Origin of the sequence: Thalassotalea sp. G2M2-11 (assembly GCF_017168195.1) — a bacterium.
Classification (GTDB): domain Bacteria; phylum Pseudomonadota; class Gammaproteobacteria; order Enterobacterales; family Alteromonadaceae; genus Thalassotalea_E.
This window is the reverse complement of sequence record NZ_JADNYL010000002.1, coordinates 230,685-461,370: the sequence shown is the minus strand read 5'-3', so window position 1 is coordinate 461,370 and position 230,686 is coordinate 230,685. Positions and strand designations below refer to the sequence as shown.

Genomic DNA, 230,686 nt, shown 5'->3' with positions numbered 1-230,686 from the left:
TAACAGTCAGCAAATTGTGGCAGGTTTTAATCAATCAAGTGATATTTCACTAGAGATTGTTTATCAACCAACGGTTAAGTCACCAAAAGAAATTCACGCGATATGCCAAGCGGCAAACAGCGATGCCAATTGTATTGGCGTGATCATGTGGATGCATACTTTTTCACCAGCAAAAATGTGGATTGCTGGTTTAAATGAGTTACGTAAACCGTTTATGCATTTGCATACCCAATTTAATGCGGCACTACCTTGGGCTGACATTAACATGAATTATATGAATACTCATCAAAGTGCGCATGGTGACCGTGAATTCGGTTATATTGGCACGCGTATGCGTAAAGAGCGCAAAGTTGTTGTTGGTCATTGGCAAACTAAAGATGTACAAACTCAGATTGATGACTGGTGCCGAGCTGCCGCTGGTTGGAATGAAAGTCAGAACTTAAAAGTAGCACGTTTTGGCGACAACATGCGCCAAGTCGCCGTGACAGAAGGTGATAAAGTTGCTGCACAAATTCAATTTGGTTATGAAGTTCATGCTTATGGCTTAGGGGAATTATCTGACGTTGTAAATTCGATTTCTGATGCGGAAATAAAATCACAGCTTGATTTATATGGCAATGATTACACCATCGCACCAGATGTTTTTAATGACGACTACAAATTAAAGATGTTACAGAACGAAGCTCGTCTTGAATTAGGTATGGAAAAGTTCTTAGTTGATGGTGGTTTTGGTGCATTTACTAACTGTTTTGAAAATCTTGCCGGTTTAACTGGCTTACCTGGTTTAGCTACTCAACGATTGATGAGCAAAGGCTATGGTTATGGTGGTGAAGGTGATTGGAAAACATCAGCTATGGTGCGTATCATGAAAGTGATGGCAACTGGTCGCCAAGGCGGAACATCGTTTATGGAAGATTACACCTATAACTTTGGTGCTACTGATCAAGCATTGGGGGCACATATGTTAGAAGTATGTCCATCAATTGCTGCGGATAAACCTGTATTAGATGTACATTTACATACCATAGGTATGCGTTGTGATGTTGCTCGATTATTATTTACAGGCAAAGCAGGACCTGCAATTAACGTCTCGCCAATTGATTTGGGTAATCGTTTTCGCATTATCGTTAATGAAGTTGATGCAGTAACACCGCCTGCAGATACGCCTAATTTGCCGGTTGCTTCAGCACTATGGGAACCACGTCCAAACTTGTCAGTTGCTGCCGGCGCATGGATCCATGCTGGCGGGGCACACCATACCGCATATAGCCAAGCAGTAACTACGGATAATATTGCCGATTTTGCTGAAATGGCTGGTGTTGAATTGACGGTCATTGATGAAGAAACGCGAATTCGTCAATTTAAAAATGAGCTTCGTCAAAATGCTGCCTTTTATGCATTTAATCAAGGCTTATAAAATAACCTGTCTCTCTAAGATTTACTTATAATGTTATGCCGCTTTATGCGGCATTTTTTTCAACTTAATTTAGTGGTGAGCAAGCTATTGAATTTCGTTAATCTTTGGCTCGTGGTATGGTGCATGAGGTTATTTAGAGGTGTATATGTACGAAGAATTTGACGCTATTATTTTTGATATGGATGGCACATTAATTGACAGCGGTCAGTTACATCAACATGCATGGACATTAACATTAGAAAAATATGGTATTCCCATTGAACCAGCGTTAATGCGCTCATTGGCAGGAGTGCCTACCATTGAAACGTTAGCAATATTAATTGAACGCTTTTCAGTGCAGCCATCTGTATCGTTAGCAAAAATGAATGATTATAAAGAAAGTGTAGTATCAGCCACGTTTAAAGATTATGTTAAACCAACCGTTCTTGCTGAATTTGCATTATCGAATAAAAATAAACGTCCGATGGCGGTAGGGACAGGGGCTTACACGCAAGAGGCCAAAAATATCTTATCATCGTGTGGAATGATGGAGTTATTAGATCATGTCGTCGGGGCTGATCAAGTCGACAACCCAAAACCCGCTCCCGATACCTTTTTACGTTGCGCTCAGCTTATGGGGGTTGCCCCTGAAAAATGTATCGTATTTGAAGATGCACAAACGGGTATACAAGCAGCTAAAGATGCTGGAATGTTTGTTGTTGATGTTTTTCAAGAATTTCAAATAACCAATGACTATTTTCTTTAATTGAATTGTTGCGTTTTATTTGGTTAACGCATGTCATGATTTATTGTCGGCAAAACATGAACAAAGCTTCTTAAAAAAGTGTCTTGATTTAGTTGTGCGGAAAAACATTAGGAGTCTTTTGACTTTTAGACATGAAATGTTAATAAAAAATCGTATCCATAGATGGTACTTTTTTAATCATTAGATCTTACTTTATACGTTCGTATAAAAAGACTATCTCTTCAGATAAAAAAAGGCGGCTTACGCCGCCTAAATATCCATGTCTAATAGATATTAAAAACGATAACCTACCGTTAAGTGAACCGTACGCGGATCATTAAAGTAAGCGATTAAGGTATTATCTCCACCAAGGCCTGGTGTGTATGTGCCATCATCGTTTTTGACCGTAAAGCTGTAACCACCGACCATGGCCTCTTCATCTGTTAGGTTTTTCAAGTGTAAGCCACCATACCAGTTACCTTCTTGGCTTTCCCAAGTCACGCTAGCATTGACGGTACCGTAACCTTCCTGAAGCAGTGAATCACTGTCTTCAAAAAGTAAGTAATCATCACGATAGTAATAACCACCATTTAAGACAAAGTAGCCAAGTTCGGTGTCTAAGGTATAGTTTGCCGCCAAGCTTAAGGTATAATCCGGTGTATTTGATAAGCCAACTAAAGGCGTTGCAATAGTAGGATCATCTTCAATTTCACCATCCAAATAACCAAATGACATATCTAAACGTAAGTTGTCAGTAGCGGCATAAGTGATTTCAGTTTCAATACCTTTAACGGTAGAGCCTTTGATATTACCTAGATTTTGGTTAAGTACCGTCGCGTCATTTGGATCAGGTGTAACGGTAATATATTGGCGATCTTTATGATCTAATGAGAATAACGTGATATTGGTTCGTAACACATCATTCCAATCTTTTTTGATACCAAGTTCTATTGAATCAACGATTTCTGGATTGGCCGCACCCTCATTACTCGATGCTCTTGGGTTAAAAGTACCTGACTTAAAGCCTTGAGAGTAGCTTGCGAACACCATGGTGTCGTCATCTACCTGATATTCAAGGCCGACTCTTGGAGTAAAACGTGACCAATCTTTAGATTTAGGCGCATCCAAGATACCGTCCCCATCAGTATCAGTACCAAGTACTTGAGGGAATGAAACATCGCCTCGGTCATAACCTGGGATCCAACCTGACTCTGGATAGACGTTAGTAAATGCTAAGCCATTGTTTACAATAGCATCTTTTTCTTCTTTGGTGTATCTCGCACCTACGGTTAATGAAAGTTGTTCTGTTAAATCAATACTGCTTTGAATATACGCAGCGACACTTTCACTATTATTACAGCCGGTAACTTCACGTGTTAGGCCTGGAACACCAAATGCAGCACGTCCTAAAAATCCTAAGATGGCATCGAAGTGTCCACATGATTCACCATCGTATGCGTAAATACCGCTGACAATACTATAGCCATCACCGATATAGTTGGCTTGAATCTCATGGCTGGTATTTTCATCATCATAAAAAGCTGGCACATCAAAAATATCTAATGAGGTGTTGTCAAAATCAATGTTTGTGTCTGAATAGCTTTCACGTGAAGAAGTTATATATTTTAGTGATAATGCGTCGGTTGCCTGCCAATCAATCATAAAACTTAAACCCTCAAGCTCAACTAAGTTAGATGTTGGCATGCTGGTATAAGAATCATAAACGCTATCAGGCACTGGGGCATCGGTTAATAAACTGGGTAATAAACGATAACCGCCTTTTGCGTTAGAAGTATCTTTTGTTTTATCCCAAGCTAAACGCATAAATAGGTCTTCGCTTGCTCGGTATTCTAATGTAAGACGTGAAGCTGATAAGTCTTTGTTGTAATTTTCTTTATCTTGATTATCTAATGCAGAGGTGAGGAATTCACCAAAACCATCGCGATTTAATTGGGCATGGCCAAAGCCTAAGTATAACTTATCGCTGGCTAAAGGAATTTGTCCTGTTAGTTTCAAATCTTTTTGATTATAGCTACCTAAGGTGCCCTGAATATTGAATTCAGTTTCTCCTGACATAGGTTTTGTAATATATTTTACCGCACCGCCAATGGTATTTTTACCATAGAGTGTCCCTTGTGGACCACGGAGAACTTCGATACGTTCGACATCAAGTAGGTCAATAACAGCGCCTTGAGGGCGAGCAAGGTAAACGTCGTCAATATAAATGCCCACACCTGGTTCATAACCCCATAATGGATCTTGTTGACCCACACCGCGAATAAAAGCAGTCAAGGTCGAGTTGGTGCCTCGGCTAGTTTGTAGCGTGGTATTAGGTGAAAAGCGCTGAACTTCCGTCATGACAGAAATACCATTTTCGGCAAGCTCAGATTCACCAATAGAAGTAACGGCGACAGGGACCGTTTGTAAATTTTCCATTGATTTACGCGCAGTCACTTCAATATGTTCAAGACCAGCCTCTTTTTTCTTTGCATCTTCCGCTGCAAAGGCTGCAACACTTGTAGTTAGAGCAGTTGTTACCGCTAAGGCACAAATACTTCTATTGAATAATTGTTTCATTTTGATGTTCTCCCCATTAAAACGCTAATGTTTCTTTTCGTTGTTTTGTGTTTATTTTTGTCTTACAACAGAAACCTTGACCTTATCTACTTTAGACAGCCACTTTGAAAATTAACATAGTACTTAAGAACTATGTCATGTCAGAACAGTATCTTTTACTCTTGTGTGGTCTTACACAATCCATGCCTGCAGTATAGGTGTGACACCTTGCACCTGATTTTAACATTAGTCTTGGTTGACTAATTATCGTGGTAAGGACTTTTATATGCTTAGCTTTTTTGGCTTAGTGGGCGGTTTAGCGCTGCTTATTATTTTAACTATTCGTGGTATGAACTTATTCATTGCTGCGCCATTATGTGCCTTACTTGTGGCATTATCTAGCGGTTTGCCGGTCTTTATTGGCGAAACCAACTTTATATCTACCTATATGTCGGGGTTTTCTGGCTTTATTTCCGCTTGGTTTTTCATGTTTTTGCTGGGATCTTTATTTGGCAAATTTATGGAAGATACCGGTGCGGCTGATTCTGTGGCCCGTTGGATCGTCGATAAACTAGGCATGAAACATGCGGTTGTTGCCGTGGTACTAGCATGTGCTATTTTAACTTATGGCGGTGTTAGTGTCTTTGTGGTTGCCTTTTCTGTCTATCCGATGGCATTAAGTTTATTTAAAGATGCTAACCTACCGCGTCGTTTTATTCCTGCTGCGTTGGCTTTTGGCTCAGTGACTTTCACTATGACTTCTGCTGGTTCGCCAGAAATTCAAAACTGGATCCCAGTAAAACATTTAGGTACAACGCCTTATGCAGCTTGGGAAGTAAGCCTGGTTGTTGCGATTGCCATGGCAGCATTTGGATATATATGGCTTAAGCACATGATTGGTAAGGCCGTTGCTAATGGTGAATGCTTTGAACATCGTGAAGACGATCCTGTGATCCCTGAACGTGATTATCCGCATCCTATTACAGGGATACTGCCATTGATTGTTGTGCTTATTTTATCCTTTACGTTGCATGAACAGCTTCAGCAATTAGCACTGATTGTTGCCTTAGGTGGTGGTGTGTTAGCAATAATGCTAATTAATTATAAACATTTTCATCATTTAGATAAGGCGGTCACTGATGGTACTACTGGGGCATTAGTGGCTATTGGTAATACAGCGGCAGTGGTAGGCTTTGGCACCATAGCTAAGTCGACAGAAGCTTTTCAACAAGCGGTGGTGGTGATGTCTTCACTACCGGGGAATGAATTAATTGGTGCGGCGGTTGCTGTTAGTGTCATTGCTGGGCTTACTGGCTCTGCATCAGGCGGTCAAGCCATTGCACTACCGTTATTAGGGCCACAGTATATTGATCAAGGGGTGAACCCAGAAGAGTTGCATCGTATCGTGTCAATCTCTTCCGGCGCGTTAGATTCTTTACCGCACAATGGTTATGTGGTGACAACCATCCGCGCAATCTGTAAAGAAACCCACCAAAGAGCTTATTGGGCAATGGGGGCATTAACTGTGGTGATCCCATTATTTGGTGTTATTTTAGCGATAGCCTTGTTTAGCTGGTTTTAATTGGTAAGTATTGATGCACAAAGCAAATATTACCCCAAGTGTGATGGATAGACCGCTCAATGTTATTTCCTTGTCACTACATGCGGCTAGGGTATATTCTCGACAAGAAGTTATCTCTCGTCGCATCTCGGGTGACATTCATCGGTCTAATTATAAAACGGTGTATCAACGCGTTAGTCAGGCAAAATTGTCACATGGTGGACACCTGACGTCATTATTCAAGTCGATGAATTGCCAAAAAATGGTACGGGAAAAGTGATGAAAGCTGCGTTAAGACAACAGTATCATAATTTATTATTGGAGAACTCTCATGCTTAGATTGTTAAGTGTTATTACATTATTGTTAGTGTCATGCACACTTTACGCATCTCCTATGTTAGTGGAGAAAAAGTCGTTTACCACGGAAAATTTCACCACTTTTAATGGCAAAACCATCAAAAATGTCACTGTTGGCTGGGAAAGCTATGGCAAGCTCAATGAGGATAAATCGAATGCGATTTTAATTACCCATTATTTCACCGGTAATTCGCACGCGGCAGGCAAGTACCATGAGAGTGATGCCAAAGCTGGCTATTGGGATGCGATTATTGGTCCAGGTAAAGCGATTGATACTAATAAATATTTTGTTATTTCGTCTGACACTTTGGTCAATGCGTCAGTGCATGATACTAACGTTATTACCACAGGGCCTGCATCGATCAACCCTGAAACAGGTAAGCCATATGGGTTAAGTTTCCCCGTGGTGACTATTCGTGATTTTGTGAATGTGCAAAAAGCACTAATCGATTCATTAGGAATTAAAAAATTACATGCAGTGGTTGGGCCGTCTATGGGATCTTTGCAAGCCATTGATTGGGCTGCAGCTTATCCTGATATGGTGCCACGAATGATTTCTGTCATCGGTATGGCTCAGTCTGATGCTTGGACTGCTGCGGCTCTAGAACAATGGGCTGTGCCTATTCGATTGGATGCAAATTGGCAGCAAGGTAATTATTATGGAAATGAGCGGCCGCTTGATGGTTTAACGGCATCCTTGATGCTAATTACGCAACAAGCAATGCACCCACAATTTATTAATCAGGTAAATAAAGCGCACTCACCACTTGAATCATCACCTTTAAATGATATTAATGCGTCATTTGCTGTGGTTGACTGGTTAGCTAATGCTGCCCGAACTCGTGCGAAGCAATTAGACGCAAATCATGTGTTGTATTTAGTACGGGCTTGTCAGTTGTTTCTTGCTGGACATGACGGAGATTTAGCATCAGGATTAAGCCGTATTAAGGCCAAAACACTGTTTTTACCTGCTGCCGGTGATTTATTATTGATGCCTTATATGGCAAAAAAGGCCCATACCGAGTTACTCAAATTAGGTAAATCAAGTGATTATGCTGAACTGAAGGGAACGATGGGGCATTTAGATGGTGTTTACGCTATCCAGCAAAAAGCTGAGATGATCACTGAGTTTTTAGCAAACTAGAGGTTAATAATGAAAAAGTTATGCACATTAATTATCGCTTCGCTGGTGTTTTCTTGCCATGCCAGTCGTTTGCCTAAATTAACGCTGGATACAAGTGCTGTTACGGTATCTGGTGTCTCCAGCGGTGCATATATGGCGAGTCAGCTTCATATTGCTCACTCCGACTGGGTGAAAGGGGCTGGCTTAATTGCTGGTGGGCCTTATTATTGTGCACAAAATAGCTTAATGACGGCATTAGCGCAATGTGTAAACAAGCGAGAAAGTGCTGATGATTTACAGCAAATTAACCAGCAACTGAGCCAATGGCAACAGCAGGGTAAAGTAGCAAAGCTGAGTCATTTATCTTCGAGCAAAGTGTGGCTATTACATGGCTCTGAAGATGAAAAAATTCATGCCGCGGTGACTAATGATCTCGTTAAGCAGTACCAACAGTGGTTGCCATCAACTCAGCTACATTATGTGGATGATAAGCCCTTTGCTCATCACTTTCCGACATTAAATATTGGCAGTGATTGCCGTCAATCTGAAAGTCCTTTTCTAGGTCTGTGTCAATATGATGCAGCTGGCAAGATGCTCAGCTTCATGCTTGCTGACATCAATGCACCCACAGGTAAAGCCACAGGTAATGTTTATCAAGTATCTCAACAGGTGGTTGCTGATACGGCGGCGGCCGGCTTAGCGAAAAATGGTTATGTTTATGTACCAAAGGACTGCGCATCAGGTAAGCAATGTCAATTACATATTAGTTTTCATGGCTGTAATCAAAATGCGGAAGCGGTCGGTCGCAGCTATGTCGATGGTGTTGGACTTAATCGCTGGGCGGATAGTAATCATTTAGTGGTACTGTATCCGCAAACGACATCATCGAATATCAACCCTTTTAACCCTCAAGGCTGCTGGGATTGGTGGGGTTATACCAATCAAGACTATGCAACCAACGCGGGCTTGCAAACGAAGGCTGTAGTTAGTTTAGTTGAGTCACTGACCAAGTAGCAAAACTATATTGTGAGTTTTTATATGAAATTATCTGCTTGGTTTAGTTGGATATCAATGGTAGTTGATTAAAGTAATGCGTTAAAAAATCGAGCAATAAGCGTAATTTTTTCGATTCAGCGTTATCTGGAGGAAAAACGCCGTACAGCTCAATATCACTGAATGTATACTCATCAAGTACAGAAATTAAACTCCCTTTTCGAATTTTGGGTGTTGCATCATATAAAGTGATCCGTGCTAATCCGTGGCCACCTTCAACAAATGCCGTTCTTGCTGCAGCATTATTGGTAGTAATAGTCCCGTTCATTTTGATGTTGTAAACTCGATTACCTTTCGTGAGCTTTAACGTATTGGAAGTGAGTTTATAGTTAACCCATTGGTGATCGGCTAATTCACTAGGGTGAGTTGGAATGGCATATTTTTCAAAGTATGCCGGCGCCCCGCAAAGACAGGTTGCTAAAGTTGAAAGTTTACTGGCTTGTAAGCCTGAATCATGTAATGGGGCTCCTCGATTGGTGCTGGGGTACCACAAGATTGGTCTACTCACATGATAGGTCATGAACTTACCGGAGCCTATGGGATTGATCATGCTCGCACATTGTCGATTGTGTTACCCGCTGTGATGAAGCAGCGAAAATTGATAAAGCGATTGCCTTAACTGAAGCGTTTTTTCAACAAATGCATGTACCTATTAGACTCGCTGAAGTGGGGATTGGTGAAGCTGATATTGATAGCATTATCAATAAATTAGTAACCCATGGTATGACTAATATTGGTGAACATGGTGATATTACGCCCGAAGTGAGTCGAACAATTTTAGTGCAGGCGCTTTAATTAAAAGGTTGAGTTAATAAAAAAGCTCAAGTAAAAACTTGAGCTTTTTCAGTATTTATAAATGGTGGGAAGAAAGTATTACCATTTCTTTTTCGGTTGAAACAGCATATCCAAGTCATCTTCTTCAGCTTTGGCTTTCTTTTCAGCATCTTTCGCATTAGAGCTTTTTAATGCCAAGGTGATTTCTTCTAGCTGCGCTTCTATTTCTTCACGCTTTTGATGACTGTAGTCAGTTTGTAGTGGATGCTCTGTTAAGGTTTGTAATGCTTTTTCAAAGTACTGTCTGGCAGAGCCAAGCATTTCCTTATTGTATGCTTGCATACCTCTTTTAAAGAGACTTTCAACACTGATACGTAATTGTAATACATCAAGTTTTTGATCTTCATGCATATAGGTCGGTGCATCAAGTACGCCTTTCGTTTGCTCAGCCTTTAACATTAATCGTAATTTTTTAATGGTTTGTAAGATAACCACAAGCTGTTGTTCATTATCTGGTAGGACAAAGACTTCATCTGCTCCAGCGTTGTTTGATAATTCTTCAGAGGCCGATAAGCGAGATTCCATTTCTTGAATACGATTTTTAATCCCTTTCACTTCAGGCATGATTTTACTCATGGCTTTACAAGCATTGAGGCTGCGTCGATTCATAATTTCAACAATCTTAGGGTTTGAAGGTAGATGTGTTAAATTTAAGATCAGCTCTTCAGTTTCATCAATTACTGCTTTTTGTTTTGCGGCTTTAGCACGTCTTTCTTTTTCTTGTTTTTCTTTGTGTTGTTGTATGGCATTTACAACCACAACGATAACGACTAGTGCTATTACTAAGCCAATAATTATACCCATATTTATTCTCTTACTCGCAAAAGGAAAGAACGATGTTCTCGTGTCAGTCTACAAAAAATCAGTGGCTTAGCATAGGGGTAAGTGTATCTTTTCATCGAATTGTATCTTTTAATGAAATTTAGTTAAATTTTTATAGTCTTGATTGAAAAATGTGCACGTTTATGGTTTTATGTAGTAATATTTCTACATTTGGCGGTTAAAAACACTGATGTTGAAATTTTTTTACAAAAACCGATAAATTTCTATGGAATAAATTCTTATTTAAGTATATATTTTTTGCATAAGCCACACTGACTACACATTATGAAACTGCAACAACTACGTTATATTGTCGAAGTTCAAAACAATAACTTGAATGTTTCTGCGACTGCAGAAAGCCTTTTTACCTCGCAACCTGGTATCAGTAAACAAGTCCGTATGCTGGAAGATGAATTAGGAATTCAGATTTTTGGCCGCAGTGGTAAACACCTTACTCATGTAACTCCTGCGGGTAGCGAAGTGATTAATATTGCTACTGAAATTTTATCTAAGGTTGAAGCGATAAAAGCGGTTGCTCGTGAGCATACGCAACCGGATGAAGGTAAATTACGCATTGCAACTACGCATACACAAGCGCGTTATGCTTTACCTGATGTGATTCAGGGCTTTATGAAGAAGTACTCAAAAGTTTCGTTACACATGTATCAAGGTACGCCAGCACAAATTAGTGATGCAGCGACCAAAGGTGATGCCGATTTTGCTATTGCAACCGAGTCTTTTCATTTATATAACGACTTGATCATGTTGCCTTGTTATCACTGGAACCGTAGCATTATTGTTCGTAAGGATCATCCTTTAGCCAATAAAACCAATCTTACCATTGAAGATATTGCTAAATATTCGTTGGTTACTTATGTGTTCGGTTTTACTGGTCGTTCTGAGCTCGATAAAGCGTTTAATAAAGCAGGGGTTGAACCTAAAATTGCTTTTACCGCTACCGATGCGGATGTGATAAAGACTTATGTGCGCATGGGAGTCGGTATTGGTGTTATTGCTACCATGGCAATGGATCAAAAACTTGATAGTGATCTAGTGACGATTGATGCCAGCCATTTGTTTAAAGCCAGTACCACTAAAATCGGCTTTAGAAGAGGGACTTTTTTACGTGGTTATATGTTTGATTTTATCGAACGTTTCGCACCTCATTTAAATCGCGATTTAGTAACAAAAGCTGTGTTGTTGAAAAATAATGCCGAAGTAGAAGAAATGTTTTCGGATATTCAATTACCCGTTAAATAATTAGTATCTAGTATTGCAAATAAAAAGCTGTTGTTTGACCAACAGCTTTTTTTGTCTCTGGCGTTAATAAAATTATCTGTTAGCACACAGTTTGTTGACTGGTGTCGCTAACACTCGATAATATTTACTGCTAAACCACCGCGTGACGTTTCTTTATATTTGGTTTTCATATCATTACCCGTTTCCCACATGGTTTTTATTACTTTATCAAGTGACACCTTACTTGTTCCTGTGCCACGTAAGGCTAGGCGAGAAGCATTGATTGCTTTAACAGCACCCATGGCGTTACGTTCAATACAAGGTACTTGCACTAAGCCCCCGACGGGATCGCAGGTTAATCCTAAATTATGTTCCATGCCGATCTCTGCAGCATTTTCTACTTGCTTGGGCGAACCCCCCATCAGTTCTGTTAATGCACCGGCGGCCATTGAACAGGCGACTCCGACTTCTGCTTGGCATCCGCCTTCTGCGCCAGAAATTGTTGCGTTAGTTTTATAGAGGATGCCAATCGCTGCTGCGGTGAGTAAGTAACGAATACAGTCTTCATCTTCAACCGGTTTTATGAATTTATTGTAATAACAAAGTACGGCTGGAATAATGCCTGCAGCACCATTAGTTGGCGCGGTTACAACACGGCTGCCTGCGGCATTTTCTTCGTTAACCGCTAACGCAAATAAGTTCACCCAATCCATGGCATTGAGTGGATCATTATTGTTCTCTACCGATAACGAGCGATAAAGTGCTGGGGCACGACGATTGACTTTAAGTCCACCAGGTAAGATGCCTTCAGTGCGCATTCCACGTTCTACACTTTCATGCATGGCTTGCCAAATGGCTACTAAGCCTTTTTTAATCTCTGCTTCATTATTTAAGCACTTTTCATTTTCCATCATGATGGTACTGATGCTCAAGCCCTTTTCAGTGGCTAAGCCGATTAGCTCATCCGCACTAGAAAATTTATGTGGGCGTTCAATATTTTCATGTAACGATAAGGCTTTGTTTTTCTCTTTTTCAAAGTCACAATCTTGTACGATAAAGCCGCCACCAATGGAGTAATATGTTTCTTCAAAAATAACTTGCTTATTTTCATAGGCATACAAAGTCATTGCATTCGCATGAGCAGGCAAAGTCTTTCTACGATGATAAACGATGGCGTCTTTCTTGGGAAAGCTGACTGTTGTCTCTGGTGTCAGTGCTATTTCTTCACTTGAGGTGACTTGCTTAAGAATTTTATCGATAGACTCTACAGCAATTTGTTCTGGGGTTTCACCAGATAAGCCTAATATCACAGCTTTACCTGTGCCATGGCCAATACCTGTTTGACCTAAAGAGCCAAATAATTCAGTTTTAACACAGTCGACTCGACCGATCAGTTGTTGTTCAATTAAATGATCAACAAATAGCTTTGCCGCCTTCATTGGCCCTACGGTATGAGAACTTGAAGGGCCAATACCGATAGAAAACATATCAAATACACTAATCATGAATAAAACCTGAATTAATTATTGCCTTTATGGCAAATAGTGAAATTATCTTCGGTAATGATAACTGAAAGTTATCACACTAATAAACAGTTTTATTGCATATTATAGATGTAAAAAAGCAATTAGCATGATTATTGAGTGATGAGCTGGGTGAGATCTTTAATGATAGCGGCTGTTGCTCCCCATATATTGTATTCTTGGTAGGGCATAAAATGTACTTGATGATTACCGGTTTTCTGCCTGATATTGACGTGAAATTGATTGCTAGCGTCTAAAAAATGTAAGAGGGGAACATGAAATATTTCAGCAACTTCGTTGTGATCGACTTGGTAGTTTACTCGGTGTTTTAATATGGCAATAATTGGGGTAATGCTAAAGCCAGTAATGGTTTGATAAGGATGTAATTGTCCCAACACGGTTAAGGCATCTGGGGGTAATCCAATTTCTTCATAGGCCTCTCGTAATGCTGTGTCAGTAAAGCTTTTGTCCTGCTGTTCAACTTTACCACCAGGGAAGCAGATTTGGCCACTGTGATGTTTGAGATGTTGCGCTCTTTTGGTCAGTAATAGGTGTAATTGTTGTTCTTGCTCGAACAAAGTGATCAGTACAGCCGATTGCTTTAATTGCTCAGGTTTTGATAATAACCTTAACTGTTGCTCGTTAGCAGCTAATGGGCTTAATTGAAATTTTTGTAAAAACTCATTTTTGGTCATTACTCATTGACTCATTTAGCTGGGCTAATATGGGTAAAATTTTATTCACTTTATCTAAACTTTCTTGATATTCTGCATCGACTTGTGAGTCAGCCACAATACCACCGCCAGCCCAACAATGTATCACGCTATTTTCACAAACCAAAGTACGAATGGTGATACTGGTGTCCATATTACCGCATGCGGAAAGATAACCGATACTTCCACAATAGATACTTCGACGATGAGGTTCGAGTTCGTCAATAATTTCCATCGCCCGAATTTTGGGGGCACCAGTTATTGAGCCGCCAGGAAATGCGCCTCGTAATAAATCACCAGCACTATATTGTGGCGCAAGTTCTCCTTCAACGGTGCTCACTAAATGATGTACCGCCGGAAAACTTTCAATATCAAATAATTTTGGCACCTTCACTGAACCAGGTAAGCACACTTTACTAATGTCATTGCGAAGTAGGTCAACGATCATTAAGTTTTCAGCTTGATCTTTTGCGGAATGCCGTAAAATGTCGGCATTTTTGTTATCTTGTGTGCTATTTGTGGCGCGTGGCATGGTGCCTTTAATTGGCTTACTTTGTACTTGATTACCGGTTAACAGTAAAAAGCGCTCTGGTGAAATACTTAAAATAGCGTGTTCGGCCAAGCGAATAAAAGCCGAAAATGGCGCTTTATTTTGCTCTCTTAGTGCTAAGTAAGCTTGAAATTCGTCTCCTTGATAATGACTGCTAAAACGTTGAGTTAAATTAATTTGATAGCAATCACCACTTAATAAATACGCTTGTATTTGCTCAAATTTTTCTTGATACGCTTGTCTGGTTACATTTGCTTGCCATGGGCTGGTCAAGCTAAAAGGGGAAGCAGCTTTTTTTGGTTGTTGTAGTCGCGTTATTAAAGATTGTTCAATACTCGCTCGTTGATTATCTGGGCAAATCAGGAAATAACCTTGTTGCTCATTATCAAATATAATTGCTTGATGATAAATACCCATTGCCATTTCGGGCAGTGAAATATCGCGTTTTGCTTGATTGGGGAGTTGTTCAAATCGGCGCCCTAAGTCATAGGCGCAATAACCGACCGCACCCGTTGAAAACGGCAGGTGGTGTGGTTCAATCGTCATTTGTGCAAAGCTTGCTGCTTGTACTTGCTGTAATAATGTTAAAGGATCTTCGGTACTTGTTTCAGTTTTGACCAGCTGATCACCTTGTAAATAATCAATGCGAGTGCTTTGGTGTTGCGTTTCTAAGGTTACCTGAGGTTGCCATACGATAATGTCATAACGACTGTCGATATGGTCACTATGGGCTGAATCTAACCACATGGCCCACGGTTGATCGGCAAACACGGAGAAAAGTTCACTTGGCGATATCTTATGACTAAAGTTCAAGGGTTTAGCTTGAATAGTTACGTTACAATGGTGGAGCAAATCTGTTACCTAGTCGTTGTATTGGTTTCGCATTATAGTGGCGAGCCGTTGTTAAGCAGGGTATCATATCGGCAAAAATATAACTTTCAACATTTTCACGTGTCGGCGTTGAAAAGGGCAACTAAAAAGTGAAGGGCAATCATGGCTATCATTAAACAACAAGATTTAATTGACAGTATTGCAGATGCGTTGCAATACATCTCCTATTATCATCCATTAGATTTTATTCAAGCATTAGAAAAGGCATATCACAAAGAAGAAAGCCAAGCGGCAAAAGATGCGATTGCCCAGATATTGATAAACTCTCGCATGTCAGCTCAAGGTAAACGTCCTATTTGCCAAGACACCGGTATTGTCACTTGCTTTGTTAAAGTAGGCATGGATGTTAAATGGGACAAAACGGATATGACGGTTCAGCAGATGGTTGATGAAGGTACTCGCCGCGCATATTTAAACCCAGATAACCCGCTACGAGCTTCTATTGTTGAAGATCCTACCGGAGCACGTAAAAATACCAAAGATAATACCCCCGCTGTTGTCCACCTTGATATGGTTGCTGGCAGTGAAGTGGAAGTGATGATTGCCGCTAAAGGTGGCGGAAGTGAAAATAAAACTAAAATGGTGATGTTAAATCCAAGTGATTCAATTGCTGATTGGGTAGTGAAAACATTACCTACCATGGGCGCGGGTTGGTGTCCTCCGGGGATGTTAGGCATAGGCGTAGGCGGTACAGCAGAAAAAGCCGCGGTGCTAGCCAAAGAAAGCTTGATGGATCCTGTTGATATTCAAGAGCTTTTGGATCGCGGGCCACAAAATGCTGAAGAAGAATTACGCCTAGAAATTTATGATCGTGTTAATAAGCTTGGTATTGGAGCGCAGGGACTTGGCGGATTAACCACGGTCGTGGATGTGAAGATAAATTCGGTACCAACACATGCTGCTTCTAAACCTGTGGTGATGATCCCAAATTGTGCAGCAACTCGTCATGTGCATTTTCATCTTGATGGCTCAGGCCCTGCAGATTTAACACCGCCAAAATTAGAAGAGTGGCCAGAAATTACCTGGGAAGTGGGCGAAAATGTGCGTCGCGTGAATGTTGACGGCTTAACAAAAGCCGATATTGCCGAATGGAAAACAGGGGAAACCGTGTTACTTTCGGGTAAGATTTTAACTGGTCGTGATGCTGCCCATAAAAAAATCCAAGAGCTATTAGCCTCGGGTGAAGGGTTGCCTGAAGGGGTCGATTTTACTAATAAGTTTATCTATTACGTTGGCCCGGTAGATGCTATTGGTGATGAAGCGGTTGGACCAGCAGGCCCAACGACTGCAACACGTATGGATAAATTTACTGAAATGATGCTGGCAGATACTGGCTTATTAGGCACTATTGGTAAAGCTGAGCGAGGTCCTGCAACGGTAGAAAGTATTAAAAATCATCAATCAGTATATTTAATGGCTGTAGGTGGTGCTGCTTACCTAGTATCAAAAGCAATTAAAAAAGCGCGTGTGGTTGCTTTTGAAGAACTGGGAATGGAAGCTATTTATGAATTTGAAGTTGAAGATATGCCAGTGACAGTTGCGGTTGATAGCACGGGGGAGTCAGCACATGTGACAGGACCTGCAATTTGGCAAGCAAAAATTGAAGAATTAAATGATAAGTTAGCCAAATAAACGGAACTTGTTTTAATTTTAACAGCAAAAACGTCTCATATGAGGCGTTTTTTTATGCCGCAAAATTAACGAATTCATCTGACATTTAGTGATTCACGTCTACAATTAAACCAAGGATGGTTAATAAATTGATGATGCAAGGATAAACAGCGGTGGAACAAGACTTAAGGCAAGTAACGATTATTTATTACAGCGATATTTCTTTAGAATTACTTCATGAAGTAAAATTTTGCCGTCAAAATGCCAATGGACGAGTCATTATTCCTGAAGAATTTAAGCGTGATAAATCTATTATTGCCGTTTGTGATGGAAAAGTGAACATTCTGAATAAGTTCGGTGATCGTATTCAAAATGATGAAACTGGCGACCATCAAGCCTGATCTCGCTATGCTTTCGCTTCAATAAGCGCGCCTTTTCTAATGACTATGCGTTTAACTGTGTGGTTGAAGGTGAAATAAATTTAACCTTATCAAAAAAGTATGCTCTAATAACTGGTCATAAATACAGTGTTTTTTGGAGTGTCGGGTGAACGCCTTTCTTGATCAATCTCTTGCTGCCATGGGCCTAACACAGTCAAACATGCTGCTGTTGGTTGCTGTTGCTATATTTATTGTGTTGTTGTTGGTGTTGATAAAAGTGAATCGAATGCTGTCAGCGATGAGTAATGACCATGTTCAGTTTGAACAGATATCACATAAATTGCAGCTCATGCAAGATATGTCGGATAAGTCTTATCAACAATTACAACAAACAATTTTGCATCATCATCAACAATCACTGCAAACTTTTCATGAATTGAAACAAATAGTTGATCAACAATTTTCGGATCTGAAAATAAAATTGTTGCATCAACAGAATGCGTCATCTGAAAAGCAACTCTCGGTGTTACATGAGTTTCACACTCAGTTTAATCACAATCAATTAAAAGCGGTTGATCAGTTAATTGAACATTTAAATAAAGCCAGTGTGATGACTCGTGAAGAGCAACAAAAGTCATTACGGCAATCGAGTGAGCAGCTTGCTGATAAAATGAAAGAGCTAACCATATCAACAGACAATCGGTTGAAAGAGATCAGCGAGCAAGTAGAAAAGCGTCTTGCCGATGGTTTTGATAAAACCACCAAAACGTTTCATGACATCTTAAAAAGATTAGCGCTGATTGATGATGCACAGAAGAAGATCACTGAGTTGTCGACCAATGTGGTGAGTTTACAAGAAGTCTTATCTGATAAACGATCACGTGGTGCATTTGGAGAGGTACAATTGAATTCGTTAATTCGAAATGTGCTACCAGAAGCACATTTTTCACTACAACATACCTTATCCAATGGCAAAATTGCCGATTGTGTTTTATTTTTGCCAAAACCCACAGGCACGATAGTCATTGACGCTAAATTTCCGTTAGAAAGTTATCGTAAAATGACGGATATTCAGCAGAGTGAATTAGAACGTAAGGCTGCTGAACGCCAGTTTAAATTAGACATCAAAAAGCACATCAAGGACATCAGTGAAAAGTATTTAATTGAGAATGAAACGGCAGACGGGGCGGTTATGTTTTTGCCGGCGGAAGCCATTTTTGCTGAGATCCATGGACATTATCCAGACTTAGTGGAATTTGCGAATAAACAACGCGTTTGGCTAACATCACCAACAACGTTAATGGCAATATTAACCACGGCGCGCGCTGTGCTAAAAGATGAAGCAACGCGAGAACAAATTCATATTATTCAAGCGCATCTATCTCATCTTGCGGCTGACTTTTCACGTTTTCGCACGCGTTTTGCTAATCTTGCCAAGCACATAGATCAGGCCGCGGGCGATGTTAAACAAATTCATACCTCTGCGGATAAAATCGTTAATCGTTTTGAAAAAATTGAACAGGTTGAACTACAAAAAAGTGAAGAAGAGAATAGGGCGTTAATTTAAAGCAGATTAGTTAAAATTGTTTATACGCTATACAGAGTATGGTAAAAATTATGCTAGATAAATCAATGATAGAGGTTAGTTTTGCTACAAAAGCTTGAAGGATTAAAAACCACTTTATGGACAGGGCTTGCTGTTTCTCTTGGTTTTACCTTAATTACCGTGTTAGAAACGCATTGGCAAGCGTATGCATTGTTGATTGAACAAGTTTTGTATGGGTTGCTGGTAATCGGCATTTTATTTTCTGCACAATTTAGCCGTAGCCGGATCACCTTGTTATTGATGGCATTGTGTTGCTTTTATCTGGTTGAGCAAGAATTAGTTAGTGGAAAAAGCTGGCTAGATGCTAATCAGGAATGGGTATTTGTTAGTGCTATTTTTGGTTTTATTTATTTAACACTGATCAAAGATCGCGGTTTATTGTCTATTCATGGAGTGCTGCGGGTTGTTGGCTTAGCTATTTGTTTTATTTTAGCAAAAGCATGGTTGTTAGCTGTTGATTGGTTTAGTCAATATAATCAGAGTGAGCAAATACTTGCGGTTAATTTTGAGTCATTAGGTTTATTATTGCCACTTTACGGCATTGCTTTATTCATTATGTATAAAGCATTACGCCACGCAAACTTGTTTGTTTCTTCATTGTTAACCACGTTAGTACTGGTGTATTTATATTTTCAGCAGCAGTTAAGCTTACCTCTGACTGTTTTACTCGCGGTGGTAACTTTTCAGTATATTGTTGTTGTGGTGGTGGATTCTTATTACCTTGCCTACCGAGATGAATTAACTCGCTTACCATCAAGACGGGCATTAAACCAATATGCGTTGTCGCTTGGCAGAAAGTATAGTGTTGCCATGATAGATATTGATCATTTCAAAAAGTTCAATGACACCTATGGGCATGATATAGGTGATCAAGTGCTAAAACTTGTGGCTGCTAAGCTTGCTACAATCAGTAATGGCGGTCGTATATTTCGTTACGGGGGCGAAGAGTTTACAGCGATTTTTCCGCGCAAGGTTGCTGAAGAAGTTACCGATGAGCTTGAACGATTGCGTCAGTCTATCGCCGATTATGAAATAGTGATCCGTCATCCTTTGAGAAAAACTAAAAAAGCACGGCAAAAACAGCACGAGACAGGTCACAAAACAGTGCGAGTGACAGTATCTATGGGCGTTGCCAGTAAAGCGCAAAAACAAAGCTTTGAGCAAACAGTCAAACAAGCGGATATAGCTTTATACCGCGCCAAGAAAAAAGGTCGTAATAACGTTAGCAGTTAATCGGATTGCTAACCGAAATTGCAGGTGTTTTTTGCCTGCAATTTCTCTAATTGATTAATTAAGAATAGCGACGTTGACAAAGACCACGGTTAACAAAATAGGGCAAACAAATCTGATGTAGTTGCCCCAGTGCTTTAACCATGGACGATCGACTTGCAATGCTTTATCGCGCAATTTATTGCCTCTGTGCCATAACCAGCCAACAACAATAAAGTAAAATAAACAGCTTAATGGCTGCAGTATAGTGGTTAACACCCGAATAAACGCGCCAAATAAGACATCGAAAAACGCAATCAGTAGCATTGAAAAGAATAATACCGTGCCTGAAACAAGCCAAGTAGCCTTATGGCGTGAAATGTTCTTATCTTCTACTAGATAAGCGACGGGGACTTCTGTTGACGAGATGGTCGAGGTTAAGGCAGCGATCGATAGTAACATAAAGAAACCAATGGCCACGATTAACCCTATTGTCCCCATAGAAGCAAATAATTCCGGCAGAATATGAAAGATCAGCTGGCCTTCGCCAATCAGCTGGTTTCCTTGGAATACTTGTTGCCCTGCGTGTTGAGCAACAAAAAGTGCTGGAATAATCAATAAGCCAGCAAGAAAAGCGATTCCTGTGTCTAATGCTGTGATTGAAATAACTAGCTTCCCTAAATCTTTGTCTTTTTGCATGTAAGAACCGTAAATCATCATGCCACCGACACCAATCGATAACGAGAAAAACGCTTGTCCCATGGCTGATACGATTAATTTAGGGTTAGTAAGTTGACTAAAATCAGGCACTAAATACACTTTTAATCCTTCCATTGCCCCCGGCTGCTGAAGAATATAAACAATAAGTCCAAACAGCATGATCAACAACACAGGCATTAAGCGAGTGGACCATTTCTCTATACCAGCATTTACCCCTTGATGAATAATTGCAGCACCTAATAAAATAAAAATAGGGGTGAATACCAAGTTACGCTCAGTACTTGATGTACCCAACCAGCTTGATAGTTCATTAAACCCCATTAGCTGAGTGATCGCTGATAGGGCGTGCGATAACATCCAACCAGCGACTATGGTATAGAAACTTAACATCATAATAGCGCCGCATAAGCCAATAATGCCGGCATTACGACCTAAACGTTCAGAGATATTCTTGCAGGCATCACCCAATGCTGATACTGGGTTTTTTTGTGACTGATTGCCGATATAAACTTCGGCGTACAGTGCTGGTAATGCCAATAATAAGGTAACGACAAGATACACAAATAAAAATGCGCCACCGCCATTATTAGCGGCGTTAGTGGGAAAGCCCCAAATATTACCTAAACCAATAGCAGAGCCAGCTGCTGCTAAGACAAATCCAATACGGGAGTGAAAAGAGTCTCTAACTTGCGTCATACAATTATCAATTATTATTTTTTATTTGTGCCGAGCTTACCGAGTTAGCGAGTGATAGTGAAGTGATTTTATTGTTTTATCACATTTGGCTTTTTAAAGTGCTTTTAAGAATGTAAAATTATTGAGACACAAGCTTAGCACTTGAAGTGAAGGGATTTATGCCCATCTCTTGTGGTAAGTCAATTCTTTTAAATTATCAATAAAGGTACATTATGCTTCAGTTTCAAATCATTCCCGTGACACCATTTCAACAAAATTGTACGTTATTTTGGTGTGATGAAACTAAGCAAGCTGCGGTAGTTGATCCTGGTGGTGATGCACAACTAATCATTGATGCTATTAAGCAGCAAGGGCTGACCCTAGTTAAAGTACTGTTAACTCATGCCCATATCGATCATGCCGGGGCGACCAAGGCAATAGCAGAACATTTTAACGTACCTATTGAGGGGCCGCACAAAGAAGATAAATTTTGGATTGACCTTATTCCTGAGCAAATTACTCGCTTTGGCTTTGCCGATGCTGAATTGTTCGAACCAACACGTTGGTTAACACAAGGCGATACAGTTAGTTTTGGTAATGTCGAATTAGAAGTTTATTTTTGCCCAGGCCATACACCAGGGCATGTAGTGTTTTTTCATAGAGCATCTAAGTTAGCACAAGTGGGGGATGTTTTATTTAAAGGCTCTATTGGGCGAACAGATTTTCCTCGTGGAGATCATCCTACCTTGATTAAATCTATTCGAGAAAACCTGTTTCCACTTGGTGATGATGTTAAATTTATTCCTGGACATGGTCCTATGGGCACCTTTGGTGAAGAGCGTCGAACGAACCCTTTTGTGGGGGACATGGCGGTCTAACTCGGTTTTATCTGAGTAACTAATATAGATAATTTTTATAACGATAATAACTCAATTAGTCAGTTATTATATTTTGTTTATTGCTCTATAAGAGTAGAATGTGCGGGTTTTTAATCATTCATACTTATTTACTTCTTTAAAGAGCAACTATCTTGAAAAAATTCGTCGTCGCTTTACTTCTGTTTGTGATCTCTTCACCTACTTTTGCTTCAACGGTAGGTGAACTCGATTTAACAAGTTCTTTTGTGGGTATTCTTTCACTGATTCTTTTTTCTTTTGCCTATTTACTGGTGATTGGAGAGGAATTCATCCATCTGAGAAAATCAAAACCGGTGTTGGTCGCCGCTGGAATCATCTGGTTTATGATTGGTTGGGTTTACACTCAACATGGCATCCCTAAAGAGGCAGAAGAAGCGTTTAACCATAACTTACTCGAATATGCGCAACTATTATTGTTTTTGTTAGTGGCGATGACTTATATCAATGCGATGGAAGAGCGAGGCGTTTTTGAGCGTTTGCGTATTTGGATGATTGCCAAAGGTTTAAGTTTAAGAAGTTTATTTTGGCTCACTGGTATATTAGCCTTTATCATTTCATCATTTGCTAATAATCTGACCACTGCGATGCTAATGTGTGCCATCGTACTTAAAGTGGCTCCTAATAATCTCAAGTTTATTAATATTGCTTGTATCAATATTGTGGTGGCATCAAATGCTGGCGGGGTGTTTAGCCCGTTTGGTGATATTACCACATTAATGATTTGGCAAGCTGGCTTAGTGCAATTTGAACAGTTCTTTGTGTTATTACTGCCCTCTTTTGTCAACTTCTTAATTCCGGCAACCATTATGAGCTTGTTCATCTCAAATCAAGCATCAGCGCCAATTACGGATGAAGATTTTGTGTTAAAGCGTGGTGCCAAGCGAATTATCTTTTTGTTTGTGTTAACTATAGCAACGGCTGTCATCTGTCATAGTTTAGTAAACATGCCTCCGGTGTTAGGTATGATGCTTGGACTTGGTTATTTGAAATTTCTCGGCTTTTATTTACGTAAGAGTTTACCTCGATCTCTTAATAAAAAGCGCACCCAAGCTGAAATTTTAAAAGATGATAAAGCATTGAAAAGCCTTGGTAATATTGTCCCCTTTGATATTTTTGATAAAATCGCCAGAGCAGAATGGGATACTTTATTATTCTTTTATGGTGTGGTCATGTGTGTTGGTGGTTTAGGCTTTATGGGGTATTTAGGCTTAGTCTCTGAATTGCTCTATAGTCATTGGAGCCCAACGTATGCCAATATTTTAGTGGGGGTTTTATCGGCGATAGTTGATAACATTCCAGTGGTATTTGCTGTACTGAGTATGAATCCTATGATGGATCTTCAACAATGGTTATTAGTCACAATGACCGCAGGTGTTGGTGGGAGTTTACTTTCTGTAGGCTCTGCTGCGGGTGTAGCGTTGATGGGACAGACGAAAGGAAAGTACTCATTTCTAGGCCATTTGAAATGGAGTTGGGCCATTGTTTTAGGCTATGCTGGCAGTATTTATCTGCATTTTCTGCTAAATGGATAGCGTTATTAAAAATTTTTGCTGAAAAACTTGAAACTTTTCTGTTTATGCCTCATCTATAAAGTATAGCCAGTTTGTTTTGGGTCTTGCTATGATCAGGTTGTTAATAGCGATTACATTGTTGATAAGCTTTAGCTCTTTAGGGGAGCAAAGTGTCGGCTATGTGGAAAATGACAGCCTGAACATCACCGAACAACTGGTTGCTGATGAGGCTCAAGATACGGATTGGGACTCTCCAGATCCTATCATTCACGAAAGAGCTTTAACTGCAGCCCATTGCCAACCTGAAATGGTTACATACAGTGAGCAGCTATTTTTTGCCAGTAAGTACTATCTGTACCTCCATCCGCGTTCTCCTCCTGTTACTCTTGCTTTTAGTTAATCATTATTGGTTCAGCTTGCACTATGCTGCTTAACATTCGATTCTGATTGAATGTATCTCTGATAACTGATGACTAAAGGCTTTATTGATTATTAAACAGTTTTACTGTCAGTAAAATTTAACGCAATGAATAGAGTTTCGAGGTAGTTATGAAAAATTTACAATTATTTGATTTAGACCTAGTTGATAACGTTGTCTCTCCAGAGTTATTTGAACACACTGAGCTGGATTCACCCGCAACTAAAGTGTTCACCGATTTTAAAATGCATCAACCTTTAGTGATTGAAGGAGATACTTTAGCGAGCGATGCGCTATTGTTGATGAAAAAAAGCCATGTAAAAATGAAGATAGTTGTTTCAAGCAACAATGATTTTTTAGGTATTATTAGTACGAATGAATTGTCTGAGCAATCATTGATTGCAGAAACAGCAAAAGGCAAAAACCGGAATGAGATTCTGGTGAGCGATATGATGTTGCCTAAGCTTGCCTTACATGCTTTTGATTTTAGTGAAATAGAAAATTCCACAGTAAATGATGTGATTTTGACATTAAAAAATTATGGACTGCGCCATTGTTTGGTCGTTGATAGAAAGCATCATCATATCAGAGGAGTTATCTCTACCAGTGACATAGCAAGGAAATTACATTTGCCAATTGATCTAAGTATTAAAACATCATTTAGCGAAATCTTTGAAGTTATTCATGGCGCAGCTGTACTTTAAATGGCAGCGTAGGGAGGATTAAGGCATGTTGATTATTAATGTTGAATAACATTGATAGCAACAGATCAACAGCCTTAGTATTAAAATGCTATTGGCTATCAAGCACTAATGCTTGATAGCTCAGCACTTACTTATGTTGATTTGATTGACTAAGTAACGCTTTTATTTCTTTTAACTCTTGCTGCAGTTCTGTCAGTGTCGGTTCTTTCTTTGCTCTGGCGGCTTGATGCTCTTCTTCCATGACATTAACCACAATACCAATAACCATGTTCAGGAAAGCGAACGCCGTAAAGAATATGAACGATAAATAGAAAATCCAACTAAAGGGGTAAACTTCCATGGTTTCATATTGAATATCTGTCCAATCTTCAAAGGTCATAATACGGAACAGCGTCAGCATGGAAATGGCAATGTCACCCCATAAGGTTGGATTGATATCATGAAAGATAAAGCTGCCAATGGCGGCATAAATATAAAAAATGATAAACATTAATAAGATAACGTAGCCAAGCTGTGGTAAGGCTTTAAGTAATGAATTAATCAATACTCTAAGCTCAGGAACAACAGAGACCATCCTTAACACACGAAACACACGCACCAGTCGGGCAAGTAGCGCCATTTCACTGTTATCGATAGGGATCAAACTGACGAATACCACTAACGTGTCAAAAATATTCCACCCTTTTTTCAAAAAGGATTTTTTATCGGGATCAGCGATAAAGCGTATGGTGAGTTCAAATAGGAAAAATAATGTGATAAAAGCATCTAATACAGAGGTGATAGAATACGCTTGATCGGATAATTGAAACGTTTTCGCGCCAATTTCTAGTGCTGAAATAATAATGACGGCGACAACAGATAGTTCAAATATTTTATTTTCTTTAAGTGCAAAGAGTTTCGCTTTAAGGGTTTGATACATTACTTCTTTACTTGATTGAGCTAGTAAAATGACTGCTGATTATACCGAGTTAGTTTCGAACTTGTCGATATCTATTCTGAGTATTTTATTCGGTGATAGGATTTATACAGTAAAAGTGTTATAACGGGTGTGGCTATCTTAATTAAATGACACCAGAGGTATTGATGACAGGAGTTTGTCGTCTATTTGCTATCTTTCTAACATTACTATTGTTATTGGGCTTCACACAACGTTGTATAGCAAGTGGACAATCAGTTGAGGAACAACTTGCCGCAATCCAGCAGTTAGAAAATCCAGCGCAAGCCGTTCAAGCCTATGAGGCATTATTGAGTGATCAGAGCCTTTCTCCATCAGCGCAAATTTCAGTGCTTACTTCCCATGCGATGTTTTATTTTCAACAAAGTGAGTTTGAGCAAGCGATAACGACCATCTCGCCAGCAGTTCTTTTAGCGAATGAACATCCAGATAAAACAATATTAGCTAAAACGCTAAAATTTAAAGGGATTTTTCATTATTACCAAGGCTCTTATCCTCAAGCACTGCCGCTTTACCAACAATCATTGGTCATTTACCAAGCACTAAACAAACCATTAGAACAAGGGCATTTATATAATAATCTTGGTTTGCTATACAGTGCTATGGGAAAGAGCTTTAGAGCAATTGAAGTTTATCAACAAGCGGTTGAAACATATAAAAAATATGGCTCTGAAGTTGATATCGTTGATATTCGTTATAACATTGCCACGCTTTATATACGGTTACGACGTTATGATCTTGCCATTGAGTTATTTCAAGAAGTGATAATAAAACGTTTAGAATTTGGTGATGAAAAAGGAGTGGCCAATGCTCGCTCTGATCTTGGGATCAGTTATAAACAAAGTGGCAATTATGCTGATGCGCTAAAGAATTTACAGTTAGCATTACGATACTTTCAAGAGCAACAAGATACCTTTAAGCTCGCTTCAACTTACCATAATTTAGCTGAGGTCTATAACGAGTTGAATCAAGCCGAACAAGCAAAAGTTTATGCTCAGTTAGCGATAAATTTAAGTGAGCGCCAATCTTTTAATGTAGTGCTTGCCGGTGGCTTACAAAGTTTAGCTCGTGCGCTTTTTCTCCAAGGTGAAATTGAACAGCCTTTGCAATTATTACAACGTTCCACTGAGGTTGCGACACAATCTGATTACCCGCAGCAGCTTCGTGCTAATTTATCTCTATTGTCTTTAGTCCACGCAGCTAATGGTGAACGTCGAAAGGCAATGGAAAACTATCAAGATTTTATTGCATTAAATTTTAAGTTATCGAACGATCAGTTAAATGAATACCTGGCTAAGTTTGAATCTGATGAATTGAAGAAGCAGGTGGCACAACTACAACAGAACAAAAAAGTGAAACAGTTAGAACTAGAGCGTGCTAATCAACAACAAAAGATAGTGTTTGGGGTTATCTTTATTGCCTTAATGCTCATATTAATGTTGGCGTTTTATCTTTATCGCAGAGAAAAAGATAGACAATTAAAAACTGAGTTGGCGATTCAAGTGAAGCAAAGGACACAAGAGCTTGAGCGGATCACTGAACAATTGAAGCAAGCAAATAATGTGAAAAGCCAGTTTTTAGCGAATATGAGTCATGAAATTCGTACGCCGCTAACGGCAATAATAGGGCAAGCTGAAGCTATTATTTATGGTGATATCCAGAAGGGACAAACCGAACAAGAAGTTGAAGTGATCCATAGCAATAGCCAGCATTTACTCGAATTAATCAATAATATTTTAGATTTAAGTAAAATTGAGGCAAACAAGTTAGAGCTTGATTTACAAAATCAAGATTTAAATCAGGTGTTAGTTGAGCTTGCCAATATGTTTGCTGAGCAAGCGAAACATAAAGGGCTTGTTTTTACCATCACGCATTCATTACCTACGCCATTTCTCATTGATATGGACGTATTGCGAGTGAAGCAAATACTGATCAATTTATGCTCTAACGCGATTAAATTTACCAGTAAAGGTAGTGTTACGGTGAATGTACGTATTGAAAATCATGCCATAGTTTTTAGTGTCAAAGATACCGGAATTGGCTTGAGTTATACTCAAATTCAACAAGTTTTTGACAGCTTTACTCAAGGGGATAGCAGTATTAGTCGCCGATTTGGCGGTACAGGGCTTGGCTTATGTCTTTCTGAGCAACTAGCAAAATTAATGCATGGGCGGATTGAAATAGAAAGCCAGCTAGGGCAGGGCAGTACCTTTACCTTTGTTCTGCCTTTTACGCAAACTGAAGAATTACCTCAAATTGAACAAGTGCATACTATTGATACTGAAACGGTATCACTCGACGAGCCTTGTTTTTCGGGTACCGTGTTGTTAGCTGAAGATCATGATGATAACCGAAGATTATTTGCTCGCTTTTTGAAGAAGTTAGGTTTGACTGTGGTGGGTGCCAGTAATGGTTATGAAGCGGTGGAAGAGTACGAATCAACTCAACCGGATCTTATTTTATTAGATATTCAGATGCCTGAAATGGATGGTATTGAAGCATTTAATATCTTACAGCAAAAAGGCTGCACCGTGCCTATCATAGCATTGACCGCTAATGCCATGTCGCATGAAGTTGCACATTATATTGCGCTTGGTTTTACTGAGCACTTACAAAAACCAATTGAGCGTAGCAAGTTTATCAGTACGCTTGCGAAATACTTTGATAGCAATGTTGGTGAAGAAACAGCTGAGCAAGCTTTAGATAACATTGATATGACAGATCTTGTTCAGCAATTTAAGTCAACCTTGACATTAGAGCAGCAGGATATTGTTTTACATTTAAAAGCGAATGATCATCAGTTGCTTAAAAATCTTGTCCATCGGATTGCTGGTGCCGCCCAAATGTTCGGTTTTAGTATGCTGTCTGAAAAAGCGCTGGTGCTTGAAAAAGTGATCAAGACAGAAAACTTTGCTGAGATCAATGATGCAACACAAGGGTTATTAAATGAAATTGATCAAGTCTTGTGGTAACAGACAAAGCCTAAGCGACGATTGATAGTTCTATCGTAATTTTGTAATCAATCCATGCGTTTGATTTAACGAGTGTTTAGGGCAAAGTTGTTGGGTGTATCTGTTCATGCTAACTAGTTGCACTACCATTTGATTTTACCGATAAGTATGTCTTTAAACATGACCCAATCTCCCATCAAACTGTAAATAGGGTAAGTGAAGGTTGCTGGTTTATTTTTTTCAAAGAAAAAATGGCCAAACCAAGCAAAGCCGTAGCCGAGCACTGGCAGTAACCATAATAATGATAAATGCGCACTGACGACACTATAGATACATAGGCTGAGCACTAACACCGAACCAATAAAGTGCAAACGACGACACACGGCATTTTGGTGCTGGCTTAAATAAAATGGGTAGAACTGGGCAAAGTTTTGATATGTTTTAGCCATCGACATGCCTTGATTATAATTTTGTTGTTAACATTTTAATGCCTAAAGCTATCATAGCTAACCCCATGATACGATCAAGCCAATGCCCCATTTGCTGAAATTTTTTATTAACTGTTGGGCGAGATAATAATAAAACGACTGTTGCAAACCAGGCAAACTGTATGAACATCATCCACAGGCCATAAATGAATAAATGATTAAGGGGCGTATCGGGTGATATTACCAAAGTGAACAATGCGACAAAATAAACTGGGGCTTTCGGGTTCAGCGCATTACATAAAAACCCTAGACCTATGGTTTTCGCTGGGGAGGGGGATATTGATTGAGTAACGCTAATCGCTTGTTCTTTACGTGCTGTTGAACGGATCCCCTGATAGCCTAAATATAATAAATAGCTAGCGCCGACGAGTTTGATCAATGTTAACAGTGAAGCCGAATTAGCAATTACAGCTGCCAGCCCTAATGCGGAATAAGCAATATGTACAGAGAGCCCGAGTGCTATACCTAAGCTGCACAGCAAACCTGCTTTTTTCCCTTGTGATAAGGTTTGTTGTGATACTAATACAAAGTCTGGGCCTGGTGAGGCTGCTGCCAGTAAGTGTATTGAGCTGATCATCACTAAGCCAGTGGTAATATCCATAGTAACTTCCTTCATAACATCACTTTTAACCCTACCACCGTCGACAATAGGGTGCAATTGATGCTTGCTAAAAGTGTACGCTTTTGGATAATGGCGCCAATATAACCAATGAGCCCACTTTATGCGATTAGATAAATTTATTTGTAAAAGCACTGAATTAACAAGAACAGAAGCCAAAAAGTTGTTAAAAACTGGGGTAGTACAAGTTAATGGTGAAGTAGTAAAAGATGGTGCTAAACAAGTACATGAGAATAATGAGATCACCGCTGATGGTCATTGCTTAACTGCACGAGAATCTCGTTATATCATGCTACACAAACCCGTCGATACTATTTGTTCTAACGTGGATGAAATATATCCGTCAGTCCTACACTTTATTGAGGTTGATAAAGCGTTTGATCTACATATTGCTGGACGACTTGATGCTGATACTACCGGTTTGGTGTTGATCACCGATGACGGTCGCTGGTCACATAATATTATTTCTCCGAAGAAAGAGTGCAACAAAGTCTATCGAGTGTGGCTACGCGATAATATAGCAACTCAAGCCGTTGAACAATTTACACAAGGGGTACAATTACAAGGAGAAAAGTCATTAACCAAGCCAGCAAAGCTAGAGATAATTGATAACACCCAAGTGTTGTTAACCATTACTGAAGGTAAATATCATCAGGTTAAACGTATGTTCGCAGCAATTGGTAATAAGGTTGTTGGCTTACACCGAGAACAAATAGGACAGGTAGCTTTAGGTGAGCTGCCATTAGGACAGTGGCGGTATTTAACACCAGAAGAAGTCGCCAGCTTTTCCTAACTGTTCGAAGCATTCGTATTTCTTGATGATAAAAATTTGTACATTGCATTAAAGTTTAACGAGGAAGTGCCGATAGATTATGTAACTGAAACTTACATGAGATGTTATCAAAAGGTTAATTATGGATGTGTTAACTGAATTATTACCGCCTTCATATAAAGTAAAATCTGAGAATACGGCGAAAGATAAAAAGCAGCGAGGTAAACAACAGCGGAGCAATGCGAAAGCTTATCGCAATGACGCATTGCCTGATGAAGGTTTACCCGAAGTAGCTATTAGGCAAGCAGAAAACTGGCAGCAAGTAGAGCGTCGTTCAGGAAAAGATCGCCGTGAACACATGGAATCCCGTGGCCGCTGGTTTGAATCACGTGACAAAAAAGACCGTCGACAACTATCTCATGCCATTGAAATAAAAATTTAGTTTAGTATTACTTTTTATGTGATTGGTTAAATTTTGCTAACTGTTCTTCAGTTGCAGGTGTTTGGTATTTCTCTTTCCATTCATTGTAAGGCATGCCGTAGATTTGTTCCCGTGCCTGGTCGATATCAACATCGACACCAAGCTTTTGGGCTTCGGCTACTGTCCATTTGGAAAAACAGTTTCGGCAAAAACCGGCTAAGTTCATTAGCTCAATATTTTGCACATCTTTACGACTATCTAAATGTCTTAACAGGCGACGAAATACCGCGGCTTGGATCTCAATTTCTTTTTCCATAATTTCCTCAAAATATAGGTTAATTGCTCAGTGCTGTCTGCTCTTCAGCTAATTCTGGCTCAGGCTCTGGTCGTTGATGACGGCGTATTTGTACAATCATGCCCATGTATGGATGATCAAAATAGTGCACTTGATTACTGATCACTCGACGCTGCTGGGCAAAGCGGATTGCTTGTGGTTTTACTTGTGCTTGAGGGCGAAGTGCATTACTTGCCTGCTCCGCTAAGGTCATATTCATGATATTGAAATCAGCGGCAATGTTTAGATAAACCCCCTTTAAATAGACGTTTAAAAAGCCTTCTAAATACCAAGGTTGAATTGGCTCCTTGGGAGGTTCCATCAATGCAGATTGCTCAGCGACTACTTGGCTGAGCGATAATGTCGCTTCGTTGCCTAAGTTTGAAATTACAGTTGCTGCGTCATCAATTTGTGCTATCTCGTTAAAAATACTGGCAAGTTTTTGCTGTTTCTTTTGCATTAACTGCTGCTTAGCAGTTAATGCATCCGCCACAACAATTTGATTATTATTGTTATAGCCAACTTGGTTTAGTGCTGTGGCTAAATGAGATTCTTGTTCTGCCGCTAATAGGCGCTGCTCTTGGTACTTAGCTAACTCTCTTATAAAGTGTAATTGTAAGTTTTCACCCGCGAAAATTTTCGTTGGAGTTGCATCGGCTAAGTCATACACCGGTTGTCGCCATGCTAAATGCAATAACGGGCGAAAGTTTTTACTGAGTTTTAAGCTTTTCACGGTGTCACTCAGTTCGAGAGATTGTTTGTTGACTAAATATGGTACATCACTGTGTAAGTTCTCAACATCACTGATCACTTTAGGCACAGCGTCTGTTTGTAGGTGATTGTATTGATATAAGTTAGTATCAGGATTTAGTTGCTCAAATTCCGCTTGGGTGATGTGGCACAGCGTTTGGAAATTATGCCCGCCTTTTTGATATAGGGGGGCAAAAGAAAATGGTTTTTCATTAAATGCTGTTGCCGCGGCTTTTACTAATGCCTGTTGATGAGCTGTAATGGTCTGAGTGTCTTCTTGAACGCTATCAACGGTAGTAACAGTGTTATCGCTCGATTGCTTGGCATTGCTTGCGACGACTTCTTGTACGGGTCTAACCCGATCGAAAAAATCATCATTTTGGCTTGGTCTATCTGTTTGAGTACTTTCTGTACCTTTGTTAGCGGATGCAATGGCGTTTGTTTGCTCTTGAGTGTCTAACGTTGAAGGCAATTGAATTGCTGCAATATCTGTTAATGATAATATCGGGTGCAGTGGCGGTATTTGATATTGCTCAACTAAACTTGGCGGATAGCTTGGCGTGTCACAGTGAGGTAATAATTGCTTTAGCGAAGCAATATCAGGCGATAAATACGGGTTAAGTAAATCAAGTGACTTTGTATATTCTGGCAAAGGCGAGTAGTTTGGAAATACCTCAGCTTGCGTACTTTTATCATGTAGCTGGCTTAATAAAATAACTTCAATTTCAAACCATTCGCCGCTCCACTTGCTTGCTGCTAGCGTACTGCTTGTTAGCAATAATGTTGAGAGAAAAATGCTTGCCTGCTTTATGTTCATTGAATTCCTAAACTGTTATTGATGGCAATCTGTGCAAAGAAAAATATCATCATACCTTTAATCTAATGCGCTGTTAATTAAGTTTTTTACTCAAGTCATTGATAATTGATGTTACCAGTGTAAAGCGTGCTTTGGTATCTTCGCTGACGCGTGTAAATTTTAGCTTATTGGCACCTTCCATTTTGAAGACACTAGGTTGTTGCTGGATCAGGCTGATAATAAACATAGGGTCAACTTTTGTGTCGTCACTAAACTCGATTGAGCCACCTGCTGTGCTGGCTTCTATCCGTGCAATACCAATTTTTTGTGCTTTGAGGCGCAGTTTGGCTATTTGGATCAAGTTTTTAGTGGCTTGTGGTAATAAACCGAAACGATCAATTAGCTCAACTTGTACATCATCTAACTCTTGTTTGTTAGTGCAACTTGCAATGCGCTTGTATAAACTGAGTCGAAGGCTGACATCAAAAATATAGTCATCTGGTAATAAAGCAGGTACTCGTAAATCAATTTCGGTTTGGCTCGATAATACTTGATCAAGTGAAGGTTGCTTACCTTCTTTAAGAGCTTTTACCGCTTGATCTAGCATTTCCATATATAAACTAAAGCCGACTTGGTTCATAGAACCACTTTGCTCTTCACCGAGTAATTCGCCGGCACCTCTAATTTCTAAATCATGTGTGGCTAAGGTAAATCCAGCGCCTAGATCTTCCAATGAAGCGATGGCTTCGAGCCGTTTTTTGGCATCTTTAGTCATGCGCTTTTCATGTGGTGTTAATAAATAAGCATAAGCTTGATGATGTGATCGGCCAACACGTCCACGTAATTGATGCAATTGAGCAAGACCTAAATGATCGGCTCTGTCCATAATGATGGTGTTCGCACTCGGTACGTCTATCCCTGTTTCAATAATGGTGGTACACACCAATACATTGTACCTTTGGTGATAAAAGTCGCTCATGATCCGCTCAAGATCGCGTTCGCGCATTTGACCATGAGCGGTGGTTATTTTCGCTTCAGGTAATAACTCTTGAATTTCTGCGGCAGTTTTTTCAATGGTATCTACATTGTTATGCAGAAAGTAAACCTGACCACCGCGTAAAATTTCACGCAATATTGATTCGCGGATCAAAGCATTATCACGCTGTCGGACAAAGGTTTTTACCGCTAATCGTTTTGCAGGTGGTGTAGCGATGATCGATAAATCACGCATGCCACCCATTGCCATATTTAAGGTACGCGGAATAGGAGTGGCGGTTAGCGTTAAAATATCTACATTGGCGCGTAACTGTTTGATTTTATCTTTTTGTTTAACGCCAAAGCGGTGTTCTTCATCGACAATAAGCAAGCCTAACGAGTGATATTTAATGGTATTTTGCAGTAACTTATGCGTGCCAATTAAAATATCAATCTGCCCTGATTCTACTTGCTTGATCACTTCATTTTGCTGCTTAGGCGTTTTAAATCGAGATAACACCTCGATGTTAACGGGCCAATTGGCGAACCTGTCTTTAAAGTTCTCGTAGTGTTGTTGGGCTAATAATGTTGTCGGTACCAACATGGCCACTTGCTTACCATCGTTGACCGCGACAAAAGCGGCGCGCATTGCTACTTCAGTTTTACCAAAACCCACATCACCACAGACCAGTCTGTCCATGGTTTTATCGGATAACATGTCGCTGATCACTGCATGGATAGCTTGCTCTTGATCATGGGTTTCTTCAAAGCCAAAACTATCAGCAAAAGCACGGTAGTCATCTTTGTTACGGGAAAACTGGTAACCTTTGTTGCTGGCTCGTTTGGCATAAATATCGAGCAGCTCAGCGGCGACGTCTTTGACTTTCTCTGCGGCTTTTTTCTTTGCTTTACTCCAAGTGTCATTACCTAATTTATGCAATGGAGCATGTTCGGCATCTGCACCTGAGTAACGGCTGATCAGGTGTAAAGAGGCGACAGGCACGTATAATTTTGCATCATTGGCATAGCTTAAGGTTAAAAATTCGGTCACTATGCCTGCCGTTTCAATGGTTTGTAAGCCTAAGTAGCGACCTATGCCGTGCTCAATATGAACCACAGGTTGCCCGATAGATAGCTCGGCAAGGTTTTTGAAAATTGCATCGGCTTGTACATCTTGCTGTTTTTTTCGACGACGAGCTTGACGTACTCTATCGCCCAGTAGCTCTGCCTCAGTAATTAATGCAATGCAATTTTTAAGGGATTGTCCTTTGTGTTGAAAAATAAAGCCTTGGCTTAGGGCATTGACGGTAATGCCAATTTTTTCTCCTGAGTCGATAAACTGTGTGATAGAGCCAAACTCTGGAGGCGTGATTTGATTGCGTTTCAATAACTCCAAGACACTCTCTCGGCGACCTTGGCTTTCCGCGACGAAGAGAATTTTCTCTGGTGTTTCACTATCGCTAATAAACTGATTGAGCAAATCAAAAGGCTGTTTGAGTTGATGACTGATTGTGACATCAGGCATGGATTTTACATCATAGTAAATTTTTCCTCGGCCTGATTGCTGCTCTTCTAAAGCAATATTATCACTTGTTTCATCAACTGTTTGGTTTGCTTTGATGGTGATACGTTCAAATGGCTTTAACGCTAAAAATAATTCTTCGCTTGTTAAGAAGAGCTTTGCTGGAGCTAGTAATGGGCGTGTAGGGTCGTATCGACGATCTTCATATCGATATTCAACATCAAGCCAGTATTGCTCGATGGCTTTTTCAATATCCCCTGAAACCATGATCAGCGCGTTATTTGCCAAATAATGGCATAGGTGACTGGTCTGCTCGAAAAATAGCGGTAAATAATATTCGATACCAGCAGGCATAATACCATTACTTACTTGATGATAAATCGACTCTTTATCTATCGTTCCAGTAAATAATTCTCGATACTGTCGTCGAAATAGGTTGATACCTTCCTTATCGATTGGAAATTCATGAGCCGGTAATAATTCTACCGCGGGAATTTTATCACTAGAACGTTGATTTTCAGGGTCAAAAATACGTATTTCGTCAATCTCATCATCAAAAAAATCAAGCCTGAAAGGAGTTTGGCTGCCCATGGGGAATAAATCCAGTATCGCCCCTCGAGCTGAAAATTCACCATGTTCCATGACTTGATCGACACAGCGGTAACCACTTGCTTCTAATGCTTGGCGTAACTGATGTAAATCTTTTCGATCGCCTTTGTTAATTAATAAACTATTAGCCTCAATGTAATCTTTAGGGGGAAGTCGTTGTAACAGTGTAGTGACTGGTACAATAACAACCCCGTGTGTCATCCGAGATAGCTGGTATAAAGTGGCGAGGCGCTGAGAAATAATATCTTGATGCGGTGAAAAACTGTCATAGGGTAAGGTTTCCCAATCAGGAAAAAGACAGATAGATAACTCACTCCCGGTATCTAAACTGAGTAATTCTTGTTCTATTCTCAACGCTGATGGTGTGTCGTGAGTGATCAATAAAATTGGTTTATCAGCTTGTGTTGCTGCCTGATAAATAGCCAATGTGGCACTTGCGCCAGGTAGGTTATACCAAGACTTTTTGTCTGCGTGTTTGCCGCTACTTTTGGTTAATATAGGAGAGAGAATAGGGTGTAGTTTACTCATGAAATCTTATTTTTTATTTTGATACTGGAGTTAATCAGTTGAATTTACTTCTTGTGGCTAATCATAGCATTTTGTTGATATAAAATGCTCATTAAACAGTATTTTTGCCATTTAAAATTCTCTTTAAAATGAAATATGCAGCATCGGTTGCCAGATCAAGGTATAATCGCCAGCGATATTGGTAAAAATTTGTTGTGAACCTTGGAGTGTTGAGTGACTAATAATGATGTGTTGCGCCGTATACGGTATACCTTTAATTTACGAGATGAAAAGGTTGCCAGTATTTTGGCTTTGGCTAATTGTCAAGTGAGTCAGCAACAAGTACAACGTTGGTTATTAAAAGATGATGATGCCAATATGTTACCTTTGACAGACATTGAACTGGCAAGCTTTCTTAATGGTTTTATTATTGAAAAGCGCGGAAAGAAAGAGGGTAAAGTACCTGAGCCAGAAGCTCAATTGAGTAAAAACCTTATCTTATTAAAGTTGAAAATTGCCCTTAAACTGCAAAATGAAGATATTATCGGTTTGCTGGCTGGTACGGGGTTTACTATTGGAAAAGCTGAGCTAACGGCATTTTTTAGAAAACCAGATCATAAAAACTATCGTCATTGTAAGTCACAGTTTTTACGTAATTTTTTGCAAGCATTACAAGACAAGTATCGGCAAGTTAAGTTAGCTAAGCCCAATCATTTAGCACATCAGCCAAAACAACAGACATCTTTTCACGCTAACGCAAAGCCTAAGCCTAAGCCTAAACAGCATTATGTGAACCCGAATGCCAGCGTTAAGAAAAAAACTGACAGTCGAAAAGTGTTAAAACTCAAACCCGAAGATATTTATAAAGATAGTTAATAGTCTGATATGTTTCTTTATTAAAACCATACATTAATTGTGGTTAATTGTCGGCTGTTTGATCTGAATCAATACTGGAATGTTTGTGATAGATAGAATAGCCTTACCACAAATAACTTAGTAGAGATTATGTCTGAAAAACCAATCGTGTATTCGTGTTCGGGGTGTTCGAATGTAGCCCGAATAGCTCATGATATTTCATTGAATTTAGACAGTGATGGTATTGCTGATATGTCGTGCGTTTCTGGTGTGATTGGTAATGTTGAACCTATTAAAGCAATTGCCACATCAGCAAGGACAATTATTGCCATTGACGGTTGTCAATTGTGTTGTACTAAGACCTGTTTAGATGCAAGTGATGTGAAAACATCTCACCATTTTGTTATTACGGATCTTGGGATTGAGAAACGAGATAAATGGCAAGATTCACTCACTGAAAATAGCAAAGCGTTAATTCATGTTTATGGAGAGCTGGCCAAGCAAGGTATTGGCTTTTCTTCTTAATAGACTTGATATATTTATCGCCTCTGTTTGTTTTAAAAAAATTTCGTTAATATAAATATTTACGCTTGGTGAACTGTTTATAATGACGAAATTTTTTCATTTGTTAGCAAAAGTTTTTTGGCCTATTCGATATCTAGTGTTAACACTGGTGATTGGTTGCGGTGTGGCTTTAGCTTATTTTGTCTTATTTGCTAACATTACTCAGCAAGAACAATACATGCTGCCGAGTTTATTTGGCTTATTGTGGTCAACTTTATTGTGGTTGTTGGTCGCAAGCTTTTATCAACCACTTCCTTCATCACCACCTTCAGGGTTTATCGCAACAATAATATGGCGTATTAAACGTTTTATATCTGTTATTTATGGTATGTTGTTTATTGGGTTAATTCTAGGTTCAATCTATTTCACCTTTAGGATCAGCCTTATATAATGTTATTAGTTTCAGTACGTTGTTTTAAACACATATGAAAGCCTCAGGTATTGTGATCAAAGTATTCCCCGATGATACCAAGGGGAGTAAGCACCAAAAATTTACCGTCAAGTTAAAAAATAATAAAACTGTACTTGTTATCCATAATATTGATATTGCTCCTAAAATTTACGGCTTAAAGGTCGGGGATAGAGTTGAATTTTTAGGCCAGTATCAATGGAATAGCCAGGGGGGGATGGTACATTGGACTCATCATGATCCTCATGCTCAACACCCCATTGGTTGGATAAAACATAACGGCAAATTTTATAGTTAAGTGTTATTATGAGAAAAATAACTAAGGTATTCATAAGCGAGAACATATGAGGTTTCTATCCCGTCGATTAGTCATGCCAAATGACTTAAATTATGCGCATTCTTTATTTGGTGGCCGAGCTTTACAGTGGATTGATGAAGAAGCGGCAACCTATGTTATCTGTCAATTAGAAACCAATTGCTTGGTGACTAAACATATTGGTGAAATTAGCTTTGAAGCGCCAGCAATGCAGGGTGACATTGTTGAATTTGGCTTAGAGACCAAAGAAGTTGGTCGTACATCGATTACCGTGTCGTGTTTAGTGCGTAATAAGGTGACGAAAAAAACCATCTGTTTTGCTGATGATATTGTGTTTGTTAAAGTTGATCCTGAAACACGTCAAGCCGTACCCCATGGTAAAACTAAAGAGAGTTTAATTGAGCAAACCCGTGATGAAGTGAAAACGCTGAATTTATCCTAATAATCGGCTTGAATTTTTCAGTTAATTTTCTGTGGATGTGCGTTGTGGCTTATGTGCAGGCTATCGGATACAGCAAAATGGTAAGATCATCATTGGGGATATACGCAGGTAAGATAGTATAACCTCGTAATCGGTGCTGCTACTCGAGTAGTCGCTCAATTCACATTAATGATTGAAAAATGATGACTTGCGATATTAAATCCTTCACGTAAATAAAACCTATGCGCAGCAAAGCGTTGCACGCCAGAGTCTAAGTGGATTTGCTCGCAGTGATTGTCTTTGGCGTAATTTTTGAACCAGTCAATCAGCAATTTACCAATACCTTGTGAGCGGCTGTTTTCATCAGTGATTAAATCTTCGATATAAATATGTTTGCCCCATGCCAGTTTCTCACCAACACTGAAACCTGCGACAGCAAGCACCTCATTGGATGATTTGACATATACCACTTGATAGCCGTGTTTTTGCTGTTTTTCGATTTGTGTTAACAGTGAGGCGTTATCGTAGTTTGCCCGTAGTTGTAAAAACAGGTCAAGCACTGCTTGGCGGTCGGTATTGTGATTAAACAACTTAACTTCCATTTTTCTTCCTTATCTAAGGGGAATGAGTGCTCCTTTATCAAAGTGACTCAATCAGCTCATATACTGTGATTACTTATTTAATTATGTACATGCCTTCGCTTTCTGGTCGAGTTAACGTAAAACCAAACTTTTCATATAAGACAGGAACATCGGCCATTAAGGTGATATAGGCGCCCGTAGGAGCTGCACTGTCTAGATATGCCATGATGTGTTCCATGATCAATCGACCAAAGCCATTTCCTTGATGTGTTGGCGCTACCGCTACATCAACAATGTCAAAATTGAGCGCACCATCACCAACAACACGTCCCATGGCAATGGTCTGGTTATCTAAGACAATATGGACGCCATAAAGGCTGTTGGGTAAGGCGAGCTTTGCTGCATCATAAGGGCGAGGAGTTAGCCCAGATACTTCCCGTAGGTGAATAAAATCATCAACAGCAGCTACTTTTTCTATGATTTTGTACACAATTTTCTCTTTGCTCGACTAAGGGATATTACTTAACTAGTTGAACTATCTTACTTGATAAGGCTAAATAAATGAATGGCTTATACATTAACTCCGCAAAAAGGTTTAACTAAACATTTTGCGGAGTATCTGCTGATTGTATGGTTTGTTTTGCTTAAGTATTTCGGATGGTTGTGGTTATAACTCTTTCGCAATATCAATCAATACGCTTTCTAATTTAGCGGCCTGTATTTCGATTTCTTTGATGATTGATAAATCAACCGCGTCAAATTGTTGCTCTATTTTTGCCATTTCTTGCTCTTGTTGTTTGATTAACGCTTCATCAATTAATGCTAGTTTTGATAACTCGGCAGAAATCACCGCTAAATCTTGCATATTAATCGTGTCTTTATCAAATTTCACGCTCACTTGTTCAAGTTTGCTGACTTCATCGGTGATCGTCTGTGCTTTTTGTTCAAGTTCGGCAGCAAATTGTTCGAGTTTGCCTTCTTGAATTTGAAACTGCTGCTGAAGATGATCTAACTTGGCTTCAACTGCGCTGATCCTTTGCTTTTGTGCCTGATTGAGTTCGTGAAAGTAGATGACTTTACCATTGACATAGTACCTTTTTTCTTGCTCATCATCGGAGCGGAAAATTGTGATTCCATCGGTTTTAAGGTACTGTCTGGTAACATCGGCTTGTACATTAGGTGAACCAATGGCAAGTAGGATAATAAAGCTAAGTGAACTTAGCGTAGATAAAATTAGTTTATTCAGTAATAGCTGCGGCATTGCTGACTCCATTGTAATTAATTTAACTGACTTATGTATAGAGTCGAGCAATGAAGCTAAAAAGTTTGAATGGTGACGTTTTTTTATTTATCTAGTCGGTAATACTTGGTTATTCCGCGGGGATAAAAATCAATAAGCAATAGTTGTTACTTGATGGTAACAACTATTTCAGTTCTGTATTTAATATGCTGCAAGTAGCAAATAACAGGGCTTAAGGGGCTACACAGTTAGTGCCATTACCTTGGGTATTTGCACCTGAAATACGGTTTTGCCTATCGATAATAAATGTGATTGAACAGAAATTGCCTGCAAGCTGTTGAGAGCCGTTGTTATCGTACTCAACAATCTTATTGCCATCGCCTAGTTTGAGGAAAGAATGAGGCGTGCCATATTCTGCGATCAAATTACCTAGTGATTCACCTTGCCAGTGTGACACACTTCCATTTGACGCACAGCCAGCAACGAATATCATGAAAAAAATACTTAATACAACATTTTTCATTTTACAACTCTTGATATTAGTTACTTAGTGAGTTGATTATATATTGAACAGTTTCAAGTTGTAAAACAATGTTTCTGTTGTTGCCTGTTTGAAACATCTGTTTTGTTCATATTAGTGAACACTCATAAACTAACAGCTTGATAGTAGACAGGTTAATTGGCGAGGTATTGTTGGTAATTTTTTATACCAAAATAGCGGATGGTCTTCTTTATTTTGAGCTTTTTAGCGATTAGCAGTTCACCACAGTATATTTTGACGACTTGTTTGTCACCATTACTGTCTGCTTCATATTGATGAGCGGGATTGAGTCTGAGGTTATCAAACTCAGTTTTCATGATTAACTTCACAGATAATTGCCTGATACAGTGCTTGAGCTATAGTTTATTGATATCTTTTTTAACTTGATAACCTTCGTCAGTGACGATTGTCTCAAGTACTTGTACGCGCTGTTCCAAGTTTTTTACCTGCTTTTTTAATTCGATGTTTTCTTCTGCCGCTTTACTATTTTGATTGCTGGTTCGTTCTTTAAATTCAAGTTGTTTTTTATACATATCGTACAAAACACCAAAGCCAACTGAAATTAATACAATGAGAACAACCATGGCGGTAACAGACATTGATAACTCCTATTTCATTAAATTTTCGAGCTCTTTTTGAGCCAAATATTTTTCCATCGATGAACGTAACAGTTTATATAATAATATTGAACCGTCTATCTCTTCTTTTCGATTGGTTAAACTTTCAATATTCAATCCCAAAGGTAGATCATAAGGCAGCACTGCATCTAAGATTTGGCGTAAACTGTTCACACAAATTCGGATGGATTCATAAAGCGGCTTTTGTGCATTTAATATTCTTAAGCTAGTCGCTTCTGGCACGCTTACCCCAAGCCATTCTATAAACTCAAGTGTTTTGCCACTACCGCAAGGGGAAAACGTTAAGATGAATCGTTGTGGTTTTAGTTGCTGTTTTTTACATTCAATCGCATAACGGGTCAGCATGTCTATCGTCGCTTGTGGATTATAGATAGCCTGCGAAATAAAAAAATTGCACCCTTGCTGATGTTTTTCAATGAGTCGTTGATGCTCATTACCTTTGACCGCGTGGCGCTCGGCAATGGTGACGCCACCGATAAAAAAGTCATGCTTATTCTGTACTAAGGTTTGATAAGCATCTGATAGCGGTAATGAAATAGTGTTATTTTTTGATGGGCTGCCAACAAGGACAATATCTCTGACGCCGTATTGTTGCCATGCGTCATTCGCCCATTGCTCAAACGCGTCAGCATTTGACTGTACTACGCTTTTATAAGTGATCACAGGACGCGATGATTTTTGATTTAGTAACGCTGAATAATGACGAGGATCATGGGTTGATTTAAACGGAAAAGGGCGCGGCTTGTTAGTACGAGAGTCTTCATCTTGAATGTCGTAGACAATCAAACCATCAAAATCAATATCGCTGACACGCTCTAATAACTTGCTAGCGATAGTTTCTACTTGCTCAAATGGGGTATCACTTTTGGGTGGGGTAGTACCAATAAAATATACCCCACGATTGATATCATTATATCTTGCTCTTAACTCTGATCCGTTTTCCACGTTACTTTATTCTTACATTACTCACTATGGCAATATCATAACTGGTTTATCTAAAAAAATCTTCGCTAAGGCTATGACAAATTGTGATTAATTATCTCTTTTTGCTTGAAAATATATCGTAACCTAACATTTACTTTATTTACTATTGAAACGGTTATCGTGCAACAGTGAAAGTCTCAGGCTTAGAGTCGGTGAAGTGAGTATGATTAATGGAGTTTATCAATCGCGGTTAAAATCGCTGTTTTTTCTTTGAGTAGCTTGATTTCGTTAAATAAAGCCTCAGCTTGTGGGTACTGTAATTTCAAATACCGCAGCCATTGTTTGAGTCGGCTGGAAAAGTAAAAGCTTTTATCTCCCGCTAATTCTAAATAAGCATATCGCTTTAGCTGTTGACATAATTGATGCCAAGACATTTTCGCCTCAATACCTTTTACTACATTGGCTAAATTGGGGGTAGCGAGTGCGCCTCTGCCAAGCATAATATTGTTGGTTTTTGCTTGTTGCATACATTGTTGTGCATCGTCAAAGCTCCAAATTTCACCATTGGCAAATAATTCAATGGGGTATTTGTCACTTATTTCGCCTATATGATGCCAATAAGCCGGTGGGTTATAGCCATCACGTTTGGTGCGAGCATGAATGGTAAGCTGATTTGCATTAGCACTGGTAATGGCACTGACAATTTCATCAAGCAAGCTGGTATCATCAAACCCTAACCGGATTTTTACCGATAGGATCTGTTCAGCTGAGATAGATTCTTTGACGTTATTAACAATGCGGTAAATGGTTTCTGGTGATTTTAATAATACCGCTCCACCTTTGCTTTTATTGACGGTTTTTGCCGGGCAGCCAAAGTTAATATCAATACCGTGTGAACCTAATTCGATAGCTCGAACCGCATTCTCAGCCATCCACTCAGGTTCTTGCCCTAACAGCTGTACTCGAACAGGGGTTTGGTTTTGACAAAAACCTTGGTTAAGTAATTCAGGGCAAATTTTATAAAATACTTTTTTAGGCACCAAAGTGTTAACGACTCTGACGAACTCAGTAATACACAGATCATAGCGATTTAATGAAGTGAGCATCTCACGCATAAGGACATCGGCTACACCTTCCATTGGGGCAAGAGTGACTTTTTTTACTTGGTTTTTCATTGGATTATAAGTCATCTATGATTAGACATTTGAAAAAAATTAACCTAAAGTTTTACTTTGAATAAAAAAAATTAACTTGTCCGAAATTTATTGTGAATTATCAGGTCTTGTTAAAATAGTAGTACTAGATTGACCTTGTATCGTCATATTGAATTAACATTGTGATTAGATATGGTGTCTAAGTTTAATTTTTAAAGGAAAATAAAATGAATATAATTAAAAAATCAAGTTTAGCATTGTTATTAGCTACTTTTGCTTTAACGTCGTTAATGAGCACAGCAGCAAAAGCGGAATCTAATCCTTTTGAAACGCAGGGTATTGTTACTATTGCTGGCGATGAGCATGAAAATAAATGTGGCGAAGGTAAAGGTAAGAACAAAGGCAAATGTGGCGAAGGCAAAAAAGCCATGAAAAAAGGCAAATGTGGCGAAGGCAAGTGCGGTGAAGGTAAAGGTAAGCACAAAGGCAAATGTGGCGAAGGCAAGTGCGGTGAAGGAAAAGGCAAGCACAAAGGCAAATGTGGCGAAGGTAAGTGCGGTGAAGGAAAAGGCAAGCATAAAGGCAAATGTGGTGAAGATAAAAAAGCCATGAAAAAAGGCAAATGCGGCGAAGGCAAGTGCGGTGAAGGTAAAGGTAAGCACAAAGGTAAGTGCGGCGAAGATAAAAAAGGCAAAAGTAAAAAGTGTGGTGGCTAATTAGCCAGTTCACTCAATAAATGCTCGCAATAAAAGCCACTAATTGTTAGTGGCTTTTTTTCATTCATTAATCGTAAATTGCAACGTTAGGGGATAGTAAACCATAACTATAATCATCTAGCCGTTGCTGATTTAGCACAGAATGTGCTTTAAAGTGTCCTTCTCGTTGCATGCCTAATTTTTCCATCACCTGCCAGCTTGCTTGATTTATGGCACAACAATGGGCTTCAATTTTCATCACGTTGACTTGGTGAAACAGAAAGTTGATGATAGCCCGCGCTGCTTCTACCATATACCCCTTTCCTTGATGCTCAGCTGTTAATAAGTAGCCTATTTCTGCACGTTCGCTTTCAATATCTATCAGCCGAAAGCCGATAGTGCCCGCAAAATTTTGTGATGACTTTACGATAATCTTTAACGTTAACCACTGTGTTTGATCGCCGTCCCAAGGTTTTATGCGCGCAGCAAATTTTTGCTTAATTGCTTCTTTTGTTAAAATTGGGCCTATGTATTTCATCAATGATTCATCGCTTTGTAGCTGATAAAAAAATGGCAAGTCATCTTCATTCATTGATTGCAAGCTTAGTCGCTCTGTTTCAATAGTAATAGGGTGTTTTATCAAGTTTAGTTCCATATATATCCTTGAAAATAGCAGGTATCACTCGCATATAATACATTGTAATTTAATAAAGGATGAAATGTAGATGAAAAATACAGTCGTTATAACGGGAGCTAATAGAGGAATAGGGCTTAAACTAGCTCAACAGTTTGCTGAGCAAGGGGATCGTGTGATAGCGCTTTGCCGCCAATCGTCTGAACAATTAGCGCAGCTAAACGTAGAAATTGTTACTGGGGTTGATGTGTCGACCAAGCAGGGGCTTGAGCATATGGTCGAGCAATTAAAGCAAACAAGTATTGATGTACTGGTGTGCAATGCAGGTATCTTAAGGGATGAGCAATTAGGACAATTGAATATTGATACCATTCGGGAGCAGTTTGAAGTCAATGCATTAGCGCCGTTAAGAGTCGCTGAGCAATTATTACCTCAGTTATCTTCCGGTAGTAAAATTGCCATGATCACTTCAAGAATGGGGTCTATTGCAGATAATGGTTCAGGTGGCCGTTATGGTTACCGTATGTCAAAAGCTGCATTAAATGCTGCGGCAATGTCATTATCAAAAGATCTTGCACCACAAGAAATTGCTGTGGGAATTTATCATCCAGGCTATGTGCAAACAGATATGGTGAACAACAATGGCGATATATCGGCACTAGAGGCAGCGAGTAGAATTGTTGGTTTGATCAATGAGTTATCAATGAGTGAGAGTGGAGTGTTTAAACATTCTAATGGACAAGTATTACCTTGGTAGCAAAAACAGGTCTTGAAGCTATTAAGCCAAATTATGTCAAAATTTGGCGAGCGGTACAGAAAATACCACTTGGCAAAGTGGTGAGTTATGGTCAAATTGCTGATCTTGCTGGTTTACCCGGGCGTGCTCGTTTAATTAGTAAGGCATTAAGGCAGGCGCCTAAAACCGGTTGGCAAGGACAACAAATCCCATGGTATCGAGTGGTAAATAGTCAAGGTAAAATATCATTCCCTGTGGGCAGTGATGGTTTTAACCGCCAAAAGCAGTTATTGCAGGATGAACAAGTGGTGGTAATAGGCAATAAGATCAGACTGTCAGAATATCAATGGCAACCTGATCTTATCGAGTTATTGTTTCATCTAGATAGTTAACCTAAGGCTATAACGATGACGTTCGGCCTCCATCTACGGGTAAGTTGATACCCGTAATATAGCCAGCTGATGGCGAAGCTAAAAATGCAGCCGCAGCGGCAAATTCTTCAGGTTGAGCAAAGCGCCTCATTGGAATGGTCGCTTTTTCGTTTGCCGTTGCTTGTTCAATCGAAATATTTTGCTTTTTGGCTTTACCGGCGATAATGGCATCTAAGCGCGCTGTTGCTGTTGCGCCTGGTAAGACATTATTCACCGTTATACCAAACTCACCCAGTTCATTTGCTAAAGTTTTTGCCCAGCTTGCTACAGCACCACGAATAGTATTGGATACGCCTAAATTTGGTAAAGGTTGTTTAACCGATGTCGAAATAACATTAATGATACGACCATAGCCTTGTTGTTTCATAAAAGGGAGCAAGGCTTGCACTAAATGGTGGTTAGACACTAAGTGCAGATTAAAGGCATTGATAAAATCTTCTGCTGCAGAAATATGGGCAGGCCCAGGTGCTGGTCCGCCAGTGTTGTTGATCAGAATTTCAAATCCATTACCCTTCGCTATTGCTTCTGTGATCACTTGTTTCACCTGCTCTGGCTGGCTAAAGTCGGCTACGAGTACTTGATGCTGTTGCCCTTTACTTGTATCTAATTCGGCCAATACTTCATTCAGAGAGCTAAGGTTACGTGAAAATAAGGTAACATTTGCGCCAAGCGCGGCTAATTCTAGTGCACACGCTTTACCAATACCTTGGCTACTACCGCAAACAAGTGCGTTTTTATTCGTTAAATCTATATTCATATTGTTATCGTTGTAGATTGAATTTAGTTAAGTAAATTTAATCATATTCAGGCGATAAACGTTAGTAAAAGAATGTGTTTTAATTAAATTAATTTTGACGGGTGTCAGATTTGGCTGTTAAGCTTACTTTATTTGTAACAAGGTATAAGTGATGGAAGGTGTTTCAGTCAGTGGCAAGGGCCCTGTGGTTGTATTTTTGCATAGCTCATTAAGCAGTGCAAAACAGTGGCAACGCTTAGCACAGAGTTTAAGCGACTGCTTCTGTTGTATTAATATTGATTTATTGGGCTATGGTCGAGCACCACAAGTGACCGATGAACAAAATTATTCTTTTGCCACTGAAGTGGCTCGCATCAAACAAATTCTGGCGATGCATGAGGTAACTCAGCCATATCACCTTGTTGGTCACTCATGCGGGGGAGCGATTGCGTTAAAAATGGCGGTAGAGTCACCCGAGAATATTGCCAGTTTAACGCTTTACGAACCTGTAGCGTTTCATTTGCTAGAACAGCTAGATGATCATGTGGTGAAAATATTTGCAGATGAACTGGAGCAACTGAATTTAAGCAGTGCAGCTAAGCGTTTTATTGATTATTGGAATGGTGATGGTTTTTTTGACGCATTACCAGAGGCAACACAGCAGCAAATGGCAATAGGGATGAAGAAAGTCAACTTGGATTTTCATGGAATTTTTGGTGAAACTTATCTGTTGAGCGATCTATTTGCTATTGCCTGTCCAGCTTTAATATTGGTGGGCAAAGGCACGAGTGCTCAAAGTAAACAATTAAGTGAGAACATCGGGCAACATATTGCATCATCAGAGCTGGTGTTCGTTGATGCAGGGCATATGGGACCTATTAGTCACCCACAGTTAGTAGAACCTTTGATCAGTGATTTTTTATTGAAAAATATTTGATATAAAAAAGCCCAGTTAATACTAACTGGGCAAAATGTCAGGGAGAGAAATAGTAAATGCTTGGTTATTCTTTGTTGCTATTGAGTAGGCTTTTACCATTTATAGCAATTTTTCTTGGTTTTAAAGCTTCTGGTATTTCTCTTTCTAAGTCTATGTGTAATAAACCATTTTCCATAAAGGCGCCTATCACTTTAACGTGATCACCTAATTGAAATTTTCGTTCAAAATTTCGCTCGGCGATGCCTTGATGAAGAAATTTTCTGCTCGACTTGTCATCATTGGTAGGTTTAGTACCTGTGACAATTAAGTTATTTTGTTTCGATTCAATTTCAAGCTCGTTTTCTGCAAAACCAGCAACTGCCATAGTGATGCGATATTGATCATCGGCGAGCAGTTCAATGTTGTACGGTGGATAAGATGACTGTTTGTCAGCACGAGAGGCTTTGTCGAGTAATCCAGCTAAGTGATCGAAACCAATAAATGAACGGTATAGTGGGCTAAAATCTGTATTAGTACGCATAATTCATATCCTATCTTGTTAGCAATATGCTGTTAAAGTTGCTTACCTAAGCTTTATTGTCCAACTTATGTTGCGACGTAAACTCATTGCGAAGTAAGTAACCAGTTAAGTGCCTTTTATTAAACAGGCAGTTCATGTGTGTAGTCCCATCAGGCGACTACAGTTTAATAGATAAGGACGTAAATTTTCTTTTCAAGCATTTGAAAGAAAAAATTTTAAAAAAATATGTAACCTATTGCTTTTTATTAAAAAAATAAAATTGATTGAGGGCGTTAATCTGGGGGGAAGATGAGTAAACCCTTAAAACGATGAATGTGTATTGTTATTGAAAGTGTATTTACTATGGGTTTTAAAGCTGAGATAACAGAGCGCTATATTTTATATATTTAGCGCTCTGCACAGAAACACGCCCTAGTCGTTATTGAACGGAGTCTTTGCTCTTAGCTGGGGGTTGGTTTTCAGCCGTTAATGCGCTTAGCGAAGCTAATGCCTGTTGATAATCTGGATGATTGGCAATATTTTCAACTAATTCTTTATAGGTTATTTTTCCTTGTTCATCAATAATAAAAATTGCTCGAGTTAACAGCCCCATATCTTTGATTAACAGACCATATTTTGTGCCAAAATCTCGCCAGACAGCATCAGATAATACTTTAATTTTGTCGACGTTTTCGGTTTTGCAAAAGCGCTTTTGTGCAAATGGGAGATCATTGCTTATTGTTAGCATAACCACATCATCTGGCTGTTTGGCAAGCTCTTCATTAAATCGTTTGGTCTGTAGAGAGCACACCCCAGTATCTAAACTTGGTACTACCGAGATCAGTAACTTCTTACCAGTGAAATCTTGTAATGAAACCGGTGCGAAGCTTTCGTTTACCACTTTAAAATCCGGTGCTTGTTCTCCAATCGCTACTTGATTACCTAATAACACCACGTATTTGTCTCCAGCTTTAACCAGATCATTATGCTCGGGCAAATCAGTATTTAATAACGTGTTGGCTGATAGCGAGAAATTGCTGAAAATAATAAGCGTGGGAATCAATAATAATTTTTTAAATTTCATAATAGTAATTAAGTTTCAAAATTTGATTGAAAGCTTAACGCTGACAAAAAAAAATAGCCAACAAATAGTGTTTTTTTTAATTCTTATCTATTGTTAAGGCATGGATGGCTTTATTATATAAAGTTGTAATTGGTTAATATTAACATAGAGGTAAGCAAGGTATTTATGTCAACAGCCTTATTAATTTGTGATGATTCAAATATGGCGCGTAAGCAAGTAGCAAGATCGCTACCTGAGGGCTGGGAAGTTGACATTAGTTTCGCAACTAATGGTCGCGAAGCCATTGAGGCTATAAAAGCGGGCAAAGGAGATGTATTGTTACTTGATTTAAATATGCCTGAAATGGATGGTTATCAAGTGCTTGACGTTATTATTAAGGAAGATTTACCCACTATGGTGGTGGTTATTTCTGGTGATATTCAACCCGAAGCTCACCAGAGAGTGACCAGCATGGGGGCTCTTGATTTCATCAAAAAGCCGGTCAATCAGGGTAAATTAACGGAAATATTGAAAGCTTATGGCATTTTTGCTCCTGAAGATGAAGTTGTTTTACCTGTTATTAATACTGCAATAGAAGAAAAAGTCGAGTTATCGCCCGTTACCAAGCCTATTACCCCTGCCGAAGAAGTAAAGCCTAAAAGCGACAGTAGCATTATTTCATTACCCGCCGATTTACGTGATTGTTATCAAGAAATTGCTAATGTGGCTATGGGTCAAGCAGGTGATTTATTAGCAAGGTTACTCAATGTATTTGTGGTATTGCCTATTCCTAATGTTAATGTGATTGAAGTCAGTGAATTAAGCATGGCATTGTCTGATGTTGAAGCGCATGAGAGTACTTCTGGTATTTGTCAGGGCTTTATTGGTGCGGGGATCTCAGGGGAAGCATTATTAATCTTAAATGATTCAAGCTTTAATGATGTTGCTCAATTAATGAATTATCAGTGTGAAATGGATGATAAGGCAGAGCTTGAGTTGTTAATGGATATGGCCAATGTATTAATTGGTGCTTGTCTTAAAGGTATTTCAGAACAATTGGATATGCCGTTTAGTCAAGGTCATCCTGTTGTGTTAGGTCAGCATCGCAAAATATCAGAATTAATCGCCACAAACTCACAAAAATGGCAACGTACGTTAGCAATTGAAATCAGCTATGGTATTGAAAATTATCCGATAAAATGTGATTTATTACTGCTATTTACCGAAGAGTCGATGAAAACACTTAACAATAAAATTGCCTATTTGCTGGAGTAAATATGTCGTTAGAAACGGAGCAAATAAACGAGTTACATTGGTTAATGGAAATGCTGCATACCATTGATGTTGGCTTGGTTGTACTTGATCGCCAGTACCATATTCAGATTTGGAATGGCTTTATGGAAAATCATAGTGGCTTACTACCAAGAGAAGTTAAAGGTAAACTGATTTTTGATTTGTTTGATGAAATCCCGAAAGAGTGGTTTATTCGAAAATCTGAGTCTGTATTTATGTTGAAAAACAAGGCGTTTACCATTTGGGAGCAACGTCCGTACTTATTTAAATTTCTCAATTATCGACCGATTACTGGTACCGCTGATTATATGTATCAAAACACAACCTTTATTCCGTTGATGTCATCCACTGGAGAAGTAACACATTTGTGTTTGATTGTTTATGATGTGACGGATAATGCGGTACATAAAAAAGAATTAGAGCAGGCGAATAAGGAATTATCAGTGTTAAGCCAAACGGATGGTTTAACCATGGTTTTTAATCGTTCTCACTGGGAGCATTGTTTAGCTGCCGAGTATAAGCGCTGGACCCGTAGTCAACATGTGAGTAGTTTAGTGATGATTGATATTGATCATTTTAAAAAGATCAATGACAGTTATGGTCATGTGGTTGGTGATGAAGTCATACGTCATCTGGCTAACATTATTAAACAGCATGTGAGAGAAACAGACATTTCAGGTCGATATGGCGGTGAAGAGTTTGCAATTTTGCTTGCTGACACCGATGCAGAGAATTCAAAATTTTTTGCTGAACGATTACGTAAAACAGTAGAAGATAGCGTGGTTAAGTATAATGATATCGATGTTAAATACACCATTAGTTTAGGTTTAGCGGAAATTGATGCCACAATGAAAAATCATGAAGCATGGATTGAGTGTGCTGATAATGCCTTATATCAGTCGAAAAATAATGGGCGAAACCAAGTCGCGCATTATTCTAAAACTGAAGAGTAAAATAAAAAGCCCAGACTAGGTCTGGGCAATCATTCATGAAACTTTGGGATATATACTGCAGGAGATATATAAAAATGCTCATCACTGAGCTGTATAAATAATAATCTATTTTGTTGCCCCCGTCATTAATAAAAAATCATTTTTCGCTCAAAAGTGAATGATCATAAGATAAGTACTTGTTCCTGAATTGAAATTTTTTTGTTGTTTTTATGAACATAGTGTCTGTTAGTATTTGTACTAACCGTGTGAGTAATCAATATATTCAATTCTACTTTAAGTTGTTGTTATTTTTGGTTTTTACTCTGTTTTTATCGGTCAAGAGATAGACTTAAACATCAGCATTAACTTCGATTGAAAACTATGCGTAATCGTCTTATATCTTTTAATGATAAGTTCACCAATAAGGCTTTTATTAAGCTAGTTGCGTTATTTCAAACGCTTGTTTAAACTGTTTAAATTGAAATCGTGGCTTACCTTGGTTGTATTAGCATGAGCACTAAAAATAAAATACTTGATGCGGCAGAACATTTATTTGCGGATAAAGGCTTTAATGGCACGTCATTAAGAGAAATAACTAGCTTAGCAGATGTTAATCTTGCTGCGGTTAATTATCACTTTGGTTCAAAAAAAGAACTGATCAAAGCGGTCATGTCTCGCTATATGAATGAATTGTCACCGCGATTAGAAGCTTCTTTAACGGTTATTTGCCAACAAGAGACTCCACCTAGTTTGGTTGAAGTGTTCTCTGCTTTTGTTGAGCCTTTGCTCTCATTGAATGTATTTAAGGAAAATGGCACCAGTAATTTTTTACAACTGCTTGGCCGTGGTTACACGGATAGTCAAGGCTTTTTGCGCTGGTTTCTTACCACGCAATACCCAGGGGTGATTGAAAAGTTTGTCGTTGCGGTACAACGGGCGTACCCTGAATTGTCAGCAGAAGATATTTTTTGGCGTTTACACCTGACTATGGGAACAGTGGTCTTTACTATGTCATCAAGTGACGCCTTAATGGACATTGCACAAAGCGACTTTGGTCAGCAAATTGACATTTCTGATGTGATCAATAAAGTGATCCCATTTGTTGCAGCAGGCGTTGGAGCTCCGTTAGTACATTAAATATGTTAATGACTCTTTGAATGTCTATTAATCATTAAGTATGCTTGTTGTCTTGTTAGAAGGTCGCACAACTTGAGTATGATGAACCTGCTAGACACATTGCTTATCGAACAAGTTCAAAATACCTGAACATTTGTTGAAGGTGACTTATCAAAATTGCATTACGAATAGATGACATGTGGTTAAACACTATCGTTGGCAGGATATGATAAGCTGAAAGCATGTAAGGTGTTAAAGCGCATTTACGTGAAGCCGAATAGGTTAACTTATTATCTACGTAACAACGAATGACACGTATATCTTAGCGTGAAGCCTAGGCTAGAAATGCAACTGAGTGCTCAATGACGCTAACTCTCTTCTCGGAAAAATGATAATTAACAAATAATAATAATGATATGAATAAAAAATCTTTACTGCTTCTTATTGGGCCTGCCGCAGCGTTACTTAGCTATTTCTTACTTATTTATTTAGGCTTGCCAGAAAAGCCTGCGATTGCAGCAGCCATTACTTTGTTAACGGTTATCTGGTGGGTGAGTGAGGCTATTCCTATTCCAGCTACCTCGCTTGTCCCTTTTGCTTTGTTACCTTTATTTGGCATTGTTGATCATAAAACCGTTGCTTCTTCACTGGGTAGTCATGTGATTTTATTGCTGATGGGGGCATTTATGTTGTCAAAAGCGATTGAAAAAAGTGGTACGCACCAGCGTCTTGCGATGTATATGGTAAAAATTATCGGGGTTTCGAGTGCTCGACGCTTAGTGCTAGGTTTTATGTTAGCAGCAGGTATTCTTAGCATGTGGATATCGAATACGGCGACCACGTTAATTATGTTACCCATTGCTTTAGCGGTATTAGTGCATGTTAATAATCCTAGATTGACCACCGCGCTGATACTCGGTATTGCTTATGCTTCATCTGTTGGCGGAATAGGTACTCCTATTGGTACACCACCTAATGTAATTTTTATGGGGATTTATGAAGAGCAAACGGGTCAGGAGTTTGGTTTTTTAGCTTGGATGAAAATTGGTGTGCCTGTCGTGTTAATTGCGCTACCTTTAATGGCGATGTGGTTAACCCGCAATATTACATTGAAAGAAAAGATAGTGTTACCTGAACTTGGTCAATGGCGGGTTGAAGAAAGTCGAACCTTATGGGTCTTTGGTATTACTGCATTGCTTTGGATCACACGAAAAGAGCCGTTTGGTGGGTGGAGTCAATTATTTGATATTCCATTGGCGGGTGATAGTACAGTGGCGCTGTTTGCGGTAGTGATGATGTTTTTAGTGCCAAATGGTAAAGGTTCACGGTTACTTGATTGGGAAAGTGCAAAGGAAATTCCTTGGGGGATGTTATTGTTGTTTGCTGGTGGTATTGCTATTGCGAAAGGTTTTGTCGCGTCCGGTTTAAGTGATATTTTAGGCCAGTGGTTGACATCACTTGGCAGTTTACCCGCCATTTTAATGATTATCACCATTTGCTTATTTGTCACTTATCTAACTGAAATCACCAGTAATACAGCAACAGCAACCTTATTGATGCCGATATTAGCTGTTGCGGCCCTTGCTTCGGGTTATGATCCAACTGTCTTTATGATCCCCGCTGCTATGTGTGCCAGTTGTGCGTTTATGTTACCTGTTGCTACGGCGCCGAATGCTATTGCCTTTGGTACGGGAAAAATTTCGATCCAACAAATGGTTAAAGAAGGGGCAATTCTCAGTTTTTCCGTATCATTGATTATTGCCTTGGTTTCATATTGGCTGTTAATCAGGTAAAAAAAAGCCTTAGTAGAAACTAAGGCTAACATTAACAACGATGTCATCTAGAGGTACTTTATTGATGTCTGCATTGGTTAGAGAAAAATAAAGTCAGGATAGGATAAGCTATAGATATGACGTTTTTATGACAATAAACATGATAGAAACTCCCAAACACGACAATAAGCTACAGCACTTTTATATTGCTGAAGAGCAGTCTATTTATTTATTAAGTCATAAAGACGCCACAAAGCTTAAGCAATGGGTTGAATTATGTAAGCAGCAATTATCATTGCTTGGCTATAATAATATCAGCCTAATTGGCAAAGGGGCTTTTGGTTTTGTCTTTGCTGGTGATGATGAAGTCGGTGTTGCGCAGGTGTTTAAATTCTCGAGAATTAACCTACCACAACATGTACAGGACCGTTTAGCAGAAGAAGCCGAACTACAGTCACAACTCCATCATCCAAAAATCCCTCAAATTGTTGAATATTATAAAATTAAACGACAATCAATCGTCCATATGGCGCGTGCTCCTGGCATTGATTTAGAGCAATATTCACATCAACATGGTCCTTTGCCTCCTGAATTAGTGATGCATATTGCTTTGCAATTAGCCGAAATTTTATTGTATTTGCGTAATGTTAAATTACATAAAAAAGGTAAGCCCTATGTGCATGGTGATATTAAACCATCGAATGTGGTTTATGATGAAAATACCGGGCAAATTTATTTAGTTGATTGGGGCTCAGCTGTCACTGCTCAGCTTGATATCCATGGACAAACAACCGCCAATAACATTATGGATTTAATGAGTAGTGATTTACAAAATTCTAATGCCAGATTAGGTGATGTCTACTTTATTGGTCCTGAGCAAATCAATGGCGAAATGTCATCTCCTCGCTTTGATGAACAAGGCTTTGCTGCAACCATTTATGCCTTAGCATCAGGACAATCTTGCCGCTATGGTCATCATGTTATTCCGCCAAGCGCTTTGGGGCTACCCAAAATGTTTGCCAAGATCATAGAAGCCATGCTTAGTGGTGATAAAACAACGCGAGATAAGGCGGGTGATTACTTCTTTGCTCACCTACCATTATTAAAAAATATTGTGTTAGCAGAACAGCCAACAAACCCAGTGATCACCCCGTTAATTCCAGTGTGGTGTAAACCGAGTGAACAAGAAATTGACACTGTGGTTTATGGTTCGCGAAAATCATTTTTAAGAGAACAAAGTGATGAGGATTCGTTAACGGGGATCGATGATGCCCAGCTAGAAAAATATTATAAAAATTATTTAATGGGCATGGGGGATAATGAAAAAGCATTCATTGCCGCGGTGAGCCGTTTAGCTAACTTTCCTGTGGTGGGCGGTTTGGCGATTCGTTGGGAAAAAGAAGGGGTTTATATCGATTCCAATTTAACCTTGTTTGATGCTTCATTGAAAACCTCTTTTCAAAGTGCTGTGAACAACATGATCCATCTTGCGCAAGGAATTTTCCGAATCGGGGTATTTAAAAGTTGTTTGTTTAACGCTCGTAACACTTTGCATGTGGAGCGAGAAGATGAAAGCCTGCCGTTTGTTGCGGCAAAAGATCAGAAAATCCCTTTTGATGTCAGTGATGTGCCGGTTGTTGATGATGTCACACGGCTACATTCATATTTTGAAGATGGTAAAGATCCTGATGAATATTTATATTTACCCGATGAAATAATGGCGGTATTGGCGCGGTTAAATTTAATTCATCATACTGGCTGTATTATTTTTGAAGTGTTACCTACGCATTTAAAAATTCACAGTTATTTGATGTTACTTAATCATGATAAAGAACAAGAGTTTCGCGAATGTTTAGCGCAACTCTTAGCGCTTTTGCCAACGGTAACAGGGCAAGGTATTTCCGGTTTTATGAAGTTGCCTTATAAAGATACCCGCTTTTTTGAACATATTAATTGTTTACCCGAAAAATATTATCCTGTGAACCCAAAACGTATCATAAAAGACGAGTTTGCATAACATGATCACAATATGAGGAACGCTCTATGACGAATAAAATAGGTGACATGGCGTGGTTAGATTTAACGGTAGCGAATGCCGAAGAAGTGAAAAATTTTTATCAAGATGTGATCGGTTGGCAAAGTGAAGCCGTTTCTATGGGGGATTATCAAGACTTTACTATGTTGACCGAAGACAAACAGGCGGTTTCGGGTATTTGTCATGCTAAAGGTTCAAATGCTGACCTTCCTCCGATGTGGTTACCGTATTTTTTAGTTGCTGATATTGAGCAAAGTGTTGCTCAAGTAAAGGCGTTGGGGGGCAAATTACTGACACCAATAAATACGATGGGCAATGATAAGTACGTGGTAATTAACGATCCCGCTGGCGCAGCTTGTGCCTTGTATCAAAAAGGGTAAATGATAATGACCACCATACCTTTGTATCAAATAGATGCCTTTGCTCAGCAACGGTTTCAGGGAAATCCTGCGGCGGTTTGTCCTTTAACTTCTTGGTTAAGTGATGAAATACTGCAAGCCATTGCACAAGAAAATAATTTATCCGAAACCGCTTTTTTTGTGAAAGATAATACCCATTATCAACTGCGCTGGATGACGCCAGCAGCAGAAGTTGATTTATGTGGTCACGCTACACTGGCGGCGGCAGATGTTATTTTTAACTATTATGAGCCGCAAGCAGATGCGCTGTTATTTTCTACACGCAGCGGTGAGCTTAGGGTAACTAAAGCAGATAATGGCTTAATGATGGATTTTCCAGCGACCTTACCAAAGCCTATTGCTGCACCTGAGCAATTAGTGACAGGTATTGAAGAGCAAGTGGATGAAGTGCTAGCTGGTTTTGATTACATTGTTGTATTAGCAAATGAGCAACAAGTACTCGACTTTACCCCTGATTTTACTGCCTGGCAGCAATTAGATTTACGCGGTGTGCTGGTGACAGCAAAAAGTGATCATTACGATTTTGTCTCCCGTTGTTTTTTCCCTAAATTAGAGGTAAATGAAGATCCTGTCACTGGCTCAGCTCATTGCCAGCTAGCGCCTTATTGGGCTGAAAAGCTCAACAAGCAGCAATTGGTTGCTAAACAAGTTTCTCAGCGTGGTGGCGAGCTGATTTGTCAGATAAATGGTGATCGGGTAACGCTTATTGGGAGTTGTGTTGAATACCTCAAAGGTGAAATCGTTATTTGATCCTGCTGTGGCTTATTAATATGGATAAGAGTTTCATGAGAAAAATGTGTTGGAAATTGAGTCGTCATGATTGAAATATACGCAGGCAAGAATGCCTTAAAAACTATCCAAGAAAACGGCTTTAAACAGGAGCTGTTTAGCTCTTTTCTTGGTGCTAGTGGTGGACCGAAGTGGTTTATTCTTTACCAGTTAGATAGGTTTTTATTTGGTGAATTTTTTCATCATCGTACACAAGCGTTAAACCTTGTTGGCTCCAGTGCGGGGGCTTTTCGCGCCGCGTGTTTTGCACAACATGATCCGGTGGCAGCGATTGAGCGATTAGCTCGACATTATTCACACACGGTTTACTCTGCGCATGCTACGCCTGATGAGATCACCAGCAAAGCAAAAACGTTACTAACTGAGGTGTTTGGTCAGCAGGGCATTGAGCAAATTGTTGCTAACCCTGTGTTTAAAGCACATTTTATTGTCGCAAGAGCAAAAGGGTTAACGGCAAGTGACAATAAGTTATTACAAGGTGTGGGATTATTAAGCAGCTATATACTCAATCGCCTCGATAGAAAATACTTAAACTGGCAATATGAGCGCATTGTGTATCAGGCAAGTAGCAGCCAGTTAACTTTTTCTGATCCCTATCAATTTGCCACCAAACGTATTCCATTAACCCAGCAAAACCTCAGCCAAGCGTTATTAGCATCAGGCTCGATCCCGTTAGTCATGCAAGGCGTGAGAAATATTGCTCAATCACCCAAGGGCATGTATCGAGACGGCGGCATCATTGATTATCATTTTGATCTTGAGATTGAGAACCCTGGTCTGGTTTTATATCCGCATTTTAATGCGACACCTAAGGCGGGATGGTTTGATAAAAACCTTACTCGTACGGTATCAAGTAAAAGCTATGATAACGTTGTGTTGATTTGTCCCTCGCAGAAAATGTTTGATGCGTTACCTTATCGCAAAATTCCTGATCGTAAAGATTTTACCGAGATGTCAGCAGAGCAGCGTATTCCATACTGGCAATCGGTATTAACTGAAACGAGTCGTATGGCAGAAGATTTTGCTGACTTTGTCGACAAGCAAGACCTTGATCGTATTCAAAGCTTTAGCTGATAGTTTGTGTAACTAGAGCGTGTTGATCTTTGAGGTACAAATTTTGTTCAATTTGTGCGTGCTTTGATCACGACGCTCGGTTCGTAGCATAGTTGCTCTATGTAAAAAACGAGCAACAATGAGCAAAGTACGCTCAATTGAACCCCTTGGGCAACGCCTGTTTAACATTTATACTGTGTTATCGCCTTACTTGAGGAGAATAACTACACTACGAAGGCGCTGCCTTGTCTAAATGCCAAACAGTCAGTTGCAAAAATGAACAGCAAAGTTCAACACGCTCTAGGGTGTTTATTGGTGAAGATCATGCTTATTATTCACGCTCGTCGGGATAAATAAGCTTTGATAGAGCCCAGTGGCAAAATCGTCCGTCATGCCCGCAACATAATCAGCAATGACACGATGACTATTTAATTGCTTAGCGACTGAATCTTGATAATTTCGTAAGGCATTTTTAGGTAATAAACGCTCGGGATCTGAGGCGAGTGCTTCAAATAACTCCATCACTATTTGTTGACCTCGATATTCATGATGCTGAATTTCGGTGCGCTTGATCACAAAATCAAACACGAAGTCTTTGAATATTTTCAATACCTGCTGAGCAATTATGGGGTGTTTAGCATTGTATCTTAATAACGGCTCTTCAAACTGAAGTTGCTGCGTTTCATTTAAATCTTCTAGCACAATCGCAGTGATCAAATAATTGACTAAACCGCCAATGGCTTCTTTTTGTTGATAGGTTTTATGGCCAAATAGTTTATCTGATAAATCATCACTTAATTGTTGTAGCCATTGATCATCTAATTGCTTGAGTTTATCGATAACATGGTGTTCAAAATCATCTTGCTGTACGACCCCTGTGACAATAGCATCTTCTAAGTCGTGAATGCCGTAAGCAATATCATCAGCCAGTTCCATAATGGAACAATCTAAAGATTTGTACAGTGTTTTACTGTGACGATTATCTTGGGTAACAAGCTGTTGAAATAACGCTTTATCCGCACTAGATAATGGTGATAATACCCAGTTTAAGGTGTCTATATCGTCTTGAAATAACCCTTTCGGGGGATGCCAATCAGCGGCTTTTAATTGTCTGAAATTCTCAGGAACCTTGACGCTAGCTTGGCATGATAACTGATTGAGGGTTTGTGGGTATTTGATCAAGCCTAGTAAGGTTCTTCTTGCTAAGTTCATTCCATGATGTTCACTAAACGGTTCTAAGTAAGAAACAATGCGAAATGTCTGACCATTGCCTTCGAAGCCGCCGTGTTCGCGCATCATAAAGTTTAACGCGACTTCACCACCATGCCCGAAAGGCGGATGACCAATATCATGCGCTAAACATAGCGACTCGATTAAGGTGTCATCGGCGGGAAATAATTGTGCAGCGAGTTCTGGGGATTTATTACGTAATTGTGCGCTAATACCAGAGCCGATTTGTGCCGCTTCTAATGAGTGGGTAAGACGGGTACGATAAAAATCGCTTTGGCCACTCCCCATCACTTGGGTTTTTGATTGTAGGCGTCTAAATGCTGCTGAATGTAATATTCTGGCGCGGTCTCGTTGAAAAGGACTACGATGATCATCTTTTCGTTGTACAACATTCGCTCGTTGTCGCTCTAACCACACATTACTCATACACTACCTAATGATTGTTAAGGTTTTTACCATTAATCGATACCTTACCCAATATTATTGTGGCTGTACAAGCTTTTAGTTAAAACAGTGGTTAGAGCTACTTGTTGGTGGTTATTTAGTATTAGCGATAAAAATAGCTCTTTTTGGCGCGGGATAGCCTTCAATTGTCTTGCTGGTATCATTTGGATCGAGAAAGTCTTGAAGCGATTCAGTATCGATCCACTCTGTTTTTCGTTGCTCTTCAAATGAAGTGATGTCGGTATCGACTACGCGAATATTGATAAAGCCACAACGCTCAAGCCAAGCACACATAGCTTGGCAACTTGGTAAAAACCAGACATTTCGCATCTTAGCGTAGCGTTCGCCAGGCACTAGAACGGTGTTAACATCACCATCAACCACTAAGGTTTCCAATACCAATTCACCACCTTTAACAAGTTGGGATTTTAACTGATAAATAAAATCAATTGGCGAGCGACGATGATAAAGTACGCCCATCGCAAAGACAGTGTCAAACGCAGCTAGCTCAGGTAAATCTTCTACTCCCAAAGGCAATAAGTTCACCGCAGGATCTTTGATAAAATGCTGTATGGCGTTAAATTGCGTGAAAAACAGTTGTGTCGGATCGATGCCAACGACAAACTTAGCGCCAGCGCCACGCATGCGCCATAAGTGGTAGCCACTGCCGCAGCCAATATCAAGTACATATTTATTACTCAGGTCGCTAATATGGGGGAGCAAACGATCCCATTTAAAATCTGAGCGCCATTCGGTGTCAATATGTAAGCCATGGACATGATAGGGCCCTTTACGCCATGGCTTGAATTTTTTCAGTAAATTTTCAATGCGTTTAAATTCGCCCGAATTAATATCTTCTTGCTGACCAACTATCACGCCATTTTCTAGATCAATATGGCTGGGAGTTGTTTTTGGTAATGCATCTAACGTTTTTTGCCATTGGGCAAATTCACCATGTAGCTCTTGTTGCTGCCAAAGTGTTAATTGTGCAGGTAAAGTGTTTAACCATGGGGCTAAACGATTTTGAGCAATTTGTTGATAAAATTGATTGAAATTCATTATTTGATCGCAACTAAAGAAAAAAAGTTAAAACATTGGAACCAGGGACTAATGTGGGTAAAACCTGCCGTTTCTAGTCGGCTAATATGAGTGGGTAAATCATCAGTGCGCATAACGTTTTCTAATGCGGTGCGCTTTTGAGCAATTTCAAGATCGCTGTAACCATTGGCACGTTTAAAATTGTGATGTAAGTCGATCAATAAGTCATCACAGACATCATCGGTGCTGGAGATTTTTTCTGATAGCACCAAAATACCGCCAGTATTTAAGCCTTGAGCGACATTATTGATCATGGTTTGGCGAAGATCGGGTTCAATAAACTGTAAAGTAAAGTTGAGCACAGCCATTGAAGCATTGTTCATCTCAACATTGAGAATATTGTCTTCTATTATTTCAACAGGCGTGTCACCTTTAAAGGCATTGACGTGTCGTTGACAACGCTCAACCATGGCTGTTGAATTATCTACACCAATAATTTTACATTGCTTTGCAGTGATGGCTTGACGCATGGCCAGCGTTGCAGCACCTAATGAACAACCTAAATCATAAACATTAGAGCCTTCGCTAACATAATGCTGACTTAATTGGCCAATAGTGTCGATGATGGTGGCATAACCAGGCACCGAGCGAGAGATCATATCGGGAAATACTTCAGCGACCTGAGCGTCAAAAGCAAAGTCTTTAATTTTGCTTTGTTTGTTAGAAAAAATAACATCAGTGTTTGAGCGAGGCATAGATAAATTCAATTAACTTAAGTTTAAGTGTTGGTATTTTAACTGAAAAGCGGTAGGTTATGAAATGTAATGTGTTAACTTGGGCTTTTTCTTATGTTGCACTTACTTTGTGAATTTTATATGTGATAGAAAAAGTATAATTGACACGGTTATCAAATAATAATGAATGGATTTAATGTGTTTGAACTTCTTTTTGGCATGATAGAAACAATTATTAATCGTCAACACAGGATGATGATGGCAATATGAAGGCCTTATTACAGCGAGCAATAGTTTATCCTGTGCTGATAATGATTGTATTATTCACTAGCAATCAAATAGCAGCCCAGCCGGTTACAGCAGATAAAAAAGTTTACACAATTGCCGTGAATCAAACTTCTTATCCTTATCATTTTGCTAATGAGAAGGGAGAAGTTGAAGGCATCATGGTTGATTTATGGCGACTATGGGCAAAGAAACAACAAGTAAAAATTGAGTTTGTCGTGCTAAATTGGCAACAAACTCTGGATCAAGTCAAAGATAAACGTATTGATATACATGCGGGTTTAGCTAAAACGGAAGAGCGAAGCCAATATTTTAATTTTAGTGAGCCTTTTTTTCATTTTAATAGCTATTTTCGTGTCCATCGTGACTTGCCTAAATTTACTAAAATACAAGAGTTATTGCCCTATACTATCGGCGTGGTTGCGGGCTCGAGTCATGTTGAGCAGTTAGCTCAGTTAACCCCCCAGCTTAAATTACGACTGTACAAAAGCCGCTTTGAGTTGTTTGATGCAGCCCTTGCTGGTGAAATAGTCGCGTTTAGTAATTTAGATAAATTGTCGAAGCGTTATCCTCGTTATAAAGATTTACAAACCAAATTTCCCGTGTACAAAAAAGTATTATTTCATCGGGATAACTATGTCAGTGCGGTTGCTAAAGACAACTTTGCCCTGATTGACTTTATTGATCAGGGCTTTGCTAAAATATCAAACGAAGAAAAAATTGCGATAGAAAAAAAATGGCTCGGTGTTTCGAAGAAAAATGACAGCATTTCTTTAGTGTTCACGCCAGAGTTGCCGCCTTTTATGGATATTTCTTCCTCTGGCAAACCACAAGGACTATTTATTGATATTTGGCGTCTTTGGGCTGAAACCATGGGGTTGAATATTGAATTTATTCCTCAATCGACCAATGACGCGCTTGAAGTGATCAGTCAAGGGGGAGCAGATATACACATTGCTTTTACCAAAGAGGGGAATGCCAATAATAAGTTAATGGTTGCTAATCAAGTGTACTCTGTTGCTTCCAATGTTTATGTTAACAAAAACCTCCCTAATATTACTCACCTGTCCCAATTAAAAGGCAAAAAGCTTGGGGTGTTTGAATCAGCTGCTTATAGGGAGCAGCTTGAGCAAGAGTACCCTGAAATATCGTTAGTTTTTTTTCGTGATTATGCCACCTTAATGGAAGCCGCTGACTATGGCAAAATAGATGCTATGGTGGGTATTGTTGAAAACATGGAAGCTCAGCTGGCCTTAGCTAAATTACGTAAGCAATTTTATAGTTTTACCCGAAGCCCTTTTACTATTGATATATACTCATTCACGCAAAAAGGTAATACCCGATTAGCTGAAATTATACAGGAAGGTTTTAATTCATTACCTGTCGATGAACTGATTAAACTTGAAAAGCGGTGGTTAAGCGATCCAAGCAAAGGGTATTATCAGGTCAATGCCACAGAAGTAGATTTAACTGAGCATGAAAATGTATTTTTGCAGCAACACCCAGAGATCAAAATAGGTCTGGTACGTAACTGGAAGCCGATGGAGTTTATTGACGACAATGGCCAACCTAGTGGTGTGAACATAGATATTAATCAACTGATTGAGCAGCGAACGGGGATAAAGTTTTCGTATGTTGCTTTTGATAATTGGACTGAATTATTTACCGCATTAACGGTGAATGATGTTGATGTGATTGCCAGTGCAACAGAAACCGAAGAGCGGAAAAAATCACTAAATTTTTCAGATGTTTACTGGAATACTCCCTGGGTTATTATTCATCAACGTCATGAGCGAAAACTGTCAAATATCACCGACTATTATGGTAAAGAGCTTGCAATTGTTCGCGGCTATTATTTGATCAATGATATCCGTAAAACACACCCTCAAATTAATTTACGTTTAGTTGATAACTATGAAGAAGGATTATTAGCGGTCAAAAATGGTGTTGTAGATGGCTTTATCGAAAATATGGCGACCGCCTCTGAATTAATTAATCGTGAAAGTATCGTAAAACTCAATATTTCTGTGATTGAAGAGTTTGAATTTGACCCTAATAGCTATGCAATTCGTCAAGACTGGCCGTTACTTAAATCGATTATTGATAAAGCGCTGTTATCGATAAGTGAAAGTGAGAAACAAGCAATCTATGAAAAATGGTTCACTATTCATTTAGAAACAGGGTTAGATAAAAGTACCGTGTTAAAATTGTCGGGCCAAGTCGCCGTTATTATCTTAGTGATATTAATTATTATTATAGTGTGGAACCGTCGCTTATATCGTGAAATTAACATGAGAAAGTCGCTTGAAGAAAAAATGAAGCATATGGCGACTCATGATGAGTTAACTGGGCTGGCCAATCGAACCTTAATGAAAGATAGGATCAATACCGCGATTCATTTTCATCAACGTCAGTCTTTATTGATGGCGGTATTATTTATTGATTTAGATGGATTTAAAACGATTAATGATAGCTATGGGCATGATGTTGGTGACGAACTATTAGTGGAAGTGTCTAAGCGGTTAAATGGTTGTGTGAGAAAATCTGATACCATAGTGCGCTTTGGCGGTGATGAATTTGTTTTGTTATTAACCGGCTTACATCATAAAGAAGAAGCGAGCTTTATCGCTGATAAAGTGCTGAAGTTAATCCAACAGCCGTTCACTTTACCTGAGGTGGTTGTGAACATTGGCTGTAGTATCGGTATTGCCATGTACCCCGATGATGGTATGACAGATACAGAACTGTTAAAGGTGGCTGACACGCTAATGTATAAAGTTAAAGACGCGGGCAAAAATCATTACGTGTTCAATTAAATTGAGACCTATGTTTCGCTAATGTTTACAGGTGACATTCCTTGGTATTGCTTTATAATGGCGGCAATTTTTTATTCGACTTATTAGGGCATTTTGATCTTTCAAGTTAGTTTTTGCAGCAGTTTGTTGGAAATTTATACAAGGCAGTGCTTTTGATGTGTGGTTGTTCCACATGATAAAGCACTAACATAGTAGAAATGACAACAAACGCTGCCTGAAAGGTTCGGCTAAAAGCGTTTTACTCTTTGTTGTGAGGAGATTTGCATAGATGGCTAAGCGTCATTCCTCACGCCGCGTTTAAAACGCTTTTATCTCGAACAAAAATTAAACAGCAAAGTTCAACACGCCCTAACTGCGGGTTTTTTAGCAGTTTAACATCAGAAATATCAAGGCAAAATTAGTATGCGAACGCTCTATTGTGGTGAGGTAAATGAATCTCACATTGGTCAAGAAGTTACCCTTTGTGGTTGGGTTAATCGTCGTCGTGATTTAGGCGCAGTGATCTTTTTAGATTTACGTGATCGTGAAGGGCTAGTGCAAGTTGTTTATGATCCTGATTTGCCAGAAGTATTAGACGTTGCCAATACTTTACGTAATGAATTTTGTGTACAAGTCAAAGGCAAAGTGCGTGCTCGTCCTGAAGGGCAAGTAAATAAAGATATGGCAACAGGTGCGATTGAAGTATTAGGTTTAGAGCTTAATATTTTGAACAAATCAGCGCCGTTACCTCTGGATTCAAACCAAACAAACTCAGAAGAGCAGCGGTTAAAATACCGTTATTTAGATTTACGTCGCAGTGAAATGACGGAACGTTTACGTTTTCGTGCAAAAGTGACATCCGCAGTACGTGAATCGTTAGAAAATCAAGGCTTCTTAGACATAGAAACGCCTATTCTAACGGCTGCTACACCTGAAGGGGCACGTGATTATTTAGTGCCTAGTCGTACTCATAAAGGGCAGTTTTTTGCATTGCCTCAGTCACCACAATTGTTTAAGCAATTGCTGATGATGTCAGGTATGGAGCGTTATTATCAAATCGTCAAATGTTTCCGTGACGAAGATTTACGTGCCGATCGTCAACCTGAATTTACTCAAATTGATATTGAAACATCGTTTATGAGTGCCGATCAGGTGATGGAAGTCACAGAAACGATGATCCGTGAGTTATTCCAAAAATTACTCAATGTTGATTTAGGTGAATTCCCTCGCATGCCTTATAGCGAAGCTATGACTCGCTTTGGCTCAGATAAGCCAGACTTACGTATCCCTTTAGAGATAGTTGATGTTGCTGATATTTTAAAAGACGTGGAGTTTAAAGTTTTCTCAGGCCCAGCTAATGATGAAAAAGGTCGTGTGGCTGTGATCAACGTACCGCAAGGGGCCAGTAAGTTCTCACGTAAGAACATTGATGACTTAACAAAATTTGTTGGAATTTATGGCGCCAAAGGTATGCCGTGGTTGAAAGTTAACGATCGTGAAGCTGGTTTGGAAGGCTTACAATCTCCGATCTTAAAATTCTTAACCGAAGAAGCGGTCAATGCTTTATTAGATCGCGCGAATGCACAAACGGGTGATATTATCTTCTTCGGTGCTGATACTTATAATGTGGTTACTGAAGCATTAGGGGCATTACGTTTAAAACTTGGTGAAGATTTAGACATGGTCAGCGACGAGTGGAAGCCACTTTGGGTCGTAGATTTTCCAATGTTTGAAGAAATTGATGGCCAGATGCATGCATTGCACCATCCGTTTACGGCGCCAACTAAGGTAACTGCTGAGCAACTTGAAGCCAACCCTGCTGGTGCATTGTCTAATGCATATGACATGGTCTTAAATGGTTGTGAACTTGGTGGTGGCTCGGTACGTATTCATGATCAAGCTATGCAATCAGCTGTGTTTAGAATTTTGGGCATCAGTGATGAAGAAGCGCAAGAGAAGTTTGGCTTCTTACTTGAAGCACTACAATATGGTGCGCCACCACATGCAGGTTTAGCATTTGGTTTAGATCGCTTGGTGATGTTAATGACTGGTGCAACGTCGATTCGTGATGTTATGGCGTTTCCAAAAACTACTACGGCGGCATGTCCACTAACCAATGCGCCTGGACAAGCAAACCCAGCGCAATTAGCTGAATTAGGTATTGCAACAATTGCTCAGGATAAAACAGACGCTGAATAAAAAGTAGTCTGATAGAATTAAAGCAGCTTAGGTGAGAACATAAGCTGCTTTTTTTGTGGCAATTCGTTAGTCTAAGTATGACACATGCATTTTTGAGAAAATCTATTGGCAATTATATTAGGTATTGATCCTGGCTCACGCCTGACAGGTTACGGTGTGATTAATCAGCAAGGGCGACAATTTACATATTTAGGTAGTGGTTGTATTAAAGCGGTGGCAGCTGGTGATGACTTTGCTTCACGTTTGCAAACGATCTTTGCTGGTGTCTCTGAATTAATCGTACAATTTCAACCGCAAATGTTTGCGATTGAGCAAGTGTTTATGGGAGTCAACCCTGGTGGTGCATTAAAGCTTGGTCAAGCGCGCGGAGCTGCCATTGTTGCTGCTACCAGTGTTGGTTTAACGGTGGCAGAGTATTCTGCCCGTCAGATCAAACAGTCGGTAGTTGGCACAGGAGCGGCTGATAAAGAGCAAGTTCAGCATATGGTGAAAAACATTCTTAAACTACCAGCAACACCACAAGCAGATGCCGCCGATGCACTGGCGGTTGCGTTATGTCATGCGCATAGTCATGACTCTTTGCTTAAAATGTCAGGACAAGCCACCAAGACAGTTCGCAGGCGGTTAAGGTAAATAATTTCTACTTTACTGTATAAATGTATAGTGTTATTGTTGCGCCATAGTAATAATAACAGTGGAATATGTTTTGATTGGTCGACTACGCGGAACATTAGTAGAGAAACTTCCCCCTGAAATATTAATTGAATGTGGTGGTATTGGCTATGAAGTGACCATGCCAATGACCAGCATTTATGCCTTACCCGAAATAGAGCAACAAGCGACAATCTACACCCATTTTGTGGTACGAGAAGATGCGCAGTTACTGTATGGCTTTGCCAATAAAGTTGAGCGCAAATTGTTTCGTTTACTTATCAAAGTAAATGGCGTTGGCCCAAAGTTAGCGTTAGCGATATTATCAGGAATGTCTGCCGATCAATTTGTCAGTTGTGTGATCCACGATGATCTCTCCACCATAGTAAAAATCCCTGGGGTAGGCAAAAAAACAGCGGAACGCTTATTAATCGAAATGCGTGACAGGTTAAAAGACTGGCATAGTGATGTAGACATGCCAATGACTGATGCTTTGCCAATCACATCACACAATGGACAGACAAGGGTGTCAAATGCCAAAGGTGATGCGGTGAATGCGCTTGTTTCACTTGGTTACACTCAAGGTCAGGCGGATAAAGCCGTCAAGGCGGTGTATTCATCGGGCATGACCAGCGAAGATTTGATCCGTGACGCACTAAAAGCAATGTTATAACAATATATGTGGAATGAACTAAGCCAATGATAGAAGCAGATCGTCTTATTCAGCCTGTTGCAACACCCGAAGATGAAGGTGTAGATCGCGCAATCAGACCTAAAATGCTGGTAGATTATACCGGTCAAGATCATGTAAAGACGCAGATGGAAATCTTTATACAGGCGGCAAAACAACGCGGTGAGCCACTTGATCATTTATTAATTTTTGGCCCTCCAGGCTTAGGTAAAACCACTTTGGCGAATATTGTTGCCAATGAAATGGGGGTTAATATACGTACCACGTCAGGCCCAGTGTTAGAGAAAGCTGGCGATTTGGCGGCATTACTGACTAATCTTGAAGAAAATGATGTCTTGTTTATTGATGAGATCCATCGTTTGAGCCCAATGGTTGAAGAAGTGTTATATCCAGCGATGGAAGATTATCAGCTTGATATCATGATAGGTGAAGGGCCAGCGGCTCGCTCGATTAAACTAGATTTACCAGCATTTACCCTGATAGGCGCTACCACTCGGGCAGGGGCATTAACTTCGCCTTTAAGAGATCGTTTTGGTATCGTGCAACGACTTGAGTTTTATAACACTAAAGATCTGACGGATATTGTTCGCCGTTCGGCGCACTTTTTAAACTTGCCGATTAACGAAGCGGGTGCCTTTGAAGTGGCAAAACGCTCTAGAGGGACACCTAGAATAGCTAATCGATTACTTCGCCGTGTTAGAGATTATGCTGATGTCAAAACCCAAGGGAATGTTTGTCAACAAACAGCTGCCAGCGCACTTGATATGCTGGAAGTAGACAATGAAGGTTTCGACATCATGGATAGAAAGTTACTGCAAGCCATCATCGAAAAGTTTATTGGTGGCCCTGTTGGCTTGGATAATTTAGCGGCGGCGATTGGCGAAGAGCGAGAAACTATTGAAGATGTGTTAGAGCCATTTTTAATTCAGCAAGGCTTTTTACAGCGGACACCGAGAGGGCGCATCGCTACTGAGCGAGCCTATCAACATTTTGGCTTAACCAAATCTTAGTTTGAGCAAAACTAATTTTCAGGTAAAAAAAAGCCCGCTCTAGGGAGCGGGCCAACTTAAATATCAAGTTGCTAGAAGGAATTTGTATTCCAGGGTATATGTCAGAGAGAAGAGATAAATCATCTATTCACTACATGTATCTGGCTTCAATTAAACGTCAGGGGAAATCAGTTTTAATTTGCGCTAGCTCAGAAAACAAGTGTATTTTAAGTGATTACTCTAATTGTTGACAAACTAAATAAATTCATGCTTTTCCATTAGAAAAACTAATGCGAAGTGCCAAATTAGAAAAAAATAACTTCCCTAGAGAATTTTACGAATCTGACTGAGAAAAAAATTCTTGTAAAAATCTTTGTTATTAGGCCTTTTAACACTTGTTTGCACCCCAGTTAATCTATTACTATAACCAGCAAAAATAATGATGTTAAAGCCATAAATAAATTCATGTCGTTACCTGAACAACAATATCAATTACGTGTTTACTATGAAGATACTGACGCAGGAGGTAATGTTTACCATGCCAATTATCTGAATTATTGTGAGCGCGCTCGTACAGAATGGTTGAGAGAACTAGGCATTAATCAGTCATTTTTTTTAGAACAAAATTGTGGTTTTGTGGTCAGAACGCTTGCTATGGACAATGTGGCTGCGGCAAAACTCGATGATTTACTCACTGTGACTTCAACAATAAGTGAATTAAAGCGCGCAAGTGTAAGGTTTTTGCAACAAATAACCAATCAACACGGTCAGGTGTTATGTCAAATAAAGGTACTTGTTGCTTACATTGATTTACAACGCGCCAAGCCATGTGCTATCCCCAATCAAATTTTAGGAGCATTAAAAGGTGTCAGCTGAACTTTCGTTTTTTGATTTATTTTTACAAGCTAGCTTATTGGTAAAAGCTGTGATGTTAACCTTATTGGGGTTTTCTATCGCTTGTTGGACCATGATTTTTCAACGTAAAAAAGCGTTGAAGGATGCTCAAAATCAATTGCAAAATTTTGAAGATAAGTTTTGGAGCGGTGCCGATTTAAGCAAACTATATACAGAGATATCGGCTCGTGCTCATATCTATGGTATTGAAAGCCTTTTTGTCGCAGGTTTTAAAGAATTTGCTCGGATCAGAAAAAGTAATCTTAACTCTCCACAAGCCATCGTCGATGGCACCCATCGGGCAATGCGAGTAGCGCTGTCACGTGAAGTTGATGATTTAGAGACTCACTTACCATTTATGGCGACCGTTGGTTCGATTAGCCCATATATTGGTTTATTTGGTACGGTTTGGGGCATTATGAATTCATTTATTGCGTTAGGGGCTCAAGAACAGGCGACGTTAGCACAAGTAGCTCCTGGTATTGCCGAAGCGCTAATAGCAACAGCAATGGGCTTGTTTGCCGCTATCCCTGCGGTAATGGCATATAACCGTTTTACTCACCAAGTGGAAAAACTAGAAAATAGCTATGGCAACTTTATGGAAGAGTTTTCCAGTATTTTACATCGTCAATCAGCTGGTGGTCAGCAAGGGTAGGTAGCGATATGTACAATCGTGTAAGACGAAGAAAAGTTGCTGAAATTAATGTGGTTCCTTATATCGATGTGATGCTGGTACTTTTGATCATTTTTATGGTCACTGCGCCATTGATCACTCAAGGGGTCAAAGTTGACTTACCCAAAGCAGATGCAGAACCGCTAAGTAAAGACAGTAAAGTGCCGCTTGTTGCGTCAGTTGATGCCGAAGGTAATTATTATCTCGCTGTTGGTACCAGTAAAAATGAAGCCATGTCTGCGGAGCAAGTAGCAACCCTAGTGGCAGCTCATCTTAAATTAGAGCCTGACACGCCAGTTGTTGTTAATGGTGATGGTGCGGTGTCCTATGACGCCGTTATTCAATTGATGGTGTTGCTTCAGCGTGATGCAGGGGTGCCTTCTGTTGGCTTAATGACAGACTCTCCGGAGAAGTAATTATTGTGAAGTCAATGCTTACTAAACCGCTGATTTTGAGTATCACCTTGCATGTCACGCTGTTGGCGGTGTTGTTGCTAGGGGACTTCTCTGCAAAGCCACCTAAACCAACACCTTCAGCGACACCAGTCAAACCTATTCAAGCGGTCGCCGTTGATAGACGAGAGATTGATGCGCAAGTTAATAAATTAAAAAAACAAAAAGCCGATGAAGCGAAACGACTGAAAGCGTTAGAAGAAAAGGCGGCAGCGGCTAAACGTCGCAGAGCGCAAGAAGAAAAACGTTTAAAAGCACTTGAGCAGCAACGTAAGAAAAAAGAACGCGAAAGAAAAGCGGCTGAAACTGCAGCAAAAAAAGCTAAAGCGAAAGCGGCTGCGGCTGAAAAACTTAGAAAACAGAAAGAAAAAAAGGCAGCAGAGAAAGCTGCTGCACAAGCAAGAGCCAAACGCAAGAAGGAACAGGAAGCAGCAAAAAAGGCTGAACAATTACGTAAAAAGCGTGCTGAAGAAAAAAGACGTAAAGCACAGGAAGCCAAAGAGCGTGCAGAGCAACAACGGTTATTAGAAAAGCAGATGGCTGAAGAGATGGCATCTCGCCAACGTGCTCGTAACCAACAAATTACCAGTGAGATTGGTAAATACACCGCGTTGATCACGCGTGTGATACAAAATAACTTGTTAACCGATAAAGCAACGATGGAAGGCAAATCGTGTAAATTAACGATTAAGTTAGCACCGTCGGGGTTTGTCATCAGTGTACAAACTGGCACAGGTGATCGAGTCGTGTGTGATGCGGCCAGAAATGCAGTTAACAAGTCAGGCAAGTTACCTGTCTCAAAAGATCCAGAAGTATTTGAAAAAATGCGCACAATAAGTTTAACTGTTGTGCCAGAGTTTTAGTGACCCATAATAATTAAGTGAATTTTTCTTCATATGACAAAAATAAAATCGATTTTACTAGCGTGTTTGTTTATTTTTACTGGTCAAGCACATGCGACTTTAGAAATTGTGATCACCGAAGGTATTGATGGAGCGAGGCCGATCGCCATTTTACCATTCAAGTGGCATGGCAATGGTGCACTACCTGAAAGTATTGCAAAAGTTGTCAGTGACGACCTATTGCGCAGCGGTAAGTTTAGTCCAATTAATGAATTAAGGTTTCCTCAGCTTCCTTCAAAAGACAGCGAAATCGATTATGCGGCATGGGCTGCTGAAGGTGTCGAGAATGTCGTAGTCGGTCAAATTCGTGAAACCGCTATTGGTCGTTATCAAGTGAGTTACCAGTTAGTGGATGTGATCCGTGGCCAAATTACTGGTGGTGAAACCCAGATGTTAAGTAGTGGCAAACTGGTACAAACATCGGATCATATTTTAGACGAAAGTACTGTGGAGATCACAGCCAGCCAGTTTAGACGTTATGCACATCGTATTAGTGACGAAATTTATGAAAAGCTCACTGGTACTCGAGGCGCATTTTTAACAAAAATCGCTTATGTTATTGTGCGAGATCAAGGGAGTTACCCGTATCAACTTGTGATTGCAGACTATGACGGTTATAACGAGCATGTGTTATTAAGTTCGAAAGAGCCGTTGATGTCGCCAGATTGGGATCCAAAAGGAAACAAATTGGCGTATGTGACTTTTGAGAACCGCCAGGCTCAGATTTTTGTTATTGATATTTACACAGGCAAACGAACATTAATTAGTTCCTTTAAAGGGATTAATAGTGCACCGCGTTGGTCACCAGATGGTAAACATTTGGCCATGGTGTTATCAAAAGATGGTAACCCAGAAATATACACGATGAATGTTGCCACGAAGAAATTGCGTCGGGTGACCCGACATCGTGCTATAGATACTGAGCCAAATTGGTCACCAGATGGTAAATCATTGATATTTAGTTCAGAACGGGGTGGACTAGCACAGTTATATCGCGTAAATTTAGTCAATGGTCGGATAAGACGCTTGACGTTTGACGGTGAGATGAATTTAGGTGGCTCGCTAACACCTGACGGTCGTCAATTAGTTATGGTTAATAGAACGCGTGGAAAGTATCACTTGGCTAAGCAAGACTTAAGCTCAGGTATCTTTCAAGTGTTGACTAAAACGCGTTTAGATGAATCGCCAAGTATTGCACCTAATGGCGGAATGATAATTTATAGTACTTTACACAATCGCCGTCAGGTATTGAGTTTAGTCTCGGTAGATGGACGATTTAAAGCACGATTACCTGCGCTAAACGGGCAAGTAAAATCGCCTGCTTGGTCGCCATTTTTATAATAATGAATAAAAGTTAATATTATTGAAACAATAAGGAAAATCAAAATGCGCTTGAATAAAACTGTTAAAGCTCTTGCTGTTGCATTACCTATGATGGCATTAGCTGCATGTAGTTCAAATTCTGAAACTGATGAGCAAAGCCAAGTAGATACCAATACACAAACGCAGCAAATGACAGAGCAAGAAAATGTTCAAGTAACTGCTGCACAACGTGCTGCGGAAATCGAAGAGCAAAAACGTCAAGAAATGGAACGTTTACGCTCAGAGCATATCGTTTATTTTGATTTTGATAAATCAACAGTAAGCGGTGAGTTCTCTGCAATTTTAAATGCGCACGCTAAATTTTTAAACGAAAATGCTAATGTGAGCGTGTTAATTGAAGGTCATGCCGATGAGCGTGGTACACCAGAATATAACATTGCATTAGGTGAGCGTCGTGCCAAGGCAGTTGTGACATATTTAGAAAACATGGGTGTTGCGCCTTCTCAGTTATCTGTTGTGAGCTACGGTGAAGAAAAGCCTATGGTTAAAGACCGTACTGAAAGTGCTTTCGCGAAAAACCGTCGCGCTGTTTTGGTTTACTAATCAGGTAATTGAATGAAACTGAATCAAGTTTTATTAGGCGTTTCGCTTGCTGCTATTGTACCGAGTACAATAGCAGCAGAGCCAGCACCAGTTATTGATATTTCTCAAAGTGGTGGTACTAAGTCAGTGTCATTACAGCAACGTGTTGCCACATTAGAGCGACAAGTTGAGGCACGAAACCGCGCCCAAGTGAAAGTACAGCGTCAACTCGATGAATTGCAGCTTGAAGTAAGCGAGTTGCGTGGTGTGACAGAATTGCATACTCATCAATTGAGTCAAATTCTTGAGCGTCAGCGTGAACTGTATCAAGAACTTGATCGTCGAGTATCACAAGCGTTAAAGCCTGCTAATAATGTTCCTAGTTCAATTGAAGCTCCTGCTCAGTCTGGGCAAAGTAGTAGTTATAGTAGTAACTTAACTGAAAATGAAGCGTACGACAGAGCGGTTAATCTGGTGCTAAAAGAAAAGCGCTATGATCAAGCGATCCCTGCGTTTCGTACATTTAATCAAAACTACCCTAATTCTAGCTATTCAGCCAATGCTCATTATTGGTTAGGTCAGCTATTATTTAATAAAGGTGATTTTGCTAAGGCTAAAATTGAGTTTGAATTAGTTGTATCGCAGTATAAGTCATCGACTAAACGTAGTGATGCAATACTAAAACTTGGTATGGTTGAACAGAAGTTAAATAATAACGCGAAAGCAAAAACTTTATATCAACAACTTGTTGCTGAGTACCCAGATTCTAGTGCAGCTAAATTAGCAGCACCAAGATTGAACAGTTTGTTGTAGATAACTTAATCACAATGTTGGCTTTTTAAGCAAATAGTGTGATATCCAAAAAAAACTTAATTTTGTTGTTGCAACGGGCAAAATTATCAGTATCATATGCGGCGCGTTGACCGAGACGGTCTTCGCACTAAATGTCGGTCGTTAGCTCAGTTGGTAGAGCAGTTGGCTTTTAACCAATTTGTCGAAGGTTCAAATCCTTCACGACCGACCACTTCTTTCCTTGAGGTGAGTTGTGGAGTTTCACTCATTTAGCAAATAAATTTAATCGGTCGTTAGCTCAGTTGGTAGAGCAGTTGGCTTTTAACCAATTTGTCGAAGGTTCAAATCCTTCACGACCGACCACCTTATTTCCCCGTTCGGGATTGCGGTGTACATGCAAAAGTAATTGCACAGATTAAATTTATACATTCTTTCTAATCGGTCGTTAGCTCAGTTGGTAGAGCAGTTGGCTTTTAACCAATTTGTCGAAGGTTCAAATCCTTCACGACCGACCACTTTCTTAAACTCTCTTATAAATAGATTAAATACAAAGCCAAGGCTTTTAACGCTCTTTACCCAGGTATGGTCGAAGGATTCAATTTTTCACGACTGACCACTTTCTTAAACTCTCTTATAAATAGATTAAATACAAAGCCAAGGCTTTTAACGCTCTTTACCCAGATATGGTCAAAGGTTCAATTTTTCACGACCGACCACTTTCTTAAACTCTCTTATGAATAGATTAAATACAAAGCCAAGGCTTTTAACGCTCTTTACCCAGGTATGGTCGAAGGATTCAATTTTTCACGACCGACCACTTTCCTTACTTATCCGTTATTTTTCCTTATTTTGTCATTTTTCGATTTGAACTAAGCCGAAGTCTTACACATTGTTGGAATGATTTTACACGTGCCTTTTTGCCTCGTAGGTGGAATGGATTATAGGATAAACGCACTAATCCTTCATGATGGCTCTCTTTTCTTTAATTCTTTTTCATTGTCACTTTGATGATCAAAACGTGAGTATTGCTTGATTTATCCCTGTATATTTTATTGCAGTATATCGACAATATTTGCTAACAATGAACTGAAAGTACACATTTGCTTAGCTATGGCGTATAATTCACGCCGATTTTTAAATGGTGATTCGAGATAGAAAATGGCGCAAAGTAATTTAGCGGTAGAATTTGATTTTACATTTCCAGCCAAACCCGCACCTATCAGTGCAGAAGATAAAGTAGCGTATAAACAACGCATAAAAACATTATTGAAAGAAAAAAATGCGGTATTAATTGCCCATTACTATACGGATCCCGAAATTCAAGCACTGGCTGAAGAAACAGGTGGCTGTGTTGCTGACTCATTAGAAATGGCTCGCTTTGGCAATCAGCATGATGCTCAAACATTGATTATTGCTGGTGTTAAATTTATGGGGGAAACCGCGAAGGTACTCACCCCAGAAAAAAGAGTGGTGATGCCAACTTTAGAAGCGACTTGCTCACTTGATTTGGGTTGCCCAATAAAAGAGTTTAGTGAGTTCTGTGATCAGCACCCAGATCGCACCGTGGTGGTTTATGCCAATACATCTACTGCAGTTAAAGCACGTGCTGATTGGATTGTTACTTCATCGTGTGCACTAGACATTGTTGAACACCTTGAAGAGCAAGGTGAAAAGATTATTTGGGGCCCAGATCGTCATTTAGGTAATTATATTCAAAAGCAAACAGGTGCTGACATGATCATGTGGCAGGGCGCGTGTATTGTGCATGATGAATTTAAAACCAAAGCACTTAAAGACATGAAAACCTTGCACCCAGATGCGGCAGTGCTGGTTCATCCTGAATCTCCAGCAGATATTATTGAACTAGCGGATGCGGTAGGTTCAACCAGTCAATTGATCAAAGCTGCTCAAGAGCTTCCTCAGCAAAAATTCATTGTGGCGACAGATCGCGGTATTTTTTATAAAATGCAGCAGCTATGCCCTGAAAAAGAGTTTTTTGAAGCGCCAACGGCAGGTGAAGGTGCGACATGCCGAAGCTGTGCTCACTGCCCGTGGATGGCAATGAACGGCCTACAGGCGATCGAAGCGGCGTTAATTGACCCAACAGGTAAAGAAGTGTTTGTTGATATGACATTACGTGATGGGGCGCTTAAATCAACTAATCGCATGTTGGATTTTTCTGCCAGCCTGAAAAAATAACCTGTGTGGCAAGTTGCCGGTATAATTACCGGCAATAGTCACCATTTAGGGTTGTTCGTTATTATCTCTTTCGGCTTTATAAAATAGGTTTGGAGTTGAATATTTTATAAAGCCATTGGTTATTCGTTAATTCCATGTCATTAACTCATAATGGCTATAGCACTCACTATTAACCTAGTAAAATAGTGCGGACAATTTTCCCTACATCATAAAATACTTACTAAAAACATGGGAATTATGTGTTAAGATGTGCGCCCAAAAATAGTTAACCTTATTTGTCTATTAAAGAGAGAACTGTATGAGCTCAACGCTTCCTCCTTGCCCTAAGTGTCAATCTGAATATGTTTACCAAGACCAAAGTCTACTTATTTGCCCTGAATGCGCTCATGAGTGGGATCCTAGTCAACCAGAAGTTGATGAAGATGCTTTAGTGATTAAAGATTCTAATGGTACTCGGATAAATGAAGGCGACAAAGTAACGTTGATCAAAGATCTAAAAGTAAAAGGCTCATCGTTAGTATTGAAAATTGGCACTAAAGCGACAATCAAACGCTTAGTAGACGGTGATCACGATATTGACTGCAAAGTAGATGGTGCAGGCGATATGATGCTTAAATCGCAATTTGTTAAAAAAGCATAATTTATTTAATTGAATAACACCTTGCGAGCATGTTTTGTAAGGTGTTTTGATTCATATTGTATTTTTACTGAGCAATTGTTTGAAATTAACGACTTTATTATTGATTAACACCGCTAAATTACCTAACATAGCGCCGCTTTATCAATTATCGTTCAAAACGTTAAATGAAAGTTCAAATAGGTGACGTGTCCGAGTGGGGCGTTACCGCCCGGAAAAAGCATTGCTTTTTCAGGTAATGGCAGACATTCAAGGATGAATGGCTTGGGTGCCGATCATCATGGATGTGTTTATGCCAAGCATTAGAAAGTAAAACTTAGGTGACGTGTCCGAGTGGCTGCCAAGGTTGAAATATCACGCCAAGGCGTGCTCAGCTAAATCACCGTTAGTGAGAAGAACACTAAAGAATAAAATCTTCTAAAAATCTTAAATAGGTGACGTGTCCGAGTGGCTGAAGGAGCACGCCTGGAAAGTGTGTAAAGGGCAACCTTTCGAGAGTTCGAATCTCTCCGTCACCGCCATTCTTTATCTAGCCCTTTAAATCTATAGGGTTCTTTAATATCAAGGCGTGTAGCCAATCTAGCAATAAGTTGACTGGTACAAAAAGGTGGTACAAAATGCCCTCTATGACTAGTCCTTTCACCCCCCAAAAAACAGGCGTTTATTATTTTCGTCGAGTTGTTCCTTCTGACATTCGAGAAGCGTTAGGTCGTGGACGTGAAATTAAGCGTTCACTCAAAACTAAAGACCGTCAGGAAGCTAACCGTCTTATCGTCTCTCATATTGCCGAAACTGACGATCTCTTTAGCCTTACTCGTTTACAGTTAAACAGTAATGAAGACATTAAGCTGACCGCTAAAGACGCGGCGGTTATCGCTTCTCGTTGGTATGAGAGACTTAAGGTCGACATAAACGAGCAGAGAGACACAATAAACCACCAAACGGTGGTTTATTTTATCGCTTTTAATCAAAAGAAAAACTGTAAAGATTAAATATGCTGTTACATTGTTTGACTCTAAAAGCAGGTTGAATGAGCTTTTTTATCAGTCTAACAACAATGTGGTTTACATTTTATTTTTTTACACTTTATTAAAGAGCTCTCCTCTTTGCCTATGATTGGATTAATTAGTTATTAGGTCTGTCTAGAGTATTAAAACTGTAATTACTGAGGTTGATATGTATTTAAATAGAAGGACTTTTTTAAAAACTTCTATTGGAAGTGGAGGTTGCTTATTATTAAACCTGTCTTTGCCATTATCAGCCCATGAAAGTGCAAGTAATTTTCAAGCAAATATTTATTTGCGCTTTAACGCTGATGGAACAATTGTTTATCGGGATACAAAACCTGAAATGGGCCAAGGAGTTTCAACTGGGCTTGCGATGGTTGTTTGCGATGAACTTGGCGCTGACTGGAACAAGTTTCGTATAGAACGCCCTCCTATTACTGCTGATATAGAGATTAACCATTCTCTTGGCTCTTCCGCCGGAAGTAATGGTATGTTGGCAGCGTATTTACCGCTACGTCAGGCGGCTGCCAATCTTAGGCAGCTTTTTGTTGAATGTGCCAGTGAATATTGGCAATGCTTACCTAAAGACTGTGTTGTTTCAAATAGCAAAGTTTATCGTCGTACAACGAATGAGTCATTGCCATTTGCCAAGTTGTTTATATCAGTGGTTGAAAAAAATGTGCCTGAGAATGCAGTATTGAAAAATGACTCAGAATTAGAACTTGTTGGGCATTCTTTATCAATTAAAGAGAACAAAGATATTGTCACCGGAAAACAACAGTTCTCAATTGATATTGAGTTAGACAATATGGTTCACGCCAGTATAGAACGAAGTCCAACCACCGATAGTGAATTATTATCGATAGATGATAAAGAGTGCAGGCAATTAGCAGGGGTGATATCGACCATTAAAATGCCTGCCTTCCCGTTTAAGACTAACGTGGAAAATAAATGGCAAGAGAAGTATCGAGGTACTAAAAGTGGTGTGGCTGTGATCGCGCAATCAACATGGCATGCTTTAGCAGGAAGAAAGCGTTTAACGCTTACATGGACAAAGAGTCAATATGAAAAGCATGACGACGATATTATCAAGAGTGAACTGAAGGCGGGAGCTGGAGACAGTATTCGAGATATTGCTTCTTCTGGGGACGTGCAAAAAAAAATAAAAAATGCAAAGCGAGATAGAATTTTTACCTGTCAGTATTACAACCCATATCAAGAAAATGCGCATATTGAACCTCTTAATGCGGTTGCAGACTATGATGGTCATAAATTAACTTTGTGGGCTGGTACTCAATCACCAACTTTAGCTTTAGATTATGTTGCTGAATGCACAGGAGTTTCTAAAAGCAACATTGTTATTCATTCGATGCGCTCCGGTGGAGGCTTTGGCAGGCGTTATTTTTATGATTTTGTTGTTGAAGCAGCATACTTAGCGGTGAAATTACAAAGGCCGGTAAAAGTGACCTGGTCACGAGAAGATTGTGTTAAACATGGCCGGTATCATCTAGCGCGTATTGATAAGCATACTTTAGTTCTTGATGATGCCGATAACCCTGTTGCATGGGATTCACTCACTCTAAGTGGTTCTAACTATGGTTGGCTCGCACGAAACATCATGTTGGACTATTACGCTGGACATACACCTCATCGTTCATCACGCCATGCTGAGGGCGATAGTTTAGTGTTATTGCCAGGCTCTTGGCGAAGTGTTGATGCGCACCCGTTAGGACTTGCTCGAGAGTGCTTCATTGATGAAGTTGCAGCAAAGTTAAAAAAGGATCCAATCGAGTTACGTAAACAATGGTTATCGCAACATGCTATTTTTCATCAAGAAAAAGGTCTTGACGAAAAATCTTTTCAACACCGAATTGAACGTCAAAAAAAATTGTTGGCTATGTTAAAGCTGGCAGAAGAAAAAGTTGATTGGCATAAGGAGCTAGGGAGCACAAAAGGGAAAGGTATTTCACTTAGCTATTTTTATGGAACGTATGTGTGTCAGGTCGCTTATGTAAGCCGTAAAGAAGAAAAAGTACAAGTTGAAAAAATTGTCTGTCTGTTTGACTGCGGTAAAGTTGTTAATCCTCAACTTGTTAAATCTCAAATAGAAGGAAGTATTATTTGGGCGTTGTCTGCGTTGCAAAATCCATCGATCCATGTTCGAAATGGCAGAGTTGTTCAATCCAATTTTCATGATTATCCTGTAATACGCTCAAATAAGGTGCCTCTTATTGAAATTCATCTCGTCGAAAGCGAGCGTTCTCCGAATCGAGTCGGAGAATCTGCCGTGCCAGATACAGCTCCTGCTGTGCTCAATGCGATATTTAACCTCACCGGTACGCGTTGTAAACAATTACCCTCTTCATTGTTAATTTAATTTTATTAAAAACTTTACTGAAGGAACACGTAAGCTGATATGTATAAGTTTAATGGGGTAACAATTTATCCGGTTTTAAACCTTATCCGAACAGTAAGTTTCTAAACAAACCAAACAAAGCATAATAGGGATGATAGTGAACACATTTAAATACTGGTTTATTTTTATTTTTTCAATGATTGTCGCTTTTTCAGGTAATAGTAGTGAATTAGCTGGAAAACTCACAAAAATTACAGAAGCTTATATTGAACATCAGATGTTTCGAGGTAATGTGCTAGTTGCGATTGATGATGAAATTATAGCGAATGTAAGTTCAGACAACATTGAGTTTTCTTCAAGGTTTGAAATTGGCTCTATTGCTAAACAGTTTACAGCAGCCTTAATATATTTACTTGAGGAAAAACAACTAGTTGACTTTGGTTTTCCGATAAGTACCTATGTCAAAGGATTTTCAGAACATGAAATCGGCACTATTACGATTAACGAAATTTTAGAACACAGAAGCGGTTTACCACGAGACTTTATCTCTTTAAATGAAAGAGGTACCAACCGAAACATGACGAGCAAAGAGCGTTTGAGGCGTTTAAAGGATTTGTCAATATCACCTGAAAAATCAAAACAATATTCAAATGCTGGTTTTGCGGTGATATCGCTTATTATTGAGTCTGTCACCAATAAACCTTTTGAGCAGGTGCTAGTTAATAACATTATTAAACCCCTTAATTTATTGAACACAGGCATAATCACTGAAAAGGTTAAGTCATCTTTAGTGCAGGGGATTAATCGTCTTGGCGATGATGAGATTGTTTTTCCTTCTCAGCTACAAAACTATGCAATTGGACACGGAGCTATGTATTCATCTGTTATGGATTTATATCAATGGCAACTTGCATTGATTAGTGGGAAAGTTGTTTCTGTAAAAAGCTTTAATTCAATGCTTGCGAATAATCATGGATTATTTCGGTATTTGTATAACTGGCCATCAAACACTGGAGCTAAAGGGCAAGCATTTACACATAGTGGTTCAAATGAATCCTTTGTAGCAAATGTGTCTACATATTTAGACCATAAGTTGATTGTTGTAACTTTGGCCAATGAAAAGCCAACATACGTAAATTCATTATATAATCAATTAGCGAATGCTGTTCTGGGATTTGATGAAGCTTTACCTTATGAAAATTTATTAGATAAGATAGCCACAAAGGTGCTCTCTGGTGATCTTGATGGGGCGATTAAAGTATTTTCACAAGCAAAACTAGCACAACGATGGGATTTACCCAGTGCGCTTCAGCTAAATCGATACGGCTATCTATATTTAGAAAATAAGCATTTTGATAGTGCAGAGAAGCTATTTGACTTTTTGACACAGGTATACCCCGATTACAAAAATGGATGGGATAGCTACGCTGAAGCGTTAGACGCAAATGACAATAAAGATAAAGCTAAGAAAATAAGGCAAAAATATTTACACTAAGTTTAAATATTTCAAGGCATTTTATCGTCTTGTAGCGGTTTTATTATCTAAAGTTTTTAGCTAGTTAATGATGTGCATCGAACACTTCACTGATGTGACTGCTTCTTTGTCTCAATAATAACTCGACAAAAAATTGCGTTAATCTACCCGCGCTTATGCTCACTCCCTAGAGCATAATTTTTTGACTATAGAAGTTACTCTGAGGCTTCTATTTTTCTATTTCAGCAGGAATGATTATTTCAATTTTTAAGCCTTGAGGTTGATTAATGCTCATCTTCAATTGATAATTTTTAGCATAAAATAGTTCAAGTCTTTGTTTAATATTTGAAAGGCCGATACCTTTACTTGATTGTAGAGGTTCTAGGGACGTTAATGGGCCATTATCACTAACAATTAATAGTACGTTATTGTCTATTTTCTCAGCTTTTATGAGTAAGACAGTCTGCGTATTTGACTTGTTCAACACATGTTTTATCACATTTTCAATTAATGGCTGAATTAAAAAATTTGGTAGCATAACTTGTAAAGTATCTGGCTGTATCTGCCAAACTATTTTTAAACGTTTGCCAAACCTTATACTTTCAATATCTAAATATTTCTCCATGACATTTAAGTCTTCTTCTAAAGGTACGCGAACGGTTGGTGAATTATCGAGAGAAAACCTTAAAAAAGTCGCTAGTTTAGCTAGCATATCACTTGTTTTTTCTCCATCACCTCTGATAGCTAAATTAGAGGCGGCGTTTAATGAATTAAATAAAAAGTGAGGGTTTAATTGGTACCTGAGAAGTTCTAATTTAGCACGTTCATTATCAGCTTTTATTTCTAATATTCGTTTGTTTTGTTCTAATAATTTGATATGAAACTTAATGCCACTATAAAAAGCGGTCCAAACTAAAAGCACTAGTAACGAGTTTGAATAAAAGAAAAAAATAGCATAAAAGGGAATTTCATTTTCGATCCATTGAGTAAACATCTCAGGATATATAAAGTACCAAATATAGAGTTTTTTTCCTGCCGTCCACACTAATGAAAGTAGGTTGCAAGATACAAATGCAACGATTAAAAAAATTACAAAATTCTTATGTTCAAATTTTTTATATATTGCTCTGAGAACGGTGGAAATTAGAAAGCCAGTAAAGCTAAAGATGCTAAAGCTTATCAATGTATTTACAGGGGGAGTATAATCATCAAAGTTAAAGACTATATTGTCCAACGAAAATGTCGCAGAATAGATGATCCAACCACAAACTTGGAATATCCAATAAAGTTGCCTTTTAGTATATTTTTCATAGATATTTTTAACTTCACCAAAATGCATTAATGTATCCCCAGCACTTTGAATAATTTGTGTTTATAGTTGTTGCTCATTTTTACATCATCACCGTTCTTCATTATTAAGCTTGAATAGCGGCCTAGCTCACTTTCAACTTTGCCAACGTAGTCGATATTGATAATTGCGGAACGGTGAACACGAAAAAATTTTGTGTTTGGGAGTTTGTTTTCAATGCTAGTTAATGTTTCTCTGTGTAATAACATTCGATCTGAAAAATAGAGTTCTAAATAATTAGAGGCACCTTTGATCCAAATAATATCGTTAATATCGATTATTTTTACTTCCCCAATTGATTTAATCGCTAGTTTGTTGATTGGTGTTTCTTGCTGTTTTACTGTAGACACAAGGTTTTCAAATCTATGCATTAAGTGTTTTAATTTATCATTTTCATAAGGTTTGAGCAGATAACCAAACGCATCTATATCAAATGCATCAATTGCATATTCGCCATATGCCGTTGAAAAGATCCATTGCGTCGCAATAAGGCCTGATAAGGATTTTGCTAAATCCATTCCGCTCCCTGAAATTATATTAATATCCATAAAGCAAATATCGGGTTCATGCTCTAACAAAGCTTGCTTTGCTTCATTATATTCTCCACATTGTTTTACAATGTTCCAGCCGGGTCGCTTTTCTATTTCTCTGGTTAATCGCTCTAGCGCCATTTCTTCATCATCAACAACAATACAGCTAATCATGAGGTATCCTAGTTAAATTTTTATTTTGAATAGTAAAATTATAAAAGAATAAAATCATTTAAGTTGGTATGAATTGCACATTATCTATGGTGAATGCAACGTTATAGGTTTTATTAGTTGGGTGAAAAATGGTGAAACTACCTGTAATGCCTTATTTTTAAATCCTTGCAAAAAAAGAATGACAATGTAAGTGAAACTAGGTTTAGAGCTATATATTAAGTTTCACTATTTTTATCACACCAATATGCTCTTTTATCCCTTTCTACACCTCTTAGTAGTCACAGTTGTTACCTTTGGTAGTAGCAGCTATCGGTTGCTTTTATAAAAATAGAAAAATAGTCAAGGGAGTTTTAAATGAAATACAATTTATCTAAGTCGTTTAATCGATCAATAACAGCTTTAGCTGTAGCTATGTCACTTGGCGTAGCAGTTCCAGTAATGGCAAATGAAGGGAGTATCAAAGGTACTTCGCAAACCCAAGTCGGTAATATTTTATCAAATGTCACCGTTACCATTAAAAATTTAACAACAGGTCTTACTCGTACAGTTTCCACTGATAGTCAAGGTAATTATCGTTTCCCTCTATTACCTGCAGGTACCTATAGTTTAGAAGCTAAAAAAGATGGATTTTTAGTCTTAAAACAAGAAATGTTACGTGTAGGGGCGGCTGGTGCAACTACAGTAAACCTGACAATGGAGAGTGGTGATATTGAAAGGATCACAGTCACTGGTGCGGCAGTTACAGCGATTGATGTTGCATCAAGTGAATCTCAACTTATCGTTGATCTTGAATATCTTAATAAAGTTCCTGTTGCTCGTGATGTGACTTCGGTAGCTTTATTAGCTCCTGGAACTATTTCTGGCGATGATGACTTTGGTAATTTAGCATCTTTTGGTGGCTCATCAGTAGGAGAAAACGTTTATTATATCAATGGGATTAATACAACCAATTTTCGCAATGGATTAGGTGGTTCTGAATTGCCATTTGAAATGTATAAATCTTTTGAAGTGAAGACTGGCGGCTATTCAGCCGAATTTGGCCGTTCTACTGGAGGCGTGGTAAACGCGGTAACCAAGTCAGGTAGCAATGAATTTAAATTTGGTGCCAGTGCCTTCTATGAACCCGCTAGCTTAAGGGAAAATCAACCAGACGTGTTTCGAACTGACCCTGACGACATTGAAGCGGTAGGCTCAGAATACTATGTTGTTAATAAGAAAGATAACATTGGCTCAACAAACATTAATTTTTGGGCAAGTGGTGCAATCATTAAAGATAAGCTGTTCTTTTTTGGCTTGATTAATCAAGAAAATAGAGATTCTGATTATGCTGAAAGCGGTGCAATATATGATCGCGAAGCGAACGACACACTGTATGCGTTAAAGCTAGATTGGTACATCACCGATGACCATATTGTTGAATTTACTGGCTGGGATAATAGTTCTGACTTAGAAAGTACTAAGAATCTATATAACCCAGATACGGATACTACCGGTGAATGGTATGGTGATTATATTTTAGAACGCGGTGGAAAAACCTGGGGCTTAAAATATACCGGTATTTTATCGGATGATTTAACCGTTACTGCGCAATACTCCATCAATGAAGCAAGTTATTCAAACTTAAATGCCGGCAAAAACCCTTTAGGGGATAAACCCGCTATATATGAACGTTATAGCGGTCGTGAATTTGGTGCTTTTGGCTTGTACACACCTTCAATACAAAAAGACAAACGTACAGCTTATCGCTTAGACTTTGATTGGTATGTTCATGATGATCATACACTGCGCTTTGGTATTGACTATGAAAATATGGAAGCTGAAGAAAACACTCAACGTGCTGGAGGTGTTGCCTGGCGTTATCAAGGTTGTGATACCGGTTTGCTTGCGCAGGGGCAACTAGACTGTACAGATGTTCGTAGAGAGTTTTATGTCAATGTTGGCGACTTTGAAACAAAATCAGCTGCGTTTTATATCGAAGATAAATGGCAGATAAATGATAATTTAGTGGCAACTATTGGCTTACGTAATGAGTCATTTGAAAATTATAACAAAGCAGGCCTTAAGTTTGTTGATGTTACCGATCAATGGGCACCACGTGTTGGAATAAGCTGGGATGTTGAGGGCGATGGTAACAGTAAACTATTTGCAAACTATGGACAGTACTATTTACCAGTGGCTACCAATACTAACGTACGTTTAGCTGGAGATGAACTTTACGTTCGCCAATACTTTGAAGTCGAAAGCATCAATGCTGACTTTACGCCTAATTTAGTTCCAGGATCAGGTGGACCTGTCACTACATTTAGCGATGGTAATTTGATGAATACCGCGGAAACCGTCAATGCTGATGTAGATCCTATGTATCAGAATGAATTTATTCTAGGCTACCAACGTGTACTTGATGAGTCATGGAGCTTTGGTATTAAAGGTACATACCGCGACTTAGCCAGTTCTCTAGAAGATATTGCCATTGATAAAGGATTTAACGATTTTCTACTTGCCCAAGATCCTGATGGACCTGGCTGTTCTCGTTGTGGAGGTTTTGAGTATTATGTTTTAACTAACCCAGGTAAAAGCGTTACTCTTACCACTGATCCAGATGGTGACGGTAGTTACTACAGTGAAGATACCTTTACGATTCCTGCAGATATTTTGGGCTACCCAAAGGCCGAGCGTCAATACGCAGCTGTTGATTTTACTTTAAATCGCGCTTGGGATGATAAGTGGATGTATAGCTTTACTTATACTTGGTCGCATAGTTGGGGTAATAATGAAGGCTTTGTTCGTTCCGATAATGACCAAGACGATTCTGGCTTAACGACCAATTTTGACCAACCGGGCTTAGTGGATGGGGCAAGTGGCAATTTGCCCAACGATAGACGACATGTGGTTAAAATGACAGGTGCTTATAATGTCATTGAAGATCTAAACGTTGGTTTTAATTTCAACTGGTCACAAGGTCGACCGTTAAACTCGTTTGGTGTTCATCCAACTGATGCATTTGCGTCACTTTATGGCGCAGCGTCGTTTGTTAAAGATGGCCAATTAGTAGATCGTGGTTCTGAGGGGCGAACACCTAATACATGGAGTTTAGATTTATCAGCAAGTTATGATATGTACTTTGACGATAACAAAGTCACCTTTAGGGCTGATGTTTTTAATGTTACAAACAACGATAGTGCAACTCAAATAAATGAGATAAATGAGCGAATTGCCGGTTACGATTCATCATTTGGAGGGTACCGAGGAAGCCATGAGCCAACTTACGGCTTACCAACTGACTTCCAAAGACCTCGTTATGTGCGTTTTAGCGTTATTGCGGAATTCTAAGTTTTATCTGCTGTAAACTGAAATAATGAAGTAAAAGGCCTGTGTATTTTTCACGGGTCTTTTTTTGTTGCCTGCCGCTTTAATATCGATTCATAGTTAATAGCTTGTCGATAATAATACTTACCTTGGTTTAAGCTCTACACAATAAAGCAAATTCATCCAACTATTGAAGATTGACGTTATCATTTTGTGGTGATGCTATTTGCAAATTTCGTCCCTTAAAATGCTAATTTCTCTCCTTGTTTGGTTGCATTTACACATCAAATTGCGAATTAATGTTTTTTGTGTGTAAAGTTTACTTTTGAGCAATATATGGGATTATTCGATGATAACTTGCTTGATAGTGGATGATGAATTACATGCAAGGGAGAGGATCTTCAGAGTCGTTCAGCAAAGGTATGGTTGGGATATTATCGGGCAAGCTGCTGAATATGATGAAGCAAAATCCCTTTTCTTAACAGCTCAACCTAAAGTGTGCTTTCTTGATGTTAATATCATTGGTGGTAGTGGTATATCGCTGATCAGAGAATTGAAACATATTGCCGTATGTAAATGGGTGATCATGTCTGCGCATAGTGAGTATGCTATTGACGGCTATAACGTAGAAGTAGAAGATTTTCTGTTAAAGCCTATCGATAGTATGAGGTTAGAAAAAGTGTTGCTTAAAATAGAATCATACTATGCTAATGAGATGTACCATCAATTAAATAATGAACAAGACTGTTTAAGTGATTGGTGAGCTTTGTCGTTTCTACTTTTTACTATGTGAAACTGAGATTTTAGCGAGCTTTGATTTGGCATTCTCTGTGAGCCGTTTTACAATCAACTAGGCGTTTGATGTTATCTTGGCGCTGTCTTTTTTGTGATTTTTACATGCTTTCAGTGGAGAATGCTATGTCAGGCCAGAATAATTTAGGTGTGAACGACCAGCAATTATTAAGAAACTCTTCTTATATCAATGGTAGTTGGCAGTCAGCTGGAACTTACTTCTCTGTCACAAATCCTGCCAATGGTACGCAGCTGATTCAAGTGATTAATGCTGATATTGAAACGGCTGAACTTGCCGTAGAAGCAGCAAAAAATGCGTTAGCTTTATGGTCAGCTACACCTGCTAATGAACGTGCTAAATTAATGCGCAACTGGTTTGATTTAATGATGGCGCATCAAGACGATCTTGGTCGTATATTAACCTTTGAACAAGGAAAGCCCCTTGCGGAAGCGAAAGGGGAAATTGCTTATGGCGCGGCATTTATTGAATGGTTTGCTGAGGAGGGGAAGCGGGTTTATGGTGATACTATTCCTGCCCCAGCCAATGATAAACGTATTATTGTGCTGAAGCAGCCTGTCGGTGTGGTTGCATCCATTACCCCATGGAATTTTCCTAATGCGATGATCGCTCGAAAAGCCGCTGCTGCCCTTGCCGCGGGTTGCACTTTTGTTGTACGCCCCGCCACACAAACACCGCTTTCTGCATTAGCCATGGCAGAGCTGGCTGAGCGGGCGGGTATTCCAGCCGGGGTATTTAATGTTGTGGTTGGGGATGACGCTAAAGGTATTGGTAAAGTGTTAACACAACATCCTGATATTGCGAAATTTACCTTTACTGGCTCTACTGCAACTGGAAAAAAGCTAATTAGTCAGTGCGCGACAACTGTGAAAAAAGTATCAATGGAGCTCGGTGGGAACGCCCCCTTTATTGTTTTTGATGATGCCGATATTGATGCTGCGGTGCAAGGAGCAATAACGTCTAAATATCGTAATGCAGGGCAAACCTGTGTTTGTACTAACCGTATTTTAGTGCAACAAAGTATCCTTGATACATTCACTAAAAAGTTTACTGAGGCGGCGGCTAAATTAACGGTGGGAGATGGTCAGTTAGCAGGTGTTGATATTGGCCCGATGATCTCAAAGGCGGCGGTTAATGATGTGCAGCAATTAGTACAGAAGTCTATCGCTGCTGGTGCTAACTTAGCGCTAGGAGGCGCACAGCATCAGGCAGGAGAGTGCTTTTATCAACCTACGGTATTAACTCAAGTGACCAATGATATGCCTGTTGCTGCGAATGAAATTTTCGGTCCTGTGTCACCCATTATTGCTTTTAAGCAAGAAGCCGATGCAATTGCTATGGCAAATGATACCGAATATGGGTTGGCGGCGTATTTTTATGCCCGTGATATTGGCCGCATTTGGCGCGTTGCTGAACAATTAAATTACGGCATGGTCGGAATTAATGAAGGCATTATTTCTAATGCTGCTGCCCCTTTTGGAGGGGTGAAGCAATCAGGTAATGGCCGAGAAGGGTCAAAGTATGGTTTAGATGACTATTTAGAGATCAAATATTTGTGTCTTGGTGGTCTAGATCGCTGAGCTGATAGTGTCTATTTCTCACCCGAGAGTCTTGTTTAAAAATGTTCACTGCTTATCCAGGTGGTAATGGCTAGCATGGCAAAAAGTAAGGCCGTAACATACCAAAAAGGCTCGCTGGCAAGATTGATAGCACTTACTGTGGTGATGAGCAGCGGCATGGATAATACAAAAGCTATGAGCATTGCAACGGCGAGCAATTTAGTTCGCTGAGACTCTTTTGCGCTAATACGTGTAAGAATATCGCTAACAAAGTTGTCATCAACAGGAGCGCTATGGTATTTGAGTAATGAGGTTAAAAAGGCATCTTGTTCGTCACTCATTGGGCTTTCCTCTATCTGGTTGTTTTTCATGGCTTAACCACCTTCATTAACCTCTGTTTACCACGATTTATATGAGATTTCACTGTACCTAACGGAAACTCGGTGATAGTTGCTATCTCTTGGTGGCTCATACCTGCACTCAATGATAGTGTCAGACAAGTGCGTTGTTCAATATCGAGAGCTTGCATTAATTGCTCGACCATAATGTCTTTGTCAATATCATACTTTGTTGACTCTATCAGGGAAAAATCAACATCAAGTTGCTCATGCCGGTGATAAGCTTTTTGCTGCGATCGTAAAAAACAATGATAGGCGATTTTATGTGCCCAAGTACTGAAACTTGCTTTACCCGAGTATGTCGCTATTTTCTGATATATTCGAATAAAGGTTTCTTGGGCAATATCATCAGCCTCTGCATGTTGTCCCGCTGTTAATCGCCGTAAAAATTGTCTGATCGGTACTTGGTACTTTTTGATCAGCGTGGCAAATGCATGTTTATCTTGATGACAAACAATACGGGCAATTAACTCGTTGTCATTAATCACGATACGCTAACGTTACTTTCGTTGTTACTCTCATGTTTTGTTTCAACTTTCCATGAAATAAACAATGCAATACCTAACATCAAAGGAAATACAGCAATCGCTAAAAATATTTTTGTATGCCCTAAAATCAGCCCTGCCAATAAACAAGCGATGCTTAGGCTGATCAGCACCAAGCTGCGTTTTAAATCGAGTATTTTGCCTTTTTTTAATGGCGTTAGGCCATTTAGTATTTCTGGCGTGATCTCACCTTCTTTTTCAAGGATCTGTCTAATAGTTGTTTGTAATTCATTTTTATTTTTATGGTTAAAGAAAACAATAGCCAATATCACAATAGTAAATGAAATGAGGATGGCAATAGGGATCCAAAGTGCGTTCATAATATTCTCTCTAGTTTGTTGAACCTATAATCTCTTAGATACATCGAGCATCGTTTTTAGATGCGCATGGTTAAATTTTTTATCTTTTTTTTATAAACTGTGAGCCAGCATAACTTAAGCTGTTCACTTTATCTGAGACTGAAAATGTGATCACTTCTCCTCTACCAGGCTCAAACGTTACTCTGATTTGATCACGTTTATCAAAGCCGGTTGCCGTTGTTTGTAATATACCGAAGCTGAGATTAAAAGTATTATTTTCATTGAGTGCTATCTTGATTTTGCCTAATGCTGGATGCATGTATTCCCCTAGGTATGCGGAGTGTTTTAAAGACAGTTTCATTGCCCGTTCATTGATTTTTTGTTGATGACGCGCAAGGGTGTAAGGGAGTGTGGCAATTTTCTGATTAAGTGCGTCAAATCGCTTTATCATTTTATTTTCAATGTCAGTGTCATTTAGCAGTTTACCGTAAATATAGTCAGCAATAATACTGGTCATCCTCGCACTTAAAAAGTCTTCGTTGTTTAGGATCACTAAGCCAATATGCTGTTTAGGGATAAACGATAGATGAGCATGTGTGCCAGCAAATCCACCAAAATGATGTAGCATTCGCTCACCTTTGTACTCTCCAGTGTACCAACCCCATGTGTAGCCATCTCGTTGAAAGTCTTGATATTGGGCAAGAGTCGTAACTTGTTGCTGATGAGAGGTTTTTATCACATCTGCTGATAGTACTTGCTGCTTGTTCAACATGCCTTGGTTGAGTTGGCTAATAATGAACTTTGCTAAATCATTTGTTGTTGAAAACATGCCGCCAGCAGCGTGCATTGTTTGATTTGTTTTTTCTAAGTACAAAGCCTTTGGCTGTGAATTGACTAGCAAAGAATACGGCTTGGCAATTGCTATCTGCTGAGCGTTAAAGTCGCTTCGCTTGGCTGATGTTCTTGTCATATTGAGTGGTTGAAATACTTGTTGCTTTAACCTGTCTTGCCATGGCTGTTGAAAATGATGATCAGCAAAAATACTAAGCATATTGTATCCCACATTGGTGTACTTAAATGTACCCACAGGAAGCTGATTGTTGACTGAGTGATGATTCACAAGGTTTTGCAAGCTTTCTGCAGTATGTAATCCACTATACGCAGTTGCCAGCACTAAGGGAATATTCTCAATACCGCTGGTGTGACTCATCAAATCTTTAATGGTAATACGGCTTTCATTAATACCGTCAATGGCCAATTTAGGAAACATTTGTGCTAGTGATAAACTTGGTGAGAGGTTATTATTTTCTATATCAATCAGAGTATTAAGTGCAAAGAATGGTTTAGTTACTGAAGCAATATAAAACGGGGTATGCTGAGAAACTTGAATTTTTTTGGCGATGTCAGCGTAACCAAAATTTGCTTGGTAAATCACTTCATTGCCTTTTATCACGGCAATGGCGGTACCCGAAGCTAAACCTGATAATTGTTTAGTCTTGGCGATATTTTTTTCCAGTATTGAAAAGTCTATATTTTCTGCCTGAATCATTGAGCAGAACAATACCAAGCTAAGTATTAGTAATCGATAAAGTGTCATAAGGTGTGATCTCATTTGTATGTTTAATGATTACTTAGAGACATTAGCCAGCAAATTTGGATGCAAAAGGGTGAATGAATATTCATTGCTACTTTGTAGGTTAACAGGCGAAAAGGCATTAACTACTGAGCATCAATATTGAGCTAAAACCTTGTTGTTATTTTTTATTTCAATACATTTAAAAAAAATTTAGCTAAAATTGTGCGCAAATAATAAATCTTGTTTCTGTTTCATAAAGTTTTGTCGCTTTTATCAAGCTGCATTGCACGGTTTTAAGCTGGTATGAACAAGATTAGCTACTAACAAAGGAATATATAGTGAATAGGTCATTCGCTTTAAACACAACTTGTTTTTTATCTGTTGTTGCTATGGTATTTAGCTCATTTGTTGCACTAGGTGAAGAGCAACCAGTATCACCAGCTGAACAAGGCACTTTTTGGGATGAAGTCATACAAAGCAGTAAAGACTTTAAATCGCAGAAGTGTCAGCCAAAAGGGATGTTTTTTAGGTGTTTATCTGGTTATGAACCTTCTTATTTTGGCTATGTTGGTCGAGATGAAAACCATATTGATGGTAGCCATTTAGAATTTAAAGTATCGATAAAATACCCATTATGGGGCAGTTTAGTGAATTTAGGGGATGAACAAAAGCCTGATAAACGCTCGCAAGCAGTCTATTTTTCTTATACTGGGCAATACGATTTTTATTTTGGTTCGCGTTATTCTGCGCCGGTGATCTCTCGGCGACAAAATCCTGGGATCTTTTATAAATATGAGTATGACTCGAGAGAAAGTGGCTATAAAAGCTTTTCATTAGGGTATTTTCACGAATCAAACGGTCAAGAAATTGATAATAAAGACATGTTTGATCGTAAGGTAACAGAGCTGCACGATAAAATTTGTCGAGATGATCCAAATGAGCAGTGCTTAACTGATCCTCGCCATCAACAGGAAGCATGGGCTATGGCGACGGATTATATCAGTCGAGGCTGGGATTATTTGGCAGCATCTACCAAATATACCATGTTTCATCGTCGTGATTTAATGGGGCGTCGGATTGCGGTACAAACTGACTTTTATTTATCAGCCCGTGCTTATTTTAATTGGCAAGGCTTAGGTTTTGTTAGCGGTAGGGAAGAAAATATTGAGTGGTTGTCAGATATCGACAAAAGAAATGATAAAGTTTATGACTATAATACGTTTCAACTGACCATTAATCGTAAATTAGACACGCGCGGTTGTGAAAAAATCGTCAATAATGACTGTAATCGGAGTCAGCAACATGCCAATGTATTAGATTATTTAGCTGATAATACCGATTGGAGTATCACCCTCATTTCTGGCAATCGACTGAATCATTTATCTTACCGGCTTGATTTTGTTCACCATATTGCAGGGCAGTTTCCGTTAAAGCTGATGTATTTTAATGGCTATGGTGAAAATATTTCTACCTATCAGAGTAAAAGTAGCTATTGGATGGTTGGCATTGATCTATGGTGATCACCTAGTTGAATGTGGCAACATCATAAGCCAATAAGGTTTTCCTTTATTGGCTTACTAGTTCAGCTGGCGGCTATTGGTTTAAAGCGGCGAGTTCAACCGTCACTTGATCAATGCCATATTTGGCAATGCGGTTGGTTAATTCGGCGCGTTTACTGGATAATAAAGATATCCCTTCAACAATTAAGTCGTATGCTTTCCATTGGCCTGTTTTTTTATTCTTGCGCATTTGAAAGGTTAAATGAACATCTGGTTTATTGGTATCGACAATCGTAGCATCAACGGATGCCATTCTATCCGTTGGTTTCACTTGGCCTTTTTCATAATTTACTTGTTGATCATTATACTGATTAAGGGCATTGGCATAAGTACGCACTAGGTAAGCTCGCATCGATTGAACAAATTTATTGCGCTGCTCTTTGGTGGTATTTTTCAAATGTTTACCTAACACCTTGTACGATGCATAGCGATAATCAATCACCGGCATCAACTCTTGCTCGACAATATCTCGCATTAATTCTGGAAACTTTGCCAATTCCTGTTGATTAGCAGCAATACGAGAAAAAAGCTTTTTGCCTGTTACATTGATGGTGTCATAGGGAGATATGTTCGGCGTAGCTGCTAGGCTGCTGATACTGATAAAGAGCAAGATTAATAAACTGAGAATGCGCATTCCATGTCCTTAGTAAGGTAAATACTGAGTGATTTTAAGATGCTGAGTATTTTACATACCGACCGAGCGGTTTGTAAATGATTTTGTGTAACAATTTATGATATGAGCTATATCAATTTGGCATAATTCGATAAATCTCACGATGCTGAAGCGAGCGGCTAAGGGTTATTTTTTCAGGTGACGAATATAGCGACAAAGCTCTGCTATGACTTTGTCGAATAACTCTTTATTTTTAGTGCTCTTGCTTAAACTGGAAGAGCCATGAAAGCATGAAACAATAAAGTAAGCGACTTGTTTAAAGTCTAAGTTCGGCTGCAAACTATCAGCAACTCGTTGTAAATTAATCGCAATTAAATGATTAAGTTGTTGTTGCATGTTTAATATTCTTAGTCTGAAACCTTCATCAACGGCGGCCATTTCTTGACAAAGATTATTTAGCGGGCAGCCACATATGACTTCATCACAACTCATTTCTTCAGACATGCTTTGAAAAAAACAACATAAACCTTCAATAGGATCTGCCGCTTCTACGGCAGGTTGCCACATGGCAAGGAACATAGGTGTATATATTTCTTCAAATACTGCGTAACCAAGTTCCATTTTATTGTCAAAATGATGATACAGTGCGCCTTTGGAAATACCGCAACGCTTTAAAATAATAGATAAACTGGTGTCTTTAAAACCGTGTTGATGGATTTCATCAGCACTGATCGCTAGTATTTTTTGGCGTGTTTGCTCTGCATCTCTCATGGTACTACCTCATTGTTCAAATTTATTGTAACCGACCAAGAGGTTTGTATCTAGTCTTGTTTGAAATTTGGGGAAGAACACACCTAATACACGGTGATAACTGGAAATGACTTCGAGCTGAAGTAGGTAAGGGGCATTAAATGCCCCTTACGTTGGTTACGCTGCTTTTTCCTGCTTAGCTACTTTTTGTTCAACTTCCTTTTTGTTCTCAATTGCCTTGGCCTGTTGGTTGATAGCAATTGATTTAGGTTTCATCGCCTCTGGTATTTCTTTTACCAAGTCTATCGTTAATAGCCCGTTGCTAAGTTCTGCATTGGTGACTTCAACATGATCAGCTAAGTTGAATTTTCGCTCAAAGGTTCGATTTGCGATACCATGATGAAGATATGTTCGATCATCCTTGGCATTTTTATCGCCACAAACCGTTAGAACGCCTTTTTCAACTTGAATATCAAGCTCATTTTGGGAAAAGCCAGCGACTGCTAAAGTGATTGCGTAACGGTTATCTTCAATTACCTCAATATTATAGGGTGGGTAACTACTAGGAGTTGTATCTGATGCTAAAGCACGATCAATTAATGAAGCTAAACCATCAAAACCAATACTACTACGGTATAAAGGGGTTAAATCAACTGAGTTCATCATATATCCTCCGATTGAAGCAACATAAAATAAAAACAATTAGAGAGGTAAGTTTCTCGATAAGACAACTTAACCTCATCATTTATATAGGGATGATAAAACTATTTCCAAGATGCTTTTTAGTTAAATTAGTAATAAGAAAAAAAAGTTTATTAATCTATAGGAATTTCAATAGATAGTGCATGTTTTACCTTGAATATTATACTAATGGAAATAAATATTTAACCATTTCCATTGGTATTAGTTTCTACGGCGAAGTAATACTTCGCCAGCATGCTCGAGTATTGTTTTCTTAATATTGCTTATCGCTAATTTTTAATAGGAAAAAGCAGGTTAATGGTTGTGCCTATACCTTGTTCACTTTGTATATCAAGCTGGCCTTTTAATGGGCCAATGATTAGGTTATTCACTATGCTTAAGCCTAACCCTGTGCCACCGACACCGCGTTTAGTGGTAAAAAACGGTTCTAAAATACGATTGACGGTTTCTTTGTCCATGCCAATACCGTTATCAGCGACTTTAAGTTGATAATTATTCTTATCGGAACTCAGCCAGATAGTGACTTTAGGCTCTGTGATTGCCGCTTGTTCGGGAAATGCATGATTGATGGCATTTGAAATAATGTTTGTTAGCACTTGAGTTAATTTTGCGGGGTAAGATCGACAGTTCATTACCTTTTCAGTTGTGTGAATAGATAAGGTGACTCCAGAGGTTTTTATTAGCGGATTGATGCTGGTTGTGACATTGGCTAGCCACTGCACTAATTCAAAATCAGTTTTTTCATCAAGGTTGTAATCAGTTGCCATTTGCTTAAAACTTGCAACAAGTTCTGCTGCTCGTTTTAAATTAAATTCGAGCGAGTGCTGTGCTTGAAATATGTCATTAAGCATTTTATCGACTTTAGCACGGCTTAATCTATTACTATGTAACATGTCATTAAGCTTTTCTAGCGAGTTCATCATGGTTGAATTACCAAGAATTGCTATGCCTAATGGTGAATTTATTTCATGCGCAACGCCCGCCACTAGTTGCCCGAGTGAAGCTAGTTTTTCTTGTTCGACGATTTGATTTTGAGTTTCGTGGAGCTTAGCTAACGCATGAGTTAACTCACTGGTACGTTCTTCGACTTTTAATTCAAGCGTGCTATTTAATTCACGCAGTTGTTTTTCTTTCTCACTTCGTTCTATTTCTGCAGAAATACGTCCAGCGAACAACTCAAATAAGTCAGAAATTACATTGGGGTATTCAATTTTATTTTTGTATAGTGCAACAATTAACCCCATGACCTTGCCACTTGAGTCATGCAGTGGGGTTCCAACATAGCCTTCGATAGCTAAATCAATCAGCATTTGATCGTTGGGAAATAAGTGCGTGATGTCTTCGGGATAGATGCAGACATCATCGTCAGTTACATTAGCGCATGGCGTATTATCAAGAGAATATTCGATGTTTTCGGCGATCTTATGTTCAGCCACTAACGAAATGGTAGAAGAAATACGGCGTGATAGATCAACTCTGGCAATAAATGTGTAATCGGCACCAATAAGCTGGTGCAGCTGCCAGGTTAAACTATTAAAAAAGTCACTGCCATAAGTGGATTTTAATTTTTTTAAAATGTCACTAATTTGAAAAGATAAGTCATTCAAGAGAATGCTCCTAGTGCTCTATGAACGATGATAATACCTAACGTTGTTAAAATATTAGCACCAATATGCCAATTGATTTTAATCTGCTTTGGTCTTGCCATGTCAGCTCGTTAACTAAGTGTAGTGCTAATCATACACTGCTTATGTTAATTAATTGAAATTAATGATTCAATAATTTGTTAAATCGAGCTGGAACCTGCAAAGTTTATTGCTATATTAGCAATCTGTGTTTATAGGTTTAGGGTGGGGATGTGTGTGATTTGAATAGAGAGTAGCGATAAGGAGTTAAAGCTATGGAAGGAGTATTGTCTCCTGCAATATTGAAGTTAAAATCGATAGCGGAAGAAGTTACTCAAGGGATAATAGTGCCAAAGAGTAATATAGTGGATGAACAGGCATGTTGGCCTGCTCATTCTATGCGTGGTTTAGCAGAAGCTGATCTATTGAGTTTACATATGCCTAAAACATTGGGGGGACATGAACAAGGCTTGCTAGCATTAGCCGTTATTGCTGAAACTATCGGTAAAGGGTGCTCATCTTCTGCTTTATGCTATGGCATGCATTGTGTTGGAAGTGCGGTGATTAATGCAAAGGCAACCCAGTATCAAACAGAGAAATATTTAAAGCCCATAGCAGATAACCAACATATCACGACATTAGCATTGTCTGAATCGGGAACAGGCGCACACTTCTATTTACCGCAAACACAATTAACTCTAGATGAAGAACATTATCAAATACATGGCTGTAAGCAATTTGTCACTAATGGTAGTCATGCAGACTCTTATGTTGTTTCTACTCAAATAGCTCAACCGGATGAAGTGCCTGGGGATTTTAATTGTGTTGTTGTTGATGGTGCTACAGAAGGTATTACTTGGCTAGAATCATGGCAAGGCTTAGGAATGCGCGGTAATTCATCACGAGGGATGGATCTTAATGGCGTTAGGATCCCTCGAAGAAATTTATTAGGTGTCGAAGGAGATCAAATTTGGTACATATTTGAAGTGGTTGCACCTTACTTTTTAACGGCGATGGCTGCAACGTATATTGGTATTGCACAAACTGCACTAGATATCACAATTGATCATTTAACTAATCGATACTACCAACACTCAGGAGAGTCACTTGCCGACATTCCCACTTTACAAAACCGAGTCGCTAAGATGCGATGCACCATAGATAAAAGTAGAGCGTTATTATATCAAGCTGCTTATAAAGGAGATACGGGAGCCCATGATGCAGCTCTAAGTATTATGATGGCGAAAGTTGATGCGGCAGACACTGTGATAGCAATAACCAATGATGCGATGACATGCTGTGGTGGCAAGGCATATGGAGAAAATAGTACCCTAGCTAGGTTATTAAGAGATGGCAGAGCGAGCCATATAATGTCACCAACATCCGATATGCTTCAAGGCTGGATTGGTCGCTCACTGCTTGGTTTGCCGTTAATCTAATGTATCTGCGAACTAAATAATGAAATCAATAGCGCTACTGATTGAACAATCAAACTGTTTGACTGAAACGTATAAAAAAACAGAAGCTCTACTCAGTACTGTTGATATTGAATTAATTCACTGCCAAGCCGGAGAGCAATTAGCCGAATTCTTTGTGGAACAACAAGCAATAAATGTCGAAGTTGCGCTTATTTTTATTGGCGTTGGGCTAACATCGACTAAAAAAATTGCTCGCCAGCTTTATGCCTTTGCACCGAAAGCACAATTATTATTTTGGTCTTATAATGCTCAGTACGCAGAACTACTGAAGCAATTGAAAGCTCCAATAGCTAGCATTGGTAGCCATTGGCAAATATTATCTTATGAGCAAGAACAGCCAAATATTGATATTAAGCTGCTATTAGCCCAAGTGAATAAACGCATTTTACACCAAGCAACGGTGAATAAAGTGAATATGGGCTTAATGCGTAATGTGTCTGTGGAAGTCTCTAAATTACAGCGATTTACTGTATCGTTATCTTTTTTGAGTAAAATGTTTGATGCCGCTCATGATGCTATTGTGGTGACGACCAATGATGGCATTATTGTGCGATGGAATATTGCGGCACAACAATTATTTGGCTTAACTAGTGAGCAGGCGATTGGCCGCAAGGTGATGGATATTAGAAAAGGTACATGGCAAACGGTTATTAGTGAAATGGTCGACAACCTCTCTAAGTCAGCACTTGAACATACCACCAGAGAAATTGATTACTATGATAAGCATCATTATACCGCCTATGCAGAAATATCCTTGTCTAAAATTGAGGACAATCATCAAGCAATTGGCTTTTTATTTATTATTCAGGATATTACAAAAAGAAAACAAACAGAGCTTGAATTACACACCTTGCGCATGGAGCTAGAGCAGTTATCTTTTGTTGATCCTCTTACGGGGATCGCCAACCGACGTAAATTTGATATGGTATTGCAAAAAGAGTGGTCGCGCGCCATTCGCAATAGCACAGAGCTTTCTTTGTTGATGATCGATGTCGATTTTTTCAAGCAATTTAATGATAATTATGGTCATCAGCGTGGCGATCAATGTTTAGTGCAAATCGCGAAACAGTTAAAAAGTGTTTCAAAGCGTGGTGAAGATTTAGTCGCACGCTATGGCGGTGAAGAGTTTGCGGTTTTATTACCAGGGATTGATCATCAGCATGCTTTAACAGTGGCTGAAGCTTGTTTAGCAAGTGTTAGTCAAATGAAAATTCCTCATTTATACTCGAAGGTCAGTCAATTGGTTTCTATTAGTATTGGTTTACATACTATGGTGCCAGAGCGTCAACAACAGTGTAATCTATTGATTGAATTAGCGGATCAATCGCTTTATAACGCGAAAAATAACGGGCGAAACCGAGTAGAAAGCTCTATTCCCTAATGTGTGTCATTGTGCATTGAAACTAATGTCAGTGAATCGCGCAAAGATAAAAATAAAATTTGCTTTATATTTAGCAAGTAAAAAAGATAAGCTTGAGCCACTTTCTGTTAAACGTTAATCAAAACCTGTGGAGCATGGATCAGATGTCGCAATCAACCGAATTTATTTATGGTTTCTATTTTGACACAGGAGAGGCAATCGCTTCACTTGATACATTGGATAAAACCAGAGGTTATTGGTTACACTTTGATTATACCTTGCCTTCTACACAAACATGGTTGACTGATCACAGCGGTTTAAGTGAGGTGGTGATCAATGCCTTGCTCAATGATGAAACTCGCCCAAGAGCGACGTCACTCAATAATGGCGCGTTAGTGTCACTTCGTGGGGTAAATCTAGCGCCCAATAGCGATCCTCAAGACATGGTATCTATTCGCCTTTGGTTCAATGACGAGAGAGTGATCAGTACGCGAAGAAGAACCTTACTTTCTACCCATGATATTGCTCAGGATTTTTATCAGGGACAGGGACCAACATCATCAACCCAGCTACTCACTCGATTAACCGAACGCCTTATTGAACGAATGAGTGAAACCATTTATGAAATTGAAGAGAGTGTTGCCGAAATTGAAGAAAATGTGTTAGCTGCTAAAAGTGAAGATTTACGCAATGAACTTGCTGATTTGAGGCGTCAGATCATCTCATTACGACGTTATCTTTCACCGCAACGTGAAGCGATGAATCAATTATTAAGTGACCGATTTAGTTTGTTTACACAGGATGAAAAAATTCATTTGCGTGAAACAACCGATAATTTGATCCGCTTTATTGAAGATTTAGATTCGATTAAAGATCGCGCTGTCGTGAGTCAGGAAGAGCTGAATAACGCTTTGGCTGAGCACATGAATAATCGCATGTATGTGTTGTCGATCGTTGCTGCTATTTTCCTGCCTTTAGGTTTTCTGACAGGTTTGCTAGGTATTAATGTTGGTGGCATTCCTGGTGCAGAAAACCCTTATGCGTTTGCAATTTTTATCGGTATTCTGATTATTGTTGTTGCGCTTCAAGTGTGGCTGTTTAAAACGAAAAAATGGTTTTAGTTTGATACTGTTTTATTGCACTACTTTATTTTTAATCGCTGATTAATTGACTTGTGGAAAGAGTTGTATCGTTTCTTTGATAATATCAATTTTATGACTTTTTGCCGCGTAAACGGCGAAGATATCGCGTGAATAAACGGGGGCATCTTCCACAACAAAAAGTTGATTTTTTTCAATATATTCAAAACTCATTTGTCTGGGTAAGTAAGCACTGCCTCCTGCATCTAGTAGAAAGTTTAAAGCGACACGCGGATGACTCATAAAGTGTTTTGCTGGCGGCGAGTCAATGTGTGCTCTGCGATGTTGGGCATTCACGGCTTCACCGTAATCTACCATAATATAATTGTGTAACAGAGCATTCAGATCTGTTTGCTCTGCCTCGGTAGAAACTAAATGTAGTGGTACCGTCGCCACTTTTTCTGTGATTAACTCTTCGGTATAAGGCGGCTCAAATAAAAAGCCAACATCTGTCACCCTGCTGAGTAAACTTTTTTGTAGTTCAATAGGGGAGTAGGTCTTGGTGAGTAAGCTGAGATCTTCAATATTGCGATGAATTTTTGTTAACCAGTCCTGCAATATTATGTCCCAAATACTCATTTTAGCACCAATAACTAATTGATAGTTATCGCTTTGGGCAATTCCCACATCTTGCTTAGTTTTTTGCCACATAAAAATTAACTCATTGGCGTGTTTGATCAGGCGATGGCCCTCTGGGGTGAGTTTTAAGTGTTTTTGGCTGCGATCGAATAATAATACCCCTAATTCATCTTCCAGCAATTTGACTCTAGCACTGACGGCGGATTGCGTAAGAAATAAATTTTCAGCCGCGGCTCTAAAGTGCATGGTTCGGCTGACTTCTAAAAAAGTTTTTAATAATTCGATTTTCATTTTTATTCCTAAAACTAGGGGGCTTTGTGCATTGTCATTCGGTGTTTACATACAATAATAATGCGATGAACTGAACTATCTGCTCAAAACAATACTCGTTACGAACAAAAAACGTACCTTTTTTATCAATATTTTTAGTTTAATCAAAAATTTTGATTAAACCTATCGAAATATTGCGTTTTATTGATTTGTTTGTTGTCTATACACTCCACCTTAAATTTACCTCACTGAGTGAATCTTCATTCAAGTGTTTAATGAAAAAAGGTTAAGTCACATGAGAATTGCTATTTTATCCAGAAATCCGAATTTGTATTCCACTCGTCGCTTGAAAGAGGCTGGCGAAGCCAAAGGTCATCAGGTTGATATTATTGATACCTTGCATTGCTACATGGATATTACCAGTAGCCGTCCTGCCGTTCGTTATCAAGGGCATGAGCTTCCAAGCTATGATGCAATTATTCCAAGAATTGGCGCCTCGGTAACATTTTATGGTACTGCTGTGGCAAGACAATTTGAAATGATGGGCACTTTTAATGTCAATGAATCTGTGGCGATTAGCCGCTCAAGAGACAAGTTACGCTCACTACAGTTATTGTCACGTAAAGGGATAGGTTTGCCGCGCACAGGTTTTGCTAGTAAGCCTGATAATATTAAGGATTTAATAAAAAATGTTGGTGGCGCACCAGTTGTGATCAAATTGCTTGAAGGCACGCAAGGTATCGGGGTGGTATTAGCTGATACAGCAAAAGCGGCGGAAGCAATCATCGAAGCTTTTATGGGATTAAAAGCAAACATCCTCGTACAAGAATTTATTAAAGAGGCAGGTGGCGCAGATATTCGCTGTTTGGTTATAGGTGGAAGAGTTGTTGCGGCCATGAAACGTCAAGGTGCGGAAGGAGAGTTTCGTTCAAACTTGCATCGTGGCGGCAGTGCTAAAGTGGTGAAATTATCGAAAGAGGAACGTGAAACGGCTGTGAATGCTGCGAAAGTGATGGGGTTAAACTTTTGTGGTGTTGATTTACTGCGTTCGCAAAATGGACCTATGGTGATGGAAGTGAACTCTTCTCCGGGTTTAGAGGGTATTGAACAGGCTACAGGAAAAGATGTTGCTGGAATGGTATTTGATTTTATTGCTAAAAAAGCTAACTCCTTTAGTACGAAAACACGTGGTAAAGGTTGATTAACTTTAGTATTAACAGGGGCATAATATGGACAATTTACGAATTGGTGAATTTGATATCAAACCGGGTGAACAGCGAAAAATAGAACTGCCGGTAGCAAAACTTTATACCGATGCAGATGTTTCGCTACCTGTGCATATTATTCGTGCAAAAAAGCCAGGTCCTATTATTTTTATCAGCGCTGCTGTGCATGGTGATGAGCTTAATGGTATTGAAATTATTCGTCGCTTAATTAAGCAAAAAAGTTTTAATATTAGTAAAGGCACTGTTATTGCTGTGCCCATGGTTAATGTATATGGCGTGGTTAATCAAAGCCGCTATATGCCTGATAGAAGGGATCTCAACCGCTGCTTTCCAGGATCATCAAAAGGTTCGTTAGCGGGTCGGGTGGCAAATGTGTTTGTTAACGAGGTGGTTAAACACTGTGATTATGGTATTGATTTACATACAGGAGCGATCCACCGTTCAAACTTGCCACAGTTAAGAGCAAATATGGATGATGAGAAAACTAAGGAGTTATCGCAAGTCTTTGGTGTGCCAGTAATTTTAAATGCTAGTATTATTGATGGCTCATTACGTGCGGCGGCTGTTAAAAATGATACCCGAATATTATTGTACGAAGCAGGTGAAGCATTAAGGTTTGATGAGTTTTCAATCCGAGCGGGTATGAAAGGCATTATCAATGTATTACAGCACTTAGGGATGAAACGAAAATCACCGCGAAAAAAAGTGTTTAAGCCATTTATTGCTAATGGCAGCCAATGGTTAAGGGCAAACGCCAGTGGCATCGTTAATCACTTAGTTAGTTTGGGGGATTCGGTGAAGAAAGGGGATATCTTGGCTGAAATTGGTAGTCCGTACGGTGAAGTGTTTGATGTGGTAAAAGCGAATCGTTCGGGAATTTTAATTGGCCAACAAAATATTCCGTTAGTGCAAGAAGGAGAGGCTATGTTCCACATTGCTTATTTTGAGGAAGATGATCAGCACATCGCGGATCAGATCGAAACAGTACAAGATGATTTATTACCAGAAAACTAGACTAAGGTTATATATATGAGCGATAAAACAATTATTGGACGGCTTGAGTCTATTTCATTGCCGGATTTGATGATAGAAACCATGTCAGTAAGAATTGACACTGGGGCAAAAACGTCGTCTTTACATGTTGATAATATTACTGAAACCACGATAAACGGTAAGCCAGGTGTGTCATTTGATATTCACCCAAATGTACATAATGTTGAGCAAGTGGTTAACTGTAGCGCTTTGTTAAGTGATATTCGTAAAGTGAAGTCTTCTAATGGCATCACTGAACAACGATATGTGATTGAAACACCAATTAAACTTGGCAAAGATATTTGGCCGATAGAAATCACCTTAACGGATCGTTCTGATATGAGCTACTTAATGTTATTAGGCCGAGAGGGCATGGGAAAACGATTTTTAGTGGATCCTGCTAGAGCTTATGTAGCTTCAGCAGAGTAACGGTAACTATAGGTGTGAACACGATGAGTATTGAACAAATGACCGCTATTTTATCGCAAACGGTACTGACCATTGCGGAGCAACCCATCACTTTGGCTGATATGTTGCTTGTACCTGTGTTATTAATTGTTGGTATTGTACTTACCCGTTGGTTGGTCAAATTTATAACTAATCTGTTAACCGATAAAAAGACAGATCCGAACAGTATTCACTTGTTGCAACGAACCTTATACGTTGTTGCCATTGTGATCATTGTGATCACTATTTTAGAGTTATTAAATGTTCCTGTAACGGCATTTGCATTTCTCTCGGGGGCGATTGCAATCGGCGTGGGTTTTGGTGCACAAAATATCATTAATAACTTTATTAGTGGTTGGATTTTGATGTGGGAGCGTCCGATTCGAATAGGTGATTTTTTGGAAGTTGATGATGCCAAAGGGGTGGTTGAAGAAATTAATACGCGATCAACTCGTATTCGGCGGGTTGATGGTGTTCATTTGCTTATCCCCAATAGTAAACTACTGGAAAATACGGTGACTAATTGGACCTTAGTGGATCAATTGGTCAGAACTACCGTTCGAGTCGGTGTTGCTTACGGTTCCTCGGCGAAACAAGTGGCAGCACTTATTATGCAAGCAACATCGGAGCAAGAACGAGTATTATCTGACCCTGCTCCGGTGGTAACATTTGAAGACTTTGGTGATAATGCATTGATCTTCCAAGTGACATTTTGGATCAAGTCAACCGTCGAAGGAGGCCTGCGCACCATACGCAGTGACATCCGTTTTCGTCTCGATGAATTGTTTGAACAGCATGGTGTGGTTGTGGCATTTCCACAACGTGACGTGCATATTGATGGTCATTTGACGATTAATCGAGCTAAGCTTGATTAAATAGCGGTTTTTGCTTTTTCGGCAAACCATAACTGCATAAAGTCACCCGTCAGTTTTTGTTCTATCTCAAGAGCAAGTTCTGTAGGACAAAAGATTGTGAAGAACACTTGAGTATCACCTAGCTCAGAGGTGGCAACTTGTATATGAGGATCTGGCCCAGCAATATTAATTTCTAAGCGGCTTTCAATCAATTGGTTATAGCGTACAGCTACATCATTAAAATCATCACAGTATGCATGCGCCTTTTCATACAAAGTATCAATAAAGTTAAATGGATTAACACTATTGTCACGGACAATAGTGAAATGGTGCATGGCATAACGCTTAAGAAAGTTAAGGTTCTTGATCACTGAAGTGAATAATTGGTTATTAGGCACATACAAGGTTTTACCTGTGTATTGATAGTCGTCTCTATTAACTTCTAAAATGGTGAGTTTTGCCCAGTCAATGGAATGTACTTCGCCAGAGTACTTCCCTACTTGGATCCAGTCACCAATTCGAAATGGTCGACTAGAAATAATATAGATAAAGCCAATAAAACACTGAATGAACTCGCGTGTTGCCAGCACGATAGCAACAATAAATGCGGCAATTGAAATGGCAAATTTTTGAATTTCATATGACCACACATTAAAAATCATTATGATCATTAAGAAAGTGAATAGGTTATTAACAATATTAATTTGCAGGCGTTTATCTTGCTTTGATTTTGAACGTATGACTTTAACCAATATGCGTTTGATAACAAAAAATAAGACGATTAACAAAAATGTTAGTAGTAGTTTATTTGTGATGGCTGGCTCGAAAAAAGCGATGATTTTGTCAAGTTGAAGCGCTGGTTGTTGCATTATATGTAGACACCTGATGAGTGAGCCAGTTGAGCTGACATGGTAATTGTTATGGTTAACTGTGGTTAAGCGACAGAGGCAATAAGCACACTTAATATAATAAAGATAAGTACAAAACCATTAATATACCAATCTTGCCTTTTTCTCACTTTGCTCAGCCATTCATTTTATTTAACTCATTATCAGCGCAATTGTAACGATAAATCACTGGAACTCAAGAGAAAAAATAGCTTTATCTACGCTCATTTTAGTTGTGCTTTATGTCAGAAAAATTCCAAACATGTTAATGTCATCGATTTAACATTATATGTGGTCAATTATGCAATATCATCGAGCTCAATATGGCAAAACCAAATAAAAAAGGGCCCAGTAAAACTGTCGATATTTATTGTGCTGGCTGTAAAACCTTATTATTCAAGTATCGAAAAGGAGGCAAGGGAGCGTTAGTTAAGTGTTTTAAGGAACGCATCGTTAACGATCACACAGCAACACCTTGCCAATGCCCAAATTGTCAAAAAGTGTTTGCTCGCGAAACATTGATACGAGGTGTGGCCGCTTACAAAATGATTGGTGGTAAAGTGGTTGTTAAATAAACAAGATATGATTGCTTTGCTGTTACTAAGTGTAGTATGTCAGTTGATGTATTTTTGAGCTAGATAAGGTGTTGTTTTCTAAGAGATAATCACTATTAAGTAATGTGTCTCAGGTAATACACTTGCCTTATGCTAAGAGCTTAACATAAGGCAAGTTAAACATGCTTTAATTACCAGATTTTTACGCGCTTTTCCGGAGCGATGTACATAGCATCACCTTCTTTCAAATCAAATGCTTTGTAAAACTCAGGCATGTTTGAAAGTGAACCTAGTGCACGGAACTCACCTGGAGAATGCGGGTCAGTTGCTACGCGGTTACGCATGGTTTTTTCTACCATTTTCGAGCGCCAAATTTGTGCATAACCCATAAAGAAGCGCTGATCACCAGTTAACCCGTCAATAACAGGGGCTTCTTTACCATTTAAAGAAGCTTTATAGGCTTTATAAGCGATAGTGACACCAGATAAATCACCGATGTTTTCACCTAAGGTGAGTTCACCATTAACTTTAAGATCATCAAATACTTGATAGTCAGCGTATTGAGCAACTAGGGCATCAGTGCGTTCTTTAAATGCGGCTAAATCGGCATCAGTCCACCAGTTTTTCAGGTTACCTTCGGCATCATAGCGACTACCTTGGTCGTCAAAACCGTGGCCCATTTCGTGGCCGATAACTGCGCCAATACCACCGTAATTTACTGCATCATCCGCAGCCATGTTGAAAAATGGCGGTTGTAAGATCGCGGCAGGGAAGACGATTTCATTCACTGTAGGGTTGTAGTAAGCATTGACGGTTTGTGGTGTCATGCCCCATTCCCATTTTTGAATTGGACCGCCAAGTTTTGCCACTTGTTTTTGGTGCTCAACTTGATTGGCACGAATAATATTACCAACGAGATCATCTGCACTGATTTCTAGGGCTGAGTAATCTTGCCATTTGTCCGGATAGCCAATCTTAGGCGTGAACGCAGCTAATTTTACTTGTGCTGCTTGTTTGGTTTTATCAGACATCCAGTCTAATTCATTAATGCTTTCACCGTAAGCTTTACGTAAGTTTTCTACCAACTCACTCATACGGGCTTTAGCTTCTGGTTTGAAGTGTTTGGCCACATAGACCTTACCGATAACTTCACCTAAGTTGCCGTTAACCACTGAAACACCACGTTTCCACTGTGGACGTTGCTCATTGCGACCACGAAGTTGTTTTGAATAAAATTCAAAGTTTTCTTGGTCGATATCTTTACTCAAGTAGCTGGAGAAACCACTTAAGGTATGGAAAGTTAAATACGTTTTAATATCGTCTAACGAAGCTGTCGCAAAGGTTTCACCAAAGCCTTTAATAAAGCTTGGCTGGTTGATGATGATATCTTTTTGTTTCGCCACCCCTTGTGCATTGAGGTATGCTTGCCAGTCAAAGGCATCAGTTAAGGTATTTAATTCATCAACGGCAAATTTATTGTAGCGTTTGTTGCTGTCGCGAGACTCTACGCGTGTCCAATGAAAACCGGCTAATTTGGTTTCAAAGTCCATAATGGTTTTCGCAGCTGCTTCACCATTTTCAAGGCCAGCTAACTGGAACATGTTAGCAATATGCTTAACATAACCGTCACGTAATTTTGCAAAGCGCTCAGCTTCATTAAAATAGTAATCGCGATCAGGCAAACCTAAACCGCTTTGCCAAATGTGTGTCGCATAGTTGCTTGAATCTTTGGCATCGACACTGATATAAAATGCTAATGGGCTTCCAACACCTTTAGCTTGGTATTCGCCTAAAAAGCGTGCTACGTCACTTTTATCTTTTAAATTTTTGATTTCATTTAAAATTGGCTCGATTGGCGTAATGCCTGCAGCATCTCTGGTTTCTGTATCCATATAAGAACGGAATAAATCCGCTACTTTTTGCTCGTCACTGCCTTTTTGTAAATTAGGTGTCGCGGCCAACTCTTCAATAATTGCTTTAACGTTGTCATCAGCAGTATCGCGAAGGTCATAGAATGAACCAATCGCTGTTTTATCTGAAGGGATCTCGTTTGCTTTTAACCAGCCACCGTTAATGTACTGATAAAAGTTATCTTGTGGGCGTACAGATTTGTCGATATTGGCTTTTTCGATACCTGAAGCAAGGGTTGTTTTTTTCGTTGTTGGAGCTTCAGCTTTCACTGCGTCGTTTGATGCTGTTTGATCGTTACAACCTGCAACCAAAAGCAGAGAAGAACATACAGCGCTTGTTATAATTTTTTTCATTGTTTTGCTCTAAAGTAAAAATGAATGTGTTGTTCACTAAGAAATACTAAGGGTTAGTGACTAGAATTGCCACTGTTATGGCAATCTAATTACCTTTTTGTACAAATATGTACATGGTGTGGTTAGTTTACATTCGATTAACAAGTAGAATCAATAGATTTCCATCATCGGATATTTGTCTTTAGATCAAAGGGTGGTATGCTTCTAGCATCTGCCAGTCGTGCAATTCACACAATTAAGTTAGGTAAATGTTTCATCCGATTAGTTTTTTTATTGGCTTACGTTATAGTCGCAGTCGAAATCGTTCTGGTTTTGTCTCATTTATCACCTTCTTCTCTATCATTGGTATCTTACTCGGTGTTGCAGCATTGATTACGGTGGTGTCGGTGATGAATGGTTTTGAAGGCGAGCTGAAAAAACGCATCCTAGGCATCGTACCTCATGTGATTGTTAGCGAAGATGATCAACCAATCACTGACTGGCAAGCGTTACAAACCGAGCTGTTAACTTTGCCACATGTTAAAGATGTCACGCCTCTAATCGAAAGTGAAGCGTTAGTGTTATCCAATACTCAGTTACAAGGGGTATTAATGCAAGGGGTGATGCCGAGTCAGGAGAAAGATAAAATCGTCAATTCACAGATGATAGTGGGGGATTTATCACTATTATCACAGCCCTATACCATGGTTATTGGACAGTCATTGGCACAGCAATTAGCTGTGCAAGTGGGAGACAAAGTACGACTGGTCTTACCGCATAAAACGTTATTTACCCCCATGGGGCGTATCCCAATGCAACGTACATTTACCTTAGTTGGGCTCTTTAATGTTGGCTCGCAAGTGGATGATAGTGTGGTTTATATTCACAGCCGAGATGCCGCTAAATTACTTCGCCGCAGTGGTGATGGCATCAGCCAATTACGTTTATACCTTGATGATGCCTTTGCGGCTGAATCTGTGATTAATGCTCGGCCAGATTCACTTAATTATTTAACCTTTACTTCATGGAATACCACTCAGGGGCGATTATTTTCTGCCGTTAAAATGGAAAAGAATATGATGTGGCTCATGCTCAGCTTAATTGTCGCGGTGGCAACATTTAATATTGTTTCGGCGTTAGTGATGGTGGTGATTGATAAGCAAGGTGAAATTGCGATTTTACAAACTTTTGGTATGACTCGTGCTGGTATTGTTAAAATATTTATCAGCCAAGGCGTGATCAATGGTTTTTGGGGTGTTTTATTAGGTACTATTATTGGAATCGTATTAACGTTAAATCTTAATTCGGTTATCGAATTGCTTGGTGTCAGTGTCTTGGGGGCTGGTTATAGTACTCAAGCTTTGCCGATAGATTTGCAATGGTCTCATGTGGCGATTATTGCACTTACCGCCTTGATCATGAGTTTTCTAGCCACGTTATATCCGGCGTTTCGCGCGTCTAATACTCTACCTGCTGAGGTGTTACGAAATGAATAGTGGTTTACAGTGTAAACAACTGCATAAATCTTATTTTCAAGGAAGCATTGAAACTCCTGTCTTACATGATTTAAACCTAACCGTAGAAAAAGGTGAACTGTTAGCCATCGTAGGAAGCTCTGGTTGCGGTAAAAGTACGTTTTTACATTTAGCCGGCGGTTTAGATAAGCCCTCAGATGGTCAAGTGATCATAGATGGGGTTGATATTCATCAATTATCCGACAATGAAAAAGCCAAATTTCGTAATCAACATATTGGTTTTATTTATCAGTTCCATCACTTAATGATGGAATTCTCGGCGTTGGAAAATGTGGCAATGCCGCTACTCATACGAGGAGATAAGCCCAAAAGTGCTCAGCAGCAAGCCGAACAAATGTTAGCGCAAGTTGGCTTAGCGCATCGTAGTCATCACAGACCTTCAGAGCTTTCGGGAGGAGAGCGTCAACGGGTTGCTATCGCCAGAGCATTAGTAACTCAACCTTCATTAGTGTTAGCGGATGAACCGACAGGAAATTTAGATTTCGATACCGCAGAGCAGATATATCAGTTATTGAAAGAGCTTAATCAAAGCGTTCAAACCAGCTTTGTTATTGTCACTCATGATTTAACCTTAGCGGCAAAAATGGATCGCCAATTGCGTCTTGATCACGGCCAGTTAAAACCTTTTGTGGACAATGATTAATGTTTAAACCGTTGAGTCTTTTTTTAGGGATACGTTATATTTCTAACCGTCAGGGCAAGGGCTTTGCTTCTTTTATTTCGGCATCGTCAACCTTAGGTATTGCCTTAGGAGTGATGATTTTAATTATTGTCTTATCCGCGATGAATGGTTTTGAGCGTGCATTAGCGCAGCATTTATTGTCAATCGTACCACATGTTGAATTAATGTCAGGGCGAGGTCCGGTAAATGATTGGCAACAAAATGTGCAAAAAGTGCAGCAACATCCCGATATTGTTGCGGCTGCTCCAGTGATTAAGTTGCAAGGAATGATGCAAAAAGGTGAACAACTTAAAGGCGTTGAAATTCGAGCCATTGATCCTGTGTTAGAGCAATCCGTTTCTAGTGTTGTGCAGTATTTAACCAAAGGCAGTTGGCAGCAGTTGTATCAGCCAAATAGTGTGGTGATAGGTCAAGGAATTGCAGATAAGCTGGGGGTTAGTATTGATGATGGTATCACTATGTTATTACCTTCGATGGAGCATCAAGCAAAGGTAAGTCAGCGTATCAGTGCTTTGAAAAAATATAATTTGACTGTGGTTGGTATTTTTAAATTTGGCGGAGAGATAGACAATAATCAGGTATATATTAACTTGCATAAAGGGCAAGAAATTCTCGATTATAATGAACAACAGGTACAAGGCATTCGGCTACGGGTCAATGATGTGTTTGAAGTTCGCCAAGTTGCTAATGATGCCGGCTACTTGCTTAAAGAGTACTACCTGTATCTGTATAACTGGACCCGCACGCAAGGACATTTATACAACGATATTCAATTAGTGCGTATGGTGATGTTTATTGTCTTAGTGTTAGTGATCGCAGTTGCCAGCTTTAATATTGTTTCAACCTTAATCATGGCAGTTAATGAAAAACGTGGCGATATCGCTATTTTAAAAACCATGGGGGGCTCATCGACTATGATCATGTTGACCTTTATGGTACAAGGGTTAGTTAACGGCGTATTGGGCAGTATTGCTGGTGGTGGTTTAGGTGTGTATCTGGCGAATAATTTAACGGCTTTCTCTCAAACTCTTGAGCAATGGATTGGCGTGAAATTTTTATCGGGTGATGTCTATTTTATTGACTTTTTGCCTTCCTATGTCAACCCATCGGATGTGTGGTTCACTATTGCGATTGCTTTGCTATTAACCTTGATCGCCACGATTTATCCTGCGTGGCAAGCAACGAAGGTTGAACCGGCTCAAGTTTTAGGGCAGTTATAAACGTCAATAGTTACTTAAGCGATTACTTTCGATTTGCCACTGATCCAAATGGCTGAATAAGCCGTATTGTTAATAAATTTCATTATTTATTAAGACAATGTGGTTTAATTTTATTGGCTTTCAAATATCTTGGTTAGGCTTGGTGCTGTGGGGGAATTTGTTTATTCCTATCGCACTGTTGTGGCTAACGATTCACTTCATTCGTTTATCTGTTGTTCAGCGTCGACAAGACGCTCAGGTCATCTTCTTAGTTGCGCTATTAGGCATCTGTTTTGATAGCGCATTGATCTGGATAGGTGTGTTTGAATTTAACGACAATATTTTCAATTCTGTATTCATCCCGATGTGGCTAATGGTTTTATGGTGTTGCTTTGCTGCTACCTTAACTCACAGCCTGAGCTTTTTAGCGAACTTACCATTTTTGCAAATTGCTTGTGGTGCGATCGTTGCACCACTGAGCTATTACGCAGGATATCAATTGTCCGCCGTGAATTTTGGTTATTCAATCAGTTTTACCTTAGGTATTTTAGCGATCTATTGGTCAGTGTTGATGCTCATTTTTTTCCAAATTGTGCTCTTTATTCTCACAAAGGAGCAAACTAATGTTACTTAATAGTAAGTTAATATTTGGGCTAGTTGCCGTTGTTATTGTCTGCTCTTTTTCAGCGGTTGCAAAGCCGCAACTATTGCCACCAAGCACACTTGATATAGCAAAATATACTGTCATCGGTCAGGCAAGGTTTTCTGTATTATTTTGGGACATTTACGATAGCCGATTATTATCGAGTACCGGTGATTATGATACCTGTGAAAATCAAGATTTAGTTTTTGAAATTCAATACCTTAAAGACATTAAAGCTGGAGAGCTGTTAACCCGTACGGTTGAGCAATGGCAACACTTATCGATAAATCAGGCGCGTTATCAAGCGTATTTACCAAAACTTGCAAAGCTATGGCCTGATATACAACAAGGGGATCGACTCGCGTTGTTAGTGAGTGAAAATGCCAGTGTGTTTTATTTCAATAATGACTACTTAGGCCATATTCAAGGTCGTGATTTTGGGCAATTATTTTTAGCGATTTGGTTATCACCAAAGTCGAGTCAACCAGAGCTAAGACAGCAATTATTAGGGAAATAGAGACCATGAAGATGTTATTTGTTGTTAGTTGTTGTTGGTTGATGATGTCATGTAGTACCGATATTGAACATTATCAGGCAAGTACACCGCAACTTCACATTGATGAGTACTTTTCAGGTGAGCTAATTGCTTGGGGGATGGTGCAAGATTATAAAAATCAATTAACTCGTCGCTTTTGTGTTGAGATCACAGGCACTTGGCAAAATAATGTTGGTAAGTTAGCCGAAACTTTTTATTTTGATGATGGCGAAGTGAGTTATCGCAACTGGCAACTGGTGAAACAAGCCAATGGTCGTTATCAAGGGAGCGCTGAAGATGTTGTTGGCATCGCTTATGGGCAAGAACTTGGTGCCGTTTTTCATTGGCAATATTATTTGCAAGTGCCAATTGATGGGCAATTAGTCAAATTTTTTCTTGATGATTGGATGTACTCACTAGATCAACAGCGAGTATTTAATCGAACAAAAATGAAAAAGTTTGGTGTCACCTTAGCCGAAGTCACGCTGTTTTTTGATAAATCACATCCTCAACAGCGTTGTGAGCGCGCAGATAACGAGTAAGCTGTTTATGTTTGCGCCGCTAATGAAGAAGCTAAAGTATTATGCTTAAATGTAAATCCGGCATCGAGTAGTTTTTGCGGGACAACATGTTGTCCATAAATCAGTAGATCTGCCATTTCACCAAACAGTAATTGCAGTAACCATTTTGGCAGCTTGACCAAGCATGGACGGTGAAGGGTTTGCGCTAACGTTTGGCTGAATTCTTTGTTACTCACTGGTGTTGGCGCGGTCATATTGATCGCCCCATAAAGCTGCGGATGTTCAATGATAAATATAATGGCGTTAACCATGTCTTCAATATCGATCCAAGACATGATTTGCTCACCGTTTGCCATTGGGCCACCCAGCCCAAGTTTAAAGGCTGGCAGCATTTGTTTTAAGGCGCCAAATCCCTTATTAAGTACGATACCTGTGCGCAGCAAACATACTCTAGTATGCTGCTGGTTATTGTTATTGTTATTGCTCGCTGATAGCGCTAATTGTTCCCATTGTTGACATAGCTGATGAGAAAATTCAGGGTGATAATCGGTAAAAGATTCGGTAATTATCTGCTGATTTTGTCTGCCATACATACCAATCGCACTGCCAGAGATAAAACAATTGGGTGGATTCTTCGCTTGCTGAATAAGTGCAGAAAGTTGTTTGGTTAGTAGCCAACGGCTTTGACAAATTTTTTCTTTTTGATAATTGCTCCAGCGTCTATCTGCTATCGGTTCCCCCGCTAAATTGATGATGACATCTTGCTGTTCAATTAAATCAAGCGTCAGTGTAGAGGTGTAATCTAGCTGTTCACCTAACAGCTTTTTCGCATTTTCTATGTTGCGAGTCAATACGGTAATACTTTGGTTAGACTCTTGGGTTAATGTGGCAATTAATGCACGACCAATTGCGCCGGTACCACCTGTGATCAGTATATTCATAGTGCCTCAAATCAAATGAGTTAACATGATATATACGAGCTTAGTGTGGCTTTAGATCACACGCAAAAAAAAGATAATTTTTTAGCTTTTTTTAATGATCTTTTTACTAAAGCCAATCGTAACTTTGTCTGTAACTTATTAAAAAAGGACAGACAAGTGAATATATTAAAATCTACCATGATAACCATTACCAGCTTGTTTATGTTGCAAGCCTGTAATAGTGATAGTGATACTGATGTCGTATTTCCAGAAAAGCCTGTAGTAACCATAGTTGATGCCGCAGCAGCTGATGGTAACTTTACTACCTTAGTGACTGCGCTTGAAGCCACTGGCCTTGATAGTACTTTAGCCGATACCGATGCTAGGTTTACGGTGTTTGCGCCCACCGATGATGCTTTTGCGTTGTTAGGACAAGATACCATTGATGCGTTACTCGCCGATACCGATACCTTATCAAATATACTGACTTATCATGTTATTAGCGGTGAAGTGAATGCTGAAGCGGCCATTGCCAGTGCTGGTCAAACCGTTGAAATGGTCAATGGTGATTCAATTGGTTTATCGTTAGATGGTGATAATTTATTAGTTAATACCGCCACTGTCACTATGACTGATATTGAAACTGATAATGGTATCATCCATGTGATTGATGCAGTGCTTTTACCACCAGCTGAGAAAGGCGAGCCGATGATGAATATCGTCGATACCGCAGTATCAGCCGGTAGTTTCACTACTTTAGTCGCTGCATTACAAGCGACTGGCTTAGACAGTGCGTTAGCTGATGAGTCTAAATCTTTTACCGTGTTTGCGCCAACAGATGCAGCATTTGACATCATAGGTGAGCAAACCCTTAACTTACTGCTTGAAAACCCTGATGTTTTAACCGACATCTTGTTGCAGCATGTGGTTGAAGGCGAAGTGCCAGCGGTGACTGCGTATACCTTAAATGGCCTACAAGCAACAACGTTATCAGGTGCGATGATTGATATTGCCATCAATAGCATGACAGACAAATTAACCTTTGGCGGTGCTAATATCGTCACGAAAGATATTTATACTACCAATGGTGTGATCCATGTGATTGACATGGTAGTTGTTGGTGACGTAGACGTACCGACACCACCGATGAGTATTGTCGATGTAGCGATTGATAATGGTAATTTCACTACGTTAGTTGCTGCCCTACAAGCAACGGGTTTAGACAGCGTATTAGCCGATTTGAGCAAAGATTTTACCGTATTTGCACCAACTGATGCTGCATTTGCATTATTAGGAGATGATACTATCAATGCGTTACTCGATGATCCTGAGACCTTAAGCAACATTTTACTTTACCATGTCATCAGTGATGCCAAAGTAATGCAGGATTCTGCAGTGACGATTGCTCAATCTGATAACAAAATGGTGACCATGACCAATGAGCAAATGGCAAGTTTATCTTTGTCTGGTTCAACGTTATATGTGAATAAATCAGCAGTTTCAGCAGCCGATGTCATGGCTGATAATGGTATTATTCATGTGGTAGACCAAGTGATTTTGCCTGCTGCAAGTAAAGGTGAACCTACCATGACTATTGCTGAGGTTGCTGATGCGGATGAAAGATTTACTACACTAGTAACTGCGTTAACTGCAGCTGATTTAGTCGATACATTAGCTGACGAAAGTGCAACCTTTACCGTGTTTGCACCAACCAATGCGGCGTTTGATAAAATTGATGATGATACTTTAAACGCACTGCTTGCTGATACGTCGGCATTAACCGATGTATTACTTAATCACGTGATCGCAGGTAGTGAAATCAATAGTTTATCAGCTTACGCTGCTAATGGAGCGATACTTGATACTGCAGGTCCAGAACAAGTCAGTATTAATATTGTTAACTTTACTGAAACGACCAATGATGCCAGCGATGAGGTGGCTTATGATAAAACAATGCAAATGTTAATTGGTGGTATGAATTCAAACCATGCTGGCATGACCCTGTATGTGTTTGATAATGATTTAGGCACAACGGGAAGTACTTGTAACGCAGATTGTGCAACGAATTGGCCACCAGTGTTAGTAGCAGATGATGAAGTTGATAATATTCCAGGTTTGGCTACGACGATGCGTGATGATGGCACTATGCAAGCTACTTATTTAGGTCGTCCACTTTATTTCTACGCCGGTGATAGTGATGTCGGTGATATGAATGGTCAAGGTGTCAATGGCTTGTGGTGGACAGTTAAACAAGAGCAAGTATCGTTACAAGTACAAGGTGCTAATGTAGTGGTGAGCGACATTTATACAACCAATGGTGTCATTCATGTCATAGATACTGTGATCACCCATTAATACTCAATTATGTCATAAACCCATCATGGGTTGAGCAAAATAACTATGCTCGCACTTTATTGCCTCTCTGGTGAAAGAGAGGCTTTTTTTTAAGCATGGGTGATCGGTTTACGCTTACGTCCCGTATAAGCTTACATGATGTATTTAATGTTTTTATGATGAATATTCCGCTTTTTCCGTTAACAGTTTTTCTATTGCCGCAAGGTATCACGCGGTTACGTATATTTGAGCCGAAATATCTAAAGATGGTCAGTTTGGCGATGAAACAACAGGGTTTTGCTATCGTTTATGATAATAGCAAAGGGGATAATGAGGATTATCAATGGGCAAGCTGGGTAGATATTATCGACTTTAATCAAGATAACGATGGTGTGTTAACGATTGATGTCCAATGTCAAAGCTTAGTGCATTTGACCAATATCTCAACGGATGAACAGCAGTTACGCTATGCTGATGCGACACCTTTTCGTCATTGGTCTGGCATGAAGCATGATCAAGTCACCCGGCAATTAGCAACATCTTTACAGCAAATGTTTGAGAAGCAGGAGGAGTTATCTGGGTTATATCAAAATAAATTTATCAATTCTCCCTGTTGGGTAGTATCTCGTTGGGTTGAATTGTTACCGATAAATTATCAAGTAAAACAATTGTTTGCTGAGAAAAATAGTTATGTTGAAGCGAAAAAATTGCTTGCTCGGTTAATTTTAAATGCAAATTAATTCGTTTGATGTGATCTTTTTTTACCAAAGATACGTATTGCTTCTTAGAATGATTAATTGGTAATTCATATGCAAGTAGTCAATTGTAAGTTGCGAATACCGTCAACTACTGTTAAATCTAGTAGTATGACTGAAAAATTAACTGATGTTGATCACGCACAATTGTGTCATTGGCTCAATGCCGTGGCTCAGCAAAAAGACAAGTTAGCATTTGCTAAGTTGTTTCGTTTTTTTGCGCCTAAAATTTTACGTATTGCCACCAGCAAGTTAAATAACGAAACATTAGCTGCTGAGGTGGTACAGGAAACGATGACCAATGTATGGCGCAAGGCTGCGTTATTCGATGATAGTAAAGGTGCGGCGACGACATGGGTATACACCGTGATGCGTAATGTTAGCTTTGATATGTTAAGAAAGATTAAGTCAAATAAAGAGGATCATTTCAGTGATGATATTTGGCCTTTATCTGAAAAAGCAGCAACCGATGACGAAGTGTTTGATGATCATTTACAAAGTAATCATTTGTTGGAACAAATAGACAGCTTACCTGACAATCAGCAGCAGGTGGTTAAAGGGTTTTATTTCTTAGAAATGTCACAAGAGCAATTAGCACAGCATCTTAATTTACCACTAGGTACCATAAAATCTCGTCTACGATTGGCATTAGCCAAACTCAAGTTGCAGTTAGGAGGCGAAAATGATTAAACATCACCCTAAATTTGAGTTATTACAATCTTTTGTCGAAGGTGAATTGCCGGCATCACTAGCTGCTGGTGTAGCTATACATGCCGACATGTGCAGCCATTGTCAGAAAAAAATTGCCCAATTGACCGAGCAAGTGGCAGAAACAAGCTTTGAGTCGTCATTTCTGCATCAATTTTCGGTTAATGATCAAGATGATATAGCCGCGTTGCAAGCGTTAGATATCGAGCAAATGATTGACGGTATTACTGAAATGGAACCTGCAGTTCCTGCGAAACCACCTGAAGTTGTTTCGGTTACGTTTAAAGGTAATAACTATCAGCTACCAAGAGCGTTAGCCAATATGCCCATGGCAAGCACCATGAATTTAGGTAAACTCGCTCGTGCGAGAGTTCAACTAGATGAAGGTGAAATACATACCAGTTTATTACATATAGAGCCAGGTGGTGGTGTGCCTCATCATACACACAATGGCTTTGAATTAACGGTGCTACTTGCCGGTAGTTTTTCAGATGAACAAGGTGAGTATCACCCTGGGGATTTTATTATGCTTGATGGTAATCATCACCATAACCCAGTATCAGCGCAAGGATGTCTTTGTTATACCGTTGTTAATGATTCATTACACTTTACTCAAGGGATCAATCGGTTACTCAATCCTATTGGTTCATTCATCTATTAGAGGTATTCACTTATGAGTCTGGATAAAAAAGATATTATTATCGGCATTAGTGCTTGTTTAGTGGGTGAAAAAGTGCGATTTGATGCCAGTAATAAACCTTCAAACTTTTGCATCAATGAATTTGGTCAACATGTGACTTATCAATCGTTTTGTCCAGAAGTGGCGGTTGGTTTACCTATTCCACGTCCAACTATTAGACAGGTTAAGCAGGATGATGTGATTAAAGTTTGTCGACCCGATGGCACTGGAGATGTTACCGATGCATTAACTGCTTATGGTGAAAAAATAGCAAAGCTGGCTAAAAAATTCAGTGGCTTTATTTTTTGTGCGAAAAGCCCAAGCTGTGGCATGGAACGGGTGAAAGTGTATTCAACTGAAGGTGATGCCTTACCTGCTACTGGCGTTGGTGCTTTTGCACAAGCTGTGATGGAGGCTAATCCTTTATTGCCTTGTGAAGAAAATGGCAGACTTAATGATGCCGTATTAAGAGAAAACTTTGTTGCTCGAGTCTATGCTTATCGAAAATGGCAAGCACTAAATGAACAAGGGTTAACTAAGCATAAATTAATGACATTTCATAGTCAGTACAAATACACGGTCATGAGTCATGATTTAGTGGCTTATAAACACTTGGGGCGTTTACTTGCTCGTGCTGACTTGTCGTTGGAAGACATGGCTAAGCAGTATATTGCTGGGCTGATGGCGGCATTGAAAGTAAAAGCAACGCGTAAAATGCACGCGAACACGCTAGCGCATATTCAAGGTTATTTTTCAAAATACTTAACCAAAGAACAGCGCCAAGAGTTATGTCATCAAATCAATGATTATCGCAAAGGCTTACTCCCTTTAATCGCGCCGTTAACCTTGATCAAGCATTATTTACTGACCCATCCAAAAGATTACTTAGCACAACAGGTATATTTAGACCCTTACCCAAGTGAACTTAAATTGCGCTATGGTTTATAGCGCTTTTTACTCAATATGATCATCACCTAGCGATAAGGAGCAGCCCTTTGCTTTTATGGTTTCGTCATGATATTCGTGTGCATGATAATAGTGCGCTCGAATACTTTTTAACACACAGAAAAAATACCGATAAAGCGATTTATTATGTATTGGATGAGCTTTGGCAAGATTATCATTGGTCAGCAATTAAAATCGATTTCATTAAACGACACCTTGAGTTGTTAACAAAACAACTGGCGCAATTAGGCATCGAACTCGTAATTCATAAAGTAGCAGATCATCAAGCACAAGTAGCGCATTTAAGCCAATATTGTCAGCAACATAACATTGATACTTTGGTGGTTAATCGTGAGCATGAAATCAATGAAGTACGCCGAGATCAACAGTTAATTAAGCAAGGTTTAAAGCTGCAATACTTTGAATCAGATGTGATTGTGCCAAAAGGGCGGGTGCTTAATCAGTCAGGTGAGATGTTTAAAGTGTTCACCCCGTTTAAAAAAGCGTGGTTAAGCTATGTGCGTGATCATGGGGTTGATTATATTGCCCGATATGATCAGTTGGGGGATACAGCCCAAGAGACAGAGCATAGTTTATCTTCCTCATGGCCTTTGGTTGATACAGTTGAAGCGCAAGTGATCCCTCAGTTTCTTGATGATAAACTTGAAGATTACCATCATCAGCGAGATATTCCATCGATTAAAGGCACTTCTGGCTTATCTCCTTATTTAGCCATTGGTGTGTTAAGTCCTAGGTATTTGCTCAGGTTATTACTACAAGGTTATCCAGATCTCTTATTATCAAGTGATTCGAGCCGCTTTAGCTGGCTTAATGAATTAATTTGGCGTGAGTTTTATCGTCACTTACTGGATGCTCACCCTCGGCTATGTATGCATCAAAATTTTAATCAAAAATATGATCATTTGCGCTGGCGAGACGATAGCCAAGCCTATCAAGCTTGGTGTCAAGGTAAAACAGGTTACCCTTTAGTGGATGCCGCCATGAGACAATTGGTACAAACTGGCTGGATGCATAATCGTTTACGTATGGTTGTTGCTAGCTTTTTAACGAAACATTTACTGATTGATTGGCGCTTAGGTGAACAATTTTTTATGCAGCACCTGATCGATGGTGACTTAGCGGCTAATAATGGCGGCTGGCAATGGGCGGCAAGTACCGGATGTGATGCACAACCTTATTTTCGCGTATTTAATCCGATCAGACAAAGTGAACGCTTTGATCCAAAGGGGGATTTCATACGTAAATACATACCGGAGTTAAATGATGTGCCGAATAAACATATTCATTTTCCTCATTATTACTTAGCGGATAAACAACATCAATATTGGCCAGCTATCGTTGAGCATAAAGCAGCAAGAGAAAGGGCGATTGCTTTTTTTAAAGGCTAGTTTGTTAATCTTTACAACCTCGATGAGGTCATTTTATAAGGTAAGGTATGACTAACAATCAAAGTGTCACAGATAATGTTGAACAGGCAACAATTGCTGAAACATTGCAAGATAAGCCTAGGTGGTTAGCTAATTTTATCACAGCTTATCAATCGCTTTCTGCAAACAATTTGGCACAGTTAAATAATGTGTATCATCAAAATGTTGTTTTCATCGATCCCGCACATCGATTAACGGGTATAGATGATCTGTTGTTGTATTTTAGCAAGCTTTATCAACATATTGACAGCTGCGAGTTTGTGATTGAACAGCTAATAACCGAAGCTAATAGTGCCGCTGTTTACTGGCAGATGACATTGCAGCATCCAAAACTTAACCAAGGTGCTGCTATCACAGTGTCAGGACATTCTCTCCTTAAGGCAATGGATAATAAGGTTATTTATCACCGAGACTACTTCGACTTAGGCGCGATGCTTTATGAGCAGCTGCCCATTTTAGGGCCAATTGTACGTTGGCTAAAACAACGGATGAACAGCTAATGTCGACCAAACACGCTGTTAATCAGTTATCACAGCCTAAAAAAGTGATGATCACTGGCGCCACTTCTGGCATTGGTTTAGCACTGACGCATTATTATGCTCAGGCGGGTTATCAGCTGATCGCCTGTGGGCGTAACAAGGAGCAGTTAGCACAATTAGCAGAGCAATATGCCCATTGTCAGACCTTGGCTTTTGATGTCACCGATGAAGTTGCCTTAGCTGATGCTGCCGAGCAAGTGTCAGATATTGATATTTTGATCCTTAATGCGGGGGATTGTCGCTACTTAGATGATGCGAAATATTTTGACAGTCAATTATTTAAACAAGTAGTAACGGTTAATTTATTGTCGCTATCAACTTTATTGGAATATTTTTTACCTAAGGTGAATCGACAGGGGCAGTTGGTATTTATCAGCTCAAGTGCCACTTTATTACCGTTTCCGCGAGCTGAAGCTTATGGTAGCTCTAAAGCGGGCGTTGATTATTTAGCAAATACTTTGCGTTTGTCGTTAAAGCCTCACGACATTAGTGTCACCTTAGTACATCCTGGCTTTGTAAAAACACCATTAACCGATAAAAACGACTTTAATATGCCATTTATGATCTCCAGTGATCATGCGGCGCAGCGTATTGCTAAAGGCGTTGCGTTGAAAAAGCCTTATTTACACTTTCCTAAACGGTTAACTTTACTATTAAAAATAATCGCCCTGTTACCACAGCCACTGTGGCAAAAATTTGCATTAAAGGATGTTAAGTTATGAAAAATATTGCTGTGATCGGTAGCGGAGTTGCTGGTTTAACTGCTGCTTATCTTTTAACGAAAAAACACCATGTCACAGTGTTTGAAAAAAACGATACCATAGGTGGCCATACCGCGACAGTTGATGTTGAATTAGATAACCAATGTTACGCCATAGACACAGGTTTTATAGTGTTTAACAATAAAACTTACCCTTATTATCTCAGTTTATTGTCAGAGCTTGGTGTTGATAAACAAAAAACTGAGATGAGCTTTTCGGTACATAATTGTCAAACGGGTTTAGAGTACAATGGTCATAACCTCAATACCTTGTTTGCCCAGCGTCGTAATCTTTTTCGTCCCAAGTTTTGGCACTTAATTAGCGAAATACTGCGTTTTAATAAACTTTGTAAACAGGCTTATGAATTAGGGCAATTTCAAGCAGGTTTTACCTTAGGGGATTTTTTACAAGCGAATCAATTTAGTTCCTTTTTCTCTGAGCATTATATTTTGCCTATGGGGGCGGCGATATGGTCGAGTTCGTTAGCGCAAATGTCAGCCTTTGATTTTCATTTTTTCGTCCGTTTTTTTTACCACCACGGCTTGTTAAATATTAAAGATCGCCCGCAGTGGTATGTGATCCCCGGTGGTTCAAGAAATTATCTATCGCCGTTGACGGCATCATTTAACAAAAACATTCATACTCAAGCGCAAATAACAAGTATCACGCGGTTAAATAACAAGGTGCAATTAACCTTTGCTGATGGTGCTATGCAAGAGTTTGACGAGTTGGTATTAGCTTGTCATTCAGATCAAGCCTTGGCGTTATTAACCGATGCGAGTGAGCAAGAACGACAAATATTAACAGCGATGCCTTACAGTGAGAACTCCGTCGTGTTACATACCGATACTGCTTTATTGCCGCGTCGCAAGAAAGCCTGGGCAAGTTGGAATTATCAGCTGAGTGACGATCGCTTACGACCAGCGAGCGTGACTTATAACATGAACATTTTACAAGGCTTATCTTCGGCCCATACTTTTTGTGTCACGTTAAATCAAAAAGAAGCCATTGACCCTAGTAAAATTTTGCGTGAATTTACTTATCATCACCCGGTTTTTTCTGTTGAATCGATGCAAGCACAACAACAACGAGAAGTTATTTGTGGCAAACAGCACACCCATTTTGCTGGTGCTTATTGGTATAACGGTTTTCATGAAGATGGTGTCAGAAGTGCCGTTGATGTTGCTAAACGTTTTGAGTGTCACTTAGAAAAAAGCCCAGTTTTATGAAGCCTAATTGCACAGATAATCTTGAATTAAAAAGTAAAATCTATCGTGGGAGTGTCTTTCATAAGCGCTTTGCTCCTAAAGTACATCAATTTAGCTATCAGCTTTATATGCTGGCGTTGGAGGTTGATGAACTTGAGCAATCAGTCAAACATTGCTTTCCTTTTGGGACAAAATGGTATTGTCCGATCCGTTTTGTTGAAAAAGATTATCTAAAAAGTGAACCAGGTGCTCTTAAGCAACGTATTGTCAATAAAGTAAAATCATTAGGTGGTAGTACAGAGATAAAAAGTGTGGTGATGTTAGTGCAAGCGCGATGCTTTGGTTTGTATTTCAGTCCCGCAAACTTTTATTTTTGCTATGACCACACAGGAAAGTGCCAGCAAATGTTGGCTGAAGTGAGCAATACACCTTGGAATCAGCGCCATTATTATCTGGTGAATTTAACCGATTCATTGGTGAGTGAAAAAGCGTTTCATGTCTCGCCTTTTATGGATTTAGCGATGAATTATCATTGGCATATTGTTGAGCCGAAAGAGCATGCAGAGCAGCTGAGGATTGACATCGAAAATAGAAAACCAACAAAAGATAACCCTGAGGGTGAAAAGGTATTTTTTGCTGGCATTAAGCTAAATAAGCAGGCGTTTACTCAAGATAACTTAGTAAAGCTTTGGCTCGCTCAGCCGGTGATGACGGTAAAAATTATTGGTGCCATTTATTGGCAGGCACTGAAATTGTTTTTAAAAAAAGTTCCGTTTGTTCCTTACCAAAAGGTGAATAAACAGCGCACGATAGCTCAAAAGAAATAGGAGTCACTCAGTGGAAAAACTTGCAAATATCAGTACAACAAAAATCGATCATTGGTTTGACCGAAAATGTAAGTCGCTGGTTTTCTCTATTTTGGCTAAACTTAATTATGGTCAGTTAACCATTCAGGAAGGAAACGAACAACGAATATTTCCCAATACTCAGTCAGTATTGTCTGACGATAGACAAATTCAGGCAAAAATTGTGGTGCATGACATCAGTGTGTATCGTGATTTTGTTAAAGGTGGCGCGATAGGTGCCGCTGAAGCCTTTATCGCAGAAAAATGGACCAGCCCAAATTTAACCAATGTTATTCGTATTTTTGCGAAGGCACAGCAACAGACTGATCAGCTTGAACAGCAACGCCCATGGTTAAATAAGTTAAAGAATGCTTTTAATCATTGGCAAAATCGTAACACTCGCCATGGCGCTAAACGCAATATTTTGGCGCATTATGACTTGGGGAATGATTTGTATACCCGATTTCTCGATAAAGAAATGATGTATTCATCTGCGATTTATCCAGATGAGAATGCAAGTTTAGCAGAGGCGCAACTGCATAAGCTCGAGGTTATTTGTCAGCGCTTGTCTTTAAATGAGAAAGATCATTTATTGGAGATTGGCACAGGGTGGGGAGGTCTCGCTATTTATGCTGCTCAACATTATGGCTGTCAGGTAACGACTACCACGATTTCAGACGCACAATATCAATACGCTAAGCAGCGAGTAGCAGATTTAGGCTTATCTAATAAAATTACTTTACTTAAGAAAGATTATCGAGAACTCACCGGTGAGTTCGATAAGGTGGTCTCGGTTGAGATGATAGAAGCGGTTGGCTACGAGTTTTTACCCAGTTTTTTTAAGCAATGTAATGCACGATTAAAATCTGGCGGTAAGCTATTAATACAGTCGATTACTATTGCGGATCAACGTTTTGACTATTACCGGAAGAATGTTGATTTTATCCAGCGCTACATTTTTCCGGGCGGTTTTTTACCCTCGGTAAATATTCTATCAACACGCTTGACTGAGCATACCGATATGGTGATAGAACGTATGGACGATATAGGCCTTGATTACGCTAAGACTTTGGCTGATTGGCGTAAAGCGTTCTTAAAAAATTGGCCTGAGTTGACGCAATTAGGTTATGACAGTCAATTTAAGCGCTTATGGTTATATTATTTTGCCTACTGCGAAGGCGCTTTTTTAGAGCGTGCAACCAGTACGGTTCATATTCTTGCACGCAAGTAGCTTAGTCAGTAGCTTAGCGGTTATTTTCGTTGTGCGCGTTTTTTCCATTCTTTTGAAACGGAATAACGCCATAAGGTATGGATGCCGAAATAGCCAATAATTGAGAACGTTACCGCTAATACACCACACCCGAGTAAGAAAGATGGGCCTATGGTGGAGACACTATTGACCACCCATTCCCAACTGGCCTCAAACATAAATTCTTTCTCGGAAGCGCCTAAAATCCATGTGCCCACTAGATAACAAAAATAAAAAATTGCCGGCATAGTCAATGGGTTAGTTATCCAGACTATCGCAATTGATAGCGGTAAATTGGCGTGTACTATAATAGCTACAGCCGCCGATAAAATCATTTGAAAAGGTACAGGAATAAAGGCAAAAAATAATCCTACGGCAAAGGCTTTTGCCACGGAACGACGATTTAAATGCCATAAGTTACCGTTATGTAAAAGTTCGCCAAAAATCTGTAAATGTTTATGAGATTTAACGGTGTGGTGATCGGGCATTATTTTTTTTAAGATTTTTTTGGGCATAAAACTCTAATTAAGGAAAACAATCACTATGGATTGGTGGTTAATCTCATTTTTTATGGGAGCACTATTGTCACTATTTTTGCCAATAGTGCCAAGTTTATTTTCGACAGTTTTACTGCTTTTTTGCGCTCTATTGTGTTTTTCGTGGTCAAAGACGCGTTTTCTGAGCTTTTTTTGTTTGGGTATGAGTTGGATGTTTTACTCAGCAAGCAGTTATCAGTCGGTTCAAGATAACCAACAACACTGGCTTCATCAGTTAGCCAGTCAAACTATTGTAATCGAAGGTAGTGTAACAGGCATTGCTCAAATTAAAGAATCGAGTCAGCGTTTTAATTTTACTATTGAAAAGTTAGCGGGAAAGCCGCTGAGCGAGCCGATAAAGGTTAGGTTATCTTGGCAACAAGCAGATCGGCAAACTAAACAAAAAATACCAGTAAAAGACCAGCAGTCTTGGCAATTAACGGTGCGAATTAAGCCGGCCTATGGCTTGGCAAATAGCGGAGGGTTTAGCTATCAAACCTGGTTGAGACGTCACAATATTCATGCTACGGGTTATGTGCTTAATTCGGGTGATAACCTAGTATTAAACCAAAAGAGTTCGCTAAGACAAGCCTTATATGATCAAACACTCGCATTATTACCAGCGCATGATTTATCGGCACTAGTGATCGCTTTATCATTTGGTGAGCGAGGGCAGTTAACCAAAAAGCATTGGCAAGTATTAACGCTCACAGCCACACAACATCTTATTGCAATTTCTGGTTTACATTTAGGTCTAGTGGCTGCTGCTAGCTATTTTGTCATTGATCTTATCTTGATGCTCTTGCCATTCACTTTGATGGCTAAGCAGGGGAGCCAGCCGAATTGGCTCAAGGTTAATAATAAGCTAGTGGCTATTATTTTCTCTTGTGTGATCACCAGTTATTACGCTTATTTGGCGGGCTTTTCAGTCCCGACTATGCGGGCGTTATTGATGTTACTACTGTTTTGGTTTGCTAAGCTCAGTGGTATTAAGCTTAGCTTAACTCGCTGGTTAGCGATAACCGTATTTATCGTCACATTGTGTTTTCCTGATAGTTTGTTCAGTGCCAGCTTTTGGCTGTCTTTTTATGCTGTCACTATTATTTTTCTCTTATTGTGGCGTTTTACCTGGCGAGATCCACAAGATCAACAGTCAAAAACTAGGGCTGATAAATGGTTGACTTGGTTAAAAGGGTTAATCACTTTTCAGTGCTCTTTGATTGTACTGATGTTGCCGATCACTGTAATGATTAACTATCAGTTATCTTGGTTAGCCTTACCAGCAAATTTAGTTGCAGTACCTTGGATGAGTGTAACCAGCATACCGCTAAGCTTATTAGCTGTGTTAGTGTTGCCTTTGAGTCAGACGCTTGCAGTGTTTATTTTTAACATTTCACAGCTGACAATTGAATGGCTATGGCATTGGTTTGAATGGTTAGCGCAACTCCCTATGACGGTCTTTCCAATGTCTTTAAACAGCTATATCTTGCTTTTGATTGCCATTATCTGGCTATTCGTCACGGTTTTTATAGTCAATCGTCTCAGGTTTCATATAATTTTTTTTATGATCTTTGGTATTGCTTCTTTCGTTTTGACTAAAGTGTATTTCAATTCCTCTGAGGATTGGCGGGTCTATGTCATGGATGTAGGGCAGGGGTTGTCAGTGATTGTAGAAGCGGATCATCAAGTCCTGTTGTACGATACCGGCGCTCGTTTTCCTTCAGGTTTTTCTATGGCGGAAGCTGTGCTGTTACCTTTTTTAAAGCAACGTGGTTATCAGGCGATTGATGTCGCTTTTATTAGTCATGATGATAACGATCACAGTGGCGGATTAGCACTGTTACAGCAACAATTAACCATTAATCAGTTAGTTTATAATGAGAGCAAGAATGCAATGCCTTGTTTACAAGGGCAGGTGATCAAATGGCAATTTTTGACGATTGAAATGTTATGGCCACAGCAAAAGTTGGCACAGCATAATGACGACTCGTGCGTGATTAAAATTTCCGATAATAGCCAGAGTATCTTATTAACCGGGGACATATCGAGTCAAACCGAACGTCTATTAGTTAAAGATCAAGCGATATCGCTAAAAAGTGATGTACTGGTTGTGCCGCACCATGGTTCAAAAAGCTCGTCTTCAGTGTCATTTATTCAGGCCGTTTCGCCACAACTTGCCATTTTTAGTGCTGGCTATTTAAATCGTTGGCGAATGCCTGTGACTGATGTTGTTCAGCGCTATGAAAATAATGATATTGCCACGCTAAACTCAGCACAGCAGGGGATGATCCAAATCGATATGGTCGATAACAAGCTTAAAGTATCTACGTTTCGCCAACAATTATGGCCGTTTTGGTTTGCTAATTAAGCGGTCTGTATTGTTATGAAAAACGGATATCACGTCAATTGAGCGCAAAAGAAAATCATGGCTTGGTTGCTAAGGCAATACAGGCTAAAATAGCTAAGTAATTCATTTTTAAACTTTATGAGCACTGAATGACAATCGAGTTAGATGCAGCCACTACCGCAGTTGGTTCTCCTCAGCAAGTAACTACTTGGCAAAATTTTAAACGTTTAATGGGCTATGCCAAGGTTTACAAAACAGCGGGAATCTTCGCGGTCATTTGTATGTTGGGCTATGCGTCGATAGATGTGTATTTTCTTTCTAAATTGCCTGCCTTGATTGATGAAGGGCTATCGGGTGATAACCCTGAGTTTATGCGTTGGGCGCCGCTGTTTGTCATTGTGTGTTTTATCGTGCGCGGTATTTTTCATTTTTTAAGTAATTATTGTCTTGCTTGGGTGGGTAATAATGTCGTGGCGGATTTAAGGCAAAGCATATTTGAACATGTGATGGCGATGCCTGTTGCTTTTCATGACAGAACCTCTACAGGGACCTTAATCTCTAAGTTAACCTTTGATACTGAACAAGTATTACAAGCCACCAGTAAATCCTTGTTAACTTTAGTACAGCAAGGTGCGTTTGTGATTGGTTTATTGGTGTTAATGTTTTGGCAAAGTTGGGAATTATCATCGATTTTCTTAGTGATCACGCCGGTAATTGCCATTATTGTCACTGTGGTATCGCGACGCTTTAGAAAAGTAAGTAAAAATATTCAAAATGCCATGGGAGAGGTAACAAAAGCCGCAGAGCAAACTTTTAATGGTCATAAAGTGGTATTAAGCTTTGACGGTCAAACACGTGAAAATGAACGTTTTGGTCAAATCAATAAACACAACCGTCAGCAACGCATGAAAATGGTGGCGACAAAATCTGCCAGTGTTCCTATTATTCAAATCATTGCCTCTTTTGCCTTAGCCTTTGTGTTATATATTGCCAACCTTGACGGTTTTGTTGAAAACTTAACCCCTGGTGTGTTTATGGGGGTCGTCACTTATATGACTATGTTACTGCGCCCGTTAAAGTTGCTGACCAATGTCAACAGTGAATTTCAAAAAGGGATGGCGGCATCAATTAGTATTTTTGAATTACTGGATCAGCAAAAAGAGCAAGATACCGGTGATGTTGCTATTTCGCGAGCTAAAGGTGAGGTTGTTTTTGAGCAAGTGGGCTTTGTCTATCCTAATGATGATAAACCATCACTAACCGATCTTAATTTAACCATTCATGCGGGTGAAACAGTGGCACTGGTTGGCCGCTCAGGTAGCGGAAAATCAACGGCAAGTTCATTATTACTTCGTTTTTATCAAGCGTCGACAGGACGAGTATTGGTTGATGGAATTGATATAAACCAATATAAGTTGAAAGACTTACGTAATCAGTTTGCCTATGTGTCACAACATGTGGTGCTGTTTAATGATACGCTGGCGAATAATATCGCTTATGGTAAACCGGATGCTAGCCAAGAAGAAATTATCGCTGCGGCGACTAAAGCCCACGTAATGGAATTTGCAGAACAGCTGCCACAGCAGCTGGAAACAAATATTGGTGATAATGGTTCTTTACTTTCAGGCGGTCAACGTCAGCGGGTAGCAATAGCTCGTGCATTATTATGTGATGCGCCTTTTTTAATTTTAGATGAAGCAACCAGTGCTCTTGATACAGAATCTGAACGTCATATTCAGGAAGCGTTAAATGAGTTGCAAAAAAATCGGACATCGATTGTGATTGCCCATCGCCTTTCAACCATTGAAAATGCAGATAACATTGTGGTGATGGAGCAAGGGCGGATCATTGAACAAGGTGATCATCGCACGTTACTTGAGCAAGATGGTGCTTATGCACAATTACATAACTTTCAATTTGGTGGCTAAGGTTTAACATGCGCTTAATTGAACAAGTGTGGTTTTATCGTCATCAGGCTAAATGGTTGATTGTACCGTTGCTAGCGCCATTATCCCTTGTGTTTTGGCTGTTATCAGTATTAAGACGAGCTTTGTTTACTTTAGGGGTTAAGTCGTCCGTTAAAGTATCATGCCCAGTTGTTATTGTTGGCAATATTGGTGTTGGTGGTAATGGTAAAACGCCGCTGGTACTGTTTTTGGTAGAGCAGCTTAGCCAACAAGGGATAAAAGTAGGGGTCTTAAGCCGTGGTTATGGCGGGCAAGCACCGCATTATCCTTATTTACTCAATGAGCAAACCAGTGCAGAGCAGGCAGGTGATGAACCCGTATTAATTTATCAGCGAACCAAAGTGCCTGTCATTGTTGGCAGTGATAGAGTTGCTGCTGCGCTGCAGTTAATAGCGCAGGGGTGTCAGTTGATCATCTCTGATGATGGTTTACAACATTATCGACTTCAGCGAGATTATGAAATTTTGGTGGTAGACGGTAAGCGCCAATTTGGCAATGGATTGCTGTTACCTGCTGGTCCGCTTCGGGAAACAACTGCACGGTTGAACTCGGTTGATCGTATTGTGGTTAATGGGGATAAGCCGCTGAATGTCTCCACGGTAAAACCTATTAATACCATGCTGTTAACTGCTACGCGAGTTGTGAATGTGAAAACGGGTGAACAACAAATGTTAGCTGAGTTTATTGCTCAACACCCGAGAGTAAATGCCATGGCTGGTATTGGCGATCCGCCGCGATTTTTTCAATATTTGTGTGAACTTGGCTTTGTGCTTGATAAATCGCAAGGATTTATTGATCATCAAGCGTATAATCAGCGCTTGTTAGCGCCTTTAATTAGCGCTAATTACCCGTTATTAATGACAGAAAAAGATGCAGTAAAATGCACGGCTTTTGCTGAATCATCATGGTGGTATTTACCAGTAGATGCACAATTTATCGGTGATGGCGGCCAACAGTTAGTCACAGATATTAAACAATTACTTCAAAAATGAATGAGAGAAAGACATGGCTTTTGATATAAAATTAATGGAAATATTGGCATGCCCAGTATGTAAAGGAAAATTACATTATAAAAAAGAACAAAATGAATTAATTTGTAATTTTGACCGCTTAGCTTTTGCCATTGTGGATGATATTCCGGTGTTATTAGAAGGTGAAGCTCGTCGTATTTCTGAAGAAGAACGGGCTTAAATTAGGAAGTTAATTATGTCATTTATTGTGGTCATCCCTGCGCGTTATGAATCCTCTCGCTTACCCGGAAAAGTGTTAGCTGATATTGAAGGCAAACCCATGATCCAATGGGTGGTGGAAAAAGCGATCAAAAGTGGCGCCGAGAAGGTGATTGTTGCTACCGATAATCAGCAGGTGGCGCAAGTTGTGACTGATTTTGGCGGAGAGGTTTGTCAAACACGCGCAGATCATCAATCAGGTACCGAACGCCTTGCTGAAGTGATGGAGCAATATCAATTTGACGATGACCAAATTATTGTGAATGTTCAAGGAGATGAACCTTTTATCCCACCAGAGAATATTAGCCAAGTGGCAAGAAATTTGGCTAATCAACAGCGTACCAACCAGCAACAAGCACGAATGTCGACCTTAGCGGTGGCGATCAGCGATGTGGAAGAAGCATTTAATCCGAATGCGGTAAAGGTATTGTGCGACAAGAATGGTTACGCTTTGTATTTTTCTCGCGCGACGATCCCTTATGATCGAACTCGTTTTCTCGATAATCATGACGATCAGCATATTGGTGATTTTTACCTGCGCCATATTGGCATTTATGCGTATCGTGCCGGTTTTATTAAAGACTATGTTAGCTGGCCTGCCAGTGAGCTTGAGCAAGTTGAATCGTTAGAGCAATTGCGCGTGTTATGGCAGGGTGAGAAGATCCATGTGGATGTGGCAAAAACGCGTTTGCCAGTAGAAGGGGTTGATACGCCTGAAGATTTAGCCAAAGCGAGAGCTTTCGCTAAAAGTATTTAATCTCTTATCGTTTCAAACTGTTATCGATTGCAAGTGATAAACTGTAAACTATCACTTGCGGATTGATTATGTCTTATCATTCGAACAAATCAGCAAATCCTCTATCCTCGACTATACTTATTTAATTGCGCTTACGAGGCGTGGTCATGTTTGATAGCTAAAGGGGGAAGTATGAAAAAGATAACAGCACTAGTTAGCATATTACTGTTTTCATGGACGAGCAATGCTGAGCATTCCTGGGCAGATTATCACTGGGCAAGAACAACAAGTTCTTTTGATTTAATTATTATCAATAGTACGACAGGTGACTGGGATGATTATGTGACACAAGCCACAGGTGACTGGTCAGCCTCATTAGTGCTGAATATGGTTGAGGACACTTCAGGGTCCACGGCTAAAAAAGTTAGACGGCAGTGTAAATCACCTGAAGGCAAAATTAGAATTTGTAATTTAGCTTATGGTCAAACCGGTTGGTTAGGTATCGCAGGAATTTCTATTGATGCGAATGGGCATATTATCACGGGTTATACTAAGCTCAATGATACTTACTTTTCAACGAGCTATTATAATAATGCTAACTGGAAGCAGAGTGTAACCTGTCAAGAGCTTGGTCATAATGTTGGCTTAGGTCATCAAGATGAAAACTTTAATAATACCTCATTAGATTCTTGTATGGATTATCAAGATCCACCTACTCCTATTCCTAATACACATGATTATGAGCAATTAGAGACAATATATGGTAGTCATATCGATAGTTATGACAGTTATACTGCTGGCTCTGGTGGCGGCGGAGATGGTGGTGTATGTAATGCACCGCCAGGTAAAGGTTGTAACAAAGCTGGAGCAAACAATGATGTTGGTTGGGGGATGTCACTAGGCCGAAGGGGTAATGCTGAAACATTTGTTCGTATTGATCATAATGGTATTCGCCACTTAACCCATGTAACTTGGGCGATTGGTCACTAAATTATTTATTATAACAAGTGGTGTAATCTGGTTAGGGAGTGAATATTCACTCCCTTATTTTTTGTTTAGAGGTTGTTGGGAAGTTAAGCATTATTCTCGTAATTTTATCAGGTGAGGAGGCTTTTCATTCAATGAAGAGCCTCTTAGGTTGATTCGCCATTGATTTAGTTTGCCAATATTACCAGAGGCATTATCGATAACATCTAATTTCCAGGTTCCGTAGGCATTAATCCCTTTGACATTATCTATAGGGAAGTGTTGAAAAACAGTGTTTGTAGAATCGTTACCAGTATTTTGTAATTTGTACTTATGTCCTGATGGAGAAATTAGATTCATTGTTAAATCTGAAGGCCAACTGTGATTTATAGCCACAGCAATATCTAAACTGAAAATCTTAACGTGATAAGGAACAAAAATACTACTTTGTATACCTGAGTTATCATTATCAGAAATTTTTATTACTTCTTTATTGCTTATAGTAAATAATTTTACTTTTTCTGGAAGTACTTCAAGGTTTACGGTGAATTGTTGTAATTGCTCGGCATTTGTTGCTGTTACCGTAAATACGTAATTGCCAGGCTGCGTAGTAATTCGTGTAGGAACGTCAATGGTAAAGCTTTCTCCCGCAATTATTTGATTTTTTGATAGGGCTACCTGAGGTAATGATGACACAACAGACAATTGCAGAGCACCTTTAAAACCTTGTTTTGATTTGCTGCTAAAGTCATATTGTATTGTTTCGCCAGCATTAATTGTTTGATTCTTGGTGCTGGTATTTAAGGTAAACTTGGCTGAATTTTCTTGTTGATTGGTTAATATCTGTTGTGATTGAGGGCAAAGATCCCTGCGAACTAAGCTATCAATTGGATCAACGGAATAATTTGGCTTATCTCTACCGTTTGAGTAGTTTGCGTTGATTAAGTGATGTGCTTTATTGGCTGTGTCACTCAATTGTTTAAATAATACATGGTTTTCAATACCTACATGGTTTGGGTTGAGCCTATTCGCGGTATATTGAAAGTAAATGCTTTGGTGTATTAATAAAGCTATCACTGGCAAATATAATATTGTTAATGGATTACCCACAATGTTGTTCTCGATATTGCTTCAGCTTATATCTGATCTGTGAGTGGAAACTCTTCTCTCAGTACTCGGTTGATAAAAGCAGGATAAATTATAAAAAGAAGGCTCCAAATAGAGCCTTCATCTTTTAGGTTTTACTTATTACCTTTAGTTTTCACCGTGGGTACAATTGTGACTTCGTTTGAGCAAGTACTTGTTCCAGCTTCACACACTTGATAAACAAAGCTTGTTTCTGTTGACTGAAAACGATCGGTATAGCTATCTTTACGAACACCTGAATCAATTAAGGTGCCGTTGCGATAAATATCGACTGACATTTTACTTGCTGTAATCCACTCTAGCTCAGTGACCACACGTCCGCTTCGGCTTTGGGCACTACCTTGTAGATCGATAACAGGTTCCGTTACAGTAACCAGTTGACTAATGCTATGTGTGCTCGCATCGTCATCGGTAACTGTTAAAGTGACATTGTATTCACCAGCCGTTAGATAGCTATGGCTAGGGTTTGCTAAGGTAGAGCTTTCACCATCACCAAAATCCCATAACCAGCTTGTGATCGCACCATCACTGTCACCACTTAAGTCGGTAAATTGCACGTCAAGGTTTGTTACTGAGACGCTAAAGTTTGCAACAGGCGCTTCATTTGCTGGCACATCTTCAATGATCACTTGGATCTGCTTTTGATCGAACGCATCAGCTGAGTCATGAGCAACGACTGTGATAGTGTGTGTGCCTGCGCTTAACTTGTCGGTGCTAAATAATGGACCAGCGCCTATTTTACCGTCAAAGTTTGAGTACCATGCTAAGCTTGCGCTAACATCACCGTCTTCTTCATCAGTTGCTGTCGCGTCGAAAGTAATGCTATCACCTAGGTTAAAATTAGTGCCACTTGTTGGGGCATTGATTGTGACTACTGGTGCAACATTTTCCGCTGGTGGTGGCAAAATAACGTCACCGTTAGAAGCCGCAATACTCCAGTTGTTAAGTACACCATTCATGGTATAGCTAGAGGTGTCTTCTGCGTATAAACGCCACTTGCCTTTAGTTGACTCGCCTGCAAATTCAACAGGAGTAAAAGTGTGTACTAAGTCTTTGTTCCAGAACTGACGCCAAGTCACTAGTTTAACTAGTGTTCCTTGTGGTGATTGCAGCCAGACGTTTAAGTATTGCACTGAATCAAATGAGATATTGACACTCACTTCCAATGAATCAATAGCGACACCTGTAGCTAGGTCGATCTCAGTGTATACACGACCACCCCACTCAGGAAGAGCAATTGCGGTGTTGTTTGCACCATTAACCGAAGTGTTAGCTTCAGCGACAGAAAATTCAATTGTTTGAGTATTCTGTTGGCCTGCAGAATCAGTGACAGATGCTGATACTACATGATCACCGACCGACAGAGTTGAGTGAGTAAATGAGGCTCCGTTACCAATGACACCGTCGATATTAGAAGTCCAGACTATTTTACTGGTTAAATCACCGTCTTCGGTATCGTTTGCCGATGCACTAAAGCTGATAGTTTCGCCATTAAGGAACGCTGAATTGTTCATCGGTGATGCAATTTTAACATTTGGTATAAAGTCAGTAGGATTAGCTGGAGCACCTGATAGGTTTAATGACCAGCTATTTAATACACCTGCATTATTGTTTACATGATCAGCAACTTCTAGCGTCCACTCACCTAAAGCATTGTCTAATTCATATGCGTAAGTGGTGTATGTCTCTTGCATACGAGTACCAGCTTGCCCTTCACGATCGCGTAATACGACTTTTTCACCACTAGGCGAAACAAGTGATATTACCAAGTCACTGATATTATCGTGGCTAATGTCAATATCTACGCTGACTTCAGTGACAATCATATCATGTTCAACATTGATCTTGCTTTGCGCTGGGGTTTCTGGACTGTTATCAGCAATCAAAATTGATTCTGTATTACTGAATGTTGTGGTCACTGAACCTTGAGGCCAGACGCGTAAGGTCAAAGGAAGCGTTTTAGTAATGGTACCATCAGTTGCTTCTACCGTTAGGGCATAGCTGCCTGCTAACGTTTCAGTTGTTGTATTAATCGTCATGGTGGTTGACGTATCAGCACTCACAGGATTTTGGCTGAAGACAATATCTGCATTAAGAGTTGGATTACCCGTAACACTTAACATGGCACTGCCAGTAAAACCTCCCGCGGCGGATAGATCAATGGCATAATCTTGGCTTTCGCCTTGGTTGATGGTTGCTATTGCTGGGGTGGCGTCCATGAAAAATGATGGACCTGTGCCACCTGAATCTGCAAGGGCATTGAATACATTTAAGCGTTTCCCTGAGATAGTTTTATTTTCTAGAACTGGTAAGGTATCACCCGTGTTCATTAATATGCTTTTGATTTGAGCGGTTGTTAAATTAGGGTTACCCGATAACATGAGTGCTGCTGCACCCGCTACATGTGGTGTTGCCATTGAGGTTCCACTGAAGGTGTCATATCCCCCAGGGACTGTTGATAATACAAATGAACCAGGCGCTGCTAGGTGTACTAGTTGATCGCCAAAGTTTGAGAAACCAGAAAGGTTATCTTCGCTGTCGGTAGAGGCAACAGCAACTACGTTAGGGACATCATAACCTGCGGGATAGAAGCCACCTGCATCGATATCGGAACCGTCATTACCTGCTGCAGCGACAAAAAGCAGATCTGCATTGTTTGCTGCACTGATAGCGTCTTTTAGGGCTTGCGAGAAACCACCGCCTCCCCAACTGTTATTTAACACGCGAATATTGTTGCCGGCATTTTTTAGACCAATCATGTAATCAATACATTGGATACCGTCATCGGTGGTTCCACCCTGTGAGCCTAGGAAGCTACAACCAACCATACTGGTTCGCCAGTTAACTCCAACAACGCCCATGGAGTTGTTACCTTCTGCACCTATAGTGCCTGAAACGTGAGTACCATGTTGTGCTGTATCATAAGGATTACCATCGTCATTGATGGCAGAAATACCATGGATATCATCAATATAGCCGTTACCGTCATCATCAATACCATTTCCGGCGATTTCATTTGGGTTGCGCCAAATGTTTGCGGCAAGATCTGGGTGAGAGAAATCAAACCCAGTATCAATTACACCAACAACAACAGACGCATCACCTACTGTGTAATCCCATGCCGCTTCGGCTGCGATTTTTTTCATGCCATATAAATTTGCATAGTTTGTGTCATCTGGTACTGAGGTGTGATTAACAAGGTAGTTTGGTTCAGCGTACTCGATTAATGGATGATTTTTTAAGCTAGCTAGGACGTTTTCCACGTGACGTCCTTCTTTTAACTTTAGTACGGCAAGACGACCGTTTGCGATATTACGTAGACGGTCATCAACACCATCATTGTTTTTATCTTTAAAAGAGACACCAAGATTACGTGTTAAAGACTGGCGATCGTTTTTAGACACATGTTGTTTAAATTTTACGATGACTGATTGTTTATCATACGCGGGAGCTGTTTGTTGAGTCATGGCTAAAGCGATAGGGCTTAAACTTGCTACAAACGTAGTACCTATCAAGGTATTTATTACTTTGGAAGATGATATTTTGGGTGTTTTCATCATCTGATCTCCTGTTGTTGTCGGATTTAGTTATCATTCGTTCTGTTGTACCACCCACTTCATTTTCCCTGTAAGTCGCACAATCACACTTTTGTATGTGATTGTATATATTTATATACTTAAATGTATCTTCGATCAATTAAAATGTCACAAAAAGTTAATAAAAGTTTGTGATTATATGGGGTATTAGTTGTTATCTATTGAAAAATATGGAAAATAAATTACATCTCGAGAGCGGTCTTTCTATCTTTAATGTATGTATTTGTAAGTTTTATCGGTGTTATTGGAAAATTTTGAGATAATTTATTCTAAGGGAGGGGAAATAATTAGACGTTCGATAGTCATATGTATATGAATGTATGAGATAGTGTGCCTTTTTACAGGCACACGGGGTAATTTAAGCGCTTGATCAGAAATTAATGATTTGTTCTGAGGTACAGTCCGTCGTATTTTCTTCACATGCTTTATAACGATAGCTCCCGCTGATTTTACGTGAGAACGTATCAAGGTATTCGCTACCGGTTGTAACAGTGGCTATTTTGTTACCATTTCGATATAAATCAGCCAGACCTGTTACTCCACCATTTGCGACAAGTGTTATGGTGTGTTTACCTTTTGCAAAGCTATAACTGGCATCCAGTGAGAATGCTTGCGGAGGCGGGGTATCAGCACAGCCGTTTTGGCTAAGGTAATCCACAGCTGCTTTTGCCTGCACAATTCCATAACCGAAGTAAACATCGTGTCCAGGAGCTCCTTGATCTTGTGCTGTTTTCTTCAGTGTTGTTCGTATTTGTTCACCACTACACTCTGGAAAATTTGACCAAACAAGCGCTGCAACACCTGCTACTGCTGGTGTCGCCATAGATGTGCCACTCATGTAGCCATAATCTGATGTTGAGATAGTGACACTAGCTGATGTGCTATTTAACAATGCATCACGATCGGCGAGATCTGCACCTACTGTCGGGATACTGGTGCTATTAGCATCGCCGAGTGTTCCGTAGAGTACGCCGTCAACATTGTTGATGATAATGGCACCGATGCCGCCTGAAGCTTCACAGTTGGCTACTTTATCATGAAAACTAATAATGCCTCGGTCGATGAGACAAATACTCCCATTGGCATTGGTATCAATATTTTCACCGGTAGACATAAAATAGGTGCTTGCTGTTACGTCACCTTGATTTTCCATTCCCGCTGACGGTAAAAAAGTTCCGTCTGCACTCATAGCAGCAATTGACGCCATATCTGCAGGGTAGGTTGAAAGGGTTTGTACGCCGCCAGCAGTGGCTTCCACGCAGATAGTTTCATCTTTGGTCGCTTTTTTACCTCGCCCACTTGAGCAGCTCGGGAATTGTGAAAATTCCGCAATATTATTGTCTGCATCATTTGCACCTATCATCATCACAGCAGGGTATGCCGCTGGATAAGAAGCTATTGAATTTCCATCATTGCCAGCTGCGGCAACAACTAAGCCCCCTTGCTCTGTAAATTGGCTAAATGCATTTGACTCGACAGTGTTACTGCCTCCTCCCCCTAAGCTCATGTTGATAATATTGGCACCAGCCTGACTACATAAGTTTGTTGCATGGGCTAAGTCGGATGAATATGCCCAGCCACGTTCAGTGAATACTTTGATAATATGTAAGCTGACACCTGGTGCCATTCCTACTACACCAAATTCATTATCACTAGCTGCAATTGTTCCCGCGACATGAGTACCGTGTGGCCCGCCATTAATATCCCAATTTCCTGTGCCAGCATCATAGTCACCTGAAATATTGGTCCAATTAAAGTCTTGATTCGATCTATCCAATCCTGAATCAATAATGCACACTTTAGTATCTGTGCCTTGAACAAATGAGACCTGATCAGCTTGAGATTGATAGACGGCGTATGGGGTTAATTGAGTTATCTTGGGGTTACCAGGATCATCACTGTACAAAGATTGAAGAGAGCGACGTTGATCAGACTCGATTAACTGAACATGAGGGTTATTCAGTACCCCTTTGACTTGATTGAGATCCATGCCAGCAAAGGTTGCAGCAAAGAATCCTTCACCATCGACATTGATTTTTGCACCTGATTGAACGGCTAACGCTTTGATGATGCCTTTGTTATTGTTATCAACTTGTATGACATATCTTGAATCTTGTGCTTGCGCCCCGATCGTTATACTAAGCGATAATGCTGCTATTGCACTCGCTATTTTGGTTAGTTTCATATGTTTGCTCCGATTTTGCTAAAGCTTATGTGCACAATGAATTCTGTATCCGTTCTTTGTCTTGTGTCTATTAGCTTCTTAACATGATTCAGTATTACTTTTTCACTATGCTTTTTAGCGGTGGATAATAAATGAACCTGTTATTCGTTGTTGTCTATATTGATACGATATTTTGTCGTATGTTATAAGTATTGTATTAATACTTGTATACATTTATATACATAAAAACACAAAAGATCAAATAAAATTGACCATGTTGCTTACTGATTGTCATTTTTTAGTGAGCTTTAACTTTAAGGAGCAGGGAATTATTGCTTTTTGGAAGTTGGTATTTTGGGGCAACGTATGGTTAATTTAGCTCCCCCAAGTGTTGATTGACCAATGACTAAGCGTCCACAATGAGCTTCGATTATTTTTTTTGCTAACGCTAATCCAAGTCCTATACCACCAGAATCTCTACACCGACTAAGATCAAGACGAACGAAAGGTTCTAACACTCGTTCTCGTTCATTAATTGGAATACCTGGACCATCATCTTCTATGATGATTTCGTAATGTTGTTTCAGGTTGTTAAGGGTTATTTTGACTTGGCTTTTGGCAAAGCGTGCGCCGTTTCGAATAATGTTTGAAATAGCTCGGCTCAATTGGTGACTATCTGCTTTGACTAAGCAGGGCTGCTCACCTGTTTCACTAAGCTCAAAATGGGTGTTCGGATATAAATCAATATGTGATTCTAATAAACGTGACAGCGTGTTGCCGAGTGAAATTTCACTGGTCACAAGTGATCTAGATTTATTCTCAAGTTGAATAAAGTCGAGAGCTTCTTTAAGTAGCTTTTCTAATTCATTTAACCCGTTATTTATTTTATCGCTGAGTTTTTTGGGTGGCCTTTCTGTTAATGAATCTTCTAACATATCAAAGGCTAATTGTACCCGCGCTAATGGTGCTCTAAATTCATGTGCTACCGCCTGAATCAGCTCGCGCTGTGATTTGATATTCTCACTGAGGGATTGATTAATTTTCTTCTGATGGAAGCGTTTTACTAGCATTAATATAAAAGCAAAAGTAGCTAACAACGCTGCTATCCAAGCATTACGGGTTGAGCGTTGTTGCTTAATTTCTTTTTCTTTAAGTGTCTGATCTGCTTCTAACAACTTTATTTGCTGTTCTCGTTTTTCGGCTTCGAAATGACTTAATAAAAAGGCGATTCGTTGATCACTTTGTGAATTAAACATCTCATCATTGAGTTGTTTAAATTGTTCTAAATGTGCTAATGCTTGAGTAGGGTTTTGTTGTTCTTTAAATAATAAGTATAAAAATTTATAGGCATCACGAATTAAACGTTTGTCTTGTGTTTCATTGGAGATTGATAATGAGTTTTCTACTAACTGAAGTGCATGATCAATATTACCTTCAAGCTTGGCAACTTTTGCATTAATCAGTAAAGCATTTGCTTTTAGCGGGATTATATTTAATTCATTGATTTTTGTTAAAGCAGGTTGCGCATGTTGGTGTGCCAACTCGGTGTTGTTTAGCTCAATATACGCACTGGCAATGTCAATATTAATACGCGCTACCATGGCAGGATCTGAGAGTTCATCAGCAATTTGTAATGCTTCGTTATATTGGTGTAATGCAGCATCAAATTGTTTCTTTTTCTGATGTATTGCGCCTAGACTGGTGAGAGACTCAGCTATACCTAACTTATCTTTGAGTGTTTGATAGTGACCTAACGCTCGCTGTAAGTATTTGAGGGCTAAGTCATAATCTTCGAGGTAAAAGTAGGTTAGACCTATATTACCGAGTATTTGCGCTAGGCCGGGAATGTCATTGATTGATTCTCTAATTGATAATGATTTTAGTTGATAATCAAGGGCTAGGCTGTAATTACCACTGGTGCCATGTATATTGGCGATGTTATTTAATGAAACGGCGATGCTTTTCTTTTCTCCTAGCTGTTGATGTATTTCAAAAGCGCGTCGAAAATTTTCTAAGGCTATTTTAGGTCGACCTAAGGTTTGATTGATGATGGCAATATAATTAGTGGTATTGGCAATATTACGCTTGTTTTGCTGAGCATTAGCGATATCAAGTGCTAGTTTGAACTGTTTTAACGCTGATTGAAAATCCGCTGTGCGCCAATAAATAATGCCTTGCATCGTTAAGCTAACATAGAGCCCTCGTTTGTTGTTGGTACGTGTCGATAACTCTTTACTGTTGCTAGTACGAGCTTGTGCTTGCTCATATTCTCCGAGTGAAATATGCGCCCAAGCAAGATTGTTAAGCACGGTAATTTTATTTTTATCACTAGGGTATTGTGTAAAAATATCGAGTGCTTGTTCACCATACATTAAACATTTTAATGGATTATTATCGCGATACTTTGTCACTAACTGGGTCAGTAATTCACCTTTATCTTTTGCTTGCGCGTTTTTTACTTGCTGTTCAAGCTCTTCAATACTACTTGCGTGATCAATCGCTAAGCCATGAGCATTGCAAAATAAGCTCATGGCTAAAAGACCTACAACAAATGTAGTTACTAACCGCATAAAAGGCATAAAATTATCGATCCCCAACGAAAAGGTAGCCCTTACCATGAACAGTTCTAATTCTGGTGGAAGGGTTATTTTCGTCACCTAGCTTTTTGCGAATACGAGAGACACGCAAATCTATAGTCCTATTTGAACTTTCATAACCCAAATGAGAAAAATGCTTAGAAATAAATTTGCGATCACAAATAACCCCAGGTTTACTTGCTAATAAGGCGAGTAATTCAAATTCCGCGGTGGTTAAATCAACAACTTTGCCATCTTTTTCTGCTGTTTGATATTTGGTATCTATGACTAGATCATCAAATTGAATCAATGAGTTAGATGTGGTTGTCGTTGCTTGTTTAGGCTCTGGAGCTGTTTCATTTTCATGAGGATTACGCCTTAAAAGGGCGCGAACACGTGCAAGTAATACTCGTGAACGTACCGGCTTGGCCAGATAATCATCTGCACCAGTCTCCAGCCCAGCGACTTCGTCAATATCATTGTCTAATGCAGTGAGCATTAGAATAGGACCATCATAAGTACCTTCTATACCTGCTTGACCGTAACGAACTTGACGACAAACAGACAAACCGTCCATGTCAGGTAGCATCACATCTAAAACCACTAAGGTGGGCTGTTCGGTAATAATTTTCTCTACCGCATTAAGGCCATTTGTTTCTATTTCAGTTTGATAACCGTTGGTTGTCAGAAAATCAGCGACTAATTGCGCCAGTTCGACATCGTCATCGACAATAAGAATATAATTGTTGGATTTTGCATTCATTTTTATGTGTTCAAAGCAGTATCAATGATATTAAATATATACCATATTACCTGAGAATGTATGAAATTGTATATCAATGTTTGTAGGTTAGCGTAAGTCTAGAGTGAAAGGTCCTTGAAGGAAAATATCTCTGTTGCTTTAACAATGCAGAGAGACACTGACCATAAATCATAATAGAGGTAGTTATTAGCTAGTGAAGTACTAATGCCTTCATAGGCTAGTAGCATAAACCTTGTTTTATTCGAGGGGAAAGCTAAAGATTGTACTATTAATTGTTAATAAGCAAAAATAAAAAGCGCCGAATGGCGCTTTTTAGTGATTAAACCTTAGTGTTTATTTGTATAGCAAAATGCGGCCGACAGATTTATCTTTGCTCTGTCCTGTTACGCGAATTTTTAAGCCATAGTTTGGTATATTTCTACCTGCATCAGGAATATCATTACTGATGAATTGTACACTATCATCGAATACGGGATTACGTTTGGTGAAGTTATCTCGCATTGAAATACCATAGCGATCTTTTAAATCTAAGAACATCTTATCAGACTTATCAAGGCTAAATGTCGCATCATGGATTTGGTAGCGAGTCGATGCTGGTGAGTTATCGTCCCAAGTATTAGTATGACGATCGGCATCAACAACGCCTAAGAAACCATCTCCTGGGTGAATACCTACCCAGTTATCAGTATATTTATTATCAACATACCAAAGCAATAATCCTTCATTAAATGCCATGTTTTCTCCAGCAACATTGATGTGTGCTAGACCTGCATCTTCTGCTTGGTGTGTGCGCCATTCAGCTAAATAATAATGTTCACTGTAACTAACACCTTTATCAGCAGTATAACCTAGCAAATAGAATGGTTCATTGTCTGCATCGTCTGCATTTGCTTGCGCTAATGCACCTGCATCTGTTTCGACAGCAAAATCATCGACATAAAGACCTGGGTTAGCAACATAACCATCGGTTTCATAGAGGAAGTATAAAGTAATGGTATCACCGACAAAGGCAGATAAATCAAATTCAGCATCAATCCAACCATTGGAGTTACCTGTAATGGCATTACCACGGTTTTGACCATACGGGTTTGTGTCTGTGGTAATATTGCCTGGAAGGAAACCTAGGAAGTTACCTGCTGAATCAAAAGCATAAACATAAGCGTAATCCCAATCGGTTTCTATATCATACCAAGCCTTAAATTTAGCAGTGGCAGTTGTTGCATTTGTTAAATCAACAGGGATAATCATACGATTGAATAACTCGTTTCCGCTACCACTAAAGTAAGCATATTCACCGCTGGTAGGCGTTGTTACTAGGGTTTCTTTATCAGGTAAGTTGATGCGGATCGCATCGTTGTTCATACCTTTGCTTACAGCTTGGTCCAATAAACCTGTGACACCATCAGCGGTAATATCATCAATATTTACTGTTGCGCCATGTAACCAATTACCACCCATGCTATTTTGCAAAAATTCTTTTGCCCAAGCACTAAATCCTGTTGGTTCTGTACCACCTAAGCGACCAGCCCAGCTACCACTAGACATAATCGACCATGAAGATACTGGTTCGCCACGACCTGAGTATTGGGTATCATACTCATCAGGTAAACCAAGATCATGACCGTACTCATGGCTAACTACACCAACAGCGCTATCAGCGGGTTGCACGGTGTAATCAAAAGCGCCCATAGCGCCGAGTCCCAACATGTCAGTATCTGTTGTTGTTCCTGGGATAGCAAAAGGTGAACCTAAGTTCCAGCGATGCGCCCAAATGGCATCCTCTCCTAATTGGCCGCCACCAGCTTCTTCACCAACACTTGAGTGGAATACCATCACATGATCAACTAATCCGTCTGGCTCCCAATAGTCGCCATCACCATCTAAGTCATATCGATCTTCAATATCAAAATCGCTTAAGTCAACATTTGGATCAGCTGCTGCTGCAGCTAATGCTTCACGGATCAAGCTACGAATATCACCATCAGTATTGTTACCATAATATGCCGCTGGTTTTTCAGCCATGTACCAACCCGCGACGCTACCTTCAACGGAGTAACTACCACCAGATTGCGCTTCGTAATACATTCTCATGGAATTGGCATGATGGCCGTTAGGTGCAACCCATGCTTCATCGCCAAATAATAACTCTGCATAATGCTCTTTGGTATAATCTTCATAATACATGCCTGTTTCACCTGGCTCGATTGAATTATGAGGAAAATCTGGAAACTCCATTAATACCGCGAGAACTTTTGCTGTACGCTTTTCACCATTGTAAGATTCTAGTACTAAATTGTCGGGCGCACTTTTTTTGGCTTTGCCAAGTTTATTACCTTTGCCATTTTGTAATGATTGGGTTAATGAATTTGCTTGACCATTTTTGAGTTTCGCAGCAAACGACATGTCCATTGGACCAGCTTTTTTACGTTCGTGCTCTTGTCTAGTTCTTAAATATTGATGTAATGCCTCTTCTGCGTCATTAAGTGAAGCGTTAGCGGAAATTTTACCTGACTTTTTCAGCATTTCGATCAGCTTATGCTCATCGGCTATTGCCATATCGAAAGCACCACTTTGGCTATTGCTTGGTAGGTTAGTAGCACTGACAGCGCCAGTTATACCCATAAAAGCTAATGCAAGTGGAATCCTTTTACTATTAAACATCTGAACTCCTGAAGTATCTTGTTGTTATATTTGTTGTTATCTGCCTGTTTAAATTAATTTTGTAGAACATAAAATAAACAGGATTGCAACAGTCTATTAACAAAGGGAGGATGGTTCAATAGCTTCTTTATTAAAATTTAATCTTTTGACTCTATGTCTTTGATTGAAAAGTTTAATTAAGGTCGTTATTTTTGTACTTTTGTTTTTATGGTGAATATGTCATCGTGGTGAAAGTTTTTCATTATCCATAAAAAATACATAGATTATGTTGTTTAATTTCAATCTCTTTTCGCAATTAAATCGATTGGCACTAGTGTTATTTGTTGCCTGTATCGGTGTTGCTTTATATGTGCACTATCAAGTTGAGAAAACATGGTTAGAGCAATCTTATGTGTATCATGTCTATGAAAATGCTCAGGGTGAGCAAGTGTACAAGTTTAAAGGGCAGGAAGTATTGATAGGGGAAACGGTTCCCTATCATTTATCACCTTTAAACCAACAGCAATTAGATAAACTTGATAAGGCACCTGCCATTAGTCAGCAATGGGTCGTAGATCAACAGCAACAAATTAAGCTATTAAAACCAGCATTTCATTATGGTGCTTGGTCACTTTTACCTGCAGCACTAACGATTTGTTTGTGTTTAATTACTAGAGAGCCATTAACGGCATTGTTTGGTGGGATTGTCGTTGGTGCGTTGATGCTAGGAAATTTTGACTTAACTGATAGTGTGATCATTCCCAACTTGGCCACGGAAGGGGCGGTAGGGCTACTGTTATTATATTTGTGGCTATTAGGTGGGTTATTAGGGATCTGGTCAAAAACAGGTGCTGCCCAAGCGTTTGCTCATCATATGACCACTCATTATGTCAAAGGGCCTCGCTCGGCTAAATTGGTGTCTTGGTTTATGGGGATTTTATTTTTCCAAGGTGGCACTATGAGTACAGTATTAGTCGGCACTACAGTGAGGCCACTTGCGGATAAAGCCAAAGTCAGTCATGAAGAGATGAGTTATATTGTGGATTCTACCGCATCTCCAATTGCAGCAGTGATTGCTTTTAATGCTTGGCCAGCTTATATTCAGGCTCTTTTGTTTGTACCTGGCGTGGCATTTTTAGCCACAGAAGCCGATCGACTGGCATTTTTCTTTGCTAGTGTGCCTTTTAGCTTTTACGGTATTTTTGCGGTACTCGGCACTTTGCTACTGAGTTTAAATATCACCCGTTTTTCAGGAAAAAGAATTCGTCAGGCAAGAGAACGTGCGTTAACCACAGGACAATTAGATGCGCCTAATGCTAAACCGTTAAGCGCAAAAGAATTGCAAAAATGTGACGTTCCTCATGGTTATCACCCTCATTATCTGGAATTTGTCTTACCCCTGATCACTCTAGTGGTCACTGCTATCGCGACATTTTTTGTTTTTGATTCACCGAAAATTAATTGGGCTTTTGGCGCAGCATTGATTTTGTCAGCATTGATCGCTTTAGCTAAAGGCATGAGCTTAATGGACCTTATTGATGGGTTTGGTAATGGTTTAAAGGGGGTTGTTGTCGCTTCTGTTATTTTGATGCTAGCAGTTATCGTTGGCACTATTAGTAAAGAAATTGGCGGGGGGCTGTATCTGGTTGCTCTGCTTGGCGAACAACTTCCCTTTTGGGCACTGCCCGTGCTACTACAATTGATCACTATGGTGATCGCGTTTTCTACAGGCACTAGTTGGGGAACCTATGCAATTGCATTTCCATTAGCGATGCCGCTGGCTTGGTCGGTAGCTCAACTACAGGGGGTAGCTAACCCCGAGCTATTTATGATGGTTTGTTTTGCTACCGTGTTAAATGGTAGTGTTTATGGCGATCAATGTTCGCCCATTTCAGACACCACTATCTTGAGCTCGATGACCACCGGATGCGATCTAATGGATCATGTAAAATCGCAAATAGTACCGGCAACTTATGCGGCAATCTGTGCAGCGAGTTTATGGACGTTAACAGTAATATTCTTTGCTTAGTCAAAGACTAACTAAATTTATATTGATTTTTCGCTATAATTGCCGATAAAAGTTGTAACCGTAGTCATAAAAGGCTAAATATAGAATGAGTCTTAGTATAAAAAGAGTATTTAATTGGATAGTTTAAACTTACATACTAAAGATCAATGGATTGAGTTTATTGCCCAGCAAGAATTGCCAGCGTTAACTTCTACCGCTCGTTTACTAGAAAAGTTTGAAAACGACGATGTCTCCTCTTTACCTAAACTAAGTCGGGCCATCTTACATGATCAAGCATTATCATCATGTGTGATCAAAGTGGCTAATAGCACTAACCGCATCGGGGTGACCAATGTAACAACAGTATCACGAGCAACGGTTGTTTTAGGCATACAAACAGTTAAAAATATTTGTTTAACTTCGAAAATTATTGATGGTTTATTAAAAAATGAACAATTAGGCGTTTCTGTTTATAACCGCATCAAAAAGTTAATGGCACGCTCTTTTTACGCGGGTCAGTTGGCTAAGATGATGGTGCCTGAATATAATGATGATATTCAAGAAGAGCTTTATCTGGCGAGTATGCTACATAGTGTTGGAGAAACTGCATTTTGGGGTATCGATGATAAATTAAATGAAGAACTGTTGAAATACATTCATTTACCTGAACAGCAATATGACAAAAAATGTGAAGAATTGCTGGGAATAACCTTTGATGAATTGAGTGTGGGATTAGCTAGAAAATGGAAGTTAGGTGATTTGCTTGTTACGTCATTTGACCAGCCAGAGCTTAGAACAAAAGAGATGCAAGTGGTTAGCTTGGCGACAAAATTGAGCCAATATATAGACACTCCACCAAGTTCGATTGAAAAATTTGAGCGTGTCATTAAAGAAGTTGCCGCATTGATGAAAATCAACGAGCGTAAACTGCGTTATCAAATTGAGTTGACTCGTGAACGCTCCATCAAGTTACTTAAGTCTTATGGGGCTTCGGTACTGATCGATTATTTAAAGCCCATTCCAACCTTGGGGGATTTTAATGCTCAACACCAGCTTGAAACAACAGCGAATGCGCCGAGCAGGGAGTCTATTCAACTTGAAGTTATTCAACATTTAACGCAGTTGTGTGTGACCAGTGTTGATATCAATGAATTTTTACAAACCTGCTTAATGGGTATCGCACAAACCCTCGCGTTTGAAAGAAACTGTTTCTTGTTTTTGTCCAAAGATAAATCTAACGTCAGTTGTCGTTTTTCTTATAACGATTTGGTGGTGAAAGAACAATTTAGTTTTTCAACGGATATCAAGTTAAGCAATAATGTTTTTAGGCATGCCCTTGCGAGCAATGCTCCTGTCATTATTAATGCTAAAAAGAACCATGAAATCTTAGATTTGATCACCAAAGATATTGATAATATGCTTAGTGGTAATTTTTTTATTACCGCTCCGGTGTCAATTAATAATAAATGTATCGGTTTTATTTGTGGTATTAAAAACAAAGCTCGAGGTGATATTTCAGCGCAGGAAGTATCAATATTTCAGCTGTTGGTACAACAACTGAATATGTGTTTATCCATTGTAAGTCAGCGTAAGCAATAAAGTCATCTGATTGGTTAACAGTGAGCTATGGGCTTAGGTAACCTATGTTTGTTAGGTGATGTTCGTTAAAGGTATTGACAACATCACCAATAACAATAAGCGTTGGCGGTTTGATATTATGCTGTTCAACAGTAGCTGCTAATGTCGATAAGTTGGCACGGTAAACTTGTTGTTCTGGTGTCGTGCCTTTATGGATCAGAGCAGCAGGGGTGCTGGCTGAACGTCCCGCTTTTATCAGTTGCTCGGTGATAATAGGTAAACTTTTTATGCCCATGTAAAAAACAACGGTTTGTTTTTTGTCATTAAGCGTTTGCCATGGAAGATCTAATTCGCCACTGTCTTTGACATGTCCGGTAATAAAACTACAACTTTGTGAAACTTGCCGGTGAGTCAATGGGATCCCTACATAGCTTGTGCATGCAGAAGCAGCAGTCATTCCAGGGACAATATGACAGGCAACACCATTATTTAATAGATGTAACGCTTCTTCTCCACCACGGCCAAAGACAAAAGGATCACCACCTTTTAGTCTGACTACTTTTTTATTCAGTTTGGCGTGTTCAACTAATAACTGGTTGATTCCTTCTTGAGGTACGCGATGTTGTGCTTGTTTTTTGCCGACATATATTCTCTCAGCTGCTCCAGGTACAAGCGACATGATGGCTTTACTGACTAAACGATCATAAATGACGATGTCAGCTTGTTGAATAAAACGGTAGGCCTGTAAGGTTAATAGATCTGGATCGCCAGGACCTGTGCCAACAAGAGCGACTTCGCCTTGTATAAATGCTTGTTTACTTTGATTAACGGGGTACATACTCGCGGATACTGCAACAAATAACTACCTAGTATAGTAAAGGGTAGCAATGCGTTTATCCATGTAATTTATGCAGATAGTTAGATGGTTTTTATCTTAGTTATTATTTGCATTCTCTTCTTTAACCAACTTAACTTTGAAATATTGATGTAATTATTTTGTTTCAATGCCTGTCTAATCTAGGTATTAGAAAATTCGGAACTACAGATGAACTCAATTGTTAAACCTTATTTGTTACGTGCATCATTATTTGCAGGACTTGCCATTATTATGGGGTTAGTGCTGTCATTTTTCGTTTACCATTCTACAGTGAAAGTTAAACAATATGCCGTCGATTTAGTGGAATATCGTATTCCGATACTGACCAGTATTAATGAGTTAATGGCTGATTTAAGTGAACAAGAGCGTATTATCTATGAATTTTATCGTTCACAAAATAATGACGTGTTTCTATCTGACTCTGAAGCGGTTAAGCAAACCTTTGCTATGCATTTTAGGGTGATCCAAGCACAAGAAAGATTTACTGAACAAGCAAAGATCATTGCACAAGGGCAGCAAAAAATTAGCGAACTGTTTCAAGAGTTTTATCATGCCATGCAGCTAAATATTGATAATTGGGATGAAATGCGAACGATTTTGCAGGCTATATCAAAAGTGCGACGTGATTTATTACCGACATTACAGTTTATTGAGCAACAAACCCAAGCGACAGTGGAAGAAGGGCATGAAAAAACCTTAATGCAAATGGCTATCGCCCACTGGATAGTCATCGCATACAGTGTTGTTATTGTCTTCGTTGCGGGTCTCGTTTCTTGGTATATTCGACAATACATGTTAGCGCAGGCAAAAAATACTCGTTTAGCGTTATTTTCCCAACAAAACCCTAACCCGATTCTTAGTGTCGATCACCTTGGAGAAGTGACTTATGCTAATCCTGCTTGTGGGAAGTTACTCAACTCCGTTAGTTTAGATCCTAAAAAACCTCAATTATTGTTGCCTCAACATTTTTTATCTTATCGCGAAGAGCTTATCGAGCGTAGTGATCATAGCTTAGTGATTGAGCAAGCCTTAGTTGATCGCATTTTGCAAATTAGCCTTTATTGGCATCAAGCAATAGATGCCTATGATATTCATGTCAGGGATGTGACTGAACATCGATTAGCTGAGATAGAAGTGAATAAGCTGGCATTTACTCACCAAGAGACTCAACTTCCGAATCAATATCGCCTAAGGGAAAAGTTAGCGGAACTAATTGATGAGCAAATTCATTTTTCATTAGGCGTGGTTGCTATACGCCACTTTGATGAGAAAGTGAATAGCCTTGGTGGTGAAGTTGTGTTATCGCTTGTGCAAGAATTTACCCGTGTGGTTGTTAACAGGTTACCTCAAAGTGTTGAGTTATTTCATATTAGTGATAATGAGTTTGCCTTATTATGTACTGAATCGATAAGCACGCTGCAACTGCAAAAGTTAGTAAAGCGTATTGCTATTGATGAAATTCAGGCATTGGCGACGCCATATGGTGATTTTTTTGTGGCATGTGATTTTGGCTTTGTGCTCTATCCAGAGCATGGTGATGAGTATAATAGTTTGTTAAAAAATGCACATATAGCTTTATCTTTGGCCAGTAAGAGCGAACATGAGAATTATGTGTTATTTCAAACAAGGTTTGCCGAAAGGGTTCAGGAAAGTGCGCAACTTATTGATAAATTACGTCATGCTATAGCTAATCAGGAATTGTTTTTAGTATTTCAGCCGCAGTTGGCACTGAATAAGCAAGCCATCATGGGCGTTGAAACCTTAGTTCGATGGCGCCATCAGGAGAGTATTGTTTCACCAGCAGAGTTTATTCCCCTTGCCGAAACCTCTGGATTAATTGTGCCTATTGGTCAATGGATATTAGAACAAGCATGTCTATTTGCTAAGTCACTGGTAGATAAAGGTTATGTCGATCTTGTTGTGGCGGTAAATGTTTCCCCTCGTCAGTTTTCACACCCACAGTTTTCTCAAACCATTAAACAAGCACTGCAATTAAGCCAATTGCCCGCGAAAAATTTAGAATTGGAAATTACTGAAGGTGTTTTTATGCACCAAGAAAGTAACACTAAAGCGTTACTGCATCATCTTAAATCACTTGGCGTGAAGCTATCCATTGATGACTTTGGTACAGGCTATTCATCATTATCGTATTTAAAAGAATTTCCAATTGATAAGCTGAAAATTGATCAATCTTTCATTAGAGATTGTCACCAAAATGAGGATGATAGAGCGATAGTGAATACGATTGTCAGTTTAGGTAAAAACCTTGGTCTATCTATCATTGCTGAAGGAGTAGAAGAAAAGCAACACGTAGATTTTTTAGCGTCATTAGCTTGTGACGAAATTCAGGGCTACTGGTTTAGTCGACCTTTACCGTCTGAGCAATTATTGAGTTTTTTAAAAGAACACCAAGAAAAACAGCAACAAAAAAGGTATGCAGAATAAACTACATACCTTATGTTCAGGACGAACGGTATGCTGCGGTTACATGGACGTAAAGGAGCAGCGATGTTCATACTTCATACTGCGGTTACATGGATGTAAAGGAGCAGCGATGTTCGTACTTCATGCTGCGGTTACATGGATGTAAAGGAGCAGCGATGTTCATACTTCATGCTGCGGTTACATGGATGTAAGGGAGCAGCGATGTTCATACTTCATGCTGCGGTTACACGGATGTAAGGGAGCAGCGATGTTCAATTTGCAAAAAGTAAATTATTTACTTAAAGCATCGCCTAAATGAGGGCGAATATCTGTTAATACTTCTTTTAACAAGCGTGAGCTACAGGCAACAATGTTACCTGATTTACTGTGATTATGGCCGCCGGTAAAGTCAGTCACTAGTCCACCTGCTTCAATAACCATTAATTCACCAGCAGCAGTATCCCATGGTTTTAAACCAATTTCGAAAAAACCATCAACTCTGCCCGCAGCCACGTAAGCTAAATCAAGTGCAGCAGAACCTGCACGACGCATATCTGATGTTTTAGTAAATAAGGCTTGGAAGATATTCATGTAGGCATTCATATGCTGTTTTTGCTTAAACGGAAAGCCTGTGGCTAAAATTGCACCTGTTAATTCTTTGTTCTGTTTTACGCGAATTCTAAAACCGTTTAGTTGCGCACCTTTACCACGGCTAGCAGTAAAGAGTTCACCACGGATTGGGTCATAAATAACTGCTTGGTCTAACTTGCCTTTTACTTTTAGGGCAATTGAAACGGCAAAATGAGGAATGCCTTTAACAAAATTGGTGGTGCCATCAAGGGGATCAATAATCCATTGGTAGTCGCTATCCGTTCCTTCAGAAATGCCGGTTTCTTCACCTACGATAGAGTGCTCTGGATAAGATTTGCGGATTGTGTCAACAATGGCTTGTTCGGCCGCAATATCAACGTTTGTAACAAAATCATTTGTGCCTTTTGTTTCTATTTCAATTTTATCTGCTTGTTCAAACGCACGAACAATCACATTACCTGCGGTACGCGCAGCGCGCACAGCAATGTTTAGCATCGGATGCATACTATCACCTTAATAATTACCAATTTTGTAAAAGAACGACAACTAATCCCCCCACTCGGAAATTAGCGGCGCGCACTATAACAAAAAATTAATCAAAACGCTAGAAGTGTAGCAGAGCATCAGTTAAGTAATGGTTATTTATTAGCCATTTTAAACATAACGTTAAGATCACTTATAAATTTACGCACTAATTCATATTGATATGCACTAGCAAAAATGAATTTATTGGATGATATTTTCTTGGTTCAGAGGTAAAGTTTTTTATGTTAATATTATCGCAATTTTTAGCCATCCAGACCGTTAATTGCTGCGAAATACTGGTTATGTTTAAAACCGTCGCGCTATTAACATCATCATGAGAAATTAGGTAATGTTAGATTCTGTTCGTATTGTGTTAGTGAACACCTCCGATTGTCGAAATATTGGTTCTGCTGCTAGAGCAATGAAAACAATGGGGTTAAGTCAGCTCATCTTGGTTGACCCTATTGAAATGCCCAATGGGCAAGCGCAAGCACTTGCTGCAGGCGCAACTGACGTATTGGCTGGAGCAAAAGTCGTTTCAACACTTGAAGAAGCCGTGAGTGATTGCGGTTTAGTCATCGGCACTAGCGCACGCTCTCGTACTTTACCTTGGCCGATGTTAGATCCAAGAGAAAGTGGTGAGAAGTTAATTAAAGAAGTGAGTGATTATCCTGTCGCACTTGTTTTTGGTCGTGAAAGTAGTGGCTTGACGAATGAAGAGCTACAGTTATGTCACTTTCATGTACAAATTCCTGCGAACCCTGAATATAGTTCACTCAATTTGGCGATGGCAGTGCAAACGTTAAGTTATGAAGTAAGAATGGCGTTTCTTGCTGAGCAACAAGGTGAACAGCAAAATAAAATTGCGGAAAAAGATAGTAAGCAAGATGAACAAATATACCCTTTGGTTGATGAAACCGAACGTATGTTTGAGCACTTTGAGCAAGCATTAAAAGCAACTGGGTTTATTGTACCGAGTCACCCCGGTTTAGTGATGACAAAATTAAGACGTTTTATTAATCGCGCAAGACCCGACAGTAAAGAAGTTAAAATGTGGCGTGGTATGCTTTCATCAGTTGAAAAAGCCGCTAAGCGACAAAATTCATAAATGTTAAATAAATTAAGGAAGTAGTTATTATGTTTAGTCGTATCAAAGAAGATATTAAAAGTGTCTTTGAGCGAGATCCTGCAGCCCGCACCACTTTTGAGGTATTAACCAATTACCCAGGGATGCATGCGATTTGGATCCATCGACTAAGTCATAAGCTATGGAAAGCCAATTGGCAATTATTAGCCCGAATGCTATCTACGTTTTCTCGCTGGCTCACGGGGGTGGAGATACATCCTGGCGCTAAACTAGGCAGACGTTTTTTTATTGATCATGGCATGGGTGTTGTTATTGGTGAAACAGCAGAAATTGGTAATGATGTGACTATTTATCATGGTGTCACGCTTGGTGGGGTGAGTTGGAACGGCGGTAAACGTCATCCCACCTTAGAAGATAATGTAGTAATTGGTGCAGGTGCACAAGTGCTTGGTCCTATTACTGTAGGACAAGGCGGTAAAGTGGGTTCTAACTCTGTTGTCGTTAAAGATGTACCAAAAAATGCCACTGCAGTAGGTATTCCAGGGCGCATCGTTAATGAAAAAGCAGAAGACTCCGAAGTGAAAAAGCGTCAAGCGGCGGCGAAAAAGTTTGGTTTTGATGCCTACGCACTTTCACCTGATAATCCTGATCCTGTTGCAAAAGCCATAGGGCGTTTACTTGATCATATGCACCTGATGGATGACAAGGTGGCCAGTTTATGTAAGGAAGTAAATCAACTGGGTGGTGAAGTTTGTCAGGAAGCGTTACCTGAGTTGAGGGTCGGCGAATTTGTCGAAGATGAGAAAGCTGCGGCTGAACGTCGACAATCTCATGTTGAATCATTTGATCCTGAAATTTAGCTTGTTTTAGTCATATTGATTCAAATAAATACTTTATTTTCAATGATTAACCAATACCTGAGTAAAATACTCAAGTACTGGTTGAGTTTTTACTCCAAATACTCTAGAATACTTGACTATAATACTCGGGTATTAATTTGACTATTTTGTAGGGTTATGTAAAATTGCGCAGCGATTTCACAGGGGTAAACAATGAAACTTACATCAAAAGGGCGTTATGCCGTAACAGCTATGCTTGATGTTGCAATTCATGCGGCAACAGGTCCTGTGTCCTTGGCTGATATTTCTGAACGCCAAGGAATATCGTTATCTTATCTTGAACAGTTATTTTCTCGTTTACGTAAACACGGTTTAGTGACTAGTATCCGAGGCCCAGGTGGAGGCTATCGGCTAGGTAAGTGCTCAGCCCAAATCGCTGTAGCTGATGTCATTGGCGCCGTAGATGAAAGTGTTAACGCGACCAAATGTGGCGGCTCTGGTGATTGCCAGGGTGGACACCAATGCTTAACACATTCGTTATGGTCTGATTTGAGCCAGCGTATTGAAGAATTTTTACAGGGCATTTCTTTGTCAGAGCTCGTTGAACAAAGAAATGTCAAAAAGGTTTCTAAACGACAGGACGAACAACAGCGTCTAGATTCAAAGCACTCGTTAGAAACATTAATTGCAACGACAAATATAGTGCATGACTGTTAGCGCAGTGTGTCGATTGAGTTGGAGAAAGTAAACCAAATGAAGCTTCCTATATATTTTGATTATTCAGCCACAACACCCGTAGATAAGCGTGTTGCTGAAAAAATGATGCAATACATGACCACAGATGGTTTTTATGGCAACCCCGCCTCACGTTCACACAAATTTGGCTGGCAAGCTGAAGAAGCTGTTGATATTGCTCGTAACCAAGTCGCAGAATTAATTAATGCGGATCCTCGTGAAATTGTTTTTACATCGGGTGCGACTGAGTCTGATAACTTAGCGATTAAAGGTGTAGCACATTTTTACAGCAAAAAAGGTAAGCATATTATTACCAGTAAAACTGAGCATAAAGCTGTGCTTGATACTTGTCGTGAGTTAGAACGCCAAGGTTATGAAGTGACTTATTTAGATCCAGAAGATAATGGTCTGATTGATTTGAAAAAGCTTGAAGCAGCAATGCGTGACGATACGGTATTAGTGAGCATCATGCACGTCAATAATGAAATTGGCGTGATCCAAGATATTGCTGAAATCGGTGAAATGTGCCGTGCTCGTAAAATTGTTTTTCATGTGGATGCCGCACAAAGTGTTGGTAAGTTGAAGATTGATACCCAAGCACTGAAAGTAGATTTACTGTCGATTTCTGCTCATAAAATGTATGGGCCTAAAGGCATTGGTGCCTTATATGTGCGCCGTAAACCTCGTATTCGTTTAGAAGCACAAATGCATGGTGGCGGTCATGAGCGCGGTATGCGCAGTGGTACGCTTCCGACTCATCAAATAGTCGGCATGGGCGAAGCGTGTCGTATTGCCAAAGAAGAAATGGCACAAGATTTAGCGCACGTAACGAAAATGCGTGATCGTATGTGGCAAGGCATTAATCAAATGGAACAAGTATTTGTTAATGGCGATTTTGACAAACGTTACCCTGGTAACTTAAACGTAAGTTTTAACTTTGTTGAAGGTGAGTCATTGATCATGGCGTTAAAAGACTTAGCAGTTTCTTCAGGCTCTGCATGTACGTCGGCGAGTTTAGAACCTTCATATGTATTACGTGCGTTAGGCTTAAACGATGAAATGGCTCATAGTTCAATTCGTTTTAGTTTTGGCCGATTCACCACAGAAGAAGAAGTAGATTATGCGATTGACATTATCCAGAAATCAATCGGTCACTTACGTGAAATGTCACCGCTTTGGGAAATGTATCAAGACGGTATTGATTTAGATTCAGTTGAATGGGTAGCGCACTAATTGATAGGCGCTGCTAGGAGAAAATATTATGGCTTATAGTGAAAAAGTAATCGACCATTATGAAAACCCACGCAATGTTGGTTCGATGGACAAGAATGACCCGCAAGTAGCAACCGGTATGGTAGGTGCGCCAGCTTGTGGTGATGTGATGAAGCTACAACTGAAAATCTCAGGTGATGGCATCATTGAAGACGCGAAGTTTAAAACTTATGGTTGTGGCTCCGCGATTGCGTCAAGTTCTTTAGTCACTGAATGGGTAAAAGGTAAGTCTATTGATGAAGCTGGTGAAATTAAAAACACCGCTATCGCTGAAGAATTAGCATTACCACCAGTAAAAATTCATTGTTCAATTTTAGCAGAAGATGCAATAAAAGCGGCGATTGAAGACTATCGTTCAAAGCACAGTGAGTAGGTGAGGCGGTAAATGAGTGTATCTATGACTCCTGCCGCGTCTGAACGAGTTAAAACCTTTATCGATAATCGTGGTAAAGGTTTAGGACTTAGACTCGGCATCAAAACCACAGGTTGTTCGGGCTTAGCCTATGTGCTTGAGTTCGTTGATGAACTAAATGAAGACGACACCATGTTCACCATTGATGATGTGAATATTATCATTGATGGTAAAAGTTTGGTTTATCTTGATGGTATTGAATTAGATTTTGTTAAAGAAGGACTTAACGAGGGCTTTAAATTCACCAACCCGAATGCCAAAGGTGAGTGTGGTTGTGGTGAAAGCTTTAATGTATAATTGCGCGCGCAACGGGTGAATAAACTGGATGAATACACTGTTATTGTTTTCAGTGTATTTATCATCAATACAAAACGAGTAGGCTGTTAGTGAATAATTTCGAAATATTTGGTTTAGAAGAAAGATTTACTATTGATTTAGACTCCTTAACGGAACGATATCAAACGATTCAAAAAAGTGTTCACCCTGATAGATTTGCTCATGGTTCGAGCCAAGAGAAACTATTGGCGGCAAAAAAATCTACTCTTGTTAATGATGCATACCAAACATTAAAAGCACCACTGAAACGCGCTGAGTATATGCTTGAGTTACGTGGTGTAGAGATGCCCTCTGAACAAACATCCTTTAGCGATAATGCTTTTTTAATGCGTCAAATGGAATTACGTGAAATGTTAGAAGATGTTCAACATTCTGATGACATTGACAGTGCGATATTTGAAGCCGCCCAAGTACTGGAAACGGAGTATCAAACACTTTACCAAGCACTGCAAGTGGCGTTATCAGCCAATGATGAAGCAGCTAATCAACAGGCAGGTGAACTGTTACGCAAATTAAAATTTTACCAAAAACTTCATCTAGAATTAGATCGTTTAGAAGACTCCTTACTCGACGGTTAATCATTTCAACTTTTTGACAAAAACGAGCTCAACATGGCGTTATTACAAATAGCAGAACCTGGTCAAAGTACTGTCCCACATGAGCATCGTCTCGCGGCTGGCATTGATCTAGGCACAACCAATTCGTTAATTGCAACCGTAAAAAGTGGCTTGCCTCAAACATTAACAGATGATCAAGAACGCGATATTTTGCCATCTATCGTCAGTTATCAAACGGATGATATTTTAGTGGGCTATGAAGCCAAAAGCCTCAGCATTTCTGATCCGCAAAATACCATAGTTTCGGCAAAACGCTTGATAGGGCGTTCTCTAAACGACATACAAGGCAAGTACCCCTCTCTTCCTTATCAATTTTGTGATGATGAAAATCATCCAAGCATAGTGACTCGTCAGGGTAAAATTAATCCGGTACAAGTGTCGGCCCAAGTATTAAAGTCATTGAATGAGCGTGCACAACAAGCGTTAGGTGGCGAATTAACGGGGGTTGTTATTACGGTCCCTGCCTATTTTGATGATGCTCAGCGTCAAAGCACGAAAGATGCGGCTAAATTAGCAGGCGTGAATGTACTACGGTTATTAAATGAACCTACCGCAGCAGCTGTTGCCTATGGCTTAGATAGCGGGCAAGAAGGTGTGATTGCTGTGTATGATTTAGGCGGCGGTACCTTTGATATTTCAATACTCCGTTTAAATAAAGGGGTATTTGAAGTGTTGGCTACCGGAGGCGATTCTGCATTAGGTGGCGATGATTTTGATGTTGCTTTGGTCGATCATATAATCGAAAAAGCGAAGCTACAACGACCATTATCACCATCACTGGAACGTCAGCTTACCGAACAAGCATGTCAGGCTAAAGAAGCATTAACTTCTAGCGATAGCCATGAAATTAATTTGCATTTACCTGATAACTCTACTTGGCAAACACAAGTAACGAAGGCAGAGTTTGAAGGTTTAATTAAATCGTTAGTGACTAAAACGATCAGAGCATGTCGACGAGCACTAAAAGATGCCGATGTTGCTGTAGATGAGGTAAAAGAAGTTGTCATGGTTGGTGGTTCAACACGCGTACCTATGGTACGTAGTGAAGTTGCTGAGTATTTCAAACAACCTCCATTAACCTCCATTGACCCTGATAAAGTTGTGGCAATTGGTGCGGCTATTCAAGCGGATATTCTAGCGGGTAATAAACCTGACAGCGACATGCTCTTACTTGATGTGATCCCATTATCGCTCGGATTAGAAACTATGGGGGGATTAGTTGAAAAAGTGATACCGAGAAACACCACTATTCCCGTGTCAAAAGCGCAAGAATTTACTACCTTTAAAGACGGCCAAACAGCTATGGCTGTTCATGTTTTACAAGGTGAACGTGAACTAGTTGATGATTGTCGTTCGCTTGCAAGGTTTGAATTACGAGGCATTCCTGCGATGGCGGCTGGTGCTGCTCATATTCGAGTAACCTTTAAAGTAGATGCTGATGGCTTACTCGAGGTGACCGCGATGGAAAAATCAACGGGTGTTGAAGCGAGCATTGAAGTAAAACCTTCGTTTGGCCTAGCAGAAAATGACATTGCTGAAATGCTAAAAGCATCAATGGCAAATGCGCAAGAAGACATACAAGCGCGCATGTTAAAAGAACAACAAGTTGAAGCTGCTCGAGTCATTGAAGGTGTAGAGTCGGCATTAGCGGCTGACAAATCGCTATTATCTGATGAGGAAATAACGCTAATTAATGAGGCGATCATTAAGCTTGCTAAAGTGAGCCAAGGTGATAACCCCGATGATATCGAAAAAGCGATTGAACAATTGAATCATCAAACTGCAAAGTTTGCTGAAAAGCGAATGGATGCTTCGATACGCACAGCGTTGTCGGGCCATACCGTTGACGAAATATAAAGACGTGATATCAATCACTAAAATTGGATAGCAGAGTCAGAGAACAATATGCCAAAAATTATCGTATTACCTCATGAAGAGCTTTGCCCTGATGGCGCGGTATTAGAAGCCGAAACAGGGGAAAGTGTTTTAAATGTTGCATTGAAAAATGATATTGACATTGAGCATGCTTGTGAAAAAGTATGCGCTTGTACAACTTGCCACGTGATCATTCGTGAAGGCTTTGATTCACTTGAAGAAAGTGATGAGTTAGAAGACGACATGCTAGATAAAGCATGGGGACTTGAGCCAGAATCACGTTTAAGTTGTCAAGCGAAAGTAGCCGATGAAGACCTAGTGGTAGAAATTCCTAAATATACCGTGAATATGGTCTCTGAAAATCACTAATTTTCAACATATTCAATTTTAAAAAAAAGGGTAATAACAGCAATGTTATTACCCTTTTTTGATCCGATATAGTGTTTGAATGGAATATTTTCACGTTCGTACACTAACTCGTAATTTTTTTATCAAAAATAATGAATTAGTCAACAAACAGAACACATACTATTAATTACAAACATCACCAGTACAAGTGACATCATTGTCATAATAAACCGTTGTTAGTTTATTATTAAATGACAAATCAAGCACAGATATATTATTACTGCGTAAGTCTAATGTTTGTAGCTCACTGGCATTACTAAGATCTATGTCTGTTAACTGATTGCTTTTAATTGACAGATTAGTCAGATTTTTATTGTTGGTAATATCGAGCTGATTAAATTCATGATGATCAAGTAACAAACGTTCTAACAAAGTATTTTGGCTTAAATCCAACTGGGTTAATTTGCCTGATTGAGATTCACTCATATCAATAAATAAATCTTTAAGTTGTGTCAACATTGATAAATCAATTTCTACTAACTGTGCATTTCCATTTAAACTTAATACTCTTATTGATGTGTTATTTGAAAAATCTACGGTACTTAACTCATTATAGTCAATACGCACTGTCTCGAGTGACGTGTTGTTAGTTAGGTCAAGCTCTGTCAATGATGTTGAGCTTAAACCTAGGGTTTTAAGTGAACTATGACCCGATAAATCGATATTACCAATAGCATTATTACTTAAATCCAAAGATGATAGGTGTAGGTTTTCGCTGATGTTGATACTCGTTAAACCATTGGAATTAACTAATAACTCACTTAAGGTAGGGCTATTTGAAACATCTATCTGAGTTAGTTGATTACGTGAAGCCCTAAGTGAAGTTAAATTGGGGTTATTACTGACATCAAGATCCATCAAACTATTGTCATCAACCATTACCGTTGTCAACATAGAATTATTAGAGAAGTCGAGTGCAGTTATATGTGAACGATTGCTAACAAAATGCTCTAGCTTAACAAGGTGCTCAATACCAGAAGTAGAAACAATGGTTTGATCACTACAACTGATAACACGTACCTCATCGGCATACTCTTTAGTAGCTTCTCCTTCAGCCATCCCGTTATTTATTGCACAAGAACGTAAGACATCACTTTCAAAAATGTCGGCTAATTTAATGCGCTCAATAAATGTTGCAGATAACTCGCAATTTCCCGCAAGGGGTGCAGAAACTAAAGAGATAGCTTCGTTAGAAAACTGATTATCATAATCGAGTTCAACACCACAGCCTGCTATAGTTTCAAGCATATACCCCTCATTTGGAGTAATGCTAAAGGTCAACGCAGTGCCGCTAGTATATTGTTGTTGGCTGGCAGACACCTCACCACTTCCCGTAATATTTATTGATACTGAATAACTTGTTGGCTTAGGTGTAACAGCGGATTCAGATGTTCCACCACCACTACAACCAGTCATAGAAAAAATAATAAAATATGGTGCTATAAGCTTTCTATTTTTAATTAAATACGACAATTGATTTTCCATTATTGTTAATTTTTTGTTATTTAAGCTGGAATTCCTTTGATAGTCAAATCAATGATTTTATAATTTATTGATTTATATGACTTTTGTGTAAATATTTAACAACGAGCGCAAGTTTTATTTGTCCAAAGAAAACTAAATAACCTCAGGTTTGTATAAGAAATAGTGCCATACTAAATAAAACAATAACTCAGGAACATTTTATATTTCTAGCTTGATATTTTTGTCTGAATTCAAGGCATTTTGAAGTAGGAATAGCTGGCTATTTCACTTTAAAATAACGATGAAGTCAGTAAAAATAACTGCTAGAAACGCATTCCTTATGCGAAGCTGAGGTTAAATAGCTAGTCATGGGATAATTTGTTTTAAAGGAAATATACCATCAATATGGTTTATGAAAACCACCGATAATTCAATCGATTAAATACTATAAAAGGGTAATAGCAGCAATGTTATTACCCTTTTTCGTTTTAAGTGGTTTTAATTAAGATACTTTTAGTCTGTTTATTATGTCAGTGGTTTTAAACTAAATAAAATTAATACGTTAAAGAGATTTCTTCTAACGATGGCTTTAAATTGCCAATTTTAATCTTTGATTATTTTCGGACAAAGTCTAGCAAGATTATTCTTTAAAATAGAATGCAATAATGGTGAGCAAATCAAAACTAAGTAGTCACGATAGTTTTTAAATTAAGCGTAGCCGCTACGCGTACTTTTTGTCACAGATACTCCTTTAACACTGCATATATTTTCATTTAAATAAATAGATATATTGCCTCTATAGAATGATTGAAACTCTATAAAACAATCATGCATTATCGGTATGTCTGCCAATAGCGCTTATCACTTGGAAAGAAAATCTACAGTTAGGCAGGGAAATTTATCCAAGAGGTAAATACTGAATCTTGATGGGCGGGGATAGACTGCCTTTGTCAACTACGGTCAACTGTTTTTAGGCGGTTAACGTGAGTAATTTTAGTCAACTTTAGGTCTGTAAGTACTTGTTTAACTTTATTAATATACAAAATAAAAAAGTTCACATTTTAAAGTTGTTATGGCATCATTTAAACTTCATTAGCTGATGAAGGATTGGCGTGGTAGTAATACTGCGCTCTAATGTAAACGGAATTACCGTCCTAAAGCTTTGGCTCTTTCGATTTATTGCTTTCTCTCCGCTTCTTTAGAACATTTCAATGTACAATTCTTTAGTCATTTCAATCAACCATTAGGCTGATTTATAAAAAGGAAATTTTAAGTTGAAATATGCTTTAATGCAGAGGGTTTTGACAACTGCAGTTGCATTGTCTTTATCTCCATTCGCACTCGCTGATATCTCTTTCAGCCAGAACCAACAAGAAGTTGTTTTTCCACCCTATTGTGATCACGTTCCGATCTCTTTTTTATATACGGTAGACAACACAGGATTTGATGAATCTTTAATAACGGTTAACTCAGACTCAGACTGGGCAATAGCGACTGTTGATACTGAACAAAACACCGTCAACATTAGTTTTGACAATTCAGATTTGATAGCAAGTTATACAGCTACGATTTCTGTGAGTCATGGAGATGAGACAACCGAATTATTCGTTCAAGCAACGGTACCAGCGATGGAGGTATACCGATTGGTCGATGATCCTACCAGGCCTCTTACATATGGTATTCAAAAAAACGGTATTGATAATGGTAGTATTTTCTCATTTGATCCTTCAACTGAATCAATGAATACTTGTTTAACCGTGGGTAAAAATCCAACTGATTTTGTTATAAATGATGATAGCTCTGAACTTTTAGTAATCAATAGCATCAGCCGAACAATTGATGTGATTGATCTCACATCGTTTCGTTTGAAAGAGTCGATTAACTTACCGGCATACGAAGATTGGTCAACGACTGGAGAAACAACGGCCAATATTGAATTAGGACCTGAAGGTATTATTTATTATGTTGATGGAAAGTGGGGACCTGTTCTTAGGGTATTAGATAGAAGTTCAAATACTGTCATACAATCTATAAACTTTAATGGAGGAGCGGCAACAGGCAACACCACAGGTTTTATGGACTTGGCTGTAACTAACGATAAAACCCGTATTGTAGCAATGCCCCAGTACGGGTGGTCAGCTGGTTCTCACTCGCCGATTATTGGTCAATATAAAATAAATGAAGATGGTACTGTTGTATTTGATAAAACTACACAAGTTAGTAATTTTGAAAGAGCACCGTTCGAAGCGCCTGTATTACTTACAAATAATGGCCAGACAGCTATATTAAAGACTGTAGCTGTAGATGCAGGAGATATAACGAATCTTGTTACATCGTTCCCGTCAGCAATATGGTCAATGACCCCAAATGGCAAGGTTGTCGCTACAAGCGATAAGTTGTATGAGTTTGCTACAGGCAAAGAACTGTATCAATTTTCTGACCCTAGCTACAACTCAGGTTATATATACAGAAAAGCACAGGCTTTTACTTCAGATTATAGTCGCTTTATTTATTTTAATTCTAAAAACCGAACGCTTGAAGTTGTCGATCTATTGAGTCAAGTCGGTCTTGATGCACTCGGGGTAAGGCAAAATCCACAAGATGGGGCGTTAGTTTCAGGTGTAGAGGCTTTGTCTTGGGAGCCGACTCCTGGTGTATCTGTTTATGATATTTATCTAGGCACTAGTGAGCTGGATATCAAAGCTGCAGATACTTCTTCATCGCTCTATCTAGGCCGAGTTAGCGGCATAAGTATTGAACTCCTTCAAACCTTGCTCAGCGGTACCGAGTACTTTTGGCGTATTGACCCAGTTGGTGCTAATGGTCCAGAAACTGGAGCGGTATACTCCTTTACTGTTTCCAACATTGTGCTGAGTCAAAGTGAAGTCAAAGAACAAACCGTTGCGGGTTTTAAAGGCTTTGAGACGTCAATTCAGCTCAGTTCTGACGTAGACACAGATTGGTCTGTAAGCAGCGAAGCTGACTGGATTTCATTTGAAAGTAACTCTGGTACAACACCATCTTCGCTCAATATCGCATTGGATGCTACCGAATTGCCGCTAGGTCAAAACATATCGCATATTACTTTAACAACCAATTCCGGCGATCTTGAAATACCTATCACGCTTAGAGTCAATCCTCTTAGTCTTACGCATATTCGAAGTGACCGTAATTCATCAACAATGTATGCCATTTCTGAAGACACATCGAGTGTAACACCTTCTGCGTTTTTACTGGATATCAATTCAGAAGACGAATCTATCCAAAGAATACTGTCTGTTGGCTCTTCAGTTACTGATTTGGCGATACACTATAAAGATAAACTACTTTATGTTACCAACTGGAAAACCGGTGATTTACTTGCGGTCAATATCGACACGTTTGAAGTAGAGAAAACGATTGAATTCGAACCGGCAGGTGCTACAGGTTATTCAAGTGGCGATGTATACAGAGTAGCAACTGGGGCATCACAAAGAATTGTTGTTGAAGAGGAAGATCAATGGGTTGACATCAGTCTTTTTAACACTGAATCGGAAGTTGAACTAGACAATCAGTTTGTGCGAGAAGGAGGCGGAGCATTTGGCCCTGAGGGGCGTTATTATTACCATGGTGAAAATAACTCTTCCGGTGCATCCATCATCAAATTCGATACCAGTGGTGATATATTTACTCAACTTGCTGAAGTACGCCCTGAAGATATTGCAAGCTATTATGGGTCGAGAACAATAATCGTTACTGAGGATGGAAATCGTGTATTTTGGGCGGGTGTCGTACTCAATAATGATCTAGAAAGTGAATGGCGTACTGGAGACATTATTTATTCAGCCTCTCAAGATGGACGTTATGCATTTGCATTAGAAGCTATTTACGACATAAATTTGCAACGTCAAATCTTTAGTATGCCAATAAGGACGGCAGTTAGTGGTTTTAATTCTACCAGTCAAAAGTTGATGGTCGAGGAGAGTGGTAGACTCAAATTTTACAATATCTCACCTCAAGATGGCATACCGTCGCCAGAACTCACTCTTATCAATCAGACGAATACATCCGCCGAATTAACATGGACTGATGCATCGCTAGAAATGGGGTTTGCTATTCAATGGAGAACATTAGGACAAACTGAGTGGACTGATGCTCATACGACGGCAGCAAATGAAAAGAGTTGGATTGTCAATGACCTAGATGCTCAAACAAGCTATGAATTTAGGGTGCGAGCGTTTACAGAAGACCAAAGTTCAACATGGAGCAATTCAGTTTATAAAAAAGAAAATGATTATTTGGCGGCGTTAAAATTAATGTTAACTCCGCTTGATGGTTCAGTAGTCAACTCGCCTGAAATATTGTCATGGACACTGATTCCTTGGTTCGATGAATACGACGTTTATCTAGGCGTTAATGAACAGGAAGTTACAGATGCTAACACTTTTTCACCAGTCTATATGGGACGTGTAAATAGAGCGAGTTATGAAATATTAGACGCATTAACAAATAATACTGAATATTTTTGGCGTGTTGACCCAGTGGGAGATGACGGTCCTGAATTAGGTCCGGTATATTCTTTCACTGTTTCTCGAATTGCCCTGGACAAAAGTGAGGTAAATGAGCAAACAGTTACTGGTTTTAAAGACTTTAAAGTCAGTATTGAATTAAGTGCGAAAGAAGAACCTGTCAACTGGACTGCATCGAGTGAACATTCATGGGTAATACTTTCACAAAGCAGTGGCACGTCACTTGATTCATTGAACATTACTTTGGATGCCAGTGAACTTCCGCTTGGAGAGAATACTTCTAGCATAACGTTAACTAACATAGACGGCGACTTAGTGATTCCAATTACACTTAAAGTAGAACCTTTGGCTTTGCAACATATCCGCAGCGATCGAGATTCGACTACGGTATACGCTATCAGTGAAAACACGAGCGACTCAACCTCAGCTGCCTATTTAATTGAGTTGGACTCTTTAACGGAGTCTATTCAACGCGTTAAACCTGTTGGCTCATCAGTAACTGATTTTGCGATTCATTATGCAGATGACTTACTTTATGTCACAAATTGGCTAGAGGGTAAATTACTTGTTATTGATAGAAGCTCATTTGAAGTAATAAAAGTCATAGTGTTTCAACCCGCTGGGCGTATGGGCTATAGAGATGGTGATGTATATCGTATTGCTGCTGGGGTCTCTCAAAGAATAGTCGTCGAAGAAGAAGACCAGTGGATTGATATCAGTCTTTTGAACACTGAATCTGAAATTGAACTCGACAGAAAGTTCGTGCGTGAGGGAGGGGGAATCTTTGGACCCGAGGGACGTTATTATTACCATGGTGAAAATAACTCTAGCGGTGCTACTATCATCAAATTCGATACAAGTGGTGATAAGTTTACCCAACTTGCTGAAATACGCCCAGACAATATGGCAAGTTATTATGGGTCGAGAACAGTTTTAACTTCTGAAGATGGAAATCGTATTTTCTGGTCAGGTGTAGTATTTGATAATGAATTACAGCCTGAGTGGCATATGCCAGCTATCATATATTCAACTTCTGAAGATGGCCGTTATGCCTTTTCTGATAATGAAATTTTTGATGTAAATTTACGTCGTCAAGTATTGACTATGCCAACACACACGGTGGTTAGTGGTTATAATTCAACAAGTCAGAAGCTCATTGTCGAAGTTAACGGTAATATAGAATTTTTTGATGTATCACCACAAGCCTCTGTCTCAGCGCCAAAATTAAGTATCATTAATGTAACGGATGCATTTATAACATTAAACTGGACAGATGAATCTCTAGAGATGGGATTTGTTATTCAACGCAGAATTGCTGGAAGTAGTATTTGGGAAGATGTTTTTATTGCTCAAGCAAATGAAACTCAATGGACAGACACTGATATAGTTGTCGGTAGCCAATATGAGTATAGAATTAAAGCCTCTACAGGCAATAATGACTCTCAATGGAGTAATTCAGTGCTGAATAGTGATCAACCTATTGCTTATGATGACCTCCTATATATAACTGAACTCAAGCAACATACTTTGAACGTTACAGCAAACGATATCGACCCTGATGGTTCTATTGATGCTGGTAGCGTGGCGATCGTCGATCAGCCCAAGGCTGGTCAGGTTAGTGTTCTTGAAAATGGTGAAATAAGCTATTTGCCAAACAATGATTATGAACTCACGGATTCTTTCACTTACACCGTAAGTGATATGAACGGTCAAGTAACAGCTCCAGCAACTGTTAATATTGTTTACATACCACCGCCCGCTATTTCGTTTTTTGAACAATCTAGAAATTCAGTGATTTTAACTTGGACGCATGAAGCGCCAGAATTATGGCTTAATGAGTTTGAAGTACAAAAACGCGAACAAGGGGAAGATAAATGGGAAAGGTTAGCTAGTGTTGCGTCTGATCAAAATAATTTAATTGTAGCAGAACTCGATGACGCGACAGTTTATGAGTTTCGTATGCGGGGTATTTCGCAAAATAGGTCCACTCTTTGGAGTAGTGTTTTACAAAGTAGCTTAGCACCAATTGCGACATCTGATATGGTACTGATGGCATCGGTTAATGAAATGACTTTTAACATTATTGATAATGATACAGACCCAGAAGGTCACATTAATGCCAATTCGATTGAGATTATTCAAGATGCTCAATTGGGTGAAGTGAGAATAGAACGAGAAGGTAATGTGACTTACACCCCTAGCAGTGCTTTTGAAACGGATGACTCTTTTGTTTACACGATTAAGGATATTGATGGTGTTTCATCTAATCAGGTTTTAGTTGAAATTAGGTATATTGCTGCCCCCGCTTTGGATACCTCAAGCCCAACACAAAACTCCATCACTCTAAACTGGACTCATGAAGTACCAAATGATTTAACGTTCACATTTGAGATACAGCAACGAATTACAGGTGGGAGTGAATGGCAAACTGTATACAATGTAACAAATAGTGAAACTAGTTGGACATCGACAGGGTTGCAGGCTGAAACAACGTATGAATTTAGAATGTTGGCGCAAAATGGGAATTTTAAAACAGTGTGGAGTAATACGAGCGCCATAAATACATTAGCTAAATCTAAGCAGAACGAAAGTTCAGGCGGTTCAACTGGGTTGTATTCTTTAATTTTAATATTGTTAATATTGATTTCAAAAAGAATTAAGTTTTATTAATTAGTGACTATAATTTTTAAAGCCCTATGATTTAGGGCTTTTTTATTTATAGTGTAAAGGTAACAGTTTTTAAGTTAGGACATGTTGACCGATGGCTGTGATAGGTAATTATCCTAAAAGAAACATACCATCAATATGGTTTCTGAAAACCACCGATAATTCAATCGATTAAATACTATAAAAGGGTAATGGCAGTAATGTTATTACCCTTTTTCGTTTTAAGTGGTGTTGGCTGAAATGCCTATCGTATGTTCCTTTTAGTGAAAATAAAAAATATTAATATAATCAATAAAATACAAGATAAGTTTCAATCAACTTTCCAATCACCAATCTTTAACGTTTATTCACTTTAGGGCATTCTTTATAGAAAATAAGAACTCAACACTCCCCTTTAAAACAAGGTGACATGATGTTTTGACCAAAATTGTAATAAGGAGTCTTTTCAACGTCTACTTCTAACAGTTTCACCATTTTAGGGGAAAAAGTTCAACTTCTCACATAAAGTAGAGATAGTTTTCAGGGGGGGACTAACCCCTTTCTAACATGGATATATAGGTTCTATCTAACTCACCGTCTAGAGCCAGTTTCTCTTATGAGTAATCAGACTCTGATCTTAAAGTTATGCATCTTAGCTATTACCTAGCTTGAGGTTCAAGTCGTTTTATACCATATTTAGAGTTATACAGGTTATGCAATATAACATTATAGGACGTTAGTAATTGACTTCAAACAATCAAAGCTCCCATGAAATGCTCAAAGTAAGGTCAGAAAGACATATACTCCTATGCAAAGTATTGTCGTTTATTGGTACAACGTTCCTACTCATCTTTGGCATTATAAGTATTAATGATCAAGCTTTTTTCCTAGGTAGCGTGCTTCTATTCTGTATGTGTGCAGGGTATATCAACCTCTATTTACTGTATCGAAATACCAGTATTGAGCTAAGTGTTAATATACTTAATGGTATATTACTTATCTTATCCTTTACTCTTTTATTCACTGGAGGCAGCCAAAATACAGGGGTTTTATGGATTTACCCGATCATTGCTATTAACCTTTTCATTAATCGCTTTTGGTCTGCTGTATTTCTTTCTTTAATTTTTTTCATCATCAGCAATATACTGCTTTTTACCCCATTATCCGATTTTTTATTGGTGAACTACAGCTTGCATCAATCTATTCGTTTTGAATTAACCTTACTTGCACTTTGTTTAATCTGTTTGGCAGCGATTCATTCTGAAGAGAAAGCCTATAACACAATCATACTCATGCATGATGAAGATATGAGAAAATTAGCTTATTACGATTCGCTTACCGGATTACCAAATCGGCAGAACTTTAAAATAAATATTACTCGCATCTTACAGCGAGCAGAAAAGGAACAACAACGAGTTGGCTTACTTTATATAGACCTAGATAATTTTAAGCAGGTTAATGACAATTATGGTCATGAAGTAGGCGATCAATTATTGTGCTTATTCAGTACTCTGCTCAAAGAAGCAACGCGACCAACAGATTTGGTTGCCAAAAGAGAGCCCGAAGATCTGGCTAGGCTGGCAGGAGATGAATTTGTTGTCATTCTAAATGACTTAGATAGCACGATTAGCGCAGGAACAGTAGCTGAACGAATATTGAGAGTTTTTGATGGTGGCCTTAACGTGGCAGGTATACATCATTCTGTTTTTGCAAGCATTGGTATTGCTGTTTTTCCAGAAGATGCAAAAACACCAGATGAGTTGCAGCATCATGCAGACTTGGCTATGTATCAAGCGAAAAAAAATGGTCGTAACCGTTTTGAATTTTATACCAAAGAAATTACCGATGAATTAAAAGAGCGGTACAGGATAGAAGAGTGTTTAAAAATAGCGCTTGAAGAAAACTTGTTTTCCTTAGTTTATATGCCTTTATTTGATTGTCAAACGAGTGAAATAGTCGGCATTGAGGCTCTTTTACGTTGCCAAAATCTTGAAGTGGATGGTATTGGTCCAGATAAGTTTATTCCGATAGCAGAAACAACTAACTTAATTAAAGAGATAGATTTGTGGGTTGTTGAAAACAGTATGGCAACTCTAGCAAAATTACTGGCAGATAAAGATTTTAAAGGCAAACTTTGTATCAATATCTCTGGAATTGAAATCCAAAACGAGCTATTCCCTGACAACGTTAAAGAATTACTCGAAAAGTATTGTATCCCGCCGTCTTTAGTAGAGTTTGAAATAACTGAAACTGCATTTGTTTTGGATGATGAGAAAGGCATAGCAATACTGAAAAAACTCAAAACACTGGGTGTTTCTTTAGCCTTGGATGATTTTGGCACGGGTTATACCGCCTTTAGTCAATTAATGCATTATCCAGCGGATTGTCTGAAGATTGATCGTTCTTTTATTGACGGCTTATTTTCAGAACAAGAAGCCATGAAAAAAATGGTTTCAATTATTAAAAATTTAGCTGAACTTTATGAACTTAGAGTGGTTGGGGAAGGTGTTGAAACAGAGGAACAACTTAAATATCTTCAAAATATAGGCTGTGATTGGGCGCAGGGATACTTTCTCTCTAAGCCTATCAAGTTAGATGAACTTGAAAAGTTGTTAGCTTTAAGTGAAAGTGAAACTGTAGATTCTTCTACATTATCTAAAAGACTATAGCCATATATCGACAATTATTAGTCAGGGTTGACGGGTTTAACTTATTCAATTAGTGTAAAAAAATACTTAACAAGGTGTTAAGTATATCTATCTTGCAGGGAGCGGTTGCAAGGGAATAGTAAAATTTTTAAAAGGAATAAGTCGTTGAAATATATTTCGTTAATATTTGTCACATGTTTACTGGCATTTAGCAGTAAGACTCTCGCAGTTAAAATAGTCGGTAAGGAATTACTTGAAATATATAAATTACAAGGGATTAGCATTAATCCAACGCTTCCATCTATATATGTTTATGATGTTATTAATCAAGCATATTTATCTACAGAAGATGTTGTTAACTATTTTAAAGCGACAGCAGAAAAGCCACTACTTGATTATGAAGTCAGTGTGTTGAGACATTTTGCTAAACCCCCTAAAGTTCAAAACATCCCTTTAATTGATATAAAATCAGTTGCACCATCAGTAAAATCTGACAGTGCATATATAGTATTTTTTTATAACCTTGGGAGTGAAACTTTAGAAGAACTAGATGCTCCTGATTTTCAATTGACAGAGCAAAGAGTAAAGAAAATACTATCTACTGCGAAAAATTCATCTGGTTATTTATTATTAGAGTAATGGATTATTAATTAACATTCTCATATCTTTAGCAAAATGAAAGAAGCAAATCTTTACACTTTTATGTGAAAGTGTTAATCCGATAACGCATAGATTATAGGGTGAATAGACTCTTATATTTTTCTTTCAACGTTAATTTGTCAATATATTATCCGATCCGGATGACCTAGTTAACACTTTAACTTATACATTATCAGCATATTTATGATGTTTATTTAGTTGTTTGTCATTGCTTTAGAAATAATCTCACCTAGCTGTATTAATGCGTTTAATCTATGACCTGTTATTGGATGGGCAAAGCTTAATCGTAAGTTTTTATGAAAACCTTTATTTGAAGAAAATAACTGTCCGGGGGTCAGGGTGATACCTTGCTGGCGCGCTTTGTTATATAAGCTTAGCGTATCAACTTGTTGAGGTAGTTCTAGCCAAAGTGCAAGCCCACCCTCAGGAATGGTATAACGTATAGGAAACCGCCAATATTGTGATAATGCATTAGTGAGTAACTCACGTTGCATTAATAAAGTTTTCCTATATTGGTTAAGGTGTCTTTCATAATGTCCTTCAGCAAGAAAAGTTGTGAGTCCTTGTTGTATAGCTTGGCTTGTTGATAGTTGATTGACGAGCTTTATATGAGCAATTTTATCAAAGTTTTTGCTGGTAATGATCCAGCCTACACGTAAATCTCGTGACAATGACTTAGAGAATGAACTGCATAATATAACACGACCTTGATTATCAAATTGTTTTAGTGGTGATACTCGGGAGTGAAAACCTAAATCACCGTATATATCATCTTCTATGAGTATAATTTCATGATCATTTGCTATTTGAATGATCTTTTTTTGCTCTTCTGTAGGTATTAATGCTCCTGTAGGGGTAGCAAAACTAGGAGTTAATATGCAAGCTTTAATAGGCCATTTTTTAGCGGCTTCTTTAAGTGTTTTAGCACGTAATCCTTGAGTATAAGAGCAAGGCAACTCTATGACTTTGAGTTTTAAAAGTTGTAGTAATTGTAGTACGCCATAAAAAGCAGGGCTTTCTACTGCAACAATGTCACCCGCTTGGCAACTCGCCATAAGTGCGAGAAATAAACTATTCTGACAACCGGAGGTAATACAAATATCTTGTGCTGAAATATGTAAATTCCGATTGGTGTAATGTCTACTAATTTGTAAACGAAGTTCGTTGCTGCCGGCAGGCTTTGAATAATATAACGCTTTATTTTGTGGGAATTGTCGAAAGGCTCTACTAATGTGTCTGTTTAATATGAGTAGGTGGTTTGGTGTTTGATTATTATTTACTGATTGTGGAGCAATATCAAAAGCTGCGCTGTGCTCCATAATTTCATGGAAAACATCTGGTACATCAACAAGTTTTGGCTTTGGTAATGGTTGCTGTTGGGGCTGTTTCATTGGTTTTTTTTCCGGTGAAACGTAATAGCCTGATTTATGTTTTACATAAATATTTCCCCAAGTTTCAAGTAGCTGTAATGATTTTTGCACCGAGATAATTGATAGCTGGTAGGTTTTTGCTAACGCTCTAATTGACGGTAGCTTAGTATGCGGTTGCCAATGCTCGTCAGCTAATTTTTTTTTAATCAAATTTGCTAATTGTTGATATTTAAATTGTTTCATGAACGCTACCCGTTTTTCATCTGTATCTATTGTTATTTAAATATTTGTATCTATCAATAACAGATTAGGGTTTTATACTTTTGCTCCGCGTTGTAGTTCAGGAGCAATTTAGTGAGCGCTTCATATCAGTCGAAAGAAAATCTTATTTTTAAGACACCATACACCGGTGACAAAATATATATCCGAGAGCAGTTCGGGCGTTATCAAAAAATTCGTAGGTATCTTAGTGTTGTACTCGTACTCATTTTTGCAATGATCCCTTTGATAGAGTTTCAAGGAAAGCAAGCGGTTTATTTTGATCTTCAGCAGCAAAAAATCCAGCTATTTTCAATGACGCTTTTTCCGCAGGATTTTTTGATATTTTGTCTGTTATTTACCCTCGCTGCATTTTTACTTTTTTATGTGACTAAGCTTTACGGCAGAGTGTGGTGTGGTTTTACCTGTCCGCAAACAATATGGATGTTAGCCTTTAATTGGATAGAGCGACGTATTGAAGGAAGCCATAATCAAAGCAAATCGTTAGATAAACAAAAATTATCGTGGCACAAAGTCAGTAAAAAATTGGTAAAACACTTTTTATGGCTAAGTGTTTCATTGTTAACTGCGTTAATTTTTATTTCATATTTTGTGCCTGCAAAAGCCCTTTATCTTTCTTTTTTCACTGGTCAGCAGTCGAGTCTAGTTGTTTATTGGGGGTTGTTTTTTACCGGTTGTACTTATATCAATGCTGGCTGGATTCGGGAAAAAATGTGTCAGCATATCTGTCCTTATTCACGGTTTCAGTCAGCTATGTTTGATAAGTCGACCACTATGGTTAGTTATGATGTTGCTCGCGGCGAAAACCGAGCCAAAAGAAAACGGAGTCAAGTTAAACAATCAGGGCAAGGTGATTGTGTCGATTGTCATTTATGTGTGCAAGTTTGTCCGGTAGGCATTGATATACGTGACGGCTTACAATTTGAATGTATTAATTGTGGTTTATGTGCTGATGCTTGTGATATGACGATGGAAAAGTTTAATGCGCCAAAAGGCCTTATTTCATTTTATCAAGAGAGTAGTTTACAACGACGATGGCTTCGTCATTTAGCATACGGTAGCTTAGTTTTAGTTCTTCTGTTGAGTATCATTGTATGGCTGAACTCGTGGCAGAGTTTTCAAGTTAATATTATTAGAGACAGACAAGAGCTTTTTCGAATTAATGAGCAAGCAAATGTTGAAAATCTTTATATAGTTAAGATCAGGAATAAAACGATGAATAAACAGCAGTATCAATTAGCTGTACATGGACTTTCTGAACTCACTATTGAAAATAATCGCCCTGTAGATGTTTTAGCCGGTGAGCTTAGAGTCATTTCAGTCACAGTGAGCAGAAAAGAAGCTACAGATGAGTTTAGAAATGATATTGAATTTACAATTAAAGAACAAAGCTCACAGGAAGTCATTAGTAAAGAGAGCTCTTTTTATAGTGGTGGCCGAGGTTAATTATTTATGATGACTAAATGTGATACGTTTCCTTTAAATGGCTCGGGTGATGTAAGTAGTGAGCCTGATACCTTAAGTAAAATCCCTGGCAATCGAGCAGTTTGGGTTGGCATTTTTGCCGAGTTTACTGAATTTGGCATGTTTTTCGTTATTTACGTGATTGCTAAGGCACATTATATCCATGAATTTAGCCAAGGTCCTGAATTATTAAATACGCTAGCAGGAACGTTAAATACAGTCGTACTCATTACGAGTAGTTACTTTGTTGCAAAAGCGATGTCAGCAATTAGACAAGGAGATTCATCAGCTTGTACTCGCTGGTTATGGGGGACAGTTGCTGCCGGAGTCATTTATTTGATAATTAAAGGATGGGAATATGGTTGGAATATTGATCATGGGATCCATAGTGATACCAACCCTTTTTTTACCGTATATTATTATATGACTTTTAACCACTTTCTGCATGTAGGTTGGGCAACATGCAGTATTCTGTGGGCAATCTATTATGTTAATAAAGGTCATTATTCTAGGGATAGGCATGGAGGATTAACTGCCATAGCAAGTTACTGGCATATGGTTGACCTCGCATGGATTATTATTTTTCCATTACTTTATGTTTTACGGTGAAAGGAATGATGATGAAAAAGTTATCAAAACTAGACTTAGCCTGGTTGATTTTAATGGTCATTACGCTGTTAAATACTCTAGTTGCTGAAACGGTAGCTCAAAGCCATTTTATAACTGCTGTTATTTGCTTCTCTATTGCCTTTAAAGGCCGATTAGTTATTGATCATTTTATGGAATTGAACAAAGCTAATAGCACTATTAAAAACTTGGTAAGAAGTTATTTTTATTTCTTTCCTATGTTGGTATTAGTATGTGATATTTTTGCTGCGCAGTTAGTATTGATAACAACTATCTCTTAGATAAGAATCTTTATTTACGGCAAGCCTTTCTAACAAAAAGTTCTTCTATTAACAACTGAAACATCCAGACTCTCTTAGGACATAAATAATTTGTAAATTTTATGTCCTAGGAGCATGAATGGGTACTAAAAGGTGTCCTGAAAAATTTAAAATACAGGCTGTTAAATAAGTCGCCGAAAAAGATTATTCCACCACAAGTATTGCTGAGCGGCTCGATTTTTCAACTAATATTACCTTGATAACTGGTTACAACGTTATGGCTGTAATAGTAAGCACTAGCAATAATTATTTGAGCAGAAAAAGCGCATTATAGAGCTTGAACAAGAGCTGAAATGCTCTCTGCAAGAACATGAACTATTAAATGAAATCACTGTTGAGTCATATAGTCGTACCAAACTGATTGCAATGCCAATGTAACCCCTAATTGTTAGATGAATCATCTGTTGACTTCACATCCATATTTGGACGCCTGAAGGATATTTGTACCTTCCCGTGGTTGTTGATTTGCTCTTGCATAATGAATTAACTGGTTAATGAAGTAACCAATCAAGCGTGAGATTGTTATTTAGACAATACTAGCGGCAATTTAGCTCAAACAGCGTGAGTATAAAATTATGCTGCTAATGATGTACACTTTTAATGAAACATAGGCTAGGAGTTAATAAGGGTGCCCTGGGCAACAGAACAGTAACGGGTAATGATTTAATATACGTTAGTTGAATTTTGTCATATCATTAAAAGATGAGTTACCTAGTAATTTATTATGAAAGATTTTAGTACAGACTCTCAGTTGTTAAATGCTTTATTGCAAGCGACCCCTGATCCGTGTTTTATTCTTGATAACAATGGTAAGTACATCGATGTATTAGGCGGTCATAATCGTGAAATGTATCACGATGCTCGTCATTTGATAGGTAAAACGCTACATCAAGTTTTGCCGCAACATATTGCGGATGATTTTATTAAACAAATTTACCTTGCCATTCGAAGTGCTAAGTTGGTGACTTATCGTTATAGCTTATCTGACGATGATGTTGAAGGTTATAAAGGCACACAAGGTCCTGTTGGCAAACGCTATTTTGAAGCTCACATTTTTCCTTTTCATTCCGCGGATGACGTTATCGAACAGGTGGTTTGGATGGCGTTTGATATTACTCGTCTTACAAACTTAATTAATGAAAAAGAGCAGCTCGTTGCTTCGCTTGAACAGGCAAACAGGAAATTAGAGCAGCTGTCTTATTCAGATGGTTTAACGCAGGTTTATAATCGACGCTTCTTTGATCTGGAGTTGGAACGAACTTGGCGCATCGCGATGCGAAAGAAAAAAGAAATTGCATTGATCATTTTTGATATCGACTACTTTAAAGAGTATAACGACAGCTTTGGGCATATGGCTGGTGATGATTGCTTGAAAAGTATTGCAAAGGTAGCAACGCAAGTGGCAAGTCGCGCAACCGACAGAGTTTTTCGCTATGGTGGTGATGAGTTCATTATTCTACTTGAGTCCAGTCAAAATACGAGTATTAGTATTGCTGAAAAATTGATATCTGCAGTGGTTAAACTTGATATGCAAAGTCATTTAAGTAATGAGGATAAAGTGACCATTAGTGTTGGTGTTAGTTCGGTGCTGCCTAGCCCAAGTAACCAACCTTATGAATTATTGAAAAGTGCCGATTTAGCCTTGTATCAGAGTAAAGAAAAAGGCAGAAATACCATTACCTATAACGGCGTTCAATTACCAAAATAAATAGGCTTGGTACCAGCTTTCTGTTCAGTAAAGTACTTGCTGTAGAAATAAATGACATATTTGCAATCCAACATATCAAATTGATTGAATGAACTTCTTTGAAGTTACATATAAAGGTATATATGAAGCAATTGATGAAAATTTCCTGTGATATTTAGTCTGCGATATCTTTAGTCGACGGTATCAATAGAGATATATAACGATATTATCAATATGGTTTTAGTAAATCTTAAACTTTTTGAATAAGTAAATTTAAAAGAGTAATAGCAGTGATAATATTCCCCTTTCACTATTAAAGAGGGAATGTTCGACTTGCTTAGAAGTTGAACTCTGTATGTTATGATTCAGTTAATTGTGCGAAACTTGTTGTATTGCAATATACTTCATTTTGATTGATATTATTAGAAGTCATTTTTATATACATTAAAGGGATTTAAATGGGTATAGTGAAGAAAAATAAAATACTTTTTAGCAAGCTTTCACTACATTTACTTGCCAAAATTCTTCTGATCAGCGGACTCTTTACGCTTATTATCACTGTTTTACAGCTTATTTTTGATTATCAAAATGAAATTGAGCAACTAAACCAAAAGATGGATATGGTTAAAACAGCTCAATCAGCTAGTATGGCAACAATTTTGTGGGATTTTAACGAGTCTGTGATTAACCAACAACTACAAGGTATTATTAGTATTGAGGGTATCGCATTCGCGTATATAAAAACCTCGTTTGGTAAGGAATATGAAGCTGGCGTGCAGCCAAAAAATACAGCACTAAGAAGAGAGTTTGACCTTAATTATCATCATAATTTGATTGGTAAAGCTATTTTGGTTGCCAATCCTCAAGTTGTTCAACAAAAAGTACTGGATAAATTTTACTTGGTACTCATATCACAAGCGGTAAAAACGTTTTTTGTTTCATTTTTTATACTTTTATTAATTCACCGTGCTGTTATCACTCATATTGTGCAGATGGCACATTGGTTACATTCTTTTAACACGAATAGCCCATTTCAACCTTTGCTGTTTGAAACTAATAACAATGATGAAATAGCCATGTTAAAAGTTGCTGTTAATGATATGGGGAGTCAGGTACATAAACATGCAGTATCTTTAGAAAATATGGTTGAGCAGCGTACTACAGAATTACAAAAGCGTACTAATGACTTAGAGCAGACTCAATTAGAACTACATAAGCTATTAGAAGAAAAAGACAAAGCGCTTGAGCATGTTTCAGAGTCAGTAACTGACTGGCTTTGGAGTTTAGACCCGTTCGGTAATGTAGTGTCGGTATCTGAAGAGTTCATAGCGTGCCTAGGAATTAAGGATGCTCAACTCTTTGTTCAACAATTGCCTCTTGATATAGATGAACGAGCAAATACTAAAGCAAAAGACGAGTTGGTTAAGGCTTTCAAGTCATATCAGCCGTTTGAAACAATTCAATTCAAACTCAATATGCTTAATGGGGAGAAAGTATACCTTACACTTAGTGGTAAACCCTATTATGCTGAGTCTGGTGAATTTCAGGGGTATCGCGGTATCGCACAGAACGTTACTCATCAAAGATATTTGGAGAAGCTAGCCTATACCGACAGTTTAACCGGTGTTGCCAATCGCATGGCCTTTTTTCAGCAAACGGAAAAAGAAATTAATCGGTCAAGGCGATTATCTTATGATGTTGGTTTGATGATGTTGGATTTGGATCACTTTAAACAAATTAATGATACTTGTGGTCATGATGCCGGTGATAAGGTATTAAAAGCCGTTGCAAGTAGCTTGGAAGCTTGTTTAAGAGAGCAGGACACCCTTGGTCGCCTAGGTGGCGAAGAGTTTGCCATTATAGTTCCTGGCGCAGATAAAAATGGTTTGTTTAATTTAGCCAATAGATTACTTGAAGCTGTACGTCAGTTAACCTTCGTTTTTTTGGCTCAAGATAGAGGGATCTCTGTGAGTATTGGCTATACAGTGTTGAAATTGAATGAAGATGTTAGTACCGCGTTGAAAAGGGCGGATAATCACCTATATCAAGCAAAATCAAGTGGTAGAGACAAGTTTTGTACTGACCCAGAGTACATTTGTAAAATCGCTAAGTAAAATTTAAGAATATGTAAAGATGTTATTTTGTTGTAGAAAAAATGTTTCTATTGTGTAATATGTGCGCCTTTAGAAATAATAATTAACAATAAATAATGGATTATGTATGAAAAATTTGCTGATTTTTTTATTTTCAGTAGCTAGTACTTTTTTTAGTTATACTGCAAATGCTCAAGAAGCTAAGTTATTAAAAAAAGGAGAATGGGGCTCTGGGATATACGAGCAGATAGTAGAGATCCAAGGGTTATATTATATAAAAACAAGCTCAAATCAAGTTGACGTTATTGATCCTAATTTAACAGGAAGTGAGGCGTTGCTTGGGCAAATTGAATTTGATTTTGAACACTTTGCCCAAGTGTACGCTATTCATAGTTTTAAAGACTTTCTCGTCGTTCAGACCTATAACAATTTTTCTATCTACAGCCTATCCGACCCAATAAACATTAGTAGAGTGTACTCTATCTCAATTGATGCATACGGGGATAATGCCATTACATCAGATGAGAATTCCTTATATGTTGTTGATTCTAACGGTAAAGTTTATAATATAACCTATGACGGCACAAACTTTAACCTTGAGCATGTTATTCATTCCCAAGGTGATGATTATGACAATAACACGTATATTTCAAGTAGAAATTTATTTATTGATGATTCTAATCTTTATTATTTATACCAACTGAACCGAAACAGTGTAGCAAGTGCCGTAATTGAAAAATATTCGCTCGATGATTTTACTCTTGTCAACAAAGGTGAATATGAAGGGCTAAGTTATATCGAAGATGCTGTGTATAAAGGTAGTAATCAATTTGTTTTGAGTGAGTATAGACATATTTACTTAGTGGAATTAAAAGAGGAGGGGATAGAGTTTCTAAACGATTTCGGCTTGGATGATTATTATTCAATATCAAAACTCACATATAAAGATAATATCTTATATGCCTTTTCTTGGAATAGTCGATTTAGAGCCTTTGAAATTTCAAATGAAAATCAAGTTATCCCGTTAGTATCTCAATATTTAGTGAATAAATATTTTACCTATTCTGATAATCTCAACGATTTTACCTGGATTGGTGATCAGTTAGTTGGTTTATCCCGAGAAAAAGGTTTGTTTGATGTTGAACTTAAGGATAATTCAGTAACTGCAATAAATTTTTACTATAACCAAAGTGGTTTTTTGGGGAAAGCAGCGATAAATGAAAATTACCTTTATCTACCTAGATACTCTTACGTAGACATAGTCGATTTTACCAATATTGATAATATGTTCAAGGTTACTTCTTTAGAAAATAAAGCAACTGAGATTATTCGATATGATGAAGACTTTATTTTTAAAACAAATCGAGAACTTGCACATTATTCTCTAATAAGTGACACATCTTTTGAATTGAACAGTAAGACGAGTGATGTTAATCAAGTGTTTGATACTATACGACAAGGCTCATTTATATATTCGCTAGTTTATAATGATGGTTATAAAATAATTAGATATGACATTGACAACCGTTATGCTTTTTATGACTCATATGAAACAGTGGACTTTCCTGATGTTGATAACTCGTGCCCAAGCTCAATGAGTTTTATTCACAATGAACTTATTGTTTCCGACCTTTGCGGTGAAGCTAATAAAATTCATATTTTCTCTCAGAGTTTGTTAAGCGAACTTAACTTCAAGAAAACAATTGAAGTCAACGAAAGTTATCGGAGAGTTTTAACTGTAAATGATTACATCTATTTTTTCGTTCAAAATCAAATAAACATTAAAAAGTTGAATATTAATTTTGAGCTAGAAGATGTCACATCTAATTTTAGTATACTTTCAGGTATATCAAGTTTTCAAGAGGCTGAAGTAATAGATAAGTATCTACTTGTGGCTGGTAGTCAGACGTTTTCATTAGTAGATATTTCTGAGGCTACATTACCTAAGTTGATATCAACAACAAAAGTGAAGAACGGGGAATTAGACAACGCAAGTTTTCAAATAGAGTCAGATTATGTTTTAGTGACAACTGGCTATTTGGGCAAAGTGAAGTTTTTTCAAATTAATAAGGCTCCTAGTTTTTTAAACACTCTTGTAGAAATTGAAGAAGATTCCACAATGAGTCTTGCTGATATTGTGGAAGATGTAGAAGGCGACCCGGTTAGTTATGAAGTCGTTAGTGCGCCTGTAAACGGGACTATATCTGTCGCTAATGAATTATACACCCCCACGGATAACTATTTTGGGGAAGATAGTTTTACCGTGAAAGTGATGGATACCCATGAAAATTTCATCGAACAAGAAGTTAAAGTGCGAATATTTTCTGTAAATGATGCGCCTAATATTATTACTGCTCATATGGATACGGATGAAGATACTGAACTTGTTGAACTGCTAGATATTATCGACGTTGATGGTGATCAATTAAGTTATGCTATTGATGAGCAAGCAAGTTACGGTACGGCAAGTTTCGATGATCAAGGGGAATTCACTTATTCACCTAATGCGAATTATTATGGTGATGATAGTGTGGTTGTTTCTGTTACTGATAGCCATGGTGAAATGACCAGTAAGTTAATCACTATCTCAGTTGAGAGTGTTAATGATTTGCCTGTCATTGACGAAGCTACCTTTGCAGGAATCGAAGATAATAATATCGAAGGGCAATTAACTGCTACTGATGTGGATGGACAACCATTAAGTTTTTCAGCTGTTGCTGGTTCAAGCAATAACGGGAAAGTAACAATGCAAAGTGATGGCCACTTTGTATTTACACCTGAAGGTGATTATTTTGGTGATGCATCGTTTACTGCGCAAGTGACTGATTCTGAACAAGGAGTTGCTCAGCAGGTTATTTATCTCACATTTGAGCAGGTAGATGATGCGCCAGTAGCACAAACGCTAACGGCTACGGTAAATCATAATAGCACATACACTGGTTCATTAGCATCGACAGATGTGGATGGTGATAGTTTACAATATACTTTGCTAAATAATGCATCAAATGGTGAAGTTAGTTTATCTACCGATGGTAGTTTTACTTACAGCCCTAACAATGCATATTCAGGAACAGATTCGTTTAGTTATGAGGTTACTGATGGCAAAAATAGTGTACAAGGATCGGTAACATTTACTGTTAAAACTGCAGTCGTAGCAAAGAGTAAATCGAGTGGTGGTGGAGGTAGTATAAGCTACATGCTGTTATTATTTTTAATTGGTCTTACTCGTTTACGAAGGCAGAGGATGTTCTTTTCGTTCAATTAAAGATAAATATCTATCTTGACTAAGAAAATCATAAGTATAAAAGAGCTGTCATCTTGACAGTTCTTTTATTTATTTACGAATCCTTTGCTTTATTGAGAGTGATGATTTTAAATAGCGCCTTAAAACTTTTGTAGGTGAGCTATGCTGTTTTTAATTACCATTTTTCTTAGTGCGTTTTTATTGTTTCAAGTACAACCATTGATTGCGAAAATTATTTTGCCTATCTTTGGTGGTGGTGCAGCTATTTGGACTGCTTGCTTATTGTTTTTTCAAACATTTTTATTGTTTGGCTACTTGTATGCTCATCTACTTAGCAAAGCACGATCTATTAACTTACAGCTAAAAATACACGCGATAATTGTGCTATTGAGTGTGCTATTTTTACCTATCGGCACTATCAACAGTGATGTTGTCAGTCACACTGAGCAGCCGTTGTTGAGTATTTTATTGATGTTGGCGATGGCAATTGGTTGGCCTTATTTGTTGTTGTCATCAACGGGACCATTAGTACAGCGTTGGTTTAGTTTAGTCGAACAAGAAAAGCTTCCTTACAAGCTTTACTCTTTATCTAATGTCGCTTCGTTGTTAGCCTTGCTCTCATTTCCTTTTGTCATTGAACCTGTGCTCACCAGCTTGCAGCAAACCAGTATTTGGTCGCTGGTTTATCTACTTTATGTTGTCTGTCTTAGCAGCTTAATGGTGCATGTTTATCGTCATAAAATTGATGATAAACCGGTAAATCACGATCATTTACACAGTGAGAATACACAAGAAAATAATCATCCGTTGTTATGGTTAGCGTTATCAGCTACCGGAGTAGTGTTGCTGGTAGCGACTACTAATGCGATGACACAAAACATTCCACCTGTGCCGTTTTTATGGGTGTTACCACTTTGTTTATATTTACTGAGTTTTATCATTTGTTTTCATAGTCCTAAATGGTACGTACGCTGGTATTGGTTACTCTTGTTTATGCCAAGTGCCATTATTGCTATTTTTATGTTTTTTATTGGCTCACAATTTGGCATTACCACTCAAGTGGTGTTGTATTCGAGTATTTTATTTTCCGCTTGTATGATTTGTCATGGTGAGTTGGTGGCTTTTAAACCTCGTGTGTCTCAGCTTACTTGGTTTTATCTCATCATTGCTTTAGGTGGTGTGTTAGGCAGTTTGTTGGTGGCATTTGTTGCGCCAGCTTTATTTGTACAGTTTCTTGAATTTCCGCTAGCGATAGTCATGGTGTTTGTTTTGTTTGCTTATGCGGCTTTTTTACCTCATAAACAAGTCAATAAACTTGTGCTAACCAGCGGTATGTTTGCTGTAATTTGTTGTTTCGCATTATGGCAGTTAAATTCACAATATCTGCAAAATGATGTTTATAACGCCCGAAACTTTTACGGTGTACTCAGCGTAAAAGATATTCAAAATGATGAGATTAATGAACGGCGTTTAATTGATGGCACTACGTCACATGGCACGCAATCGTTAGAGGCGAGTAAACGATGTATTCCATTAAGTTACTATCGTGCACAAACCGGAGTGGCTATTGCTCTTGAGCAAATGTCGCTGCTCAAACAACAAAATCACCAAGCGTTATCAGTGGGGTTTATTGGCCTAGGTGCCGGTACATTAGCCGCTTACGGTAAGCCGGGTGATAGTTACCGATTTTATGAACTCAATCCAGCTGTCGTGAGTGCCGCCGAGCAGTACTTTTCTTATTTGAGTGACTCTGAGGCGAATATCAGCATAGTGCAAGGGGATGGTCGTTTATCATTAGCGAACGAACTTGGGCAGGCTGAGCAGCAGGGCAATAACACTCAGTTTGATGTGCTGGTAATTGACGCTTTTTCAGGTGATAGTATTCCACAGCATTTATTAACCCTTGAAGCGATGGCGCTTTATTGGCAACGCTTAACCGATGATGGGGTGATTGTTATTCATGTCTCTAATAGTCATTTAAATTTATTACCTTTAATGCAAGGGATAGCAGCGCAAACGGATAAAGCATTACGTTATTTTAATAGCCGAGCTGATAAGGCGCATGGTCATGATACCGAATGGGTGTGGCTAACGAATAATCAAGCATTACTTGCCAGTGCGCCAACAAAAATTTACCAGAGTCAGTTACCGAGTACTGGTCATCAAACCGTTGTTTGGACCGATGATTTTAGTAACTTATTCACATTACTAAAGTGATTAATGCACTTTAGTAATGCTTGTTGAGTAAGGTTACCAGCTGCCGGTGTTTTCCATGCTAAGCCATGGCTCTTGTGGTGGAAGATGACCTTCTTGTAATAACTCGACAGAAATGCCATCAGGTGATTTAACAAACGCCATGTGCCCACAGCGAGGAGGGCGATTAATGGTGACGCCAGCATCCATTAAACGTTGACAAGTTTGATAAATATCATCAACTCTTAGGGCGATATGACCAAAATTACGCCCGTTGGTGTAAGTTTCACTAGAGTCCCAGTTGTACGTAAGTTCTATTTCATGTTCGCTGTCTTTTGCGGCGAGAAAGATCAAGGTGAATTGGCCTTCAGGTACTTCATTGCGTCTAACTTCTTCCAAACCAAGAAGATCACAATAAAAATGTAAAGAAGCTTCAAGATCGGATACGCGCACCATAGTGTGTAGTAATTTCATACAATAATCCTTGGTATATTAAACATGACGTCCATTATAGAGCAGTGCTACTTTGATGCTACAGATAAAAGCTTTTATCGAAGATAACTTAATAAAAGTGATGGATTTTAATATATAACAAATTTATTATATAACAAAATTGTTATTAAATAATACACCATGAAAGTGCTCTTTTTCTCTACCGCAAATTCTGACAGCTCCGCTATGGCTAAAGCGCTATTACAATACCATGGTGCAAATAACTATGATGTCTACAGCGCAGACATCATGCCAAATAAAGTGGATGATCTTACACTATTAGCGATTGAGCAATTTGGCTTACCAACAGATGGATTATGCGCTACGCATATAGATGACATAGCAAGTGACTATTTTGATGTTGTCATTGCGCTTGATAATAACGCCGCTAATGCCTGTGATGGCAGAATAAAAAGTCGTCATTTTCTGACCTGGGATATTGAAAAGCCCAGAGATCGTTCTGGTAGCAACGCTTTAGAGAAAACACTGCAAGCGTTAAATGAACGCATTACACTATTTTTGTGCGAACAGGATCAGCAATACAGCTCATCAATAAGCCCAACCACTTTTTATAAAGCATTAGCGGACGAGATACGGTTGAAAACCTTATTAATTATTGCGATTGAGAAAGAAGTGTGTGTATGTGAGTTGATGATAGCCTTGGATGAACAAAGCCAACCTAAAGTATCTCGCCACTTAGCTCAGCTTAAAAAGGTGGGCATTTTGTCCGATAGAAAATATCAACAATGGGTATTTTATTCAATTAATCCTATGTTACCTAAGTGGATGAAACAAACCATCACTTCAACCGTGGTGAATGAACCTATCTTTATCGAGCAAGAATTGGCCCGTTTAACCGCGATGGGCGATCGGCCCACTCGTATTTCAAACTGTTGTAATTAAGGATAGTAAACATGGGAATATTTGAACGTTATCTCTCTCTTTGGGTTGCGATTGCAATCATAGTGGGTGTCACTTTAGGCCTTGTATTTCCACCATTGTTTGAAGTGATAGCAAGATTAGAAGTTGCACATGTGAATGTGGTCGTAGCAGTATTTATTTGGTTGATGATCTATCCAATGATGGTGCAAGTTGACTTCTCAACGATAAAAGAAGTGAGTAAAAATCCACAAGGTTTGATATTAACCCTAGTCGTGAATTGGCTGATAAAGCCTTTTTCTATGGCTGCGCTTGGTTGGTTATTTTTTGAAGGTGTTTTTAGTGAATTTGTCTCGCCTGAAACTGCACAAGAGTATATTGCAGGTATGATCTTACTTGGTGTTGCGCCCTGTACTGCGATGGTATTTGTCTGGTCTCAGCTAACTAAAGGGGATGCGAATTACACTTTGGTGCAAGTATCAGTGAACGATATTATTATGATTTTTGCATTTGCTCCCATTGCTGGACTGTTACTTGGGGTGACAGATATTCATGTACCTTGGAAGACGTTATTCATCTCCGTAGTGCTGTATGTTTTACTGCCTTTGATCGTTGGTATAATTACCAGAGAAAAGCTGAATAATTCCACCAGAAGCAAAGATGCAATTTCAGTATTGTTGGAACGATTAAAACCGTTTTCTATTCTCGGGCTACTGGCAACCGTAGGATTATTATTTGGTTTTCAGGCCAAAACCATTGTTGAGCAACCATTTAATATAGTGTTAATCGCTATTCCTTTGATTTTACAAACCTATGGTATTTTTATTCTTGCTTACTTCATCGCTTTCAAACTGCAACTTAGGCACAATATTGCCGCTCCTGCCTGTTTAATCGGTACATCAAATTTTTTCGAACTCGCTGTAGCTGTCGCGATTTCCCTCTTTGGATTACATTCTGGTGCGGCATTAGCGACTGTGGTTGGCGTATTGGTTGAGGTACCTGTGATGTTATCGCTTGTAGCCATAGTGAATAAAACAAGACATTGGTTTACAAATTAATTATTTAGGTTTTTAAAAGTTAGGAGTTAGTTCATGACAATTAAAATAGGTATCAATGGTTTTGGGCGCATGGGGCGGCTGACCTTACGAGCTGCATTTGCCTGGCAAGATATAGAGTTTGTACAAATTAACGACCCTGCAGGTAACGCAGAAACCTTGGCTCATTTATTAAAATATGACTCTGTGCATGGTATCTGGGACTTTGACGTTAAGCATGATGAGGCAAATATCATTATTGCTGGTAAAGCAGTATCGGTAAGCCAGAACACATCGATCAGTGATACCGATTGGTCAGGGTGTGATTTAGTGATCGAAGCTTCAGGTAAAATGAAGAAAACCGAATTACTGCAAGGCTACTTAGCACAAGGAGTGAAAAAAGTTGTGGTGACAGCGCCGGTAAAAGAGGAGGGGATACTCAATATCGTGATGGGTGTTAATGATTATCTGTATGATGCTAATCAACATGATATCGTCACGGCGGCTTCTTGTACGACCAATTGTTTAGCGCCTGTGGTTAAAGTCTTGCAAGATAACATAGGCATTAAACACGGTTCGATGACCACGATTCACGATATTACCAACACCCAAACAATACTGGATGCACCCCATCAGGATTTACGCAGAGCAAGAGCATGCGGCATGAGTTTAATTCCTACCACGACCGGCTCGGCAACGGCGATTACCCATATTTTTCCCGAATTAAAAGGAAAATTAAATGGTCATGCGGTGCGAGTACCTTTAGCAAATGCCTCTTTAACCGATTGTGTTTTTGAAGTTGCGCGTTCAACCAGTATTGAAGAAATAAATAGCTGGATGCAAACAGCCGCAGAAGGTGAGCTTAGCGGTATTTTAGGTTATGAAGAAAAACCCTTAGTGTCTATCGATTATAAAACAGACCCACGCTCAAGCATTGTCGATGCACTCTCTACTATGGTGATTAACGATACACAGGTGAAAATGTATCTCTGGTATGACAATGAATGGGGCTATGCTAATAGAACCGCTGAGCTTGTGCGAAAAGTCGCTTTATCTATTCAAGGTTAATAGAAGGTTATGGAACGCTTGGCAACATTATCAGACGATATTAAGCAATACTTAATTGTCACGGGCAATTATTGGGTCTTTACCTTAACTGATGGTGCACTGCGAATGTTAGTGGTGCTCTATTTTCACGGTTTAGGGTATTCGCCATTAAGTATTGCGATGTTGTTTTTATTTTATGAGATTTTTGGCGTGATCACTAATTTAGTCGGTGGCTATTTAGGGGCTAGGATCGGGCTCAATAAAACCATGAATATTGGTTTAGCCATACAAATTATTGCTTTGTTAATGCTTGCCGTGCCAGAGCCGTGGTTAACTGTTATTTATGTGATGATTGCTCAAGCGTTATCTGGAATTGCCAAAGACTTGAACAAAATGAGCGCTAAAAGTTCAGTTAAAATGCTGGTTGCGGCAGGAGAAGAAGGCACTTTATTTAAATGGGTTGCTGTTTTAACTGGCTCGAAAAATGCGCTAAAAGGCTTTGGTTTCTTCTTAGGTGGCTTGTTGTTAACTCTGATGTCATTCAACGCTGCCATGCTGCTAATGGCGGGAGTTTTAGCGATTGTTTGGTGCTTTAGCTTGTATGCCCTGAGTAATGATTTAGGCAAGGCAAAAAATAAACCTAAGTTTACGGATATTTTTTCTAAAAGCCGTTCCATTAACCTTTTATCTGGCGCCAGGTTGTTTTTATTTGGTGCGCGGGATGTTTGGTTTGTGGTGGCATTACCGGTGTTTCTTTCACAGGCTTTTGCTTGGGATCATTGGACTGTTGGCAGTTTTCTCGCACTTTGGATCATTGGCTATGGCATTGTACAGTCACTGGCGCCTAAATTGATCAATTTCAAAGCAACATTATCACCCGCTAAAGAAACAGTGAAATGGGCAAGCTTATTGGCTGTGGTGACGCTAGCTATCACTATCTTGTTATATTTTGACTGGTCAATCAAAGTGTCATTGATTGTTGGTTTAATCGTATTTGCGGTGCTGTTTGCGATCAATTCGTCGTTACATAGTTACTTAATTGTCAGTATGGCAGATGCCGATGGTGTCTCGCTTGATGTTGGCTTTTATTATATGGCAAATGCTATGGGACGTTTAATCGGTACAGTTTTGTCTGGATGGGTATTTCAGTTATACGGTCTGACAGCTTGTTTGGCAATTTCTTGTTTGTTTGTGTTTGTAGCGGGGGGGATCTCGTCAAAATTACCTCGTTAATTCCATTAAGGTCATGTCGTCGTTTTAACATATGACTCTGCATAATATTGGCAGGTGAAATGAGTAGCGCCTACACTCTAGGGTAATTAAAAATTTAATTCCCGCTTCATATATAAACTCGAAAGGAAGAAAAATGAATATGAAAACAATATGTTTATTGTTCTGTTTTATTTTTGCTCATTCTTCTTTTGCTAAAGAGCATAGTTGCCAAAATCAAAAAGAAGACATATGGATTGATCATGTTGCCATTGGGGTTCCTCAGTTAGAACAAGGGGTAAAACTATTTACAGAAATGACAGGCTTAAAGCCTCAGTTTGGTGGAAGGCATGAAAATGGTGTGACAGGTAATTATGTATTAAAAATCGGCGCTTGTATGTATCTTGAAATTTTCGGTCGAGTAGCTGATGGCACGTTACCAGCGTATGCTAAGGAATTGGATCATATTAAAGAAGCAAAGGTTTTTTATTATGTGCTTGGAACCAATTACATGGATAAACTTTCTGCTAAGTTAAACAGCTTAGGGATACAGTACAATAATATTGGAACAAGTAGTCGTACTCGCCCAGATGGTATTGTTTTAAACTGGCGAGTAATTGGCTTTGATGTAAGTCAGTTTGGGAAGCTAACACCATATGTTATCGATTGGCTCGGGAGTGAGCATCCTGCTATCTCAAGTAATGGCTCTGATGATACTTTTGCACTTTTCTCTTTAGTGCATCCGCAAGCAGCAGCACTTAACGAGTTTCTAATCAAAATTGGCGCAAAATTAAGGGCGACGAAAGGATCACAAAAAATGAGTCTCACGTTAAATACCCCTAAAGGTCTGTTAGTGATCAATGATTAGGCAGTTGAAGAAAAGTTATTGAGTGGTATGGCTGTCTAAATCCTTATTTTGTGAAAGTGTGATTTAGGCTCCATCCTATGCTTGGATGACTTTCCCACAATTGCTCAAAGTGGGGTCAACTACTCAGTCTTTTCTGTAAACGCTTTTGGGAAGTGCTTAACTCGCTTTGCTCAACTAAATCGACATTTTGTTCAGCGTTAATTTGGTGCAATTTGATACGCGGTTGATATGGGAAACAACTCCTATTGTTGGCGAGTTGAAAGATAATAGAAATCGATGAAATCGCCATTTAAACAATTTAATGAACTGTTTTGTGCAGACATTCGATAAAGTTGATAACGGGGAAGCTAGCTCTACAATCTAAGCTGATATTTTCTGTTCCTAAGCTTCGAAATGTTCAATAATATTAGATAATTAACGACTCGTTCAGCCGTTTGAGTCTATGCCTAGTCGTTCATTTTCTCGCTGGAAAATCCCACGAATTACCGCGCCGTCTGAAGGCTCTTTATTGAGTGTTTCCGGATCCCATTGACTTCTTGTCGTATTGAAAAAATCGCCACCGTAAATATGGATTCCCCCAGTGAATCTCAATAATGGATTTGTAACAGAATGGACTGCGTTGTCAGGTAGGGACGTTGCATCTCCGGTAAATAAAGCTTCTGCGCCATACGCTTTAATACCATCTGCAGACCTTTTCCAGAAAATGTTGTCTTCTCGCCCGGTATAAATCCCGATATTTGCCCACATCAGGTGATCGTGGGGCATCAAGTTCATTTGAGGTGTCCAGGTTGCAGCAAATATTGTGAGAGTAGGTGAACTTAAAAGCACGTTAAGTCCTGCTTTACTTGGTTCGCCAAGCGCATTGATAATTGTGTTTGGAGTCGAAACGGCTTTTGCCAACACTTCCTTAACAGCAGCCTGTGCGTCCGACTCTTTATTAGCAATTACACAATCCTCTACAAATCGATCAATATCCATTCTTTCTCTCCCTGTTGATGTCGGTTTTTTGGAGCTCGCATAAGATACAGTCGGCAAGATGAGGTAACTTGAAAGGGCGGCAACGCCGGCAATCACTGTGCGCCGTTGACGGCTAAACTGCATTTTATCTGATCTGCTCATCATCTTAGCTCCTGAAATAGGTGAGCTTAGGACATGGCCAAACCTATTGATGGGGTAGGCTAACCAGTATAGCTTATTTACAGAAATTGGCTCAGATAAGTCATAGTACTACTCGTTTTTATCTTCAAACTCACTTAAGTCTTCAATAATACAGGCGATATACTTTTACTTGCGAGCCATATAGACATAGCGGCCGTGCAGAACTAACCAGTGGTGTAGATCGAATTTAAATTTTTTGATACTACGCAGAGTGGCAACCATGTTGTAAAGTTAAGTATCACTAATATTTTGTTATTCAAGCAATAACTTACTAGCTCTGTGATTAAATTAAACATGAATAAGAGTTACAGAGCAGCACACGCACTTTAACTCTTTTAACCTAACAAAAAAATCATGAAAAAATATCGCTTTCATCGTTGACTTAAACCATTAAAACATGGATTTAATATACTTTTTTATCAAAGTAGAAAAGAGAGTGGCTGCATTGCATAGAAATGTGCGAGCTAAGCATTTATAAATTGTTTTCTGCCACAAAAAATTGATAACTCGAACATTTACTTGGTATCTACTGCCACAATAATAAAAATATAACTAAGGACGAAAGAATGAAGTCTACTTTACTTGGCATACTGCTATTAATATCAACATGTAGTTTCGCTGTTGATATTAAAACGTTAAACCCAATAGAAACCATTGAAGTATTACCAAAAGGGTTTAAAACACCGATAAAGTACAATATTACGTTACCCCATCAATATAATGAGGATGAAAACAAAGCATACTTTGTGCTGTTTGACATACACCCTAGAAGCCAACCATTTATTACCGGTATGCAAGATTGGCTTAGCCATAATGGTGAATGGCCTTGGTTAAAAACAATCGTTGTAAACCCTGCTGCTTATCATCCGGAATTTGCAGCAGCTTTTAACCAATTAGCTGAAAACCCACAGGACGAAACCATACTCAACATTCTCCAAGATGGAATTTTGAAAAAAGTAGATGAAAAGTACAGAACTAATGGGTACAGAATATATAGTGGCTTTATGAGTAACGGGGCACTTGGGCTTTACACCTTGCTTAATCGACCAGAAATGTTTGATGCCTATCTCATCGCTAGCCCCTCTTTAGGTAATAACTTTGGCAATGTTGTATTGGATGCGCCTGATAAATTGCGAACAAAATATGATGGTACGAAATTTTTATATATGACTATTGGGAACCATGATTATGAAAAAGCTCATGTGGATGCTTTTAAGCAGTTTGAAAGCCAGTTACAGAAATTACCTGACGATCAATTGCAATGGTCTGCTAATAGTAATGAAAATCACTATTACATGTCACGCCCGATAATCACTTTACTCAATGGGATTGAAGCTTTATTTGACGATATTCACAATGACTTATCACCTGACTCTGTTATCTCTATGCAAGGGCCTGATGCCATTGTTAATTATTATGAAAAACTTTCTAAAGAAAAATATGGTTTTAGTGTATCCGCAGAAGGTTCTCTCAAGGCATTAGCTCAATCTTTAATGGAAAAAGCCCCAAGTAAAGCGCTTGCTATTTATATAAAGACAACCGAGCTTTATCCTGAATCGGCGTATGCATATTATTCCTTAGCTAAAGCTTACGCAGAACAAGGTAATATCAAAAAAGCTATTGATGTTCAGTCGGTTGCGGTAGAAAAGTCTAAAGCTATGGTGCAGTGGCACCAAAATAAACATTTACAATACCTGAATGAATTGAAAGCTAAGGTAAAAGATTAGTCTGTAATGATAAGGTTTTAGCAATATGTTGTATGAGGAGGATTAAATGATGAACACTGAGGATCTTATCGAGCATTTTGAATCATATGGCGAACCATAGATGGTCAACCATATTCAGTCGTATGTAATGCGGTTTATAGAGATATAGCCGCTATTGCGAATGATATCGCAAAGTTTATTGGAATTGATGTTAAAGATGAATGATTCAAGCGGTATTCACCTCATTTTGAGCTTGGTATATTGACTCCTTGCTATTGATATTTCCCCATTTTTAGTTATGTAACAAGACGATGTCCTTTTGTTTGTATTGCGACTCATAAAAAATATTATTATTTTTTATCGCTAAAACCCTAGTCACAAATGACGGTATCGTATGTTTGGCTTTGATTTTTTTTGATGATAAATCGACAATGATGAGCGATTTATCATTATCACTTTGAGTTGTGAGTAACAGCTCAGAACCGCTTTTAACCCAGTGTAATATGTGTTCCTTAGTACTCAAGCCTTCAATGTTTACTGTGTTATCTCCACAAAGTAGTGTATCTAATTTCACGAAGCAAACTTGCTCATTTTTATCGAGAAATGCTATTGGAGTCTTATTAGCTTGTTGATGAGTCACTTTTTCAGTTTGTAAGTTAATGGTTTGTAGTCGGTTGGCATGATGACTTAACACAAGTATTTCATCAGAGTTATGGTAGAAATCAGTTAAAATGCCATGTGGTTTGCTGAAGTATTTTATCGAATAGTTTTTATTTTCTAAGTTTATGACGATAGGAAATTCATAATTTGAGAAACCCAGTTTTTTACTGCTAGCATGCCAAACAGGTCTTGATACTCCGAGTAATTTCTCTTTGTTTTCATAAACTAAGTAAGTTGACTGAGTTGCCAAATCCAGAATATAAATTTGTGGATAGCCCTTTCGTTGAGATATAAATGCCAGCTTAGATTTATCTGGAGAAAGAGCTGCTTCTCTATCGACGGTGTTTGAGTCAACTAACTTAGTTGGCTCGCAACAGTTGCTTAATGATACTTGCTCAATATCGATGTCAATCTTAGCTAAACTGAATAAAATGTTGTTGCCATCGGGAGTAAACTGAGGGTGTTGAACAAAGTCATAACTGTCATAATTGATTCTGGATATTTTTCCATTTGTATCAACTTGGCTAAGTAAACGACCATCGCTAATTACCAGAGACGCCCCGTTTGGATGCCAAGCTAAAAAATACCTATTGTTATCTAGTTTGACGACTTCTGTTAGTTCAATATTGTCGCTTTCAAGAGAGCTAGAGTAAATTTGACTAATGCCCTGATAGTCAAAACCGGCGATGGCGAGCTGGTGATGAGTATTATCGACACTAATTTCATAAGGGATAAATGTATGATTAAACTCTTTGAGCGTGATGATCTTTCCGGTATTTATATTTATTTTGATTAATCCGACAGTGTCGTGTTGTTTCGTTAATGTAAGTAAACTTTTGTCCGCTTGCCAGTTGAGTGAGCTAATGCGATGTGCTTTTTCTAGCGACGTCACTAAATGAGTGGGCCCGTTGGTATTGATATCAACAAGGTAAATTTGTTCAATATGATTTGCATATGTGGAAAATGCTAACGCATCGGATTTAGGAGACCAGTCAAACTCGGCAATATCTTTATTAACAACTATTTGCTCTTTTCCTGAAGCTAACTCTTTAATCCAAAGTGTTCGTAAATTTAAAGAATCTTTCGAGACTCTTAAAAATGCTATTTTAGCGCCATCAGGGGATACTTTTGCATTAAATTCTAGATCTTCTGTTGATGTGACAGGAAGGGCTTCTCGCACTTGAAAAGGTGGGGTTTTATCATCACTAAATGAAAACACAACTATAAAAGCAACCATCATGGTAACTAAACCAACGATTATTTTTTGAGTGATCCCACTGGTTCGTTTTTTGAATGTTACTTTTGCGTTAAGGCAATACCCTTTTTTGGAGATTGTTTTGATAAGGTCTTGATCTTCATTGCTTATTATTTTACGTAAGATCGCAATACATCTTCTAATAGAGCCGGGGCTAAAAACTGAATTGGGCCATACTTCACTGTATAAATCTTCCTGACTGACTACTTTGTTGTTGTTGACGGTTAAAAACAATAACACTTGCATGACTTTAGGCTCAATAGTGTGAACCGTATCATTGATAGATATCGTGTTTCGTTGCGCATCGACTAAAAACTTTTCAATATAAAAAGGGGCTTCAAATAATTGTTCTAAAGATAAAACAGACACAAACACACCTTAAGTAATCAACTTAACAAAAAAATCACGCAGAAATATCATTTTCATCATCGACTTGTATCAGTGACCAATGAATAAAATAGGCTCGACATTTTAATATAGAAAGGTAAAAAAATGCGAACTAAATCTATACTACTTTTTGCTGCGCTTTGTTTTGTTAATTGTTGGGCAAGTGCAGTTACTATCAATCACAATGTTATCGCTAAAGAAATGGCTTTTAATTTAACAAAAGCAATAAATTCAAATGATTATCATGAAATGCTTAAGTTTGTAGAGGCCAATATTACCGAGGGGACGATCCAACGCGTTGGTGGTGCTGAAAATTATGCTGATTATTTAACGGCAGAGAGTTTTTTTCATGGTGAGCTTCAGTATAAATCTATTAAAGAGGTTTCGAAGGGGGAAAACTCTTTTCGAATGGATGCTTTTTTACACTCAAAAAATACCGAGTTTGTCTATCGAGTTGAAATGACGATTTCAAACCAGGCACCACATAAGTTATCAAGAATGAGATTAAGAGCTGTACCTGATATCAACGCTCCACAAATAAAGCCAACAACCAATGAAGCGATATCTGCATTGACTCGCTATATAGAAAGGCTAGGTCAGCACGATGTGTTTTCAGGGGCCATTTTGCTTGCAAAAAACAATACGATACTGCTTGAAAAGTCTGTAGGACTGGCAAGTAAACGGTTTAACGCGCCTATTAACTCAGCGACGAGATTTAACTTAGGGTCAATGAACAAAATGTTCACTGCTGTCACGATACTGAGATTAGTTGAGCGCGGCGAGTTATCTCTTAGTTCACCATTACACTCACTATTTAACATCAAAGGTAAGTCGCCAGAGTTTGAAAAAGTTCAGATACAGCACCTTCTTTCTCATACCTCTGGCGTTGGCCAATTACAATGTGAAAAAGGAGAGGACTCAATTATTGACTCTTGGGAAAACTGCCTTGAGAAGTTGTCGAATATTTCTTTCAATTTTTCCCCAGGCACTAACTATCGATATAGCAGTGATGGCATGTTTATTATAGGTATGATCATTGAGTACATTACTCAATCTAGCTACTACGATGTATTAGAAGAAGAAGTGTTTAATACTGCCGAAATGGTTGGTGCAGAGTGTTTAGACTTGCAATATCCGGTAAAAAATGCGGCCATTGGCTACTATTATCATGGCAAGAAGCAACAGTGGAGAAACAACCTATTTATTCATGCTAGAAAAGGAGATCCTGCTGGTGGATGCTATGCATCTGCAAATGACCTATTCAAATTTGCTTCAGCACTCACTTCAAATAAGTTGTTAAATAAGCACATGACTGAATTAGCTATGACAGCGAAACCCAAGCTTGGTGCTGAAAATTATGGGTTTGGTTTCATTGTCAGAGAAAGTAATGGTCAGCGAATTGTGGGCCACAATGGCTCATTCCCTGGCGTTAGTTCTCAACTAGATATGAATCTTGATTCTGGTTATACCCTAGTTGTTTTGTCTAACCACAGTTTTGCTGCGGATCCTATAATCGCTAAATTTAATCAACTATTCTAATGGAAAATAATTAACGTCGTTTTTGGTATTTTCATCCAAAATTGTTTTTATGTTTAGGGCATAATTTTAATAAATGTTATATAATATTTTGTAAATCAATAGCTTAATGTTCATCGAATGCATCTAGCATAATAATCATTTGCTCTAAATGAGGTTTAGCAAGGCTTGTTTATCAGTGCCTATTATCTGATAAACAAGCTATTACGCTGCAGAACTAAAGCACAGAACTAAAGTGTTATTGTTCTCAAACCTAGTAGGCATCTATTTTAGATTTTTCAACCAAGTTACAAACATCGGCAATTGTTTTACTTTTTTATTTGTTTAATAGTTAAGTTATTTAAGGGGGGATTTTTATACTACATTAACATCCAGGCTTAGGTATAATACTAATACGTTATGAAAAGGATTTTAAATTTGTTCAAATTAGTAATTTTTAGCTTCATATTATTTCCGTTCAAACTATTAGCATCCGATACTTTGAATATTGCCTCAGATATTTGGTGCCCCTACGTTTGTGACAATAAAGATAATCCAGGTATTCTGATAGAGGTTATTAATTTAATCGCTGAAGAAGAGCAATTAAAAATTAGCTTTACCGTCTTGCCATTTATACGTTCACTTAAACTTCTTGAAGTAAAGGAACTTGATGCTGTTCTTGCGCTCACACCAATGCATATCGATAAATTTAATTTAAAACCAAGTCAGCAATATTTTGGTGGCTGGCAGAATGACTTTTACGTCCATAATTCTTCTAATTGGACGTTTACTTCAATAGATGATTTAAAGCTGCATTTAGGGCAAGGAAATACGTTAGGTTTAATCAAGGGATATGAGTATGGTGAAGAAATTGATAATCTAAAGCACTCTCTAAATAGTAAGGTCTATTTGGCAACAGGAACGTCCCCCTTAAGTACTGCTTTACATATGTTAGATAAACAACGCATTGCTGTTTTAGTCGATTCTCGATTCAATGTTGAATATGAAATAAAAAAAGAAAAATTATTTAACTTGAAATATGTAGGAAGTGAAGGTGATTTTATACCACTTTATATTGGTTACCATCGTTCGGTTAATAAAGAAACGATAAAAAAAATTGACTTAGGTTTAATGAAAATGCGGAAGTCTGGTCAGCTCAGGAGTATTTTAGATAAGTACGGTGCTCCAGATTGGCTGCCGCGTTAAGAAAGTGGCCCTGATTTAATATTGTCATTTGTGACTTTCACTCAATTAAATAACCTTTAATTATTCAACATAAATATACTTCTGGATTCTTCAACGTTCGTAGCCTGTTCAAAACAGACTAAGTGTTAGTCTGTATTCTCTTTAAACTCGCACAAATCTTCAATAATACACGCGCCACATTTTGGTTTGCATACGGCTGAAGTTTGACTAACCCAGCGTTAAGAGAGTGATAATCTAACATTCATCGTTGAGACAGCGACTTGATGTTATCGTTGTAAAGAATGAATAGCTCTGCAACTCAGCTCTGAAAACTCATGTTTAAATTCTGCAATGAGTGTGGTTAGCGCTTAGATACGATTAAGAATTTACCTGAGCAAGCTGTTGTTCTAACGCTTTTATTTTTGCTTTGGCTTTTTCTACGTTGTTAGTTAATCGCTCAAATGTAGATGCTTGATTATGCTTCATTAACTCTAACTTTTCTTTAAGTGCTATTCTTTCTACTTTGGCTGAACTATTGCTTTGTACTTCTAAATCAAGCTGTGATTCAAGCTCTTTAATACGAGTCATGGCTTGATCAGATTTATCGGTTAATCGCTCAATTGTCGCAATTGAATTGGTTTTTATATGATGAAGTTGGTTTGCTAATTTATTGTTTTCACTACGTAAAACTGTGATCATTCGTTCTGCTTTTTCAAGCGAATTTAAATCACTTTCTTCCGTTAAACCAGTTCTTTGCTGAGATATTTGCTGCTCTAGCAAGATAATTTTGCTATTTGCTTCTTCAAGTGATGCCAGTAATTTAGTCTTAGTTTCTCTATCTTTGCTAGTGTCATTACTGACATTAACAAGGCGTGCGTGTAATTGAGCAGATTTTGATTGTGCTTCTGCAAGTTGTTGTTTCAGAACTTTATTATCCTGTTGTATTTTGCTTAGTTGTTCGCTGCTCTCATCGGCTTGTTGCACATTTTGAGAGGAGGCTTTTACTAATTCACTTTGATGAGAGGTCTTTAATTCACTAATTTCTTGTTGGTGAGCATCGCGTAGTGCGTTGAGGTTTGCTTGGTATTGTTTTTTTGCTGTTGCAATATGTTGTGCTTGCTCTGCTTTTTCTTCAGTTAATTGCTTTTCAAGTTGGTCTATGGTTGTTTGCAACTTGCTTACTTGTTGCTGACTGGCGAGGTATTCATCAGCTTTCGCTTCTAGAAAAGTATTTGTTTCAGCTAATTGTGTCACTTGATCGCTTAAGTTATCAAGTTGTGCTGCATTTTCATTGATAACGCGTTCAATGGCTATTTGGTGCGCTTCTTGTTGAGCGAGTAACGACTGCTGGTGGTGTTGTTTTAAGATATTAACTTCATCGTTGTAGCCGCTAGTTAGTTGTTGAAATTGCTCCTGAAATTTTTGCGATTGTTGTTTTAGTTGTTTATGAGCTTCGTCGACAAACTTAGATTGACCCTCAAGGTTTGCCTGCAACTCTTGGCTTTTAGTGATAAGAAATTGTTCGATATCTTGTTGTTGAGTCTGCAAGGTTTGTTGGTCTTTAACATGGCTAACATGCTGCTTGGCTATTTCTTCCTGCATTACTTGGCTAATGTTAGGCGGAGTTTCGGACTTGTTGTCTGAATTTTGTGAAGAAGTATTCAACGATTTGTTCAATTTATCTTGATGCCACTGGTCAAAATAGGCAACGACATCAACAGGGTCATTGGGGAACTCTGCTAGCAGACGCTCTATGGTTACAGATCCACCTGCTTGGAGGGTTTGTTCACAAAATAATTCAACGTCCTCATAAGTGAGTGATTTAAGTGGTTGTGCCATAGGGTTACCTCCAAAATACAACTAAAACCCAAGATAGTCGTTGTATCATAAAGTCGAGCTTAAAGGTAATTATAACGGATATTAAGAAGAATTTTTATCTTGAAGCGAGTTTAGCCAACATTTGTTTTTTTGTTATTCTGCTTTGAGTAAACACAATTGAACAATTGCGTTATAGTGTCATAGATATACTGCCAAGGTAGCTTGACTGTTTAAAAACACTTTTTCTACCTGATAAGCTACTCTGTTTTATCTAACACCTCAAAATACCCGTTCATATTTAAAAAGGTAAAATAAAGTAAAACACTTTTTTACACTAGCCGTATAGCAATACAAAACAACTGAGGTCGTAAACTAATTTTGCGTACTAACTAGCTATCCGTGTTTTTCTGAGTATAACTTAATCAATACCTCTTATAATCATAAAAAAAATTTTTCGCCCACACTGTAATAAACTCATACTCCGCGCCACTAACTAATCATAACATCAATGAGGATAACAGAATCTAAATGGGAAGTGACTTTTACCAGCTATCTATACTGCCTTTTGCGAGTATTATCATTAAAATTTGTCGAGCTTATACCAACAGCCAAGAAGATTTTGAAGATTATTATCAAGAGGTATGCCTACAAATTTGGCGTAGTAAAGATAATTTTAATCAACAATGTGAATGGTCAACGTGGATATATCGCATTTCGCTTAACGTATGCTTAACCTATTTGAAGCGACGAAAAAGTGGTGATAAACAGATTGTTTCAGATGCCTTACCCGAGGAAGTCATCGACGACAGCAAGGCATTTGTCAGTGATGAAATTAATCAATTATATAGTGCTATCAAACACCTCTCTGAAACCGATAGAGCCATAATTTTACTTTATCTGGAAGAAAAATCTTACGATGAAATAGCTGAAATGATTGGGAGTAATTCAAATAATATTGGTGTTCGAATAAATCGGATAAAAGGCAAGCTAAACAAATTTATTAATCAAAAGGATTAACGCATGACAAAATCAATAGAAACGATGTGGAAAGAAGGCTTTGTTAACGAGGCTCACTTAACTGCCCCAAAAATTAATGATTTATATAATCGCAAATCACAAAATATTGTTGATAAACTACAAAATATGTTTGCTCTCAATATAAAAGCCCTCATCCTAGGCTGTTTAATTATGCTTGTTATGATGAGTCTTATCGGGGCTCCATTTCTAGGCTTATATATATGTTGCTTACTATTGCCACTGATCATCATTGCTAAAAAAGAACTTAAAAAATCTTTTAACTTGTCAAAAGAACAGAGTAGTTATGATTACATTATGAATTTTAATAGCTGGCTGAAAAGTTCGATAAAAGCGTATTCTCGCTATTACAAATTCTTTTATCCGATGTTCTTTATTGGTATGGCTATTCAAGGGATCGTTAGCAAAGCAGGCGAAAACCTTATTGCACTGTTAGTAGAGGCAGTTCCAACTGGCATTATGATATTGGGTCAACCTTATTATCTTATAGTGGTTTTAGCCATAATTACCTTGATTGTAGCCAAATATGCTGAAGCGCTTTATCGCTTGGATCTCAATATAGTTTACGGTCGTCAGTTTAAAAAGTTGGACGAACTCATTACTGATATGGAAGAATTGAGAAAGTAACCTGCACAATAAGTCTTGGCACCTACATGCCTATTCTAAACATCGCTGACGCTTCGGTTTATATTTGGGCGTTAGCGCCCCTTCATGTAATTACTTCATATCAACGTTATGGTGACATTTTCTTAGGGTCTACTATTTTTATTGTGGTCAAACAGTCTCTGCTGTATCGCTGATCCTATCTAAAGTGATTTTTGCTCAAAAGAGTTAATGATTACTCAGTTTTCTCTTTAAATTCACACAAGTCTTCAATAATACAACTGCCATACTCTGGTTTACGTGCCATGCAGGTATAACGCCCATGCAATATCAACCAATGATGAACATCGACTTTAAATTCTTTCGGTACGACTTTAAGCAATTTTTGCTCGACTAAATCGACATTCTTGCTTGGGGCAAGGTTTGTTGGGTTAGAAACACGGAATATATGCGTATCTACCGCTATGGTAGGATAACCAAAAGATAATGATAGTAGATAGATGCATTCCCGTTGGGCAACGAGCAAGTGGGCGTTTCTACCTTATAGAAAATTTTATATATTATAGAAAAATAAATCTTTAAGGTAAGGAATATTCACGTAGCAAAGAGTACTGATAATCATTATTGGGTAGAGCTTAAGTTTATTTGGCCAGCAAAATATTCCTTCAAAAAATTAAGTAATAATCTCAGCTTTTTCGTGTTGGCAGTGCCCGGAGGGAACACACCATACACATTTATGTCGTTAAATGCATAGTCATCAAGTACGGTTTGTAAGGTGCCAGCTTGTATTTTTGGCCAAGCATCATAAATAGGAATTCGAGCTAAGCCGTGGCCAGCTTCAACAAATGCAGTACGAGCAGCAGCATTATTAGTTGTGATGCTTCCTTTGGTGGCTATGCTAAAAGAGCGGCCACCTTTAGTTAGGTTTAATACCCCAGAGGTTAATTTGTAGATTACCCATTGATGATTAACTAAATCATCAGGATTTTTAGGTTGTCCATATTGAAGAAAATACTCGGGAGAACCACACAGACAGGTTTTTAAGGTGGCTAATTTACTCGCTTGTAAACCAGAGTCTGGCAATGGTGCCCCGCGGATCGCCAAATCGATTCCTTCTTTTATGATATTGACGACTTCGTCGGTCAGCATGACATCAAGTTCAATTTTTGGATAAATTTTCTTAAACTCATTTAGTGCTGGCACAATAGTCTGTAAGCCAACATTTACGGGGCAGGTTATTTTAAGTAACCCAATAGGCTCATTTTTAAAGTTTTCAATTTGTTGATTAGCAGTACTGGCTTGTTGGGCAATTGCATGGCAGCGTTCATAATAGGCTTGACCCGCTTCCGTGAGACTAATCGAACGTGTTGTTCGGTTAAGCAATTTTACTTCGAGTTGTGCTTCCAGCTTTTTCAGGTGATAACTGACTACTGCTCGAGAGAGTCCTAAATGTTTCGCTGCCGCACTTAAACTGCCTTGTTCAATAACTTGAGCAAAAACAACCATACTCTTGAGTTGTTCAAATGACACATTCATACACTTACCCATCAATGAAAACACATCTTATTTATTGTATCAATTTTTAATACAATGTTATCAGTTTTATCTGCATTGTTCATGTGTGTTCATGAGTCTATACTGCTTACATAGAAAATGAAAGCGCACTTACCTATATTGATAACCGGATAAATAATTATGACTAAAAAAATATTGATGGTACTTACTTCGCACGATGAACTTGGCAACACAGGTAATAAAACCGGTTTTTGGGTTGAGGAATTTGCCGCACCTTATTACGCATTTGTTGATGCGGGTGTTGAAGTCACCTTGGCCACACCAAAAGGCGGGCAAGCACCTATTGACCCAACAAGCACATTAGAAGACTTCCAAACTGAGGCCACTCACCGTTTTGATGCTGATAATGTCGCGCAAGCTAAAATAGCGACCACAGTAAAATTATCTTCAGTTAACGAAAGTGACTTTGATGGTGTGTTCTACCCTGGTGGTCATGGTCCTTTGTGGGATCTTACCGACAATACTGACTCAATTACGTTAATTGAAAACTTTCTCAATGCGGGTAAAGGCGTTGCGGCAGTTTGTCATGCCAGTGCCGCTTTATTAAATGTAAAACAAGCTTCTGGCGAATTTGCTATTAAAGGTAAAGCGGTAACTGGCTTTACTAACAGTGAAGAAGAAGCCGTGCAATTAACCGAAGTGGTGCCATTTTTACTTGAAGATGAACTCATTAAGCGTGGCGGTGACTACCAAAAAACACAAGACTGGAATGCTTTTGTCGTACAAGACGGTCTTATTATTACTGGGCAAAACCCTGCGAGTTCAGCATTAGCTGCTGAAAAGTTACTTGCTCATCTTTCTGCTTAAACTAACGTATTTATAAACTGCTTACTCAACAAAAATTAACTGGAATTCAATATGAAAAAATTACAAAACATAGCTTATACTGCAAAAGCAACAGCCACTGGTGGTCGTGAAGGTACTGCAAAATCTGACGACGGCCGTTTAGACGTTTCATTGTCAACACCTAAAGGTTTAGGCGGCGATGATGGACAAGGCACTAATCCTGAGCAATTGTTTGCAGCGGGTTATGCAGCTTGTTTTATTGGTGCATTAAAATTTGTTGCCGGTCAAGAAAAATCCGCATTACCTCGCGATACTTATATCAATTCAGAAGTCGCGATTGGTGCAGTTGAAGGCGGCTTTGGCATAGCAGTGAAACTTGCGATTTCATTAGGCGATATGGATAAAGAAAAAGCACAGCGCATGGTAGATAAAGCACATCAAGTCTGCCCGTACTCAAACGCTACACGCGGCAACATTGACGTTACCTTAACCATTATTTAATACCCAACTTAATAAATAAAACGCTCAATTTTTATTTTAACGAGCCTTTTTAAAAATTATTTTCTTGAAACGCTTTAGGACATAACAATGTTAAATTTCAGTTTTCAAAACCCAACCCGTATCCATTTTGGTGAAGGGCAAATTGCCGCCATTTCACAAGAAATTCCATTAGATGCAAGAGTGTTACTGGTTTATGGTGGTGGCTCTATAAAAAGTAATGGGGTATACCAACAAGTGGTTACTGCGCTTGATAAACACACTTGGTTTGAATTTTCAGGTATTGAACCAAACCCAAGTTATGACACGTTAATGAAAGCTCAAACAATTATTAAAGCACAAAGTATTGATTATATACTTGCAGTTGGTGGTGGCTCTGTAGTTGATGGTGCTAAATTTATTGCCGCTGCCACATTATTTGATGGCAATGACCCTTGGGATATTCTTGCTAAGCAGCAAACCATTACACAGGCATTACCTATTGGCGCGGTTTTAACGCTTCCTGCCACAGGCTCTGAAAGTAATGGTAACTCTGTTGTCACTAGAGACGGAAATAAACTGCCATTTTCAAGTCCTCTGGTTCGTCCATTATTTGCTGTGTTGGATCCAAAAGTCACTTTGTCACTATCGGATCGTCAAATCGGCAATGGTGTAGTTGATGCATTTGTTCATACTATCGAGCAGTATTTAACCTATAGCGTTAATGGCAAAGTACAAGACCGTTTTAGTGAAGGACTATTGCAAACCTTAATTGAAGAAGGGCCTAAAGCCCTAGATCCTGCAACTAAAGAAAACCTAGAAATTAGAGCCAATATTATGTGGTCGGCAACCATGGCATTAAATGGTCTGATTGGTGCTGGTGTCCCACAAGATTGGTCAACACATATGATAGGCCATGAATTAACTGGGGCGTTCGGAATTGATCACGCACGTACCCTATCTATAGTATTGCCAGCAGTCATGAAAGTCTGTCGCGAGAAAAAGCGTGAGAAATTACTTCAATATGCATCGCGAGTTTGGCAATTAACTGAAGGTGATGATAATGCTCGTATTGATCAAGCTATTCTCTTAACCGAACAGTTTTTCATTAAAATGCAAGTACCTACACGATTGTCTGACGTTGACCTTGGCACTAAAGATATTGACTTACTTATTAAGCGATTAGAAGAACATGGTATGACGGCACTTGGTGAACACGGTGATATAACCTTAGATAAAAGTCGTGAGATCTTAATTCAAGCATTATAACTACCAGACAAGCACTAGTGGTGAATAGGAAATCCTATATGCCGCTAGTCAACCCTTTAATTATGGAAATATTATGACTCAAACAACCGATATAAATCGCCAAATCCTTTTAGCATCAAGGCCTTCAGGGGCACCAGTAGCTGAAAACTTCAACCTGGTTCAAAGTGAAAAACCAACACCTGAAGTAGGAGAAGTTTTGCTGCGTACCGTTTATCTTTCTCTTGACCCTTATATGCGAGGTCGAATGAATGATGCTAAATCTTATGCAGACCCTGTTGTTTTAAACGAGGTGATGGTTGGTGGCAGTGTATGTCGAGTAGAAGAATCAAGGCATGAAGAATATAAACCAGGTGATTGGGTTGTTGCCTTTGGCGGTTGGCAGGATTATAGCGTCACTAAAGGAGATGAATTACTTAAGCTTGATAATAACATGGCTAAATATTCATATGCCTTAGGCGTATTAGGGATGCCTGGTTTAACGGCTTATATGGGCTTACTTGATATTGGTCAGCCAAAAGCAGGTGAAACAGTAGTGGTTGCTGCGGCAACAGGTGCAGTGGGCAGTTTAGTGGGCCAAATCGCTAAGTTACAAGGTTGTACAGTGGTGGGGATTGCTGGTGGCGAGACCAAATGCCGATATGCGGTTGAGACTTTAGGGTTTGATTATTGTATAGATCATAAAAGTGAAAATTTAGCTGAGCAATTAGCGTCGGTTTGTCCATCAGGTATTGATGTATATTTTGAAAATGTTGGCGGTAAAGTGTTTGACGCTGTGATGCCATTATTAAATAGCTGTGCGCGAGTGCCTTTGTGCGGACTAATTTCTCAGTATAACGCAACTGAATTACCCAGTGGACCTGACAGATTGTCTTTATTAATGGGCACACTATTGGTTAAGCGTATAAAAATGCAGGGGTTCATTGTGTTTGATGATTATGGTCATCGTTATAACGAATTTAGCGAGCAAATGGTGAAGTGGTTAATGGCTGGCGAGATAAAGTATAAAGAGCATATAGTGGAAGGCCTTGATAGCGCAGTAAATGCTTTTATTGGTTTATTACAAGGTGAAAATTTCGGTAAGTTAGTTGTACGTGTTGGGCCAGATGAACTCGAATAATTATAGTAAAGTTGAAGGTAACATAGCCGTTACCTTTAACTTTAATTGAGGCCAACACTAGGTTATGGATATGATTTATTTAAGATAGTGGGGCAGTCATTTAATCGCTGCAAAAGATTATGCCCTTACATAATACTAAGCATTGTTCATTACCTTACAGCTATGCCCAAAATACTGAGGTGTGTTCCCAAGTTATCAAAGTTTTAGAACAAGTTGTTGAAGGGGAGGCGCTACTCTGTTTTCTCTTTAAACTCACACGAGTATTCAATTAAACACGAGCCACATCGCGGTTTACGGGCAATACAAGTATAGCGGCCATGTAGAATGAGCCAATGGTGCACGTCGACTTTGAATTCTTTGGGGACCACTTTCAGAAGCTTTTCTTCTACTTCTTTGACGTTTTTGCCGGGGGCGAATTTAGTGGGGTTGGATACACGGTCGATATGTGTGTCCACTGCTATGGTAGGCCAGCCGAATGATAATTATGGTAGATGTAATTGAACTTCTGAATTGTGCCAGAAACAGTTGTTGATAATACCTCGCTAATGGACTAAGCAATAATTTTCTATAATATGAAGCAGAACCGAAGAAAAATTCGCTATCTGGTATTTAAAAAACTCTGTTAGCTATAATTTTTTGCATGGGAAGGAATGTGTTTCAATTAGCTTATCAATTTTTCGATTAAATACTTCTTTTCGAAAAGATATTTTTTTTAATATTGTTATTTCAGAGACTCCCCTTTTACCATCTAATTCAATAGCCTCTATCAAATTTTTAGCGGTTATAGGTTCAGGTATTGAACCATCAATAATTTTAGTAGAAATTATCTTGTCAGTTAATTTATCGCCTTCAATTTGCCATACTCCTGATGATAACGTTTTAAACCAGAAAAAGTCCTCTTTACCTTCCATACTAAAAATATGAATATGCTTAGTCTTTCCACCTGAAATAAATTCTATTTTATTGGTTACTATAAAGTTTAGATCGTAATCATAAACTTCAAAGTAATAGTCACATCGCCATTCTCCAACGATCAATGACTCGTTATTATTCGCATAAGACAACTTAACGACCATTAATAATAAAATTGAAACTATTCGCATGACAATCCTTATTCAGCAAAAGCGTATTATTTAGACCTTACAAGGTAGCATACCTTGTAAGGTTTCGATAAATCAATAATCCAATGTCCGTTTCAAGCTCTAAACAGACGTTCACTCTGTTTTCTCTTTAAACTCACACAAGTCTTCAATCAAACAAGCACCACATTTAGGTTTTCTGGCCACACAAACGTAACGACCGTGTAGAATAAGCCAGTGGTGCACGTCTACTTTGAACTCTTTAGGGACCACTTTCAGAAGCTTTTCTTCTACTTCTTTGACGTTTTTGCCGGGGGCGAATTTAGTGCGATTGGATACACGGTCGATATGGGTGTCCACTGCTATGGTAGGCCAGACGAAAGATAATTATGGTAGATGTAATTGAACTTCTGAATTGTGCCAATTTCAGCGATTCGGTTAACTGTCTTCATTTTTAACTTCAGCAAGAAAGCAGACGTTAACTTTAGACTTAAAACGAAGGTTTAGTAAGCCTTTAGAGGTGGATGATATAAGCATAAAACCCGCCCTCCTACCGTTCGCTTAGATACGATTGCTGCCCCTAATAAAAATTATATTTTAATACTTAATTTGTTTTGGTGGCATAAATAATTAGATGCAACGAAGGGCAACTTTATGATCACATAGCTGACATTTTTACTTCATACTTCTAAGGCGCTCTGGCGCACAAACCCAGATAGACTTTATGTAATATATTTGTCCCAACAAAAGTTCAAATTGTCTGTTTAGGATCTAGAACTCTACATTAACTGGCTATTTAGCTAACCTCAACACCAAAAATAGACAGAGCTAGGAAGTGAAAAATAGGACTCTTTGACTGAATCCTCTTTTGTAGTATTTTATTGATTTTTTAATTCTTTTTAACTGCAGGGTGGGTTAAAGATCTTTACAATGTTTTTCTTGGCGATATTTAACTTCTCCAGTTAAGGTTATCTATTAGCGAGACTGGTTGAATCTATTAAATCATGTCAGAATGCCAATATAAATATCAGAAAAGTTAGCACTTTAATCATTACAACCCTACTCAATACAGGTTATGTCTATGCCTACAAACTTAGATGAAATGTATTTTCAAGAAAAAACATTTGCCTTAGATATTAAAAACTCATGGCCTGTTTTAGGCAGTATCGTTAATGTTATAGTCAATTCAACATTAAAACTTGATTGTGGCTCTAGAGAAAAACTATACCAATTGGCCCAATGGCCTGTATTGGGAGAGTGTAGCCCTAATGAATATTACCCAATAAGAGATGTTGTTCGACTTATTCATGCTGCTGAGTATATGGCTGGAGATATTGACCTTGCTTTACAAACTATCAAGTTTACCAAACCTGTACATTATGGCTTATGTGGTTTATTAGCACTAACAAGCACAACCGTTTTGAACTTGCTAAGAATGCAATTGCAGCATCGAAAACTAATTGCTTGCTTTGGTCATAGCTCCACCTATTATAAAAATGGCTGTTTTATCTATGAGTGGTCTCCCATTACTGAGACTTACCAAAATTGTCATTATTTGCAACGGGTAACCTTCTTGGTTTGGGTAAGCATACTTAGGCAGCTTAGTGATGATAAATTTTCAATGATAAAAATTGAGTTTTGTTTTCCTAAGCCCAAAGAGCTAGCTGAATACATTAGAGTATTTGGCGAGAACATCAGTTTTTCTCATGCGACGACTAAGATGTTTATCGACCCCTCAATGCTAAATTTGCCTTTAAATCAGGGGAATGCTGAATTGCATGCGATGTTAAAAACCTTAGCGGCACCAATATTAAAGAATTTATCTCATCAGGATACTTGTGAATCAAAAGTACGGATGGCGTTAGCTTCGTTACTACCCAAGGGAGAGGGGAATTTGACCAGCGTGGCGCAATATATAGGTTTTAGCAAACGGACTTTGCAACGACAGCTAAAAACAGAACAAACTAGTTTTGGCTTTGTACTTGAAGAATACCGTAAAGAGAAAGTTGAATATTATTTAGTTGAAACAGAGCAATCAATTTTGGAAATTGCTCTGTTTCTTGGTTACAGTGATAGTAACAGCTTGAATGTAGCCTTTAGAAATTGGTTTGATACTTGTCCTTCAGTGTATAGAAAAAAATTTCAGCAGCACAAAACCATTATTCATTAATGGATTTTTTAAATAAAGAGATTGTTTTTAGTTAGCCCTATCATTATGCCTCAGCAATCTTTTCAATTTCAGCTAATGCTTGCTGACGAAGCTCTCTTCTGAGGATCTTACCGACAGGAGATTTTGGTAAAGCTTGAGTAAATATAATTTCTTTCGGGTTTTTATAGCCAGTAAGTTGCTCTCTGCAATATTGTTTTAATAGTTCAACTGTGCAGTTTACTGACTTCAGTGTCACATAAGCACGAATTGACTCTCCCGTTTTATCGCTCGGCATGCCAATAACAGCGGCTTCTAATACATGTTCATGGCTACTGAGCACATCTTCAATTTCATTAGGATAGACATTAAAGCCTGAGACAATGATCATGTCCTTTTTGCGATCTACTAACTTAATAAAACCATCAGCTTGTATGTAACCAATATCTCCTGTTTTTAGCCAACCGTCAGCCGTTAAAGTTTCTGAGGTTGCTTCAGGGCGTTGCCAGTAACCTAACATTACCTGTGGACCTCTTGCCCAAACCTCACCCTCTTTGCCTTGTTCAAGTGAATTTCCTTTACTGTCGACAATTCGAATTTCAGTACTAAGTACAGGTAAACCAGCACAACTAGCCTGTGGGTCTGAAGGGGGGTTAAGGGTGAGTGCAGGGGATGATTCAGATAATCCCCAACCTTCACTTACTTTACAACCGGTAACGTTATGCCAGCTTTTGATTGCGGCCATGGTGGTTGCTGCGCCACCAGTAATGGTAAATTTCAATTTACTGAAATTTAGAGTTTTGAACTTTTCATGGTTAGTTAAGCCAATTAATAGGGTGTTAATTCCAGCAAAAGCAGTAAAATTTTCATTTGCTATTAATTGCACGAATTGATCTAAGTCGCTTGGGTTAGGGATCAATATTGAACTGCAACCACGAATAAAATACATGTAGGAAATTGTGAAGGCAAATATATGATAAAGCGGTAGAGGTAGTACGAGTTTTTCTTCACCAGGTTTAAAAACGCTATCTATTCGAGATATCACTTGATAAATATTTGATAGCAAATTGTGCTGACTTAGCATTGCACCTTTAGAAACTCCTGTTGTGCCACCTGTGTATTGCAATAATGATAGGGCTCTATTGTCAAAAGTAACTTCTGTCGGCGAAAGGGATTTTCCTTTAGTTAACACCTCTCCGAAACTGATGACTTGTTGAGCATGGCTTAATGATATGGTTTGGTGTTCGTTTAGGGTATTAGCGCTTACTAAAATAACTGTTTCTATATTACTTTCAGGTAACGTTTTATTAACTGTATTAGCAATGCCTTCAAGTACAACAATTGCTTTTGCACCACTGTCTTTAAATTGATGACTTAACTCTCTCGCAGTATATAAGGGGTTGGTATTTACTATCACTAACCCCATACGCATGGCGGCAATTGCGGCAATTGGGTAATGAATTACATTAGGTAACTGGATGGCTATTCTGTCACCTGGCTCCAAATAGGTATTTTGCTGTAGCCAAGCAGAAAATGCCTTAGCATATTGATCTATTGCAGCAAAAGTATAACTTTTTCCTAAGTAATTAAATGCTGATTTTTGGGCATATTTTTTACAAGCGTTATTTATTTCGTCTACCAAACTTGTTTGTTCTAGATTAGGTAGGTGCGCGTCACGGTCAAACATATAATCCCCATTAATATTTACTGATAATCTGGCTTGATATTTCAGTTCAATATAAAAGCGAAGTCATAAATGTCAATTAATTCTTAATGGGGTTGTTTGGCATCTTTGTATGTTTTTATTTTTGTTTTTATTATTGTGTTTTTCTTTATCCGTTTGAAATATGGTGTTTTTTATTTTTTGATTTGTTTTTTTTATATCTAAATGGTTGGAAGATGCGTTTTTGTTTGGCGCGATTTTCATACTTTGTTGGCATGATATCCCTGTTTGTGTTGCCATAAATTATGCATAGTGTTTAAAACAAAAATAATAATAATTATTACAACATATGAGGAATAAAATAATGAAATCAACATTAGCAAAACTGTCATTAATCAGTACCGCAGTGTTTTGCGCCCTCCAGTCTCAAGTTGCACTCGCGCAAAATGATGGGATGAAGCAAGCTAAAAAGAAAGAAAAAATAGAAACCATTGTTGTTACTTCACAAAAAAGAATTGAACGCTTAATTGATGTACCTATCTCTGTTACCAATGTCGGCAAAGAAGAGTTAGCGCAACGAGGCATAAAAAAACTAAAAGATATTGGTGATGCCGCACCTAATTTAACCATCAGTCAGGGTAGTGACTTTAATTCTAAAATTATTATTCGTGGTGTTGGAGCTAACAGTAGAAATATTGGTTTTGATAGTAGAGTCGGGGTTTATATCGATGGTGTTTATTTGGGCCAATCACCTGCAATTAATCAGGGATTAGTTAACTTAGAGCGTGTTGAAGTACTTAGAGGGCCACAAGGAACTTTATTTGGTAAAAATACCATTGCCGGTGCGGTCAACCTAATCTCGCAAGAGCCAACCGATGAATTTGAAGGCGCTGTGACGGTTAATTTAGGCAATTATGATATTCGTGATTACAACCTTCAGCTGAATATACCGCTTAGTGATACCACTTTCGCGAAAGTATTTTTAAATAAAGCCGAGCAAGAAGGTTTTATTGAAAATAAAATGCTCAATACTAAAGTGGGTGAGAAAGATGAAACCTCCGGTCGAATTAACCTACTGTCTGAATTAACGGATAAGCTTGATTTAAGTTTTAGTGCCGATTATACCACGCAAGATCGATTGGCATTTTCTAACATGCCATTATCTGACCCCTTCGGCGGTCACCCCACAGATGGTATGTTTGGTGATATTTATCAGGGTACTGCTGCGGATAAGTATCAATATTTTCAAGATAAAGATATGGATGAGGTCAAAACAGTTTGGGGTAGCTCAATCACCTTAGATTATACGTTTGATAATGATTTTTCAGTAAAATCAATCACTGCTTATCGTGATACTGAAATGAGTATTGGTATTGATGTCGACCATGGACCCCTTAATATTCTTAATACCTTTTATACTGATGCTTATCAGCAAACCAGCCAAGAGTTACAATTAATTTCTCCTGATAATGCTGATTTTAAATATATTTTAGGGGCTTATTTATTTGGTTTAGATAGCACAACAGTCCGTGATGCCAATGGCGGTAGTATGATCGGTATATTTGGTGATCCACGCCTACAGCCAGGTCGTCCTGCGGTAGCCATTGATGGTGAGATTGAAACGCGTAGTCATGCACTTTTTGCCAATGGTAGCTATGATTTAAATGAAGACATTGTGTTAGGTTTTGGTGTGCGTTATTCATTAGAAACCAAAAATGTCGACTGGAGTATTGACGGCTCAAACTCAGGATTTTTTAATATTGCCACCGGTACGGTGATTGATGAGCGTACTGATACCAATATATCGCCGTCATTCAACATTAATTATGCCTTATCAGAAAACAGCCAGACCTATGCACGTGTATCAACAGGGTTTAAAAGTGGCGGTTATAACTTAGATTTTATTACCTCAGAAGTTTTACAAGAAGGTATTGAATTTAACGAAGAAACAGTCACCAGTTTTGAAGTGGGCTATAAAGCAGAATTAATGGATTATCGTTTACGATTAAATACGGCTTTATTTTACGCTGTTTATGATGACTATCAGGTTAATCAATACATTGACTTAGGTGAAGGGCGTACTGCTCTTTCTATTACCAATGCCGCAGAAGTCATCACCCAAGGTCTTGAAGTTGAAATTGACTATCAAATAACCGATGACTTTAAAATTAATGGCGCAATAGGTTTACTTGATGCTACTTTTGATAGTTTTCCTGGCGGTGGTGCTGGTGGTAGTGATGCATCAGGTAATGAACTACCTAATGCTCCAAAAGTAACCTTAGGGCTTGGTCTGCAATATTATCAAGAAGTACCAGCATTATCGTCAAGCATCATGTATCGAGTTGATTACAATTACACCGCTGAGCAGTATTTCATGGTCAACAATGATGAGAATTATGTATTACCCGGCGGGGATACCGTCGATTTTGATAAAGCAGACAATTTTAGTACTGTTAATGCTCGCATTAGTTTACTCAGTGATAATGGTACATGGGAAGTTTCATTTTGGGGACAAAACCTAACTGAAAGTGAACATATGGTAAATAGTTTTAGAGACTTCTTTGGCACCATTTTGGCAGGTTACGCTAAACCTAGAACCTTTGGCGTAGAAACGAAGTTTAACTTTTAAAATCAGGAAATGAGCTAGTAACCTAGCTCATTTTTTAATGCAAGGAGAATGATTTGAATATTTTAAAAAATATTACCACTAGTGCCATATTATCTTTTAGCCTAGCGTCGACTGCGGCTAATGCCTGTACTTCTATTGCTTGGCATACTGAGCAGTTTGGTGTTATCACTGCCCGCAATAACGACTGGAGTGAGAGCACTAAACCTTATATAGGCACTATTCTTGCTGGAACACAACGCTACCTTCATGGCGTTAAATCATCAGGGCGTACTTATAAATCTAAATACGCTATTGCCGGTGTATTGGCTTATGGCGGTCTAGTACATGATGGTTTAAATAGTGAAGGCATGAGTATGAACGTACTTTATTATGGACCAATGACTTTAGGGGCTGAAGACAAAAAAGGCTCACTTTCTCAGCTTAGCTTAGGGGAATACTTACTTGCAAACTATGCGTCAGTTGCTGAAGTGGTGAAAAATATTCATCAATTAGAAACGTTTAGTGTAAGTTTGCCAGGCTTGCCGTCGCCACCACAATTTCATTGGTCGTTAACTGATAAATCAGGTGACAGAGTTGTCATAGAATATGATCCCGATGGTTTGAAGGTTTATCGTGGTAAAAAGGCGATGGTGATGACTAATCAACCGAGCCATCAAAGCCATATTGATGCTTGGCATAAAACGCCAGCGACTAAAGAGCGCGCTCATAAAGATGTTGATTTTGGTTCAACAGGTAATACTAACCCACGGGATAGATATTTACATGCGAGATACTTTTACCAACAACTAACCCAACCAAGCAGTTTACGTAACGGCATGATGAAGTTATCAACGATTGCCTCTCGTATACCTCATGATGCAGCTAACAGAGAAATCAATGGAAAAATGGCGGGGTACGCAACTGAATGGATGTTAACGCAAAGCCTTGAAACCGGTGATACGGTTATTGAGTATACCTATGATGATAAGTGGGTTCAGTATGATATCAACATGTATGAGCTCATTAAATCAGGCAAAACCATAAGCATTCCAATGGATGCTGCAAGTTACACCTTGGACTTAACAAGCCTAGCAATTGATATGGCCAAAAAATAAGGGCTAAGGATGTAATCTATTTTTGTTATCACGTCTACAGTTTTTATTTGGTTAAATAGCTGCTTCATTTCCCATATTGTTTATGCCGAGACACTTGAAATAAAACCGACTATTACTGTTTATATTGCTAAAAAAATTATTACTATGGACAGTAGTCAGCCAACTGCAACAGCGGTAGCAGTACGTGGCAATAAGGTTTTATCGGTTGGCAGCTTAGCTGATTAAAGCCTTGGCTAGATTCACATCCACATAAGATAGATAAGCGCTTTGCTGATAAAGTATTGATGCCAGGGCTGATTGACCCACACGTTCACCCTTTACTTGGAGCGATTCAATTTGGTACTACATGGATAACGCCTGAGAGCTGGCTGTTGCATGACACTACAGTGCCAGCAACGCGAGATGTTGATACTTATATGGCGTGATTAAAAGCGTCATTGGCTGCTACAAAAAATAATAACCAACCAATTTTTATAACTTGGGGTTGGTCAAAGCCAAGCCATGGTGAAATAACCCGTGCAATGTTAGATAAATTAGACAGCGATCGACCCATTATGATTTGGCAGCGTTCGGCACATGAGGCAATTTTTAATAGTGCTGCATTAAAATATATGAAACTAACGCCTGCTGATATGACGGGTTATCAGGATAATGTTGATTGGGAAAAAGGCCATTTTATTGAAGCTGGCTTTTTTGATGTGGTGGTACCTAGGTTAGCAAAACATTTATTGGCACCTGCCAATGTAGATGAGGGCTATCGTCGTAATATTGATTATTTAGTTTCAGGTGGTGTTACTACCATTGGCGATTTAGCAACAGGGTAGGTCAGTTGGGCATTTGAGCAAGCGGCAATTAAACGTAACTTAGTGGATAAGCAGACGCCTCTTCGCACTGTTATTGTGCCATCAGCTAAATTAATGGCTAAACAGTTTGGTGGGTTGAATTCTTCATTTAAGGTGATAAATGACAGCCTAACGAGTGACTCAGAGTCTGCACAAGTTGTACACGGTAAGCGGATAAAGTTATTTGCAGATGGTGCAATGTTCTCACAGCTAATGCAGTTAGCTGCTCTGTCCGCTTTGGGATTACTTCTAGTTATGTTTTTTAATAGCCACTGTATACCATAAAGGTCAGCTATCCTTCAGATAGTGAACATAAAAGTGCCGTATAGTTAGGGTTGCTCTTGCAACAAAAAGTAGTAATTAAAATTTCCCCTTTATGACTGCTTTTAGCTAACTGAAGGCATAATTTAATTATCGATTCTAATGAAATATTTGGTCGGACAAATTATCGTTAGTGAAGTAAACTCGAGCGTCTGCTATAGAGAAAAAATGAATCCAATCAGAATATGCTTGAGGGGCCGTTTTTCGCTCTAAACAGACGTTCACTCTGTTTTCTCTTTAAACTCACACAAGTCTTCAATAATACAAGCACCACATTTGGGTTTTCTGGCCACACAAATGTAACGACCGTGTAGAATAAGCCAGTGGTGCACGTCTACTTTGAACTCTTTAGGGACCACTTTCAGAAGCTTTTCTTCTACTTCTTTGACGTTTTTGCCGGGGGCGAATTTAGTGCGGTTGGATACACGGTCGATATGTGTGTCCACTGCTATGGTAGGCCAGCCGAAGTATAATGATAGTAGATAATTGTCTGAGTCAGAGACTAGTAATTCAGTCAACGTTTTTGACTGCTATTCTGACGTAGTTGATATTAGGTGTTTGTTGAGGTTTATGACAGCATCTAGCCAAAAGCAGAAGTTAGCTTTTGTGAAACCATAATCATAATTAGAGTATTAATAACCAAAACTTTCTGAACGTTCTTGGGGTTGGTTTAAGACTATATAGCCGACTATTGAGCTTTAATTGACTAACAACGGATAAAACTCCGTTAGTACGCATGTTTTATATTTTATTATCTTGTCTTACCCGAAATCCATTAACATAAGATGTTATTGTTTGTCCATAAAAAAAAACAGTAGTTTAGGCTTATAGTAATACCGACTGATGCAATATCAAGCCAACTGATTACAAGTCAGTTGCTAGGTGTTAGTTGTGTGTTGAATATACTGATCTATTGTGGTGTTTATGTAATATATAACAACATTTAGCACCAGTGAGTTTTATTCAATTACACTACTGAAATACGTGTTTTAGGTACTTTAACTTAGTTGTTTTGATGATACCTATATAGTTTGAAGTGATATTCAATCATCTATTTATATTTTCAGGCTAAACTAATTTAAATTACAACATTGTTAATAATATGTAATCAATTCAATTGGTAGAGGAGTTATTTGGTGTCAGGTTATTTTACAGTGCTACTTAATTAAAAATTGCGTAAATCATCATCATATTGAAATTGCTTGTTATTTAAAGTTTGGTGTGGTTTTTGCTTTTCATTTGGTAAAGTGCATTAACTATTACCTATCAAAAATTAATGTGAAGGAATAACAAATGAAGTCTAAAGTTTTAAGTATGATAGCATCCTCTTTACTTTTTGTTATGAGTTCAGTCGCAAATGCTGGTTTAATTGTAACTGCTGTAGGAGATGATTCATCCCTTCAAGAAATAGTAGGGTTGGATCTCGGTAGTTTTGGAATAGTTGATATCGATTTTGGCGGAAGGGATTTTAATGAAGCGTTTGGCACAGAATTAGTTCCTACAGGCTTCTTATTCGCTAGTTCCGAAATAGAAGCAATCTCAATAATTACGGCAGTTAGAGATCTAATTAACACATACAATCTCACCTCCATCACAAATATTAATAGGGTTGTAGACAGTACAGGAACATTAGGAAAGACCACTTATTTAGATATAGGTTATGATATTACTGCTACTACGGTAAGTGTGTACCAAGCATATGCAGGTTCGTCGAGTAGCCCATTTAGAATAGTTGAAAACTATAGTCGAGATGGAGCGAACTTGAATTATATCAGAATGACCAGATCTTCCACAGATGTACCAGAGCCATCTACACTTGCTATTTTTGCATTAGGAATGATGGGTTTAGCATCACGTCGATTTAAGAAACAATCTTAATAATTTAATATTGTTTGATTCTAGAAAACACTGGTTGTAGTAATCAGTGTTTTTTTGTTTTTGGTGATTGGTAAATCAGTTTTTAACGGTTAAATCACTATCATAGGATTATGTATCCGTTGTTATGCTATATGGGTAGCAGTCTTCAAATACTTGAACTTAATATTCAGCACTACTAACCTCAGTTTTATCGTTTTGAACAATAATTCATTCTAACAAAGCATAACTTTTTAGCTAGTTAGTCGTCGAAATAGGTACAGTTAGACAAGCCAAGGCTTATGTCAGCTAACGTATCTGAGCAGACTAAAACTTAGTCAGTTTTTTCTTTAAACTCACACAAGTCTTCAATAATACAAGCACCACATTTGGGTTTACGGGCAACACAAACGTAACGACCATGAAGAATGAGCCAGTGATGTACATCTACTTTGAATTCTTTAGGTACCACTTTAAGTAGTTTTTCTTCTACTTCTTTTACGTTTTTTCCGGGTGCGAATTTTGTGCGGTTGGAAACACGATCGATATGGGTGTCCACCGCAATGGTTGGCCAGCCAAACGCAGTATTAAGTACGACATTGGCGGTTTTTCTGCCAACGCCTGGTAAAGCCTCTAATGCTGCTCGGTCTTCAGGCACTTCGCCACCATGTAAATCGACCAGCATCTGGCAGGTTTTAATGGTATTAACGGCTTTAGTATTAAATAAGCCAATGGTTTTGATGTATGATTTTAAGCCTTCAAGCCCTAAATCTAATATTGCTTGCGGCGTATTGGCGACAGGGTAAAGCTTTGCTGTCGCTTTATTCACGCCAACATCGGTAGCTTGCGCCGAAAGCAGCACGGCAATTAATAATTCAAAAGGTGAATTAAAATTAAGTTCGGTGGTTGGGTGAGGGTTGTTATCTCTTAACCGAGTCAGTATTTCTAGGCGTTTTTCTTTATTCATTAGCTTATTATTATTTTGTCATCAATAGATTAGCTGTCAAAGTTAACTCTAACGCGTTCTATTTGGCTTTCTTGCTCTTTCGGTTGATGTTGAGCAATCTTATCATCAATTTTGTTTTTTGCGGCAATTAAGAAGCCCATTGCAATAAACGCGCCCGGCGGAAGTATCGCTAATAAAAACTGATTATCTAATTGCATCACTTCAATCCTAAGGTTGGCAGCCCAATCACCTAATAACAGTTGGGCCCCATCAAATAATGTACCTTGTCCTAACACTTCACGTATTGCACCTAAGACGACCAGTACCAGTAAAAAGCCTAGCCCCATCATTAAACCATCAAAACTTGCTTGTTTAACTGGGTTTTTAGATGCATAAGCTTCTGCTCGCCCAATAATGGCGCAGTTAGTAACAATTAAGGGCAAGAATATGCCTAATGATTCATATAAGCCATAGGTGAAAGCGTTCATTAACAGCTGTACGCAAGTCACAAACGCGGCGATGATTAATACAAAAATGGGGATGCGAATTTCTTTAGGAACCCAGTGCTGTATGGCAGAAACGGTGGCATTTGAACAGATCAAAACAAACATTGTTGCTAAGCCTAGCCCGAGTGCATTGACCACCGTTGAAGTGACCGCAAGTAGGGGGCAAAGACCTAATAGCTGTACTAGCCCTGGGTTGTTTTTCCATAAGCCTTGCCATGCTAATTCTTTGTATTCATTTGGAATATTCATTTACTCCCCCTGACAAGTTGCAGCATGTGTGAACAGCTGCGCTTTATGAAGATTGAAATAATTCACGGTGCGCTTAACCGCATTTACTACAGCTCTTGGAGTAATGGTTGCGCCAGTAAATTGATCAAACATGCCGCCATCTTTTGCCACAGCCCAACGATTATCTTGCTCCCCTAAGATTTTTTTCCCAGAAAAGCTTAAGATCCAATCATTTTTTCTCAGCTCAACTTTGTCACCCAGCCCCGGTGTTTCTTGGTGTTTAATCACACGTACACCACTAACACTGCCATCGTAATTGACAGCTACCAGCAATTCAATGTTACCATTGTAGCCGTCAGGAGCTGTGGCAGTAATAGCTGCAGCTACAGGTTGTTCATCTTGTGTGGCCAGATACACTTTGTGGCTGTTTTCACCCAGTAATTCATCACTAATATAAAAACATGATTGTGTCATCGCGTTATTATGTTTATTCGGTGGAATTAAACTGTTTAATGTATTCACTAATTGTAGCTGCTCTTGTTCAACAATACGGTCTTTCGTTAAAAGATGTACCAAACCAACAACAGCTGTACAGGCTATCGCAAATAGTGCAAGTAATTTAGCATTTTTTTCAATTGCTTGACGCATCATTTGCTTCCTTATGAGTGACCGTAGGTACGAGGGCGGGTGTATTGGTCGATCAGCGGTGCAGCCATATTACACAGTAATACTGAAAATGCCACAGCATCAGGATAGCCGCCAAATTTGCGAATAATAAACACTAAAAAGCCAGCTAAGGCAGCAACTACTATTCTGCCTTTCACACTTGTTGCACCTGAAACCGGATCGGTTAGGATAAAAAATGCACCTAGCATAGTGGCACCATTAAACCAGTGAAATAAGGTAGAAGCATTACTGTCTGGGCTCACTAAAAAGGCAATCAATGAACAGATAAATAAACTAGCTAAAAAGCTCAGTGGCGTTACATAAGAGATGGCTTTTTGGGTGATTAAAAATAACCCACCGAGTAAAAATGCTGCGTTGAGCCATTGCCAACCTTCACCAACATATTCACCTATTACTGGGTTATTCATACTTTCACTAATCGTTAAACCTAAGGTAATATTTGTTTTTACCGTGTCTAATGGGGTCGCCATGGTATAGCCATCAACATGAGTTCGAAGCTGCTCGAGTGAATAACCATCAAAAGTAAACTGGGTAAAAATTACTGATAAGGTGTTGCTAAAATCAAGCGGTATTGACATTAATGCTAGCGGTGGTTGCCAAGACGTCATTTGTACGGGAAATGAAATCAATAACATCACATAGGCAGCCATTGCTGGGTTGAACGGGTTATGGCCGATACCACCGTAGAGTTGTTTAACGATAACAATGGCAAATAATGCCCCTAATACTGAAATCCACCAAGGCGCTAATGCAGGTAAGCTAATACCTATGAGTACAGCGGTTAACATGGCACTACCATCAAATAGCTGTTCTGCGACTTTTTTCTCACGCAAAGATAACACGGTAAATTCGGCAACAAGTGCGGTTGTTAATGCTAATCCTATATGAATAAGGTTGCCCCAGCCGAAAAAATACCACTGCGCTAAAATGCCAGGGATAGTGGCGTAAATAACCAATCGCATTAACGCAGGAGTTGAACCCTGAATGTGATTATGAGGTGAGCTTGCTATCCAATATGCCATGATTTACTTCGACTCTGCTTGTTGTTTTTTGGCTTTTGCTTTGGCAACCGCCGCGGCAATACGGGCTTTTTTATCGAGCGCCTGTGCTGATTTTTCTTCACTCGCTTCAAGGGGAGGCGTGATTGCTACCTCTTTTTCCTGTTCTTCATTTGTTGAGGCATCTACAGTGGTTGGTGCAGACTGAGGATTTTTTTCTTTAAGTTTTTTAGCCTTAGCTTTTGCTACAGCAGCCGCAATACGTGCCTTTTTATCATCCGCAGGGCTGTTCGTTGCAGCTGTTTCTTCTGTCTTGTCTGTATCGAGTTCAGATGGCTTTTCAGGTGCAACTTGCTTTTTAGCCTTGGCTTTTTCTACAGCGGCAGCAATACGCGCTTTTTTATCATCTACAGGAGCGACTTTTACTGCTTCATTGAGTTCCTCATGATTCTCTACTTCAGTGTCTTGTGATGTTGCTGCTTGTTTTTTAGCTTTGGCTTTGGCAATTGCCTGAGCAATCTGCGCTTTTTTATTTTCATCGCCTTGATTGTTTTCTGGTGTTGGAGGTTGGCTTTCCGTTTGTGCGGGCGATGATTCTTGTACTGCTGCTTGCTTTTTAGCCTTTGCTCTGGCTATTGCCGCTGCTACTTGGGATTTCTTGTCTTGCTGATCACTGGCCAGTTCTTTGTTTTCAACATTTTCAGTATTACTTGTTTGGGCTTTCTTAGCCTTAACACGAGCAAGAGCTGCTGCAACGGCAGATTTTTCTTTGTTAGCTTGTTCGGTGCCTGAATTCATTCGAGCTTTACGTGCTTCCGCCGCTTTTCTATGTTTTTCTTCGCGCGCTAACTTTTCGCGTTCAAGGCGGGCTTTTCGTGCTTCAAAGCGCTTTTTGGCTTTTTCAGCTTTAATATCTAATTGTTTCTGCTGACGAATTTCAGCTTTGGCAACACGATAATAATGCACTAAAGGTATATGGCTAGGACATACGTATGCGCAGGCACCACACTCAATACAATCAAATAAGTTTAATGTTTCTAGCTGTTGCTGATCATTGGCTTTCGCACTCCATTGTAACTCTTGAGGCAGAAGCTGACTTGGACAAACATCGGCACATTGTCCACAGCGAATACATTCGACTTCATGCTTGTCATTAGGGATTTCTTGTTCGCTAGGTGCTAACACACAGTTTGTGATTTTGACTACCGGAACTTGCGTATTGGGTAAGCTAAAACCCATCATAGGGCCACCCATAATAATATGTTTTCTTTGCTGTTCTGGATAGCCACATTGTTGCAATAAAAACTCTACTGGCGTACCGAGCAAGGCCCAGACATTTTGTGGTTTTTCTAAGGCTCGACCTGATACTGTGACCACGCGTTTAGTTAGCGGTATGTCATGGATAACCGCTTCTGCGATGGCAAAGCAGGTGGCAATGTTTTGCATGACGATGCCTAATTTACTTGGCAATACGCCAGAAGGTACTTCTTTCCCAGTTAATGCCATGATCAGCTGTTTTTCGCCACCCGTTGGATACTTGGTGGGTAAAATACAGATTTTTACTTTATCATTATTCGCGGTTGCTTTTTGTAAGGCTTTGATGGCTTCGGGTTTATTATCTTCAATACCGATCAGAATAAATGCTGGCTCTAATAGATGATCTAAAATATTAATGCCGTCTGCGATGGTTGTACTATGTTCACGAATAAGTAGATCATCAGCGGTAATATAAGGTTCACACTCTGCCGCATTGATTATTAAGTAGTTAATTTGCGCGTGGGTGTTCACTTTTATATGAGTTGGAAAGCCTGCACCACCCATACCAGCAATGCCCGACTGGGCTATTTTCTCAATAATGTCATGCTTACTCAGACTTGTATAATCTGGTGTGATATGGCGCGCAATACTTTTGTCTTCACCATCGGGAGTTAACTTGATACATAACTCACTCAAACCTGATGGGTGCGCAATGATGGCATTTTCAATCGCTCTAATGGTACCACTAGTTGGGGCATGCACTGGCACAGAAAGTGGCATTAAAGATTGAGTAAGTGCCTGACCTTTTTTTACCACATCACCAGCTTTGACAATTAATTTTCCTGCTTCACCAATGTGTTGCTGCACAGGAATAGTTAATTCAGGCGGCATGGCTAATGGCCGAATAGGTTTATCTTTTGTGAGAAACTTCATTTCTGGCGGGTGAATACCACCATGGAATTTCCAAAAGTGTCCTTTTTCAATGCGTTCGATAACTGATTCCACCATTACCTCTTTAATCTACTTGTGTTACGGGGATGCTATCGAGATCCCATTGCCAGTTTTTCGGCGTTTGCTTAAGTGGGCGCATTTCAATACAGTCAACCGGACAAGGAGCTACGCATAAGTCACAGCCAGTACATTCATCAATAATAATGGTATGCATTTGTTTGGTTGCCCCTATGATGGCATCAACTGGACATGCTTGAATACATTTAGTGCAACCAATACAGTCTTCTTCAATAATAAAAGCCACTTTAGGCGTATTGTCTGCCTCGTGGTTTTCATCTAATGGTTGCACCTCAACCCCCATTAAGTCGGCAATTTTTTTAATGGTTTCATCACCGCCGGGTGCACATTTGTTAATTGCTTCACCATTTGCCACGGCTTCAGCATAGGGTTTACAGCCTGGGTAGCCACACTGACCACATTGAGTTTGGGGCAGTAGGGCATCAATTTGTTCTGCCAGCGGATCGCCTTCTACTTTAAATTTAATCGAAGCAAAACCAAGTAGGGCACCAAACAGTACTCCGATAAGCCCAATAACGATAATTGCGATAAGTATTGTCATTAGAATTTAACCAAACCTGTAAAGC

General features: G+C 38.9%; 196 protein-coding genes, 4 tRNA genes and 7 pseudogenes (2 of these 207 only partly in view). 135 read left to right on the top strand and 72 right to left on the bottom strand.

Annotated features, from left to right (window positions below; all coding sequences use genetic code 11):
• A protein-coding gene (gene araA, locus IV514_RS07970) for an L-arabinose isomerase (RefSeq protein ID WP_206484419.1) crosses the window boundary here: on the top strand, positions 1 to 1,417 show its 3' portion. Its footprint begins 86 nt before the window's first position; only the last 1,417 of its 1,503 coding nucleotides appear in the window; the start codon falls outside the window, past its left edge; it ends in the stop codon at positions 1,415 to 1,417.
• A 145-nt stretch (positions 1,418 to 1,562) separates the two neighbouring features.
• Positions 1,563 to 2,162 (top strand): beta-phosphoglucomutase family hydrolase, encoded by a 600-nt coding sequence (locus IV514_RS07965; RefSeq protein ID WP_206484418.1) that lies wholly within the window; start codon positions 1,563 to 1,565, stop codon positions 2,160 to 2,162.
• A 273-nt stretch (positions 2,163 to 2,435) separates the two neighbouring features.
• Here IV514_RS07965 and IV514_RS07960 read toward each other — a convergent pair whose 3' ends face one another.
• Positions 2,436 to 4,718 (bottom strand): TonB-dependent receptor, encoded by a 2,283-nt coding sequence (locus IV514_RS07960; RefSeq protein WP_206484417.1) that lies wholly within the window; start codon positions 4,716 to 4,718, stop codon positions 2,436 to 2,438.
• A 265-nt stretch (positions 4,719 to 4,983) separates the two neighbouring features.
• On the opposite strand from IV514_RS07960, the gene IV514_RS07955 reads away from it, so the two are divergent.
• From IV514_RS07955 to IV514_RS07940, 4 genes are read left to right on the top strand one after another with little or no spacing between them, the layout of a single operon-like run.
• A complete protein-coding gene (locus tag IV514_RS07955) occupies positions 4,984 to 6,279 on the top strand; it encodes an SLC13 family permease (RefSeq protein ID WP_206484416.1) in 1,296 nt (431 codons plus the stop codon).
• A gap of 13 nt (positions 6,280 to 6,292) precedes the next feature.
• Complete coding sequence (locus IV514_RS07950; RefSeq protein WP_206484415.1) at positions 6,293 to 6,538, top strand: hypothetical protein; 246 nt, start codon at positions 6,293 to 6,295, stop codon at positions 6,536 to 6,538.
• A gap of 51 nt (positions 6,539 to 6,589) precedes the next feature.
• Positions 6,590 to 7,759 (top strand): homoserine O-acetyltransferase, encoded by a 1,170-nt coding sequence (locus tag IV514_RS07945; RefSeq protein ID WP_206484414.1) that lies wholly within the window; start codon positions 6,590 to 6,592, stop codon positions 7,757 to 7,759.
• A 9-nt stretch (positions 7,760 to 7,768) separates the two neighbouring features.
• Positions 7,769 to 8,752 carry a PHB depolymerase family esterase gene (locus IV514_RS07940; protein WP_206484413.1) on the top strand — a complete coding sequence of 328 codons (984 nt, stop codon included), beginning with the start codon at positions 7,769 to 7,771 and terminating at the stop codon, positions 8,750 to 8,752.
• Positions 8,753 to 8,795: 43 nt separating this feature from the next.
• Here the strand turns inward: IV514_RS07940 and IV514_RS07935 are convergent.
• A pseudogene (locus IV514_RS07935) lies at positions 8,796 to 9,263 on the bottom strand (substrate binding domain-containing protein); the annotation flags it as partial.
• On the opposite strand from IV514_RS07935, the pseudogene IV514_RS07930 reads away from it, so the two are divergent.
• A pseudogene (locus IV514_RS07930) lies at positions 9,264 to 9,586 on the top strand (iron-containing alcohol dehydrogenase); the annotation flags it as partial. It lies immediately after the preceding pseudogene.
• A gap of 78 nt (positions 9,587 to 9,664) precedes the next feature.
• On the opposite strand, the gene IV514_RS07925 reads toward IV514_RS07930, so the two are convergent.
• The gene (locus tag IV514_RS07925) at positions 9,665 to 10,429 is read right to left on the bottom strand and encodes a hypothetical protein (RefSeq protein WP_206484411.1); all 765 of its coding nucleotides are present in this window, start codon (positions 10,427 to 10,429) and stop codon (positions 9,665 to 9,667) included.
• 303 nt (positions 10,430 to 10,732) lie between these two features.
• On the opposite strand from IV514_RS07925, the gene cysB reads away from it, so the two are divergent.
• Positions 10,733 to 11,707, top strand: coding sequence for an HTH-type transcriptional regulator CysB (gene cysB / locus IV514_RS07920; RefSeq protein WP_206484410.1), 975 nt, complete (start codon positions 10,733 to 10,735; stop codon positions 11,705 to 11,707).
• Between the two features lie 107 nt (positions 11,708 to 11,814).
• Here the strand turns inward: cysB and IV514_RS07915 are convergent, their stop codons facing one another.
• The 3 genes from IV514_RS07915 to pabB form a co-directional block, all read right to left on the bottom strand.
• Complete coding sequence (locus IV514_RS07915) at positions 11,815 to 13,191, bottom strand: L-serine ammonia-lyase (RefSeq protein ID WP_206484409.1); 1,377 nt, start codon at positions 13,189 to 13,191, stop codon at positions 11,815 to 11,817.
• Between the two features lie 131 nt (positions 13,192 to 13,322).
• Entirely contained in the window at positions 13,323 to 13,904 is a 582-nt protein-coding gene (locus tag IV514_RS07910; protein WP_206484408.1) for a CoA pyrophosphatase, read from the bottom strand.
• Entirely contained in the window at positions 13,891 to 15,285 is a 1,395-nt protein-coding gene (pabB, locus tag IV514_RS07905; RefSeq protein WP_241242251.1) for an aminodeoxychorismate synthase component I, read from the bottom strand. Before pabB ends, IV514_RS07910 begins: the two co-directional genes overlap by 14 nt.
• Before the next feature lie 180 nt (positions 15,286 to 15,465).
• On the opposite strand from pabB, the gene IV514_RS07900 reads away from it, so the two are divergent.
• From IV514_RS07900 to IV514_RS07885, 4 genes are all read left to right on the top strand, one after another.
• Positions 15,466 to 16,995: a fumarate hydratase gene (locus tag IV514_RS07900; protein ID WP_206484406.1), complete on the top strand. Its 1,530-nt coding sequence runs from the start codon at positions 15,466 to 15,468 to the stop codon at positions 16,993 to 16,995.
• A gap of 152 nt (positions 16,996 to 17,147) precedes the next feature.
• The gene (locus tag IV514_RS07895; RefSeq protein ID WP_206484405.1) at positions 17,148 to 17,375 is read left to right on the top strand and encodes a TIGR02922 family protein; all 228 of its coding nucleotides are present in this window, start codon (positions 17,148 to 17,150) and stop codon (positions 17,373 to 17,375) included.
• 145 nt (positions 17,376 to 17,520) lie between these two features.
• Entirely contained in the window at positions 17,521 to 18,921 is a 1,401-nt protein-coding gene (rmuC, locus tag IV514_RS07890; protein ID WP_346776904.1) for a DNA recombination protein RmuC, read from the top strand.
• 81 nt (positions 18,922 to 19,002) lie between these two features.
• The gene (locus tag IV514_RS07885; protein WP_206484404.1) at positions 19,003 to 20,193 is read left to right on the top strand and encodes a GGDEF domain-containing protein; all 1,191 of its coding nucleotides are present in this window, start codon (positions 19,003 to 19,005) and stop codon (positions 20,191 to 20,193) included.
• A 54-nt stretch (positions 20,194 to 20,247) separates the two neighbouring features.
• On the opposite strand, the gene IV514_RS07880 is transcribed toward IV514_RS07885, so the two are convergent.
• A complete protein-coding gene (locus tag IV514_RS07880; protein ID WP_206484403.1) occupies positions 20,248 to 21,585 on the bottom strand; it encodes a sodium-dependent transporter in 1,338 nt (445 codons plus the stop codon).
• A 212-nt stretch (positions 21,586 to 21,797) separates the two neighbouring features.
• Between IV514_RS07880 and IV514_RS07875 the strand changes: the two genes are divergently transcribed.
• From IV514_RS07875 to IV514_RS07860, 4 genes are all read left to right on the top strand, one after another.
• A complete protein-coding gene (locus tag IV514_RS07875; protein ID WP_206484402.1) occupies positions 21,798 to 22,442 on the top strand; it encodes an MBL fold metallo-hydrolase in 645 nt (214 codons plus the stop codon).
• Positions 22,443 to 22,594: 152 nt separating this feature from the next.
• On the top strand, positions 22,595 to 24,013 hold the full coding sequence (nhaD, locus tag IV514_RS07870) for a sodium:proton antiporter NhaD (protein ID WP_206484401.1): 1,419 nt from the start codon (positions 22,595 to 22,597) through the stop codon (positions 24,011 to 24,013).
• An 88-nt stretch (positions 24,014 to 24,101) separates the two neighbouring features.
• Entirely contained in the window at positions 24,102 to 24,392 is a 291-nt protein-coding gene (locus tag IV514_RS07865; protein WP_206484400.1) for a hypothetical protein, read from the top strand.
• A gap of 149 nt (positions 24,393 to 24,541) precedes the next feature.
• Entirely contained in the window at positions 24,542 to 25,114 is a 573-nt protein-coding gene (locus tag IV514_RS07860; RefSeq protein WP_206484399.1) for a CBS domain-containing protein, read from the top strand.
• 127 nt (positions 25,115 to 25,241) lie between these two features.
• Here the strand turns inward: IV514_RS07860 and IV514_RS07855 are convergent, their stop codons facing one another.
• Positions 25,242 to 26,033, bottom strand: coding sequence for an ion transporter (locus IV514_RS07855; protein ID WP_206484398.1), 792 nt, complete (start codon positions 26,031 to 26,033; stop codon positions 25,242 to 25,244).
• 164 nt (positions 26,034 to 26,197) lie between these two features.
• Here IV514_RS07855 and IV514_RS07850 point away from each other — a divergent pair, with 164 nt between their 5' ends.
• A complete protein-coding gene (locus IV514_RS07850) occupies positions 26,198 to 29,041 on the top strand; it encodes a tetratricopeptide repeat protein (RefSeq protein ID WP_206484397.1) in 2,844 nt (947 codons plus the stop codon).
• 122 nt (positions 29,042 to 29,163) lie between these two features.
• Here IV514_RS07850 and IV514_RS07845 read toward each other — a convergent pair whose 3' ends face one another.
• Together IV514_RS07845 and IV514_RS07840 are read right to left on the bottom strand one after the other, a co-directional pair.
• Positions 29,164 to 29,469 carry a DUF962 domain-containing protein gene (locus IV514_RS07845; RefSeq protein ID WP_206484396.1) on the bottom strand — a complete coding sequence of 102 codons (306 nt, stop codon included), beginning with the start codon at positions 29,467 to 29,469 and terminating at the stop codon, positions 29,164 to 29,166.
• A 13-nt stretch (positions 29,470 to 29,482) separates the two neighbouring features.
• Complete coding sequence (locus tag IV514_RS07840; RefSeq protein ID WP_206484395.1) at positions 29,483 to 30,124, bottom strand: LysE family transporter; 642 nt, start codon at positions 30,122 to 30,124, stop codon at positions 29,483 to 29,485.
• A 106-nt stretch (positions 30,125 to 30,230) separates the two neighbouring features.
• Between IV514_RS07840 and rsuA the strand changes: the two genes are divergently transcribed.
• Together rsuA and IV514_RS07830 are read left to right on the top strand one after the other, a co-directional pair.
• Positions 30,231 to 30,920: a 16S rRNA pseudouridine(516) synthase RsuA gene (gene rsuA / locus IV514_RS07835; protein WP_206484394.1), complete on the top strand. Its 690-nt coding sequence runs from the start codon at positions 30,231 to 30,233 to the stop codon at positions 30,918 to 30,920.
• A 121-nt stretch (positions 30,921 to 31,041) separates the two neighbouring features.
• A complete protein-coding gene (locus tag IV514_RS07830; protein WP_206484393.1) occupies positions 31,042 to 31,341 on the top strand; it encodes a hypothetical protein in 300 nt (99 codons plus the stop codon).
• 7 nt (positions 31,342 to 31,348) lie between these two features.
• Here the strand turns inward: IV514_RS07830 and IV514_RS07825 are convergent, their stop codons facing one another.
• The 3 genes from IV514_RS07825 to mfd form a co-directional block, all read right to left on the bottom strand.
• On the bottom strand, positions 31,349 to 31,636 hold the full coding sequence (locus IV514_RS07825) for a DUF1244 domain-containing protein (RefSeq protein ID WP_206484392.1): 288 nt from the start codon (positions 31,634 to 31,636) through the stop codon (positions 31,349 to 31,351).
• Positions 31,637 to 31,655: 19 nt separating this feature from the next.
• Positions 31,656 to 33,221 carry a CsiV family protein gene (locus IV514_RS07820; RefSeq protein ID WP_206484391.1) on the bottom strand — a complete coding sequence of 522 codons (1,566 nt, stop codon included), beginning with the start codon at positions 33,219 to 33,221 and terminating at the stop codon, positions 31,656 to 31,658.
• A 73-nt stretch (positions 33,222 to 33,294) separates the two neighbouring features.
• The gene (mfd, locus tag IV514_RS07815) at positions 33,295 to 36,834 is read right to left on the bottom strand and encodes a transcription-repair coupling factor (protein ID WP_206484390.1); all 3,540 of its coding nucleotides are present in this window, start codon (positions 36,832 to 36,834) and stop codon (positions 33,295 to 33,297) included.
• Between the two features lie 213 nt (positions 36,835 to 37,047).
• On the opposite strand from mfd, the gene IV514_RS07810 reads away from it, so the two are divergent.
• The 5 genes from IV514_RS07810 (at position 37,048) to IV514_RS07790 (ending at position 39,399) form a co-directional block, all read left to right on the top strand.
• Positions 37,048 to 37,689, top strand: coding sequence for a DUF1456 family protein (locus IV514_RS07810; RefSeq protein ID WP_206484389.1), 642 nt, complete (start codon positions 37,048 to 37,050; stop codon positions 37,687 to 37,689).
• A 129-nt stretch (positions 37,690 to 37,818) separates the two neighbouring features.
• Positions 37,819 to 38,193: a putative zinc-binding protein gene (locus IV514_RS07805; RefSeq protein ID WP_206484388.1), complete on the top strand. Its 375-nt coding sequence runs from the start codon at positions 37,819 to 37,821 to the stop codon at positions 38,191 to 38,193.
• A gap of 82 nt (positions 38,194 to 38,275) precedes the next feature.
• Positions 38,276 to 38,623 (top strand): hypothetical protein, encoded by a 348-nt coding sequence (locus IV514_RS07800; protein ID WP_206484387.1) that lies wholly within the window; start codon positions 38,276 to 38,278, stop codon positions 38,621 to 38,623.
• Positions 38,624 to 38,657: 34 nt separating this feature from the next.
• The gene (locus IV514_RS07795) at positions 38,658 to 38,939 is read left to right on the top strand and encodes a DUF3465 domain-containing protein (RefSeq protein ID WP_206484386.1); all 282 of its coding nucleotides are present in this window, start codon (positions 38,658 to 38,660) and stop codon (positions 38,937 to 38,939) included.
• Between the two features lie 46 nt (positions 38,940 to 38,985).
• On the top strand, positions 38,986 to 39,399 hold the full coding sequence (locus IV514_RS07790) for a hotdog domain-containing protein (RefSeq protein WP_206484385.1): 414 nt from the start codon (positions 38,986 to 38,988) through the stop codon (positions 39,397 to 39,399).
• A gap of 155 nt (positions 39,400 to 39,554) precedes the next feature.
• Here the strand turns inward: IV514_RS07790 and IV514_RS07785 are convergent, their stop codons facing one another.
• The 8 genes from IV514_RS07785 to IV514_RS07750 all read right to left on the bottom strand — a co-directional run bounded on the left by IV514_RS07785 (position 39,555) and on the right by IV514_RS07750 (position 44,492).
• On the bottom strand, positions 39,555 to 39,980 hold the full coding sequence (locus IV514_RS07785; RefSeq protein ID WP_206484384.1) for a GNAT family N-acetyltransferase: 426 nt from the start codon (positions 39,978 to 39,980) through the stop codon (positions 39,555 to 39,557).
• Between the two features lie 73 nt (positions 39,981 to 40,053).
• Positions 40,054 to 40,449: a GNAT family N-acetyltransferase gene (locus IV514_RS07780; protein WP_206484383.1), complete on the bottom strand. Its 396-nt coding sequence runs from the start codon at positions 40,447 to 40,449 to the stop codon at positions 40,054 to 40,056.
• 177 nt (positions 40,450 to 40,626) lie between these two features.
• On the bottom strand, positions 40,627 to 41,220 hold the full coding sequence (locus IV514_RS07775) for a hypothetical protein (RefSeq protein ID WP_206484382.1): 594 nt from the start codon (positions 41,218 to 41,220) through the stop codon (positions 40,627 to 40,629).
• A gap of 211 nt (positions 41,221 to 41,431) precedes the next feature.
• The gene (locus IV514_RS07770) at positions 41,432 to 41,722 is read right to left on the bottom strand and encodes a hypothetical protein (RefSeq protein ID WP_206484381.1); all 291 of its coding nucleotides are present in this window, start codon (positions 41,720 to 41,722) and stop codon (positions 41,432 to 41,434) included.
• Positions 41,723 to 41,874: 152 nt separating this feature from the next.
• Positions 41,875 to 42,057, bottom strand: coding sequence for a hypothetical protein (locus IV514_RS07765; protein WP_241242250.1), 183 nt, complete (start codon positions 42,055 to 42,057; stop codon positions 41,875 to 41,877).
• A 39-nt stretch (positions 42,058 to 42,096) separates the two neighbouring features.
• The gene (locus IV514_RS07760) at positions 42,097 to 42,339 is read right to left on the bottom strand and encodes a hypothetical protein (RefSeq protein ID WP_206484379.1); all 243 of its coding nucleotides are present in this window, start codon (positions 42,337 to 42,339) and stop codon (positions 42,097 to 42,099) included.
• 9 nt (positions 42,340 to 42,348) lie between these two features.
• Positions 42,349 to 43,323 (bottom strand): hypothetical protein, encoded by a 975-nt coding sequence (locus tag IV514_RS07755; protein ID WP_206484378.1) that lies wholly within the window; start codon positions 43,321 to 43,323, stop codon positions 42,349 to 42,351.
• A gap of 206 nt (positions 43,324 to 43,529) precedes the next feature.
• Positions 43,530 to 44,492 (bottom strand): tRNA-dihydrouridine synthase, encoded by a 963-nt coding sequence (locus IV514_RS07750; RefSeq protein WP_241242249.1) that lies wholly within the window; start codon positions 44,490 to 44,492, stop codon positions 43,530 to 43,532.
• A 191-nt stretch (positions 44,493 to 44,683) separates the two neighbouring features.
• Here IV514_RS07750 and IV514_RS07745 point away from each other — a divergent pair, with 191 nt between their 5' ends.
• Entirely contained in the window at positions 44,684 to 45,172 is a 489-nt protein-coding gene (locus tag IV514_RS07745) for a hypothetical protein (RefSeq protein WP_206484377.1), read from the top strand.
• Positions 45,173 to 45,239: 67 nt separating this feature from the next.
• On the opposite strand, the gene IV514_RS07740 is transcribed toward IV514_RS07745, so the two are convergent.
• Positions 45,240 to 45,806: a GNAT family N-acetyltransferase gene (locus IV514_RS07740; protein ID WP_206484376.1), complete on the bottom strand. Its 567-nt coding sequence runs from the start codon at positions 45,804 to 45,806 to the stop codon at positions 45,240 to 45,242.
• A 70-nt stretch (positions 45,807 to 45,876) separates the two neighbouring features.
• Here IV514_RS07740 and IV514_RS07735 point away from each other — a divergent pair, with 70 nt between their 5' ends.
• Entirely contained in the window at positions 45,877 to 46,542 is a 666-nt protein-coding gene (locus tag IV514_RS07735; protein ID WP_206484375.1) for an SDR family oxidoreductase, read from the top strand.
• The gene (locus tag IV514_RS07730; protein ID WP_241242248.1) at positions 46,536 to 46,913 is read left to right on the top strand and encodes an MGMT family protein; all 378 of its coding nucleotides are present in this window, start codon (positions 46,536 to 46,538) and stop codon (positions 46,911 to 46,913) included. Before IV514_RS07735 ends, IV514_RS07730 begins: the two co-directional genes overlap by 7 nt.
• A gap of 7 nt (positions 46,914 to 46,920) precedes the next feature.
• On the opposite strand, the gene IV514_RS07725 is transcribed toward IV514_RS07730, so the two are convergent.
• The gene (locus IV514_RS07725; RefSeq protein WP_206484374.1) at positions 46,921 to 47,709 is read right to left on the bottom strand and encodes an SDR family oxidoreductase; all 789 of its coding nucleotides are present in this window, start codon (positions 47,707 to 47,709) and stop codon (positions 46,921 to 46,923) included.
• 151 nt (positions 47,710 to 47,860) lie between these two features.
• Here IV514_RS07725 and IV514_RS07720 point away from each other — a divergent pair, with 151 nt between their 5' ends.
• Complete coding sequence (locus IV514_RS07720) at positions 47,861 to 48,625, top strand: alpha/beta hydrolase (RefSeq protein ID WP_206484373.1); 765 nt, start codon at positions 47,861 to 47,863, stop codon at positions 48,623 to 48,625.
• A gap of 64 nt (positions 48,626 to 48,689) precedes the next feature.
• On the opposite strand, the gene IV514_RS07715 is transcribed toward IV514_RS07720, so the two are convergent.
• Both IV514_RS07715 and tpx read right to left on the bottom strand, forming a co-directional pair.
• On the bottom strand, positions 48,690 to 49,145 hold the full coding sequence (locus IV514_RS07715; RefSeq protein ID WP_206484372.1) for an Hsp20 family protein: 456 nt from the start codon (positions 49,143 to 49,145) through the stop codon (positions 48,690 to 48,692).
• A 418-nt stretch (positions 49,146 to 49,563) separates the two neighbouring features.
• Positions 49,564 to 50,208 (bottom strand): thiol peroxidase, encoded by a 645-nt coding sequence (gene tpx / locus IV514_RS07710; RefSeq protein ID WP_206484371.1) that lies wholly within the window; start codon positions 50,206 to 50,208, stop codon positions 49,564 to 49,566.
• A 165-nt stretch (positions 50,209 to 50,373) separates the two neighbouring features.
• Here tpx and IV514_RS07705 point away from each other — a divergent pair, with 165 nt between their 5' ends.
• From IV514_RS07705 to IV514_RS07670, 8 genes are all read left to right on the top strand, one after another.
• Positions 50,374 to 51,462 carry a response regulator gene (locus tag IV514_RS07705; protein ID WP_206484370.1) on the top strand — a complete coding sequence of 363 codons (1,089 nt, stop codon included), beginning with the start codon at positions 50,374 to 50,376 and terminating at the stop codon, positions 51,460 to 51,462.
• Between the two features lie 2 nt (positions 51,463 to 51,464).
• On the top strand, positions 51,465 to 52,433 hold the full coding sequence (locus IV514_RS07700; protein ID WP_206484369.1) for a diguanylate cyclase: 969 nt from the start codon (positions 51,465 to 51,467) through the stop codon (positions 52,431 to 52,433).
• 489 nt (positions 52,434 to 52,922) lie between these two features.
• Positions 52,923 to 53,549, top strand: a complete 627-nt coding sequence (locus tag IV514_RS07695; RefSeq protein WP_206484368.1) for a TetR/AcrR family transcriptional regulator — start codon at positions 52,923 to 52,925, stop codon at positions 53,547 to 53,549.
• A 395-nt stretch (positions 53,550 to 53,944) separates the two neighbouring features.
• Positions 53,945 to 55,321: an SLC13 family permease gene (locus IV514_RS07690; RefSeq protein WP_206484367.1), complete on the top strand. Its 1,377-nt coding sequence runs from the start codon at positions 53,945 to 53,947 to the stop codon at positions 55,319 to 55,321.
• Positions 55,322 to 55,448: 127 nt separating this feature from the next.
• Positions 55,449 to 57,317, top strand: a complete 1,869-nt coding sequence (locus IV514_RS07685; protein ID WP_241242247.1) for a protein kinase — start codon at positions 55,449 to 55,451, stop codon at positions 57,315 to 57,317.
• A 26-nt stretch (positions 57,318 to 57,343) separates the two neighbouring features.
• A complete protein-coding gene (locus IV514_RS07680; RefSeq protein ID WP_206484366.1) occupies positions 57,344 to 57,715 on the top strand; it encodes a VOC family protein in 372 nt (123 codons plus the stop codon).
• 6 nt (positions 57,716 to 57,721) lie between these two features.
• Entirely contained in the window at positions 57,722 to 58,504 is a 783-nt protein-coding gene (locus IV514_RS07675) for a PhzF family phenazine biosynthesis protein (RefSeq protein WP_206484365.1), read from the top strand.
• Between the two features lie 66 nt (positions 58,505 to 58,570).
• Complete coding sequence (locus IV514_RS07670) at positions 58,571 to 59,617, top strand: patatin-like phospholipase family protein (protein WP_206484364.1); 1,047 nt, start codon at positions 58,571 to 58,573, stop codon at positions 59,615 to 59,617.
• Between the two features lie 288 nt (positions 59,618 to 59,905).
• On the opposite strand, the gene IV514_RS07665 is transcribed toward IV514_RS07670, so the two are convergent.
• The 3 genes from IV514_RS07665 to cmoA all read right to left on the bottom strand — a co-directional run bounded on the left by IV514_RS07665 (position 59,906) and on the right by cmoA (position 63,063).
• On the bottom strand, positions 59,906 to 61,252 hold the full coding sequence (locus IV514_RS07665) for an anti-phage deoxyguanosine triphosphatase (protein WP_206484363.1): 1,347 nt from the start codon (positions 61,250 to 61,252) through the stop codon (positions 59,906 to 59,908).
• Between the two features lie 111 nt (positions 61,253 to 61,363).
• Positions 61,364 to 62,329, bottom strand: a complete 966-nt coding sequence (gene cmoB / locus IV514_RS07660) for a tRNA 5-methoxyuridine(34)/uridine 5-oxyacetic acid(34) synthase CmoB (protein WP_206484362.1) — start codon at positions 62,327 to 62,329, stop codon at positions 61,364 to 61,366.
• The gene (gene cmoA, locus IV514_RS07655) at positions 62,329 to 63,063 is read right to left on the bottom strand and encodes a carboxy-S-adenosyl-L-methionine synthase CmoA (protein WP_206484361.1); all 735 of its coding nucleotides are present in this window, start codon (positions 63,061 to 63,063) and stop codon (positions 62,329 to 62,331) included. Before cmoA ends, cmoB begins: the two co-directional genes overlap by 1 nt.
• Positions 63,064 to 63,308: 245 nt before the next feature.
• Between cmoA and IV514_RS07650 the strand changes: the two genes are divergently transcribed.
• The 21 genes from IV514_RS07650 to IV514_RS07550 all read left to right on the top strand — a co-directional run bounded on the left by IV514_RS07650 (position 63,309) and on the right by IV514_RS07550 (position 83,964).
• Positions 63,309 to 66,143, top strand: coding sequence for a transporter substrate-binding domain-containing protein (locus IV514_RS07650; protein ID WP_206484360.1), 2,835 nt, complete (start codon positions 63,309 to 63,311; stop codon positions 66,141 to 66,143).
• 402 nt (positions 66,144 to 66,545) lie between these two features.
• Complete coding sequence (gene aspS, locus IV514_RS07645; RefSeq protein ID WP_206484359.1) at positions 66,546 to 68,321, top strand: aspartate--tRNA ligase; 1,776 nt, start codon at positions 66,546 to 66,548, stop codon at positions 68,319 to 68,321.
• Between the two features lie 105 nt (positions 68,322 to 68,426).
• A complete protein-coding gene (gene ruvC, locus IV514_RS07640) occupies positions 68,427 to 68,954 on the top strand; it encodes a crossover junction endodeoxyribonuclease RuvC (RefSeq protein ID WP_206484358.1) in 528 nt (175 codons plus the stop codon).
• Positions 68,955 to 69,027: 73 nt separating this feature from the next.
• Positions 69,028 to 69,645, top strand: coding sequence for a Holliday junction branch migration protein RuvA (gene ruvA, locus IV514_RS07635; protein ID WP_206485278.1), 618 nt, complete (start codon positions 69,028 to 69,030; stop codon positions 69,643 to 69,645).
• A gap of 26 nt (positions 69,646 to 69,671) precedes the next feature.
• A complete protein-coding gene (gene ruvB, locus IV514_RS07630) occupies positions 69,672 to 70,673 on the top strand; it encodes a Holliday junction branch migration DNA helicase RuvB (RefSeq protein WP_206484357.1) in 1,002 nt (333 codons plus the stop codon).
• A gap of 444 nt (positions 70,674 to 71,117) precedes the next feature.
• Complete coding sequence (ybgC, locus tag IV514_RS07625) at positions 71,118 to 71,528, top strand: tol-pal system-associated acyl-CoA thioesterase (protein ID WP_206484356.1); 411 nt, start codon at positions 71,118 to 71,120, stop codon at positions 71,526 to 71,528.
• Positions 71,518 to 72,201 (top strand): protein TolQ, encoded by a 684-nt coding sequence (gene tolQ, locus IV514_RS07620; protein WP_206484355.1) that lies wholly within the window; start codon positions 71,518 to 71,520, stop codon positions 72,199 to 72,201. Before ybgC ends, tolQ begins: the two co-directional genes overlap by 11 nt.
• 8 nt (positions 72,202 to 72,209) lie before the next feature.
• Positions 72,210 to 72,635: a protein TolR gene (gene tolR / locus IV514_RS07615; protein ID WP_206484354.1), complete on the top strand. Its 426-nt coding sequence runs from the start codon at positions 72,210 to 72,212 to the stop codon at positions 72,633 to 72,635.
• A 14-nt stretch (positions 72,636 to 72,649) separates the two neighbouring features.
• On the top strand, positions 72,650 to 73,534 hold the full coding sequence (gene tolA / locus IV514_RS07610; RefSeq protein ID WP_241242304.1) for a cell envelope integrity protein TolA: 885 nt from the start codon (positions 72,650 to 72,652) through the stop codon (positions 73,532 to 73,534).
• Between the two features lie 33 nt (positions 73,535 to 73,567).
• The gene (tolB, locus tag IV514_RS07605; protein ID WP_206484352.1) at positions 73,568 to 74,914 is read left to right on the top strand and encodes a Tol-Pal system beta propeller repeat protein TolB; all 1,347 of its coding nucleotides are present in this window, start codon (positions 73,568 to 73,570) and stop codon (positions 74,912 to 74,914) included.
• A 45-nt stretch (positions 74,915 to 74,959) separates the two neighbouring features.
• Complete coding sequence (pal, locus tag IV514_RS07600) at positions 74,960 to 75,499, top strand: peptidoglycan-associated lipoprotein Pal (RefSeq protein WP_206484351.1); 540 nt, start codon at positions 74,960 to 74,962, stop codon at positions 75,497 to 75,499.
• A 12-nt stretch (positions 75,500 to 75,511) separates the two neighbouring features.
• A complete protein-coding gene (ybgF, locus tag IV514_RS07595) occupies positions 75,512 to 76,291 on the top strand; it encodes a tol-pal system protein YbgF (RefSeq protein ID WP_206484350.1) in 780 nt (259 codons plus the stop codon).
• 135 nt (positions 76,292 to 76,426) lie between these two features.
• Positions 76,427 to 76,502, top strand: a tRNA-Lys gene (locus tag IV514_RS07590).
• A 55-nt stretch (positions 76,503 to 76,557) separates the two neighbouring features.
• A tRNA-Lys gene (locus tag IV514_RS07585) sits at positions 76,558 to 76,633 on the top strand.
• Between the two features lie 76 nt (positions 76,634 to 76,709).
• Positions 76,710 to 76,785, top strand: a tRNA-Lys gene (locus tag IV514_RS07580).
• A 643-nt stretch (positions 76,786 to 77,428) separates the two neighbouring features.
• Positions 77,429 to 78,469: a quinolinate synthase NadA gene (nadA, locus tag IV514_RS07575; RefSeq protein WP_206484349.1), complete on the top strand. Its 1,041-nt coding sequence runs from the start codon at positions 77,429 to 77,431 to the stop codon at positions 78,467 to 78,469.
• A gap of 298 nt (positions 78,470 to 78,767) precedes the next feature.
• Positions 78,768 to 79,109, top strand: a complete 342-nt coding sequence (locus tag IV514_RS07570; protein WP_206484348.1) for a zinc ribbon domain-containing protein YjdM — start codon at positions 78,768 to 78,770, stop codon at positions 79,107 to 79,109.
• A gap of 430 nt (positions 79,110 to 79,539) precedes the next feature.
• Positions 79,540 to 79,627 (top strand) — tRNA-Ser (locus tag IV514_RS07565).
• 96 nt (positions 79,628 to 79,723) lie between these two features.
• Positions 79,724 to 80,098, top strand: coding sequence for a DUF6538 domain-containing protein (locus IV514_RS07560; protein WP_206484347.1), 375 nt, complete (start codon positions 79,724 to 79,726; stop codon positions 80,096 to 80,098).
• A gap of 184 nt (positions 80,099 to 80,282) precedes the next feature.
• A complete protein-coding gene (locus IV514_RS07555) occupies positions 80,283 to 82,490 on the top strand; it encodes a molybdopterin cofactor-binding domain-containing protein (protein WP_206484346.1) in 2,208 nt (735 codons plus the stop codon).
• Between the two features lie 136 nt (positions 82,491 to 82,626).
• On the top strand, positions 82,627 to 83,964 hold the full coding sequence (locus IV514_RS07550) for a serine hydrolase (RefSeq protein ID WP_206484345.1): 1,338 nt from the start codon (positions 82,627 to 82,629) through the stop codon (positions 83,962 to 83,964).
• A gap of 208 nt (positions 83,965 to 84,172) precedes the next feature.
• On the opposite strand, the gene IV514_RS07545 is transcribed toward IV514_RS07550, so the two are convergent.
• Together IV514_RS07545 and IV514_RS07540 are read right to left on the bottom strand one after the other, a co-directional pair.
• Positions 84,173 to 85,282: a histidine kinase gene (locus IV514_RS07545; RefSeq protein ID WP_206484344.1), complete on the bottom strand. Its 1,110-nt coding sequence runs from the start codon at positions 85,280 to 85,282 to the stop codon at positions 84,173 to 84,175.
• Entirely contained in the window at positions 85,282 to 85,995 is a 714-nt protein-coding gene (locus tag IV514_RS07540; protein ID WP_206484343.1) for a LytTR family DNA-binding domain-containing protein, read from the bottom strand. The genes IV514_RS07545 and IV514_RS07540 overlap by 1 nt, the downstream gene beginning before the upstream one ends.
• Before the next feature lie 354 nt (positions 85,996 to 86,349).
• Here IV514_RS07540 and IV514_RS07535 point away from each other — a divergent pair, with 354 nt between their 5' ends.
• The 3 genes from IV514_RS07535 (at position 86,350) to IV514_RS07525 (ending at position 91,692) form a co-directional block, all read left to right on the top strand.
• Entirely contained in the window at positions 86,350 to 89,325 is a 2,976-nt protein-coding gene (locus IV514_RS07535; protein ID WP_206484342.1) for a TonB-dependent receptor, read from the top strand.
• A gap of 325 nt (positions 89,326 to 89,650) precedes the next feature.
• Positions 89,651 to 90,064, top strand: a complete 414-nt coding sequence (locus IV514_RS07530) for a response regulator (protein WP_206484341.1) — start codon at positions 89,651 to 89,653, stop codon at positions 90,062 to 90,064.
• Positions 90,065 to 90,219: 155 nt separating this feature from the next.
• Positions 90,220 to 91,692, top strand: a complete 1,473-nt coding sequence (locus IV514_RS07525) for an NAD-dependent succinate-semialdehyde dehydrogenase (RefSeq protein ID WP_206484340.1) — start codon at positions 90,220 to 90,222, stop codon at positions 91,690 to 91,692.
• 35 nt (positions 91,693 to 91,727) lie between these two features.
• Here the strand turns inward: IV514_RS07525 and IV514_RS07520 are convergent, their stop codons facing one another.
• The 4 genes from IV514_RS07520 to IV514_RS07505 form a co-directional block, all read right to left on the bottom strand.
• Positions 91,728 to 92,042 carry a hypothetical protein gene (locus IV514_RS07520; protein WP_206484339.1) on the bottom strand — a complete coding sequence of 105 codons (315 nt, stop codon included), beginning with the start codon at positions 92,040 to 92,042 and terminating at the stop codon, positions 91,728 to 91,730.
• Positions 92,039 to 92,557, bottom strand: a complete 519-nt coding sequence (locus IV514_RS07515) for a sigma-70 family RNA polymerase sigma factor (RefSeq protein ID WP_206484338.1) — start codon at positions 92,555 to 92,557, stop codon at positions 92,039 to 92,041. The genes IV514_RS07520 and IV514_RS07515 overlap by 4 nt, the downstream gene beginning before the upstream one ends.
• Positions 92,554 to 92,934, bottom strand: a complete 381-nt coding sequence (locus tag IV514_RS07510; RefSeq protein WP_206484337.1) for a DUF6249 domain-containing protein — start codon at positions 92,932 to 92,934, stop codon at positions 92,554 to 92,556. The genes IV514_RS07515 and IV514_RS07510 overlap by 4 nt, the downstream gene beginning before the upstream one ends.
• A 79-nt stretch (positions 92,935 to 93,013) precedes the next feature.
• Positions 93,014 to 94,462, bottom strand: a complete 1,449-nt coding sequence (locus tag IV514_RS07505; protein ID WP_206484336.1) for a serine hydrolase — start codon at positions 94,460 to 94,462, stop codon at positions 93,014 to 93,016.
• 365 nt (positions 94,463 to 94,827) lie between these two features.
• Here IV514_RS07505 and IV514_RS07500 point away from each other — a divergent pair, with 365 nt between their 5' ends.
• On the top strand, positions 94,828 to 96,009 hold the full coding sequence (locus tag IV514_RS07500) for a phospholipase A (RefSeq protein WP_206484335.1): 1,182 nt from the start codon (positions 94,828 to 94,830) through the stop codon (positions 96,007 to 96,009).
• A 73-nt stretch (positions 96,010 to 96,082) separates the two neighbouring features.
• Here IV514_RS07500 and IV514_RS07495 read toward each other — a convergent pair whose 3' ends face one another.
• From IV514_RS07495 to IV514_RS07480, 4 genes are all read right to left on the bottom strand, one after another.
• A complete protein-coding gene (locus IV514_RS07495) occupies positions 96,083 to 96,682 on the bottom strand; it encodes an ABC transporter substrate-binding protein (protein WP_206484334.1) in 600 nt (199 codons plus the stop codon).
• Between the two features lie 165 nt (positions 96,683 to 96,847).
• On the bottom strand, positions 96,848 to 97,432 hold the full coding sequence (locus tag IV514_RS07490) for a TetR/AcrR family transcriptional regulator (RefSeq protein WP_206484333.1): 585 nt from the start codon (positions 97,430 to 97,432) through the stop codon (positions 96,848 to 96,850).
• Positions 97,433 to 97,588: 156 nt separating this feature from the next.
• Positions 97,589 to 98,074 (bottom strand): Hsp20 family protein, encoded by a 486-nt coding sequence (locus IV514_RS07485; protein ID WP_206485277.1) that lies wholly within the window; start codon positions 98,072 to 98,074, stop codon positions 97,589 to 97,591.
• A 308-nt stretch (positions 98,075 to 98,382) separates the two neighbouring features.
• Positions 98,383 to 99,720 carry an ATP-binding protein gene (locus tag IV514_RS07480; protein WP_241242246.1) on the bottom strand — a complete coding sequence of 446 codons (1,338 nt, stop codon included), beginning with the start codon at positions 99,718 to 99,720 and terminating at the stop codon, positions 98,383 to 98,385.
• Between the two features lie 293 nt (positions 99,721 to 100,013).
• On the opposite strand from IV514_RS07480, the gene IV514_RS07475 reads away from it, so the two are divergent.
• From IV514_RS07475 to IV514_RS07465, 3 genes are all read left to right on the top strand, one after another.
• The gene (locus tag IV514_RS07475) at positions 100,014 to 101,177 is read left to right on the top strand and encodes an acyl-CoA dehydrogenase family protein (protein ID WP_206484332.1); all 1,164 of its coding nucleotides are present in this window, start codon (positions 100,014 to 100,016) and stop codon (positions 101,175 to 101,177) included.
• A 19-nt stretch (positions 101,178 to 101,196) separates the two neighbouring features.
• The gene (locus IV514_RS07470; protein WP_206484331.1) at positions 101,197 to 102,597 is read left to right on the top strand and encodes a sensor domain-containing diguanylate cyclase; all 1,401 of its coding nucleotides are present in this window, start codon (positions 101,197 to 101,199) and stop codon (positions 102,595 to 102,597) included.
• Between the two features lie 143 nt (positions 102,598 to 102,740).
• Positions 102,741 to 103,697: a zinc transporter ZntB gene (locus tag IV514_RS07465; protein ID WP_206484330.1), complete on the top strand. Its 957-nt coding sequence runs from the start codon at positions 102,741 to 102,743 to the stop codon at positions 103,695 to 103,697.
• A 42-nt stretch (positions 103,698 to 103,739) separates the two neighbouring features.
• Here the strand turns inward: IV514_RS07465 and IV514_RS07460 are convergent, their stop codons facing one another.
• Entirely contained in the window at positions 103,740 to 104,585 is an 846-nt protein-coding gene (locus IV514_RS07460; RefSeq protein ID WP_206484329.1) for a LysR family transcriptional regulator, read from the bottom strand.
• 274 nt (positions 104,586 to 104,859) lie between these two features.
• On the opposite strand from IV514_RS07460, the gene rimK reads away from it, so the two are divergent.
• Genes rimK through IV514_RS07440 form a run of 4 tightly spaced genes read left to right on the top strand, consistent with a single transcriptional unit; the run spans position 104,860 to position 108,144 of the window.
• Positions 104,860 to 105,765 (top strand): 30S ribosomal protein S6--L-glutamate ligase, encoded by a 906-nt coding sequence (gene rimK, locus IV514_RS07455; RefSeq protein ID WP_206484328.1) that lies wholly within the window; start codon positions 104,860 to 104,862, stop codon positions 105,763 to 105,765.
• Between the two features lie 28 nt (positions 105,766 to 105,793).
• Positions 105,794 to 106,804 (top strand): succinylglutamate desuccinylase/aspartoacylase family protein, encoded by a 1,011-nt coding sequence (locus IV514_RS07450; RefSeq protein ID WP_206484327.1) that lies wholly within the window; start codon positions 105,794 to 105,796, stop codon positions 106,802 to 106,804.
• A 15-nt stretch (positions 106,805 to 106,819) separates the two neighbouring features.
• Complete coding sequence (locus tag IV514_RS07445) at positions 106,820 to 107,251, top strand: ATP-dependent zinc protease (protein WP_206484326.1); 432 nt, start codon at positions 106,820 to 106,822, stop codon at positions 107,249 to 107,251.
• A 23-nt stretch (positions 107,252 to 107,274) separates the two neighbouring features.
• Positions 107,275 to 108,144, top strand: a complete 870-nt coding sequence (locus IV514_RS07440) for a mechanosensitive ion channel domain-containing protein (RefSeq protein ID WP_206484325.1) — start codon at positions 107,275 to 107,277, stop codon at positions 108,142 to 108,144.
• Here IV514_RS07440 and IV514_RS07435 read toward each other — a convergent pair.
• The gene (locus IV514_RS07435) at positions 108,141 to 108,992 is read right to left on the bottom strand and encodes a mechanosensitive ion channel family protein (protein ID WP_206484324.1); all 852 of its coding nucleotides are present in this window, start codon (positions 108,990 to 108,992) and stop codon (positions 108,141 to 108,143) included. The genes IV514_RS07440 and IV514_RS07435 overlap by 4 nt on opposite strands.
• Before the next feature lie 341 nt (positions 108,993 to 109,333).
• Here IV514_RS07435 and IV514_RS07430 point away from each other — a divergent pair, with 341 nt between their 5' ends.
• Positions 109,334 to 109,585: a hypothetical protein gene (locus tag IV514_RS07430; RefSeq protein ID WP_206484323.1), complete on the top strand. Its 252-nt coding sequence runs from the start codon at positions 109,334 to 109,336 to the stop codon at positions 109,583 to 109,585.
• 170 nt (positions 109,586 to 109,755) lie between these two features.
• Here IV514_RS07430 and IV514_RS07425 read toward each other — a convergent pair whose 3' ends face one another.
• Positions 109,756 to 111,828, bottom strand: coding sequence for a M13-type metalloendopeptidase (locus IV514_RS07425; RefSeq protein WP_206484322.1), 2,073 nt, complete (start codon positions 111,826 to 111,828; stop codon positions 109,756 to 109,758).
• Positions 111,829 to 112,076: 248 nt separating this feature from the next.
• Here IV514_RS07425 and IV514_RS07420 point away from each other — a divergent pair, with 248 nt between their 5' ends.
• The 6 genes from IV514_RS07420 to IV514_RS07395 all read left to right on the top strand — a co-directional run bounded on the left by IV514_RS07420 (position 112,077) and on the right by IV514_RS07395 (position 116,943).
• A complete protein-coding gene (locus IV514_RS07420; RefSeq protein WP_206484321.1) occupies positions 112,077 to 113,303 on the top strand; it encodes a lipoprotein-releasing ABC transporter permease subunit in 1,227 nt (408 codons plus the stop codon).
• On the top strand, positions 113,296 to 113,985 hold the full coding sequence (lolD, locus tag IV514_RS07415) for a lipoprotein-releasing ABC transporter ATP-binding protein LolD (protein WP_206484320.1): 690 nt from the start codon (positions 113,296 to 113,298) through the stop codon (positions 113,983 to 113,985). Before IV514_RS07420 ends, lolD begins: the two co-directional genes overlap by 8 nt.
• Positions 113,985 to 115,244, top strand: a complete 1,260-nt coding sequence (gene lolE / locus IV514_RS07410) for a lipoprotein-releasing ABC transporter permease subunit LolE (protein WP_206484319.1) — start codon at positions 113,985 to 113,987, stop codon at positions 115,242 to 115,244. Before lolD ends, lolE begins: the two co-directional genes overlap by 1 nt.
• Positions 115,245 to 115,341: 97 nt before the next feature.
• Entirely contained in the window at positions 115,342 to 115,857 is a 516-nt protein-coding gene (locus tag IV514_RS07405) for a DUF2878 domain-containing protein (protein WP_206484318.1), read from the top strand.
• Positions 115,847 to 116,383, top strand: a complete 537-nt coding sequence (locus tag IV514_RS07400; protein WP_206484317.1) for a chalcone isomerase family protein — start codon at positions 115,847 to 115,849, stop codon at positions 116,381 to 116,383. The genes IV514_RS07405 and IV514_RS07400 overlap by 11 nt, the downstream gene beginning before the upstream one ends.
• A 5-nt stretch (positions 116,384 to 116,388) precedes the next feature.
• Complete coding sequence (locus IV514_RS07395; protein WP_206484316.1) at positions 116,389 to 116,943, top strand: DUF3833 domain-containing protein; 555 nt, start codon at positions 116,389 to 116,391, stop codon at positions 116,941 to 116,943.
• Between the two features lie 5 nt (positions 116,944 to 116,948).
• Here the strand turns inward: IV514_RS07395 and IV514_RS07390 are convergent, their stop codons facing one another.
• A complete protein-coding gene (locus IV514_RS07390) occupies positions 116,949 to 117,863 on the bottom strand; it encodes a TIGR01777 family oxidoreductase (RefSeq protein WP_206484315.1) in 915 nt (304 codons plus the stop codon).
• Between the two features lie 177 nt (positions 117,864 to 118,040).
• Here IV514_RS07390 and IV514_RS07385 point away from each other — a divergent pair, with 177 nt between their 5' ends.
• From IV514_RS07385 to IV514_RS07335, 11 genes are all read left to right on the top strand, one after another.
• On the top strand, positions 118,041 to 120,197 hold the full coding sequence (locus IV514_RS07385) for a fasciclin domain-containing protein (protein ID WP_206485275.1): 2,157 nt from the start codon (positions 118,041 to 118,043) through the stop codon (positions 120,195 to 120,197).
• A gap of 95 nt (positions 120,198 to 120,292) precedes the next feature.
• Complete coding sequence (locus IV514_RS07380) at positions 120,293 to 120,916, top strand: LON peptidase substrate-binding domain-containing protein (RefSeq protein WP_206484314.1); 624 nt, start codon at positions 120,293 to 120,295, stop codon at positions 120,914 to 120,916.
• Positions 120,917 to 121,042: 126 nt separating this feature from the next.
• Positions 121,043 to 121,621 carry a sigma-70 family RNA polymerase sigma factor gene (locus tag IV514_RS07375; RefSeq protein ID WP_241242245.1) on the top strand — a complete coding sequence of 193 codons (579 nt, stop codon included), beginning with the start codon at positions 121,043 to 121,045 and terminating at the stop codon, positions 121,619 to 121,621.
• A complete protein-coding gene (locus tag IV514_RS07370) occupies positions 121,614 to 122,300 on the top strand; it encodes a ChrR family anti-sigma-E factor (RefSeq protein ID WP_206484312.1) in 687 nt (228 codons plus the stop codon). Before IV514_RS07375 ends, IV514_RS07370 begins: the two co-directional genes overlap by 8 nt.
• 12 nt (positions 122,301 to 122,312) lie before the next feature.
• The gene (locus IV514_RS07365; protein ID WP_206484311.1) at positions 122,313 to 123,266 is read left to right on the top strand and encodes a DUF523 and DUF1722 domain-containing protein; all 954 of its coding nucleotides are present in this window, start codon (positions 122,313 to 122,315) and stop codon (positions 123,264 to 123,266) included.
• 47 nt (positions 123,267 to 123,313) lie between these two features.
• Positions 123,314 to 124,672, top strand: coding sequence for a deoxyribodipyrimidine photo-lyase (gene phrB, locus IV514_RS07360; RefSeq protein ID WP_206484310.1), 1,359 nt, complete (start codon positions 123,314 to 123,316; stop codon positions 124,670 to 124,672).
• 47 nt (positions 124,673 to 124,719) lie between these two features.
• Entirely contained in the window at positions 124,720 to 125,211 is a 492-nt protein-coding gene (locus IV514_RS07355; protein WP_206484309.1) for a nuclear transport factor 2 family protein, read from the top strand.
• Entirely contained in the window at positions 125,211 to 125,972 is a 762-nt protein-coding gene (locus IV514_RS07350) for an SDR family NAD(P)-dependent oxidoreductase (RefSeq protein WP_241242244.1), read from the top strand. The genes IV514_RS07355 and IV514_RS07350 overlap by 1 nt, the downstream gene beginning before the upstream one ends.
• Positions 125,969 to 127,240 carry an FAD-dependent oxidoreductase gene (locus IV514_RS07345; protein ID WP_206484308.1) on the top strand — a complete coding sequence of 424 codons (1,272 nt, stop codon included), beginning with the start codon at positions 125,969 to 125,971 and terminating at the stop codon, positions 127,238 to 127,240. The genes IV514_RS07350 and IV514_RS07345 overlap by 4 nt, the downstream gene beginning before the upstream one ends.
• Positions 127,237 to 128,046, top strand: coding sequence for a DUF1365 domain-containing protein (locus tag IV514_RS07340; protein WP_206484307.1), 810 nt, complete (start codon positions 127,237 to 127,239; stop codon positions 128,044 to 128,046). Before IV514_RS07345 ends, IV514_RS07340 begins: the two co-directional genes overlap by 4 nt.
• 10 nt (positions 128,047 to 128,056) lie before the next feature.
• Positions 128,057 to 129,295 (top strand): cyclopropane-fatty-acyl-phospholipid synthase family protein, encoded by a 1,239-nt coding sequence (locus tag IV514_RS07335; RefSeq protein WP_346776903.1) that lies wholly within the window; start codon positions 128,057 to 128,059, stop codon positions 129,293 to 129,295.
• Positions 129,296 to 129,315: 20 nt separating this feature from the next.
• On the opposite strand, the gene IV514_RS07330 is transcribed toward IV514_RS07335, so the two are convergent.
• Positions 129,316 to 129,828 (bottom strand): DUF2062 domain-containing protein, encoded by a 513-nt coding sequence (locus IV514_RS07330; protein ID WP_206484306.1) that lies wholly within the window; start codon positions 129,826 to 129,828, stop codon positions 129,316 to 129,318.
• Positions 129,829 to 129,856: 28 nt separating this feature from the next.
• Between IV514_RS07330 and IV514_RS07325 the strand changes: the two genes are divergently transcribed.
• The 6 genes from IV514_RS07325 (at position 129,857) to IV514_RS07300 (ending at position 137,118) form a co-directional block, all read left to right on the top strand.
• Complete coding sequence (locus tag IV514_RS07325; RefSeq protein WP_346776902.1) at positions 129,857 to 132,217, top strand: DNA internalization-related competence protein ComEC/Rec2; 2,361 nt, start codon at positions 129,857 to 129,859, stop codon at positions 132,215 to 132,217.
• 209 nt (positions 132,218 to 132,426) lie between these two features.
• Positions 132,427 to 134,124, top strand: coding sequence for a lipid A export permease/ATP-binding protein MsbA (gene msbA, locus IV514_RS07320; protein ID WP_241242298.1), 1,698 nt, complete (start codon positions 132,427 to 132,429; stop codon positions 134,122 to 134,124).
• A gap of 8 nt (positions 134,125 to 134,132) precedes the next feature.
• Positions 134,133 to 135,155 (top strand): tetraacyldisaccharide 4'-kinase, encoded by a 1,023-nt coding sequence (lpxK, locus tag IV514_RS07315; RefSeq protein WP_206484303.1) that lies wholly within the window; start codon positions 134,133 to 134,135, stop codon positions 135,153 to 135,155.
• Between the two features lie 13 nt (positions 135,156 to 135,168).
• Complete coding sequence (locus IV514_RS07310) at positions 135,169 to 135,354, top strand: Trm112 family protein (RefSeq protein ID WP_206484302.1); 186 nt, start codon at positions 135,169 to 135,171, stop codon at positions 135,352 to 135,354.
• 15 nt (positions 135,355 to 135,369) lie between these two features.
• Entirely contained in the window at positions 135,370 to 136,149 is a 780-nt protein-coding gene (gene kdsB, locus IV514_RS07305; protein WP_206484301.1) for a 3-deoxy-manno-octulosonate cytidylyltransferase, read from the top strand.
• Positions 136,150 to 136,320: 171 nt separating this feature from the next.
• On the top strand, positions 136,321 to 137,118 hold the full coding sequence (locus IV514_RS07300; protein WP_206484300.1) for a hypothetical protein: 798 nt from the start codon (positions 136,321 to 136,323) through the stop codon (positions 137,116 to 137,118).
• Positions 137,119 to 137,208: 90 nt separating this feature from the next.
• Here the strand turns inward: IV514_RS07300 and IV514_RS17685 are convergent, their stop codons facing one another.
• The 6 genes from IV514_RS17685 to IV514_RS07270 form a co-directional block, all read right to left on the bottom strand.
• Positions 137,209 to 138,204: a proprotein convertase P-domain-containing protein gene (locus IV514_RS17685; RefSeq protein ID WP_206484299.1), complete on the bottom strand. Its 996-nt coding sequence runs from the start codon at positions 138,202 to 138,204 to the stop codon at positions 137,209 to 137,211.
• A gap of 131 nt (positions 138,205 to 138,335) precedes the next feature.
• Complete coding sequence (locus IV514_RS07290; RefSeq protein ID WP_206484298.1) at positions 138,336 to 141,800, bottom strand: S8 family serine peptidase; 3,465 nt, start codon at positions 141,798 to 141,800, stop codon at positions 138,336 to 138,338.
• A 406-nt stretch (positions 141,801 to 142,206) separates the two neighbouring features.
• A complete protein-coding gene (locus IV514_RS07285; protein WP_206484297.1) occupies positions 142,207 to 144,021 on the bottom strand; it encodes a S8 family serine peptidase in 1,815 nt (604 codons plus the stop codon).
• A gap of 308 nt (positions 144,022 to 144,329) precedes the next feature.
• Positions 144,330 to 146,531 (bottom strand): tetratricopeptide repeat protein, encoded by a 2,202-nt coding sequence (locus IV514_RS07280; RefSeq protein ID WP_206484296.1) that lies wholly within the window; start codon positions 146,529 to 146,531, stop codon positions 144,330 to 144,332.
• 52 nt (positions 146,532 to 146,583) lie between these two features.
• A complete protein-coding gene (locus IV514_RS07275) occupies positions 146,584 to 147,339 on the bottom strand; it encodes a response regulator transcription factor (protein ID WP_206484295.1) in 756 nt (251 codons plus the stop codon).
• Positions 147,340 to 147,672: 333 nt separating this feature from the next.
• Complete coding sequence (locus IV514_RS07270; RefSeq protein WP_206484294.1) at positions 147,673 to 150,000, bottom strand: immune inhibitor A domain-containing protein; 2,328 nt, start codon at positions 149,998 to 150,000, stop codon at positions 147,673 to 147,675.
• A gap of 313 nt (positions 150,001 to 150,313) precedes the next feature.
• Here IV514_RS07270 and IV514_RS07265 point away from each other — a divergent pair, with 313 nt between their 5' ends.
• Both IV514_RS07265 and IV514_RS07260 read left to right on the top strand, forming a co-directional pair.
• Positions 150,314 to 152,008, top strand: a complete 1,695-nt coding sequence (locus tag IV514_RS07265) for a Na+/H+ antiporter NhaC family protein (protein ID WP_346776919.1) — start codon at positions 150,314 to 150,316, stop codon at positions 152,006 to 152,008.
• A 114-nt stretch (positions 152,009 to 152,122) separates the two neighbouring features.
• Complete coding sequence (locus IV514_RS07260) at positions 152,123 to 153,586, top strand: HDOD domain-containing protein (RefSeq protein ID WP_206484292.1); 1,464 nt, start codon at positions 152,123 to 152,125, stop codon at positions 153,584 to 153,586.
• Positions 153,587 to 153,611: 25 nt separating this feature from the next.
• Here the strand turns inward: IV514_RS07260 and cobA are convergent, their stop codons facing one another.
• A complete protein-coding gene (cobA, locus tag IV514_RS07255; protein WP_206484291.1) occupies positions 153,612 to 154,403 on the bottom strand; it encodes a uroporphyrinogen-III C-methyltransferase in 792 nt (263 codons plus the stop codon).
• A gap of 207 nt (positions 154,404 to 154,610) precedes the next feature.
• Between cobA and IV514_RS07250 the strand changes: the two genes are divergently transcribed.
• Complete coding sequence (locus IV514_RS07250; RefSeq protein WP_206484290.1) at positions 154,611 to 156,887, top strand: GGDEF domain-containing phosphodiesterase; 2,277 nt, start codon at positions 154,611 to 154,613, stop codon at positions 156,885 to 156,887.
• Positions 156,888 to 157,157: 270 nt separating this feature from the next.
• Here IV514_RS07250 and suhB read toward each other — a convergent pair whose 3' ends face one another.
• Complete coding sequence (gene suhB, locus IV514_RS07245; RefSeq protein ID WP_206484289.1) at positions 157,158 to 157,961, bottom strand: inositol-1-monophosphatase; 804 nt, start codon at positions 157,959 to 157,961, stop codon at positions 157,158 to 157,160.
• A 370-nt stretch (positions 157,962 to 158,331) separates the two neighbouring features.
• On the opposite strand from suhB, the gene trmJ reads away from it, so the two are divergent.
• The 9 genes from trmJ (at position 158,332) to fdx (ending at position 165,524) form a co-directional block, all read left to right on the top strand.
• Positions 158,332 to 159,090: a tRNA (cytosine(32)/uridine(32)-2'-O)-methyltransferase TrmJ gene (gene trmJ, locus IV514_RS07240; RefSeq protein ID WP_206484288.1), complete on the top strand. Its 759-nt coding sequence runs from the start codon at positions 158,332 to 158,334 to the stop codon at positions 159,088 to 159,090.
• Between the two features lie 29 nt (positions 159,091 to 159,119).
• Entirely contained in the window at positions 159,120 to 159,929 is an 810-nt protein-coding gene (gene cysE, locus IV514_RS07235; RefSeq protein WP_206484287.1) for a serine O-acetyltransferase, read from the top strand.
• 192 nt (positions 159,930 to 160,121) lie between these two features.
• Complete coding sequence (gene iscR, locus IV514_RS07230) at positions 160,122 to 160,625, top strand: Fe-S cluster assembly transcriptional regulator IscR (RefSeq protein ID WP_206484286.1); 504 nt, start codon at positions 160,122 to 160,124, stop codon at positions 160,623 to 160,625.
• Positions 160,626 to 160,661: 36 nt separating this feature from the next.
• Positions 160,662 to 161,876 (top strand): IscS subfamily cysteine desulfurase, encoded by a 1,215-nt coding sequence (locus IV514_RS07225; RefSeq protein WP_206484285.1) that lies wholly within the window; start codon positions 160,662 to 160,664, stop codon positions 161,874 to 161,876.
• A gap of 28 nt (positions 161,877 to 161,904) precedes the next feature.
• Positions 161,905 to 162,288: a Fe-S cluster assembly scaffold IscU gene (iscU, locus tag IV514_RS07220; protein ID WP_206484284.1), complete on the top strand. Its 384-nt coding sequence runs from the start codon at positions 161,905 to 161,907 to the stop codon at positions 162,286 to 162,288.
• 12 nt (positions 162,289 to 162,300) lie between these two features.
• Positions 162,301 to 162,624, top strand: a complete 324-nt coding sequence (gene iscA, locus IV514_RS07215; protein ID WP_206484283.1) for an iron-sulfur cluster assembly protein IscA — start codon at positions 162,301 to 162,303, stop codon at positions 162,622 to 162,624.
• Between the two features lie 89 nt (positions 162,625 to 162,713).
• A complete protein-coding gene (gene hscB / locus IV514_RS07210; RefSeq protein ID WP_206484282.1) occupies positions 162,714 to 163,241 on the top strand; it encodes a co-chaperone HscB in 528 nt (175 codons plus the stop codon).
• 33 nt (positions 163,242 to 163,274) lie between these two features.
• Positions 163,275 to 165,137, top strand: a complete 1,863-nt coding sequence (gene hscA / locus IV514_RS07205) for a Fe-S protein assembly chaperone HscA (RefSeq protein ID WP_206484281.1) — start codon at positions 163,275 to 163,277, stop codon at positions 165,135 to 165,137.
• Positions 165,138 to 165,185: 48 nt separating this feature from the next.
• Positions 165,186 to 165,524: an ISC system 2Fe-2S type ferredoxin gene (gene fdx, locus IV514_RS07200; protein WP_206484280.1), complete on the top strand. Its 339-nt coding sequence runs from the start codon at positions 165,186 to 165,188 to the stop codon at positions 165,522 to 165,524.
• A 162-nt stretch (positions 165,525 to 165,686) separates the two neighbouring features.
• On the opposite strand, the gene IV514_RS07195 is transcribed toward fdx, so the two are convergent.
• Positions 165,687 to 167,036 (bottom strand): hypothetical protein, encoded by a 1,350-nt coding sequence (locus IV514_RS07195; RefSeq protein ID WP_206484279.1) that lies wholly within the window; start codon positions 167,034 to 167,036, stop codon positions 165,687 to 165,689.
• Positions 167,037 to 168,301: 1,265 nt separating this feature from the next.
• Between IV514_RS07195 and IV514_RS07190 the strand changes: the two genes are divergently transcribed.
• The 3 genes from IV514_RS07190 (at position 168,302) to IV514_RS07180 (ending at position 177,468) form a co-directional block, all read left to right on the top strand.
• Positions 168,302 to 174,205, top strand: coding sequence for a fibronectin type III domain-containing protein (locus IV514_RS07190; RefSeq protein WP_206484278.1), 5,904 nt, complete (start codon positions 168,302 to 168,304; stop codon positions 174,203 to 174,205).
• Positions 174,206 to 174,924: 719 nt separating this feature from the next.
• Positions 174,925 to 176,850, top strand: a complete 1,926-nt coding sequence (locus tag IV514_RS07185) for an EAL domain-containing protein (protein WP_241242242.1) — start codon at positions 174,925 to 174,927, stop codon at positions 176,848 to 176,850.
• A 144-nt stretch (positions 176,851 to 176,994) separates the two neighbouring features.
• Entirely contained in the window at positions 176,995 to 177,468 is a 474-nt protein-coding gene (locus IV514_RS07180) for a hypothetical protein (protein WP_206484277.1), read from the top strand.
• A 215-nt stretch (positions 177,469 to 177,683) separates the two neighbouring features.
• On the opposite strand, the gene IV514_RS07175 is transcribed toward IV514_RS07180, so the two are convergent.
• Positions 177,684 to 179,102, bottom strand: coding sequence for a PLP-dependent aminotransferase family protein (locus IV514_RS07175; RefSeq protein WP_206484276.1), 1,419 nt, complete (start codon positions 179,100 to 179,102; stop codon positions 177,684 to 177,686).
• Between the two features lie 111 nt (positions 179,103 to 179,213).
• Between IV514_RS07175 and ccoG the strand changes: the two genes are divergently transcribed.
• The 7 genes from ccoG to IV514_RS07140 all read left to right on the top strand — a co-directional run bounded on the left by ccoG (position 179,214) and on the right by IV514_RS07140 (position 190,790).
• Positions 179,214 to 180,584: a cytochrome c oxidase accessory protein CcoG gene (gene ccoG / locus IV514_RS07170; protein WP_206484275.1), complete on the top strand. Its 1,371-nt coding sequence runs from the start codon at positions 179,214 to 179,216 to the stop codon at positions 180,582 to 180,584.
• 6 nt (positions 180,585 to 180,590) lie between these two features.
• Complete coding sequence (locus IV514_RS07165; protein WP_206484274.1) at positions 180,591 to 181,211, top strand: cytochrome c oxidase subunit 3 family protein; 621 nt, start codon at positions 180,591 to 180,593, stop codon at positions 181,209 to 181,211.
• Positions 181,212 to 181,222: 11 nt separating this feature from the next.
• Complete coding sequence (locus IV514_RS07160; protein ID WP_206484273.1) at positions 181,223 to 181,510, top strand: cytochrome C oxidase subunit IV family protein; 288 nt, start codon at positions 181,223 to 181,225, stop codon at positions 181,508 to 181,510.
• Positions 181,511 to 182,273: 763 nt separating this feature from the next.
• Positions 182,274 to 183,257: a sensor domain-containing diguanylate cyclase gene (locus tag IV514_RS07155; protein ID WP_206484272.1), complete on the top strand. Its 984-nt coding sequence runs from the start codon at positions 182,274 to 182,276 to the stop codon at positions 183,255 to 183,257.
• A 437-nt stretch (positions 183,258 to 183,694) separates the two neighbouring features.
• On the top strand, positions 183,695 to 185,350 hold the full coding sequence (locus tag IV514_RS07150) for a diguanylate cyclase (protein ID WP_206484271.1): 1,656 nt from the start codon (positions 183,695 to 183,697) through the stop codon (positions 185,348 to 185,350).
• Between the two features lie 106 nt (positions 185,351 to 185,456).
• The gene (locus tag IV514_RS07145; protein ID WP_206484270.1) at positions 185,457 to 188,594 is read left to right on the top strand and encodes an Ig-like domain-containing protein; all 3,138 of its coding nucleotides are present in this window, start codon (positions 185,457 to 185,459) and stop codon (positions 188,592 to 188,594) included.
• Positions 188,595 to 188,735: 141 nt separating this feature from the next.
• The gene (locus tag IV514_RS07140) at positions 188,736 to 190,790 is read left to right on the top strand and encodes a fused MFS/spermidine synthase (protein ID WP_206484269.1); all 2,055 of its coding nucleotides are present in this window, start codon (positions 188,736 to 188,738) and stop codon (positions 190,788 to 190,790) included.
• Between the two features lie 33 nt (positions 190,791 to 190,823).
• Here IV514_RS07140 and IV514_RS07135 read toward each other — a convergent pair whose 3' ends face one another.
• On the bottom strand, positions 190,824 to 191,240 hold the full coding sequence (locus IV514_RS07135; protein WP_206484268.1) for a VOC family protein: 417 nt from the start codon (positions 191,238 to 191,240) through the stop codon (positions 190,824 to 190,826).
• A 159-nt stretch (positions 191,241 to 191,399) separates the two neighbouring features.
• On the opposite strand from IV514_RS07135, the gene IV514_RS07130 reads away from it, so the two are divergent.
• The 5 genes from IV514_RS07130 (at position 191,400) to IV514_RS07110 (ending at position 196,295) form a co-directional block, all read left to right on the top strand.
• On the top strand, positions 191,400 to 192,161 hold the full coding sequence (locus tag IV514_RS07130) for a metalloregulator ArsR/SmtB family transcription factor (protein ID WP_206484267.1): 762 nt from the start codon (positions 191,400 to 191,402) through the stop codon (positions 192,159 to 192,161).
• Between the two features lie 11 nt (positions 192,162 to 192,172).
• A complete protein-coding gene (gene arsB / locus IV514_RS07125) occupies positions 192,173 to 193,195 on the top strand; it encodes an ACR3 family arsenite efflux transporter (RefSeq protein ID WP_206484266.1) in 1,023 nt (340 codons plus the stop codon).
• Positions 193,196 to 193,228: 33 nt separating this feature from the next.
• Positions 193,229 to 194,239 (top strand): ArsJ-associated glyceraldehyde-3-phosphate dehydrogenase, encoded by a 1,011-nt coding sequence (locus IV514_RS07120; protein WP_206484265.1) that lies wholly within the window; start codon positions 193,229 to 193,231, stop codon positions 194,237 to 194,239.
• A 9-nt stretch (positions 194,240 to 194,248) separates the two neighbouring features.
• The gene (gene arsJ / locus IV514_RS07115; RefSeq protein ID WP_206484264.1) at positions 194,249 to 195,451 is read left to right on the top strand and encodes an organoarsenical effux MFS transporter ArsJ; all 1,203 of its coding nucleotides are present in this window, start codon (positions 194,249 to 194,251) and stop codon (positions 195,449 to 195,451) included.
• 133 nt (positions 195,452 to 195,584) lie between these two features.
• Positions 195,585 to 196,295, top strand: coding sequence for a VOC family protein (locus IV514_RS07110; protein WP_206484263.1), 711 nt, complete (start codon positions 195,585 to 195,587; stop codon positions 196,293 to 196,295).
• Between the two features lie 426 nt (positions 196,296 to 196,721).
• Here the strand turns inward: IV514_RS07110 and IV514_RS07105 are convergent, their stop codons facing one another.
• Together IV514_RS07105 and IV514_RS17465 are read right to left on the bottom strand one after the other, a co-directional pair.
• Complete coding sequence (locus IV514_RS07105) at positions 196,722 to 197,417, bottom strand: hypothetical protein (RefSeq protein ID WP_241242241.1); 696 nt, start codon at positions 197,415 to 197,417, stop codon at positions 196,722 to 196,724.
• A gap of 162 nt (positions 197,418 to 197,579) precedes the next feature.
• Positions 197,580 to 197,651, bottom strand: a pseudogene (locus IV514_RS17465) (endonuclease III); the annotation flags it as partial.
• Between the two features lie 368 nt (positions 197,652 to 198,019).
• Here IV514_RS17465 and IV514_RS07100 point away from each other — a divergent pair.
• On the top strand, positions 198,020 to 199,180 hold the full coding sequence (locus tag IV514_RS07100; RefSeq protein WP_241242240.1) for an esterase: 1,161 nt from the start codon (positions 198,020 to 198,022) through the stop codon (positions 199,178 to 199,180).
• 271 nt (positions 199,181 to 199,451) lie between these two features.
• Here the strand turns inward: IV514_RS07100 and IV514_RS07095 are convergent, their stop codons facing one another.
• On the bottom strand, positions 199,452 to 201,443 hold the full coding sequence (locus tag IV514_RS07095; RefSeq protein WP_206484262.1) for a winged helix-turn-helix domain-containing protein: 1,992 nt from the start codon (positions 201,441 to 201,443) through the stop codon (positions 199,452 to 199,454).
• 123 nt (positions 201,444 to 201,566) lie between these two features.
• Here IV514_RS07095 and IV514_RS07090 point away from each other — a divergent pair, with 123 nt between their 5' ends.
• Entirely contained in the window at positions 201,567 to 203,000 is a 1,434-nt protein-coding gene (locus IV514_RS07090; RefSeq protein WP_206484261.1) for a serine hydrolase domain-containing protein, read from the top strand.
• A gap of 414 nt (positions 203,001 to 203,414) precedes the next feature.
• On the top strand, positions 203,415 to 204,182 hold the full coding sequence (locus IV514_RS07085; RefSeq protein WP_206484260.1) for a transporter substrate-binding domain-containing protein: 768 nt from the start codon (positions 203,415 to 203,417) through the stop codon (positions 204,180 to 204,182).
• A 357-nt stretch (positions 204,183 to 204,539) separates the two neighbouring features.
• Here IV514_RS07085 and IV514_RS07080 read toward each other — a convergent pair whose 3' ends face one another.
• On the bottom strand, positions 204,540 to 206,000 hold the full coding sequence (locus IV514_RS07080; RefSeq protein ID WP_206484259.1) for a hypothetical protein: 1,461 nt from the start codon (positions 205,998 to 206,000) through the stop codon (positions 204,540 to 204,542).
• 507 nt (positions 206,001 to 206,507) lie between these two features.
• Between IV514_RS07080 and IV514_RS07075 the strand changes: the two genes are divergently transcribed.
• A complete protein-coding gene (locus IV514_RS07075) occupies positions 206,508 to 206,996 on the top strand; it encodes a sigma-70 family RNA polymerase sigma factor (protein ID WP_206484258.1) in 489 nt (162 codons plus the stop codon).
• Positions 206,997 to 206,999: 3 nt separating this feature from the next.
• The gene (locus IV514_RS07070; RefSeq protein ID WP_206484257.1) at positions 207,000 to 207,641 is read left to right on the top strand and encodes a hypothetical protein; all 642 of its coding nucleotides are present in this window, start codon (positions 207,000 to 207,002) and stop codon (positions 207,639 to 207,641) included.
• 211 nt (positions 207,642 to 207,852) lie between these two features.
• On the opposite strand, the pseudogene IV514_RS07065 reads toward IV514_RS07070, so the two are convergent.
• Both IV514_RS07065 and IV514_RS07060 read right to left on the bottom strand, forming a co-directional pair.
• Positions 207,853 to 208,113 (bottom strand): annotated as a pseudogene (locus IV514_RS07065) (endonuclease III); the annotation flags it as partial.
• Between the two features lie 125 nt (positions 208,114 to 208,238).
• Entirely contained in the window at positions 208,239 to 209,153 is a 915-nt protein-coding gene (locus IV514_RS07060; RefSeq protein ID WP_206484256.1) for a LysR family transcriptional regulator, read from the bottom strand.
• 159 nt (positions 209,154 to 209,312) lie between these two features.
• Between IV514_RS07060 and IV514_RS07055 the strand changes: the two genes are divergently transcribed.
• The 4 genes from IV514_RS07055 to IV514_RS07040 all read left to right on the top strand — a co-directional run bounded on the left by IV514_RS07055 (position 209,313) and on the right by IV514_RS07040 (position 212,841).
• A complete protein-coding gene (locus tag IV514_RS07055; protein WP_206484255.1) occupies positions 209,313 to 209,999 on the top strand; it encodes a type 1 glutamine amidotransferase domain-containing protein in 687 nt (228 codons plus the stop codon).
• 51 nt (positions 210,000 to 210,050) lie between these two features.
• Positions 210,051 to 210,479, top strand: a complete 429-nt coding sequence (locus IV514_RS07050) for an organic hydroperoxide resistance protein (RefSeq protein WP_206484254.1) — start codon at positions 210,051 to 210,053, stop codon at positions 210,477 to 210,479.
• 87 nt (positions 210,480 to 210,566) lie between these two features.
• Positions 210,567 to 211,724 (top strand): iron-containing alcohol dehydrogenase, encoded by a 1,158-nt coding sequence (locus tag IV514_RS07045; RefSeq protein ID WP_206484253.1) that lies wholly within the window; start codon positions 210,567 to 210,569, stop codon positions 211,722 to 211,724.
• 73 nt (positions 211,725 to 211,797) lie between these two features.
• A complete protein-coding gene (locus IV514_RS07040) occupies positions 211,798 to 212,841 on the top strand; it encodes an NADP-dependent oxidoreductase (RefSeq protein ID WP_206484252.1) in 1,044 nt (347 codons plus the stop codon).
• Positions 212,842 to 213,071: 230 nt separating this feature from the next.
• On the opposite strand, the pseudogene IV514_RS17460 reads toward IV514_RS07040, so the two are convergent.
• The 3 genes and pseudogenes from IV514_RS17460 to IV514_RS07030 form a co-directional block, all read right to left on the bottom strand.
• A pseudogene (locus tag IV514_RS17460) lies at positions 213,072 to 213,320 on the bottom strand (endonuclease III); the annotation flags it as partial.
• 147 nt (positions 213,321 to 213,467) lie between these two features.
• Entirely contained in the window at positions 213,468 to 213,944 is a 477-nt protein-coding gene (locus IV514_RS07035; protein WP_206484251.1) for a hypothetical protein, read from the bottom strand.
• Positions 213,945 to 214,055: 111 nt separating this feature from the next.
• A pseudogene (locus tag IV514_RS07030) lies at positions 214,056 to 214,304 on the bottom strand (endonuclease III); the annotation flags it as partial.
• 697 nt (positions 214,305 to 215,001) lie between these two features.
• Between IV514_RS07030 and IV514_RS07025 the strand changes: the two are divergent.
• On the top strand, positions 215,002 to 216,090 hold the full coding sequence (locus IV514_RS07025) for an AraC family transcriptional regulator (RefSeq protein WP_206484250.1): 1,089 nt from the start codon (positions 215,002 to 215,004) through the stop codon (positions 216,088 to 216,090).
• Positions 216,091 to 216,133: 43 nt separating this feature from the next.
• Here IV514_RS07025 and IV514_RS07020 read toward each other — a convergent pair whose 3' ends face one another.
• The gene (locus tag IV514_RS07020) at positions 216,134 to 217,753 is read right to left on the bottom strand and encodes an AMP-binding protein (RefSeq protein ID WP_206484249.1); all 1,620 of its coding nucleotides are present in this window, start codon (positions 217,751 to 217,753) and stop codon (positions 216,134 to 216,136) included.
• Positions 217,754 to 218,093: 340 nt separating this feature from the next.
• On the opposite strand from IV514_RS07020, the gene IV514_RS07015 reads away from it, so the two are divergent.
• The 5 genes from IV514_RS07015 (at position 218,094) to IV514_RS06995 (ending at position 222,579) form a co-directional block, all read left to right on the top strand.
• Entirely contained in the window at positions 218,094 to 220,358 is a 2,265-nt protein-coding gene (locus tag IV514_RS07015) for a TonB-dependent receptor (protein WP_206484248.1), read from the top strand.
• Between the two features lie 53 nt (positions 220,359 to 220,411).
• Entirely contained in the window at positions 220,412 to 221,452 is a 1,041-nt protein-coding gene (locus tag IV514_RS07010; RefSeq protein ID WP_206484247.1) for a linear amide C-N hydrolase, read from the top strand.
• A 284-nt stretch (positions 221,453 to 221,736) separates the two neighbouring features.
• A complete protein-coding gene (locus IV514_RS07005; RefSeq protein ID WP_206484246.1) occupies positions 221,737 to 221,877 on the top strand; it encodes a hypothetical protein in 141 nt (46 codons plus the stop codon).
• Positions 221,878 to 221,889: 12 nt separating this feature from the next.
• Positions 221,890 to 222,276 carry a hypothetical protein gene (locus IV514_RS07000; RefSeq protein WP_206484245.1) on the top strand — a complete coding sequence of 129 codons (387 nt, stop codon included), beginning with the start codon at positions 221,890 to 221,892 and terminating at the stop codon, positions 222,274 to 222,276.
• Positions 222,277 to 222,318: 42 nt separating this feature from the next.
• Complete coding sequence (locus tag IV514_RS06995; RefSeq protein ID WP_206484244.1) at positions 222,319 to 222,579, top strand: hypothetical protein; 261 nt, start codon at positions 222,319 to 222,321, stop codon at positions 222,577 to 222,579.
• Between the two features lie 257 nt (positions 222,580 to 222,836).
• Here IV514_RS06995 and IV514_RS06990 read toward each other — a convergent pair.
• Positions 222,837 to 223,097: pseudogene (locus IV514_RS06990) on the bottom strand (endonuclease III); the annotation flags it as partial.
• Positions 223,098 to 223,908: 811 nt separating this feature from the next.
• On the opposite strand from IV514_RS06990, the gene IV514_RS17455 reads away from it, so the two are divergent.
• Positions 223,909 to 224,493: a PEP-CTERM sorting domain-containing protein gene (locus tag IV514_RS17455; RefSeq protein ID WP_241242239.1), complete on the top strand. Its 585-nt coding sequence runs from the start codon at positions 223,909 to 223,911 to the stop codon at positions 224,491 to 224,493.
• Between the two features lie 310 nt (positions 224,494 to 224,803).
• Here the strand turns inward: IV514_RS17455 and nth are convergent, their stop codons facing one another.
• The 7 genes in view from nth to rsxA are tightly spaced (at most 29 nt apart) and all read right to left on the bottom strand, a layout consistent with a single transcriptional unit that may run on beyond the window.
• Complete coding sequence (gene nth / locus IV514_RS06980) at positions 224,804 to 225,436, bottom strand: endonuclease III (protein WP_206484243.1); 633 nt, start codon at positions 225,434 to 225,436, stop codon at positions 224,804 to 224,806.
• Positions 225,437 to 225,465: 29 nt separating this feature from the next.
• A complete protein-coding gene (locus IV514_RS06975; protein ID WP_206484242.1) occupies positions 225,466 to 226,170 on the bottom strand; it encodes an electron transport complex subunit E in 705 nt (234 codons plus the stop codon).
• Positions 226,171 to 226,797: an electron transport complex subunit RsxG gene (rsxG, locus tag IV514_RS06970; protein ID WP_206485269.1), complete on the bottom strand. Its 627-nt coding sequence runs from the start codon at positions 226,795 to 226,797 to the stop codon at positions 226,171 to 226,173. It lies immediately after the preceding gene.
• Positions 226,798 to 226,808: 11 nt separating this feature from the next.
• Positions 226,809 to 227,858, bottom strand: coding sequence for an electron transport complex subunit RsxD (gene rsxD / locus IV514_RS06965; protein ID WP_206484241.1), 1,050 nt, complete (start codon positions 227,856 to 227,858; stop codon positions 226,809 to 226,811).
• A 3-nt stretch (positions 227,859 to 227,861) separates the two neighbouring features.
• Positions 227,862 to 230,099 carry an electron transport complex subunit RsxC gene (gene rsxC / locus IV514_RS06960; RefSeq protein WP_206484240.1) on the bottom strand — a complete coding sequence of 746 codons (2,238 nt, stop codon included), beginning with the start codon at positions 230,097 to 230,099 and terminating at the stop codon, positions 227,862 to 227,864.
• 7 nt (positions 230,100 to 230,106) lie between these two features.
• Entirely contained in the window at positions 230,107 to 230,661 is a 555-nt protein-coding gene (gene rsxB / locus IV514_RS06955; protein WP_206484239.1) for an electron transport complex subunit RsxB, read from the bottom strand.
• Positions 230,661 to 230,686: the 3' portion of an electron transport complex subunit RsxA gene (rsxA, locus tag IV514_RS06950; RefSeq protein WP_206484238.1), read on the bottom strand. It continues 556 nt past the right edge of the window; only the last 26 of its 582 coding nucleotides appear in the window; its start codon lies off the right edge, out of view; it ends in the stop codon at positions 230,661 to 230,663. The genes rsxB and rsxA overlap by 1 nt, the downstream gene beginning before the upstream one ends.

Excerpts from the sequence above, each read along its gene's own strand:
- IV514_RS07965 (WP_206484418.1), top strand. The coding sequence starts at position 1,563 with ATGTACGAAGAATTTGACGCTATTATTTTTGATATGGATGGCACATTA.
- IV514_RS07960 (WP_206484417.1), bottom strand. The coding sequence starts at position 4,718 with ATGAAACAATTATTCAATAGAAGTATTTGTGCCTTAGCGGTAACAACT.
- IV514_RS07955 (WP_206484416.1), top strand. The coding sequence starts at position 4,984 with ATGCTTAGCTTTTTTGGCTTAGTGGGCGGTTTAGCGCTGCTTATTATT.
- IV514_RS07950 (WP_206484415.1), top strand. The coding sequence starts at position 6,293 with ATGCACAAAGCAAATATTACCCCAAGTGTGATGGATAGACCGCTCAAT.
- IV514_RS07945 (WP_206484414.1), top strand. The coding sequence starts at position 6,590 with ATGCTTAGATTGTTAAGTGTTATTACATTATTGTTAGTGTCATGCACA.
- IV514_RS07940 (WP_206484413.1), top strand. The coding sequence starts at position 7,769 with ATGAAAAAGTTATGCACATTAATTATCGCTTCGCTGGTGTTTTCTTGC.
- IV514_RS07925 (WP_206484411.1), bottom strand. The coding sequence starts at position 10,429 with ATGGGTATAATTATTGGCTTAGTAATAGCACTAGTCGTTATCGTTGTG.
- cysB (WP_206484410.1), top strand. The coding sequence starts at position 10,733 with ATGAAACTGCAACAACTACGTTATATTGTCGAAGTTCAAAACAATAAC.
- IV514_RS07915 (WP_206484409.1), bottom strand. The coding sequence starts at position 13,191 with ATGATTAGTGTATTTGATATGTTTTCTATCGGTATTGGCCCTTCAAGT.
- IV514_RS07910 (WP_206484408.1), bottom strand. The coding sequence starts at position 13,904 with ATGACCAAAAATGAGTTTTTACAAAAATTTCAATTAAGCCCATTAGCT.
- IV514_RS07900 (WP_206484406.1), top strand. The coding sequence starts at position 15,466 with ATGGCTATCATTAAACAACAAGATTTAATTGACAGTATTGCAGATGCG.
- IV514_RS07880 (WP_206484403.1), bottom strand. The coding sequence starts at position 21,585 with ATGACGCAAGTTAGAGACTCTTTTCACTCCCGTATTGGATTTGTCTTA.
- IV514_RS07875 (WP_206484402.1), top strand. The coding sequence starts at position 21,798 with ATGCTTCAGTTTCAAATCATTCCCGTGACACCATTTCAACAAAATTGT.
- IV514_RS07865 (WP_206484400.1), top strand. The coding sequence starts at position 24,102 with ATGATCAGGTTGTTAATAGCGATTACATTGTTGATAAGCTTTAGCTCT.
- IV514_RS07860 (WP_206484399.1), top strand. The coding sequence starts at position 24,542 with ATGAAAAATTTACAATTATTTGATTTAGACCTAGTTGATAACGTTGTC.
- IV514_RS07855 (WP_206484398.1), bottom strand. The coding sequence starts at position 26,033 with ATGTATCAAACCCTTAAAGCGAAACTCTTTGCACTTAAAGAAAATAAA.
- IV514_RS07850 (WP_206484397.1), top strand. The coding sequence starts at position 26,198 with ATGACAGGAGTTTGTCGTCTATTTGCTATCTTTCTAACATTACTATTG.
- IV514_RS07845 (WP_206484396.1), bottom strand. The coding sequence starts at position 29,469 with ATGGCTAAAACATATCAAAACTTTGCCCAGTTCTACCCATTTTATTTA.
- IV514_RS07840 (WP_206484395.1), bottom strand. The coding sequence starts at position 30,124 with ATGAAGGAAGTTACTATGGATATTACCACTGGCTTAGTGATGATCAGC.
- rsuA (WP_206484394.1), top strand. The coding sequence starts at position 30,231 with ATGCGATTAGATAAATTTATTTGTAAAAGCACTGAATTAACAAGAACA.
- IV514_RS07830 (WP_206484393.1), top strand. The coding sequence starts at position 31,042 with ATGGATGTGTTAACTGAATTATTACCGCCTTCATATAAAGTAAAATCT.
- IV514_RS07825 (WP_206484392.1), bottom strand. The coding sequence starts at position 31,636 with ATGGAAAAAGAAATTGAGATCCAAGCCGCGGTATTTCGTCGCCTGTTA.
- IV514_RS07820 (WP_206484391.1), bottom strand. The coding sequence starts at position 33,221 with ATGAACATAAAGCAGGCAAGCATTTTTCTCTCAACATTATTGCTAACA.
- mfd (WP_206484390.1), bottom strand. The coding sequence starts at position 36,834 with ATGAGTAAACTACACCCTATTCTCTCTCCTATATTAACCAAAAGTAGC.
- IV514_RS07805 (WP_206484388.1), top strand. The coding sequence starts at position 37,819 with ATGTCTGAAAAACCAATCGTGTATTCGTGTTCGGGGTGTTCGAATGTA.
- IV514_RS07800 (WP_206484387.1), top strand. The coding sequence starts at position 38,276 with ATGACGAAATTTTTTCATTTGTTAGCAAAAGTTTTTTGGCCTATTCGA.
- IV514_RS07795 (WP_206484386.1), top strand. The coding sequence starts at position 38,658 with ATGAAAGCCTCAGGTATTGTGATCAAAGTATTCCCCGATGATACCAAG.
- IV514_RS07790 (WP_206484385.1), top strand. The coding sequence starts at position 38,986 with ATGAGGTTTCTATCCCGTCGATTAGTCATGCCAAATGACTTAAATTAT.
- IV514_RS07785 (WP_206484384.1), bottom strand. The coding sequence starts at position 39,980 with ATGGAAGTTAAGTTGTTTAATCACAATACCGACCGCCAAGCAGTGCTT.
- IV514_RS07775 (WP_206484382.1), bottom strand. The coding sequence starts at position 41,220 with ATGCCGCAGCTATTACTGAATAAACTAATTTTATCTACGCTAAGTTCA.
- IV514_RS07770 (WP_206484381.1), bottom strand. The coding sequence starts at position 41,722 with ATGAAAAATGTTGTATTAAGTATTTTTTTCATGATATTCGTTGCTGGC.
- IV514_RS07765 (WP_241242250.1), bottom strand. The coding sequence starts at position 42,057 with ATGAAAACTGAGTTTGATAACCTCAGACTCAATCCCGCTCATCAATAT.
- IV514_RS07760 (WP_206484379.1), bottom strand. The coding sequence starts at position 42,339 with ATGTCTGTTACCGCCATGGTTGTTCTCATTGTATTAATTTCAGTTGGC.
- IV514_RS07750 (WP_241242249.1), bottom strand. The coding sequence starts at position 44,492 with ATGACTTATAATCCAATGAAAAACCAAGTAAAAAAAGTCACTCTTGCC.
- IV514_RS07745 (WP_206484377.1), top strand. The coding sequence starts at position 44,684 with ATGAATATAATTAAAAAATCAAGTTTAGCATTGTTATTAGCTACTTTT.
- IV514_RS07740 (WP_206484376.1), bottom strand. The coding sequence starts at position 45,806 with ATGGAACTAAACTTGATAAAACACCCTATTACTATTGAAACAGAGCGA.
- IV514_RS07735 (WP_206484375.1), top strand. The coding sequence starts at position 45,877 with ATGAAAAATACAGTCGTTATAACGGGAGCTAATAGAGGAATAGGGCTT.
- IV514_RS07725 (WP_206484374.1), bottom strand. The coding sequence starts at position 47,709 with ATGAATATAGATTTAACGAATAAAAACGCACTTGTTTGCGGTAGTAGC.
- IV514_RS07720 (WP_206484373.1), top strand. The coding sequence starts at position 47,861 with ATGGAAGGTGTTTCAGTCAGTGGCAAGGGCCCTGTGGTTGTATTTTTG.
- IV514_RS07715 (WP_206484372.1), bottom strand. The coding sequence starts at position 49,145 with ATGCGTACTAATACAGATTTTAGCCCACTATACCGTTCATTTATTGGT.
- tpx (WP_206484371.1), bottom strand. The coding sequence starts at position 50,208 with ATGAAATTTAAAAAATTATTATTGATTCCCACGCTTATTATTTTCAGC.
- IV514_RS07705 (WP_206484370.1), top strand. The coding sequence starts at position 50,374 with ATGTCAACAGCCTTATTAATTTGTGATGATTCAAATATGGCGCGTAAG.
- IV514_RS07700 (WP_206484369.1), top strand. The coding sequence starts at position 51,465 with ATGTCGTTAGAAACGGAGCAAATAAACGAGTTACATTGGTTAATGGAA.
- IV514_RS07695 (WP_206484368.1), top strand. The coding sequence starts at position 52,923 with ATGAGCACTAAAAATAAAATACTTGATGCGGCAGAACATTTATTTGCG.
- IV514_RS07690 (WP_206484367.1), top strand. The coding sequence starts at position 53,945 with ATGAATAAAAAATCTTTACTGCTTCTTATTGGGCCTGCCGCAGCGTTA.
- IV514_RS07685 (WP_241242247.1), top strand. The coding sequence starts at position 55,449 with ATGACAATAAACATGATAGAAACTCCCAAACACGACAATAAGCTACAG.
- IV514_RS07680 (WP_206484366.1), top strand. The coding sequence starts at position 57,344 with ATGACGAATAAAATAGGTGACATGGCGTGGTTAGATTTAACGGTAGCG.
- IV514_RS07675 (WP_206484365.1), top strand. The coding sequence starts at position 57,722 with ATGACCACCATACCTTTGTATCAAATAGATGCCTTTGCTCAGCAACGG.
- IV514_RS07670 (WP_206484364.1), top strand. The coding sequence starts at position 58,571 with ATGATTGAAATATACGCAGGCAAGAATGCCTTAAAAACTATCCAAGAA.
- IV514_RS07665 (WP_206484363.1), bottom strand. The coding sequence starts at position 61,252 with ATGAGTAATGTGTGGTTAGAGCGACAACGAGCGAATGTTGTACAACGA.
- cmoB (WP_206484362.1), bottom strand. The coding sequence starts at position 62,329 with ATGAATTTCAATCAATTTTATCAACAAATTGCTCAAAATCGTTTAGCC.
- cmoA (WP_206484361.1), bottom strand. The coding sequence starts at position 63,063 with ATGCCTCGCTCAAACACTGATGTTATTTTTTCTAACAAACAAAGCAAA.
- IV514_RS07650 (WP_206484360.1), top strand. The coding sequence starts at position 63,309 with ATGAAGGCCTTATTACAGCGAGCAATAGTTTATCCTGTGCTGATAATG.
- aspS (WP_206484359.1), top strand. The coding sequence starts at position 66,546 with ATGCGAACGCTCTATTGTGGTGAGGTAAATGAATCTCACATTGGTCAA.
- ruvB (WP_206484357.1), top strand. The coding sequence starts at position 69,672 with ATGATAGAAGCAGATCGTCTTATTCAGCCTGTTGCAACACCCGAAGAT.
- ybgC (WP_206484356.1), top strand. The coding sequence starts at position 71,118 with ATGTCGTTACCTGAACAACAATATCAATTACGTGTTTACTATGAAGAT.
- tolR (WP_206484354.1), top strand. The coding sequence starts at position 72,210 with ATGTACAATCGTGTAAGACGAAGAAAAGTTGCTGAAATTAATGTGGTT.
- tolA (WP_241242304.1), top strand. The coding sequence starts at position 72,650 with ATGCTTACTAAACCGCTGATTTTGAGTATCACCTTGCATGTCACGCTG.
- tolB (WP_206484352.1), top strand. The coding sequence starts at position 73,568 with ATGACAAAAATAAAATCGATTTTACTAGCGTGTTTGTTTATTTTTACT.
- pal (WP_206484351.1), top strand. The coding sequence starts at position 74,960 with ATGCGCTTGAATAAAACTGTTAAAGCTCTTGCTGTTGCATTACCTATG.
- ybgF (WP_206484350.1), top strand. The coding sequence starts at position 75,512 with ATGAAACTGAATCAAGTTTTATTAGGCGTTTCGCTTGCTGCTATTGTA.
- nadA (WP_206484349.1), top strand. The coding sequence starts at position 77,429 with ATGGCGCAAAGTAATTTAGCGGTAGAATTTGATTTTACATTTCCAGCC.
- IV514_RS07570 (WP_206484348.1), top strand. The coding sequence starts at position 78,768 with ATGAGCTCAACGCTTCCTCCTTGCCCTAAGTGTCAATCTGAATATGTT.
- IV514_RS07560 (WP_206484347.1), top strand. The coding sequence starts at position 79,724 with ATGCCCTCTATGACTAGTCCTTTCACCCCCCAAAAAACAGGCGTTTAT.
- IV514_RS07555 (WP_206484346.1), top strand. The coding sequence starts at position 80,283 with ATGTATTTAAATAGAAGGACTTTTTTAAAAACTTCTATTGGAAGTGGA.
- IV514_RS07545 (WP_206484344.1), bottom strand. The coding sequence starts at position 85,282 with ATGCATTTTGGTGAAGTTAAAAATATCTATGAAAAATATACTAAAAGG.
- IV514_RS07540 (WP_206484343.1), bottom strand. The coding sequence starts at position 85,995 with ATGATTAGCTGTATTGTTGTTGATGATGAAGAAATGGCGCTAGAGCGA.
- IV514_RS07535 (WP_206484342.1), top strand. The coding sequence starts at position 86,350 with ATGAAATACAATTTATCTAAGTCGTTTAATCGATCAATAACAGCTTTA.
- IV514_RS07530 (WP_206484341.1), top strand. The coding sequence starts at position 89,651 with ATGATAACTTGCTTGATAGTGGATGATGAATTACATGCAAGGGAGAGG.
- IV514_RS07525 (WP_206484340.1), top strand. The coding sequence starts at position 90,220 with ATGTCAGGCCAGAATAATTTAGGTGTGAACGACCAGCAATTATTAAGA.
- IV514_RS07520 (WP_206484339.1), bottom strand. The coding sequence starts at position 92,042 with ATGAAAAACAACCAGATAGAGGAAAGCCCAATGAGTGACGAACAAGAT.
- IV514_RS07510 (WP_206484337.1), bottom strand. The coding sequence starts at position 92,934 with ATGAACGCACTTTGGATCCCTATTGCCATCCTCATTTCATTTACTATT.
- IV514_RS07505 (WP_206484336.1), bottom strand. The coding sequence starts at position 94,462 with ATGATTCAGGCAGAAAATATAGACTTTTCAATACTGGAAAAAAATATC.
- IV514_RS07495 (WP_206484334.1), bottom strand. The coding sequence starts at position 96,682 with ATGCGCATTCTCAGTTTATTAATCTTGCTCTTTATCAGTATCAGCAGC.
- IV514_RS07490 (WP_206484333.1), bottom strand. The coding sequence starts at position 97,432 with ATGAGAGATGCAGAGCAAACACGCCAAAAAATACTAGCGATCAGTGCT.
- IV514_RS07485 (WP_206485277.1), bottom strand. The coding sequence starts at position 98,074 with ATGAACTCAGTTGATTTAACCCCTTTATACCGTAGTAGTATTGGTTTT.
- IV514_RS07475 (WP_206484332.1), top strand. The coding sequence starts at position 100,014 with ATGGAAGGAGTATTGTCTCCTGCAATATTGAAGTTAAAATCGATAGCG.
- IV514_RS07470 (WP_206484331.1), top strand. The coding sequence starts at position 101,197 with ATGAAATCAATAGCGCTACTGATTGAACAATCAAACTGTTTGACTGAA.
- IV514_RS07465 (WP_206484330.1), top strand. The coding sequence starts at position 102,741 with ATGTCGCAATCAACCGAATTTATTTATGGTTTCTATTTTGACACAGGA.
- IV514_RS07460 (WP_206484329.1), bottom strand. The coding sequence starts at position 104,585 with ATGAAAATCGAATTATTAAAAACTTTTTTAGAAGTCAGCCGAACCATG.
- rimK (WP_206484328.1), top strand. The coding sequence starts at position 104,860 with ATGAGAATTGCTATTTTATCCAGAAATCCGAATTTGTATTCCACTCGT.
- IV514_RS07450 (WP_206484327.1), top strand. The coding sequence starts at position 105,794 with ATGGACAATTTACGAATTGGTGAATTTGATATCAAACCGGGTGAACAG.
- IV514_RS07445 (WP_206484326.1), top strand. The coding sequence starts at position 106,820 with ATGAGCGATAAAACAATTATTGGACGGCTTGAGTCTATTTCATTGCCG.
- IV514_RS07440 (WP_206484325.1), top strand. The coding sequence starts at position 107,275 with ATGAGTATTGAACAAATGACCGCTATTTTATCGCAAACGGTACTGACC.
- IV514_RS07435 (WP_206484324.1), bottom strand. The coding sequence starts at position 108,992 with ATGCAACAACCAGCGCTTCAACTTGACAAAATCATCGCTTTTTTCGAG.
- IV514_RS07430 (WP_206484323.1), top strand. The coding sequence starts at position 109,334 with ATGGCAAAACCAAATAAAAAAGGGCCCAGTAAAACTGTCGATATTTAT.
- IV514_RS07425 (WP_206484322.1), bottom strand. The coding sequence starts at position 111,828 with ATGAAAAAAATTATAACAAGCGCTGTATGTTCTTCTCTGCTTTTGGTT.
- IV514_RS07420 (WP_206484321.1), top strand. The coding sequence starts at position 112,077 with ATGTTTCATCCGATTAGTTTTTTTATTGGCTTACGTTATAGTCGCAGT.
- lolD (WP_206484320.1), top strand. The coding sequence starts at position 113,296 with ATGAATAGTGGTTTACAGTGTAAACAACTGCATAAATCTTATTTTCAA.
- lolE (WP_206484319.1), top strand. The coding sequence starts at position 113,985 with ATGTTTAAACCGTTGAGTCTTTTTTTAGGGATACGTTATATTTCTAAC.
- IV514_RS07405 (WP_206484318.1), top strand. The coding sequence starts at position 115,342 with ATGTGGTTTAATTTTATTGGCTTTCAAATATCTTGGTTAGGCTTGGTG.
- IV514_RS07400 (WP_206484317.1), top strand. The coding sequence starts at position 115,847 with ATGTTACTTAATAGTAAGTTAATATTTGGGCTAGTTGCCGTTGTTATT.
- IV514_RS07395 (WP_206484316.1), top strand. The coding sequence starts at position 116,389 with ATGAAGATGTTATTTGTTGTTAGTTGTTGTTGGTTGATGATGTCATGT.
- IV514_RS07390 (WP_206484315.1), bottom strand. The coding sequence starts at position 117,863 with ATGAATATACTGATCACAGGTGGTACCGGCGCAATTGGTCGTGCATTA.
- IV514_RS07385 (WP_206485275.1), top strand. The coding sequence starts at position 118,041 with ATGATAACCATTACCAGCTTGTTTATGTTGCAAGCCTGTAATAGTGAT.
- IV514_RS07380 (WP_206484314.1), top strand. The coding sequence starts at position 120,293 with ATGGGTGATCGGTTTACGCTTACGTCCCGTATAAGCTTACATGATGTA.
- IV514_RS07375 (WP_241242245.1), top strand. The coding sequence starts at position 121,043 with ATGACTGAAAAATTAACTGATGTTGATCACGCACAATTGTGTCATTGG.
- IV514_RS07370 (WP_206484312.1), top strand. The coding sequence starts at position 121,614 with ATGATTAAACATCACCCTAAATTTGAGTTATTACAATCTTTTGTCGAA.
- IV514_RS07365 (WP_206484311.1), top strand. The coding sequence starts at position 122,313 with ATGAGTCTGGATAAAAAAGATATTATTATCGGCATTAGTGCTTGTTTA.
- IV514_RS07355 (WP_206484309.1), top strand. The coding sequence starts at position 124,720 with ATGACTAACAATCAAAGTGTCACAGATAATGTTGAACAGGCAACAATT.
- IV514_RS07350 (WP_241242244.1), top strand. The coding sequence starts at position 125,211 with ATGTCGACCAAACACGCTGTTAATCAGTTATCACAGCCTAAAAAAGTG.
- IV514_RS07345 (WP_206484308.1), top strand. The coding sequence starts at position 125,969 with ATGAAAAATATTGCTGTGATCGGTAGCGGAGTTGCTGGTTTAACTGCT.
- IV514_RS07340 (WP_206484307.1), top strand. The coding sequence starts at position 127,237 with ATGAAGCCTAATTGCACAGATAATCTTGAATTAAAAAGTAAAATCTAT.
- IV514_RS07330 (WP_206484306.1), bottom strand. The coding sequence starts at position 129,828 with ATGCCCAAAAAAATCTTAAAAAAAATAATGCCCGATCACCACACCGTT.
- IV514_RS07325 (WP_346776902.1), top strand. The coding sequence starts at position 129,857 with ATGGATTGGTGGTTAATCTCATTTTTTATGGGAGCACTATTGTCACTA.
- msbA (WP_241242298.1), top strand. The coding sequence starts at position 132,427 with ATGGGCTATGCCAAGGTTTACAAAACAGCGGGAATCTTCGCGGTCATT.
- lpxK (WP_206484303.1), top strand. The coding sequence starts at position 134,133 with ATGCGCTTAATTGAACAAGTGTGGTTTTATCGTCATCAGGCTAAATGG.
- IV514_RS07310 (WP_206484302.1), top strand. The coding sequence starts at position 135,169 with ATGGCTTTTGATATAAAATTAATGGAAATATTGGCATGCCCAGTATGT.
- kdsB (WP_206484301.1), top strand. The coding sequence starts at position 135,370 with ATGTCATTTATTGTGGTCATCCCTGCGCGTTATGAATCCTCTCGCTTA.
- IV514_RS07300 (WP_206484300.1), top strand. The coding sequence starts at position 136,321 with ATGAAAAAGATAACAGCACTAGTTAGCATATTACTGTTTTCATGGACG.
- IV514_RS07290 (WP_206484298.1), bottom strand. The coding sequence starts at position 141,800 with ATGATGAAAACACCCAAAATATCATCTTCCAAAGTAATAAATACCTTG.
- IV514_RS07285 (WP_206484297.1), bottom strand. The coding sequence starts at position 144,021 with ATGAAACTAACCAAAATAGCGAGTGCAATAGCAGCATTATCGCTTAGT.
- IV514_RS07280 (WP_206484296.1), bottom strand. The coding sequence starts at position 146,531 with ATGAGCTTATTTTGCAATGCTCATGGCTTAGCGATTGATCACGCAAGT.
- IV514_RS07275 (WP_206484295.1), bottom strand. The coding sequence starts at position 147,339 with ATGAATGCAAAATCCAACAATTATATTCTTATTGTCGATGACGATGTC.
- IV514_RS07270 (WP_206484294.1), bottom strand. The coding sequence starts at position 150,000 with ATGTTTAATAGTAAAAGGATTCCACTTGCATTAGCTTTTATGGGTATA.
- cobA (WP_206484291.1), bottom strand. The coding sequence starts at position 154,403 with ATGTACCCCGTTAATCAAAGTAAACAAGCATTTATACAAGGCGAAGTC.
- IV514_RS07250 (WP_206484290.1), top strand. The coding sequence starts at position 154,611 with ATGAACTCAATTGTTAAACCTTATTTGTTACGTGCATCATTATTTGCA.
- suhB (WP_206484289.1), bottom strand. The coding sequence starts at position 157,961 with ATGCATCCGATGCTAAACATTGCTGTGCGCGCTGCGCGTACCGCAGGT.
- trmJ (WP_206484288.1), top strand. The coding sequence starts at position 158,332 with ATGTTAGATTCTGTTCGTATTGTGTTAGTGAACACCTCCGATTGTCGA.
- cysE (WP_206484287.1), top strand. The coding sequence starts at position 159,120 with ATGTTTAGTCGTATCAAAGAAGATATTAAAAGTGTCTTTGAGCGAGAT.
- iscR (WP_206484286.1), top strand. The coding sequence starts at position 160,122 with ATGAAACTTACATCAAAAGGGCGTTATGCCGTAACAGCTATGCTTGAT.
- IV514_RS07225 (WP_206484285.1), top strand. The coding sequence starts at position 160,662 with ATGAAGCTTCCTATATATTTTGATTATTCAGCCACAACACCCGTAGAT.
- iscU (WP_206484284.1), top strand. The coding sequence starts at position 161,905 with ATGGCTTATAGTGAAAAAGTAATCGACCATTATGAAAACCCACGCAAT.
- iscA (WP_206484283.1), top strand. The coding sequence starts at position 162,301 with ATGAGTGTATCTATGACTCCTGCCGCGTCTGAACGAGTTAAAACCTTT.
- hscA (WP_206484281.1), top strand. The coding sequence starts at position 163,275 with ATGGCGTTATTACAAATAGCAGAACCTGGTCAAAGTACTGTCCCACAT.
- fdx (WP_206484280.1), top strand. The coding sequence starts at position 165,186 with ATGCCAAAAATTATCGTATTACCTCATGAAGAGCTTTGCCCTGATGGC.
- IV514_RS07175 (WP_206484276.1), bottom strand. The coding sequence starts at position 179,102 with ATGAAACAATTTAAATATCAACAATTAGCAAATTTGATTAAAAAAAAA.
- IV514_RS07165 (WP_206484274.1), top strand. The coding sequence starts at position 180,591 with ATGATGACTAAATGTGATACGTTTCCTTTAAATGGCTCGGGTGATGTA.
- IV514_RS07160 (WP_206484273.1), top strand. The coding sequence starts at position 181,223 with ATGAAAAAGTTATCAAAACTAGACTTAGCCTGGTTGATTTTAATGGTC.
- IV514_RS07155 (WP_206484272.1), top strand. The coding sequence starts at position 182,274 with ATGAAAGATTTTAGTACAGACTCTCAGTTGTTAAATGCTTTATTGCAA.
- IV514_RS07150 (WP_206484271.1), top strand. The coding sequence starts at position 183,695 with ATGGGTATAGTGAAGAAAAATAAAATACTTTTTAGCAAGCTTTCACTA.
- IV514_RS07145 (WP_206484270.1), top strand. The coding sequence starts at position 185,457 with ATGAAAAATTTGCTGATTTTTTTATTTTCAGTAGCTAGTACTTTTTTT.
- IV514_RS07140 (WP_206484269.1), top strand. The coding sequence starts at position 188,736 with ATGCTGTTTTTAATTACCATTTTTCTTAGTGCGTTTTTATTGTTTCAA.
- IV514_RS07135 (WP_206484268.1), bottom strand. The coding sequence starts at position 191,240 with ATGAAATTACTACACACTATGGTGCGCGTATCCGATCTTGAAGCTTCT.
- IV514_RS07130 (WP_206484267.1), top strand. The coding sequence starts at position 191,400 with ATGAAAGTGCTCTTTTTCTCTACCGCAAATTCTGACAGCTCCGCTATG.
- arsB (WP_206484266.1), top strand. The coding sequence starts at position 192,173 with ATGGGAATATTTGAACGTTATCTCTCTCTTTGGGTTGCGATTGCAATC.
- IV514_RS07120 (WP_206484265.1), top strand. The coding sequence starts at position 193,229 with ATGACAATTAAAATAGGTATCAATGGTTTTGGGCGCATGGGGCGGCTG.
- arsJ (WP_206484264.1), top strand. The coding sequence starts at position 194,249 with ATGGAACGCTTGGCAACATTATCAGACGATATTAAGCAATACTTAATT.
- IV514_RS07110 (WP_206484263.1), top strand. The coding sequence starts at position 195,585 with ATGAATATGAAAACAATATGTTTATTGTTCTGTTTTATTTTTGCTCAT.
- IV514_RS07105 (WP_241242241.1), bottom strand. The coding sequence starts at position 197,417 with ATGATGAGCAGATCAGATAAAATGCAGTTTAGCCGTCAACGGCGCACA.
- IV514_RS07100 (WP_241242240.1), top strand. The coding sequence starts at position 198,020 with ATGAAGTCTACTTTACTTGGCATACTGCTATTAATATCAACATGTAGT.
- IV514_RS07090 (WP_206484261.1), top strand. The coding sequence starts at position 201,567 with ATGCGAACTAAATCTATACTACTTTTTGCTGCGCTTTGTTTTGTTAAT.
- IV514_RS07080 (WP_206484259.1), bottom strand. The coding sequence starts at position 206,000 with ATGGCACAACCACTTAAATCACTCACTTATGAGGACGTTGAATTATTT.
- IV514_RS07075 (WP_206484258.1), top strand. The coding sequence starts at position 206,508 with ATGGGAAGTGACTTTTACCAGCTATCTATACTGCCTTTTGCGAGTATT.
- IV514_RS07070 (WP_206484257.1), top strand. The coding sequence starts at position 207,000 with ATGACAAAATCAATAGAAACGATGTGGAAAGAAGGCTTTGTTAACGAG.
- IV514_RS07060 (WP_206484256.1), bottom strand. The coding sequence starts at position 209,153 with ATGAATGTGTCATTTGAACAACTCAAGAGTATGGTTGTTTTTGCTCAA.
- IV514_RS07055 (WP_206484255.1), top strand. The coding sequence starts at position 209,313 with ATGACTAAAAAAATATTGATGGTACTTACTTCGCACGATGAACTTGGC.
- IV514_RS07050 (WP_206484254.1), top strand. The coding sequence starts at position 210,051 with ATGAAAAAATTACAAAACATAGCTTATACTGCAAAAGCAACAGCCACT.
- IV514_RS07045 (WP_206484253.1), top strand. The coding sequence starts at position 210,567 with ATGTTAAATTTCAGTTTTCAAAACCCAACCCGTATCCATTTTGGTGAA.
- IV514_RS07040 (WP_206484252.1), top strand. The coding sequence starts at position 211,798 with ATGACTCAAACAACCGATATAAATCGCCAAATCCTTTTAGCATCAAGG.
- IV514_RS07035 (WP_206484251.1), bottom strand. The coding sequence starts at position 213,944 with ATGCGAATAGTTTCAATTTTATTATTAATGGTCGTTAAGTTGTCTTAT.
- IV514_RS07025 (WP_206484250.1), top strand. The coding sequence starts at position 215,002 with ATGCCTACAAACTTAGATGAAATGTATTTTCAAGAAAAAACATTTGCC.
- IV514_RS07020 (WP_206484249.1), bottom strand. The coding sequence starts at position 217,753 with ATGTTTGACCGTGACGCGCACCTACCTAATCTAGAACAAACAAGTTTG.
- IV514_RS07015 (WP_206484248.1), top strand. The coding sequence starts at position 218,094 with ATGAAATCAACATTAGCAAAACTGTCATTAATCAGTACCGCAGTGTTT.
- IV514_RS07005 (WP_206484246.1), top strand. The coding sequence starts at position 221,737 with ATGCCAGGGCTGATTGACCCACACGTTCACCCTTTACTTGGAGCGATT.
- IV514_RS17455 (WP_241242239.1), top strand. The coding sequence starts at position 223,909 with ATGAAGTCTAAAGTTTTAAGTATGATAGCATCCTCTTTACTTTTTGTT.
- nth (WP_206484243.1), bottom strand. The coding sequence starts at position 225,436 with ATGAATAAAGAAAAACGCCTAGAAATACTGACTCGGTTAAGAGATAAC.
- IV514_RS06975 (WP_206484242.1), bottom strand. The coding sequence starts at position 226,170 with ATGAATATTCCAAATGAATACAAAGAATTAGCATGGCAAGGCTTATGG.
- rsxG (WP_206485269.1), bottom strand. The coding sequence starts at position 226,797 with ATGCGTCAAGCAATTGAAAAAAATGCTAAATTACTTGCACTATTTGCG.
- rsxD (WP_206484241.1), bottom strand. The coding sequence starts at position 227,858 with ATGGCATATTGGATAGCAAGCTCACCTCATAATCACATTCAGGGTTCA.
- rsxC (WP_206484240.1), bottom strand. The coding sequence starts at position 230,099 with ATGGTGGAATCAGTTATCGAACGCATTGAAAAAGGACACTTTTGGAAA.
- rsxB (WP_206484239.1), bottom strand. The coding sequence starts at position 230,661 with ATGACAATACTTATCGCAATTATCGTTATTGGGCTTATCGGAGTACTG.